This is a genomic window from Microbispora sitophila (assembly GCF_014892245.1).
In the GTDB taxonomy this organism is placed as follows: Bacteria; Actinomycetota; Actinomycetes; order Streptosporangiales; family Streptosporangiaceae; genus Microbispora; species Microbispora siamensis.
On sequence record NZ_JADBGC010000002.1, the window covers coordinates 279174 to 509859 of the forward strand.

Below are 230686 nucleotides of genomic sequence, written 5' to 3' on the forward strand. Positions count from 1 at the left end.
GGCGAAGAACACGTCCGACATCAGCGCGTCGTAGTGCTGACCGGTGTGGATGATGCCCTGCCTGATTCCGAGCTCGGCCAGCCCCCTGACGACCGGGGCCGCCTTGACGAAGTTGGGCCGGGCGCCCAGTACGTGCAGGACGAGGGGGTTGTCTCTCATCTACCTCGCCTTTCGTATTTCATCCGACCTGGGACAAACGTTGCCTATGGTACGGTCGCGCCGTGGAAACCGAGGCCAACAAGCCCGTAAAGGCCGTGTCCGCCGCGTCCGCGAAGGCCGGCCTCGGCGGCTTCCTCCGGGGGTTCGCGAAGAACCCGGTTCTCGTCTCCCGGATCTTCGTGAGCAAGGTCAAGTCCGACCCCATGCGGGTCGCCCAGGCCGCCGCCGACGCCATGCCCGCCGGGGTGCGCCCGGTCGTCGGCCGCGTCGCCTGGCCGGCGGCCCGGTTCGTCAAGGTCAGGACCCGCAAGATCCTGCAGCGCGCGGCCAAGGGCCCGCTGCGGGACGCCAAGGCCCACTTCGACGCCGGCCGGATGTCCGACGCGGTCGGGGTGCTCCAGCCGCATGCCCGATGGCCGTTCGTCCGCCGGAGGATGGCCTACTACGAGGGCGAGAAGGCCGCGCTCGGACCGAACCCGATCCCGCCCAAGCCGAAGATCATCATGGGCGAGCGGATGCCCGGCCGGGTGCTGCACATGGTCACCAACGCCCTGCCGTACACCCAGGCGGGCTACACCGTGCGCACCCACCGCATCGTCACCGCCCAGAAGGCGGCCGGGCTCGATCCTCACGTCGTGACGAGCTGGGGCTGGCCCATGCTCCAGGGGCACACCGACGCCGAGCCGTACGAGGAGATCGACGGCATCCCCTACTACCGGCTGCTGCCCAAGGACGAGGTGCCGTTCGAGAGCCAGGGGCGGATGATCCGCGGCGCCGCGGACGTCTCGGAACTGGTCAGGACCCTCCGCCCGCAGGTCCTGCACGCGGCGACCGACCACCGCAACGGCTCGGTCGCGCTCGCCGTGCGCGAGCGGACGAACACGCCCTTCGTGTACGAGGTGCGCGGCTTCCTGGAGGAGACCTGGGTCTCCCGCGACCCCGCCAGGGTCGGCAGCGAGCGGCACAAGCTGCAGCGTGAGCGCGAGGCGCAGATCATGCGCGAGGCCGACGCGGTCGTCACACTCGCCGAGACGATGGCCGCCGAGATCGTGGAGCGCGGCGTGCCCAGGGAGCGCATCTTCCTCGCGCCCAACGCCGTGGACGACTCCCTGCTGACGGCCGACTACGACGGAGAGGCGTTCCGCGACCGGTTCGGGATCGGCCGGGACGAGATCGTCGTGGGCTCGGTGTCGAGCATCGTCGCCTACGAGGGCTTCGCCACGCTGCTGAGCGCCGCCGCGCTGCTGCGCGACGCGGGAACGCCGGTGAAGGTCCTGCTGGTCGGAGACGGGGCCGAGCGGCCCGCGCTGCTCGAACAGGTCGAACGGCTCGGCCTGAAGGAGGCGATCCTGCCCGGCCGGGTGGGCCCGGATGAGGCGTTGCAGGCGCAGGCGGCCATCGACATCTTCGTCTGCCCGCGCGAGGACCTGCGCGTGTGCCGTCTCGTCACCCCGCTGAAGCCGGTCGAGGCGATGGCGCTCGGCAAGCCGGTCGTGCTGAGCGACCTGCCCGCGCTCTCGGAACTTGTCGGCGGCGAGGGAGCCGGTCTGCTCGTGCCGCCCGGCGATCCGGCCGCGCTGGCGAAGGCGCTCGCCGCGCTGCGCGACGATCCGGAGCGCCGGCGCGTCATGGGCGAGGCCGGTAAGGCCGAGGTCGCCGCCCACCGGACCTGGAGCAGCCTGGCCCGCACGTACCAAGCGATCTACCAGTCCTTGACCGAAAGTCGATAAACAGCAGAAAGTCGGATGTGTTGCATCAGGCATGCTTGGTTCCGAGTTGAGATAACCTTTGCCACCATGAAGTGTTGTTTCCGCCCCCAGGTTCCCCCCAAGGCCTCGTCGTGACAGCCTTCGATCTCACGATCATCGGGCTGGGATACGTGGGCATGCCGCTGGCCAAGGAGGCCACGGCGGCGGGCCTGCGAGTGGCTGGTCTGGACGTCGACCCCCGCAAGGTCGAGGCCCTGAACGCCGGCCGCTCCTACATCGACGACCTGACGGACGCCGACCTCGACGCGATGCTCACCGGCGGCTTCACGGCCACGCTGGACGCGTCCGTGCTGTCGCGGTCGCGCACGATCGTCATCTGCGTCCCGACGCCGCTGGACGAGGACCACCGTCCGGACCTGTCGGCCGTCGAGGGCGCCACCCGGACCGTCGCAGAACACCTTCAGGCGGGCACGCTCGTCGTGCTGGAGTCCACCACGTGGCCCGGCACCACCGACGAACTGGTGCGGCCGATCCTGGAGCAGTCCGGCCTGGTCGCCGGCAAGGACTTCCACCTGGCGTTCTCGCCGGAGCGGATCGACCCGGGCAACCCCAAGTTCGGCCTGCGCAACACCCCCAAGGTCGTCGGCGGCTTCACCTCCGCCTGCAAGGAGCGGGCCGCCGCCTTCTACGCCCAGTTCGTCGAGCGGGTCGTACCGGTCAGCGGCACCCGCGAGGCCGAGATGGCCAAGCTGCTGGAGAACACCTACCGGCACGTGAACATCGCCCTCGTCAACGAGATGGCGATCTTCTGCGACGAGCTCGGCGTGAACCTGTGGGAGGCCATCGAGGCCGCCTCCACCAAGCCGTTCGGCTTCCAGAAGTTCCTGCCGGGCCCCGGCGTCGGCGGACACTGCATCCCCGTCGACCCGTCGTACCTGTCCTACACGGTGCGCAAGCTCGGCTATCCCTTCCGGTTCGTCGAACTGGCCCAGGAGATCAACGAGCGGATGCCGTCGTACGTGGTGGCCCGCGTGCAGCGGCTGCTCAACCGGGCCCGCAAGCCCGTGAACGGCTCGCGCGTGCTGCTCCTCGGCGTGACATACAAGCCGGACATCGCCGACGAGCGGGAGACACCGGCCATACCCGTGGCCGAGGCGCTCCTCGAGCTGGGCGCCGACCTGTCCTTCTGCGACCCGTACGTGAAGGAGTGGTCGGTCGAGGGCAGGGCGGTCCCCCGCGAGGAGGACCTGGCCGAGGCCGTGGCCGCCGCCGACGTGGTGGTGCTGCTCCAGCAGCACTCGGCCTTCGCCCTCGACGTCGTTGAGGAGCGAGCCTCTCTCGTCCTGGACACTCGCGGCGTGCTGGCCACGAGCGAACGCGTCGAGCGGTTGTAGGAAGGGTTTCGCGCGTGCACGTGCTCGTCATGACGGTGGTGCATCACCCCGAGGACGCCCGGATCCTGCACCGGCAGATCCGGGCGCTCGTCGACGCCGGTCATGAGGTCACGTACGCCGCGCCGTACACCGCGCGGGGAGTCGTTCCGCGTTCGTGGGTGACGGGCGTGGACCTGCCCAGGGCCGCCGAGCGGCGCCGCCTGGCGGCGGTGCGGGCGGCCCGCAAGCTTTTCAAGAGCATGCGCGGCAAGGTCGACCTGGCCCTCATCCACGACCCCGAGCTGCTGTTCGCGGTCGCCGGGGTGCGCGGTCGCCCGCCGGTCGTCTGGGACGTCCACGAGGACACTCCCGCGACGCTGTCGCTCAAGCCCTGGCTGCCGGCGTTCCTGCGCCCGCCGATGCGCTTCCTCGCCCGGCTCCTCGAGACCACCGCCGAGCGCCGGCTGCACCTGCTGCTGGCCGAGGCGGCGTACGCGGGCCGGTTCAAGCAGCAGCACCTCGTGGTGCCGAACGAGACATGGGTGCCCGACCGGGTCAGCCCGCCCGGCGACGACCGCGTCGTCTACCTCGGCTGGCTGTCGGAGGCCCGGGGCGTCCAGGAGGCCGTCGAGGTGGCCCGCCTGCTCCAGCCCTACAGGGTGGCCGTGGAGCTCATCGGCTACGCCGACCCGCAGAGCCGCCCCCTGCTGAACGAGGCCGTCGCCCAGGGCGTGCTCGAGTGGCGCGACTTCATGCCGAACGACGAGGCGCTCAAGCGGCTCGACGGCGCGCTCGCCGGGCTCTCGCTGCTGCACGACGAGCCCAACTACCGCCACTCGATGCCCACGAAGATCGTGGAGTACATGGCGCACGGCATCCCGGTCATCACCACCCCCTCGCCGCGGGCCGTGGAGCTGGTGGAACGCTACCAGTGCGGCCTGGTCGTCCCCTGGCGGGATCCCCAGGCGGTGGCGCGGGCGGTGCTCCAGCTCAGGGACAACCCCTTCGAACGGATCGGGACCGGTGGGCGCGGCTACGCCGCCGCACGGGCGAACCACCACTGGCCCAACTCCGCACGCCGGTTCGTCACCCAGCTAGAGGCGTGGGCGGGCGTCAAGAGCTGAACGCGCGGTGAACACTGCCGCGGGCGGCCCACGACGCCGCTCGGGCAGTGCGACCTCCGGGTAGTCTGGGCACGGCAAGATCATTTGAACGACGGGCGGTAGTGTCCTGAAAGTGCGCTGGCTCACTCTGATCCTGGGCGTGGCGATTCTCGCCGGTGTCGCATCAGTGGTGATCGTTTTCCGTGACGGGAGCACCGGTTCCGGCACCGCCAGCGCCGGGCAGACCGCCCCCTCGACCCCAATGATCGGGTCGCCCGCGCACAGTGAGTTCACCGACCCCTGCGGGACGTTCGAGACCGCGGCGACCACGCCGTACGCCGTGAGCGGCTACTGGCTGATCCCGGCCTCCGATCCCTGCACCTGGCGGCGCCAGCTGGAGGCCATCCACCGCCTCGGCGGGGACACGGTCGTCCGCCTCGGCTTCGGCCTGTCGCCGCGCGAGACCGACGACGCGGGTCAGATCCTGGAGGCGTCGACGCCCGAGGGGAAGGATCCCAAGCCCGACGCCAGGTACGCCCGCTGCGTCGAGAACGGGCTGTCCTGCGTGAAGGCGGCGGAAAAGGAGCTCCAGGCGGCCAACCCGGGCAACCGCATCACCGGGACGTACGTCTACCGCACCGACGAGCGGTTCGGCCCCGGCATCTTCCGCTGTCCACGGATGGAGCACGAGGTCGTCGTGGGGGACGCCGTCTTCTTCCGGCTCCTCGCGCCCGAGGACGGCTCGGACGACCCCACCTGCGACTTCGCCCGCGAGGGGCGCGGCTACCACCTGATCCTCGTCTCGGCGGGCGTCAAGGACAGCCTCAGCGAACTGCTCGACCTCGGCGACCGGTTCGGCATCAAGGTCTTCCCCGCCCTGCCGCTCGCGCCGCGCGACCCCGAGGAGTCCACCCGGGCCGACCCCCGGCACATCGGCACGCTGACCACGCTGACCCGGCGGGTCCTCCAGGATTACGGCGACCGCTTCAAGGGCCGCGAGTCGCTGGGCGGCGTCTACCAGCCGTTCGAGCTGCAGTTGCGGGACTGGCCCGACCCGAGCAAGGTCCAGACGCTCCAGGTGTACGCCGAGCAGCACCTGATCGTCGAACAGGAACTGCCGGACAAGCCGATCCTGGTGAGCCCGTACATCGACAGCCGCAGACGGGTGAAGTACACCTCCACGCCCACCCAGGTGGCCCAGGGCTTCAAGGCCCTCGCGCGCACCGGGGTGGAGATCATCGCCCCGCAGGACGGCCGGGGCACGGGCAAGGTCGGCCTGTTCTGGCCCAACTGGAAGAACAAGCCGGTGGACGACAGCCTCAAGCCGGTCGTCGGGGAGAGCACGTACGCCACCGCTTACTACGGCAGCACACGCGACTACTACCGCGCGATGTCGCTGGCCCGGCAGGAGCTGGTCCAGGAGGGCGTCCAGGTGGAGCTGTGGGCCAACGTCGAGGCGTTCGAGCCGTCCACCTCCACCGAGGCCTGCGGCCGTCAGGGCACCCGCGGGCGCACCGACAAGCCCAGGCTGGACACGCAGGTGACGCTCGCCGCGCCGTACGTGTCGAAGATCATCTCGTACATGTGGAGCGACTTCTTCACCTGCGGCTCGCCGTCGCTGTCGGAGGAGATCGCCGCGGACTGGGACCGCCCGATCCCGATCGAGGCGCAGCGGCGCGCGCGGCAGATCCAGGACGGCCTGGAGATCCGCGGCTACCACCTCGGCGGGGCCAACGTCACGCTGAGCTGGCCGGGCCTGGACACGCCGCGGGTCGTCGACTCGGCCACGGTGGGCTGGCACGACACCACGCCGATCCAGGGGCTGCCGACGGGCACGGAGAAGATCTGGATCCCGGTCGACTGGGCCACGGTCCCCGGCGACGTGTGGGTCCGCGTGGAGGTCACCTCCACCGACGGCAGGAAATCCGCCGAGGCGGTCTACTACCACAACACCACCTGAGACCATCCGTCCACCCGGGCCGGGCAATGTCCGCGCAAGGAACGGACAATGCCGCGGCGGGCGTCCGTGTGGCCGGCCCCGCCCGCTGATCTCCTTTGCCTGCGCCGCCGCCCAGCGGATCTCGCCGCGGAGGCGGGGCGACGGCCGGCCCGTCCGCGCCGGTTCCGAGGTGCCCGCCGCATCAGGGCATCCGACGATCGACAAGGAGACCGCACATGAACCGACTTCGTCACCTCCTGCCCGCAGGTCTCGCGGCGGGCGCGCTGGTGGCCGCGATGGCCCTGGCCGCCCCGGCGGCCACCGCCGCCCAGGCCGCGGGCGGACGGGCGACTGTCGTCACCGCGCTCGACTACAACAGCACGGGCTGGACCTACCTGCAGGTGCCCGCCACGACCCAGGCGCCGGACTTCGCCCAGCGGGGATTCGACGACAGCGCATGGCCGACGGGGCAGGCGGGCTTCGGCACCACCAACGGGACCTGCTCGTGGAACAACCAGGCCAACGTCAAGACCCCGTGGGCGGTCAACACCGACATCCTGGTGCGCCACTGGTTGCACCTGCCTCGGGACGCGCAGGAGGTGCGCATCCAGGGCACGGTGGACAACGACGCGGAGGTCTACTTCAACGGCCGGCTCGTGCAGAGCGTCAAGAGCGGCAACTGCGCCGCCGGGGCGATCGACGTCGTGGTGCCCGCGACCCACCTCGACTGCTGCAACCTGCTCGCCGTACGCGGCCACGACTACGGCGTGGGGGCCTACCTGAACCTCCGGGTGACCTACGTCAAGCCCACGCAGGCGCTCTGACGTTCCGGGCGGTGCGTCGCCCGGCATCGGCCTCGCTGTATCGGTCGCGCTGTATCGGTCGCGCTGTATCGATCGCGCTGTGCCGGGCGACGTCCGGGGACGCGCATTCCGGTTAAGGGGATGTGGAGCGGTGATGAAGCTCCCACGCGGGGCCGGGTCCGCTGACTCCGGACGGCCCGAGTCGCGGCCCGCGTCCTGTAGCGTGCTGGACATGATCCCACGCATCCCGGTCAGCGTGGATCTGGTCGTGCTCACCGTCAGGTCCCAGCAGCTCAGCGCCCTCGTCTGGCGGCGCGACCGGCCGCCGTACGAGGGCCGGTGGGCGCTTTCCGGCGGCTTCATCAAGCTGGAGGAGGACCTTCCCGCCGCGGCGGCCCGCGTGCTGGCCGAACGGGCCGGCCTTCCCGGGGCGCCGGTCCACCTGGAGCAACTCCAGACCTACGGCTATCCGGACCGCGATCCGCGCCAGCGGGTCGTCAGCGTGGCCTACCTGGGCCTCGCCCCCGACCTGCCCGCGTCCACCGAGGCCCACATGAGCTGGCAGCCGGTGGCCGAGCTGACCGAGATGGCCTTCGACCACCGCAGGATCATGCTCGACGGCGTGGAGCGGGCCAGGGGCAAGCTCGAATACACCTCGCTCGGCGCCGCCTTCTGCCCGCCCGAGTTCACCGTCGCGGAGCTGCGCCGCGTCTACGAGATCGTCTGGGGACGACCGCTCGACCCGCGCAACTTCCACCGGAAGGTCACCAAGACCGAGGGCTTCCTCGTACCCACCGGGTTTACCACGACCCGGGACGGCGGTCGTCCCGCCATGCTCTACCGCCGGGGCCCCGCCGTGCTGCTGCACCCGCCCATGCTGCGCACCTGACCGGCTCTTGTATCAGGCATGTCAGGACGAGAGGAGCGGGGCGGAGCGGACTTCGCGAGGACCGGAGCTTCCAGGCGGCGCAGTCCCGCGAACCCCGCCGATGATGAATGGCCCGACTCACAGCGATCTTTCAGGATATATTCCGGCCTATGCTGGCTGCGGCCCCCCGCATCACCGATGCGCAGGCCATTCTCCCCGGACCGTCCCGGCTGCGCGTGCTCGACCTGCTGCGGTTCTGCGCGGCCCTCGGCGTCGTTCTTTTCCACTTCGGCGAGACGCGCGCCTGGGGCACGCCCAACGCCTTCCCCGCGCTGAGCGCCGTGACCATGTTCGGCGTGTACGGCGTGCGCCTGTTCTTCCTGATCAGCGGCTTCGTGATCCTGATGAGCGCCTGGGGCCGCACGCCCGGCCACTTCGCGGCATCGCGGATCGCCCGGCTGTTCCCGGCGTACTGGGCGAGCGTGCTCGCCCTGGGCGGCCTGGCCGTCGGCGGTCTGATCACCGACCACCGGCCGAGCCTGACCGAGCTGCTGGCCAACATCACGATGCTCCAGCATGGCTTCGGCGTACGCGACCTGGAGATCGTCTACTGGACGCTGTGGCAGGAACTGGTCTTCTACGCCCTCATCGCCTGCCTCGCGGCGGTGGGGATCACCTACCGCCGGTGCCTGGCCTTCATGGGGGCGTGGGTGCTGCTGCTGGCGATCGCCGACCGGGTGAACGCCGACCTGCTGCAGGCGGTGCTCGTCCCGTTCAGCGCGCCGTACTTCATCGCGGGGATGGCCCTCTATCTCGTCCACCGCTTCGGCGGGTCGCTGTTCCCCTGGCTGTTCGTGGGCGTGGGCTGGACGCTCGGGCTCTACACGGCGCTGGACGGGGAACCCACGGCGGTCCGGAAATACGGGCAGGCGCTGGGCTCGGCGCTCGTGGTGGGCGTGATCTCGCTGATCTTCCTGGTGATGATCCTCGTGGCGCTCGGCGCGTTCGACCGGATCGACTGGCGGTGGCTCACCTTCCTCGGCGCGCTCACCTACCCGCTCTACCTCTTCCACCACCACGTCGGATTCCTGCTGATCCAGTGGCTTCACCCGGCGTTGGGCAACCGCCTCACGCTCCCGCTGGCCGTGGCCGCCGCACTCGTGGTCGCGTACGGCGTGCACCGGCTGGTCGAGCGGCCCCTGCAGCCCCGGATGCGCGCGGCCCTCGACCGCTCGCTCACGGCCGACGCCGGCCGCGTCCCACCGACGGAGACGGCGGTCGTCCCTCCCGTGTCCTCGATACCCGCGCCGGTGCCCGCGGCGGTCTCCCCGCCGGCGCCGTACGCGGAGACGACGCCCGGAGCCGGTTACTTGCCGCGGGGCGGGTAAACCTCGCCGGGGCGCAGTGTGCGGCCCTGCAGCAGGGTCGTCAGCGTGACGAACTTGTAGTGCTGCTTCTCCAGCGCGGTGAGCACGCCGGGCATGGCCTTGACCGTCTCGGGGACGATGTCGTGCAGCAGGATCACGCCGTCGCGCCTGGCGAGCTTCAGCGTGCGCTTGGCGATCACCTTGGTGTCGCGGGCCTGCCAGTCGAGCGTGGACCCCGTCCACAGGATCTGCGGCAGCCCGAGATCGGCCATGAGACCCGCGATCCTGGCGTCCGTCGCGCCGTTCGGCGGGCGCATGTAATCCGGCATCTTGCCGATCGTCTGATTGATGACGTTCGAGGTGCTCGAGACCTCTTCGAGCACCTCACCGTCGGACAGCTTGGTGAGCGAGGGGTGGGTCCAGGTGTGGTTGCCGATGTCGTGCCCCTCCTCGTAGATCCGCCGGGTGAGCTCGGGACGGTAGGCGACCTTCCTGCCGAGCAGGAAGAAGGTGGCCTTCGCCTTGTGCTTCTTCAGCGTGTCGAGCAGCGCCGGGGTGTAGGGCCACGGGCCGTCGTCGAAGGTGAGGGCGATGCACTTGTATCGGGCGCAGTACGGCTCGTCCTTCTTCTTCACCTCGGCCGGGGTCGCGGCCTTCGCGGTCGCGGCTGCTGCCTGGGTGGTCGCGGCGGTCGCGGGTCCGGCCGCGGTGGGGACGACGCACAGGCCGGCTGCGCAGGCACCGGCCATCACGATTCTCGCTTTCCGCCACATGCCGCTGGATCTTACTGCTTGTCGTCGAAATCGGAATTTGTGACGGACACAGCTCCGTAGGCGCGGCCTTCGCCAGCGCAGGCCGGCCGACGACCGACCCGAACTGCCCGCGCATCGGGACCGAACCGCTCGTCAGAGCGGCGGAACGGCGTCCTTGGCCCGCTGGAGGGCGAGTTCGGGCCACCACGCGCCGCCGTAGGGCGGGACGACGCCGTACACCGGGTCCGTGGGGCCGCCCTCGCCGCGGTCGCACCGGTCGTCGGACATGCCGGCCGGCCGCACCCACAGGTACGCGTCCACGAGCGCGCTGCCGGTGCGGGTGGTCGGCCGTACGCCGGCGCCGCGTCCCGGAGGGTTGCACCAGTCCTGGGGGTCCTTGTATCTGCCCGCGGGCGGGGTCCACTCGCCCTTGCCGTTCCTGCTCGTGTCGATCACGAAGTGGGGGAGCCCGGCGGTCCCCGCGTCCGTGCCCGCGTCGGCGCAGGCGCGGCCACGGCCCGACGACTTGGTCGTGACGCAGGCGGCGAGGCGGGTGCCGTACGCGACGAGCCGGTCGGTCTTCTGATATCCGGACACGTTGAGGTAGAAGCCGTCCGCGTCGGCGACCCCGGCATCGATCAGCCGAGTCGCGGCGACCTCCGCCGCCGGCCAGCCGTCCAGGCTGCCGTCGAGGTAGACGGCGGTGTTCGGCAGCGCGCCGAGCCGCTTGACGGCCGAGGCGAGCATGCGCAGCCTGGCGCGCTGGTCGTCGGCGTCGCCCAGCGAGCAGTCCGGCGAGCCCGGCAACTCCGCCAGGCTGTTCGGCTCCAGCACGAACACCGCCCTGCGGTCGCCGACCGCCGACGCGAGCGCGTCGATCCAGGCGAGGTAGTCGGCCGAGTCCGCCGCGCCGCCGTCCTCGTTGCACGCCCGCAGCGGAATGTGGTCGGTGACGAAGACCGGAACCGCGTCCTGCCGCGCCGCGGCCTCCAGCGTGGTGCTCGCCGCACGGGCGGCCTCGGCCGCGCTCGTCTGGCCGAGCCACACGGCTCTGGGCACCGCGGCCAGTTTCCGCATCAGCGCGGCGTCGCCGGCCCGCCCCGCCGCCTGCCAGACGTCCGCCTGGCGCGCCTCGTCGCCGGTCGGGCTCGCGTAGAGCCGTACGGCCTGCCCGCGCAGCGGGTTGCCGCCGGAGGCGCTCGAGGTGGTGGGTGCCGGCGGCTTGGGGGACGGCTCGGGGTCCCCGGACGACGCCGCCCGGACGGCGACGACCACGCCCGCCGTGACCACGATGGCGGTGGCAGCGGCGGTGATTCCCGCGCCCAGGCGCCACCGGCGGCCCGTCCCGCCCGCCGTCGTCGTCGGCGCCGCGACCTCCGCCCGGTGCCGCGTGCCGTCCTGCCGTACGCGCTCCGGCGCGGGCTCGATCGGCTCGTGGCCGGTCAGCATCTCGATCAGCCGCTGCGCGGTGGGGCGCTGGGCAGGGTCCTTCGCCAGTGCCAGGTCGACGATCGACCGCAGCCGGGGGTCGAGGCCCGAGATGTGCGGGGGCTCGTGCAGCACCCGGTAGAGGACGCTCGGGATCGACCCGCCGCTGAACGGTGCCCGGCCCGAGGCGGTGTACGCCACCAGGGCGCCCCAGGCGAAGATGTCGGACGCCGGGGTCAGCCGGTCGCCCTTCGCCTGCTCGGGCGACATGAAGGACGGCGTTCCCGCGACGATGCCGCTGATGTCCGCGGTGGCGTCGGCGACGTGGGCGATGCCGAAGTCGATGACCTTGGGACCGACCGGCGACAGCAGCACGTTCGACGGCTTGAGGTCGCGGTGGATCACCCCCGCGCTGTGGATCGCCTGCAGGGCCACGGCCACGTTGACCGCCACCGCCTCCAGGCTCGACCCCGACAGCGGCCCGCGCTCCCGCACGACCTCCTGCAGGGTGGGGCCGGGGACGTACTCGGTGGCGAGGTAGGCGACGTCGCCATCCAGCCCCGCGCCGAGGACGGCGGCGGTGCAGAAGCGGGCGACCCGCTGCGCGGCGGCGACCTCGCGCTGGAACCTGCGCCGGAAGTCCGGGTCGGCCGCCCACTGCGGGTGGATCACCTTGACCGCCGCGTCGTGGCCCTCGGCGTCCTGGCCGAGGTAGACCGTGCCCATGCCGCCCTGGCCGAGCCTGCCAAGGATGCGGAACGGCCCGATCCGCAGGGGATCGCCGTCCCGCGGTCCGTCGCCCTCCGCGCCGCTCGTCATGCTCTCCCCGCTCGCCGGTTACCGCGCGATCCTAACCACGCGATCCCCGGCCCACCAGCGAGGTACAGCGAGCGTCAAGGGCCTTGAAAGCGCCCCGAGACAAACTGCCCGCAACAACGGAGAAAGGACCCCAGCCATGACTCTCACCCGCTCCCTGGCAGGCATCACGCTCGCGGCCGGCATCCTCGCCCTCGCCCCGCTCGCCACCGCCACGGCGGCCCAGGCCGCCGCGCCCAAGCCCTGGGGTCCTTACTACGCGGCCGGGTCGAAGGCCAAGGTGAGCGGCTCGCTGACCGCCGCGGCCAAGGACGACCCGAGCCTGCCCGCGCCGTACGTCAAGGTCACCGGCAGCGTCACCAGCCTGACCAACAAGGCGTCCACCTGCGGCTGGGCCCTGTTCCGCGTCAGCTACTTCGACGCCGCCAACCAGCCGCATCTGGCCTACCGCAACTACCGCACCTGCTCGTACGGCGCGAAGAAGACCTTCGCCTTCACCGTCAAGAACGTCGGCGAGGTCGAGCTCAAGACCTGTTCCGAGACCAAGGCCGCCAAGCCGTCCCTCAACTGCCAGTACGCCGGCACCTGGAAGACGCTCTACGCCTACTACAAGTAGGGCCGGCGCGTCATCCACAGGGGGTGTGCGGGGTGCCGCCCGAACAGGCGGATCTCCTATCGTTAGGACATGCCTCGATTCCGCTCGATCCTCGACACCATGCCGGCCTACAAGCCGGGCAAGGCCGTGGTCTCCCCGGACGGCCGGTCCTACAAGCTGTCCTCCAACGAGAGCCCGTTCGGACCCCTGCCGTCGGTGGTGGAGGCGATCGCGCGGGCGGCCACGGAGGTCCACCGCTACCCCGACCCCGGCGCGGTCCGGCTCACCGAGACGCTCGCGGAGCGGTTCGGCGTGCCGTACGACCATGTCGCGCTGGGCGCCGGATCGGTGGCGGTCGCCCAGCAGATCCTGGAGGCGGTCGGCGAGCCCGGCGCCGACGTGGTGTACGCCTGGCGCTCGTTCGAGGCCTACCCGCTGCTGGTCGGCCTCTCGGGCGCCAACGCGGTCGAGGTGCCGCTGCGCGACGAGACGCACGACCTCGACGCCATGGCCGACGCCATCACGCCGGAGACGCGCCTGGTCTTCGTGTGCAACCCCAACAACCCGACCGGCACGGTGAACCGGACCGACGAGCTCGCGCGGTTCCTCGACCGTGTGCCCGAGAACGTCACCGTCGTCCTCGACGAGGCCTACCGGGAGTACGTCAGGGACGCGGACGTGCCGGACGGCCTCACGTTCTACCGCGAGCGCCCCAACGTCGCCGTCCTGCGCACCTTCTCCAAGGCGTACGGCCTGGCGGGGCTGCGGGTCGGCTACCTCATCGGGCACGAGCCGGTGGCCGCCGCCGTCCGCAAGACGCTGCTGCCCTTCGCGGTCAACCACCTCGCCCAGGCGGCCGCGATCGCGTCCCTGCGGGCCGAGGACGAGTTGCAGGGGCGGGTCGAGACCGTGATCAAGGAGCGCACCCGGGTCAGGGAGGCGCTGCTGTCGCAGGGCTGGACCGTCCCGCCCACCGAGGCCAACTTCGTCTGGCTGCGCCTCGGCGAGCGGACGATGGAGTTCGCCGCGAAGTGCGCGGCCGTGGGCGTCGCCGTGCGCCCGTTCGACGGGGAGGGCGCCCGGATCTCCATCGGCGACCGCGAGGCCAACGACGTCTTCCTCGCCGCCGCCGAGGCGTTCCGGCAGGCTTCCTAACGGGCCAGGTACTGCCGGACGAGCTCGTCCGTGGTCTGCCTCACCTGGTCGAGGTCGGCGCCAAGCTTGACCAGGACCTGGGCCGCCACACTCTCGTGATCACGGACGAGCGCGAGCAGGATGTGCTCGGTGCCGATGTAGTCGAGGCCGCGCTGCGTGGACTCCTGGTTCGACATCTGGAGGACCTCGCCGGCCGATGGGGTGAACGGAAGGAACCCCGACGTGGCGGACTGGCCGTGGCCGACGATCTCCTTGACCTGAAGGCGCACGCCCTCAAGGCCCAGGCCCAGGCTCAGGAGAACCTGGGCGGCCACGCCCTCACCCTCACGGATGAGGCCGAGGAGGATGTGCTCGGTGCCGATGGAGTCGTGGTTGAGCATTCTGGCCTCGTCCTGGGACAGGGTGACGACACGTCGTGCTCGGTTGGTGAGCTTCTCGAACATCCGCGGCTCCTCGCAAAGCAGTCAGTGAACCCATCCGGGTCCGATGGACAGTTGTCTACGTGGTTTCTGCTGTCGTGAGTGAATTGTGGTTGACGGTAGTGGATCTCCGCTGCTTCGGCCGAACGTTGCGGGCTCCGCGAGGCGCGCGGGCCCGTGGGATTTTCCCCGTGCGAATATCGCGGGATAATCGGCGGATCGCAGCGAAATCAAGCGGCCGATTCGGTCACGGCCTCGAATTGCCGGTCTCGCTCTCGCGCTTCATCGAGCCGGCCCGGTTTCACGATTCGGAGGCCGGCCGGGATGCCGCGACGCGTCCGGAATCCGCGGGGGTTTCCTCCGTCGCCGGCGTCGCGGTCCGGCCACGGCGCTCGGTGGAGACCACCAGCGCGACCCCCACGACGATCAGGGCTCCCGCCACGAGCATGGCCGCGGTGACCGGTTCGGACAGAACGGCCATCCCGAGGATCACCGCCACCACCGGGTTCACGTACGCGTAGGTGGACACGAGCGAGATCGGCGCGTGGCCGAGCAGCCAGATGTACGAGGTGAAGCCCACCAGGGAGCCCACCAGCACCAGGTAGGCCAGGGCCGCCCACGACTGCCAGCTCACCGCGCCCACGTGCAGCCGCTCGCCCTGCACCAGGCCCATGACCAGCAGCGCGCCGCCGCCCACCGCCATCTCGACCGTGCTGGCCACGAAGGGGTTGGCCGGCATCGGGATCCGCGGGGAGATGAACGACCCCACCGACCACGACAGCGAGCCCAGCAGCACCACGGTGATGCCCACCCCGTTGCCGGACGCGCCGCCGCCCCGGAGTGAGAGGAAGGCGACTCCGGCGAAGCCCACCAACACGCCGGCCAGCGTCAGCACGTGCGGCCTGTCCCTGAAGACCGTCCTGAGCACGATCAGCCACAGCGGGGTGGAGGCGACGAGCAGCGCGGCCAGGCCACTGGAGATGTGCTGCTCGGCCACGGCGACCATGCCGTTGCCTCCGGCGAGAAGCAGGAGCCCGACCAGCGCGGCGCCGCCGAACTGCCGCCACGTCATGCGGAACGGCACGGCCCTGACGAGCAGGACCGTGCCGAGGACCAGCGCCGCCGCGACGAAACGGAGCCCACCGCTCGTCATCGGCGGAAGGGTCTGGATGGCGATCGCGATGCCGAGGTACGTCGAGCCCCACACCACGTACACGGCCGCCAGCGCCAGCCACACCCGTACGTCATGACCGTTTCGTTCCATGGGTCATGACGATAGACCGTCCCTTTCGGGCGGCGATTACCGGTTCAGCTTCTCCACGATCAGCCGGTAGAGCTGTCGCGGCCGGCCGGGCTGGGGGGTGCGGTTGGGCGGAAGCGGCCACGCGAGTCCCTCGTCAACCAGCGTGCGCAGCAACCGCCTGGCCGTGCGCGGGGTCACTCCGAGCATGCGCCCGGCGCCCTCCGCGTCCACGACCGTGTCCCCGCCCTCCAGCTTGGCGGCCAGGCGCGCCAGCACCTCGACCCCCTTGGGCTTGACCGGCCCGCCCGGCTGGGGCGGCATCCGGGGCGGCGGCACCAGCGCGCGGCCCTCCCGGTCCACCGCGAAGCCCTGCGGCTGTTTGCCGCCCTGGGTGCGGGCGAGCGCGCCCCTCGCGTGCGTCTCGGCCTCGTGCGTGGTGCGGCCCATCCCCACACCCACCTCGACGGCCAGGCCCAGCTCCTCGCGGATCCGCGCGGCGAACGGCAGCACCCGGAACCCGTCCGTGGCCGCCGCGATCGAGCCCTTCGTCGCCACCACGAGGTAGCTGTGGTCGTCGATCGGCCACACGCTCGCGTTGATCCGGTTGGCCTCCTGCACCAGCAGGCGGTGCAGCGACAGCCGCAGCTCGTCGCGCCAGTAACGCGGTGCGGCCCGCCGTACCGGCTCGCGCAGCGTCGGCACCTCGACCAGCACGACCGTGAGCTGCGACTCCTCCAGCCGGTGCCGGGCGCCGAGCAGCGCCGCCGTGTGCAGTGCCGTACGGACGGCCGCGGAGGTCGGCCGGATCGGCACCACCGGCACCCCGGCGGCGGTCAGCCGGTCGGCCACGCCCTGGACGCACGTGAGCGCGCCCGTCGTGGCCCCCTGGCGGAACAGCCGCTCGTGGAAGGCCGTGATCGTGCCGATCGGGCCCGGCTCGTCACGGCTGTGCACCTCGCCGGAGGAGAGGTTGAGGTCGCTGTACGCCTCGTCGATGTCCGGCCGGCCGAGCACGTCGAGGCTCACCCGGCGTGGATCGACCCGCTCGTCCAGCGCGGCCCGCGCGATCGCCGCCACCAGCGCGGCCCCGCCGAGCTGCACGTGCGTGGCGGGCATCGTCAGCACGCCGGCCCGCCGGGCGAGCTCGAAAGGCACCGGACTCGCGAACAGGCACGCGTCCACACCCGGACCGAGCCGGGTCACCTTGTCCGCCGCCTCCTGCTCGTCCCGGTACGCGGCGGCGACCAGCCGGCAGGGCACCGGGGCAGCCGAGTGCCCCATGAGCATCACCCGCTCGACCAGATCGTGCGACCCCACCACTCCGATGGTGAGGTCGGGTGTCACCGTGCCCAGACGTGACCCGCGCGGAGTGTCTTCCGTGCGCTCGACCAATGTTCGTCCCATCCCACGTCGCCCTCGTTGTTGTGGCTTCTCTTTGGAACGATCGCTGGTTAAGGCCGTAATGTCACGCCCAGATTTGCCGGAATACCATTCTGGGTGGTCTCGGCGGTTCCGTAAATCGGACGGTCCCCGCTGGTCAGGGCATTAGTAAAGGTTTCCGGACTCAGCCCTCGTCCGAAGTGGAAATTTCACGCACCACATCTGCACCAAGCGCCTGCATACGCTGTGCGAGCGCGGCGTGACCGCGGTCGATGAGATATCCGGACCCGATCGTCGTCTCGCCCTCCGCCGCGAGACCGGCGAGCACGAGTGCGATTCCCGACCGCAGGTCGTGCGCCGTCACCTCGGTGCCGTGCAGCGGCGTCGGACCGTGGACGACCGCCCGGCTGCCCTCGACCTCGACGTTCGCCCCCATCTTGTTCAGCTCGCCCGCGAGCGCGAAGCGGCCGTCGAAGATGCGCTCGTGGATGTAGCTGGAGCCCTCCGCGAGGCAGGCCACGGTCATCAGCGGCGACTGCAGGTCGGTCGCGAAGCCGGGGTAGGTGTCGGTGATGACGTTGATCGGGCGCAGCGGGCGGTTGCGGCGGACCTGGAGCACCGCGCCGTGGTTCTCGAACTCGACGCCCATCTGCTCCAGCTTCCACCGGACCACGCCGAGGTGCTCGAGGGAGGCGCCGACCAGGCTGACCTCGCCTCCGGTGATCGCCGCGGCCATCGCGAACACGCCCGCGTCGAGCCGGTCGGGCATGACCGTGTGCTCGACCGCGGTCAGCTCGTCCACGCCTTCGACCGTGATGAAGCCCGTGCCGCCGCCGCGGATGCGCGCGCCCATCCGGGTCAGCATCGTGATGACGTCGAGCACCTCGGGCTCGAGGGCCGCGTTCTCGATGACGGTGGTGCCCCGCGCGAGCGAGGCCGCCATGATCAGGTTCTCGGTGCCGGTGTGCGACGGGGTGTCGAGGTACAGCGGGGCGCCGACCAGGCCGCCCGCCTTGATGTGGATGACGGCCTCGCCCTCGTCCACCATCGCGCCCAGGCGCTTGTAGCCGAGGTAGTGGAAGTCGAGGTTGCGGCTGCCGAGGTTGCACCCGCCGATGCCCTCGATGATCGCCTCACCGAGGCGGTGGAGCAGCGCGGGGACGAACAGCACCGATCCCCGGAACCGGCGGGCGATCTCCGCGGGCAGGACCGGGCTGGTCAGGCGGGAGGCGTCGATGACGAGCGTCCGCTCGCTCTCGTGGAACTCCACCTTCGCGCCGACGGCCTGGGCGAGTTCGACCGCCCGGCGCACGTCCTCGATGACGGGCACGTTGCGGAGCACCGTGCGGCCCTCGGCCGCGAGCAGCGCCGCCCCGATCATGGGCAGTACGGCGTTCTTCGCGCCCTGGATGAAGGCGGTTCCACGCAGTACATTGCCACCGCCCACGCGGTAACGGACCATGAATTCGACTCCTATTTCGGGGGAAGGGTGGGGGACTCCCGTCAGCCGGCAGCCGAGTCGTCGGCGAGGACGATCGGCCTAGAGTAGCCGCTGTCCCGGGAGTTTCGGGGAGGAACTACCCCCAGAACGGATGGGGGAACGGGTCACTTGAGACTACTTGTGTGACCTGTGTGATTCAGCCGCGGAAGCGCTCGCCGGTGAGCCGCTCGTACGCCTCGATGTAGCGGCTGCGGGTGCGCTCGACGATCTCGTCGGGCAGCGGCGGGGGCACCTCACCCGACGACCTGTCCCAGCCCGACTCGGGGGACAGCAGCCAGTCCCTGACGAACTGCTTGTCGAACGACGGCTGGGAGCGGCCCGGCTCCCATTGGTCCAGCGGCCAGAAACGGGAGGAGTCGGGCGTCAGCACCTCGTCGCCCAGCGTCAGCACGCCGTCGGCGTCCCAGCCCAGCTCGATCTTCGTGTCGGCCAGGATGATGCCACGTTCCAAAGCGATCTCGGCCCCGCGGCTGTAGACATCGAGGGTGATCCGGCGCAGCCGCTCGGCCACGTCCTCGCCCACCTCCGCCGCGACCTCCTCGTACGTCATGGGCTCGTCGTGCTCGCCCATGGGGGCCTTGGACGACGGCGTGAAGATCGGCTCGGGCAGCCGGGACCCGTCGGTGAGCCCTTCCGGGAGCCGTACGCCGGAGACGACGCCCTCCCTGCGGTAGTCCACGAGCCCGGAGCCGGTGAGGTAGCCGCGGGCGACGCACTCCACCGGCACCATGCGCAGTCTGCGGCACAGCACTCCACGGCCGGAGAACTCCGCCGGGACGTCGGTCGAGACCACGTGGTTGGGGACGACGTCCTTGAGTTGCTCGAACCACCACAGCGACAGCCGGGTGAGGATCTCCCCCTTGTCGGGGATGCCGGGTTCGAGCACGTAGTCGAAGGCCGAGATGCGGTCGGAGGCGACCATCAGCAGCAGCCCGTCGGGGGTCTCGTAGAGGTCGCGTACCTTGCCGGAGTGCAGGTGCTTCACCGTTCCATCTTCCCAGCTCTTCACCGCGCATTGAGCAGGGGGAGAGTGCGCAGCCGCGCGTCGATGTGAGCGGCCACGAACGGGGGAACGGGACACTCCCGTCGCACCGAGGACCACGACGCGGCCATCGCCTCGACCGTCGCGGACACAGCCGCGGTGAATCTCTCCTGGTCCGCGCCCAGGGTCTCGGCGAACCTGCGGAAGTGATCGAGCGTGATGTAGGACGCGTCGTTCTGCTCGCTCACCGGCAAGGTGAGAACGTCCCTCCTGAACGCCTCGTAGGAGGTGACCGAGACGAAGTCGTAGGCCGGTGAGAGCCTGCGACTCCGCCCGTCGGGATATCGCAGCGACCAGTTCTTCAAGTGCTCGTCGGTGTTGCCGATGACGACGCAGGCCGCCAGGCGCCGGACATACTCCTCCAGATCCTGGGGACACTCCCGCTGGATCACCGCGCCGACGTGCTCCGCACGTCCGCGGTCCTTCTCCTGGGGGAGAAGTTCGAATATCTGGGCGAAGTCCTCCTGATGGATCCGCTCTCCCGCGCGCCTGTCGAACCTCTGGATCGCGAAAGCCTTCTCCCCCGGGCGGATCAATCTGTCCGGGATGTTGGCGAGAGAGTCGGCCGAGACCAGGTCGTGAGGTGGGACGTCGATGCCGGACAGGGCGAGCCAGGTCATCATGGCGTGCTCGTTCTCGGGCAGGAGATCATGGCGGTCGCTGGGGAACTTCACGATCCAGTCGCCGCCGGTGCCCTCGTACAGGAACTTGTCAGCCGTCCGCACCATCGAGAGCTTCACCTGCATGCCGGCGAGAGAGAAGCTCATCTTGCGGGCGTCAGGGCGCCGCCACGCGCGTTCCGCCTCACTGTCCTGCGGGCCGGGTTCCTCGCAGACCACACGTACGGCCCCTGGCAGGTCCTGGCCGAGATGGACGAGCAGGGAGAAGTCCGCGACGGACTTGAGTCCCAGCTGTGCCGTGATCAGCCGCCGCAGCCCCGACTCTCGCTCCGGCAGCAGATTGGCGAACCAGGGTGGGAGTTGGCCGCCGGGGGCCGTCTCCCGCTTGCGCGGGTTGTACTCGTACGCCAGGCCCAGCACGGGCCGGTCGAGCCCCCGATCCGTGTACTGGAACGTCACCCGGCCCGCTCGCATCGTGAGGACGCCGACCGGCCGTTCGCCGAGCAGCACCTGAGCGGTGGTCTGTGTGGTCATGCGCTCACTCCGGCCTGATCAGCGCCGGCCCGTCGGGGAAGCCGAACAGCGCGTTCTCCTGCACATGCTCCTCGATCGCCTTCTCGAGGTCGGCGGAACGGGAGACGAGGAAGAAACCCTCGCGGTCCTGGAGCAACTCGCGCCGGCTGATGTCGTCGATGAGGTGGCTCCGTAGAGTCTCGGCGTCCGCCTGGCCGATCGCCTCACGGATGGCCCGGTCGGGGACGTCGCGGGGATGGACGATTCGGCTCGCGATCGTCTCCTGTCTCCAGCCTTCCGTCCTCGTCACCGTGACGAGAGGGTTCCATCCTTGGTCGAGCAGCCAGACGGGGTCGATCGGCAGCCCCACCCGGTTCTCCGATCCGGGCGGGGCGGCGAGGACCCTGGGTCGGCTGGCGAGGAGGGCCAGCAGGTTCAGCCTCGCCTGGGGCTGGTTGGGGCGAAAGGCGCGCAGATCGGGCTGCCAGGACTCTCTGGAGAGCAGCCGCAGCAGACGGTCCGCGCTCTGGACGGGGTCCCCCTCGACTGCGAGGCCGTTCCTGCGCAGGGCGGCGATATTGCCCTGTGGCGCCACGCCCACGGCGGAGCCACGCCACACCCATCTGCGCAGCAGCTCCCCCGCGCGACCCTCCGGCGGCCCGAACAGTGCGACGAACCGGGTCAGAACCGGCAGGAAGAGCAGGTACGGGAGCACCCGGATGTGCGGAATCGCCGCTTCCTCTCGCAGGAAGTCGACAACGATTCCCAGCGCGTGCTCCGTCTTCTTGAACGCCTTAAGCCGATCGGCGTCGTCGCGGAACTCACCGCGGAAATCGCGGTCGACACGTCCGTGCCTGATCGCGAGAACCGACTGGACGAGAACCCGATCGGGGATCTGCCCGAAGCCGAAACCCTTGACGGTGGCGGCGAGCGCGGTCAGGTTCGAGGGCTCCATCTGGTCGGAGACGGTGTTCAGCGCGTCGAAGATCTCTGCCTGAGTGAGCCGGTGCCCGGAGGTGTTCAACCGGTCGAACATCTCCCGCACCGCCTGTTCGTCGTCCCCGGTCACCACGTACAGCGGCAGCATGTAGTCGCGGATCGCCTCCATCATGGAGTCGCACCGGTCCATCTCCACGTCTGTCAGCCAGGGACGATCCCTCTGCCAGGCCCAGAAGATCTCTCTGTCGCACGCGGCCTGCACGGGGAACCAGTGCTCGCGAACCGGCTCACGCCGCCCGGCCGACACGAACCGGTCGGCCTCCAGGTCGTAGAAGATTCTGAATCGCGGGTCCACCACGTCGGGGGGCGCGGTCAGGGCACCGATGAGACTCGTCACCCGCTGCTGACCGTCCACCACCCAGTACGCGGCCGCCACATCGGGCGCGTCGATCAGTAGAGGTCCGATCTCCAGGCGTGCCGCGGCCGCCGGCCTTCGCCACATGAGCAGGGTGCCGATGGGATAGCCGCGCAGGATGCTGTCGAAGAGCTTGACGACGTCGTCGCGCCCCCAGCGGAAGGAGCGCTGAAAGGAGGGGATGCGCAGCAGCCCCTGCCGCGCCCACTCGACGAGCTCTGTCGGGCGGGCCTGCTCGACACGGGGCCTGGTGACCGTGGCCATGAGCCTCCCCTCCGCTGATCAGATGGTATGTCTGCGTACGAGTCGTGCACCAACCGTTACGCGGACATCACCGTTCGTCAGGTGTCAGGAGGAGGCGGCGGCCAGGGCGATGTCGGATCGGTGGTGGGAGCCGCGCATCGTGATCTGCTCCAGCGCCTCGTAGGCCCGGGCCCTGGCCTGGGCGACGCCGGCGCCGGTGCCGACCACGTTGAGCACCCGCCCGCCGTTCGACACGAGGCGGTTGTCCTCGTCCAGGGTCGTGCCCGCGTGCAGCACGTACGCGTCCTCGACCGTCACCGGGAGCCCCGCGATCGGGTCGCCCTTCACCGGGTCGGCCGGGTAGTTCTCCGCGGCGAGCACCACGGTCACGGCGGCTCCTTCACGCCACCGCAGCGGCGGGTGCCCGGCGAGCGTGCCGGTCGCGCACGCGAGCAGCAGTTCTCCCAGGGGGCTCTCCAGCCGGTCGAGCACGACCTGGGTCTCCGGGTCGCCGAACCTCGCGTTGAACTCGATCACCCGGGGGCCGTCCGCGGTGAGCGCCAGCCCGGCGTACAGCACTCCCGTGTACGGCGTCCCGCGCCGCGCCATCTCGGCCACGGTCGGGCGCACGATCTCGTCCATCACCCGCTCGGACAGGTCCTCCGGCGCCCAGGGCAGCGGGGTGTAGGCCCCCATGCCGCCGGTGTTCGGGCCCTTGTCGCCGTCGTAGGCCCGCTTGAAATCCTGGGCCGGCTGCAGCGCCACCGCGCTTGTCCCGTCGCACAGCGCGAACAGCGACACCTCGGGGCCGGCGAGGTACTCCTCGATGACGACCCGCCCGCACGCCCTGGCGTGCTCCAGGGCCTCCTCGCGGCTGTCGGTCACGACCACGCCCTTGCCGGCGGCCAGGCCGTCGTCCTTCACGACGTACGGCGCGCCGAACGCGTCGAGCGCCGCCGCGGCCTCCTCCTCGGTGGTGCAGGTGTACGCGCGCGCGGTCGGCACCCCGGCGGCGGTCATCACGTCCTTCGCGAAGGCCTTGGACCCCTCGATTCGCGCCGCCTCCGCCGACGGGCCGAAGCAGGCGATCCCGGCGGCCCTGACGGCGTCGGCGACGCCGGCGACCAGCGGCGCCTCGGGGCCGATCACGACGAGGCCGGCGCCCAGCCGCTCGGCGAGCGCCGTCACCGCCGCGCCGTCGGTCGGCGTGACCTGGTGCAGGGTGGCCACTTCCGCGATGCCGGCGTTGCCGGGGGCGCAGTGGACTTCTTCGACGGCGGGGTCGAGCCGCAGGGCCCGGCACAGAGCGTGCTCGCGACCCCCGGAACCGATGACAAGTACGCGCACCCGACCATTGTCGCAGCGGTCGGCCGCCTCCCGTTCTCAGGCGTGGGCGAGCGCCCGGGTGGAGGCGTCGAGGATGTCACGCAGAGCGGTGCGGGCCTGGGTGAGGTCGGCTATGCGGGAGTCCAGCTCGGCCAACTGGGTGGTGAGGTGGCCGAGAACGCATTCCTGGAGTTCGGTGCCGTCACCCGCGAAGCAGGGCATGAGGTCGCGGATGACCCTGGTGGGAAGCCCGGCGGCGAGCAGGGCGCGGATGCGGGCGACGGCGGCGGGGGCGTCGGGACCGTACTGGCGGTGGCCGCCCTCGGTGCGGTGGGAGGTGAGCAGCCCCTGGTCCTCGTAGTAACGGAGAAGCCGTATGGCCACGCCGGTTTCGCGGGACAGTTCCCCGATCTTCATGTGACCCACCTCACAAAGGAGCGGCTTGAATCTCCCATCGATGTCACATTTTATCGTCGATGACGTGACGAAGAACGCATCGACCGCGCAGACGCCCGTCTCCCTCTACGGATTCCTGACCCCGAAGCCCGGACACGCCGACGCCCTCAGGAAGCTCCTGCTGGACCTGGTCGGGCCGTCCCGGGGGCACGAGGGCAGCCTTCAGTACCACCTCCACGAGCAGGAGGACGGCAGGTTCTTCCTTTACGAGGTCTGGCGCTCCCAGGAGGATCTCGACCGGCACAACGCGACCCTGCTGCTGCGCGCCTTCATGGCCGAACTGCCCGAGCACGTCGACGGCGCCATCGAGGCCTACTCGGGCGCGATGAGGAGTCCCTATCCGTACGCCGGGGCGTCTTCCGCCGGCTGACGACGCCGCGCATCCCGACCTGCCCGTTTCGGGTGGGATACACACCGATGGCTAGTTTGTTCGGGCTGTTTTTGGCAAGAAGTGCATGATCGGTGGCACTTGACGCGGGTACCCTGGAACAGGTGTCCAACGGCCGTGTGGTAGGTTAGACAGGCTTCGCGCTGTCTCGTGGCGATTGGAGGTGGTCTGGGATGAATTCTGGTGATCCCGTCAGTACGTGCTCGCGCACGTACGTCGTGCGCATTCCCGACCACTCCGAAACTGAAGCCCGAGGGGCAGCTCACGCCTGCATGAAGGGGTGACATCACGTCGCGCGTAGAGCGTGCCGGCTCGGGCGGGAAGGGACCGCCATGCGCTCCTCTCTGCTCTTTCCCCGCATCAACAGGCACACCCGCGTCATGTCCACGCACCTCGGCGCCGCGTCGGTGAACGCCGACCCGGTCGTCCGCTGCGTGCCGCCGAGCAACTCCCTCGTCGAGTTCGGCGCGTACATCGGCGGCAAGAAGGTCGACGCCGCCGGCATTCCCGAGGCCGTGGGCCTGGTCCGCGAGCACAACGAGGCCAACGAGGTGCCCGACGCGTACGTCTGGGTCGGTCTGCACGAGCCCGCCGCGCCCGAGGTCGAGTGGCTCGCCGACGTGTTCGGCCTGCACCCGCTCGCCGTCGAGGACGCCATCAAGGCCCACCAGCGGCCCAAGGTCGAGCGGTACGGCGACTCGCTGTTCGTGGTGCTCAAGACCGTCGCGTTCCTCGACCACGAGGTGTCGGCGGCGAGCAGCGAGATCATCGGCACCGGCGAGATCATGGTGTTCGTCGGGCCCGACTTCGTCGTGACCGTACGGCACGGGCGGCACTGTCCGCTCGGCGACGTCCGCGAGAAGCTGGAGTCGAAGGCGAAGCTGATCGGCCGCGGCCCCACGGGTGTCCTCCACGCCATCGCCGACCACGTCGTGGACAAGTACCTGCAGGTCGCCGACCTCATGCAGGCCGAGCTCGAAGAGGTCGAGGCGGCCGTCTTCGCCGAGGTCAGCTCCCGCGACATCAACAGGATCTACCAGCTCAAGCGCGAGATGCTGGAGCTCAAGCGGGCCGTCGGACCGCTCCAGACCCCCTTCAACGCCCTTCCCCAGCGGCGCAGCATCCCCTCCGAGATGCGTGAGTACTTCCGCGACGTCGGCGACCACCTGTCCCGCGTGTGCGAGCAGGTCCAGGCGTCCAACGAGCTGTCCGACTCGATCCTCCAGGCCGCCCTGGCGCGCTCCAACGCCCTCGCCAACGAGGACATGCGCAAGATCTCCTCCTGGGTGGCGATCATCTCGGTCCCCACGATGATCGCCGGCATCTACGGGATGAACTTCGACCACATGCCCGAGCTGCACTCGGCCTACGGCTACCCGGTCGTCATCGGTCTCATGGTCATCGCCTGCACGCTCCTGCACCGCGCCTTCCGCCGCAACGGCTGGCTCTGACCGCCCTTCCCCCCGGGACGCCGCCCCACGTGCGTCCCGGTGGGCGTCGACGGATTCCGGGATGCGTACGCTTCGTGACCGGAATCATGAGCAATCAGTCATTGCGATATGTCAAATGATGTTGTTAGGTGGGGGGAGCGGGCCGCTCGACACATCGACCGTTTCCACTCTCGCAGGAGCGTGTCATGACAGAGGCGACACCCCGGCTGGCGACTTATCCCCTCACTCGGGAACGTGCCTTCGACCCGCCGGACGAACTGGCTCGCCGCCGCGCCGAGGCGCCGATCCAGCGGATGACGTACGCGGACGGGCACGAGGGCTGGCTGGTGACGGGGTACGCGGAGTCGCGGGCCATCCTGGCCGACAACCGCTTCAGCAGCCGCCTTGAACTGATGCACTCGCCGATCCCCCAGCGCGGGGAGTTCCGCCGTGAGCCGCTGACACCGGGGTTCTTCATCCGCATGGATCCCCCCGCCCACACCCGCTACCGCCGCCTGCTGACCGGGCAGTTCACCGTACGGCGGATGAAGCAGCTCGAACCGAGGATCCAGGAGATCACCGAGAGCCGCCTCGACGCCATGGAACGCGAGGGCGCCCCCGCCGACCTCGTCGAGTCCTTCGCGCTGCCCATCCCCTCGCTGGTGATCTGCGAACTGCTCGGCGTGCCGTACGAGGATCGCGAGAAGTTCCAGCGCGACTCGGCGGTGCTGCTGAACCTCGACTCCTCGATCGAGGACGTCCGGGCCGCGGTGCAGGACCTGTACTCCTACCTGCACGGTCTCGTCACGATGAAGGCGAAGGAACCCGCCGACGACATACTGAGCGGCCTGGTCGCGGGCGGGGAGCTGACGAGCGAGGAGATCGGCGGCATCGGGCTGCTGCTGCTCATCGCGGGGCACGAGACGACCGCCAACATGCTCGGCCTCGGCACGTTCGCGCTGCTGACGAACCCGGACCAGCTCGCCGTCGTGCGGGACGACCCGGCCGCCGTCGAGAACGCGGTGGAGGAACTGCTGCGCTACCTCAGCATCGTGCACATCGGGCCGACCCGTACGGCCCTGGAGGACGTGGAGGTCGGCGGCGTTCTGATCAGGGCCGGTGAGTCGGTGACGCTGTCCATCGGGGCGGCGAACCGGGATCCCGCGCGGTTCGAGGGCGGCGACGCCCTCGACGTGACCCGTACGGCGCACGGGCACCTGAGCTTCGGGCACGGCATCCACCAGTGCCTGGGTCAGCAGCTCGCCCGGATCGAGATGCGCATCGCCTATCCCGCGCTGCTGCGCCGGTTTCCCAACCTGCGCCTGGCCGTGCCGGCACGGGAGGTTCCGTTGCGGTCCAATATGGCGATCTATGGTGTGCACCGCCTGCCGGTGCTGTGGTGAGGAAAGTCGCTGGGGGAACGATGAAGATCAAGGCGGACACCGGACGGTGTATCGGCGCGGGGATGTGCGTGCTCACGCTGCCCCAGGTGTTCGACCAGAGCGAGGACGACGGGACGGTCGTGGTGCTCGACGCCGAGCCCCCGGCCGACCTCGCGTCCGCTGTGAACAGGGCCGTGCAGCTCTGCCCGTCCGGTGCGCTGTCCGTGGAGGAATGAGCCCGTACGGGTCGTGTGACCGCGACACGCTGGGCCGGGTGACGCTCAGCTACTTGACGGGCACGGTCCGATCGGCTTGGCTGGTAGTCGGCTGTGAAAGCCATTCTTGTGGGTGACCCTGGAGCCCCGCCTCCTTGCCTCAGGCGGGGCTCTTCCCATGTGCGTCAGGCTCCCACTGGCCGGAGCGGGGTCACCGGGTCGGGCAGCGGCAGGCCGCGGGCCTTCCAGAGACGGCGCATGCGGTCGGGGTAGTCGGTGACGACGCCTGCCACGCCCATGTCGATCAGCCGGGCGGCCTCATCGGGCTCGTTGACCGTCCACACCACGACCGGCAGGCCCTGCCGGGCCGCCCCGGTCATCAGCGCCTCGTCGACGAGCACCCGGTCGGGGGACAGCGTCGTCGCCCCCACCGCCGCGGCCGCCGCCGCGAGGTCGCCGCCGACCTCGCCGAGGCGGATGCCGTTCATCCAGGCGGGGGTCATCGTGTCGCGCTCGACCAGGGCGTACCGCCGCTCGACCAGCGGCCTGGCGATCTCCAGGACGCGCCAGTCGAAGCTCAGCAGTGCCGCCCTCGCCAACCGGTCGTGCCGGTCGAGCTCGTGGACGACCTCCTCGACGAAGCGGCGGGGGTCGGCGCACAGGTCGGGACGGGTGGGATCGGACTTCAGCTCGACGTGGAGGCGCACGTGGTCGGCGCCGAGGGCGCCGATCAGGCCGAGCACCGCGCCCAGCGTCGGCATCCGGGTGTCCGGCAGCGGCACCTGCGTGAGCGCGAAGCGGTCGTCCGGCCGCTCGGGCAGCCGTACGCCGACGTCGAGGGTGCGCAGCTGCGGCAGCGTGAGCGAGATGATCGGCTTGCCGACGTAGGGGAACATCTCGTCCCCCGGAACGGCCATGCCCGTGTCGGCGCTGGTCACCGCGGACACGTGCAGGTCGTGGGTGAGCACGAGCTGCCCGTCCGCGGACATGGCGACGTCGAACTCGAGTGCGTCGACCCCCAGCTCCAGCGCGAAGGCCAGGCCGGGCAGGGTGTTCTCGGGCCTCAGGCCCCGCGCTCCACGGTGCCCGTGCAGCTCAACGTATCCATGCACAGCGGCGTACCTTACCGCCTCGCCCGTCCGCGGCCCGGAACCCTCCGGTTCCGGGCGCGTACGCCACCAATCATCAGATAAGGGAGCGGATCTGGATGGTCTGGGTGCGGCCCGGGCCGACGCCGATGGCGGAGATCGGGGCGCCGCTCATCTGCTCCAGCGCCCTGACGTATGCCTGCGCGTTCGGCGGCAGGTCCTCGAACGTCTTGGCGCTGGTGATGTCCTCCTGCCAGCCGGGCAGCTCCTCGTAGATCGGCGTGGCGTGGTGGAAGTCGGTCTGCGTCATGGGGATCTCGTCGTGGCGGACGCCGTCGACGTCGTACGCCACGCAGACCGGGATCCGCTCCAGCCCGGACAGCACGTCGAGCTTGGTCAGGAAGAAGTCGGTCACGCCGTTGATCCGGGTGGCGTACCGCGCGATGACCGCGTCGAACCAGCCGCAGCGGCGGTTGCGGCCGGTGGTCACGCCGTACTCGCCGCCGGTCTGGCGGAGCCAGTCGCCCTGCTCGTCCAGCAGTTCCGTCGGGAACGGCCCGGACCCCACGCGCGTCGTGTACGCCTTGAGGATGCCGATGATCCTGGTCAGGCGGGTCGGCGGGATGCCGGAACCGGCGCAGGCGCCGCCCGAGGTGGGGGAGCTGGAGGTCACGAAGGGGTAGGTGCCGTGGTCGATGTCCAGCAGCGTGCCCTGCCCGCCCTCGAGCAGCACGACCTTGTCCTGGTCGAGCGCCTGCGAGAGCACGAGCGAGGTGTCCGCGATGTGGGGGCGCAGCCGCTCGGCGTAGCCGAGGTACTCCTCCAGCACCTTCGCCGGGTCGAGCCCACGGCGGTTGTAGATCTTGGTGAGGATCTGGTTCTTCTCGCCCACCGCGGCCTCGATCTTCTTGCCGAGGATGCCGGGGTCGAGCAGGTCCTGGACCCGGATGCCCATGCGGTAGATCTTGTCGCCGTACGCCGGGCCGATGCCGCGGCCGGTCGTGCCGATCTTCGCCTTGCCGAGGAAACGCTCGCTGACCTTGTCGATGGCCTTGTGCTGGGGCATGATCAGGTGTGCGTTCGCCGAGATCAGCAGCCGGTCGCAGGAGATGCCGCGCTCGGCCAGCCCGTCGATCTCACTGAGCAGCACGCCCGGGTCGACGACCACGCCGTTGCCGATCACCGGCACCACGTCGGGCGAGAGCACACCGGTCGGCAGCAGGTGCAACGCGTACTTCTGGTCGCCGATGACGACGGTGTGGCCCGCGTTGTTGCCACCCTGGTAACGCACGACGTAGTCGACGTCACCTCCCAGCAGGTCGGTGGCCTTCCCCTTGCCCTCATCGCCCCACTGGGCGCCAACGAGAACGACAGCCGGCATGGTTCAACTCCTGCACCAAGACGAAAGCCCCTGACGCAAGCGCGGCAGGGGCCTCTTGCACACAGAGACTACCTGAGGGGCATGCCGACGGTGAACGGAGTCTTAAGTCCCGAGACGGGCTCGGCCGTCCGCGTACGACCCCGTGTAACGGCCCCGTTCAGGCAGTTCGTCCTGGAGGTCGTTCAGGAGTTCGCGGTGAGCGCCTCCGCGGCGGCCTGGCTGCTGTCGCGCAGGAACTGGGCGCAGCGCTCGGCCTCGTCCTTCTCGCCGATCGCCTGGGCCGCCCGGGCGAGGGCGTTCAGGCAGCGCAGGAACCCCTGGTTCGGCTCGTGCTCCCACGGAATCGGCCCGTGCCCCTTCCAGCCCGCGCGGCGCAGCTGGTCGAGACCCCGGTGGTAGCCGGTGCGCGCGAACGCGTACGAGGTGACGGCGTGACCCGCGGCGAAGTAGTCGTCGGCGAGAGCGGCCCAGGCCGCCGAGTAGGCGGGGAAGCGGGCGGCCACGTCTGCCGCCTTGGCGCCCGACTCGAGCATCTGCCGCGCCTCGGGGGTGTCCGGCAGCAAGGTGGGCGGCGGGCCGGCAAGGAGGTTCTCGTGCGATTCCATGGGGACAGTCTTACTCGTCCAAGAGCCGCAGGGGTATGGGCGTCCCGGCGGGAACAGAAGATCGATACAAGAATGGATCTTCCGGTTTCCCGCCGGGGCCGTTCCCTTACTTGATCTTGGTGCCCGCGGACTTGAGCTGCTGGCACGCCTCGGCCACGCGCGCGGCCATGCCGGCCTCGGCCGCCTTGCCGTACGCGCGCGGGTCGTAGGCCTTCTTGTTGCCGACCTCGCCGTCGACCTTCAGCACGCCGTCGTAGTTGCGGAACACGTGGTCCACGATCGGGCGGGTGAAGGCGTACTGCGTGTCGGTGTCGATGTTCATCTTCACCACGCCGTACGAGATCGACTCGTGGATCTCCTCCAGAGCGGAGCCTGAGCCGCCGTGGAAGACCAGCGAGAACGGCTTCTCCTTGCCGTACTTGGCGCCGACGGCGTCCTGGATCTCCTTGAGCACGCTCGGGCGCAGCTTGACGTGGCCCGGCTTGTAGACGCCGTGGACGTTGCCGAAGGTGGCGGCCACGATATAGCGGCCGCGCTCGCCCAGCCCGAGGGTCTCGGCGACGGCCAGCGCGTCCTCCGGCGTCGTGTAGAGCTTCTCGTTGATCTCGCCGACGATGCCGTCCTCCTCACCGCCGACCACGCCGATCTCGATCTCGAGGACGACCTTGGCGGCGGCCGTCTTGTCGAGCAGCTCGCTGGCGATCTGGAGGTTCTCGTCGAGCGGCACGGCGGAACCGTCCCACATGTGCGACTGGAACAGCGGGTCCTGGCCGCGCGCGACGCGCTCGGCGGAGATCTCCAGCAGCGGGCGGACGAACGAGCCGAGCTTGTCCTTCGGGCAGTGGTCGGTGTGCAGCGCCACCGTCACCGGGTACTTCTCGGCGACCACACGGGCGAACTCGGCGAACGCCACCGACCCGGTGACCATGTCCTTCACGGTGGTGCCGGAGAGGAACTCCGCGCCACCGGTCGACACCTGGATGATCCCGTCACTTTCCGCCTCCGCGAAGCCGCGCAGCGCGGCGTGCAGGGTCTGCGACGAGGTCACGTTGATCGCCGGGTACGCGAAGCCGCCCGCTTTGGCGCGGTCGAGCATCTCGGCGTAGACCTCTGGAGTCGCGATAGGCATGCGAAGTCATCTCCTTCTGACGGTATGCGGCGTGGCAAGTATCCCGAAGGCCGGGCCGATCGGGAAAGCCGGGTATGTGGGGCGCCGGGAAAGACGCGGTCATTCCGCGATTCACGGTTTTCCACAGCCCTGCCGCTTCTCAGTCTCATCTCATCCGGGACAGGTAGGCTCGCCCCGTGGACGTGCTCTTGGACCTTCTTGACCCGAAGTGGTGGCTGAGCATGCTCGGCGCCTTCGCGACGATCGGCGTCATCGCCATCGTATTCGCCGAGACGGGGCTGCTCGTCGGGTTCTTCCTGCCCGGTGACTCGCTGTTGGTGACCGCTGGAATTTTCAGCACCGCCGCCGCCGCGGAGGGATTCGGGATCGCGCCTCTGTCACTGCCCACGCTGCTGATCGGCGCACCGCTGGCGGCGATCGCGGGAGCGCAGTTGGGTCACCTCCTGGGGGCGAAGGTCGGCAGGAAGATGTTCGACAAACCGGACTCCCGGCTGTTCAAGAGGGAGCACGTCGAGAAGGCGGAGTTCTACTTCGAGAAGTTCGGTCCCGCGAAGGCCGTGGTCGCCGCGCGGTTCATGCCGATCGTCCGCACCTTCATGAACCCGGTGGCCGGCGTGCTGGAGATGGACGCGCGCCGCTTCTTCGTCTGGAACGTCCTCGGCGGCGTCGTCTGGGTCGAGGCCCTGCTGCTGCTCGGCTATTTCCTCGGCAGCAAGGTCGAGGGCATCGACAAGTACATCCTTCCCGGGGTCTTCGTCGTCGTCCTTCTGTCGGTGATCCCGATCGTGCGCGAGGTCCTGAAGAACCGCAGGGCCGCCACCGCCGCCCCCAAGGGCCGCCACCACGCCCCCCGGTAGCCGGGTGGAAGGCGCCGGCCGTGGGCCGGCGCCTACGGGGAGTGGGCGGATGACCTGCGGGAAAGTGCTGCCGCACAAGAAGTGACCGGTCAGTACTGAGATATGCCTCACACCCGCTACTCTCCCGGGTGTGGGACGCCACAGGTCTGATCCCCTCGGCATCGCCAGGCTGGCGCTGGTCGGCCTGGCGGTCGTGCTGCTGCTCGCCGTCATCGTGGTCGGAGCGAGAGCGCTGCTGTCCACGTTCGGCTCCGAGGAGGCCGCCGGGGGCGCGTCCTCCACCCCCTCGGCGAGGCCCTCCGCCGAGCCTTCCGCCGCGCCCGCCACGCCCCGCGTGCCCACCGTCCGCGTGGTCTGCCGGGCCGACCGGTGTCCCGTGTTCGTCCGGGTGCCCGGCGGCGACGTGCTCATCGACCGGGACCTGGCCCGGGATGAGGAGGCGTCCTACTTCCAGCCCGAACTCGACGTCGTCCTCGACGACGCGAGCACGGTCCAGGTCTTCGAGAACGGAACCGCCAGGTCCCCCGGGCCGGCCGGCGAGCGCCAGGCGTTCAGTGTGAAGCCGAGACACCCTTGAGGCTGTTGACCAGGGTGGACAGGGCGACCTTGGGGGATAGCGGACCAGCAGGTGGACGTGGTCGTGTTCGCCGGTGAACTCGACCAGCTCGGCGCCAAAACTGTCGCACACCTCGATCATGATTTCTTCGCAGCGGCGCAGGAGTTCGCCGGTGAATACACCCGCCGGTACTTGGGTGTGAAGACCAAATGCGTGTGCAGCGTGGAGACGACGTTGCGTCCTCGTCGGATATCGGGGCTGGATTCCCATCGCGGCGACAGAGTCCGAGCGATAATGTGTTCGGATTTGAGGCTGGTGGTGCAGGTGAGGCTGATGCCGACATGCGGGCAGGCGGCGGCGCTGGAGGCCACCTTGCGCGCGGTCAATGAGGCCGCCAACCACGTCTCACGGGTGGCCTTCACCACCGGGACGCGGCGCGAGTACGCGCTGCGCAGGCACACCTACCGCGAGCTGAAGACACGCGGACTGGGGGCGCAGGCCGCCCAGCACGTGATCAAGAAGGTCGCCGACGCCTACACCGCGCTGCACGCCAACATCAGAAACGGAAACCTGGGCCCCCAAGGATCGCCACGCCGTGCCCGCGCCACCTCCAAACCGATCACCTTCCGCGCCGATGCCGCCCAGCCGTTCGACGATCGGTGCCTGTCGTGGCAGATCGACGCGCGTACGGTGTCGATCTGGACGACGGCGGGAAGGGTGCGCGATGTGGCCTTCACCGCGTCGGCCGAGCAGCTCACGGCGCTGGCCGCCTACCGCAAAGGCGGATCCGACCTGGTCTGCCGGGACGGCATGTGGTTCCTGATCGCCACCTGCGATGTCCCCGACCGGCCCATCGCCGTCCCGGACGCCTTCGTGGGCGTGGATTTGGGGATCGCCAACATCGCAACTACCAGCGATGGTGACCGGCACAGCGGCAAGGGCCTGAACGCCCACCGCCACCGGCAGCGCCGGTTACGCCGCCGGTTGCAGGCCAAGGCCACCAAGTCCGCCAAACGGCTGCTGAAGAGACGCCGCCGCAAGGAGGCGCGCTTCGCCGCGAACATCAACCACATCATCGCCAAGCAGATCGTGACTGAGGCAGAACGCACCGGACGCGGCATCGCCCTGGAAGACCTGGGCGGTATCCGTGACCGGGTACGGCTCCGCAAGCCCCAGCGGGTCACGCTGCACTCGTGGAGCTTCCACCAATTGGGAAGCTTCATCGCCTACAAGGCGGCCCGCTCCGGAGTCGCCGTGATCCACGTCGATCCGGCCTACACCTCCCAGACCTGCTCCTCATGCGGGCACGTGGACAAAAGGAACCGGCCCGACCAGGAAACCTTCGCCTGCACGTCGTGCGGCTTCGCTGAGCACGCCGACGTCAACGCGGCCCGCAACATCGCCGCGCGCGGTGTCGCGGGCTGGGCAGTGAGTCACGCTGCCGACGCGGCCTGAACCGTCAAAGCCATCGACGGCGAGGAGCTGCAAGCTCGGTCGTTCACGGCCGGGAAGCTGACTGTGAAGCGATCCCCAGATCAGTGAGGGAGTAGGCGGAGCGGTACGGCACGCCGGTCGCGGCCAGCGCCTCGTCGCCGCCCCGGTGCACGATCGTCGCGATGCCGACGACCTGCGCACCGGCCTCGCGCAACGCCTCCACGGCGGTGAGCACGGACCCGCCCGTCGTCGTGGTGTCCTCCACCGCGAGCACCCGGCGTCCGGCGACGTCCGGACCCTCGATCCTGCGCTGCAGGCCGTGGGCCTTGCCCGCCTTGCGCACCACGAACGCGTCGAGCGTGCGGCCACGGGCCGCCGCGGCGTGCAGCATCGACGTCGCCACCGGGTCGGCGCCCAGCGTGAGACCGCCGACCGCCTCGTAGTCCAGGTCCTCGGTGAGGTCCAGCATCACGCGGCCCACCAGTGGCGCCGCCACGCCGTCCAGGGTGATGCGGCGCAGGTCGACGTACCAGTCGGCCTCCTTGCCGGAGGACAGTACGACCCGGCCGTGCACGATGCCCTTGTTCTTGATCTCGTCCAGCAGTCTCTCGCGGTCACTCATGAGGCTCAGCGTACGGCCGGTCCCGCGGTGCGGGCCGTACGGGCCCGGGGGCCGCGCGTGGCGTGCGAAGACTACCGAGAGTAAAGAGGCTCCAGCGGTTTAGCCAGGACATGGACTGCGGAATGTATCGCCGTGCAACTCATCGTAATCGCGAGGTCGCAATGCGTAGAGAAGTCCGGCATACCGACATGGAACTGCTTGAGGCCGTGCGGGGAGGCGACACGGCGGCCTTCGGGACGCTCTACCGGCGGCACTCGCCCGCCGCGCGGTCGCTGGCCCGGCAGGTCGTGCAGGGCGAGGACGCGGTCGAGGACCTCCTCGCCGAGACCTTCGCGCGAGTGCTCGAGGTGGTGCGGCGGGGCGGCGGCCCCGCCTCCGCGTTCCGGCCCTATCTCCTCGCGTCGCTGCGCCGCTACGCCGCCGCCGGAGTGGTCGATCTGGCCGACGGAGACTCGCTCTACGTGGACCCCGAACTCGCCGGGCTGGAGCGCTCGCCGCTCGCCCGGGCGTACCGCTCGCTGCCGGAACGCTGGCGCATGCTGCTGTGGCACGTGGAGATCGAGGGCGGCAGACCCGCCGACGCGGGCCCGCTGCTCGGCCTGTCGGGCAGGGCCGCGGCCCTTCTCACCCGAAGGGCCCGTCAGGGCCTGCGGGAGGCGTACGTGCGGCTGCACCTGGAGAACGGTCCCCGTGCCGAGTGCCGGCCGATCCTGTCCATGATCCTCCGCTACGTCGAGAACGGCCTGCCCAAGCAGGAGGCCGGCGCGGTCGACGCCCATGTGGCCGAGTGCATCGACTGCCGGTCGGTCTTCCTCCAGATGGTCGATCTCACGCAGGAACTGCGGGCCGTCGTCGGTCAGCTCGTCGCCGGGCCGGCCGTGGACGACTATCTCGCCGACCTCTCCACCACGACCGCCTCGGGCTCACGGTCGTACGGCGGCGGCATGACGAGCGGCACGAGCGGGCGCGGGCCGAGCGGCAGGGTGAGCGGCAGGGCGCGGGCGCGGCTGGAAGCCGTTCGCCATCACATGGCGGGATTGACGAGCCGCGCGGACCGCCGCATGAGGGGGGCCGTTCGGGCCACCCAGGACGGGACGGGCCCGGCGGGGCGTGCGCGCGGACGGGCGGACACGCTGCTGCGCGGGGCCTACGGCCGGGCCCGGGCGACGACCCGCCGCGCGTGCGCGAAGGTGAGCGCGGTGCCGGGGGCGATGTACGGCCGCGCGCGGATGGCGACCCGGCGCGTGTACGTGAAGGTGGGCCCGAAGGTGGGTGCGCTGCCGCGGGCGGCGTTCGCCCGGGCGCGGGCGGCGCTGGCGTGGTCGTCCGCACTGCTGCGGAGCGTGCCGACGCCGCATCGGGCGGTGCTGGGAGGCATCGCCGTCGCAGCCCTCGCGACGGCGGCCTTCCTGCTCGTCGCCCAGCCGACGGGCATGCTCTTCACCGGCGGCTCGGGGAGACAGGACGGGACGCGGGCCCTGGACCGCCCGCAGCCCGCGGACAGCGCGGCCTCGCGTTCGCGGGCCGCCACCGGCCACGCGTCCCGGACGGCCGTGGGCTCCCCGACGCCGGAGACCGCGGACGATCCGGCGGCCGGGGGCGATACCGACGAGCCGAGTGCGGGCATCGCGCTCGGCATGCCCGAGATCACCGGCAGGGTCACACCTGGTGCCGATCGGCAGTCGCCACGCGAGGAGCCCGGCACGGCACAGGAAGAGGCGCCGCAGGAGGACACGGCACAGAAGGCCACGGCGCAGAAAGCCACGGCGCAGGAGGCCACGGGGTCGCTGCCCGGCTCCGGCAGGGCGGGCGAGGATCATCCGGCCGCACGTCACGACGGACGAACGGCGGCCACCGGCGCCCAAGGGCGTGGAGGTGGAGAGCACACGGGCGCCGGCCGTGAGAGCGGCCGTCTCACCGGTGCGGCGCGGGACAGCAAGGGGCAGGCGGACAGACGCCCGGTGACCGAGCCGGATACGACGACCGTCCTCGCGGAACGCGATCAGAACTCCCGCCACCCGGACGCCGGGGCCTCGGCTCCCGAACGGCAACCGGTGAGAGGCCAGATCTCCCGGCATCCCTACCAGGACCATCGCGCCCAGACCCGCGCACAGACCCGCGCCCAGGGCAGCGGGCAGGACGGCGCCCAGGCCCGCGCTCAGGTGCACGGCCAGGGCAGTACTCCGGGCAACGCCCAAGGCAACGCGCAGGCTCGTGCGCAGGGGAGTGCCGAGGTCCGCGCGCTGGGCGGGACGCGACAGGCGCCGGAGCGGGCTCGTGACCGGCGCGAGTCACAGGCCCGACGTCCGGCCACCGGCCGCGCCCCGTTTGTGCGGCCGGGGGACGTACAGGGCCGCCCGCAGGCCGGGAAGCGCGATCGTGAGGACCGTGAGCATGCCCGATCGGGCCGGAGCGACAGCGGAGCCCCGAAGGCCGCAGGGAACGGGAGGAAGGCGAAGGAGGCCCTCGTCGCCGCCGTCGATCCGCTCGGCGCCCTGCTGCGCGGCCAGTCCGGGCTCGTCGCCGTACGGCTGCGCAACGCGGGCGACGCGGCCACCGGCGAGGTCACCGCGACGGTGACCCTCCCGCCCGGCGTCCGCTATCTGGATCAGGGCGGGCACGGAGGCCGGGGCCGCGTGGCGGGCGGCGGTACGCGACAGGGCCACCAGCCCAAGCCGGGCGTCGTGGGGCAGAACGGTGCCGTACGGGAGGACCGCGAGGAGAGCGACGGCGCCGGTCAGGGGCGTGCGGCGGGCGGGCGCGCGGACCGCGCACGGCCGGGAAGCGGCGCGGGCGACGGCTGGTCGTGTGAGGCGTCGGGCCGCCAGGTGCCGGGCAGCAGGGTGTCAGGCGGCCAGGTGCCAGGCCGCCAGGTGCCGGGCAGCAGGGTGTCGGGCAGCCAGGTGTCGAGCAGCAGGGTGTGGTGCGTCCGGGGACCGCTCACCGCCGGTGAGGTGACGGCGATCTTCCTGAAGGTGGCCGTGGCCCCGGACGCGCCCACGGGACGGCCCTTCACGGTACGGGTACGGTCGGGGCGGCTGGAGACCACCGCCGAATCGACCGTGGGGGTGCGCGCCTCGGGCGCGGCGGCCCGCTTCGCCGCGGACGGCCGCCTCGCCGCCCGGGTCGTCGGCAACGCGCTCGTGAGCTCCGCCGCGCCGGCCGCTCCCTGCGGAGCCGCAGCAGGTGACCGGGAGCGGGACTCGGGCGTGAGCGTGCCGGTCGACCTCGACAGGGACCCCTCGACGCGTACGTCCAGTTGCGCCGATCTCGACCTGCCCGCCGGAGGCCAGGTGTTGTGGGCGGGCCTCTACTGGTCCGGCGGCGGCCGGGGAGCGGTTCCCGCGGAGGACATCCGGGTGCGCGCCCCGGGGATGCCGGGATACGCGACGCTGCACGCCGCCGAGGTCACCCGGCGGGATCTGCCCACCGGGTCCGGCTATCAGGCGTTCGCCGACGTGACCTCTCTCGTCCGTACGGCGGGTGGAGGCCGCTGGTGGGTCGCGGGCGCCCCGGCGCGTACGGGAACGGTCCGGCACGCGGCCTGGGGCCTGGTGGTGATGGCTGAGGACGCGCGGCAGCCGTACACGCGGGCCGTGGTCCTGGACGCCGCGGCGGTCGTCGGGAGCGAGGAGAAGGCCCTGCGGCTCCCCCTCGACGGCCTCGCCCCGGGCGGCGCGCCCGCGCGGATCGACCTGATGGTGTGGAACGGCGAGGGAGTCAGGGCGGGGGTCGTCACCATGACTGATCGCGCTCGTGGAGACCGGGAGGACCGGAGCCGGGCGGATGTCCTGGGCGAGGGAGACGCCGGAGGCGTCGCGGTCGACACGCTCCACGCCCTCCTGGGACCCCACCCCGCACTCCAGCTCGCCACCCGGCGCGACCCCGTCTTCTTCGGCGTCGCGGTGGTGAGCGCGAGAACGTGGTCTTGACAGCTTCCCCTCACTGCAGAGAGGGGAGCCCAACCGTCGCCGGTTCGGCTTCCTGCCTCATCGCCGGTCGTCCCTGGTGCGTTATCCATAACAAATTGGTGGGAGGCGATACATGGACAAACTGGTACGGTCGGCGTGAACGCTTCCGGTTCCAGGGTCGTGGGCGTCCCGATCCCCCACCAGGCGGGCGAGGGCTGAATCGCCGGGAATCACCCTCGCGGGAAGACACGCTTGACTACCCTGAGAGAGCCACGTAGGAAGGGCGGTGTCGCGTGGATCGCTGCGCGCTGTTCGTTGACGCCGGCTACTTGCTGGCAGACGGCGCGATGGCCGTCCATGGGACCCGCCATCGCGAGGCCGTCTCCTGGGACTATCCGGGCCTGTTGCAGCTCCTGACGAACCTGTCAAGAGAGCGCACGGGCCTGCCGCTCCTGCGCTGCTACTGGTATGAGGCGACCGTCGAGGGCCGCCGTACGCCGGAGCACGACGTGCTGGCGGACATCCCCGGGCTCAAGCTCCGTCTCGGCCGGATCAGGCCGGGCCGGCGGGAGGGCGTGGACGCCCAGGTCCACCGCGACCTCATGACCCTGGCGCGCAACAACGCGGTCTGTGACGCGGTCGTGGTCAGCGGTGACGAGGATCTCGCCCAGGTGGTGAGCGACGCGCAGGACCTCGGCATCCGCGTGACCGTCATACAGATCGCCACCGACGGCGCCTGGTCGGCGGCGCGCACCCTGCGGCAGGAGTGCGACGACCTCGTCGAGATCGCGAGCGGCCATCTCCGGCCGTACGTCACGATGCTCACGGGGGCGGACTCGGGCCCGGGCCTCGGCAACGGCCAGTCCCACGGCAACGGCCTCGTCCCGCACGGAAACGGCTCACTGTCCAACGGGACGCACCTCAACGGCTCCCAGCAGAACGGAACACAGCAGAACGGCACCCAGTCGCAGGGGAACTACGCCGCCGGTCTTCACGGCGAGGCGACCCCGCTGACGGGACCGCACGGCACGCCGTCGCAGAGCGTGTCGCACGATCTGGGCGCATCCGGTGCCGCGTCGAACGTCACCCAACCGCACGCCACGGGGGCACCCGGCACGGGCACCCACAGCGGCGGATCGCACGGCACGAGCACCCTCGGAAGCGGCACCCCCGGAAGCGGCGTCCAGGGCACTGGCTCGCACGGCACGGGCTCACATGGCACGGGAGCACACAGCGGCGGCCGATCGTCCGCCGCCCACGCACGTCCGGCCCTTCCCGCGCAGCCGACTCCACCGGTATACAACGGCTACTCGACGGAGACCCAGCCGCCGACCGGCCAGCCGTCTCAGCCGCAGCGCCAGGCTCAGCCGCCCGTGAGCACTCCGCTGCCGGCCCCGCCGGCGTCCACCCCGCCTCCGTCGCCTCCGTCACCGCCCTCCTCGGGAGTCCAGACGCCGCCGAGCGGCCCGGCGCAGAGCCAGTACGGCTCCGGATCCGCCGGCTACTCGCCCTCCCAGCTCGGGCCGTACACCGGTCCGCAGCCCGCGCCGGTGCCGATCCAGACAGGAGGCACCACGACGCTGGCCGAGGCGGTGAAGGCGGCGCACAAGGAGGGCCACGACTTCGGCGAATCGGTCGCCCGGGACGCCCCCGCGCTGTGGCTGGAGGCCGTGCTCGCCCGCAAGCCCCGGATGCCGTCCGACCTGGAGGCCCGCCTGCTGCAGGGGTCCTCGCTGCCGATCGACTTCCTGCTGCACGACGAGGTCAGGCACGCCCTGCGCCGCGGCTTCTGGGACGCACTGGAACGCGCCCGCCGCTGACCCGTCGTCCCACCGCCCGCGACCGGCCGCGTCTGAGCCGGTCGCGGTGCGTGGTGTCAGCCGAGGGCGTCGAAGCCGGCCCGCAGATGGGAGACGCGCTCGCTGAGCTCGGCGACGGCGCCGTTCAGAGGCCGGTCGCCGGACTTGTCCGCCAGTTCCCGCACCCGCCGTAGCTCGTCCTCGACGGCGGTGACGCGGCCGGCCAGTTCGGCCAGTACGGAGGTGTGGTCGCCGCCGCCCGGCAGTTCGTTCGACAGCCGATCGCGCAGCAGCGCCGCCTGCTCGGTGAGCCGCCGGTTCATCGTGTAGAGCTCCACGAACACGGCGACCTTGGCGCGCAGCACCCAGGGGTCGAACGGTTTGGTGAGGTAGTCCACCGCCCCCGCGGCGTACCCCCGGAAGGCGTAGTCGGGGGCGCTGTCGACCACGGTCAGGAAGATGATCGGGATGTTCCTGGTGCGCTCTCTCCGTTTGATGTGCGCGGCGGTCTCGAAGCCGTCCATGCCCGGCATGCGCACGTCGAGCAGGATCAGAGCGAAGTCGGTCGACAGGAGGGCCTTCAGCGCCTCCTCTCCGGACCGGGCCCGTACGGGCACGACGTCCAGCGAGCTGAGGATCGCCTCCAGGGCGATCAGGTTCTCCTCACGGTCGTCGACCAGCAGGACCCTGGCGCGGTCAGGCATCGATCATGCCTCCTGGGAGTCTCGGGACTCTGGGGACGGCACGCCCCTCGTTCGTTCTGTGCCCCCGCTGCGGCCGCGCATGAGCCATCCGCGCAGCCGTTCGAGCAGGCGGTCGACGTCGACGGGCTTGGGCACGTAATCGGAGGCGCCCGACGAGATGCTCTTCTCGCGGTCTCCCCGCATGACCTTCGCCGTCAGCGCGATGATCGGCAGGTCGGCGAACTGCGGCATCGTGCGGATGGCCGAGGTCGTGGCCCAGCCGTCCATCTCGGGCATCATGATGTCCATCAGCACGAGCGCCACGTCCTCGTTGCGTTCGAGCTGCTCGATGCCCTCGCGGCCGTTCTCGGCGTACACGACGGTCGAGCCGTGCCGCTCCAGCACGCTGGTCAACGCGAAGACGTTGCGGATGTCGTCGTCCACGATGAGGATCTTGGCTCCGGCCAGCGGGTCGTCCCCCTGCCAGTCGTGACCGTCCACGAGCGGCGCGTACTGGGGGAGCGGCAGGTCGGTCGGGAGGGGAATCTCCGGGAGGATGTCCTTGATGTGCAGGTCGGGCACCTCGTCGTCGCGGCCCTCCGGCTCCAGCGGCGTGGCGATCGCGCCGCCGTCGGGTGCGGCGAGCGGCCCGGAGTAGTTCGGGGGCAGGTACAGCGTGAAGGTGCTGCCCTCTCCGGGGGCGCTCTGCACGTGGATCTCACCGCCGAGGAGGCGGGCGATCTCCCGGCAGATCGACAGGCCGAGGCCGGTGCCGCCGTACTTGCGGCTGGTCGTGCCGTCGGCCTGGCGGAACTGCTCGAAGATCACTTCGAGCTTGTCCGGCGCGATGCCGATGCCGGTGTCCACGACCCTGAAGGCCAGCATGTCCTCCTGCGAGCCCTGCAGCTTCTCGTCCACGTACGGCACGTCGGCGGGCGCGCGGGTGACCTCCAGCCTGACCTCGCCCTCGTGGGTGAACTTCACCGCGTTGGACAGCAGGTTGCGCAGCACCTGCTGGAGCCGCTGCTCGTCGCTGCGAAGGTCGTTCGGCACGGACGGATCGACCTGGACCGTGAACGACAGGCCCTTGTCCTGCGCGAGCGGTGCGAAGGTGGCCTCCATGTAGTCGACCAGCGCGGACAGCGACATCGCCTGCGGGTGGATGTCCATGCGGCCCGCCTCGACCTTGGACAGGTCGAGGATGTCGTTGATCAGCTGCAGCAGAGCCGATCCGGCGTCGTGGATCGTCCGGGCGAACTCGACCTGCTGCGGCGTCAGGTTGCCCTCGGCGTTCTCCGTCAGCAGCTTGGCGAGCACGAGCAGGCTGTTCAGCGGGGTGCGCAGCTCGTGGGACATGTTCGCCAGGAACTCGGACTTGTAGCGCGAGGACACCGCGAGCTGCTCGGCCCGCTCCTCCAGCGTCCGCCGGGCCTGCTCGATCTGGAAGTTCTGGATCTCGATGGCGCGGTTCTGCTTGGCGAGCAGCGCCGCCTTGTCCTCCAGCTCGGCGTTGGACCGGCGCAGCTCCTCCTGCTGGCGCTGGAGCTCGTCGGAGCGCTCCTGCAGCTCGATCGCGAGCCGCTGCGACTCGGTGAGCAGGTCCTCGGTCCGGGAGTTGGCCATGATCGTGTTGATCGTGACCCCGATGGTCTCGACGAGCTGGGTGAGGAACGCCAGATGCACCTCGCTGAAATGCCTGAACGAGGCCATCTCCAGGACGCCGAGCACCTTGTTCTCGAAGAGGATCGGCAGCACGACGATCTGCGCCGGGTTCGACCGGCTGAGCCCGGTCTCGACCGTGATCGAGTCGATCGGCACGTTCTCCAGGATGATCTGCTTGGCCTCCAGGGCGGCCTGGCCGATGATTCCCTCGCCCAGCTCGAAGTTCGGCTTGGGGGACGAGCCCGGCTGGATGCCGTACCCGGCGATGAGGTTGAGCCGGCCGTCGTCGTAGAGGTAGCAGGCGCCGTGGCTGGCCGAGACGAGCGGGGTGAGCTCGCTCATGATCAGCCGGGCGACCTCCATCAGGTCGCGGTGGCCCTGCATCAGGCGGGAGATCCGGGCCAGGTTGGACTTGAGCCAGTCCTGCTCCTGGTTGGTCTTGGTCGTCTCGCGCAGGGTGGCGACCATCGTGTTGATGTTGTCCTTGAGCTGGGCCAGCTCGCCCGGCGCCTCCACCGTGATCGACCGGGTGAGGTCGCCCCTGGCGACCGCGCTGGTCACCTCGGCGATCGCGCGCACCTGGGTGGTCAGGTTGCCGGCCAGCTCGTTCACGCTCTCGGTGAGCCGCTTCCAGGTGCCCTCGACGCCCTCGACGCGGGCCTGGCCGCCGAGCTGGCCCTCGGAGCCGACTTCGCGGGCGACGCGGGTGACCTCGGAGGCGAAGGACGACAGCTGGTCGACCATGGTGTTCATGGTGCTCTTGAGTTCGAGGATCTCGCCCTGGGCGTCGACGTCGATCTTGCGGGTCAGGTCGCCGTTGGCGACGGCGGTGGTGACCTGGGCGATGTTGCGCACCTGATAGGTGAAGTTGTTGGCCATCGAGTTGACGTTGTCGGTGAGGTCCTTCCAGACGCCCGACACGCCGGGGACGCGCGCCTGGCCGCCCAGCCGTCCCTCGGTGCCGACCTCGCGGGCGACGCGGGTCACCTCGTCGGCGAAGGCGGACAGCTGGTCCACCATCGTGTTCATCGTGTCCTTGAGCTCCAGGATCTCGCCCTGGGCGTCCACGGTGATCTTCTTGGACAGGTTGCCCTGCGCCACGGCGGTGGAGACGACCGCGATCTGACGGATCTGCGACGTCAGGTTGTTCGCCATGAAGTTGACGTTGTCGGTGAGGTCCTTCCAGATGCCCGACACGCCGCGCACCTGCGCCTGGCCGCCCAGCCGTCCCTCGGTGCCGACCTCGCGGGCGACGCGGGTGACCTCGGAGGCGAAGGACGACAGCTGGTCGACCATGGTGTTCATGGTGCTCTTGAGCTCGAGCATCTCGCCCTGGGCGTCGACGTCGATCTTGCGGGTGAAGTCGCCGTTGGCGACGGCGGTGGTGACCTGGGCGATGTTGCGCACCTGATAGGTCAGGTTGTTGGCCATCGAGTTGACGTTGTCGGTGAGGTCCTTCCAGACGCCCGACACGCCCTTCACCTCGGCGCGGCCGCCCAGCTTGCCCTCGGTGCCCACCTCGCGGGCCACCCGGGTGACCTCGTCGGCGAACGCCGAGAGCTGGTCGACCATCGTGTTGAGGGTCTCCTTGAGCTCCAGGATCTCGCCCTGGGCGTCCACCGTGATCTTCCTGGACAGGTCGCCCTTGGCCACGGCGGTGGAGACGACGGCGATCTGCCGCACCTGTGAGGTCAGGTTGTTGGCCATGAAGTTGACGTTGTCGGTGAGGTCCTTCCAGACCCCCGACACACCGCGCACCTGCGCCTGGCCGCCCAGCTTGCCCTCGGTGCCCACCTCGCGGGCCACCCGGGTGACCTCCTCGGCGAACGCCGAGAGCTGGTCGACCATCGTGTTGACGGTGTGCTTCAGCTCCAGCATCTCGCCGACGGCGTCGACGGTGACCTTGCGGCTCAGGTCGCCTCGCGCGACCCCGGTCGTCACCTCGGCGATGTCGCGGACCTGCGCGGAGACGCGGTCGGACATCGTGTTGACGGCCTCGGTGAGGTCGCGCCAGCTTCCCGACATGCCGCGCAGATTGGCCCGGCCGCCCAGCTTGCCCTCGGTGCCGAGGTCGCGGGTGACCCGCGTCACCTCCGAGGTGAACAGCGAGAGCTGGTCGACCATGCCGTTGATGGCCTTGCCCAGGCGGCGCACCTCACCCCGGGCCGCGCGGTCCACGTCGATCCGGCGGGACAGGTCGCCCTTGGCCACCGCGTCGATGACGTCGGCGGCGCCGCTGACCGGTGTCACGATGGCGTCGATGAGGTCGTTGACCGAGCCCACGCTCTCCGCCCACGCGCCGACGCCAGGCCCGGGGCTCAGCCGTTCGGTGAAGCGGCCCTCCTTGACGATCTCGCGGCGCACCCGGGCCAGCTCGTTGGCCAGGTGTTCGCGGCGGTCGGCCACTTCGTTGAGCAGCAGCCGGATCTCGCTGAGGATTCCCGGCGGGGCGTGCGAGACGCGGCGGCGGAAGTCGCCGTCGCGCCATGTGATAAGAGTCTCCAGGAAGGGCACGAGATCGGATTCGCGATAGACCCGTTCGGTCCCGGCCAGCTCGGCGTTGGCGGGCGACATTTAGCCTCCTTTACCCCGACGGGGCTGACGCGACCAAGGCGTAGGGCCTCATACGGCCTGTCCAGCCGTGGACTCCATGCCAGTCTGTCACGTTCCGTGGGGTGCGGGGCCCCCTTGCTTGACCCGAGGTCAGGCGAAAGTGTGGTAAGCACAATGGTGGTGACAACTACCCCTCGAGCCGTCCTGGCGGCGTCCTTCACGCCAGGTGAGACGGCCGTACCCGAAGTGAAGCGGTTCACGCGCGAGGTGATGACGGCGTGGGCCGCGATGTCCGTGTACCCCGAGGCCGAACGCCTGGCGGGCGAACTGGTCGCGGAGGCCGCCGACGCGCCCTTCGAGGTCGTGTGGCTGCACCACGGCGAGTCCATCCAGGTGGAGGTGCGGGAGAAGACGGACGGCCAGGACTTCGGGCCGCCGGCCGACGCCGTCACGTGGGGCGTCACGTTCACCTCGTCGCTGCGCACCCGCTGGGCCCGCCTGGAACTGCCGGGCGGGGAGCCGGTCCAGAGCGACGAATGGCTGCTCGAGGCCGCGCACGGCCCGGGGTGGCTGGGCTTTCTCGCGGACGCGAGCGACCTGCTCGCGGGCACGCTCAACCCGGAGATGGTCCCGGCGATCATCGCGCAGATCGTGGTGCCGCGCCTGGCGAGCTGGTGCGCCGTCTACACCGACCAGGACGGGCTGGGGGAGCTGCGGCCCGCCTACCTCTGGCACGCGGACGAGACCCAGATCGACGCCATGCGCGACGAGCTGGAGGAGATCGCACTGCCGGCGGACGACGACCCCGCCGTGCTGCCGATGAGCGACTGGCAGGCGCTGGCCTACCCGCTGACCGCCCGGGGGCGGCGGCTCGGCGTGATGTGCCTGGGCCGGCGCGACCGCTTCCCCGACGAGGCGATGCAGATCGCCGAGGACCTCGGCCGGCGCGCGGCGCTCGCGCTCGACAACGCCCGTCTGTACGCGCAGCAGGCGGCGGCCAACCGGGCGCTGCAGCGCAGCCTCCTGCCGCCGGACGAGCCCACGACTCCCGGGCTCGACTTCCATGTCATCTACGAGCCGGCCGGGGAGAACAACGAGGTCGGCGGCGACTTCTACGACCTGTTCCCGATCGCGGACGGGGTCTGGCGCTTCGCGATCGGCGACGTCTGCGGCACCGGGCCCGAGGCCGCCGCGGTCACCGGGCTGGCCCGTCACACGCTCCGGCTGCTCGCCCGCGAGGGGTACGGCGTGGCCGCCGTCGTGGGCCGGCTCAACCAGGCCATCCTGGAGGAGGGAGAGCGCGCCCGCTTCCTGACGCTGTTGCACGGCCAGATCACGGTCGTGCCGGAGGGCCTCGACATCCGCCTCGTCTCGGCCGGGCACCCGGAGGCCCTGCGACTGCGGCCGAACGGCCTCGTCGAGGTCGTCGCCACGCCGCAGTCGCTGCTCGGGGTGTTCCCCGAGGCGAAGTTCCAGGAGGACAGCCTGCGCCTCACCCCCGGCGACGTGCTGCTGGGCGTGACCGACGGGGTCACCGAGCGGCGGTCGGGCGACCGGTTGCTCGACGACGACGGCGGCCTGGCCAAGCTGCTGGAGGAGTGCGTGGATCTGTCCGCCCGCGCGGTGGCCGAGCGCATCCGCCGCGCCGTGCAGGACTTCGCGCCCGAGCCGAGCGCCGACGACCTGGCCATCCTCGTCCTGCGCGCGCCCTAGACACTCCCTATGGCGCGGACGGCGAAGTCGATGGCCGCGGCCATCTGGTGGACCCGCTCCTCCACCACCGGCGTGCCCGGTCCGGTGTCGTACCGGTAGACGGAGGCCTCCCTGCCGTGGTCCGCCAGGGCCCGCACGTAGTGCTCGACCTGCCGCGCCGGGCAGCGCGGATCGTTCGCCCCCGTGAGGATCAGCAGCGGGGCCTCCACCATGTCGGCGTAGGTGATCGGGGAGGACGCGGCGTACCGCTCGGGCACCTCGGCCGGGGAGCCGCCCAGCAGCGCCCGGTGCGCCGCGCGCAGGCTTTCGGTCTCGTCCTCGTACGCCGCCGCGTGGTCGGCGATGGGCGCGGCGGCGATGCCCGCCGCCCACGACTTCGGCTGGGTGCCGAGCGCGAGCAGGGTCAGGTAACCGCCCCACGCCGTGCCGGCGAGCACGAGGCGGTCGGGGTCGGCGATGCCGCGCTCCACCGCCCAGTCGCGCACCGCCGCCACGTCGGCCAGCTCGATGTGGCCGACCTCGCCGCGCAGGGCGTCGCGCCAGGCCGAGCCGTACCCGGCCGAGCCCCGGTGGTTCACCCTGATCACCGCGAAACCGCTGTCGACCCACGCGGCGACCTGCGGCTGGAACGAGTCGTCGTCCTGGCCGCCCGGGCCGCCGCCGAACCCCGGCAGACCGCCGCGCAGGAGGAACACCGTGGGGTACGGCGCGGCCACCCGCTCCGGCCGGGAGACGAGGGCGTGGATGCGTCCTCCCGGGCCCTCCACGTCGATGTCCTCCAGGGGTACGGACGGCGGCGGCGTGCGTCCGGGGCTGAAGACCACATGGCCGTTGCTCGACTTGACGACCGGCGGGTGGGCGGCGCTCGACCAGGCGTACTCGACGGTGCCGTCGGGGCGCGGCGCGGCCGCCTCGATCACCCCGTGCGGGCTCTCGATCGGGGTGAGGCCGCCTCCGGCGAGGTCGTAGCGCAGCAGTTCCGTGCGTCCCCGCTGGTTGTGGATGATGAGCAGCGCCCGGCCGTCGTCGTACCAGTCCGCGGAGATCTCGCCGCGCACCCGCAGCCAGATCTCCCGCTGCTCACCGGTCACCGGGTCCCACACGAGCGGTTCGCGGCGGCCCCGGCGCTCGTGCAGGACGAGCAGGCGCCGGTCGCCGGGGACGGGGGCGAATCTGCCGCCGGTCACGCCCCTGCCCGGTCCGTCGTTCAGCTCGGCGACCGTGGAGCCGTTCGCCCTGATGACCCGTACGGCCGGGTGCAGGACGTTGCCGTGCTCGCTGTGGTTGACGGCGACGAGCGAGCCGTCGAGCGACATGTCCGCGACCGCGGCGTACTCGTGGTGGCGATACAGCGTGACCGGCTCGTTTCCGGGCCTGGCCAGCAGGATCTCGAAGCCGTCCCGGGAGGAGCGGCCGACGGCCGCGGTGCCGTCCGAGGCGAGCGCGAGCCCGCAGGGGTGGCCGGGCGGCATGGTCAGGGGCACGTCCGGGCCGCCCTGGAACGGCTGGCGCGACCACACGCCGTGCCCGTCGCCGTCCGTGTCGCCGTGTATGTCGCCGAACCACCAGATCCACTGGCCGGTGGGGTCGATCGCGCCATACCGGGTGCCGTGGGGGCGGTCGGTGACCTGGCGGGTCTGGCCGCTCGACCGGTCCCAGGCGTAGATCTCCCAGGAGCCCGAGGCGTTGCCGCGGTAGACGGCGCGGTGCGGCGCCTGGCGCGCCCACGTCGGCAGGGTCACCCGCGGTGCCCGGAACCTGGCCTGCCAGCGTTCCTCGGCCTTCATGCCGGCCCTCCCCTGCGCTCCTACGGGGTCGGGTTCAGTATGTCCCGCCGCACGCGACAATGCCTGACAAACAGGCGATGTCGGGCCACGAGTTCGGGCGGTGCGCCGGTCAGGACAGGTCGAGGCCGGCGAGCTGGGCGCGGCTGGCCACGTTGAGCTTCGGAAACGCCCGATAGAGGTGGTAGCTGACGGTCTTCGGGCTGAGGAACAACTGCGCGCCGATCTCCCGGTTGGTCAGGCCCCTGGCGGCCAGTCGCACGATCTGCAGCTCCTGCGGGGACAGCGCGGACAGCGTTTCCGTACGCGCGGCCGGGGAGCTGGTGTCACCGGTGGCACGCAGCTCGGTGCGGGCGCGCTCGGCCCACGGACGGGCGCCCAGCCGCTCGAAGGTCTCCCACGCGGCCCGCAGGTGCGGCCGGGCGCTGCCCTTGTCGCGCTCCCTGCGCAGGCGCTCCCCGAAGGCGAGCCTGGTGCGGGCCGCCTCCCAGGGGCGGCCCCTGCCGGCGTGGAGCCGTACGGCGGCGTCGAAGTCCTCGTGCGCCCGCTCCCAGTCGGTTTCGACCAGGGCACGGCAGCGGTGTAGGACGGCCAGCGCCCAGTCCTGTCCCGACGCCGTCGCCCACTCCTCGAACCGGCGCAGCGGCTCGCGCGCGGGCAGCCCGAGCCGTACGGCCGCCTCGATCTGGTCAGGGGCGAAGTAGACGGCCTGGATCTGGTGGCGCACCGGGCCGGTCATGGCGGCGTCGAGCCGGTCGAGAGCCTCGGCGAACCGGCCCTGCCCGAGGTCGAGCAGGGCCAGCGCCCACTCGGCCCACGCCAGGCCGTTGACGATGTGGTTGGCGTCGAAGCGGTCGCGTGAGCGGGCGGCCAGTTCGGCGCACCGGTCCGCCTCTCCGCGTACGGCCGCCGGCCACGCCAGCGTGCCCTCCAGGTAGCCCGCCCGGTTGCGCTGCCCGGTGCCGGAGGTGAGCCGCAGGCCCTCGGCCGCGGTGGCCTCGGCGTCCCTGAACCTGCCCAGATACAGCTCGGCGGCGGCGAGCGTGACGTGGACCAGGGGGAGTTTGCCGATGTCGCCGGCGGCCCGGCACTCCGCGGCCATGGCGGCCGAGATGTCGTGCCCGGTCCTGAAGTCGCCGACGAGCGGGGCGACGAAGGCCGCGTTGATCCGGAACGTGTGCGCGCCGGAGGTGATCCGGCCGCCCCTGGCGACCATGTCGCGCATGATGGGAAGCCCCTCCGCCGGTCCCTGCAGCAGCAGCACCGACGCGCCGGTCACGGCCTGGACGGCGGGGCCGAGCGGGGACAGCCGTCCTCCGGGCGCAGGCCGAGCTTGTGCAGGCGTTCGGCCGCCTCGGCGACCCTGGCCGGGTCGCTGAGCTGCCAGGCGTTGCGCGCGGCGTCGGTCAGCATGAGCCCGGCCGCGATCCGGTCCTGCCGCGCCTGCTCGTCGCAGCCCTCCGCGGTCGTGAGCGCGGCCAGCTCCTCCGCGCCCGCCATCAGCAGGTCGTGAGCCAGGTGCGGGGCGCCCTCGTCGAACGCGATCCTGGCACGCAGGTCGCACAGCCGCGCCCGGGAACGAGGGTCGGTGACCAGCGCGGCGGCGCGCTCGACCAGTTCCTTGGCCCGGCCGGCCTGGCCCGCGTCGGCGGCGGCGACGGCGGCCTCGGTCAGCCGCCCCGCCTTGAGCGCGTGGTCCTCGGTGAGCTCGGCGGCCCGCTCCAGTGCGGCGCAGGCCCCGGCGTTGCCGTCCCGCTCCCGGGCGCGCCGCGCGACCTGCTCCAGCGCCAGCGCTGCCGTCTCGTCGGGGCCGGTGGCGGCGGCGGCCAGGTGCCAGGCCCGCCGGTCGGGCTGATGCTCGAGCAGCCTCGCCAGGATCGCGTGGACCTCCAGCCGCAGATCGTAGGTGCCCTGCCGGAAGGCCGCCGCGCGCATGAGGGGGTGGGTGAAGGCCACCCGCCCGCCGTCGACTCTGACCAGGCCGGACCTCTCGGCCACGCCCAGGGCGGCGGGCGCGATCCCGAGCTCCCGGCCCGCCCTCACGATCACGTCCAGGTCGCCGCCGTCGGTCAGCGCGGTGATCAGCAGCGCCTTCTGGGCCTCCGGGGGCAGTTCGGCGATGCGGACCGCGTACGCCTGCTGGATGCGGGCGGGCAGCGGCAGTGGGCTCCGGTCGTAGGCGGGCAGGTCCGTACGCGGGAGTTCGAGCAGGGCGAGCGGGTTGCCGCAGCTCTCCTCGATGACGCGGTCGCGCGTGCCGGGGGCGAGTTTCGGCGCCGGCACGTTCACGGCCGTGATGGGACCCTCGGGGTCGGGCAAGTCGACGCTGCTGCAGTGCGCGGCCGGGCTGGACCGGCCCAGTGCGGGGCAGGTGGTCGTGGACGGCCGCGACCTGGCCGCACTCGGCGACCGGAAGCTGACGTTGCTGCGCAGGGACCGGATCGGCTTCGTGTTCCAGTCGTTCAACCTGCTGCCCTCGCTCACCGCGGAGCAGAACGTGGGCCTGCCGCTGCGGCTCGCCGGGCGGCGCCCCGACCGGGAGCTGGTGCGGCAGAGCCTGGGCGCCGTGGGCCTGGCCGAGCGCGCCGGGCACCGGCCCGCCGAGATGTCGGGCGGGCAGCAGCAGCGGGTGGCCATCGCGCGGGCGCTGGTCACCCGCCCCGCCGTGCTCTTCGCCGACGAGCCGACCGGCGCCCTCGACGCCAACACCAGCCGCGACGTGCTGCGCCTGCTGCGCACGCTGGTGGACCGGCAGGCCCAGACCATCGTCATGGTCACCCACGACCCCGTGGCGGCCTCGTACGCCGACCGGGTCGTGTTCCTGGCCGACGGCCGCGTGTACGGCGAGCTGTACGAGCCCACCGCGGAACTCGTCGCTACCCGGATGCTGCAGTTGGAGGCGTCGTGCTGAGGATCGCCTGGTCCACGCTGCGTACGCGCCGGATCTCTTTCGCGGGCACCTTCGCCGCGCTGGCGCTGGGCGCCGCCTTGATCGCCGCGCTCGGCCAGGTGCTGGCCTCCAGCGTCACGTCGCCGGCGCGGGGGCCGCAGCGGTACGCCGCCGCGCCCGTCGTGGTCGTGCCCGACGAGAGGCTCACCGTGGACACCTGGCGGGGCGGCAGCAGCGCGCCCCTGGCCGAGCCGCGCGGCCTCGGGGACGACCTGGTCGCCCGCTTCCCCGGCGCGGTGGTGGACCGGGTCTTCCCCGCGCGGCTCTCGGACGGGCCGGCGGCGGTGGGCAGGCCCTGGTCGGCCGCGCGTACGGCCCCGCAGGCGCTCGTCGCGGGCCGCGCGCCCTCGGCGAACGGCGAGATCGCGATCAGCGCGGAGACCCAGCCCGGGCGGCGGCGGGTGTCCCCCGGGACGCGGGTGCCCGTGGTCACCGCGTCCGGGATCGAGACGTATCGGGTCGTGGGCGTCACGACGGCGGGGCCGCAGCCCACCGTGTTCTTCGCCGACACGCAGGCCGCCCGGCTGTCGCCGCGCGTGGACGCGCTCGCGCTGTGGCGGCCCGCCGCCGAGGTGACGAAGGCGGTGGCGGGGGCGGCGCGGGTGCTGAGCGGGCAGGACCGGGCGCTGGCCGATCCGTTCCGCGAGGCCGACGAGCGGGCGCGCAACAACACCAACACGATCGTCGGCATCGCCGCCGGGTTCGCGGCATTCATCGCGATCTTCGTGGTCTCGTCCACGTTCGCGTTCGCGGTTGGGCAGCGGCGGCGCGAGTTCGCCCTGCTGCGGACCATCGGCGCGACGGCGCGCCAGGTCAGGCGGATGATGTACGGCGAGGCGGCCCTCGTCGCGGTGGCCGCCTCCGCGGTGGGCGCGTTCCTCGGCCCCCTGGCCACCCGGCCGATCCTCGACCGGCTGGCCGCGCTGGGGATGGCGCCGGAGTGGCTGACACCGTCGCGGTCGCCCGTGCCCGCCTGGGTGGCCTTCGGCACCGGAGTGCTGGTCGCCCTGGCCGGCGTGGCCGTGGCCGCGCGGAGGGCCGGGCGGGTGCGGCCCGCCGAGGCGCTGCGCGAGGCGGCGGTGGAACCCCGTGCGATGACGTGGGGCCGGTGGATCGCCGGGCTGGGCCTGCTGGGCACGGCGCTGGTCGGCATGGCGGTGAACGCCGTCGGCGATCCGGACTCGGCCACGAACAACAAGACCTTCATGCCGATCGTCATGCTGCTCATCGCCGCGCTGGGCCTGCTCGCGCCGGTCTTCGTGCGGCCCGTCACCCGCCTGCTCGTCGCGCCGCTGGAGCGGCTTCGCGGCGCCGGCGGCGTCGTGGTCGCGGGCGGGACGGCTGCCTCGGCCAGGCGCACCGCCGCCACGGCCGCGCCCGTCCTGGTCACCGTGGCGCTGGCGGCCTCGCTGCTGGGCGGGGCGGCGATGACCGACGCCGCCAAGTCGGCGCTGCGGACCCGGCCGGTGCGGGCCGACTATCTGGTGCTCCCCGACGGGGACGCGGGGCTGGACCGGCAGGTCGTCCGGCGGCTGCGGGCCATCCCCGGCGTGGACGTCGCCACCGAGACCGAGACCAGCGTGTACACGCTCGAGGGCGACACCCAGCTCATCCGGAGGCCCGCCCGGGCCGTCGAGCCGGGCACGCTGTCCACGGCGTTGTCGGTCCCGCTGGTCGCCGGATCGACGGCCGGGCTGCGCGACGACACGATCGTCGTCTCCCGGACCTGGGAGCTGAGCCTGGGGCAGCGGGTGCGCATGTGGGCCGCCGACGGCAGCCCGGTCACGCTGACGGTGACCGGTGTGCTCGGGGACGATTCGCCCGCCGACTCCTACGTCACGACCGCCCACGCCTTCTCCGCCCTGCCCTCCGCCGCGTACGTGACGGCGCGCCCGGGGGCGGCGGCCCCGGCCGTACGCGCCGCGATCGAGCAGGCTGTGCGCGGCCACAACGCCCGCGCGGTGAGCAGGGCCGAGTGGGTGCGGGAGTCCGGCGACCGGCAGGCCTCGGCCAGCCGGCTCGGCCTGCTGGCCGTGCTGGGGATCATGCTCTGCTACACCGTGATCGCGCTGGTCAACACGCTGCTGATGGCGGCCTCCGACCGGGCGGCCGAGCGGGGCGGACTGCGGCTGCTGGGAGCGACTCGGGCGCAGGTGCTGCGATACGTCGTGGCTGAGGCGCTGGCGGTGGTGGCGGTCGGAGTGGTGCTGGGGTTCGCGGCCACGGCGCTCGGCCTGCTGGGGCTGGAGGCGGCCCTGCTGCGCCTGGCCGGGGTGTTCGCCTTCGACGTGCCGTGGCGGCCGGTCGCCTTGGTGATCGGGATCTGCTTCCTGCTGGGGGCGGTCGCGGCGGTCGCGCCCACGCTCCGCACCAAAGGCGTGGCGATCCCGCGCTCGTGACCCGCGCCGCGTGGTCAGGTGGTCGCGGCCCAGCGCGTGATGTGGAAGGACGCGGTCACCGGCATGGGGTCGGGCAGTGCGGCGATCTTCGCGGCCAGTTCCTCCGGGCGGGTGTGCCAGGCGCTCGGGCCCATGCCGACCACCGCATCGACCTCGTCGTGGCCGAGGGAGAGCGCGATCTCCTCGGTCTCCTCCGCGATGCGGGCGAACCGGCCGCCCAGGGTGTCTTCCAGGCGGCGGTCCTTGTCCTCGTCCACGCTCAGCAGGCCGAGACGCTCGACGAGCGGGCTCAGGTGGCCGGGGCCGGGTGTGACGACGACCAGGGAGCCCCCGGGCCGCAGCACACGGGCGAACTCCTCCGCGTTGCGCGGCGCGAAGACGTTGAGCAGCACGTCCACGCGGTCGTCGCCGACGGGGATCGGCCGCCACACGTCCGCCACCACGGCGCCGATGCGGGGGTGCGCGCGGGCGGCCCGTTTCAGCGCGTGCTTGGACACGTCGATCGCGACGCCCACCGCGTCGTCGTCGAGCGCCGCGGCCAGGTAGTAACCGGTGCCCGCGCCGGCGTCGGCGACCACGGTGGCGCCCTCGCACATCCGGGCGAGGCGGCGGGCCAGCGGGCCGTAGTGGCCCGCCTCCAGGAAGCGCGCCCGCGCGGCCACCATGGCGGGCGTGTCGGCCGTGCCGGCCGGGCGGGTGAGCATGTTCACGTACCCCTGCCGCGCCACGTCGTAGGAGTGGCCGTGCGCGCACCTGACCGACCCGCCGGCCAGGTGGACCGCCGCACGGCAGGCCGGGCAGACGAGGTGATCGATGATGTCGGCGAGCACCCGTCCATCATCCACCCCTCGCGGACTGCGACCCGGCGACAAGTCGGCTGCAGGAGTACGGCAAGCCGGCGGAGGTTCCCTGGACACACAAGGAACTTCTCGAAGGGGAGACCGCGATGACCCGCACCCGCCGCCGCTGCCCGCGCTGCCGCACCGAACTCGACGAGGGCCCGATCCTCTACCGCTGCGCCCACTGCGAGCGCGCCGTCTACGCGGCCGACCTCGACCTCGACTACGCGCCCGTCCCGGCCGCCGCCCGCTGAACCGCGCTTCTTCTGTCGTGGGCGCTTCTTCTATCGTGGTGCGATGCCGCATGAGCCGAGAATCGTGGCCGGTGTCGAGATCATCCCGCTTTGCGATGCCGTGGGTCCCATGAAGGAACCGGTCCGCAAGCCGCTGCCCGAGATGTTCGCCGGTGCGATGTTCGAGCCCGGCGAGGAGTGGGTTCTGCACTTCCACTGCTACCTGATGCGGGCGGCGGGCCGTACGGTCCTGGTGGACACCGGGATCGGCGGTGCGGACGCGCCCGCGACCTGGGCGCCCCTGCCCGGCCGCCTCGGCGGGGAACTGGCCGCCGCCGGGGCCGCCCCGGCCGACGTGGACGTCGTCGTGCTGACCCACCTGCACAGCGACCACGCGGGTGGCGCGGTCACGAACGGCGCTCCCGCCTTCCCCAACGCCCGATACGTCGTCCAGCGGGCGGAGACCGAGTGGGCCGCCGGCCCGGTGCGCGAGCTGATCCTCGACCCTTTGCGGGACCGGCTCGACGTCGTCGACGGCGACGCCGAACCCGTACCCGGGGTCCGGGTGCTGCACGCGCCCGGCCACACGCCCGGCCACCAGTGCGTCGAGGTGGGTGATCTGGTGATGAGCGGCGACGCCGTGCTCCACCCCGTCCAAGTCGCCGATCCCTCGATCCCCTACGTGTACGACGAGGACCCCGACCTCGCCGTACGGACGCGCAAGGACATTCTCGCCCGGGCCGCCGTCCTCGCCCCCTCCCACTTCCCCGACCCCTTCGTGCACATGGGGTAATCGATCAGTCGCTCTTCGCTTATCTCATTGCCAGGCTCTCGCCGGTCAGGCGGGGGCCGGGGCGGGAACGGGGTGAAGGGTGGCGCGGCGGCGGGCGCGAGCGCGGTAGCGGATCACCTGTACGGCCCCGAGCAGCCAGATCGGATACTGCACGGCGAACGCCCAGCGGAAGTCGTTCTGCAGGTCCATGACGATCCCGACGAGCGCGATCAGGGACATCGAGGCGGCGAAGCCGCCGCCGTTGACGATGCCGGTCGCCACGCCGATGCGCTCGGCCGGGTTGAACGTGCGGGCGTAGTCGAAGCCGACCATCGAGCCGGGGCCGTTCGTGGCGAGGGCCAGCATGAGCAGCCCGAGCGTCCACAGCGGGGCAGGGCCGGGCCACAGGAGGACGAGCGTCCACGCGCCGGCCGTGGCGCCGATGACCGTGAGCACCATCCACGAGCGGCGCAGCGGGAAGCGCCCGGCGAGGTGGCCGAGCAGCGGCCCGCAGCCCATCGCGAGCAGCGTCAGCGTGGTCAGCAGCACGCCGGCCGTACGCGGGGACAGGCCCTGGCCCTGCACGAGGAAGGGATAGCCCCACAGGATCGTGAAGGCCGCGGACGAGCACTGGGTGGCGGCGTGGGTCCACATCCCGAGGCGGGTGCCCGGCTCCGCCCAGGCCGCCCGCACGCCGAGCGCCGCAGGCGCGCGTTCCGGCCGCCGGTCGCGCAGGAAGAGGCCGACGGCGGCCAGCGCCACCACCCCCAGGCCCCCCGCCCACAGGAAGGTCGGCGTCCAGCCGTACGCGTGCAGCGAGGTGATCAGCGGCACGGCCGACACGACCGCGCCGAACTGGCCGAGAATGCCGGTGAGCTGCACGATCAGCGGGTTGCGGCGGGGCGGGAACCAGACGTTGACCACCCGGATCACGCTGATGAACGTCATCGCGTCGCCGCAGCCGACCAGCACCCTCCCGGCGACGGCCGCCCCCAGACCGGTGGCGACGGCGAACAGTAGCTGGCCGAGGGCCATGACCGCCGCGCCGATGAGCAGCATGCGCTTGGAACCCAGGCGGTCGACCAGGACGCCGACGGGGATCTGCATGGCCGCGTAGACGAGCAGTTGCAGCATGGCGAGGGTGGACAGCGCCGCCGACCCGACCCCGAACCTCGTCGCCGCGTCGATCCCCGTCACGCCGAGCGACTGGCGGTGGAAGACCGCGACCATGTACGCGAGCACACCGGCGATCCAGTAGATCAGGGCTTTGCGACTGTTCTCACCCGTATGCACCACGTGGACATATTTTACCGTTATGTGCCTCTTGCCCCTTGCGTGACCCCCACCACGTGTGCGCCGGAACGGGGTTGCCGTAGTACCCGGGAAAGATCTGGCGGACAAGGGCGAACGTTGGGCGAACGGGCGGGACAGGCCTTGGCCCAGCTCGGTCAGCTCGTCGCTGACCTGCGGCGGGGTGGTCGGCTCCACGGTGCGCTCTACCAGCCCGTCGCGGACCACGCGGCGCCGCCTTTCGGCCCTCTGGGGCATGTGCCGTGGGAGGCGTTCGCGGCCAAGGTGAGCGGTGAACTGGCCGGCGTCTACCACCTGACCCGGCGGGTGTTGCCGGTCATGCGCCGACGGCGGTCCGGCCGGATCGTCTACCTCTCCGCCACCGCCGCCGAGCTGATCACCGGCAGCGCCGCCCACCCCATTGCCAAGGCCGCCGTGAACGCCTTCGCCCTGCAGGTAGCCGGCCCAGTTCCCCACGGCTTCGTGAGCCTCGGAACAGGGAGCGCGGCTCAGCACGGACGGTCCATGTGAAAGAGGCCGGGGAACGGCGACGCGCCGGAACGGCGTCGGTGTCATGAACACGGCACCGTTCCGGCGCACGCGGCCGGAGTGTCAGACGAGGGCGGGGATCCGCTCTTCGGGGGCCTCCTCGGCCGTGTCGTCGCCGTGCGACAACCGCGGCAGCCAGTTCAGCCAGCGCGGCAGATACCAGTTCCAGTCGCCGAGCAGCTTCATCGTGGCGGGCAGCAGCACCGCGCGGACGATCGTCGCATCGATCAGCACGGCCGCCGCCAGGCCGATGCCCAGTTGCATGAACGTCAGCAGCGACAGCGTGGCGAACGTCGCGAACACCGCCACCATGATGAGCGCGGCACTGGTCACCACGGCCGCCGTGCTCCTGATCCCGAACGACACGGCGTCCTCGGTGCTCCTGCCCCTGTCGTACGCCTCCCTGATCCGGCTGAGGATGAAGACGTGGTAGTCCATCGACAGCCCGAAGAGAATCACGAACAGGAACAGCGGCAGCCAGTTGGTGATCGTTCCGGTGGAGTGGAAGCCCAGCAGGCTCTCGCCGTACCCCTTCTGGAAGACCAGCACGAGCACGCCGTACGCGGCGGCGACGGACAGCAGGTTGAGCACGATGGCCTTGACCGCCACGACGAGTGAGCGGAACGAGACCAGCAGCAGCACGAACGCCAGCAGCAGCACGAACCCGAACACCAGCGGGATGCGGCGCATGAGCTGCTCGTTGAAGTCCATCGAGCCGGCCGTGTTGCCCGTGACGTGGGCGCCGGGCAGCGTGGCAGGGACGACCTTCTCCCGCAGGGTGCGGATCGCGTGCTCGGAGACCTCGTCCGCGCCGGTGCCCTTGATGCCGATGCTGATCTTGGCCACCGTCTTGTCCGGGTTGACGGCGACGGCGAAGGGCTCGTTGGCCTCGCCCGTGGCCAGCGCTCGCCGCCTGAAGTCCTCGATCTTGGCGGTGAACGCCGGCGTCGTCACGTCGGCCCCCTTCACCACGATCACCGCCGGCTCGTTGCCGCCGGGGAACGCCTTGTCGATCCGCTTGAACGTCTCGGCGATCTGGTAGTCGCCCTGGAGGTCGTCGATGGTCTGGGCGCCGGTCTTCAGGCCGAAGGCCGGGACGGCCAGGGCGGCGAGCAGGCCGCCGGCGAGGACGACCGAGATCAGCGGGTGCCGCAGCACCGGCTTCATGATCGCGCCCCACATCCGGCTCTGGCCGCCGCGCACGCCGAGGACGCGCCGCCAGGTGACCCGGCCGCCGGTGAGGACGCGCGCCGTGCCGTGGATCAGGCGGGCGTCTATCTTGTCGCCGAGCAGCGAGAGCAGCGCGGGCAGCACGGTCAGCGAGCCGACGACGGCCGTGAGCACCACGAGGATCGTGCCCTCGGCGAAGCCCATGAAGATGCCGTTGCCGGTGAGGAACATGCCCGCCATGGCGACGATGACGGTGATGCCGGAGATGAGCACGGCGCGTCCCGACGTGGCCGCCGCGATCTCGATGGACCGCTTCTTGTCGCGGCCCCGGGCTCTTTCCTCCCTCGCTCTCATGATGTAGAAGAGCGAATAGTCGACCCCGACCGCGAGGCCGATCAGCAGCATGACGTTGCTCGTCGCCGAGTCGACGTGCAGGAGATGGCTGGTGAAGGCCAGCAGGCCGGTGGCCGCGAAGATGGCCGTCATCGCCAGCGCGACGGGGACGACCGCCGCCAGCAGCGCGCCGAACGCGGCGAGCAGGATCCCGAGCGTGATCGGCAGCGAGAGCTGCTCGGCGCGGACGAAGTCCTCGTCGATCGCCTCGCCGATCAGCTTCGCCGAACTGGCCGCGCCCGCCTCCTCCACGCGCAGGTCCGGGTGCGCCCCCTGCACCCCGGCCACCGCGTCGAGGACCGGCTGGATCCGTTCCTCCGCCGTGCCGCCGTCACCCTTCATGTCGAACTGGACCAGCGTCGTGCGCCGGTCCTGCGTCACCGGCGAGGGCTCCTCGTCGTACGGCGTGCGCACGTGCTCGACCTGGCCGGTGGCCTCGACGGCCCTCTTGACGTCCTCGACCGCCCGGCGGAAGGCCGGATCCGTCACCGTCAGCGTCCCCGTACGGGACTGGACCAGCACGACCTCACCGGCGACGTTCGGGAAGCGCGCACCGTCGAGGATCTGCTCGGCCTGGCGCGAGTCGCCGTTCGCGGACTCGTAGCCGCGCATCTCCGCCGTGCCCACGGCGTTGCCCGTGACCGTCGCGACGGCGACGAAGGCGACCCAGACCAGCAGCGCCCACCACCGATGGCGTGCGCTCCAGCCGCCGATGGTGGCGGCGATGTTCCTGCGGCGTCCCATGACCTCCCCTTTTACGTCTGCTTCGACGGTAGGGAGCGATCACGGGCGGGGCATCGGGCGTGCAGACCAGATCGCGCGTACTGCCCGGGGCGTACGCCCTCCTCCTCGCGATCTAGGGGAGATCCCTTACTAGGCTCAGGGCATGAGATCGGAGCTGCGATGATCCCGGCGGACGACTTCTACGCGGGGCTGTTCAAGGTGGCCGCCGCGGCGGCCGGTTTCCTCACCGACTCCTCGGGGCGGATCCTGCTCGTGAAGCCGGGCTACCGCGACCACTGGGGCTGGCCGGGCGGCCACGTCGACGAGGGCGAGTCGCCCGAGGCGGCCTGCGGCCGGGAGCTGGCCGAGGAGCTGGGTCTCACCCGGCCGGTGGGCCGCCTGCTCGTGGTCCAGTGGGTGCCGCCGCTGGACGACCGGCCGATCCCGCTGGTGCACTTCCTGTTCGACTGCGGGACGTTCGAGGACGGAATGGGCGTGGTCCTCCAGGAGGAGGAACTGGACGACTACGGGTTCTTCACGGCGGAGCAGGCCGCCTCCCTCATGCCGGCCTACCTGGTGGCCCGGCTGACGGCCGCCCAGCGGGCCCGCGCGACCGGGGAAACCGTCTACCTCCCTGCCGCCGTCGCCGAATAGTTTCCCGTCCCCGTGGAATGGGGTGGACGAACGCGCCATGACGAACGCGAGTGACGCAACGGGACGGTGAGGCATGGACGATCCGGAGCTCAAGAAGGAGCTCGACGAGGTGGAGGCCCAGATCGAGCGCCTGCGCAAGGAGACCGCGCAGATACGCGAGGAGATCGGGCAGAGCTGGGACGCGCCCACGGACATGGCGGAGAAGGCCACCTTGCTGACCAACGTCGAGCAGCAGGAGGCGCTCATCGACGACCTGCAGCTCAGGCGCGAGCAGATCCTGCGGCGGATGAAGGGCTGAGCCCGCCCCGGGGCGCCCGGTCGGGCGGAACGCCTCGACGAGTGGGGCCCGGTCGGGCGGAACGCCCCGGCGAGTGCAGCAGGAGGCGGCCGGAACCGCGTTTGTACGCTGGTAGAGCCACGACGTGGTGACGTACCGGACGACGGGGGCGGCGTGGGCGTCATGACCGCTATGCGAACGAGAGTTGCCAGGGGGGAACCGGCCGGGCTGCCCGCGGAGGTGACCAGCTTCGTGGGGCGCCGGCACGAGCTGGCCGAGCTCAAGCGCCTACTGGGGACCTCGCACGTGGTCACGCTGATCGGCGCGGGCGGGGTGGGGAAGACCCGCCTCGCGCTGCGAGCGGCCGAGGAGGTCCGCAGGAGCTTCCCCGGCGGCGTACGGCTGGTCGAGCTGGCCGCGCTCGAAGATCCCGCCCTGCTCGTGCAGACCGTGGCCGAGGCGCTGTCGGTCAACGACCACTCGACCCGGTCGCCGCTCGACGCGCTGGTCGAGCGCCTGCGCGGCCGCCAGACCCTGATCGTGCTCGACAACTGCGAGCACGTCCTCGCCGAGTGCGCGGTGCTCGTGGACACGCTGGCCCGGGCGCTTCCCGACCTTCGGGTCCTCGCCACCAGCAGGCAGGCGCTCGGCATCGACGGCGAGCAGATCGTCGAGCTGGCGCCGCTGTCGATGCCCACCCCGGGCGATCCGGCGGTGCCGCTCGCCGAGTCGGACGCGGTCCGGCTGTTCGCCGAGCGGGCCGCCGCGGTCGTCCCCGGGTTCGAGGTGACCGAGGAGAACGAGGAGGCGGTGGCCGAGATCTGCCGCCGGCTCGACGGCCTGCCCCTGGCGATCGAGATGGCCGCCGTACGGCTGCGCGTCCTGTCGGTGAGCCAGGTGCTCGAACGGCTGGGCGACCGGTTCCGGCTGCTCACCGGCGGATCGCGGGCCGCGCTGCCCCGGCAGCGTACGCTGCGCGCGCTGTTCGAGTGGAGCTACGACCTGTGCACCGAGCAGGAGCGGCTGCTGTGGCAGCGGGTCTCGGTCTTCGCCGGGGGCCTGGACCTGGAGGCGGCCGAGCAGGTGTGCACGGGCGACGGCATCGCTCGCGAGGACGTGCTCGAACTCGTCGCGGGTCTGGTCGACAAGTCGGTCCTGCTCCGCCGGGAGTTCGACGGGGCGGTCCGCTACTGCCTGCTCGACACGGTGCGGCAGTTCGGCCGTGAGCAGCTGGCCGCCTCCGGGGACGAGGCGACGCTGCACCGGCGGCACCGCGACTACTACCGGAAGATCACCTCACGGGCCTGGGCGGAGCTGTTCAGCGCCACCCAGCAGTCGTGGGTGGAACGCCTGCAGCGCGACCACGCCAACCTCCGCAAGGCCCTCGACTGGTCGCTGCGCGAGCCGGGAGAGGCCGAGACGGGCCTGGCGATGACCGCGGAACTGCTCTACCACTGGAGCGGTTACCACCTGTCGGAGGGCGCCGGCTGGTTCGACCGGAGCCTTGCCGTCGCGACGGAACCCGGTGAGGTGCGCGCCCACGCGCTGTGGGCGGGCGCCTGGATCACCCTGCTGAGGGACGACTGCGCCACCACGCTCGCACGGCTGGAGGAGGCCACGGCGATCGCCGAGCGGCTCGGGCTGCGGGTGACGCTCGGCTACATCGCGTTCCTGTTCGGCATGTCGGCCGTGTGCGGGGGCGACCTGGAGAGCGGCATGCGGCGATACGAGGAGGCGGCGGCCGCCCACCGCGCCGTCGGCAACCCGATCGGTCTCGCGCTCGCACTCAACCGGCTCGCCCTGGCCAACGCGTTCCTCGGCCGCCCGGCCGCCCGTGACCTCGCCGAGGAGTGCGTGGCCCTGTGCGACCTGTACGGCGAGGGCTGGCACCGGGCGTACGCGCTGCTGGCGCTGGCGATGGACGCCTGGCACCGGGACGACATGCGCGCGGCCTGCGAGATCGACAACGAGAGCCTGCGCTACAACACGGCGGTGGGCGACCAGCTCGGCATGGGCATGAATCTGGAGGCGCATGCCTGGTTCGCGGCCGGCGAGCAGAAGTACGAGCGGGCGGCCCGGCTGCTCGGCGTCGTACGGACCTTCTGGCAGGCCGTCGGCGCGCGGCTGGCCGAGTTCCGCTACATGAGCCGCTGTCACGACGAGTGCGAGGCGGTCACCCGAGAGGCGCTGGGCGAGACCGCCTTCCAAACCGAGGTGTCCCGGGGCGCGGCCCTGACGCGGGAAGAGGCGCTGACGTACGCCCTGCGTGAGCGGACGCCCGCTGCCCGGGGGCCCGCGCCGTTCGAGGGCCGGATCGCACCGCTGACGCGCAGGGAGACGGAGATCGCGCACCTTGTCGCCGAGGGACTGAGCAACAAGGACATCGCCGGCAGGCTCGTCATCTCCCAGCGCACCGCGGAAGGCCACATCGAGCACATCCTCGACAAGCTCGGGTTCAAGTCGCGCGCCCAGGTCGCCGCCTGGCTGAAGGAGCGGCTGAGCGAGCGCCCGGACGGCCCGGCCGCGGACGGCGCGACCGGCCCGACGAGCGGGCCGGTCAGCGAAGGGCGTACGCCGGCAGCTCGAACCACGTGATCTTGCCCTGGCGGGTGCGCTCCGCGCCCCAGCAACAGGCCAGCGAGTCCAGCAGCCGCAGTCCGCGCCCGTGCTCGTCGCCGGCGGACGGCCGGGCCATCTCGGGCATCGTGCCGTCGCAGTCCTCCACCTCGCAGCGCAGCAGCCCCTCGACGGCCGACAGCCGTACGACGAGGTCGCCGCAGCAGGTGTGGCACAGCACGTTCGTGACCAGCTCGCTCACCAGCAGCTGTGTCACGTCGGACAGGCTCTCCATGCCCCAGGCGCTCAGGCGCTCGCCGATCAGCCGCCGGGCCCGCCCCGCGGAGGTGGCGTCGGCGGGCAGCCGCCAGGACGCCGCCTCGACGTCGGGGTCGTCCACGAGCTGGATCGCGAGGTCGCCGACCCGCTGCCGCAGCGTCTCCCAGCGGTGACGGACCGCGGAGTGCCGCCGCTGAGCGGTGGCGGGCGCGTCGCCACCCTGGGCGGATGACAGTGATTCGTCCCGGACGGGACAGTAGAGCAGACTCATGCGGCACACCCCAGAGACGCGCGAGCGGGGATGCTGCGACCGTCCGGCATGAGCTCACCGCTGTCGTCGAAGAGCACCACGCCGTTGCAGAGCAGTCCCCATCCCTGCTCAGGATGGAAGGCGATCAGACAGGCCGCGTCACGGTCGGGTGCGTCCGCCGGCGGGCACTGAGGGTGGTGCTGGCACATGATCGGTCCCCCTGACTCTCATGCACTCTTTGAGACGTTTTCAGACTGCCTTCTCGTGCCTTGGGGTGGGGAGGGGGAAAACACCCGTATCGATACCTGTTCGAGGCATACGTACGTAGTGGGTGGTAGCGGGGTCGGCGGCGGGTAAAGGAGTGCCCGGCCCTCACCCGTCCAGGGAGATCGCGGCCTTCGCTCGATCGACCGATTCCTCGGAAGCCGCATGGCCCGGGTTTTCCGTGGCCAGCGCCTGGTTGAGCGCCACGAAGGGCCGCATCCGCCGCTCGTAGCGGGCGAAGGCGGCCTCGTGCGCGCCTCCCGCCGCCGCCAGCTCGGCGGCCAGCACGTACGCGCCCACCAGGGCGAGGCTCGTGCCCTGCCCGGACAGAGGGGAGGGACAGTAGGCGGCGTCGCCGACGAGGGAGATCCGTCCCGCCGACCACCGGTCCATCTGGATCTGGGCCATTGAGTCGCAGTAGAAGTCGCTCGCCTCCTCCATGCCCTTCAGCACCCTCGGCGTCTCCCCGCCCGCACCCGCGAACGCCTCGGCCAGGGCCGCGCGCAGCCGGGCGGGGTCCCGATGGTCGAGCGGCTCGGACCGGAAGCCGAGGCTGACCCGCACCTCCGTGTTCCCCCGGACCGGGAAGATCCCGTATCCGCGCTCCCCGTCCTGCATCCAGACCTGCCAGTCCTCCAGCCCGAGGAAGTTGTCCATGCCGAACACGGCCAGGTAGGTCCCCAGGTGGTGGACGAACTCCTGCTCCGGCCCGAAGGCCAGCCGCCGGACTGTGGAGTGCAGCCCGTCCGCACCCACCACGAGGTCGTACCGGCGCGGTTCGGCGTGCTCGAACCGGGCCAGGACGCCCCACTCGTCCTGCTCCAGCGCGGTGATCGAGTCGCCGAACAGGAACGTGACCTCTCCGCGCGTCCGCTCGTACAGCAGGCGGGTGAGGTCCTCGCGCAGCAGCTCGATGTCGTCGTTGTCGAGCCGGCCGCTGCTGTAGGTCATCTCCTCCGATCGCATGATCTCGTTGCCCTCGCCGTCGTACACGGACATGCCGCGGTGGGTGGTGCGCAGGCGCCGCGCCTCGTCGAGTACACCGGTGCGGCCGGCGACCTCCAGTGCGACGCCGCGTATGTCGATCGCCTGCCCTCCCGCGCGGAGGCCGGGTGCGCGCTCCACCACGGTCGGGGTGAGGCCGTGGCGGCGCAGCCAGTAGGCGAGCGTGATCCCCGCGACACCGGCGCCGGAGACGAGCACGTTGGTCATCGAAGCTCCCTGGGGGTGTGGATGCCGTATGCGAAGTGAATGTACGCCGTACGCGAATATTGCACAACCTGCGATTATGGCGAGTTTGTGTACTAGAACAGGTAGATTCTGTCCTAGTACAGAAAGGAGATCGACGTGACACCGCCGTACGCGAGGATCGCGGCCGAACTCAGGCGCAGGATCACCGAGGGCGAGCTGGCACCCGGCGAACGGGTGCCATCGACCCGGCAGGTGGCCGCGCAGTGGGGGGTCGCGCTCGCCACCGCCACGAGAGCGCTCGCCGAGCTGCGCAGGGAAGGGCTCGTCCGTGCGGAACCTCGCGTCGGCACGGTCGTCGCGGAGCCGCCGCCGGCCACCCCGCCCGTACCGGGAGCCGCCGCGCCGCCGGGAGATCGGGTACGTATCGCGGCGCCCGCCTCGCGTGATGCCGAGGGGGCGCGGCGGGGGCCGGGCGCGGGGGCCGAACGCGAGCTGACCCGCGAGCGCGTCGTGCGGGCGGCCATCGAGATCGCCGACGCGGAGGGGCTGCCGGCGCTGTCGATGCGCGGTGTGGCGGCCCGGCTCGGGGTCGCGGCCATGTCGCCGTATCGGTACGTCGGAAGCAAGGACGACCTGATCCTGCTCATGGCGGACGCGGCGTTCGGCGAGCTGGGCTACCCCGGCGATCCCCCGGAGGGCTGGCGGGAACGGCTGGAGATCGCGGGCCGGACGCTGTGGGCGATTTTCCGGCGGCATCCGTGGCTGGCGCAGCTCAGCCCGCTCGGCAGGCCGCTGGCGCTGCCCGGGCTGACCGTGCACGCCGACTGGGCGCTGGCCGCCCTCGACGGCCTCGGCCTCGATTCGGCGACCGTGCTCGACGTCCACATCCTGCTCTACAGCCACGTGCAGGGCCTCGCGATCAATCTGGAGCGCGAGGCGCAGATCGCGGCGGCGACCGGCCTGTCCGAGGACCAGTGGATGGACGTCCAGGGGCCGGCGCTGAGCGCCATCGCGGGGTCGGGGCGCTACCCGGCCTTCGCCAAGGTCATCGGCGGGTTGGGCGAGGACGGGTACGACTTCCGCCTCGACGACCTGTTCGAGCTCGGCATGCGGCTCCTGCTCGACGGCGTCACCTGCCTGGTGGAGCGGAGCCGCGCCTCCGGACGGTGATTAAAGTGGCCGCATGAGCCCCAGGATCGCGACCGCCGAGAAGGTCTCCCGTGAGCAGTTGCTCGACTTCGTCCGTGATCGCCACCGGGCGATCCTGATCACGACGAGACGCGACGGCGGCCCCCAGGCGTCCCCCGTGACCTGCGGAGTCGACGCCGAGGGCCGCATCGTCGTGTCGACGTACCCAGAACGCGCCAAGACCCGCAACGCCCGCCGCGACCCGCGGGCGAGCGTGGTCGTGCTGTCGGACGACTTCGACGGGCCGTGGGTGCAGGTGGACGGCACCGCAGAGGTGCTCGACCTGCCGGAGGCCCTGGAGCCGCTGGTCGAGTACTACCGCTCGATCTCGGGGGAGCACCCCGACTGGGAGGAGTACCGCGCGGCCATGGTCCGCCAGGGCAAGTCGCTGGTGCGGATCACCCCGACGTCCTGGGGGCCGGTGGCCACCGGCGGATTCCCGCCGCGCCTGGCCTGACACGCCGGCCCCGGACCGGACGGCTCGTGAGCCGCGTGCGTTACGGCCGAGGAGATGCCGAGTGGATCTGGACGGTCGAACGGGCGCGTTCATGCGGCGGGGCGTCCGTCCACGGCTCGCCGAACGGCATCTCGCCGGGGTCGTGGACACCCTCGGCCGCTCGATCGGCGAGCGCGTCCAGGTCGTCCAGGCCGGGCAGGCGCAGCTCCAGCCGGGGGGTCGTCAGTCGCAGCGCGAAAAGCGGCCAGTGTCGCATGCCCCGATCGTGACAAGATCCACCGCTTGCCGAACACCCTTTCTTCAGCAGGGGAAAAGCGGTTTCCGCAGGATCGGGGATGCGGCTAGCCTCGGATGCCGCCACGAGCGCCGGGGGCGTGAACCGGCGCGGACAAGGAAAACGCATGCCCGACCCGCTCACCACGCCGGCCGCCGAGCTTCCCGTACGCCGGCTCGGACCCGAGGACCTGGATCGATGCCTCGCCCTCAGCGAGGACAGGGCCTGGGCCCGGGAGGAGCGGAAGTGGCTGTTCCTCCTGGAGAACGCCGAGGTCTACGCGATCGACGCCCCTTCGGGAGAGCTCGCGGGCACGGTCACGCTGACCCGGTACGGCACGACCGCGGCGGGCATCGGCATGATGCTCGTCGCCGCCCGGTATGGCGGACGCGGGCTGGGCCGGCGGCTGATGACGCACGTGCTCGAGGCGGCAGGGGACACGACCGTCTTCCTCTGGGCCACGGAGTTCGGCCGGCCGCTGTACGAGAAGCTCGGGTTCGAGACGCTGGGCGTGACGGAGGCGCGTGTGGGGCGTCTGCGCGCCGGGGACGACCCCGTCCTGTCGAGGCCGGCCGACCTCGGCGCCGATCTGGACGCCCTGCTCGCGCTCGACGCGGAGGTCTTCGGCGCCGACCGGGCCGGGCTGCTCGCGCGCCTGTTCGCCTTCGCCAAGGAGGTCAGGGTCGCCGAGGACGAGACGGGGCTGACCGGCTACGCGGTGTCGTGGCGCAGTATGGACACCCTGTTCGTCGGGCCGGTGGTCGCCGGTGATGAGGCGGTCGCCCGTGCGCTCGTCACCGACCTTTCGCGCAACGCCGACGGCCTGGTGCGGATCGAGGTCGAGCGCACCCGGCCGGGCCTGCTGGACTGGCTCGGCGAGCGGGGCGTGTCACCGGCGTTCTCGACGTCCTTCATGGTGCACGGCGGCAGGCCGCTCCCCGGTGACCGGACCCGCATGTTCGCCCCGCTGATGCTCGCGATGGGCTGAAACCCTGACTCGCGGGGCTTCCCGGCTCACGGGGTCGTTCTGATCCGGCTCTGATCTGCGCCGTCTACCGTCGCGACAGCCGGTGGGACACCGGCGCCCGCGCCGCGGCCGGTCGTGTCGTCGCTGCGGGGCGGGTGCCTCGCGAGACGAAGGAGCCGGACATGCACGATCCCGCCATCCCCGCCACGCACCACGAACGCCCTGACCTCCGCCCCGCGCTCGCGGGCTCCGACGGGCCGCCCGGGCACGCTGCCGGCGCGTTCCCGCACCTGCTGCTGGAGGCGCTGCGCGGCTCGCCCGGCACCCCCGCCTTCGAACAGGGCGCCAGGATCGTCTCCAGGGGCGAGCTGCTGGAGCTCATCGGGCGCATGGCCGGCGCGATGCGCGATGTGGGACTCGGCCCCGGCAAGGGCGTCGCGGTCCGCACCGGCCTGTCACCGGAAGGGTTTGCCGCCCAGATGGCCGCGCACGTGCTGGGCTGCCGCGTCGTGAGCGTACGGCCCGGGTACACGCCCGGTCAGCTCGCCGACGTGCTCGGCGTGGGGGTCGACGCCGTGGTCCTCGACCGGTCGACGGCGACACCGGAACTGCTCCACGCCGCCGGGTCCGCCGCGCTGCTGTCGCCGGGGCCCGTCCCCGGGGCGGTCGATCTCCTGGCCCATCCCGGTGACGACCGCTTCCCCGCCGTCACGGCGCGCCCGGACGACGCGGCCCTGCTGACGTTCACCAGCGGCAGCACGGGCCGGCCGAAGGGCTGCGTGCTCACCTATCGGGCTCTCGCCGCGCACTGGTCCAGTCATCGCGGCTGGTCGTCGATCGCGCCCGGCTTCGACGAGTCCTTCCAGCGCTACATGCTGTTCGGCACCCTGTCCAGCCTGGTGGTGCTGGACTTCCTGGCGCCGTGCCTGCTCGGCGGCGGCACCGCGGTGATCCCCGAAGAGGACGGCCGGCCGCTGTTTCCGTACGCGATCCAGCGGCACCGGATCACCGGCGCCATCGTCACCGTGCCCCGGCTGTGCCAGATGCTCGACCTGCTCCGCGAGGAGCCGGTCGACGTCGGCAGCCTGCGCGCGCTGACGGTCTCCGGATCGCCCGTCAGCCCGCATCGGCTGCTCGAGGCGGCGGACCGGCTGGGCCCCGTCGTGTACGTGGGATACGGCGCGACCGAGGCCGGCGTCATCTCCATGCTCACTCCCAGGGAGGGCCACGACGCGCCCGCCTCGGTCGGCCGCCCGCACCCCGAGGTGGAGATCAGCGTGCGCGACGAGGAGGGCCGCCAGGTCGCCGCGGGACGCACCGGCGAGATCCACGTGCGCAGCCCCTTCCTGATGGCGGGCTACTGGGATCAGCCGGAGGAGACCCGCGACGTGCTGCGGGACGGCTGGCTGCGCACCCGCGACCTCGGACACCTCGACGAGAGCGGCCTGCTGCACCTGGCCGGCCGGACCAGGGACGTGATCATGGTGAACGCGATCGTCGTCTACGCCGGTCCCATCGAGCGGGCGCTGGCCGGCCACCCCGACGTGGCCGAGGCGTACGTGGCCGGCGCGCCGGACGAGCGGACGGGGGAGGCCGTCCACGCGTTCGTCGTCCCCGCTCCCGGCCGCACCCCGGACCACGCCGCCCTGACGGAGCTGGTACGCGCCGAACTCGGCGCGGACAGCGTCCCCCGGACGATCACGACGGTGTCGTCCGTGCCGGTCGCGCCGAGCGGAAAGCCGGACAAGCGCGCCCTGCTGGAGCGGCATCTGTCCTCGGCGCTCTGATCCATCTCTGATCCATCTCTGAGAATCGCCCGCCAACACTGGTGAAACTTCAACCACCGCAGTGAGGGAGGCGTCAGTGCCGGACAACATCCTGGACTACCTGGTGATCGGCGCCGGACCGGCGGGCCTGCAGATGGGCCACTTCCTGCACCGGGCGGGGCGAAGCTACCGGATTCTCGAGGGGGCGCCCGAGCCCGGCGCGTTCTTCCGGACCTTCCCCCGCCATCGCACGCTCATCTCGATCAACAAGAAGCACACCGGATGGGACGACCCGGAGCTCAACCTCCGGATGGACTGGAACTCGCTGCTGTCGGACGACCCCCGTCTCCTGTTCACCCGCTACAGCGACCGCTACTTCCCCGCCGCCGACGACTTCGTCCGCTACCTGGAGGACTTCGTCGCCACCCAGGGCCTCCACGTCACGTACGACGCACGGGTCGCCGAGGTCGCGCGCCCGGACGCCGAAGGCCCGTTCCTGGTGACCGACGAGTACGGCCGGACCTACCGGGCACGGCGGGTGATCGTCGCGACGGGGGTCTCCCGGCCCAACGTCCCGCCGATCCCCGGCATCGAGACCGCCGAGCAGTACAGCACCCACTCGACCGACCCCGCGGACTACACGGACATGCGGGTGCTCGTCATCGGCAAGGCCAACTCGGCCTTCGAGACCGCCGACAACCTCATCGAGACGGCCGCGGTGGTCCACGTGGCCGGACCGCGCTCGGTGCGCCTGGCCTGGCGCACCCACTTCGTCGGGCACCTGCGCGCGGTCAACAACAACTTCCTCGACACCTACCAGCTCAAGTTGCAGAACGCCGTGCTGGACGGCGACATCAGGCGCATCGAGCGCCGGGCCGACGGCTCCTACCTGGTGACGGTGGCCTTCGTCCGGGCCGACGAGGTCACCAAGGACATCCCGTACGACCGGGTGATCGTCTGCACCGGCTTCCGGTTCGACGCCTCCATCTTCTCGCCCGAGTGCCGTCCCGAGCTGGCGATCGGGGACAGGTTCCCCGCGCTGACACCGGCGTACGAGTCGGTCAACGTGCCCGGCCTCCACTTCGCCGGGACGATCACCCAGTCGCTCGACTTCAAGCGCGGCACCAACGGGTTCATCCACGGTTTCCGCTACGGCGTGCGCGCCCTGCACCGCCTCCTGGAGAGCAGGCATCACGGCGTCCCCTGGCCGGGCCGCGACCTTCCCGCCGATCCGGACGCGCTCGCGGCGGCCGTGCTCGACCGGGTCAACCGCAGCTCGGCGCTGTGGCAGCAGTTCGGGGTGCTGGCCGACGTGATCGTTCCGGACGGGCTCGGCGGCATGCGCTACCTGGAGGAGCTGCCGCTCGACCTGCAGGGCCCGCCGATCGGCGACGCGGGCCACTTCGCGATCACCCTGGAGTACGGCCCGCACCACGACCAGATCGACCCCTTCGACCTCTCGGTGGGACGGATCAGGCAGAGCGACGCGGAGCGTGCGCACGAGGGTCACTACCTCCACCCGGTCGTACGCCGCTATCGGAGCGGTGTGGTGGAGGCCGTCCACCACGTCACCGAGAACCTGGAGAACGACTGGACCTCGGAAGAGGTGCACCTGCGCCCGCTCCGAGACTTCTTCAAGCGCCAGAGCCTCCCGGTCTCGGTGTGACGGCCGTGCTGCCGGCCATCCGGGACTTCGAGGCGGCGGCCCGCGCCCGGCTGGATCCCGCCCACTACGACTACTTCGCCGGCGGGGCCGGCGACGAGGTCACGGTGCGGGCCAACGAGGCGGCGTTCGCCCGGCTCGCGCTGCTGCCGCGGGTGCTGCGCGGCGCGGGGAGCCCGCGGATCGGCGTCACCCTGCTGGGCAGCCGCGCGGCGATGCCGGTGCTGGTGGCGCCGACCGCGTTCCACCGGCTCGCCGACCCGGAGGGGGAGAAGGCCACGGCCCGCGCGGCGGCCGCCGCGGAGACCGTCATGATCGTGAGCATGGCCGCCACGGTCGCCGTCGAGGACGTCGCGGCCGCGGCGCCGGGCGCCACCCTGTGGTTCCAGCTCTACGTCCAGCCCGACATGGCCTTCACCGAGGCGATCGTCCGGCGCGCCGAGGCGGCCGGGTGCGCGGCGCTGGTCGTCACCGTGGACTCCCCCGCCCGAGGACGGCGGGACCGGGATGTCCGCAACGGCTTCGACGACCTGCCCGAGGGCATGCGCTGCGAGAACCTGCGCGACGGCGCCCGCGGGTGGGTGCGGCCGATCGTCATGTCACCGGCGATCACCTGGGAGCACGTCGATCTGCTGAGGCGGATGACGCGGCTGCCGATCGTGCTCAAGGGCGTCACGCATCCCGCCGACGCGCGCCTCGCCCTGGACCACGGCGTGTCGGCGCTGTACGTCTCCAACCACGGCGGACGGCAGCTCGACACCGTCCCGGCCACCGTCGACCTGCTGCCGGAGATCGTGGCCGCCGTCGGCGGAGCCGTACCGGTGCTGGTGGACGGAGGGATCCGGCGCGGCACCGACGTGGTCAAGGCGCTGGCGCTGGGCGCGTCCGCCGTCGCGGTCGGCCGTCCGGTGATCTGGGGCCTGGCGGCGGACGGCGAGCGCGGCGTGACCCGCGTGCTCGCGCTGCTGCGGGACGAGGTCGAGCACGCGCTCACCCTGTGCGGCCTCGCCTCGCTGGACGACCTGGAGCCGGGGCTGGTGCGGCGATGCTGACGGCGGTGTGGGTGGCCGCGGCCATCGTCGTGATCAGCCTGCCCCGGTGGCTCCCCGGGCGCGTCGTCGCGCTGCGCGGGTGGGTGTTCACGAAGATCAACGGCGACGAGAGCATCCCGGTGCCCGGCGAGCTGGTCGGCGTGGACCGGTTCAGGGAGGTCTACTCCCACCCGGCGGCCTCCGGCCGGAGCGAAGGCGCCGTCCTGTCCGACCTGTTCTGGTATTGGCTGTCGCCGGGGCCCGAGCTGCACCAGGAGCACCTGGAGGCGGGGGAGCGGTACGACGCGGTCGCCCTGGCCACCCGCCGCATTCTTTCCCTGCCGCGGGCGCGGGTGGAGGAGCTCACCCGCCGGTGCGTCGGCCGGGCACTGGAGGGCAGGCACGGGGTGGTCCGGCTGCGCGACCTGATGATGCCGGCCTGGGCCGAGTTCTCCTACGAGCTCGTCTTCGGCGAGCCGTGCCCGCCGTACGCGCGCGACCTGATCGTCGGCAACGCGGACGACGTCGTGACCGCGCTGAAGTGCTGCGGCCTGCGGCACATGGACCGGCGCGACCGGCTGACCGCCTATCTCGTCGAGTCGCTACCCAGGGTGGACCACGAGCTCCCGGAGGGCCTGACGGCCCGGGAGCGGGCGCTGTATCTCCAGGGCGCCTTCTTCAACACCGCGGTCGTGCAGATGTCGGAGGCCACGGCCCACGTGCTGATGGCTCTCGCCCAGCACCCGGACGTGCAGGACAGGGCGCGTGCCGGAGACGACCGCTTCCTCGACCAGGTGATCGCGGAGACGCTGCGGATCTACCCGCTCTTCGGCATCGCCCACCGCGTCACCAAAGGCGACATCCCCCTCGGCGAGGGCGTCACGATTCCGGCCGGCTCGGTGCTGTGCTTCGACTACCCCGCCTTCCATCGCGCGGGTTTCCCCGATCCCGAGCGCTTCGATCCCGGACGCTTCGCCCCGGGGCACGCCCCGGTCAGGGAGCTCAACCACATCCCGTTCGGCATGCCGGCGAACCGCCCCTGTCCGGCGTGGCGGCTCGCGCCGCTCGCCATGCGGGTCGCGGTGCGGGAGACCCTGCGTGCGTACGAGCTCGACTCCACCGCCGCGCACACCCGGTCACTGCCCAACCGGGGACCGTGCCTCCTCACCCCGCCGTCCGCGCGGCGCGGGCCGGGACGGCGCCTGACGCTGCTGTCCATGCGGCTGCGGGACGGCTGGGAGGACGTCTGGCGCAGCCTCGTGCAGCTCGTCCTCGGCACGTACATGGTGTGGGACGCGCGCCGGCTGCGGCTGTGCGAGCGCCACTTCTCCGGCGACGCCCGTCCCGAGGGCACGTAGACGACCGGCCGACGTCAGGTCCCGACCACGAGCGGAGGCACATCCCATGCCCGTCCCGGCCCTTCTTCTTCCGGCAGAGGCGCACGCCGCCGATCCCAACCTGGAGCTGGCCCTCAGGGTGCTGCCGGCCCTGGCCGTCATCCTGCTGACCGCGGCGCTGTGCGGCCGGCTGGCCAATCTGGTGATGCAGCCGCGCGTCGTCGGCGAGATGGTCGCCGGCGTCCTGCTCGGGCCGACGCTGCTCGGCGCGCTGTTCCCCGGCGCCCAGGCGGCGCTGTTCCCCGCCGAGGTCAGGCCGGTCCTGTACGTGCTCAGCACCCTCGGCCTGACGCTGTACATGTTCCTGGTCGGCGCCGGGATGGACCACGACGCCCGGGCGCCCGGCGAGCTGCGCAAGGCGAGCGTGCTGGCGGCGTCGGGAATCCTCTCTCCGCTGGTCCTCGGCGGCGCCGCCGGTCTCGTCCTGTGGGACCGCCTCTCCCGCCCGGACGTCGGCCGGGTGGAGTTCGCCCTCTTTCTCGGGGGAGCGCTGTCGTTGACCGCGTTCCCCATGCTCGCCAGGATCCTGTACGAACGCGGGCTGCAGAACACCCGCGTCGGCCGGATCGCCCTGCTGGCCGCATCCATCGACGATGCCGTGGCCTGGTGCCTGCTCGCGGCGCTGTCGGCGGTGCACCTGGGGGGCGGCCCCGGTGACACCCTGCGCACGATCGCCCTGGCGGGGGTGTTCGCGGCGGTGATGCTCGGGGTGGTGGCTCCGCTGCTGCGCCCCCTGGGCCGCCGCGTCGCGCAGACCGGGCGGCTCGGCACCGGCGCCGTGTATGTGATCGTGCTGGTGCCGCTCGCGGCCGGGTGGATCACGGACGCGATCGGCGTCTACTCGGTGTTCGGCGGCTTTGTCGCCGGGTTGTCCATGCCGCGCCAGCCGGCGTTCCGCGCCGCTCTGCACGGCCGGATGATGGATCTCGTATCGACCCTGCTGCTGCCCGTCTTCTTCGCGTTCTCCGGGCTGAACACCCATCTCGGGGGCATCGCCGGCGGTTTCGCGCTCCTGGCGTTCGCGCTGATCCTGACCCTGGCCTTCTGCGGGAAGTATTTCGGCTGCTCGCTGGCGACGCGGGCGCTGGGATTCGGCTGGCGAGAATCCTGGGCCATGGGCGCGATGATGAACGCGCGCGGACTGATGATCCTCATCTTCATCAACATCGGCCTGGCGCAGGGCATGATCACGCAGGAGCTGTTCGCGATGCTCGTCCTCGTGGCCGTGCTCACCACCGCGGGAGCCCTGCCGCTGTACAAACTGGCGCTGCCCGAGCGCCACGAGCCGGCGGACGCGGAAAGCGCGGCCTTGGTGCGTCGCGACCGCGAGAAACCGGTTTCATCTAATTTCACGTAAGAGTTTGGACATTCGCAGAATACGGGGCGAGTTCCCGGGGGCCGCATTGCGAAGTATGGATATTTCCTGATATCGGTGCCAGGGTTGTCCGGTGGCACGGATATCGGGGACATCCGAACCGCGCTCCTTGCGGCTGCTGCTCGTGGAGGACGACCGCGAGCTGGGAGACATGCTGGTCGAGGTGTTCGCCGACCAGGGATACACGGTCGACCTGGCGCTGGAGGGCCAGCGGGGCCTGCACCTGGCGCTGAGCCGCGGCTACGACGCGATGATCATCGATCGCGGACTGCCCGTGGTCGACGGCCTCGATCTGCTGCGCCGGCTGCGCCGGCAGGCGGTCATCGCGCCGGTGCTGATGCTCACCGCCTTCGGCGCCCTCGCCGACCGGGTCACCGGACTCGACGCGGGCGCCGAGGACTACCTGGTCAAGCCGTTCGAGATCGACGAACTGCTGGCCAGGGTGCGCGCCCTGCACCGCAGGAACCTGGACCAGGCCGCGCTGCTGCCGCTCGGCGCCGGCTGGCTCGACTCCGCGTCCAGCACCGTACGGCTGCCGTCCGGCGAGCAGGTGACGCTGTCCGGCCGGGAGTGCCGGCTGCTGCACGCGCTGGCGGCCCGTCCCCGGCAGGTGCACACGCGCACCTCGCTGCGGCAGCGGATCTTCGACGGTGCCAGGACCGAGTCGATCGTGGACACCTACGTCTACTACCTGCGCACCAAGCTGGGGCCCGGCGTCGTCCGTACCGTGCGGGGCGTGGGGTATCGCCTGGGTGAGCTGTGACGACCAGACGGTCCTTCGACCCGGAGCGGCGCCTGCTCATCCGGACCCGCCGCCGGATCACCGCGCAGGTGGCGGCCGTGTTCTCGCTGGCGGTCGCCCTCATCGGCGCGCTGGTTTACTGCGTCGTGGTGGACGAGCAGGATGCCACCGCCCGGCGCGATCTGGCCGTGGCCGCGATGTCGGCCCCGATGGACCACCCGCCGCCCTGCGTATGGCTGTTCGAACTCCGGGCGAACACCGTGCGCAGCTCCCCGGGGGCGCCGGAGAGCCTGCCGGTGCGCGAGACGCTCGACCGGGTCGCCGCCGACGGCCGCACCCGGGTCGAGGTCGCGGAGGTCGGCGGTCACACGTACCTGGTCCGTACGCAGCGGCGCGGCGACGTGCCCCTGCAGGCGGTGATGGACCTGTACTACCCCATCACCGAGCGGCAGCGGCTGCTGCGCACACTGTGCGCGGCCGAGGTCGCGGCCCTGCTGGCGGCGTTGCTGATCGGCCAGGTCCTCGCCCGCCGGGCGATCGCGCCGCTGGGCGAGGCCCTCGACCGGCAGCGCCGGTTCACCGCCGACGTCAGCCACGAACTGCGCAGCCCGCTGACCCGTCTGCACGTCCGCGCGCAGCTCGCCGCCCGGCGCCTGCGGCGGGATCCCGATCCCCTTCTCGTCGCGGGCGACGTCGACCGGCTGGTGACCGGCATCGGGCAACTGGGCGAGGTGATCGAGGACCTGTTGCTGTCGACCCAGCTCAGGCAGCGCCGCCGGCCGTTCGGGCCCGCGGACCTGGCCGCGCTGGCGGAGGAGTCGGCCGACGCCGAGGCGGCCCGCGCCGGGCAGCGCGGGGTGACCATCGACCTGCGCCGGGGTCCGGGTGATCACATCGTGTGCGGGGCGCCGTCCGCACTGCGCCGGGTGATCTCCGCGCTCCTCGACAACGCGCTCCGCCACACCTCCGCGGGCGGCCACATCTGGGTGACCGTGTGTTCGGGTCCTGAGAGCGTTCAGCTCAGCGTGCGGGACGACGGCGTGGGGCTGGACCCGCGTGACGGCGAGCGCCTGTTCGCCAGACACGTCGGCGCGCCCCACACCGGAGGTCTCGGCATCGGCCTGGCCCTCGTGAGCGAGGTGATGGACGCCCACGGCGGCACGATACACGTGGACGGGCGGCCGGGAGCCGGGGCCACCTTCACCATCCGTCTTCCACGGGCCGCGCCGGACCCCGCTCCGCGCCTTTCCCGGATCTTCCTGCCCTCGCAGGCACGGAGCGAGACGAACAGAACGCCGGAGGCGACCGCCTCCGGCCCCGGCGACGCGTCCCTGTAGTCCTCCGGGGTGTGCTCATGGGCGCGACAGACGGCCATCACCCGTTCGCGGGGCTCGGCGACGCGGCCGACGTGGTCGGCCAGGGCGCGGTTCCACCGCCGGTCGCGATGCTCCAGGTAGGCCTCCACCAGCGCGTCCTTGGACGGGTAGCACTGGTAGAGCCGCCTATGGAGAACGCGCGTTCTCTCGTTCGGGAAGGAGAGCACGATGAGCACACGTCCCCCGCTTCCGCCGTTCACCGAGGAAACCGCCAGGCAGAAGGTGCAGGCCGCCGAGGACGCCTGGAACACCAGAGACCCGGAACGCGTCGCGCTCGCGTACACCGAGGACTCGGTGTGGCGCAACCGCTCGGAGTTCCTGACCGGACGGGAGGAGATCGTCGCCTTCCTGCGCCGCAAGTGGGAGCGCGAGCGGGACTACGCCCTGCGCAAGGACCTGTGGACTTTCGGCGGCGACCGCATCGCCGTACGGTTCCAATACGAGTGGCACGACGCCGAGGGCCGGTGGTGGCGCAGCTACGGCAACGAACTGTGGGAGTTCACCGCCGACGGGCTGATGAGCCGCAGGGAGGCGAGCATCAACGACGTGCCGATCGAGGAGAGCGAGCGGCGCATCCGCGGCCCGCGCCCCGAATCCGAGCGCGGGGCCGGCCTCCCGCTCGCCTGACCGGCGGGGGCCGCCTGGTGCGGTGTCACCCGGCCATGCTGCCGAGGGACTCGGCGCGGAGCGCGTCCGGCGCGCAGGCGGGGCAGTCCGGCGCCGCCGGGTGCCGCGTGTAGACGTGCTGGTCCGGGGCGATGAGGTTGATCCCGGTGACGTAGCTGCCCGAGGTCGCGGGGATCCCGGTCAGGAACGCGATGACCGCCTGGGCGGTCAGGTGGCCGGACACTCCGGCGGAGGGGGCGAGGACGTCCGGCCCGCCGAGGTCGACGGGGATCCCGGGTGCGAGAGGGGCGTCGACGCTCGCGGTCAGGCACTCGTAGCACGGGCCGCCGGGAGTGAACGCCGCCACGCTCACCAGCGGGCCGTTGTAACCGCCGAGCGCCCACGGGATCTTCTCCGACAGGCAGGCCCGGTTGGCCCAGATGCGGATGCCGCCCCGGCCGGCCGGTTCGTCGGCGCACATCGCCACCGCGTCGAACCCGCGTACGAGGTCGAGCATGTCCTCCTCGCACTCGACGGCCCGGGCCTCCCCGGTCACGCGGACGGAGGAGTTGACCTCGGCGAGCCGGGCGACGGCCACGTCCACCTTGGGATTGCCGATGTCGGCCTCCCGATAGAGGGCCTGCCGCGTCAGGTTGGACAGCTCGACCAGGTCGTGGTCCACGCAGTGGATCTCGCCGACGCCGCACGCGGCGAGCGCCCAGGCCGTGTGGCTGCCGGTGCCGCCCAGCCCGAAGACGAGCACGCGCGAGCGTTTGAGGCGGACCTGCGCCTCCCAGCCGTGCTCGCGCGGCGCGAGGCCGCTGCCGCGGAAGAACGCCGCGTTGCGTGAGTAGCGCTCGAGTTCCCGCAGGCTGAACTCCTCGGGCCGCGGGCCGGCGGCGTCCTCCACGTATCCCGACGTCAGCAGGAGATCGACGACGCCGGCCGCCTCGGCCTCTGTGAGCCCGGGGAACGCGCGGAGCAGGCGGGCGGCGACCTCCTCCGGAGTCCTCGTGCCGTCCATGGCGTTCAGGGCCGCCCAGACGTGGCCGTCCGGATCGCTGATCTCCTGGGCGGCTCCGCCTATCCGGATCCGGTCGTTGCCGTACCTGTGCGGGCGGTGCTGGGCTTTCACTCGGGGCAACCGCAAGACGACCTCTCGGCATCGCGAGCGGGACAATAATCGACAGGTGGATCTTTCTGGAAGTGTCCACTCGTGTCAAGGCGAATGCCTAAGCAGCATCATCCCTGGATCCGGCGGCGACCGGTGCCGTGACCGTTAGCCGGCCGTTCCGGGGCGGGCGGCGCCGAACTGTTTTGTCGTACGGCTCGGCTACTTTCCGGATCATGACAGACCGTTCCCCCAACGGCGCGACCGTGTGGGCGCGACACAGCAGGCTGCGCGTGGTGCCGCCGGTCCAGCCGCGCAAGCTGGCGAAGGTCCCCTTCGTCGAGCTGGCGGACGGCCGGCTGCAGGGCGTGGTGTCGAGCGGCTCGGACATCGGCCGGGTCTACGTCTCCTCCATCGCCGCCGGCACCCACGACTACAACTGCAGCACCAACAACAACCGCCCCTGCGGCGGCCTGTACGGCTCGCCGTGCAAGCACCTGCGGGCCCTGGTCGCCGAGGCCGTCGTGCAGTACGGCGTCGGCCGCGTGTCCCGTTACCTGCGGGTCGAGGTCCCCGAGGGCGCGGATCTGGCCGACTGCCTGGGCGGCGCCCACGAGCCCGCCCCCGCCGCGGTCGTGTTCAGCCGGTTCCTGCGCCACCTGGCCTACCTGGAGGTGCCCGACACCACCCTGCCGATCCCGGAGCTGCACTGGTTCCCGGCCACGGGGACGGTGGGCTGATGCTGGCCGTACAGCTCGCCGCGCTGCTCGGCGGCGACTCGGGAAACGCCGGTGACGGGGCCGGGGAGGCGCTCGCGCTGCTCGACGGCTTCGACGACGCCCTGGTGCACGGCCTCGCCCGGCTCGCCGACGAGCGCGCCGACGCGGTGACCGCGCTGGCCGCGGCGTTCGCCGCCACCCCTCTCGGCGATCGGCTGGCGGAGGCCGCCGACGCGGTCGTGTCCGGTTCGATCACGCAGGAGCATCTGACGGCCCTGGCGGGCGGCCGGGTCGCGTTGTCCGGCGCCGTGCACGACGCCCTGCTCGACAGCCTGGACACGGCGTTGGGGCGGGAGCGAGCGGAATGGTCACCGGCGCCCGATGGCCCGGGGACGGCGGGCGACGCCGGCGGTCGCCCGGCCGCTCAGCCGGCCGGGAACGTGCTCGGCGGCGTCCGCTCCTGGCTGCGTGAGCTGGCCATCACCGGCTGGCGCGGCGTCGACCACGACCTCGTCACCGCGGCGGACCAGGTCGTCGAGGCCCTGCTCGGCGCGCCGGATCTGCGCAGGCTCGCGGTGCTGCTTGACGGCTTCGCGGCCGAACTGCGCGCCTCCTGCCCGATCGGCTCGGCGGAGCACCTGCCGGTGCGGCGCTGGGCGGATCTGTGGACTCGCGCCCTGCTGCTGTCGCAGGACGGCGTCCTGACCGGCGAGCCCCGGCCCGCCACCACGGTGTCGGGGCGGCTGATGGCGCTCGGCGTCGACGTGCACGAGCACGGCACCGCCGTCCAGTTCCAGGTGCACGCCGTCCTGGAACCCGCCGGCGGCGGCAGGTCCCGGCTGGTGCGCACCTCCGTCACGGTCGCCAAGGTCGACACCATCGTCGGGACGGCGCTGTGGAAGCTGGCGCAGCGCCACAAGGTGCTGCTTGCCGCGCTGGCCGACCGCCGCAGCGTCGAGATCACGGACATGCCCCTGCTTGACAGCGGTGACCTCGTCTGGGACGACGACCGCGCCTTCGTGAGCAAGCCCGCCGACCCGCTGGCGACCGCCCGGCTGTGCCTGCCCGGCGCACTCGCCCCGGCGGTGCCGCCCCTCGACCGCGTTCCCGTACGCATCGCAGAACCGGTGCTGGTGGAGGGTTACAAGGTCACCGAGGACGGCTCCTTGGACCTGGGCGGAACCGTCCTCGCCGTGGACGCGGAACGGCTGCCCGACTGCGGCCCGCTCACGCCCAGGCTGGTGGCGGCCTCGTCGGCGTGCGTGGGACTGGTCCGGTGGGACGCCGGCCGCTGGACGCTGCAGCCGCTCGCCGTGCAGGCGAAGGTCAAGCGGGAGGCGGTGGTGGTCGCCACCGGCGACTGGGCGCTCGGCCCCACCGACCCCAAGGCGGCCAAGGCCGAGGCCAGGGCCGCGGACGCGGTCACCGTGCTGCGGGAACGAGCCGGACGGTTGCTGCGACGATGAGCGACGACATCTCCACGACCGGCGAGGACGGTCTGACGAACGCCGACCGGAATCGGCGTCAGGTGCTCTACTGGCGGCTGCTCGCCCGGCTGTTCGACCACGAGGAGCAGCCCGCGCTGGAGACCGCCGGCGTCGCGGTCGTCGGCGACCTGGGCCTGCCCGCCGGGCTGCTCGACCCGGCCGTGTCGGTCGACTCGCTGGTGCAGCGCTTCCCCGAGCTGTCCGCCGAGTTCGAGACCCTGCTCACGCCGCACGAGCACGTGCCGGGCGGCGAGGTGCGCCGCGCGGCACTCGTCTCGAAGCTGCTGCTCAACGTCTTCGCCACCGGTTCGGGTGACGTCAGCGCCACCCAGCTCGCGACCTGGCAGCGCGACGCCGCCTGGCTCAAGTGGGCCCTGTGCGCGGGGCAGGCGCCTGGATCGGGAACGGGCGCGGCGCCGGGAGAGCCGGGCGGCGAATCGGCAGCGGAGGCCGAGACCGGCCACAGGAGCGGCCACGGTGCTGGGCCCATGGCCGGGTCCGGGCCGGGCACCGGGTTCAGGATCGGCGACGACGACCTGGCCAAGGCGCTGGCCGGCATCGAAGCCGACCTGGTCAGCCGCATGCGGCTGCGCGAGGTCCTGGCCGACCCGGCCCTGGCGCGGCGGCTCACGCCCAGCATGTCGCTGGTCGAGCAGTTGCTGCGCGACAAGGCCAACCTGTCGGGAGTGGCGCTGGCCAACGCCAAGGCGCTGATCCGCAGGTTCGTCGACGAGGTGGCCGAGGTGCTGCGCACACAGGTCGAGAAGGCCAGTGTGGGCGCGATCGACCGGTCCGTGCCGCCGAAGCGGGTGTTCCGCAACCTGGACCTCGACCGCACGATCTGGAAGAACCTCACCAACTACAGCCCCGAGGACCAGCGGCTCTACGTCGACCGGCTCTACTACCGGCGCACCGCGAGGCGTACGACGCCGGCCAGGATGATCGTGGTGGTCGACCAGTCCGGTTCCATGGTCGACGCGATGGTCAACTGCACCATCCTGGCGTCCATCTTCGCGGGGCTGCCCAAGGTCGACGTGCACCTGGTCGCGTACGACACCCGCGCGCTCGACCTCACCCCGTGGGTGCACGATCCATTCGAGGTGCTGCTGCGCACCCAGCTCGGCGGCGGCACCGACGGCACGGCCGCCCTGGCCCTCGCCCAGCCGAAGGTCGCCGACCCCCGCAACACGGTGGTCGTGTGGATCTCGGACTTCTACGAGTGGGACTGCCCCGCCGTCTACGCCGGGATGGAGGCGCTGCACCGATCCGGCGTACGGCTCATCCCCGTGGGCTCGGTGGACAGCGGCGGCCAGCAGAGCGTCAACCCGTGGTTCCGGCAGAAGCTCAAGGACCTGGGCACGCCGGTGATCTCGGGCCACATCCGCAAGCTCGTGTTCGAACTCAAGAACTTCCTCGCCTAGGAGACCCCCTCACATGACCAACGAGATGCTCCGCGCGCCCGCCGAGGTGAAGTACGCCGAGGAGCTCGACTGGCTGGAGTCCGTCGACGACGGCCCCAAGCCGTTCTCCTGGCGGCTCAGCCCCCGGATGGTCCGGCTGTTCGTGCTCGGCAGCGAGCGGTCCGACGGCCTGGACCGCGAGATCCCGCAGAAGTGGTTCGGCGACCGGAGCTTCGTCGAGCGCGCCATCGTGACGCTCGCCTCCGACCGCGGCCTGCTGCTGATCGGCGACCCGGGCACCGGCAAGAGCTGGCTGGCCGAGCTGCTGTCCGCCGCCATCTGCCGCAACTCCACCCTGGTCGTGCAGGGAACGGCGGGCACCACCGAAGACCACATCAAGTATTCGTGGAACGTCTCGATGGTGATCGCCAAGGGCCAGTCCCGCGAGTCGATGATCCCCTCGCCGATCATGACGGCGATGGAACAGGGCATGATCGGCCGCTTCGAGGAGCTGACCCGCGCCACCAGCGACGTGCAGGACGCCCTGATCTCGATCCTGTCGGAGAAGTACGTCTCCATTCCCGAGCTGGACACCGACAACACGGTGTTCGCCAGGCCCGGGTTCTCGATCATCGCCACCGCCAACAGCCGGGACCGGGGCGTCAACGACCTGTCCTCGGCACTGAAACGGCGGTTCAACTTCGTCCGCATCCCCGTGGTGACGAGCAAGGCCAGCGAGGCGGAGATCGTCCGCTTCCGCACCACCGAACTGCTGCGCCGGCACCGCATCGAGCTGGACGTGCCGCCCGCGCTCCTGGACATCCTGCTGCAGAGCTTCGCCGACCTGCGCGCCGCGGCGGCGTCGGCCACGAGCGAGGACGAGAAGCTGGAGTCGGCCCTGTCCACCGCCGAGCAGATCGGCGTGCTGGAGGACGCCATCCTGCACAGCCACTTCTTCGGCGACCGCACGTTGCGTGCCGAGACCCTGGGCGGCTCGCTGGTGGGCTCGCTGGCCAGGCGCGCCCCGGAGGACCTGGCCATCCTCAACAAGTACTGGCACGGGGTCGTCGAACCCCGCAGCAAGAACGACGGAGGCGAGTGGACGCGGTTCCTCGACGGCGGCCGTCAGGCGATCTCGACGCTGTCATGAGCACCTTCGACGCCCTGCGCGAGCAGCTTCTCGACGCCGCCGCGGCCTTCTCCGGCGGCGGGGACGCGCCGCCGTCCCGCACCCTGCCCGGCATCCTGTCCGGCATGGTCGACGACGTCGACCGCATGCTGCGCGAGGATCTGGAGATCTTCCCGGTGTGCCACCACTCGCCGGCCTCCGCCCTGGCCATGACCCGGCGGCTGCGCGACAAGCGGCCCAAGGTCGTCTATCTGGAGCTGTGCGAGGACCTGCGCCCGCTCCTGGACGAGCTGCGCAACTGCCGGCTGCCGGTGGCGCTGCAGGCGTTCGCCACCCAGCTCGACGGGTTCCCGCCCGGCTCCGGACCGCTCAGCGTGATCGCGCCGGTCACGGAGGCGTCGGCGGAGTATCAGGCCATCGCGTACGCGCTCGACACTCCCGGCGTCGAGATCGTGCTGGTCGACCGCTCGGTGGACCACGTCTTCCAGTGGCTGCCCCAGGAGACCGACGGCTCGGCTCCGCAGGAGTCAGGCGCGATCGAAGACGCGCAGGGCGACGAGGTGGCGTTGCATGGGGACGCCGTGGGCGTCGAGATCGGCGACCTGCGTCCGCGCTTCGCCGAGCTGGAAAAGCACCTGCTGCACCACGGCAAGGTGCGGCACTGGTCGGAGTGGTGGGACCAGTACGTCGAGCAGCCGCTGACCGGGGCCGACTACGACACCTACCGCCAGGCGATGGCGCTGGTCGGCAGCCTGTTCCGGCGGCTGCGCCCCGACGGGGACGACCGCCTGGCCGTCGACGAGGAACGCGAGCGCTACATGTGGACGCGCATCCGCGAGCACCTCGCGGCGTCGGGCGCCGACCCCGCCGACTGCCTGTACGTGTGCGGGGCCTTCCACGCCGTCAGCACGGTCGCCGAGTTCGGCCTGCGGTCCGAGGCGCCGCCGTACGCTATCGGTCCGCGCACGGGCACCCGCTGGCTCTACGGCCTGATCCCCTCCAGCCACTCCGCGATCGAGGCGCAGTTCGGCCTGGCCCAGGGCTCGGTGTCCATCGCCGCCGCCACCTGGGCAAAGGCGGTAAAGCGCGGGGGCGTCACGCCCTACCGGCTGGAGGGACAGCAGGGCGGACGCGGGAAGCGAGCCGCCAAAGCCGCCAAAGCCGCCAAGGCCGCACCGCCCGTCGCCGCCGAGCCGGAGGCCGACCGGCTGTCGGGGTTCCTCGCCACCCCGCCCGCGCTCGACGGCCTGGACGAGGACGAACTGCGTGGATGGTGCGTCGACATCGTGCGGCTGGCCCGCCGCAACGGCTATCTGGCCAGCACGGCCGACGCCATCGCCGTGTTCGAGACGTCGATCCTGCTCGCCGGGTTGCGTGGCCGGGCCAGGCCCACGCCGTACGACTTCGCCGACGCGGCCGTCACCTGCATCGAGAAGGACGTGGTGCCGGGCCGCCGGGACGTCCGCCGCCTGTGCGAGATCCTCCTGGGCGGCGACAAGATCGGGATGGTCGGCTACGACGCGCTGCCCCCGCTGGCCCGCGACGTGTACGACCGGCTGGAGCCCCTCGGGCTCGACCCGGCCAGGCGCACCCAGCAGCGGGTGCTGCTCGACCTCAAGGCGGATCCCGAGCTGGAGCCGTGCTCCGATCTGCTGTGGACGCTGCGTTACCTGCTGCCCGACGGCGCGATCCGGCCGATCATGGGGGCGCGCCGCCTCGGCGAGCGGCCGATCCAGGAGAGCTGGGACGTCGCGCTCGGCCGGCACCAGCGGGAGATCATCGAGCTGGGCTACGAGGGCGTCACGGTCGAACAGGTGCTGGAGCAGCGGCTGCGCCGCACGGCGTGGGACCCGCAGGCCACTGCGGGAGTCGCGCTCGCGGCCGTCGAGGACGCCATCCTCTACCTGGGCGGCCGCCGTCTCGCCGGCGAGCTCGGCGCCCGCGCCGTCGAGTTGCTGGCCGCCGAGCGCACCGTGGACGACGCACCCGAGGTGCTGCGCCGGATCAGGCGGCTGCTGACCTACTACCGGGCGAGCGAACCGGAGCTGCCCGCCTGGTGCGAGGACTTCGTCACGGCCGGATACGCCCACTACTGCACGCTGCTGCCCACCGCCTTCGCCGACGACGACACCGGCGTGCGTCAGGTCGGCGCGATGCTCGGATTCCTGTTCACACTGGAGAGCCTCGCGCTGTCGCTGGGCTGCGACCGGGCCCAGCTCGAACTGGCCGTACGGCAGTCGCACCCGCGGGCCCCGGCCAAGGTCGCGCTGCTGTGGGCGGCGCAGACGCAGCTGGGCCTGCTGACCAGGGAGGAGCTGCGCGCCCGCTGCGACGAGCTGCTGGCCAACCCGCTCGTCGTCCCGGCCTATCCGCTCTATGTGAGCGGGTTCGTCCAGGCGCTCGAACCCGTCCCCGGCCTCGCGCCGTTCGTGGTCGAGGCGCTGTCGAAGGCCTTCGCGCGGTTGCCCGATCCCGTCCTGCTGCCGTGGCTGCCCACGTTGATCACAACGTTGCGCCGGCACGCGCCGGAGCTGGTCCCCGTGCTCGTCCGGGAGGCCGGCCGGACCTTCCCCGGCGCTCTGGCCGAGCTGGACACCTGGACCCCGCCATGGGAACGGCCGGCCGCACCGGCGCGCAAGGCCCGGGCGGCAGCCGCGCCGAGCGGGCCGGTGTCCACGCTGCTGGCCCGGCATCCGCAGGCGTGCGACGCCGTGGCCGCGCTGCTCGGCTGCACGGCGGAGTGGGGGAGCGCCGAGCGGGAGAACGGCGGGGTGGCGGCCCTGCTCGCCCGGCACCCGGCGACGACCGGCGCGGTCGCGGCCCTGCTGCGCCTTTGACGACGCTCGCGTTCACCCGGTGGTGGCGTCGGCGAGCAGGGCGGGGACGAGCGAGGCGAGGACGGCCTGGTCCTCCTCGCGGCGGGGGGCATACTCGGTGATCCCCAGGCCGGCCAGGGGAAAACGGGCCGTCAGCGCGCGTACGGTGTCCCGCAACGTCGCGACGGACAGACCGCCGGCCTCGGGGTAGCTGAGCGACCCGAACTCCTCGGGATCGAGAACGTCGAGGTCGATGTGGATGTAGACGGCGGTGCCCCCGGCGGCGACGACGGCCGGGACCAGGATGCCGGGGTCGGCCGTCAGCTCGGGCACGGTGTGCCAGGTGAGGCCCGCGTCGGTGGCGTAGGCCAGCTCCGCCGGATCCAGCGCGCGGACTCCGGCGAGGATCACCTGCCGGGGGCGCAGAGCGCGCGACGGGACCAGATCGGGATGCCCTTCGCCCAGCAAGGTGCGCAGGACCATGCCGTGGAAGGCGTGCGAAGGTGAGGAGCCGGGTGTGTTGAGATCGCCGTGGGCGTCGAACCAGACGACGACGAGCCCGTCGCCGTGTCGCGCCAGGGCGGCCGACACCGGCTCCACCTCCACCCCGCAGTCGCCGCCCACCGTGACGACCGTGGCCGCGCCGCACTCGCCGAGCGCGGCGCGGGTGCGGTCGGCGACGGCGGTGAGGACGTCCAGGGCCCGGACGCCGTCCCCCTCGGCGCCCGGGGTGTCCGGAACGGGCACCCGTACGGCCCTCATGGACGGTTCGGTGGACGTCACCAGGGAGGCCAGCCGTTCGGCGCCGAGGGAGAGGAGCCGGGCGTCGTCGACGCTCGACCCCTGCCACTGGGGCACCTGAACGACCGCGGTCGGAAGCACCGTCCGATCATTCCACGTCGACGTTCACCCGGCAGGGGCGGTGCCCGTCGTGCCTGGTGTCACCAGCGGCCCGGTCAGCGGGCACCCCGGGGGAGGGGCGGGAACCATCGGCGCCGATCGGAGGCGCCACTGCGGCGTCAGGAGGGGCGTCGCGCGGCAGTGGCCACAGGCGAGCGCCGTCCGACGGCCCGTGCTCCTGGCCGCGAGCCGCGGCCTGCCGCCGGCCCCAGAGGCGTTCGCCCCGGAGTCTCTACCAGTCGCCGTCGCCGCCCTCGTCCTCGTCGTCCTCGAAGATCTCTTCGACGATCTCGCCGGCCACCAGGCCACCGACGATCCCGGCCGCGCCGGCCGCGGCCACCGCGCCCCAGCCGGGGCCGCCGCGGTGCTCGTGGTGAGGGTGGTGGTCCTCGTAGTGGCCGCCGTGCCCATAGCCGTGCCCGTGGTCCCCGTGCCCGTAACCGTGACCATAGCCGTGCTCGTAGCCGCCGTGGTGGTCACCGTACGGTGCGCCGTGGTGGGCGCCGTACTGAGTGAGCCCGGTCAGCCAGCGGTCGATCTCCCCGGGCCAGTCCATGCGCGCCGCGTCCTCATGACTGACGCGGAAGCGGCCGATGGCGTCGCCGGAGTAACGGCCGGCCCGCTTGTCGGCCTCCAGGATCACCTCCAGACCCGCGGGGTCGGCCACGAAGGTGAGCTCGGCCTCTCCCACCACGCCGGCGTGCCGCGGGGGCGGGTAGAACTCGATCTCCTGGTAGAACGGCAGCTCCTGGCGTACGCCGTACAGGTGGCCGGCCTCCAGGTCGGCCGACTTGAAGGCGAAACCGAGTTGGAGGAACGCCTCCAGGATGCGGCGCTGCGAGGGGAGCGGCTCGACGGCGATCGGGTCGAGGTCGCCCTTGTCGACGGCCTTCGCGATGGCCACCTCGGTGCGTACGCCGAGCGCCATGCCGGTCAACCGCTGCCCGTCGATCTCGCTGATCGGGGTCTCCCACGGCACCGGGATCTGGAAGGGAATGCTCCGGTTCTCGCTCTGCCGGAGGGTGAACGGACCGGACACCCGGGCGCGGGAGAACTCGCCGAGCCCCGTGCTCTCGCCGTCGCCGTGCTCGATCTCCACCCCGGCGACCATGCCGAGAGTGATGTCCTCGATCTCGGCGTCGAAGTCGCCGCCGGACAGTCTCACCTCGCCCGTGAGCACGCCGCCCGGCCGGACTCGTGGGGTGGTCAGTACGGTGTCCACCGAGGGGGCGCCCACCCCGAGAGCGCCCAGCATCCGCTTGAAGACCACGTGTTTCTCCCTGTCGTCGGTCGATGAGGTGTGTCAGCCGCCCACCTGAACGATCAAGAGCCGTGGCCGGGTTCCGGCCGCAGGTAAAGAGTGGCCTTCCGGTGGTCGGCGCGCCCGGCAAACGGTCACGCTCAGGGATTTCCGCAAGTTTGTCGCCGATTTTGCCCAAATGGGCATGTTCGGGATTGTTCTCCATTTGGCTCGCCTACACGGGCGAATCTGGCGCAGTTTGACGGAGGCGGGGAATCGGCGTGGAGACCAGTCCGGCACAGGCAGAGGTTGTGGCGACGGGCCGCGCGCCCCGGAGCAGGGCCGTCATGTCGCTGATCTCCCTGGCGCTGGCGGCCGTGCTCATCTCTTTCCTGCCGCACATCACCGGAGTCACCTGGGGGCAGCTCGACGAGCGGCTCGTGCGGGTCGGCTGGGGCGCGATGGCGGTGCTCACGGCGCTGTGGCTGGCCGGGCTGTGGGCGTACTCCAACGTGGTGAGCGACTCCCTGCCCGGGTTGAGCAGGCGCCGGGCGATGCTGGTCAACTGCGTCGGCAGCGGTGCCAGCAACGTGCTGCCGTTCGGCGGGGCCGTGGGCGTGGCCATGACTTTCACCATGATGACCAGGTGGGGCTTCGGACGGCGGCCGGTGGCGGCCTCGACGGTCGTGACGGGTGTGTGGAACCTGCTGTCCCGCTTCCTGCTCCCCGCCGTGGGACTCGTCTGCCTGGTCGGCGCGGGGTACATGCCGGACCGCCGGCTGGCGGCGGCCGCCGGGGTCGGCGGCGCGTTGCTCATCGGCGTCGTCGTCGCCATGACGGCCGCCCTCCATCGGGAGGCGGTGGCCGACCTGCTGGGCCGGGGCCTGGATCGGGTGGTCCGGTTCCTGCCGCTCCGGCGGAAGCCGTGCCTGCGAGACTTCCTGCTCGACCTGCGTCACTCCACCATCGAGATCACTCGTACGCGGTGGCCCCGGCTCACGCTGGGCATGGTCGCCTACATGGCGCTGCAGTGCGTTCTGTTCATCGGATGCCTGCACGTGACCGGCGCCGAGGTCGCCATCCCCGAGGCGGTCGCGGCCTTCGCGATCAACCGGGTGCTGACCACCGCCGTCATCACTCCGGGCGGATCGGGGATCAGCGAGTCGGCGACGGCGCTGGCGTTGATCGGCTTCGGCGTCGCGCCCGGGGCGGCCACGGCGGCGGTGCTGCTGTTCTGGTTCTTCGCCCACCTGATCGAGATCCCGGTCGGCTGGTTCGCCTGGAGCATCTGGTCGCTGACCGCACGGGCACGGTCGTGAGCACGACCGATCGCGAAGGGCCGTCATCGCGGCTGTGTAGGGCGAGTCGCCGTTCCAGGCCGTCGAGGAGTGGCTTCGAGCGCCGGGGTTCTTTCTCCTACCTCTTCACCGCGCTACCTCTTCATTGCGCGGCCGGAGGGCGTGGCCCTGGCACACTCCGCGACCGGTGAGCGCGTCCGGGTCAGCCGGTGGACACCCAGGCCTGCGGCGGCCAGCACGACCAGGCCGGCCACGACCAGGAGGCCGACCCGCCCGGAGACCCGCTCCACCAGCTCGTACGAGCCTCCCGCGGCGTACCCGAGCCCCACGGTGCCCGCCCCCCAGGCCAGGCCGCCGGGCACCTCGAAGGCGAGGAATCTCGCGTACGGCAGGCGTCCCATGCCGGCCAGCATGGGGACCAGGGCGCGCAGCAGGCCGACCCAGCGGCCGAAGAGGACGGCCCACCCGCCGCGCCGCCGCAGGTAGCCCTCGGTGCGGTCCCATCGCTCCGCGCTCACCCGGCGGCCCAGCCGGCTGTCGCGCACGCGGGGCCCCAGCCGCCGGCCGATCCGGTAGCTGATCGAATCCCCGGCGACCGCGCCCACGCCGGCCACGGCCATCATGAGAGGCAGGCTCACGTGCCCCGTGAAGGCGAGGAATCCGGCCATCAACAGGGTGAGCTCACCCGGCACCACGAGCCCGATGAGCGCCGCCGTCTCCGCGCAGGCCATCAGCCCGACCATCAGGTAGGCCCACGGGCCCGCCACCGCCATCAACTGGTGCAGCCCCTGCGTCATCGGATGCCCCCCGCCGCCGCGATGACTGTCTCCCCACAATGCACGTCACATGGGGAACGCCAGTAGCTCGCGGCGGGAAAACCTCGGTAAGCGTCGAGGCCGCAGGGAAAACGTCAGATGGTGCCGGAGAACGTGTCACATCGTGCGGGGGCGCCCGTCTTGTATCCCGTGGTGAACCATTTCACCCGCTGCCGTGAGCTTCCGTGCGTCCACCCCTCGGAGTCCACCCTGCCCTGGGCGCGCTCCTGGATCCTGTCGTCGCCCACCGCGGCCGCGGCGTCCAGGGCCTCCTGGATGTCCGCCGCGGTGAACGGGCTCTCGTAGAACCCCGTGTCGACCGCGTTCTTCGCCCACACCCCCGCGTAGCAGTCCGCCTGAAGCTCCAGCCGTACGGAGGCGCTGTCCGCCCCCTGGCTGTCGCCGCCGACCCGCCTGGTGGTGCCGAGGAGGTTCTGCACGTGGTGGCCGTACTCGTGACCGATCACGTACGCCTGGGCGAACGGCCCGCCCTTGGCGCCGAACTGGCTCTCCAACTCCTCGAAGAAGCCCAGGTCGAGGTAGACCTTGCTGTCGGCCGGGCAGTAGAAGGGGCCGACGGCCGAGCTCGCCTGGCCGCAGCCGGTGCTCACGGCCTTGGTGAACAGGACGGTCCGCGCGTTGCGGTACGGCTGCTTGCCGCGCTCGGCGAAGGCGTCCCGCCAGTATTTCTGGACGCTGTTGACCACCCCCACCACGCGGCACTTCTCCGACTGGTCCGCGTCGCTGCCCTTCTTGCACTGTGCGCTCAAATCCCGGGCGGTCGGATCCGAGGCCGGACGCGCGCCCGTGGACCCGCCGGACGAGGAGCCTCCACCGCTGAGGAGGTCGGCCGGGTTGACGCCCAGGAGCAGGGCGACGACCAGCGCGACGACACCGATGACGCCCCCGCCGATCGCGAGCCCGCCGCCCGGGAACCCTCCGCCGCCCTCCTCCACCTGTGACGCGTCGAGATCCACGTCGTCGCGGAAGTCCATCGCGCCCGCCTTCCTGTTCCGGGGCCTGCCACGCCCTATGATCCCCGACGGCCGCCGCTCGCTCATCCGGCGCTCCGCCGGCAGAAGTGCCCTTTCTGGACATTGAGGGATAAATACGCACGAAGCTCACGATTGTGTTGCGCTTTGCGGAATTGCGGGCGTTGTGACCTAGTCGTTCCTGATTCGTAACGGATGACCAGAATGAGGCGATAGTTCGTCTTTGCTTCAGTCTCTTCACGCACGTCGTTCACTCGCGAGATCCACTGTGACCGCTCGAGACCGCGCCGCTTTATCGGCGCTTTATGCACCGTGATGGAAGGGACTGCACCTGATGCAGCCAGTGGCAGCGAGAAAGCTGCTGGGAGGCCTGAGGAGGCGAGGGCGTCTCGCCGTGGCCGCCGTGATCGCCCTGGTCGCGACGCTGCTCGTCAGCGGCGTCGTGACGGCGGCGCACGCCGACCCGGACCCGGTAACAGCGGGTCGTGGACGCCCAAGCCCGACGCCGACCGGTTCCCCCACCCCGCCCGCCCTCAGCCCCGCCGACGGCTCGTACATCGAGGGCACGGTCAAGGTCGCGGCGGTTCCGGCCGCGGCCGGTGACAGCGTCACCGAGCTTGCCGTCGACGGCGCCGCTCTGAACGCCACCCGTACGGTGGGCGTGTCGAGGCTCCGTTTCGACGTCGGCTCGAACTCGACCGAGGCGCGATACCACAACTACGTGCTGGTCAACGGCGTCTACCGGAGCGACATCGGCGACCTCGTGAACGAGCGGGCGACCATCGAGATCCCGAACGAACACCTCGTCAAGGGCGAGAACACCATCGAGATCTTCGCCGGGACGATCCAGAGCTCGTGCGGCACCAACTACGACGACTTCGTCCTGTCCGACGTGGGCCTCGAACTGCTCGGTGAGGTCGCGGACGGGGAGGACAACCCCTACACCCTGTCCTTCGGCGACGGCAACTGCGGCTCGAACACCGCGCTGCTCAAGCAGGCCACGCTGAAGTTCTTCGTCAAGGGCGACCCGCGGGGCACCACGGGTCTCGCCACGGACCTGGACACCACGACGCTGGCCAACGGCGAGCACGCCGTCACCGCCAAGGCCGCGTCCGGGGCCACGGTCAAGCACACCGTGACCGTGAACAACGCCCCGGCCGGGGCGCCCCGGCTGCTGCCCACGGACGGCACGCTGGTGGCACGCACCACGCCGATCCACGCGACCGTGCCTGCCGCCGGCGCGGGCGGCGTCTCGTCCCTCACCGTCGACGGCGCGGAACCCGCCACGAAGGCCACCCTGGGCAACGGCGCGGCGATGTTCAGTTTCGACGTGGGCGCGGACTCGATCGACGACAAGTACGACGACTTCCTGCTCGTCAACGGCAAGCGCATCGACCTGGGCGGCACCTGGGCGGGCCGGCGCGTCACCGTCGCCGTTCCCGCCCGGTTCCTGGTGCCCGGCGGCAACACGGTCAAGGTCGTGACCGGCGACTGGAAGGCGTCCTGCGGCACCGACCGCGACGACTTCACCATCGCGAACCTCGGCCTCGCCCTCGACGGCGCCACCGTGACGGGCCACGACGTCAAGCCGTCCTACGACCTGGGCGACGGCAACTGCGGCAGCAGCCAGACCGCCCTCCGCGAGGTCGAACTGCGCTACACGATCGACGCCCCGGCGGTGCACGTCGTCCGGACGCTCGGCTCGGGTGACGCGACCCTCAGCTTCACCGTGGGCACCAACTCCATCGAGGCGCGCTACCAGAACTACCTGCTTGTGAACGGGCGGAAGGTCGTGCTCGACGGCGACTTCGTGAGCCGGCGGGTCGACTTCACCTTCCCGAACGAATACCTCGTGCCCGGCTGGAACACGATCGACTTCGTGACCGGCACCTATCCGACGTCATGTGGCAACAACCGCGACGACTTCGCGATCTCGAGCATCGCCCTCACCCCGGTGCGGGGCACGGCGACCGGTCAGATGCTCAAGAGCTCCTACAGCATGGGCGACGGCAACTGCGGCGACAACGTGAACCTGCTGACCGAGATCGACCTCGAGTTCCTCGTGGACGCCCCCGCCGGGGGCCTGAGCGCGGATCTCGACACCGCCGCGATCAAAGACGGCAAGCACACCGTCGCCGCGACCTCGACCACGGGCGAGACCGCCACCCGTACGCTGATCACCGACAATTCGGCGCCCGAGGTCGCCACGAGCGTCCCCGCCGCGGGCGAGAAGATCACCGCGTCCGTCGTGCTGGACGTCACGCTGGAGGACGCCTCCGGCGTGGTGTCCGGTCCGGACGTCACGCTCGACGGGCAGGCGATCGCGCTGGGCGCCCAGGTGGGCCCCGGACTGCGGCCCGGTTCGCACACCCTCGCCGTGACCGCCGCGGACTCGCTCGGCAACACCGCCACCCGGGAGGTCTCGTTCGAGTCCGCCGGCATCCCGGACGCCCCCGCCGAGCTCACCCCGGCGTCCGGAGCCGTCGACGCGTCGGGCTCCGTCACGCTCTCGGCGAAGGTCGCCGAGCCCGGTGGCGGCGAGGTCAAGGCGACGTTCTCCGAGGCCGACATCCTGACCCCGAACCAGGCGTTCCAGGGCGTAGCGGAGACCGTTCCCACGACCCTGAGGGTGCCCGGCGAGAAGAAGGTCGAGGCCGCCGGGCTGGAGCCCGCCGACGGCGCGACGCTCGACGCGCCCACCGGCCGGGACGTCACCTACCAGCGGTACGACATCCAGGTGAAGGGCCACGTGGACGCCCCGGTCCTGCGCTGGGAGGGTGTCATCGACCCCGAGCGCCTGGTCTCGCTGCGGGCGTGGAACACCCAGACCCGGGCGTGGGATCTGCTGACGAGCTCCCGCGGCGCCGCCGAGGGCCGGACCGCGCTCACCGCCGTCGTCGGCGAGCAGTACGTCGACGGGCAGCAGGTCCACGTGATGGTGACGGGCGAGGACCCGTTCGCCGACGACATCGACCCCGGTGACCCGAACGGCTTCGCCGATCCCTCCACGTACGACTTCTCGATCGTCCACTTCACCGACACCCAGTATCTGTCGGAGGGCGCGGTGGAGCAGGAGACCGCCGAGGAGCGCGCGGTGTGGGAGTCCGCGTACGCCGGGATCGTCAATTGGATCAAGGACAACAAGGACCCGCGCAAGATCTCGTACGTCGCGCACACCGGCGACCTCATCGAGAACAACATCCGCAAGCCCGCGGACGAGGCCACGCGGCGGCAGGTCGTCGGCGAGTTCGAGGTGTCGTCCAAGCAGCAGCGCGTCCTGGACGAGGCGAAGATCCCGAACGGCGTGATCGCGGGCAACCACGACAACCAGTCGGGCACCGAGGACGGGCCGGAAGCGATCTACAACACGTACTACGGCCCCGGCCGCTACCAGACGGCGGCGCAGGGCTGGCAGCACGCCGAGTACGGCGGGCCGTGGAAGGACGGCGACAACCAGAACCACTACGACCTGTTCTCGGCCGGCGGGCTGGACTTCGTCGTGGTCGGCCTGTCGTACGGCGTCACGCGAGAGGAGGCCGAGTGGGCCGACTCCATCTTCAAGCGGTTCCCCGACCGCAACGGCATCCTGCTCTCGCACGACTACCTCGTGCCGAGCACCAACCCGGACGGGCGCGGCGCGGGATTCTCGGCGCCGGACGGCTCGATGCTCTACAAGACGGTGGTCGAGAAGAACCCGAACGTCTTCCTCATCCTCGCCGGGCACGAGCACGGCGTGGCCACCAACGTGAAGCCGAAGGTCGGCCAGGTCGGCAAGGGCGTCGTCGAACTGCTGGCGGACTACCAGTTCTACACGGTCTCGGCCGACCGCCTCGGGCTCACCCAGGTCGGCGGATACAACCCGGACGACCAGCTCCAGTTCGGCGCGAGCTTCTTCCGGCTGCTGCAGTTCAACGTCAAGCGGGCCGAGCTGACCGTGGACACCTACTCCCCGCTGCTGAACGACTTCGGCGCGGGCGAGTTCGACCCGCTGCGCCGTTACGACGGTCGCGAGGACAACATGGTGCTGCCGGTCGATCTCACCACCCGCACGACGAGCTTCACGACCGACTCGCTGGCGATCTACAAGCCCATCCGGGTCATCGGCACGAGCACGGTCCCGTCGGGTCAGGTGGCCTCGGTGACCTGGAAGCGTCTCAAGGGCGACACGGCCTACGCCTGGTTCGTCACCGCACGCTCCACCGGCGGCGGCGTGACCGCCTCCGAGCCGAGCGTCTTCGTCACGAAGGACGAGCACGGCCGCCCCGGTAAGTGGGGACCGGACTCGCCCCTCTACCGCTGGTTCCAGCGCAGGTAACCGTCATCGCCGCCCCGGACCCCGCGTCGACGTGGGGTCCGGGGCGGCCTTTCCCTCGAACCCCGGACCTCCTCGAAACCTGGAGCACGAGACATGTCTCGCAGGCTGTCCGCCGCCGTTCTCGCTCTCGCCTTCGCCCTCGGCGGGCTGATGGCGTTCTCCGCTCCGGCGGCGGCGCACAACGCGACCACCAAGGCGCATGCCACGGTGACCGGAACGGGCGCCGACGTCAGAGTCGTGCTCGACCTGGAGTACGACCTCCTCATGAAGTCGGCCTGGCTGTACGCCGAGGCGTACGACGCGAAGGAACGGGCCGAGCAACTCCGCCAGCTCAAGAAGAACCACGCCGCCGTCGTCGACTACGTCACGCGCCGCTTCGCCGTGGTGTACGGCGACACGCCCTGCACGCCCACGCCGGTGGGCGACGCGGGCGTGCGTGACCGCGACAACGCGGCCTACGCGGTGCTGACCCTCGACTACCACTGCGCGGGCGACGGCGGGGGAGGACACGCGATCTCAAGCGCGCTCTTCCCCGACGCCGAGAGCTTCGTGCACAGCACGGAGACGATCGTCGGCTACACGCTCGACGGCACGACGGGTTCCGCGGTCCTGACCGCCGGGAACCCGACGCTGCGGGTCGGCGAGCACCGGGCCTCGCACCAGATCGGGGAGTTCTTCCTGCTCGGCGCCGAGCACCTGCTGTCCGGCCTCGACCACATCTTCTTCCTGCTCGCCCTGCTCATCGGCGCGCGCCGGCTGCGGGACGTCGTCGTCACGGCCTCCGCGTTCACGGCCGCCCACAGCATCACGTTCCTCCTGGCGGCGCTGGGGATCGTGGACGTTCCCGCGGGGATCGTCGAGCCGGTCATCGCGGTGTCGATCATCGTCGTGGCCGTCGCCAACCTCCTGGGCCGCGACGAGGACAAACTGGGCAGATGGCGGCTGCCGATCGTCTTCGCCTTCGGCCTGGTGCACGGGCTCGGCTTCGCGAGCGCGCTGGACATCGACGAGAAGGGGTCGTGGGAGCTGCTCCTGTCGCTGCTGAGCTTCAACGTCGGCATCGAGGCGACCCAGCTGCTGATCATCGCGGTGCTCTTCCCGCTGCTGGTGCTGCTGCGCCGTACGTCCGCGGTGCGCTGGGTGACCACCGCCATGTCGGTCCCCATCGTGGCGGTCAGCCTCTACTGGTGCGTCGACCGGATCACACCGTCCCTTTGATCGGGTCCTCTGACGGAAGCCGGCGATGATCTACCGGCGTAGGGTGAGCCCGTGACCGATCCTCACCTGGCGCCCAACTGGGCCTCGTCGGCGCTGCTGACGATCGACGTGCAGCGCGACTTCCTCTCCGACGCGCCGTACGGCGTAGCCGGCACCAGCGAGGTGCTGCCGCAGATGGCCGAGCTGGCGGCGGCGTTCCGGCGTGCCGGCCGGCCGATCGTGCACATCGTCCGCCTCTACCACTCCGACGGCCGTGACGCGGACCTCGTCCGGCGGTCCCTGCTGGCGAGTGGAGCCCGCATCGTGATCCCCGGCAGCGCGGGCAGCGCCCTGGCCGCACCGCTGCTGCCGCCCGGCGCGCCTCCACTCGACGCCGACCTGCTGCTCAGCGGCCGTCCGCAGGTCCTCGGCGCGGGGGAGTACGCCCTGTTCAAGCCCCGCTGGGGCGCCTTCTACCGGACTCCGCTGGACGAGCTTCTCCGGGAATGGGGGGTGGACCGCTCGTCGTCGCCGGGTGCAACTTCCCCAACTGCCCTCGAGCGACGCTGGTCGAGGCCAGCGAACGCGACTACCGGCTGGTCCTCGCCGAGGACGCCGTCTCCCGCCTGACGGACAGCGGCCGCGACGAGATCGAGGGCCTGGGCGTCACCTCGCGGGCACCGGCACGATCGCCGCCGCCCTGCCGTCCTGACCCCGTCCCGCGGCAGCCGTACGTCCGGCCGGGCGGCTTCGTGACGTGGCCCGCACCGTGGTCGAATCGTTCATCCACCTCCTTCCGCTGAGGAGACGAAGACATGAACGATCGATCCCTTGAGGAGACCAGGGAGTTCTTCGCCGCGAAGGCGGCCACCTGGGAGGAGAAGTATCCCGACGACGGCCCGGCTTTCGCCGCCGCGATCGCCGAGATGGCCCTGCCTGCCGGAGGTCTGGTCCTCGACGCCGGGTGCGGCACCGGCCGGGCGTTCCCCCTGCTGCGGGACGCGGTCGGGGCCGCCGGACACGTGGTGGGCGTGGACGTCACCCCGGAGATGATCCGGTCGGCCCGCGAGCGCGGACGGGGTGAGTTCGGCCGGCTGCTGATCGCCGACGTCGGGCGGCTTCCGCTCCGCGACGGCGTGGCCGACGGCGTGCTGGCCTCCGGGCTGATCTCCCACGTTCTCCAGCCGGTGGCCGTGCTGTCCGAGCTGGCCCGGGTGACCCGCCCCGGCGGGCGGCTGGCGCTGTTCCACCCCGTGGGCCGTGCGGTGCTCGCGGCACGACGCGGCCGCACGCTGACCCCCGATGACGTACGGGCCGAGCACAACCTCCGCCCCCTGTTGGACACCGCGGGCTGGACCCTGCTCGCCCATGACGACGCCGAGGAGCGCTATCTGGCGCTGGCTCGCAGATGAGAGAGCGATGCCCTGAATGACAGAGCTTCTGCGATCGAATAGAAATCCAAAGGTCCGCAATTGCGGCGTAAGGTGGTGCCTGTGACGACGTTCCGGATCAGCGAAGCGGCCGCGGTGCTCGGCGTCAGCGCCGACACCGTACGGCGTCTCGTCGACGGCGGCCGGCTCGCCGCGCACCGCGACGAGAACGGCCATCGCCTGATCGCCGGCACCGACCTCGCCGCGTTCGCCCGGGCACAGACCGAGGCGGACGAGCGCACCGGAGTCTCCTCGGCGCGCAACCGCTTACGCGGGATCGTGACCGAGGTGATCAGGGACGCGGTGATGGCCCAGGTGGAGATCGCCGCCGGGCCGTTCCGCGTGGTCTCGCTGATGAGCCGCCAGGCGGCCGACGAGCTGGGCCTGGAGCCGGGGGTGATGGCGGTGGCCGTCGTCAAGTCCACCAACGTCGTCGTCGAGATCCCCGACCACGCGCGCGTCGCGAGTCAGTAGAAGGAGCTGTGGTGCTCAGACGTCTCTCCCTGGCCGCCGTCCTCGCCTCGGTGTTGAGCCTGGCGGCATGCGGCTCCTCCTCCTCGGACACGGCCGCTCCCGCGTCCGGCGCGGGGAGTTCGTCGTCGCTGACGGTGTTCGCCGCGGCGTCCCTGACCGAGACGTTCACCGAGCTGGGCAGGCAGTTCGAGAGCACCCACTCCGGCACGAAGGTCACCTTCAACTTCGGCTCGAGCGCGACGCTGGCGCAGCAGATCACGCAGGGCGCCCCCGCCGACGTCTTCGCCGCCGCGAGCCCGGTCACGATGAAGACGGTCACCGACGCCGGGCTGGCCTCCGCGCCCACCGTGTTCGTCAAGAACACGCTGCAGATCGCCGTCCCCCAGGACAACCCGGCCAAGGTCGAGTCGCTCAAGGACCTGACCGACCCGAAGGTCAAGGTCGCCCTGTGCGCCGAGCAGGTGCCCTGCGGCGCCGCGGCGGCCAAGGCGCTGGACGCGGCCGGGCTCAAGGTCACCCCCGTCACCCTGGAGCAGGACGTCAAGGCGACGCTCACCAAGGTCCGGCTCGGCGAGGTCGACGCGGCGCTCGTCTACCGCACCGACGTGATCGCCTCCGCCGGGAAGGTCAAGGGCATCGACTTCCCCGAAGCCGACCAGGCGGTCAACGACTACCCGATCGCGGCGCTCACCAAGGCGCCCGCACCCGATCTGGCCAAGCAGTTCGTCGATCTCGTGCTGTCGCAGCAGGGCAGGGACGTGCTGACCAAGGCCGGTTTCCAGGCGCCGTGACCGGGCCCGTACGAGCGCGGGGCCCGCGGGCGCGCATGCCGTGGCCGCTGCTGGTGCCCGCGCTCGCGGGGCTGGCCTTCCTCGTCCTCCCGCTGGCCGGGCTGCTGGCCCGCGCCCCGTGGGCGACACTGCCGGGACGGCTGGCCGAGCCGCGGGTGCTGGAGGCCCTGCGGCTCTCCCTGGTGACCGCGACCATCGCGACCGCCGTCTGCCTGCTGCTCGGCGTGCCGCTCGCCTGGCTGCTGGCCCGTACGACCCTGCCGGGGAGGCGGTTGCTGCGCGCGCTGGTCACCGTGCCGCTCGTCCTGCCGCCGGTCGTCGGCGGCGTCGCGCTGCTGCTGGTGCTCGGCCGCCGCGGACTCGCCGGGCAGTGGCTGTACGACGCCTTCGGCGTCTCCCTGCCCTTCACCACCACCGGAGTCGTCGTCGCGGAGGCGTTCGTCGCCATGCCGTTCCTCGTCATCGCCGTGGAGGGGGCGCTGCGCGCGGCCGACCAGCGCTACGAGGAGGCCGCCGCGACGCTGGGCGCCTCCCGCTGGACGGTCTTCCGCCGGGTCACCCTGCCCATGGTCGCGCCCGGCGTGCTGGCGGGCGCCGTCCTGTGCTGGGCCCGCGCGCTCGGCGAGTTCGGGGCGACCATCACCTTCGCCGGAAACTTCCCGGGCCGCACGCAGACCATGCCGCTGGCCGTCTACCTGGCGCTGGAGACCGATCCGGACGCCGCCATCGTGCTCAGCCTGGTGCTGCTCGCGGTCTCGGTGATCGTGCTGGCCGGGCTGCGCGACCGCTGGGTGGGCGCGGCATGAGCATGCGGGCCCACCTGGTCGTCGAACGTCCCGCCTTCCGCCTGGACGTCGAACTCCGGGCGGCGGCCGGTGAGGTGGTGGCGCTGCTCGGCCCCAACGGCGCGGGCAAGACGACCGCGCTGCGCGGCCTCGCCGGGCTCACCGCCCTGGACGGCGGGCGCGTCGAGCTGGACGGCGCCGAGGTGCACCACCTGCCGCCGGAACGCCGCAGGATCGGCGTGGTCTTCCAGGACTACCTGCTGTTCCCGCACCTGTCCGCCCTCGACAACGTCGCCTTCGGGCCCCGCTGCCAGGGGCTCGGCAAGGCCGCGGCCCGCCGGGTCGCCGCCGAGCTGCTCGACCGCGTCGGCCTCGCCGGCCACGCCGATGTCCGCCCCGGGCGTCTGTCCGGAGGCCAGGCGCAGCGCGTCGCCCTCGCCCGCGCGCTGGCCGTACGGCCCCGCCTGTTGCTGCTGGACGAGCCGCTGGCCGCCCTCGACGCCCACACCCGGCTGGAGATCCGGGCCGAGCTGCGCCGCCACCTGGCCGATTTCGGCGGCGCGACCATCCTGGTCACCCACGACGCGCTCGACGCGATGGTCCTGGCCCACCGGCTCGTGGTGATCGAGAACGGCGCCGTCGTGCAGACCGGCACTCCGAGCGAGATCGCCCGCCATCCGCGTACGGACTACGTCGCCCGCCTCGTCGGCCTCAACCTCTACCGGGGCGAGGCCGACGGGAACCACGTCGTCGTGGGCGACGTGCGCTTCAGCAGCGCCGAACGCCTGACGGGGCCCGCCTTCGTCGCCTTCCCGCCGTCCGCCGTCGCCCTCTACCGGACCCGCCCGGACGGCAGTCCCCGCAACCTGTGGCAGGCCGTCATCGACGGCATCGAACGGCACGGAGACAACGTCCGCGTGCACCTCCACGGGCCGATCCCGCTGGCCGCGGACGTCACCCCGGCGGCCGCGGCCGACCTCGACCTCACCCCCGGCCGGCGGGTCTGGGCCGCCGTCAAGGCCACGGAGACCCACGCCTACCCGGCCTGAGACGGAGCCATGGCCGGCCGGGCGCCCGCGGTTGATCTGCCGGTCGTGTACGTCTACGCCCTCAATCCCTGGTAGCCGGGCCCACCGGGTGCGGTCGTCACACGCAGTACACCTGCCGGTAGCTCTTCGAACCGTCCTGGTTGGTGAAGACGTACAGGTCGTACGCCAGACCGAACGGCGGCTGGACGGTGCGCACGTACTGCCATCCCGCGGGAGCCTGCTCCGGACAGCGTGGCCCCGGCAGGGGCCACCACTCGTAGGGGGCGGCCGCGGAAGAGTGCGCCTGCGCCGGCGCCGCCGCCTGGGCGGGGGCGGCGGCGAGCATCCATCCGAGGACCAGGATCGCGGTGATCGTGACTTTCTTCATGACGCTCCTTGTGAATGCCGTAGCGAAAAGGGTCAGGATCCGGCGAAGTACTTCTTGGCACCCTCGTGGAGGAGCACCGGTTCGGTTTTCGGCCCGTTGTCCCGGGAGATGTTGCTCGCCTCGGGGTGCACCTTGATCAGGTCGGCCCGGTGCTCGAAGAGGATCCTGGTGAGGTTCTCGGCCAGATCGGCCGGCATCTTGTCCGAGACGACCAGCAGGTTGGGCACGACGATGGTCCCCACGTCGGAGGCGGTGCCGTACACGTCTTTCCGCAGCGTGGCGGCCTGGTAGGTCGGACCGTACTTGGCCTGCAGCGGGGTGAGCAGGTCGTCGATCGGGACGAAGACGATCTGCTCCTTCAGATTCGTGACCAGGTCGGTGATGCCACCCGTGGGCAGTCCACCCGACCAGAACAGCGCGTCGATCGTGCCGTCCTTGACGCCCTGCACGGTCTCCGGCAACGACAGCGACTGCTTGTCGATGTCCGACGCGGGGTCGAGCCCGGCCGCTTCCAGAAGCCGGAGTGCGATGGTCTCCGTGCCGGAGTTCGGGGAGCCGACGGAGACCCGCTTGCCTTTGAGGTCCGCGATCGAGTGGACGCCCGCGTCCTTTCTGGCGAGCACCTGCGTGTAGTTGGTGTAGATGCGGGCCAGAGCCCTGATGGGCTGAGGACTGGAGAAGGCCCCCTTGCCGGTCGCCGCGTCGCTCGCCGTGTCCGCCAGACTGAAGGCGATGTCCGAGTCGCCCCTGACGACCCGCTGGATGTTCTCGACCGACGCCCCGGTGGCCTCGGCCGTCACCTGGTAACCCGGCAGCTGTTTGCTCAGCAGGTCCGCGTAGCCACCGCCGAGCTGGTAGTACACGCCAGTGGTGTTTCCGGTGGCGATGGATAATCTGCCGTTCTTATACAGATTTCCTCCTCCTGGGTTCTGGCGCTCGCCGCCGCACGCGGTGAGAACCAGAATCAGGCCTGCCACGACGGCACCGATACGGGTCACAGATCTCATGAATCTCCTTTCACGCCGGGGGAGACCCTGCGGCCGACGGGACGCCGCAGAAGCAGGTGGACGAGGAGCGCGACGGCCAGCAGAGCCACTCCGATCGCGACGGTGGCGGGTTCGAGATAGAGGAGGACGATCGCGGCGCCCGCGGACAGCACCCTCTCCGGCCAGCCGGCCCGCCGGATCATCCAGCCTCCCGTCGCCGCTGCGAGTGCGGCGACGGCCAGGGCCGAGACGGCCAGCGCAACGAGCACCTCCGGCAGCGGGGCCTGCCAGAGCAGCGCCCGGCCGGCCGGAGCCAGCACGAACGCGAACGGAACCAGGAAGGCGGGTAGCGTGTACTTCCAGGTCATGATCATCGTTTTGATGGTGTTTCCACCGGTGATGGCGGACGTGGCGACCGCCGCCAGCGCGGTCGGCGGGGTGACCTCGGACAGGACCGCGTAGTAGAAGATGAACATGTAGGCCGTTTCCGGCCCGATCCCCATCGTCTGCAGGGCGGGGCCGATGATGACCGCCGCGATGATGAACGAGGCGGTCACCGGTACGGCGAGCCCGAGAATCAGCACCGCCAGCGCCGCGACCACCGTCGTCGCGACCACGTCGCCCCCCGCGAGGTCGACGATGATGCGGGAACCCTTCAGGCCCAGCCCGGTCAGGGTGACCACCCCGACGATGATGCCCGCGGCGGCGGTGGTGGCGGCGACGGGCAGGACGCCGAGCGTGCCTGCCGACAGGGCCCGGGCGACCCGGCGCGGGCCGAGCCGGTGCTCACGGTCGAGGAAGGACAACAGGAACGCGAGGACGGTGGCGTAGACGACCGCGCGCAGCGGTGAGACGTCCAGCGCCATCAGGATCACGATCGCGAGCAGCGACGAGAAGTGGTAGCCGAACCTGGTCAGCAGCCGCCATGCGGAGGGTGTCTCCACGTCGATCTCGCGGGTGCCCAACCGGCGCGCGTCGATCTCGATCGCCAGGATGATCCCGAGGTAGTACAGCACGGTGGGCACGGCCGCGTAGAGCAGCACGGTCAGGTAGGAGGTCTTCAGATACTCGGCGATGATGAACGCGGCGGCCCCGAGCGTCGGCGGTGACAGGATCGCCCCGATCCCCGCGGCCGCGAGGATGCCGCCGCCGCTCTCCCGCGGGTATCCGGCGCGGCGCAGGATCGGCCAGGCCACGCTGCCCAGCGACACGGCGGTCGCCGTACCCGATCCGGACACCGTGCCGAGCAGGAAACCCGCCAAGGTGACGGTGCGACCGGCCGCGGCGGACGAGCGCCGGAACGCCGCGAACGAGATGTTGACGAAGAACGCTCCCGCTCCGGAGTACTCGAGTACCGCCCCATAGATCGCGAACAGCACGATGTAGGTCGCGGCCACGTCCAGAGGTACTCCGAACAGTCCTTCCGTACCCATGTAGAGGTGGGTGAGGATGCGGTCCATGTCGTAGCCGTGGTGTCCGAGAGCCCAGTCGACCGGCAGGTAGCCGCCGTAGTAGGCGTAGCCGACGAACACCAGGCAGATCGCGGGCAGGATCGCCCCCACCGTGCGCCGGGTGGCCTCCAGCACCAGCAGCCCGCATCCCGCGGCCATGACCACGTCGAGGGTGGTGGGCTCGAAGGTGCGGCGGATGAAGTCGTCGAAGCCCAGCAGTGGGTAGGCGCACACCACGAGGGAGAGCCCGGCCAGGATCCAGTCGGTGACGCCCGGGTTGTCGCCGCGCTTCTCCGTCGTCTCGGTGGCGCCGCCGGGCCGCCGTAACCACCGGGGCAGGCGCGCTCCCGGACGGTAGGACAGGAATGTGAGCGGGAGCACCGCGGCGAGGAAGCTCATCCGGTACGGCAACACCTGCATCGGGGCGAAGACCGTGTAGAGCACGTAGAGCGACACTCCGAGCGCGACGGCGCCGATGAGGTGTGCCAGTGGCCCGCTGATGCGGCGCGCCGGCCTCTCCTCGTCGTACTCCGCGATGAGGTCCTCCGCACTACGGGCGGGCGCCTCCTCGTCTCCCTCGCCCTCCGGTGCGCGGCGTGCGGCGTTCGGCGCAGCCGATGTCACGTTCCCTCCCGATGCATGCCCTGCTCATGGGGACGGTCCCCGCGCAGGAGTACTCCTCGAAGGAACGGTAAATACGCCGGGACGTGAATGAAGGACCACCGGGGAGCATTTGATGAACACTTAGGGAAGGCGCCGGCGGCGGCCCGCCGTACAGTCGGCTATCACGGCCGGCGGAAGCGGCAGGCGAAGTGCCCCGAGCTGCGGCCGCATAGGGTAACCCCGTCGCCTGCCGCGTATCTGTGCAGGTCACTAAGTCCCTGGCGAGGCCAGTCTTAAATTTACCTCAAGAGATCGAACCACTCGTGGATCGAGCTCTTGCCCGACTTGTACCTTCACTTCCGTCCGCTCCGTCAGTGGACATTACGAGGAGGGCTCATGGTTGCCTTGGTAAAGCCTGATGTTCCTTCCCGGGATTCGGCCGAACCTGGCGCCGGAGTTAACAATCCCGGCTTCACCCCTATCGATCTCGACCAGGTGCCCGAGGTTGAAAACTTCCTCCGGGGACTGGGAGTCGGCGATTTTCAGCGTGATTCCGTGACGGCGCCGATCGGCCGGAACGACACCTGGGCCGGCCTCACGGAAAGCGGCCGGAAGGTGTTCGTGAAAAGGCTGGAAGGGCCACAGGACGACGTTGCGGGCAGAATGCGTCGCATGCTCTCGTTCGAGAAGTTCATCGGACTGTTGAAGGGCGACGCACTGCGGTCTCCGGCGTTTCTCGGCATCGACTTCGACGCCCGGCTCGTCGCCTTCGAGTTCATCGAGTCCGGCGTGAGCGGCGCCAAGCTGATGGTCGACGAGACCTTCCACGACACGCTGGCCCGAGCGGCTGGCGAGGCGATCGCAGCGCTGCACGAGGGCGTGCCGGCGGAAGGCGAGCGGTTGGACGCGTCCACGCCCGCACTTCCTTCCCTCCTGCTGCGGCAGGGGGTGCTGCTCGAGGCGTTCACCAATTTCAGCTTCGCCGAAATCGAGGTGTGGCGGCTCCTGCAGAACGACGCGATGTTGACCGACGCGATAGCGGAACTGTGCCGGAAGGAGAGCGAGGCCCCGAAGGTCCCCGCACACTGCGACCTTCGCGTGGATCAGTTCATCATCGCACGCGATCTCGTTTACATCACCGACTGGGAGGAATTCCGCCTGGCCGACGGGGCGCGCGACGTCGGCGGTTTCGCCGGAGAATGGCTTTACCGGTCCGTACTCGACATCGTGACGTCTCGCGGTGATTCGGCGTTCGTCGATCTCGAGTTGGACCATGAGGCGGTGCTCCGGCGGGGCGCCGAGAAAATCGCGCGGCTGAGGCCGAAGGTGCAGCAATTCTGGCGGGCCTATCTGGGCGGCCGGGAAAAGGTGGACGCGGAATTCGCCGAGCGGGCGACGGCGTTCGCCGGCTGGCACATGCTGGACCGGATGATCGCCGCCAGTCCGCGGCAGAACCGGATATCGGGCATCGAAAAGGCCGCGGCCGGGATCGGGCGGAAGATTCTCCTGGAGCCGGCCAAGTTCGCCGCGACGATCGGGCTGGGAGAGGAAAAGTGAAAACGATAGACGTTCTCCTGCCGCCGGCGCTGACGTCCGCGTTGGACGGTATCCGGGTTTCCGTGGACACACTGACCGCCACGGTGTTCGACCGGGAAATCACCGCGGACAATCCCCGGGAGCTGCAGTCGCTGCTCGCCTCGACGCTCTACGAAGTCCTGCACGCCGGGCTGCGGAGCGAGCTGACCACGATGCCGAGGCAACTGCGGGAAGCGCGGTTCGAACAGGAACTGGCCGCCGCCGTGCCCCATTCGGAGACGACGGTACGGGCGCAGATCTGCCCCGTGCCGGAGCCGGCGGCCGGAGCCGAGCAGCAGGTGCTGGTCCGGCTGAACGGCGTGCGCGTCTGGGCGCCGCGGGACGCGGTCCGGACGGCGGAGCCGTGGGCGCCCGGCCAGGAGATCACGCTGGCGGTGCCCCCGTCGCGTCCCGCGTTGTCGCCGGGATTCTTCCTGGTCGACGGCTCCGCCGGAGGCCCGGAGTCGGCCGAGACGCTGCGGCTGTATGTGCATCTGCGCGACCCGGAGAGCGCGCCGTCCACGTGGGGGCACGTGCTGACCCATCTGGAGGAGCGCCGGGTGCGCTACCGGGCGAAGGTGCTCTCCTCGGCGCTCATGTACCCGCGGCGGGACGCCCTGGTCGTCTATCTGGAGGCCGAGGCGTGGCAGATCGTCCCCGGTCTCGCCGAGGCGGCCGGTGAGGGCCCGGGGATCGGCGAGGAGGTCTCGGTCTTCTGCCAGAGACTCGGTCCCGGGGTCGCCGTCGCCTGGGAGCCCGACGATGCCCGGCCGGTCATGCGCGGGCTGAGCTTCGGGCAGCACCGCGCCGGCGTGCTGGCGCAGGCCCTGCTCGACAGCGCGAAAGAGGGTGCCGCCCTCGGCGAGAAGCTGCTCGAAAGGTTCGCCGAAAGCAACATCGATCCGGCAAATCCGGCTCGTAACCGCACCTCGCCCTTGGTGCGGTCCCGAGAGGACGCACTACTGCTCTGAAGCGATTACAGGAAGTGAGTGCACGCGCTTCCTGTTTTGGCTTCAGCGATCCGAAAACAGAAAGGGATGCCCCATGAACAGCACGTCGATGATGGAGCTCGTCGCGGGCTACGACACCTACGCCAGCGCCGCGGAGCTCAACCTGGGAGCGAGCGTGGACGCCCCCGCCACCTCCCCCGTCTGCGCCGTCTCCGTCGCCGTCAGCGCCGCGAGCTCGTGGTACTGCGTCAGCGCCTCCGTCGGCGCCAGCGCCGGCGCCACCTACAAGGTCGGCTGCTGAGCCGCCGCCCGACTTCCCGCTTCTGATCAGTCAAGGGAAGAGAGAGGAGGTGATTCGGATGAAGGAGACGATGTCGATCGAGGAGCTGGTCGCCGGCTACCGGTCGTACGCCGACGTCGCGGACCTGAACGTGGCCGCGGCGGTTGACGCCCCCGCGACCACCCCGTTCTGCGGGTTCCTCGCGAGCTTCGCGTTCAGCTACATCACCACGAACGGTCCGGGCTGACCGTCCAGGTGAACAGCCGGCCGCGGTTCCGCAGCACGCATCTGCGGAACCGCGGCCGGTGTGAAAAAGCCTACCTGGCCGATGAGAAGCGGTGGCGCGGAATACCCGACAGCAGTAATGAGAGGCGTCAATGACGACAAACGGATCAAATGTCGAGTCTCTGCTCGACATGGCCGATCTGGTGCGGCCGAACGCGGTCCGGGTCGCGGCGGCCCTGAAACTCGCCGATCACCTCGCCGAGCACCCGATGACGGTGGAAGAACTGGCGGAGCGGACGGACAGCCACCCGGTCATGCTGGGGAAGCTCCTGCGTTACCTCGTCGACCTCGGCCTTTTCCGGGTGGACGACGCGGAGAAGTACACCGTTTCCGAGCTGGGAGAGCCGCTCCGGCGGGACTTCCCGCAGAGCGTCGGCCAGTTCCTGAGCGCGGAGGGATTGTTCGGCCGCATCGAGCTGGGACTTGTGGGTCTTCTCCACTCGGTGCGTACCGGCGAGCCCTGCCACGCGGCGGCCTTCGGGCGCGAGTACTGGGACGAGATCAACAACGACCCGGCCTTCCTCCCGGCGCTGGAGGCGGAGGGTACGACCCGGATCGGCTGGGACGCGGAGCTGGTCGTCGACGGCTACGACTGGACCGGCGTGAGCCGCGTGATGGACGTGGGCGGGAACAACGGGACGCTGCTGATCGAGCTTCTCACCCGGCATCCTCACCTGCGCGGCACCGTGCTCGACCTGCCCAACCTCGCCCACATCGCACAGCGGCGGATCGAGCAGGCCGGCCTGGCCGGGCGGGCCGAGGCCCGCGCGGGCAGCTTCTTCGACCCGCTGCCCGGGGGTCATGACGTCTACCTGCTCTCCGGGATACTCGCGGACTGGAGCGACGAGCGGGCGATCACCATTCTGCGCCGCTGCGGGGAAGCGGCCGGGCCCGAGGGGAAGGTGCTCCTGGCCGAGATCGCCCTGGTGGTCCCCGCCGCCGCTCCGGGCGCGGCCCGTACCGACCTGTTCATCGCCGCCACGGTGCCGAATCCGGTGCGGAGCGTCGACCGGCTGCGCGAGCTGGGCAGATCCGCCGGGCTCCGGGCCACCTGGGAGGGTCCGAGCACCCCGGTGCGATCCCTGCTGGAGTTCTCCGCGGGCGGCGACGCCGATGAGGACGTCGGGGCGCCGCGGGAGCACGCAGATGCTTGAGTTCGACGGGCTGACCAAGAGCTTCTCGGACAAGCGGGTGCTGCGCGGGCTGAGTTTCACGGTCCGGCCCGGCGAGCTCTTCGGTTTCTGCGGGGCGAACGGCTCGGGCAAGACCACCGCGATGCGGATCGCCCTGGGCGTGCTGACCGCGGACGGGGGCCGGGTCCGCTGGAACGGCAGAGAGATGGACGCCGGCATCCGCCGTCGCATCGGCTACATGCCGGAGGAGCGGGGGCTGTACGGGAAGATGCGCCCTCGCGATCAGCTCGTCTACTTCGCCAAGCTCAGCGGAATCCGTCCCGACGTCGCGGCGCGCCGCGCGGACGAGTGGATCGAACGGCTCGGCGTGAGGATGGGACCGAAGGATCCGCTGGAACGGCTGTCGCTCGGCAACCAGCAGCGGATCCAGTTGATCGCCGCGCTGATCGCCGACCCCGATGTGCTGATCCTGGACGAGCCCTTCTCGGGCCTGGACCCGGTGGCGACGGACGCGATGGCCGGCGCGCTGACCGAGTTCAGCCGCCGCGGCGTGCCGGTGCTTTTCTCCAGCCACCAGCTCGACCTCGTCGAGCGGCTCTGTGACAGGGTGGGGATCATCCGCGACGGCGCCCTGGTGGCGCAGGGCACCGTGACCGAGCTCAGGCGGGCCACCGATCGGCGTCAGCTGGAGATCGCCCTGGCCGGTGCGCCCGAGCACTGGGCACGCACGCTGCCGGGAGTCGAGGTCGTCGCGGAGCAGGGGAGCAGGGCCACTCTGCGGCTGCGACCGGAGACCGACCCTCGTGAGCTGCTCGCCGCCGCCCAGTCCCTGGGCGACCTCGAATACTTCGGGTGGCACGAGGCCTCGCTGGCGGACATCTTCCGAGAGGCGATGACGACGTGACGGCGAAAGCGACCAACGCCGACGTGACGGCCGAAGAGACGCCGTCACGCCCGCCGCGGCAGGACGGGCCCCAGCAGAACGGGCCCCAGGAGAACGGCCCGGGTGAACACGGCACGCATGAGTACGGCGCGGAGCAGAACCGGCCGCTCTCCGGGTTCGCGCTGATCAGGACGATCGCGCACCGCGAGATCGTCACCCAGCTCCAGCGCAAGGAACTGTGGGTCTCGCTCGTCCTGATGGTCGTGGTGTTCTGCGCCTCACTCGGAGTCCAGGCCCTCTTCTCCGACGACTCCCGATCCTCCAGGCTCGGCGTCGTCGGCGGGCGGCCGGAGGTCGCCGCGGCGCTGCGGGCCCAGGCGGTCGAGCCGGTCCCGTACGGCACCGCCGACGAGGCGCGCACCGCCGTCCGGAAGGGCGAGGTGGACGCCGCGCTGCTCGACGGAGACGAGGTCGTCGTCAAGGAGAAGCTGCCCCGGGAACTGGCCGGACCAGTGGGGGAGGCCCATCGCGCGGCCGTCCTGACCGATCGGCTGAAGAGCAGAGGGCTCGGCGAGGCGGATATCCCGGCGGTGCTGAACGTGGCGCCGCCGAAGGTGACGGCGCTGGAACCGGACGCGGAACGCGGGGATCAGCGCACGATGACGGCCGCTGTCGGGGTCATGGTGCTGTTCTTCCTGATGTTCATGTTCGGCCAGGGGATCGCCCAGGGCGTGCTCGAGGAGAAGGCCAACCGCATCGTCGAACTGCTGCTGGCGAAGGTCCGGGCGTGGCATCTGCTGGCGGGCAAGGTGATCGGCATCGGGGCGGTCGCGCTCGCGCAGATCATCGCGATCGTGGCGAGCGGCGTGACTGTCGCGTTGCTCATCGGTCTCGTCGATGTTCCCGAGGACGCCGTCGGGATGGGGGCGCTGGTCGTCGTCTGGTTCATCCCCGGCTACCTCCTCTTCGCCACGCTGTGGGCGGTGGCCGGGTCGCTGGTCTCCCGGCAGGAGGACATCCAGCACGCGGCGGGTCCGGTGAGCTTTCTGCAGACCATGAGTCTCCTCGCGGTGCTCGCGCCGTTCTCGGGCGCCAACGACACACTGACCCGGGTCTTCTCGCTCGTTCCGGGGCTGTCGTCCTCGGTGATGCCGGTCCGGATGGCGACGGAACAGGTGCCGTGGTGGGAGGTCGCCGTCGCGGCGGTTCTCACCCTGGTGGCGATCGCGGCATTGCTCCGGGTGGGGGCCCGGATCTACAGCGGGGGGCTCCTCCAACACGGCGGGATCGTCAAGGTCCGAGCGGCCCTGCGCGATTCCCGGGAAGGTGGGATCTCATGAGATCCGGCAAAGGCGCGGATCCGGGCAGGAAGCTCCCAACCGGCGAGCTGAAGATCCTGCGTGGGCTGTTCGCCGGCAACCGCGGTCAGGCGGTGGCCGTGGGAGTGCTCGCGATCCTCTCCACTGCGGGCACCCTCGTGCTGCCGCTGGTGGTCGCGAAGCTGCTCGGCGCCGTCCAGCGGAATCAGAGCGCGACCTGGCCGGCGGTGGCGATGGCCGGGGTCGGCCTGGGCGCCGCGCTGGTGGGCGCGCTGGCGGCGTATCTGCTGGCGCGGCTGGCGGAACGCTTGATCTGCCGCTTGCGGATTCAGACCATGCGCAAGTCACTGGCCCTGCGGTTGCTCGACGCCCGCCGCGAGGGTAGCGGCAATCTGGCGGCCCGGCTGACGGCGGACGTGTACCAGCTCAAGGGTGCGATCGACATCGGGCCGATCCAGCTTCCGATGGCACTCGTCACCCTCGCCGGCACCCTGATCATCATGGGCTTCCTCGATTGGGTGCTCCTCCTGCTCACTCTGGGCGGCTTCCTGATCGCTCTGTGGATCATCGCGATTGTGATCATCGGACTGCGGCGCAACTATCGGGCGCTGCAGGAGCACCTCGGAGCGCTGACCCAGCAGTTCGTCGCCGCCCTGGACGCCTTGACGATCATCAAGGCGTACCGGGCCGAGGAGCGGGTGACGCGGGAGCTGGGCGACCAGGCGGAGCGCCTGGCCAAGATCGGCATCCGGAGCGCCCGTATGGAGTCGCTGATGGTCCCGGTGATCAACCTGGGGCAGCAGGTCGCGCTCCTGACCGTCCTCGTCGGAGGCGGGGCGCGGTTGCTCTCCGGTGAACTGGCCCTCGCCGACTTCGTCGCGTTCCTGCTCTACCTCCTGCAACTCACCGCGCCGCTGATCTTGGCGGCGTCCGGGGTCTCCAACATCCAGGCGGGCGTGACGGCGCGCGAGCGCTTCAACCAGCTGTTCGCACTGCCGGCGGAAGACGACGCGGACGCGGCGGCGGAGACGGACGGCCAGGCCTTCGACGCCGGGGCGCCGGCCATCCGGTTCGAGCAGGTCACCTTCTCGTACGGCGACGAGCCGGTGCTTTCCGGTGTGGACTTCACGGTGCCCTCTCAGGGGTTGACCGCGATGGTGGGACTCTCGGGCGCGGGCAAGTCCACCATCCTGGGGCTGGTCGAGCGCTTCATGACACCCGAATCCGGCCTGGTGCGCGTCTTCGGGCGGGATGCGAGCCGGCTCACCACGGCCGAACTGCGGGGCCGGATCGCCTACGTGGACCAATCCTTCACGCTGCTGCGCGACACCGTTCGCGCCAACCTGTCTCTCGGGCACGACGACCCGTTGCCCGACGAGGTGCTGCTGCGCGCACTGGCCAAGGTCGGCCTGGACGAGGAGGTCCTGCGCCTGCCCGGCGGGCTGGACACGGTCCTCGGCGGGGACAACGACCTGTCGGGTGGCCAGCGTCAGCGCCTGGCCCTGGCCAGGGCCGTACTCGCCGACGCCCCGCTGATCCTCCTGGACGAGCCGTCCTCGCAGCTCGACAGCGTCAACGAGGGCAAGCTGCGTGAGGTCGTGGACGAGCTCGCGAGAGACCGGTCGGTGCTGGTCGTCGCGCACCGCATCTCGACTGTCCAGCATGCGGACCAGGTGATCGTTCTCGACCGGGGCCGGGTCATCGCCACCGGAACCCATCTCGAACTGCTGAGGAACTGCACCGAGTACGGAGAGCTGGTGAGCGGGCAACTGCTGCGGTCCCCCGAGGTGACGTTCGCCGGGACGAAGGGGGCCGGCGGATGAGACGAGACCTCCGGCTCGCCGGCGCCGGGGCCCGGGAAGACGGGCGCGGACCGCAGCCCTCGCGACATGGAGCGTGACCTGATGACCACCTTCTCCGTGCTGGTGCCTTTCATGCCGACCAGGCCCGACCAGACGGTGTCCCTGGCGGCCCTGGTGCAATACAGCGCCGCACATCGGCTCTGGCAGGGCCAGTCGCTGATCGTCGAGCCGCACCAGACGTTCGCCCACGCCGCCGCCCTCGGCTTCCGGGTGCCCTTCGGGACGGGGGTGACGCTGATGCCGTTCCGGCACCCTCTCGAGGCGGCGCTGCAGGCCCGGTCCGTGGCGGTCACGAGCGGCCAGCCGACGGTGGCCGGTTTCGGCCCGGGCGCGAAGGTCCTGCAGCAGAACATGCTCGGCGCCCCCTACGCCCGTCCGCTGACCGCGGCGCGCGAATACCTCACCATCGTCCGCGGGCTGCTCGCCGGGCAGGCAGTGGAACTGGAGGGCGAGTACTTCTCCTGCCGCGTCCACATGGGCTGGGAGCCCGTCCCCCTGCTCGAGGTGGGGCTCGGGGTGCTGCGCCCGGCGATGGCGCGGCTGGCCGGGGAACTCGCCGACGTCGCCATCACCTGGCTCACTCCGCCGGCTTACGTGCGTGACGTGATCGTGCCCGCGCTTCGTGAAGGCGCACGGGCGGCCGGGCGGCCGGAGCCGCGGATCGCGGCGATCGTACCCGTGGCTCTCGGCAGATCCGATCGCGATCCGGTCGATCTGGTGCTGGCGGGCAACACCGGTCACCTCTCCCTGCCGCATTACCAGGACATGCTGCGCAAATCGGGAATCGAGGTCGACCCGGACGATCTCAGGGTGACGGCCAAGGGCGTGCTGGCGAGCAGGGCTTTCGTCGGCGGCGACCCCGACGAGCTGCGGGCGGGGATGGAGGAGTACCGCGCGGCGGGGGTGGACGAGATCGTGCTCAACGTCACCGGCGTCTGCCAGCTGTACGGGCTGCCCGCCGCCCTCGCCGAGCTGGACACCCTGCTGAAAGAGGTGGCGGGGTGACCGTGCGGCCGACCGATCACGCGGGTGTTCCCGAGATCGGGATCACGCGGCTCCTGCTGGTCGTCACCGGATCGACCGCCGCGGCCGACGTGCCGTTCTGGGTCGAGTGGTTGCGCGGTTCCTACCCGAAGCTGGAAATCCGGACGGTCCTCACCCGCAACGCCCGGCGTTTCGTGACCAGGGCCGCGCTGGCCGGCCGGAGCGGCGGCGAGGTGCTCCTCGACGAGTGGCCCGACGAGGAGGTCAGAGCCAGGCACGTCGAGTGGGAGCAGTGGGCGCAGGCCATCGTGGTCTATCCGGCCACGTTGAACTTCATGGCCCGGCTGGCCCTCGGTCTCGCCGACACGCCCGCGATGCTCGCCGCCCAGTGCGCCACCGCGCCCGTCGTCCTGGCGCCCGCGCTGCCGCCGAACGGCCTGGACAGCGCCGCCTACCAGGCGCACTGGACGGCCCTGCAGCGCCGTCGCAACGTGGCCGTGGCACCACCCCGGCGCGGCCTGAGCGCGACGACCGGCCGGGAGGACGCCTGGGTTCCCGCGTTCATGCCCGACGTCCTGACGCTGGTGGAACAGCGCCGCGCCGAACTCGCCGCCGAGTCGCAGACCGCGCCGCCGCCCGCGGTGGCGTCCCTCGCCGGCCGGATGCGGACGTGACGGCGCCCGCCGCTCGGGCGCCGGTGGAGGCGTTCGGCACGGCACTGCTGCGGACGACGATCTCCGTGGCCGGGGAGGGAGGGTTCGTCTGGACCAGATCCCCGGGACCGCTCGCTCCGGCGCCGTTCTCGCCCATGACTCCGGAACTCGCCGCCCGGATGGCGGCACTCGACGTGAACGGCGTGGCCAGACTGGTGCCCGGCGAGCCCCGGGGGGAGTCCCGGGTGTACCACGTCGCGGGTGAGGAGTCGGTCGCCGACCACCTCCTCCGGGACGGCGTCCGTACGGACCTGGCACCCGCGTTGCGCGGCCTGGGGGCCGCGCTCGCCGCGCTGCACGCGCTGACGTCGGTGGTTCCCCTTCCGTCGACGACCTCACGGGGGCTGACCCGGCTCGACGACTGGCTGAGAGACCGGGCGCCCCAGGCATGGGCCGCACAGGCGGGCGCGATTCTGCGCGACCGGCTCGGCCCGGCGCGCTGGGACAGGTTGCGCGACTGGACGGCGCGGGCCGCCGGCGTCGACGCGGTGCTGGCTCACGGCGCCCCCGGCCTCGGATCGGTGGTGTTCGACCCGGCTTCCGGCATCGCCGAAGTGCTCGTCGGGGAGGACCTCTGCGCCGCTCCGCGGCAGACCGATCTCGGCTGGGCGATGGGCGAGCTCGTCGAGCTCTCCTGGCAGCTCGGCGGAGATCCCCGGGACTGGCAACGCCTCACCGACGCGCTGCTGGAGGGGTACGGACACGATCTCGACATGGAGTGGAACCACCTGGCGGCCGTACGCATCGCGCTGCATCTCCACGACTACACCGCCTATGTCGGGTGGAACAGGGCCGAGTGCGAGCGGTACGCGGGCTTTCTGGGCTTTCTCATCGACCTGTGATGGAGGTATCGCGCCGATGACCGGGGGTTGGCCGGAAGTCGAGCTGATCAGGATGACCCTGCCCAACGGTCTGCGCGTTCTCCTGGCACCGGGGCGTGGGACGGCGCGGGTCGCGGTGGCCGTCCATTACGGGGTCGGGTTCCGGGCCGAGCCGCCGGGCCGAGAAGGATTCGCGCACCTGTTCGAGCATCTGATGTTCCGAGGCAGCGAGAGCCTGCCCGGCGGCCGCTTCTACGACCACGTGCACCGCCTGGCCGGTACGGCAAACGGCAGCACTCACCAGGACTTCACGGATTACTACCAGGTCCTCCCCGCGGCGGCCCTGGAGCAGGCGCTCTTCAGCGAGGCCGACCGCATGCGGGCGCCGAGATTCACCGCCGAAAGCCTCGCCGAGCAGCTGGCCGGGATTGAGGAGGAGATCCGGCAGGCCACGGTCGAGCGGCCCTACGGAGGTTTTCCCTGGCCGCTGTTGCCCGGTGTCCTCTACGACACCTTCGCCAACGCGCACGACGGTTACGGAGATGTGGAACTGCTCCGCCGGACGACGCCCGACGACTGCGCGGAGTTCTTCCACGCCCACTACGCTCCGGGCAACGCGGTGCTCACCCTGGTCGGCGACGTCGACCCCGAGAAGGCGCGCGACCTGATCGAACGCCACTTCGGGGACATCGCGCCCCGGCCGGTCCAGCCTCCGCCCGATCTCGGGGAGCCGGAGCCGACGGCCGACCGTTGGGCCGCGTACTCCGAACCCGGCGTCCCCGCCACCGCCGTCGCGCTCGGCTATCGGCTGCCCGATCCGGAGAGGGATCTTCCGGGCTACCTCGCGCATGTCGTGCTCGCCCGGCTTCTGAGCCGGCACGGGCTCGGACGGGCGGGGTGGCCCCGCCCCGACGGCAGTTGCGGCTTCTTCGGCGCGCTGGCCGCGAAGGATCCGGACACGCTCGTTCTCGCGTCGCTCCTGGCGCCGGGTGTCACGCCGGAGCACCTCGTGACGGCGGTGAACGAACGGTGGGACGAGTGGGCGGATACCGGCGAGGTCGCCGGCCTCGTGGACGAGGCCATCCGCGGCCTACGCTCCGAGCACCACCGGCGGCACGGCGATCTCGAGACCCGATGCCGCGCGCTCGGCCGGTCGGAGGTGCTTTTCGGGCGGGCCGAACTCGTCGACGAGTTGCCGGAGCATCTGGCCGGGGTGTCCGCCTCGCAGGTCGCGCAGGCGGCCCGGGCGCTGCGTTCGGCACACAAGGGGGTGCTGGTCATCGAGCCCGCCGCGGACCGGACGAGACCTCGCCCGGCCGCCACCCGCGCGCCGCGGCGGCCGGAGCCGTCGACGCGCCGGGGCGACGCGGAACGCCTCGCCCGCACCTCCACCGGTCCACGGCCGCTGCCTCCCCTCGGACCACGTCGGCAACCGAGGCTGACCGATTTGTCCGATACGACGTTCCCCAACGGCCTGCGCCTGGTCACCGTCCGCGACACGCGCGCGCCTCTGGTCGAGACGCGGCTGCGGATGCCGCTGGGCAGGCGAGGCTGGGCCCGGCCCCGGCAGGTGGACGCACTCGTCCGTCTTGTCGGCGCCCGCACCGGCTCGTCCCGGCTGGCGCAGGCGATCGGCGGTGAGTTCGACCTGTGCACCGACGGGCAATGGATGGACGTGTCCGGCTTCGTTCCCCCCGCGATGCTGGACGACTGGCTGAGCATCCTGGCCGACGTGCTGGTCACGGAGGAGCTCCCCGCACTCGCCGGTCCGCCGACGCCTCCGGCGGGACCCGGCCGTCTCCCCGATCGGATGGGAGACGACGCGCTGCGCCGTCACTGGCTGGGCGGACACCCGGAGGACGACCCCGTCGATCTCGCCGAGTTGCGCCGTTCCGTCATGAGCCCCTCCGGCGCCTGTCTGGTCGCGGTCGGCGACCTCGACCCGGAGAGCTTCGCGACGAGCGTGGAGAAGGCCCTGTTCTCCTGGCAGTCCGTGGAAGCCCGGCCCGATACCGGGCTCACGCTGCGCGGGACCGAAGATCTTCTCGTCCTGCGGCAGCCCGCGCTCGCCGAGGTGCACCTGGCTTTCTGCGCGGTGCGGCCGTTCGACCCGTCCGAGGAGGCGGCGCGCTATCTCGCCACGGCGATTTTCGGCAGCTACCTGCGCTCCCGCCTGGCGACTCGCATCTTCAGGCGGGGGCGGGCGGGGTACGAGGCGTATTCGGGAAGGGGCGCCTTCCTCGACACGCATCGCGCGTACGTGCGGGCGCGCGTCCCACGGGGGCTCGTCACAAGCGCACTCGACGACATCCGGGGCGAGATGCGCGGGCTGGCCGTCGACCCTCCCGGCGCCGCCGAGGTTGCCTCGGCACGGGAATACTGCGCCGCGCAACTGCTGTCGGCCTTCGATTCCCCCTCCGTCCTCGCCGACCTGCTCCGTCAGACGGTGTCCTCCGGTCAGGAACCCGCCTGGCTCGAACGGCTCCCCGGCCTCCTCCACGAGGTGCCGGTGGCGGACGTGGCCAAGGCAGGCCCCGAGCTGTACGGGATGCGCCATCCGGCCGGCGTGATCGTGGGAGACGTCGATCACGAGCGGTTCGAGGAGGACACCGGCCTCAGGGTGACGCGGGTCTCGGACGCGGCGATCTGATCCGGCGTCCATCTCGTTCCCCGGCCGGCGGGACCGCTGAGGCGGGTCGCCGGCCGGACCCTTGTACGCGCCGGGAATCACCGCGCAGGTCGCACCGCGGCCTGCGCTTCTCGTGGCCGGGCCCTTCCCCGGGGAGTCGCGATCCTCGCTTCCAAGTTCTCAATAGCAAGACCTTGAGAGAATGTAGCAGACCTACTACACTCAATAGCATGAGTGCTGTAATCACCGTTCGTGGACTGCGGATGAACTACGGCGCCGTCGAGGTGTTGCGAGGAGTGGATCTCGATGTCGAGCAGGGCGAGATATTCACGCTGCTCGGTCCCAACGGAGCGGGGAAGACCACCACGATCGAAATCCTGGAGGGCTTCAGAGGCCGATCCGCCGGCGAGGTGCGCGTGCTCGGGGTCGATCCCGAGCGGAGCACCGAGGCCTGGCGGGCGAAGCTGGGCATCGTTCTCCAGGCGTGGCGCGATCACAGCCGGTGGGGCACCCGCCAGCTCCTCGCGCACGTGGCGGAGTTCTTCGACGATCCACGCGACCCCGATGAGCTGCTGGACGCGATCGGACTGACCGCGCAGGCGAACCAGCGGGTGGGCCGCCTGTCGGGAGGGCAGCGCCGGCGGCTGGACGTGGCACTTGGCATCGTCGGCCGCCCTGAGCTGCTGTTCCTCGACGAGCCGACATCCGGGTTCGATCCGGAGGTGCGCAGCGAGTTCCACCGGCTCATCGCGAAACTCGCTGCGGACGAGGGCATGACCGTGCTCCTCACCACCCACGATCTGGCGGAAGCCGAGAAGCTGGCGCATCGTACGGCGATCCTGGTCAATGGAAAGGTGGCCGTCTGCGGGACCCCGGATCAGCTCGCGGAGGCCGTGCAGGCCCAATCCCACGTGATGTGGCTGGAGGACGGCCGCCAGCAGGTCCTGACCACGCCGGATCCGTCGCAGGTGGCGTGGGAGCTGCATCAGCGGTTCGGCGGACCGGTGCCGGGGCTGACGATCCGCCGTCCATCACTGGAGGAGAGCTACCTCAACCTGGTCGGGAGTGCCTCGTGAACCTCAGAACCATCCGTATCGGCCTGCGGCGCGGCTGGGCCGAGCACACGCATCTGCTCAAGGACCGCAAGGAACTGTTCGGCAGCATGATCGGCACGGTCGGGGGCTTCGTCCTCATGATCCTGTGGGCCGGCGACACCCCGCTCGAGGGCACCGGCGTGAACGTCGCCACGTTCATGACGGCGGGATTCCTGGCCTTCGCCGTCTTCGGCGCCTGCCTCATGACGTTTCCCATGGCCCTCGCCGCCGACCGCGAGGAGGGCACGTTGCTGCGGCTGCGCGGCCTTCCGGGCGGGATCCCGGCCTACCTCGTGGGACGGGCGACGACCCTGCTGTGCCAGATCGCCGTGCAGAGCGTGCTCATTCTGGCCACGGGCCTGATCGTGGGCGGGGTCGCGCCACCGCGCGACTGGCCGACCCTGATATGGGTGCTGCTGCTCGGTGCGGTCGCCGTCGTGCCCTTGGGTGCGGCGATAGGGTCCCTGCTGCCCAACCCGAAGACCGCCGCCGGCATCCTCGTCTTCCCCATGCTGGGATTGATGATCATGTCGGGGGTGATCGTGCCCGTGACGCGCCTGCCCGAGATCGTCGGGACGATCGCCCAGGTGTTCCCGCTTTACTGGCAGGGGCTCGGCCTGCGCTCGGCTCTCCTGCCCGACTCCATGCTCGCCGCGGAGATCGGACACAGCTGGCGGCTTCCACAGGTCGCGGGGGTGCTGGCGGCATGGGGCGTCGCCGGCATGCTGATCGCTCCGTCGTTGATCCGCCGGGTGACCCGGCGGGAGTCGGGATCGCGGCTCGCCGAACGGCAACTGGCCGCGAAGCGCTAGGGCGCCGGGTAAGCGCGATGCCTGCGGAGGCGGTGTACAACCGGATCGCGGTGCTCAGGGCGGAACGGGGAATTTCCCGGAAGAAATTGGCCGACGCGCTCGACATCCACTACCAGACGGTGGGCTACCTCGAACGCGGAGAATACAACCCCAGCCTTTTCCTCTCCCTGAGGATCGCTGAGTATTTCAAGGTGCCGGTGGAAGTCGTGTTCTCTCTCGAACCATTCCCTCTGCTCGGAAGCGAGGCGGCGAAATGACGAACGAACTGAGCCACAAGCGGATCGTGGCCGTCAAACGAGCCCTACCGCCCGTCTGGTACGGCACCCGCCGCGGCCGCAGGACCACGACCCTCGTGGGCGTCGCCGCGCTGGCGCTGCTCTGGGCCAATCCCGTGACGTGCTGGTTCCTCGCACCTGGGGCCACGGCGCGGTGGCTCACTCTGGGCGCCACCGCCGTCGCCCTGGTGATTTACGCGGGGGTGTTCGCGGTGCTCATCGCGGCCACCGACGGCGTCGTCGGCCTGACGGAGGAGGATCTCGACGAGCGCCAGCTGGCCGAACGACGGCGCAGTTACGCGCTCGCCCATCGCGTCACCGCGTACATGCTCGGAGCGGCGGCCCTGCTGGTGGGCATCGTGGCCTCGGCCCACGACATCCTGGAGGGTCCCTCGGTGGCGGCCTTCACGTTCCTGATCGCCGCCTGGGCGAGCCACAAGGTCATCCCGCACCTCGTCGCCTGCTGGTGCCTGTCGGACGCACCGCCGAACGACGACGAGTGAACCTCCTTCGAATCAGCCGGTTCTGGCGGTGACGACATCCGGGAGACGGCATGCGCGGGCGTTTGCTGATCATCGTCCTGGGGCTGACCGCCTGCCTGTTGGCGGCGCTCGGACTCCCACTCGTGATCACCCGTGTGGAGCAGGAGTCGCGTGAGTTCTTCATGAGCCGAGCGGACGACACCGCACGGTTCGCCGACGAGGCGGAGTCCGCGCTCTCCGTCGGACGCACCCAGCGTCTGACCGCCGACCTGACGCGCTACGACGAGCTGTACACGACGTCGATTTTCGTCACGAACGAGGACGGCCTGGTGATCTGTTCGTCCCGTGAGGGCCTGACCTCGGCGATCCCCGGCGTCGAAAGACCCCTTCTGACCGCGCTCGCCGGCCTGCCCACGCGGGAGCAGCACACTCTCTGGCCGTGGGACGACCGGCCGTACATCATCGCCGAGCCCATCGTCCGGGACAGCCGGATCCTCGGTGCGGTGATCACGATGTCCGACACGGCGAAGTCCCGGAGCATCGTCGTCCACCGCCTCGTCGTTCTGGGGCTCGGGGTGGTCGCGCTGACGGTGGTGGCGCTGGCGTCGGCGGTGCTGGTCGTCCGCTGGGTGCTGAAGCCGGTGCGGCACCTGGACAGGGCGGCCCACGCCATCGGGAACGGCGCGGTCCCCGTGCACGTCGCGGACAGCATCGGACCGCCCGAGCTGCGGCGGCTCGCGGCGAGGTTCAACGCGATGGCCGACAGCATCGCCGCCGCCGCGCGCAATCAGCGGACCTTCGTCGCCCAGGCCACGCACCAACTCCGCAACCCCCTGACGGCGTTGCGGATCCGGTTGGAGAACACCGAGTGGTATCTCGCGGACTGCGACGCGGAAGGCCGTGCGGAGATCCACGAGGCGCTCGGCGAGGTGGACCGGCTCAACGAGGTCATCGACGCGCTGCTCCAGCTCGCGCGGGCCGAGGCCGTGGAGGCGGTCCGGTTGCCGGTGGACGTCTCGGCGATGGCCCGGTCCCGTGCCCGGGCGTGGCGGGCCGCCTATGCCCGCTCGGCCACCACGCTGACGGTCGACGTACCCGACGGACTCACCGCTCTGTGTCTTCCCAACCTCCTCGGGCACGCCTTGGACGGACTGCTCGACAACGCGCTCAAGTACGCGAGCGGCTGCGCCGTCGAGTTGTCCGTACGGTGCGGCGACGACGGCCTGGTAGAAGTCCGGGTGTGCGATTCCGGACCGGGTCTCACGGAGGACGAGCTCGCGCACGCCTGTGACCGGTTCTGGCGCAGCCCGCGGCACCAGGACGTGCCCGGGACGGGACTGGGACTGGCGACGGCCCGCACCCTGATCGAGGAAAGCGGCGGCTCCATGGAGCTGTCCGCCAGGGAACCCACCGGACTCGAGGTCCTCATCCGCCTGGCCGCTGTTCCCACGGACCTCGTCGAGGCGGATCCGCTCGGGGTCTCGGCGTGAACGGCGCGAGGGGCGGCAACTGGTCGCCGTGGCCGCGCGCCGGCCCGCAGGACGTCACTCAGCGGTGCGTCGCCCGATACCAGCGGATCGCTCCCTCGTGCAGCTCCAGCGGGTAGGTCCTGATCGCCGCCCACTGGTTGAGGCGGTGCCCCTCGGGATGGGCCTGCGCCAGCTTCCGCTGCTTGTCGAAGAGCACTTTGGTCAGCCAGTAAGCCGTGTCCGACGGCATGTCACGGGCCACGACGAGGTAGTTCGGGACGCTCACGGTCGTGACGGCGCTGGACAGTCCGTAGACCGAGGCGGGCACCGTGGTCTCCGTGTAGAGCTCGCCGTAAACACGCAGAAGGGGCTTGGTGATCTCCTTCAGGTCGATCAGCCGCACGTCCGTGCGCCTGCTCAGATCGGTGATGGCGTCGCTGGGCAGACCACCGCTCCAGAAGAAGGCGTCGATCTCCTTGTCCGCGAGGGCGCGGGCCGACGTCTGGATGTCCATGTTCCTGCGGGTGACCTCGTCGCCGATTCCGGCCACTGTGAGGATGCGCTCGGCCACCACCGCCGTCCCCGACGCCCGCGAGCCCACCGAGACGCGCCTGCCGACGAGATCATGCAGTGACTGCACCGGACCGTCCGCGCGTACGACCAACTGGACGTAGTTCTCATAAAGGTTGGCGAGCGCGACGATCGGCAGCGGCCGGGTGAACGGGGCCCGGCCGGAGACCGCGTCGGCCGCCACATCCGCGAGGGCGAACCCGACCTCGACCTCCCCCGACACGACCATGCGGATGTTCTCGACGGAGCCGTCGCTCACGACGGCGTCGGCTTTCACGCGGGGGAGGCTCTCCCGAATCGCCTCGGCCAGGCCGGCTCCGTACACGGCGTAGACGCCGCCCGCGTTGCCGGTGCCGATCCTTACCCGGCCCTCCGGAGAGGGGATCTCACCCGCACCCTGGCAGCCGGTGGTCAGGAGGATCACCAGCACCATCAGAAACAGCCTGTACACGAGAGACCTCCTGTGACCACCCATCAGGGGGTCACCGCTTGGTGGCTCACTCTGCGGGGCGACATCCCCTGGCACACCGGTGTGTCGCCGGCTAAGGAGCGCTCCTGACGAGGCGATAACCGACACCGCGAACGGTCTCGATCAGGGCGGGCTCGCCGAGCTTCTTGCGCAAGGTCGCCATGTGGACGTCGAGCGTACGACCCACACCCTGCCAGGTCGTGCCCCAGACATCCATGATCAAGCGCTCCCTGGGCACGACCGTTCCGGGGGTCTGCGCGAGGCAGGCCAGCAGGGCGAACTCCTTGCGCGCCAGGACGATCGGCTCGCCGGCCCTGGTGACTTCGCGCGCCGCGAGATCGAGGTGCAGATCGCCGATGTCGAGGATCGGCTTGGGACGCGGCCGGGCTCGACGCATCACGGCCTCGATGCGGGCTCCCAGCTCGGTGAGTGAATAGGGCTTGACCAGGTAGTCGTCGGCTCCGCAACGAAGCCCCATCACCCGGTCGCGCTCTTCGCCGCGAGCGGTGACGGCGATGATGGCCACATCGACGCCGTTCCGCCGCAACTGACGGCAGATGTCCAGGCCGTCTCCGTCGGGCAGCCCCAGGTCGAGCAGCATCAGATCGACGTCGGGCGCCTCGAGCGCCTCTGCCGCGCTCACCGCGCGCAGCACCTCGTAGCCCTGACGTTGCAGCGCCTTGCTGAGTGCGTTGCCCAGACGGATGTCGTCCTCGACGACCAGCAAACGTAGATTATTCACGCCGGCCCTCACAATTGTGCGAACGTCGTGACCCCGTTATCGCTGATGAGCGGTTCACTAACGGTTACAACCCGATTCAGCACGGCATCCGATCCTCGCTTCAGTCATCACACATGGCTGATTCGCGTACACGTTCACGGTGGGCCGGAGGCCGCCGGTGCTGCTGATGGTCTTGAGCAATTTATTTCATATGCGTGACATCGGAAGCAAGGGTAGGCGTCCGGCCCTGAGCCGCTCCGCCCTTGCCTTGACGCCTGTGTCAAGGTTCTAGCGTGATCGCGAACACCGGCCCGAGGAGCCCCGATGAAATTCGCGATCGCCTACTCCACCGCCGACGGGCTCGACCCAGACAGGCTCCTGGCCTATGCCCGCCATGCCGAGAACTGCGGCTTCGAGGGGATGTACCTGCCAGAACACATCGTTTTGTATCCCGGCGCCGCGATCGGCCCCTACGAGATCCCGCCGACGCTGCCCTATCCCGACCCGCTCGACTGCCTGAACTTCGTCGCGGCGGCCACGCGACGCCTCCTGCTCGGCACGGCCGTGCTGCTGCTGCCGTACCACCACCCGGTGGTCCTGGCCAAGCGCCTGGCGACCATCGACGTGCTGTCCAAGGGGCGAATGCGGCTGCTGACCGTGGGGCTGGGCACCCTGCCCGGCGAGGCCGAGGCGGCGGGGGTCGACTTCGGCACCCGCGGACGCCGTGCCGACGAGGCCATCGACGTGCTGCGGCTGCTATGGGAGGGGGACGAGAAAGGCGTCAGCTTCAGCGGCGAGTTCTTCGGCTTCGACGACGCGTGCAGCTATCCCAAGCCCTATGACGTCACCCACCTGCCGATCCATGTGGGCGGGTCGAGCCGCGCCGCCGCGCGCCGCGCCGGGCGGCGCGGCGACGGCTACTTTCCCGGCGGCGCGCTCACTCCGGAGGAACGCGCCGTCCAGTGGGAACTGGCCCGGACGGCGGCCGCCGAGGCCGGTCGCGATCCCGATGCGCTGGAATACACGCGCTGGGGGTCGATCGACATGTCCCCCGAACGCGTCGAGACGTACGCCGCGCAGGGCGTGACCCGCATCGTGGTCAGCCCCTCGTCCACGGAACCGGAGCGGCAGCGGGACGAGATGTCCGCGTTCGCCCAGCGGTTCGCCCTCCCACGTACGGACTGACGCCTGGCTCGCTCGGTGCGAGGTGACAGCGTGACGCGGCGCTCGCCGCCGCAGGCGTGAGGAACGGTACATTGCGCGCATGTCTTCCACTTCGCGGCCGGACGATCGCCTCGCGTCCGTGTTCCGGTTCGCCACCGAGTTGGTCGCCTGGGTCGCGACACCGTGGGCCATCGCCTGGCGGTCCGTGCCGCTGGCCGTGCTGTCGGTCGTGGTGCTGATCGGGCTGCCGACGCTGTTGTCCACTCCGGGCGACAAGCGGAACGTGATCGTCGCGGTGCCAGGGCCGGTCACGATCGCACTGGTCCTTGTGCAGCTCGCGGCGGCGGTGGTGGCGGCGTGGGCCGCCTGGCCCGCGCTCGCCGCCGTGCCGGTGACCGTGCTGGCCGCGGTCACCGTGGTGCTCGAACTGCCCCGCTGGCGGTGGCTGGCCTCCCGGTGAGGCGTGCTGCCGGGGGCTGGTCAGGCGTGCGCGTGGTCGCGTCGTGTGCGCAGGAAGACCGCGGTGAGGAGGACGCCGAGCAGGACGAGGACCACGTTGACGGCGATGGCGGAGGTGACACCGTGCAGGATCGCCCCGGCGGACGCCGCGCCCCCGGCCGTGGCGGTGGCGATCGCGGACATGATGGGGGTCCCCATGGTGATGCCGACCTGCTGGGACATCGAGGCCAGGCCGGTGGCCAAGCCCTGCTCGTGGTCGGGGAGTCCGGTGGTGGCGGTGACCATGAAGCCGACGATGACGAGCATGTTGCCCACGCCGCCCAGGAAGGTGGCGGGCAGTAGCAGTCCCATCGAGGCCGATGTGTCGCCCAGGAAGATCAATACGGCGGTGAAGACGGCCTGGAGCAGCCCGCCGCCGATCAGGACGGCCGTCGTGGAGGTACGGGCGATCGCCTTCGGGGCGAGCATGCCTCCGGTCACGGTCCCGGCTCCCAGGACGCCGAAGGAGAGCCCTGCGGCGAGGGCCGAGAAGCCGAGGGTCTTCTGCATGTACAGGGTGAGCAGGTAGACCAGGGACGTCTCGGTGACGAAGGCGAGCAGCCCGAGCACGTTGCCCCAGGCCACAGTGCGCTTGTGCAGTACGCGCACCGGGACCAGGGGCTCGGCGGCCCTGCGCTCGACACGGTAGAAGACAACCAGCAGGACCGCCCCGGCCAGCAGGCCCGTCAGGGCGAGAGGCTCGCTCCAGCCGTGTTCGCCGGCCCGCGTCAGGCCGTAAACGACGCCGAGCAGCCCGAGGGTGACCGACAGCGCGCCGGGCAGATCGACCGTGGGACGGGCGGCGGGGCGCGACTCGGCGACGACGGCGGGAGCGACGAGGAGCACGGCCAGGGCGACGGGGACGTTGATGAAGAAGGCCCAGCGCCAGGACAGCAGGTCGGTGAGCACGCCGCCGAGGACCGCGCCGGCGGTGAACCCGGCGGACATGAGCGCGCCGTTGAGGCCCAGGGCCTTCTGGCGCAGAGGGCCTTCGGGGAAGGACGTGGTGAGCAGCGCGAGACCGGCTGGGGTGGCGGCGGCGGTGGCGAGCCCTTGGGCGATACGGGCGATGATGAGGATCGCGGGGCTCGGGGCCAGCCCACCGGCCAGCGAGGCCGCGCCCAGGAGCGCGAGGCTGCCGAGGAAGATGCGCTTGCGGCCGATCAGGTCGCCGATGCGGCCGAAGAGGAGAGTGAAGCCGGCCGCGCACAGGGCGAAGGCGGTGGCGATCCACTGCAGATCCGCCAGGGAGAACCCGAGGTCGTCGCCGATCGCGGGCAGCGCCACGTTCAGGATCGAGAAGTCGACGGCCAGCATGAACTGGGCGACCAGCAGCACCGCGAGGATGACCTTCAGACGGCCGGTCAGGCGCCGCGGTGGCGCGGCGGCCGCGGCCGCCGGCAGAGATTTCGTGGTGGACATGACAGGGATATCCCTTCCGGCGTGGAGGCTGTGCATCGGCTTAACGGGTCTGTCATCCCGTTAAACTGATGAGGACACTAGCACTCCATGTCGCCTAAAGGGAACTGTGGTCCCGATAGTGGCCTGGTTGAGGAAGGAGCCGTCATGGCAGCCACTCCACCGCCCGGTGCCGTCCGCCCAGGTGGACGCACCGCCCGCGTCCGCGAGGCCGTCCTCGAAGCCGCCGCCGACACCCTGGCCGAGAAGGGCTTCGAGGGGCTCGACCTCGGCGAGATCGCGCGTACCGCGGGAGTCGGGAAGACCACCCTCTACCGCCGCTGGGGCACGCCGGGCGCGCTCGCCGCCGACCTTCTCCAGGACATGGCCGAACGATCCCTGCCCCGGTCCCGCAACGACGACATCGACCAGGATCTGCGCGACAACGCCCGGCTGGTCCTCAAAACCCTCACCGATCCCCGCCAGGGGCGGCTGTTCAAGGCGCTGATCGCCGCCTCACTCTGCAACGACCAGGCAGCGCAGGCCTTGCGCCGCTTCTACGCCGTACGTATCGACGAATGGGCCGGCTGCGTCACCGACGCGATCGAACGAGGCGAGCTGCCAACCGGCACCGACCCGCGCAGGGTGATCGCCGCAGTCTCGGCACCCCTGTACTACGCCCTGCTCAACACCGGGGAACCTCTGGACGAGGCCGCGGCGGATCGGGCCGCGGCGGCGGCGCTGGCGGCGGCCCGCGCCGGGGCCCTCTCGATCAGCTGATGCTCGCCCCTGACAGGCGACCGTACTGAGGACTCAGGGGCTCACCGCGCACTTGTGGCTACCGCCGGCGCTCCCGCGAACGCTACGACCGCATGCGGTCATGCTCTCCAGGAGAGGCCGCATCGGCGTCGGTCGCCGGCCTCCGCGACACTTGCTCCTCGACGAGTACGAAGACCGAACGCCGCAGGAGACAACCGTGAGCCTCGAGGCACAGCGCGCCCACATCCTCACCGGGCGGATGTACAACGACCTGACCGACGAACTGGTCGCCGCCCGCCGGCGTGCCGTGCTGCTCACCAACGCCTACAACGACAGCTTCGGTGCTCCCCAGGCCCACCGCGAGGCTCTCCTGCGTGACCTGCTCGGCCATGTCGGCCCGGGCGCTCACTTCGAGCCCACCTTCCGGTGCGAGTTCGGCTACAACATCAGCGTCGGCGCCAACTTCTACGCCAACTTCGACGCCGTCATGCTCGACGGCGCACGAATCACGATCGGCGACAACGTCCTGCTCGGACCGCGCGTGAGCATCTACACCTCCAACCACGCCATCGATCCCGACGAGCGCGTCGCCGGAGCCTGCTACGCCAAGCCCGTGACCATCGGCGACAGCGTGTGGATCGGGGGCGGGGTCACCGTCAACCCCGGTGTGACCATCGGCGACGGCGCGATCGTCGGCTCCGGGGCCGTCGTGACCCGAGACGTCCCCGCGCGCGTCATCGCCGCCGGTAACCCCGCCCGGATCCTGCGCGAGATCACCGAGCAGGACGTCACCGGCTGGCGCCCCGACGCCCTGTAGGCACGCCCGACCTCCAATGAACGCGTCGAGCCGGCTGCCGAGCACCGGCAGCCGCGTCCTGACCGGCTGCAGGCGCATCCGGCGCATCCGGCGTATCCGCTGGTCAGCGGTAGCAGGCGAGTCAGTCGTCGAACTCGAAACCGTCCGCCTCGGCGGCCGCGACGAGCCGCCGCATGCGGTCGGCGTCTGCCGCGACGGCCGCCATCCGGGCGCCCAGCTCCTCCAGCGCGCCGCGGTCCTTTCCGTACGCGCAGAACATGTCGCCTTCGGGGTCGTACGAGAATCGGCCTTCCAGGGCGGGGGCCTCGGTGCTGACGAGCAGTTGCGCGACGCCTTCCCAGAAATATCCGTTCGGCGTGTGACCGAGCTCTTCGATCACGTCGTCGACCTGCGTGGTTGCCGCGTCCAGCAACAGCGAGTACTCCTCCGGGGCCGACTCGATCAGCCTCAATGGATGCATCGGCGCATGCTGCCACCTCCGGTCCCGAGCCGCAAGGCAGCCGCTAGCGTTCGGGCGGGTGGTGATCCAGTGGTTGCGCGCACCGCGGTGCGCAGGTCATCATCGAGGCATGATCTCCAACCGAAAGGGCGGCGACGCCCACGCGCGTTGAGCGCGCCCGCGCGGCGCTACGCCGCCGCTGACCTTGTGCCCGACGTCCGGAGCGACAAGAGCGCTCACGACCGGTGGCAGGAAGCCGTCAAGATCCGGCAGGAGTGGCTTGACCACGGCCTGTCCACGCAGCCGGCCGACCGGCGGACCGTCGAACGCAGCCTGACTGCGATCTACGCGAGGATCTCTCGCCCGAGGCCCCGGTTCGAATGGGTCGACTCACCGGACCAGGCGATCCCGCTTGTCGCCGGTTTGCCCACTCTCGGCCGGCTCTACGGCTGGATCCGGAATCCGCACCCGCGGGGGACACCGCCACTGGCCAGTGATCTGGCCATGCTCGAGTCGCAGCTGCGCGGCGCACTCAGCGCCGGTGTCTCCCACGTCGACCCTGAGCTGTCCCCGGTGCGGAGGGGCAAACGGAACGAGCCCTGGCCCGAACTGCCACCGCTGAAGGCACTCGACGCCGGCGTTCCACTGGGTGTCGTGGTGCACCAAGGCATCCGTACGGCACTGCATCGGAGCCTCGCGCACGGATTCCGCATGCCGATCCGTAACACGCTCGCCGCCGGCGGGCCCGTACCGGCCTGTTGGTACGGCCAGCAGGACGCGGCGTGGGTCGCTTACTACGACGTGCTCCATCGGCTCGGACTGGCCTCCTACGGGCCGGACCACCTCGAGCACCTCGGCCACTGGGCCGCACTCGCGCGCTCCGGCGGCTGGTGGTGGCCCAGCGAGGATGTGTGCATCGTGGTGGATCGACCCGAACTGGTCCGCACCGAACCAGTCCCCGGGACCTGGCACGACGAGGTCCGGCTCCGGCGCGGTGGTGTCCGCTACCGCGACGGCTGGCACCCGCTACTGGCATGACCCGCGAGCGGGCCGGGACGAGACACGTTCTCTCGTCCCGGCCCGCCCGGTTGCAGCTCGTTGTGAGGCACCGGCGCCTTCGTGCCGGGACGGGTCGCTCGACCACCAGAGCAGGGCGGCCGAGACCAGGCAGGCGGTTGTGAACCACAACGGGGAGACAGTCGGCCGTGAGAAGGTCGCGATCATTCCGTATGGATCGAAGGCATCCGGCCGGGAGAGAACCCAGCCGTTGGGGAGTCCGGAGCCGTGCCGGTCGACAAGGGCCACGGCGAGGAGCCCGCCGAGCGCGGTGAGGAGCAGGCCGCTCATCGCCACCCAGAGCACCGCCCGCCGATGCAGGGCGACGAGCACCAGTACGGCCAGGCCGCCGATGCCCACGAACAGTTCGAGAGCGTGCCAGAGCGCCGGGGATACGGCGCCCACCACACCGGCCATGACGTCGGGCAGCCGCTCGACCGACACGTGCGGGCTGAGCCACGCCGGATGGCGGTTGGCCAGCGGCGGGAGGAGCAGGACCAGGCATGCGGCGAACCTGGCCGCGACCGCGAGCGCGGCTCTCCGGTCGGTCGGCAGGACGTACGGCACAGGCCTCCCGGGTGTGCCGGCGAGTTCGTGGGCGGACCGGGCCAGCCAGATCACGAACAGGGCGTCGGCGGCCGAACTGGCCTCGCTGTAGACGTCGTAGAAGTCATCGGCCCCGCTGAGCGGTATGCCCCCGATGAGGAGCACATTCGGCACCAGCAGGGAGGCGATGCCGTACCACACGGTCGTCCGTCCCCAGCGGCCGTCCCGCCACTGCGCCACGAGCACCAGCGCGGACCACACCACATTCCCGACGCCGGCGAACCCGCCGAGCGCCGCCGTCCGCTCCGCCGCGTGCCAGTCGAGCACGTCGAACACCTCGGTCGCCGCCATGCTCACCTGGGCCAGCAGGGCGGCGCCCAGGGCGAGGTCGGCGTGGCGCAGATTGCGCCGCAGCACCGGGTGGAACAGCACCACGACGGCCGACATCACGAGCGCGTCGAGCACCACCGCCCACCAGGGCCAGATCGGCATGACCGCGTAGAACGCCCAGAACGCCACTGCCGCATACAGAGCCCTTCGCAGCGGGCGCGTCTCGGGGTCGGCCAAGCGGGGCTTCCCGGACGGCAGGCCCCGCAGGCTCTGCCACAGCGCCCAGGCCCACAGCCCGCCCGCGAAGACGAGGATGAGCACGTTCGGCCACGTGGCGGCGGCGTCCTCGTCCGCTTCGACGAACAGCGACAGCCGCCACAGGAAGCCGACGTCACCATCGGTCTGCGCGAGCACGGCGGCGACCACGAGCGCCGCCACATATCCACCGGTCACGAGCACGGCGGGAAGGATCGACCGATAACGGCGCACGCGTCACGTCCAGGAATTCGAGCAGGGGGGCAGGGCGCTCACCCTAGCGATTCCTGATCACGAAAATTCGATCACCGATGAAACGATCAAGGGATCGAACGCTGTCTCCCACGATCAGGCCCTTGCCCGTGGAGTCGGGTGGCGGGATTTGAAGGAGTCACACGCACCCGGGTTCTCCCGGCCTTGCCCGGCTGCGGAGGGCATATTGCCTATATGACAACGGGCAGGTGTGTGAGGGACCTTTTGGCGGCAGGGATCGCCATCGGCATCCTCATCTGGGGTGCGGTTGGTGCGTGGACGGCCGCTACGGTTGGCAACTACCCGTGGAACGCCTGGGTCCCAATCGCCTACGGAGCCGGCAAAGGTGTCTTCCTCGGTCTGCTCGCCGGACTCGGTGCCGCCACAGGGCTAACACGGTGGGCGCGGCGCACGCCGAAGTCCATCGCCTTCGTCGGCGCCCTGGTCGGCGGCTCGATTCTGGGCACGATCAAAGACTTCAACGGCCCACCTGCACCTATGGTGTACTTCATGCCGCCGATGCCGGACGAGCGCTGGTATTGGTCCACCATGCTCACCCATTGGTCCGGCAAGATTATGGTGCCGGCCGTCGTTTGTGCCGTCGGCCTTGTCATGCTTGTCGGCCGCCTTATCCGGGAACCGTACCCGGCAAGGCTGTCCCTCGGGACCAACTTGATGCTCGCCCTGGCAGGGGTGGGGCTGCTGATCCTTCCGGAGATCGCGTCAAGCTTCGTCCCTGAGGTGCAGGGCAACGGGCAGCACGTGAACGAGGGAGTCATTGCGGCCTTTTACTGTTGGGCGGTAGCGATCCCCGCGATCACCGTGGGCGCCTGGCGACTCCTTCGCCGTTCTGCCCCCATCTCAGTACTTCCGCGCGAAGGAGATGTCCTCCGCTAGGGAGCTTGGGACTCGAACTCCGCTCGGAGGGACGCGTGTGGGCCACGCGCAACGGGCGTCTTGCGAACGAGGACGACAACCGCGGCCTATGCCAGACCATCGACGGCGATGACGTTGGCCAACTGGCCGAGGAGCCTCGGCAGCACGCCGGGCACTCGTCTCACCTCCGCTGCGCTGTACCCGAGCCGGAGGAGCCGCTCTGGGTCTCTCAGCCTCGCGGGCCATACCGAGTCGTGGACTACACCTGCGTACCCAAGGCGTTCGCGCGAGCGGTCTTCGCCTCCTCGCCCACCAGGTAATGCACGGTTGTGCCCGGCAAAGTGGGCAGCTCGGCCCAGTGGGTGATCGGGTCGTCACAGACCTGCGGGTCGTCACGGTCGCGGCCATAGGGCAGCCGGACGACACCGTCAGAGTCGACGAAGCAGTCGTGGTACTCACGCCCGTCCTCAGCGAAGTGACGGGTGGTGAAGTACATCGGCCTCACCAGCCAGAATTCCTGCCCGGCGTTCGGATCGCGCTCGTCCGCATCATCGGACGCGAAACGGCCCGTGATCGCGGCGGCCACGGGCATTCCGTCCCCCGGCAGCCTCTTCCGTGAGTCCACCCACTTCACCTCCGCGCGCATGTTCATCCCGGCTCCGATCTTTTGTCAGGTACGGCCATTTTGGCAGTCCTGCCCTTGTCTCGTCCGCTTGACGCTGGCGAGCGGAACGTGCAGCCCTGGACGTTGCCGCGCGGCAACTCGGACGGCAGTTCGCCAGCCTCGAACTGCACGCACCGTTCATCCGACTTGCTGACGCGAGGATCCGAGAGGCTGGCCAACTGCTTGCAGCCATAGCGACTCCAGCCGACGCGAGCGTGCGATCTTGCCGGCAGACCGCAAGGCGGGTAGCGCACCCCACGCGGGTCACGCGGATCCGGGACCGCGGCCAAGGCGCGCAGCAGGCCGCTGTGTTCCACCATCGGCGACCGGAGTCGGCGGGGTGCCGCTGACGGTAGCGCTGCCGGCGGAGGTGTCGACGACGCGGTGTCTGCGGCACGCCCGAAATTCTTCAATGGACCGGAACCGTTGCTCAGCCGACCGGCGCCTGCAGGGACACCAGATCCGCGTACCGGCCGCCGCGGGAGATCAGATTGTCGTGCGAACCCGTCTCCACGACGCGTCCCTCCTGCAGCACGACGATCAGGTCGGCGTCCCGGATCGTGGAGAGGCGGTGGGCGATTACGATCTGCGTGATTCCCAGGCCGCTGAGATTCTCCCGGATGCGTTCCTCGGTCAGCGCGTCGAGGCTCGAGGTCGGCTCGTCGAGCAGCAGGATGCGGGGGCGGCGGGCCAGCGCCCGGGCGAGGGCGAGTCGCTGGCGCTGTCCGCCGGATAGACGGCCGCCGCTCTCGCCGATGTGTGTGCCGTACCCGAGCGGCATGGCGGAGATCTCGTCGTGGATTTCGGCCAGCCGGGCGGCCTCCTCGATCACGTGACGTCCGACGGATCCGTCCCCGAACGCGATCGTGTCGCGGACTGTCCCGGAGAACAGGTGGGGCTGCTGCGTGACCACGCCTATCTGCCGGCGAAGGTGCGGTGGGTCCAGGTCGCGCAGGGGTATGCCGTCGAAGCGGACCTCCCCCGCCAGGGGCTCGACGAGACCCAGCAGCACCCGGCCGAGCGTGGTCTTGCCCGATCCGGATCCCCCGACGACCGCGACCCGCGCCCCCGCGGGGATCCGCAGGTCGATGTTGTGCAGGATCGGGAAGCGCGAGTCGTAGCCCGCGGACACGCCCCGGATCTCCACTTCGCCGCTCAGCGTGGGCCGCAGGCCGCCGGACGGCTCCGGGTCCGCGGCCAGCAGGTCGGCTACCCGGTCGAGGTGGGCGAAGGCGAGGTGGATCTGCTGTACGGTGCCAAGCAGCGACGAGAGGGGGGCGATCGCCGAGCCCGCCATCGCCGCGAGGGCCAGCAGGTCGCCCAGGCTCGACGAACCCGGCATCCGCGAGTAGATCACGACGAGCAGGCCGAGTGAGAGCGCGAGCTGGAGCGCCTCGGTGGCGGCCTGGACGGCGACCACCGTGCGGTCCCGTTCCGCGCTCGCGGCGAGCTCGCGCTGATGACTGGTTTGCCAGCGCTCGAACGCCCCCTCCTCGGCGCCGCTCGCCTTGAGCGCCTCGATGCCGGACAGGCTCTCCACCAGGCTGGTCTGCGTGGCGGAGGTCGCGTGCAGCCCCGCGTACGCGAGCTGCACCGACCGCCCGGCAAACAGCGCCACCGTGATCGCCTGCGCAGCGGCGACCAGGACCGTCACGACCGCGATGGACGGTGTGGTCACCGCCAGGGCGATCACGTACGAGGCGGCGGTGAGCAGGTCGAAGACCAGGGCTAGCGACCGTTCGGCGATCATGTTGCGGATCCCGGAGACCGCGCTCAGCCTGCTCAGCAGATCGCCGCTGGTCCGCCGTTGGAAGAACCGGTACGGCAGGGTCATGACGTGCCCGACGAGCCGTCGCATCAGCCGCGCCGCCACTCCGGTCTGGAGCCGGATGAGGAGGAGCGACCGGGCGCGGGAGGTCAGCAGGTGCGCGGCCACGGCGGCCACCGCGGCGAGGCCCAGTGCCCCCGGCGCGAGGGCGCCGCCGTCCACCACGAGCTTGGTGAACAGCGGCACGGCCAGGCCGAGCAGTTGGACCACCGCCGTCGCCAGGACGACCGCGACGATGAGCCGCCGCTCGGTGAACGCTCCGGCCAGCAGGGACAGCACCGCCCGGGCCGCGGACCGGCCCCGCTCGGGTGGGACGAGCCGGTCCGGGACGTCCGGGACGAGCAGGGTGCCGCCGTAGCCGTCGGCGAAACGCTCGCGGGTGAGCCGCGTCCGGCCGAAGGCAGGATCGGCCAGCACCATGTGGCCCCCGTCCACCCGCTCGACCACGACGAAGTGGTTCTGCTCCCAGTGGGCGACGAACGGCGTGGGCATCCCGCCGAGCCGGTCGGCCGTGAGCCGGAACGCCCGCAACCGCAGGCCGAACGCGGCGGCGGCGCCGATGAGATCACGGAGCGTCGCTCCGTCCGCGCCCTCGGGCAGATGACGCCATACCTCCGCGACGCTCGTACGGCGTCCCAGGGCGCTGAGCACCATGGCGAGGCAGGCGGCTCCGCAGTCGGTCTGCGTCTGCTGCATGCGCAGGGGGACTCGTCGTCTCATAGCCAGTGCCACCTGATCTCGGCGGCCGCCCGCCGGTCGGCCAGCCATGCGGAGTAGGCCGCCTCCGCGGCCACGGCCAGGTCGGTGGGATCGTCCGGGTCGGGGACGGCACGGTGTAGCACCGCCCCGGCCAGCAGGCCGTCCTCCGACTCGGCGGGTCCGACGACCCGGCCCGGCTGGGCCGCGCGCAGCGGTCGCGGCAACTCGCGGACGAATCCGGAGCACATCGTGAACCGCAGCCGTCCCGAGCCCTCCTGTACGGCACGCTGGGCCCGCAGGAGCAGTTCCGCCGGCGAGTCGGCTCGGGCGATCTCCTCGATCGCCGCCCGGTCGTGGCCGGCGACCCAGGCCGCCCGCGTCCGGGAGAGCTCCTGGGCGTGCGTGTGGAGATAGGTCTTCGCCGGCTCGCCGGTGAATCTCCGGCGCACGCGGTTCATCCGCGCCGTCGTCTCCATGAAGCCGGCGAAGGCGTCCTCGGGCAGGCCGATCTCGTCCAGCCACCTCAGCGTCCGCTCACGGCTGAACAGGCCGCGGCGGCGCCGGAAGTCGTCCATGGCCTCCTGGAGCTCCGCGTCGGTGACCGGCTCCCGGTCGTCGGCGATCTCCGACAGCAGGATCCGGTAGTCCACCAGCTGCTCGTGGACGGTGCGGTCACGGGCACCCAGCGAGCGCAGGGCGTACAGGGCGGCGGGGACGGACAACCCGATGCCGTCCACGCTGACGACCTGCCCCGCAGCCCAGTGGGTCGAGTGGTCGACCAGCCAGGGCACGCCGTCACCGGCCTGCGCGGAGATCGCCACCGTGCCGCCCTCGGGGTAGGTCAGCAGCAGGTCGTATCCGACGTGGAGGGTGCCGGGCGGCTCGTCCACGACGAGCTCCGCGTCGAGCCGAGGATGGGCGGCAGACCAGGCCTTGGCCCGCTCCTCCGCCTGCCCGACATCCTCTCTGCGCCGCGGAAGGGTACGCAGGAGCCGTACGGCGGACGCCAGGTCGGCGCCGAAGACGTCTGTCATCATGCTCTTCCTTCGGTGAGCCAGTCGGCGATCGCGTCCCCGATCGGCAGGCCGGCGCGCAGCTCGACGAACGCCCATTGGCCGCTGACGTTGAGCTCCAGGAACACGTACTCGCCGTCCGGCGCGAGGATCAGGTCGATCGCGCCGTAGTTGAGCCCAAGCGAGGCCACGAGCCGCAGACACCGCTTCTCGACGTCCTCCGGCAGGGGATGGGGGCGGTAGGCGACGCCCAGGTCTTCGTAGTGCCGCCAGTCCTGACTGGTCAGGCGGGACGATTGGGAGTCGATCTCGGCGCTGAAGACGCGCTCCCCGACGATCGTGACCCGCAGCTCGACGGCCTTCGCCAGGTTGGGCTGCAGGATCACCGGAGCGTGCCGGATGCGGTGCCGCCCGGCCAGATCCCTCCGCTCGATCTTCGTGGTGTAGACGTGGTGGTCCTCGCCGTCGATGAAGAACGGCCGGAAGCCGAGCGCCTTGGAGATCAGCCGTCCCTGGGCCCGCCGCCACGCGGGGACGAGCTGCCCGGGGTCGTTGCCGATCACCGTTTCGGGAATCGTGAAACCCAGCTCGGCCGCGCGCCTCAGGTGGAGCAGCTTGTTGTCGACGCGGGCCATGTGCCGGGGTCTGGCCGGCAGCCAGCGGTCGGTGGGCATCAGCTCGTAGACGCCGTGGAGCATCTGACGGGCCATCTCCTCGGCGTACGCGCGCTGGCTCGGATCGGCCACGGAGGACGCCTCCGGCGGGTTGGGGCGCCGGTGCCAGACCGCGGTGACCTCGGCGAGGTCGTGGGAGACGCCCTGGTGGACGAGGGTCTGGCGGCAGCCCGTGCCGGACAGCCGGGTGCAGAGAACGGTTCGCTCCGGGAAGTCGGCCTCGTCCCACCAGAGCACCGGCACGCCTCGCTCGTCGAGCCGGCGCACGACCATGCTCACCGAGTCGTCCCGGCGATCACTAATGATCAACAGCATGTGGCGTCCCTTCAGCCCCGGGTGCGGCCGGGCGGGGTGCCCGGCCGCACCCGCCCGGTCACATGTCCCAGCAGTCGCCGCTGGACGAGCCGTTGAGGGCGCTGCAGACGAAACCCGACTCCGGGCGCTGGGCGCCGGCGATGATGTCGAGCTGGTCGTCGGCCAGCTCCACGGCGGCGGCCGGGAGATCGGCGATCTGGATGTTCTTCCGCACCGAAGTGCTCCTCTCTGATCCCGTCGCCAGAGGTTCCGGCGACAGGACGACAGTGGCAGCGGGCACTTGGCCGGAGCTTGGAGCCGACTAAGGAACGGCCGCTTGGACACTTGGAACGAAGGGATGATCACGAACAAGGTCAGCGGCGGTGTTGATGTTGCCCCGTTGTTGTGGACACCTGAGTGCTTGGGACGATGTGTACCGGGAGGAGTTCACAAGTGCCGATGTCACGTCCGCCGTACCCGCCGGAGTTCCGGCGGCAGATGGTGGAGTTGGTCCGCGCCGGCCGGACGCCGGAGGAACCGGCCAAGGAGTTCGAGCCGACCGCGTAGTCCATCTGTAACTGCGGGGTTCAGGCTGAGCGCGGTGAGGGCCGCCGCGAGGACGGTCACACCAGCGCCGAGAAGCAGGAGCTGGTCCGGCTGCGGCGGGAGGTCCGTCAGCTGCGCGAAGAGCGGGAGATCCTGAAGAAGGCCGCGTGTCGGGCGCAAGCGGAATATACGTCGCTGTCGTTGGCCCAGCGGTGCAGGTCAGCGGGCATCCACACGTCGGCCGGGACTGTCGCCGACTGCTTCGACAACGCCGTGACTGAGAGCTTCTTCGCAACGCTGGAGGCCGAGTTGCTCGACCGGCATCACTTCGCCACTCGCGCCCAGGCCAAGGCCGCCTGCTTCGACTTCATCGAAGGGTTCTACAACCCCCGCCGGCGTCACTCGACGCTGGGCATGCTCAGCCCCGCCGAATACGCAGAGACGGCGAGCATGGCCCCTTTGTCGAGGAGAAGGAGCTGCTTGTGCGCCGGGTCGGCGACCTGGCGCTGGGCCGCCTCGTTGAGGGCGAGTGCGTCGGTGACGCGGGTCCCCTTCAGAAAAGGTTGTACGTGCGGGCCCCGGCTGCGGTCACCTCGTGGTCCTCACTGCGAGCTTTCTCATGACTCTCGGCGAGCACCGCGTCAGCCTGTTCGAACCTCCCGAGTCGCATCAGGGCATCGCCCAGCAGCAGGCGGCTCTCCACGCTGTGATCTTCCTGACGCAGACCGTCCAGCAGCCGTACCACCTGCTGGAAGTCCTGTCCCCGCCGGGCGCGGGCGGCGGCGCGGGTCAGCAGGACGGGATCCGCCGCGCCCGTGACCTCTAATTTCCAGGTGGCGATCTGAAGGGATCGTTTGAGCGGCGGGCACCATGGGCCTCGATCCGCTGTGCATGGCGTAGCAGGACGGCCCGCCTGCTCAGACCCGGAAGGTGGGCACGCAGTGTCTCGCCGTACAGCGGATGGGCCGGCCGAATGCTCGCCCGCCGTCCGTTCGAGGCACTTCGCACGAGGCCAGTACGTTCCAGCTCGGACACGACCGCCAGGTCCGCTTCAGCCTCGGCGTCGGACAGCGACACCGGCTCGCACAACGCGAGCAAGTCCAAGACAGGACGCCCTCGTGCTCCGGCCCTGGACAAATCCGCGTGGAGCGATTCTGTCAGCCGCAATCTGAGAGTCTCGTCCGATCAAGCGCCATGTATTCACCTGCTGGCGTTCCCCCATGGATCCGCCTCCACTCGAGTTCGCTGATCACGTGCGGATCATCCGGTGCGTCGGCGGGAAGGTCCTGGTCCGCTCTGACGGGCCTGGGAGAGCCCGGCCCGCCCTCGGGCCGGGAGATGGCTGCGCCACAGGCTCGGCTGCGGGTCTCCCTGTTAGAGGACGGGGTGGTTGCTGACGAGGACACCGCACGGGTCGCGGCGGCGCTTGATCTCCCGTAGGCGGCCCAGGATGTCGGGGGGGAACGCGAAAGCGGCCGATTCGCCGTGGCTGAGGAAGGTGAAGGGCTTGCGGCCGCTGGTGTATGGCTCCACCGCCCGGGCCATGGACGCCTGGCGCTCCTGGATGGCCTCTTCCATTCCGGGGGCGGCGAGCACGCCGAGCAGGAAGAGCAGGTACGGCTCCTCGATGTGGCCGCAGGCCCCGCCGTTCTCGCTCACCTGGGCGAGCGCCCCGCCGAGGTGGCGGATCTGCACGTAGGCGAGCGGCGCAATGGTGCCGGGGCCGGCGGCGGCCAGCAGAGCTGCGGCGGCGGCGTCGAGCCCCGTCAGCAGTTCGCCGTGGAACATGGCGGCGTTCGGTTCGGTCGGCTCGGCGCAGATGTCGGCGAGGTTGGCGACCGGCATCCGGGTCCGGGTGTCGAGGATCGGGCCGTCGATGCGGTCGAACCGGTGGAGCAGCTCCCGCGCTTGGTCCGGGCCGCCCAGGTAGGTGACGTCGATCGTCACGGCGGACAGGCCACGCAGCGGCTCGGGCAGCTCGGGGAAGGGCGGGAACTGCAGGAGGTGGAACCATACGGTGAGCTCCTCGGGGGCCTCGGCGGTGGTCGCACGGAAGGCGGCCAGCACCTCCTCGGCCCGTCTGGCCGGCCAGATGATCCGGCCGCCGTACAGCTCGGGCGCCGGGTGGAGGTCGAACTCCATCGCGGTCACCACGGCGAAGTCGCCGCCGCCCCCGCGCAGCGCCCAGAACAGCTCGGGGTCGCTGTCGGCCGTGACGGTCGCCTGGTCGCCTGCGGCGTCCACGATCTCGAAGGAGCGGACGCTGTTGGCCGCGAAACCGTACTTGCGGCCGAACCAGCTGAGCCCGCCCCCCAGCGTGAAGCCGGTGGCGCTGACGGCCGAGGTGCTGCCGGCCAGTGCGGTCAGGCCGTGCTCGCTGGTGGCTGTCAGGACCTCGCTCCAGGAGACGCCGGCCTCCACCCGGGCGACCCGGTCCTGTGGGCGGACCTGGAGGCCCTGCAGCGCGCCGGTCCGCAGCAAGATGGCGTCGTCGAAGGCCGCCGGGGCGTGGCCGTTCGGCTGGGTGGCGACGGACAGCCCGGCGATCTCCGCGTAGCTGACCACGGCCGCGACGTCGTGGGCGTCATCCGCCTCCACCACCGCCGCGACCCGCTGGTTTACGGCGGAGTCCCAGGGGCGGCGGGCCTCGTCGAACCCTTTGTCGCCGTGCACCCGCACCCGGCCGCGCACCACCCGGCGAAGGTCGGCGCCCAGCGCAGTGATCCCGTTCACGTGTCCTCCCTGGTGGATGTTCCATTGCGTGGCTCCACCGTGGACCAGGGCTTTTGGTCAGGGGCTGGAGGCGGATTGGACAGCCTTCCAAGCCGGGACAAGTGGACCGTTCCGGGACCGGTCGCATGACCTTTATGCTTCTGATGCGTTAGATGGGGAGGGTCATGGGCTCGCTGTTCTTCCGCCTTTTCGGTCCCTTCGAAGTCAGTGACAAGGCGGGGCGGACCCTCGACATCGGGCCCCGGATGCAGCGGGCGGTCTTGGCGCTCCTGGCTCTGAATCCGGGGAGGGTGGTCTCGCTCGATCGGCTGATCGACGAGCTGTGGGCGGATCAGCCCCCGTCGAGTGCCACCACAACGCTCCAGGTGTACATCTCCAACCTCCGCAAGGTGCTTGAGCCCGGCCGGCAGCGGCGGACACCCCCCAAGGTGCTGCTCACACGCGAACCCGGTTACCAGTTGGCCGTCGCTCCCGATCAGGTGGACCTGGTCCGCTTCACCACCTCGGTGGAAGACGGGCGCAAGGCGCTGGCCCGGCGCGAGTACGGCAAGGTTCTCGAGGTGCTGGACCAGGCGCTGGGCATGTGGCGGGGCGAGCCTCTGGCCGAGTTCTCCGCCTATGAGTTCGCCCAGCCGGTCATCGCGCGTCTCGCCGAGTTCCGCGCGGTTGCCGTTGAGGACCGGTTCGAGGCCAGGCTCGCGCTGGGCGACAGCCTCTCATGCGTGGCCGACCTGGAGCGGCTCGTCGAGGCGTATCCGTTCCGCGAGCGGCTGTGGGGCCTGCTGGTGCTCGCGCTTTACCGGTCGGGCAGGCAGACCGACGCCCTCGGGGCACTGCGCAGAGCGCGCGCCCTGCTGGCCGAGGAGATGGGGCTCGAGCCGGGGCCGGAGCTGCGGCGGCTGGAGCAGGCCGTCCTGGAGCAGTCCGCGGACCTGGACGTCTCGTCGCCCGTGCTCTCGGAGGTGTCACCGACGCTGACTCTCACTGCGGACCGCCGGCACATCACACGGGCCCGTGCTGATGCCCCCATCGCGCGGGACGAACAGCTTGGCCGGCTTGCCGAACGTTTCAGTGCCCTGCGGCAGGGGCGTGGTGGAGTGCTGTCGCTGACCGGAGAGGCGGGTGTCGGCAAGACCCACCTGGCCCGGCTCGCGGCCGCGGAGGCCGAGAGCCAGGGAATTACCGTGGTGTGGGGCCGCTGCGTGGAAGCGGAGGCGGCGCCGCCGTTCTGGCCCTGGTTGCAGGCATTGCGCGAGCTGGGAGAGCGGGGCCGGGTTGCCGCCCGGCTCATGGCGGGTGAGGGCACCGACACGACCGCCGACCCCGGGAGGGCGCTGTTCGAGCTGTATGAGCATGTCCTGTCCGCGCTGACCGGTGTGGGAACCCCGACGATGCTCATCCTGGACGACCTGCACTCGGCCGACGCGTCCTCGCTCCGGCTCCTCACCTTCCTGGCGTCCGAGTTGCACCGCAGGCCGATACTCGTCCTGGCCACTCTGCGGCCAGAGCCGGGGAGAGAGCCGGAGCAGCTGGGCGACACCCTTGCCGCCCTGGTGCGGGAGCCGGGAACCGAGCTTGTGCCGCTTCCTCCTTTCACGTTGCGTGACGTACGTGCGTTTCTCGAACCGCGCGGCGTGACCGACCCGGCGTTCGCCCGAATTCTCTATGAGAGAACCGGGGGCAATCCGTTCTACCTGGTCGAGCTGCTGAGACTGTTGGGCAGCGAGCACCGGCTCGACTCCGTCTCATCCGGCATCCCGCAAGGAGTCCGGGAGGTGATCGGCCGGCGTGTGTCCCGGCTGCCGGATCAGACCCGCGAACTGCTCGGCCAGTGCGCCGTACTGGGGCGGGACGTGAGTCTCGATGCGTTGACGGCCCTTGCCGGGGTGCCGGCCGAACAGGTGATGTCGGCGCTTGAGCCTGCCGTCGCCACAGGGGTGCTGATCGAGACGGTCGGCGGCTTCGACTACCGCTTCTCGCATGCCCTGGTTCGTGACGCGCTCTATGCGGGTCTCAGCCGCCTTGAGAAGGCCAGGCTGCACCTGAGCGCGGGACAGGCGTTGGAAGGTCTTCCCGGTGGGGACAATGCCTCTCTCCTGCCGATCCTGGCCCATCATTTCGCCATGGGCGCGCGGGTCGGGGGAGCCGACAAGGCCGTGGAGTACGCGGCCAGGGCGGCTCGGCAGGCGACGGCCCAGCGCGCCTATGACGAGGCCGTGGAGCTGTGGGACAAGGCGTTGCTCGCCCTCGGACAGCGCGACCCGGCCAGGCGCTGCCGGCTGCTGATCGAGCTGGGCCGGGCGCTGCGCGTCATCGGGGACGTGGATCGCGGCCGCATGGTTCTCGACGAGGCGATCGAGCTGGCGGCGGAGATCGGCGACAAGACGGCGGTCGTCGAGGCGGTCACCGTGTTCGGTGGCCACAGCGTCTGGATGTGGCGTCCCTACGGAGTCGTGGAGGAGCGCAGGGTCGCCCTCCTGGAGAACCTGCTGAAGGAACCGCTGGACGACCCCGAGCGCGCCGCGCTGCTCGGCACGCTCGGCCTGGAACTGTACTACGGGCCGCGCCGCGCCGAGGGCGAACGGCTGGCGGCCGAGGCCGTGCAGATCGCCCGGCGAGTGGGCGATCCGGCGCTGCTCTTCCGGGTCCTCAACAACTACGCGCTCGCCACCCGGGTTTGCGGGCGTGAGAAGGAGCAGCGCAGCGCCGCAGACGAGATGCTGGGTCTGCCGGGCCTGCCCGCGGCCGCGCAGATCGTGGCCCTCACCATCCGCATGTCCCACCTGCTGAAGGACGGCGAGTTCGCCGACTGGCAGCGTGACCGCCTGCGCGTCGAACAGTTGGCGCAGGAGGTCCGGCGGCCGGAGTTGACCGCGATGATGTGGACCGCGGAGGCCGCCTACGCCACCCTGCACGGCCGGTGGGCCGAGGCGGAGCGTCTCGTGCTCGAAGCGGACGAGCTTCTCAGCAGGTGGTGGATAGTCATACGTGACTTCGTGAGGTTCTGCACGATCTTCACCTGCCGCAGGGCGCAGGGCCGCGTCATGGACATCGCGGAGGAGTTGATCGCGCGGGCGGCCGAGCCCGACATGTACCCGCTGCGCCCCCTCGCCGTCCTCGCCGCTCTGGATGTCGGCGACCCGGATCGGGCTCGCGAGCTGATGGGCCGCTGGGGCACGGACGTCCGCGACGACTGGTTGGCCGAGTTCCACTTCGTAGTGTGGGGATATGTGGCGGTCGAGCTGGGCGCACCCGACCTTGCGGAGCTGTACCGCAGGCTCTCGCCGCACGGCGACCGGTTGGTGGATGCGGGCAGCGGTCAAATCGTGAGCTGGGGCTCGACGCACCAGGTGCTGGCGAAACTGGCGGCGGCGATGGGTGACCGGGAGCGGGCCCTCGACCACGCCCGGCGGGCCCACGAGATTCATCTGCGCCTGGGCCTGGACTACTGGGCAGGCCAGAGCCGACAGCTCCTGACTCGACTGGGCGCGTCACCGCACGCCTGATACCTGCCCGAGCAGCTGACAGAGGCCAGGTCTTTCGAGCTTACGGATCAACGTCGGTGGGGATCGCGTCAGCGAGCCTGCGGACGGATGCCGAGTCGCCCACTCTCAACCTGGTACCTTCCGGCCAAGCCGTTCGGTAAGACGTTTCAGTCCTCCCCCGGCACATTCGCCACCTCAGACGTAGACTTTAGGCCCAAAATCGAGCTGGCACTCCATGCAGGCAGATCGCTCGTTGGGCCTCCAGGTTCCGATGTCGGCAAAGCCTTGAGAGGGGGCGTCAGAATGTCATCCACTTGGATAAGGGGATATTGTCCCAGACTTCCATCGCCCACTCGCGGATGAGGAAGAGTCGGCCGGCTGATGACAACGTCGCCTGCCCGCTGCACACGCATCACGAGCCCGAGGTCCGTCGATAGAGGGTTCCCGTCGTGCGTGTAGCGCAGGTCCAGTCCGTTTGCCGACGTGTGATCCCAGATCCACTGCTCCATTTTGGAAGGCACGTGTCCGACCAGCGCCACACCCTCCAGGGTGACTTGAGGACCGTTGAGCGCATCGACCGCGACACACGCCAGCTGCGCCGACTCGGTGTAGTACGCCGGCGATCGATAGTCGTCACCGCCCCGCTCGCCCCAGCAATCCACTTCTCCGTCGCAGGCCACCGATTCACCTGAACGGTAGGCACACAGAGCACCAGCATCCTGACTTGTTCACGGTCGTCCTCGTCACTTCTGCGGGTGCCGAGGGCCGGGGAACGCCGCGCAGACGAGCAGTTCCCGTATCTTGGGCACGTCGCGGTACGGCTCCAGCCGTTCGAGGACAACGGCCACTCGGCCGGCGGTGCGGTCGCTGGCTACGTCCGGCGACAGGTCGAACAGGCGGCCGTCGAGTTGCATTGGCACCGTCGAGGCGTTGGCGCGATCAGGAAGTCTGCCTGAAATTTACAGCGGTGTCCGTCACGGACCAGCGGTTCGAGCAAGTCGTCTCCCTTTCTGTTGACGCACTCCCGCCTTCTCTCTAGCGTGAGGCCTCCGTGAGTGATCGGCATTCATTTGTTAGCGCTAACAACGTGCACAAGTGAAAGTTCGACCCAGCAATTTAGATCTAGTGATGGGACATCTCATGGCACTGAGCATGGCGTCTGATGGTTACTCATCAGGACCATCGCGGAGCATCCGGTCGTTGCGCCAGTTGCTGATCGCCCTTGTGTTGACCGCGCTCACCGCAGTGGCAGCCCTCGTCCCCACGCCGTCGGCCAATGCCGCCACCAGCCAATTCCGAGGCATGAACTGGGCCGTGCTGGGTGACAATTTCAGCACCGGCACGCTCGTCGTGCAGGGCCTGAGCCAGTCCGACAGCAACGCGACAGTACGGGCCAAGGCCAACGCGCTCTACGACCACATGGAATACGTCATGGGGGTCAACACCGTCCGGTTGCCTATCAACACCCACACTGTGGCCAACACGACCTGGTGGAACTCCTACCGCGGCGCCATCGACGCCGCCACCGACCGTGGATTCAAGGTCATCCTGGCCTATTGGGAGGACGGCGCAGCCTCCGGCGGCAGGATCACGAACCTCGCCGCATGGAACTCGATGTGGTCCACCGTGACCAACACGTACGGCTCGAACAGCAACGTCTACTTCGAGCCGATGAACGAGCCGCACGGCTACTCATCGGCGGAATGGCGCAACGTAGCAGCGAACTGGCTCAGCACTCACACCTCGGCGGTGCCTGGCCGGGTGCTCATCGGCGGTACCGGCTTCAGCCAGGACCTCCGGGACATCTGCAACGACAGCCGCTTCAACTCGACGCTGCTGTCCTTCCACTACTACGCCTTCTTCTACAGCGCGATGACCTACGACGCCTTCCGAAGCCACATTCAGACGCTTTTGGGCAACTGCGCCTCCCGCGCGATCGCGACGGAATTCGGCGCGCCGATGTCCACCGGCCTCAACTACGGCGACGCGAACAGCACCGACAACTTCGTGCGCTACCTCCGCGCCATGGCCCAGGTCATGCGTGACAACCAGATGGGCGGCACCTACTGGCCCGCCCTCGGCGGCAAGCCGACCGGAAGCCTCGGCTACGACCACTACTCGATGTACGCCCTCGGCGGCAGCGGCACCAACCTCACCTTGACCATCCGCAACCAATCCGGCGCCGACCGGATCCGCTACGGCTGGGGCGACACCGTCCGCGACTCCACCCCTTCGCCGCAGCCGGAAACGTTCTACAGGATCGATGCGCGCCACAGCGGCAAGGCCATGGACGTCCAACAGGCGAACACCAACAACGGTGCGCGCGTCGACCAGTACACCTACGGCGGCAACCCATGGCAGCAGTGGCAGTTCCAGGACGCCGGCAGCGGCTACTGGCGCATCGTCAGCCGCCACAGCGGGAAGTGTCTTGATGTGGTGGGCGCTTCAACCGCCGACGGTGCCGAGCTCATCCAGTACACCTGTGGCAGCGGCACCAATCAGCAGTTCCAGATGGTCGCCAACGGCAGCTACTTTCAGCTCCGGGCGCGACACAGCGGCAAATGCGTGGACGTACCGTCCGCATCGACCGCGGATGGCGTGATCCTCAAGCAGTATCCGTGCAACACCGGCGCCAACCAGCAGTGGTCGCGCACGGCCGTCTAACGGTCGTCTCGACGTAACCGCGGATCCGCGGTACATCCCTCCCCGGTGCCGATCTCGTGCTGTGCGCTCGGTGCCGGGGATCCGGATTGCGGCGTTGTGTGGTCGGCCCGAGGTGCGGTGTCGGTCCTGCCACCGGTCGTCTCCCCGGGTCGCCGTCCCAAATCGGACGTGCGATCCTCACCACCGCGCGGCGGAGGCAGTCCACGAGATCGGGGCTGCGGGCCGGAAAGGCGGCCTGGAGATCCGGCCTCTGCTGTCTGACCACCCTCACCCGGACACCCCCAGCGGCACCGCGTCCCCCTATAGGGGAACCGGCATCCTGGCCGCAGGCGGCCACCAGCTCGGCCTCCGGGGGACGCCGGATCGTCCTGGAAGCCGTCCTGGACCAGGACGTCTGTGAATCCCAAGTCGGGGGCCCGCCGTGGACACTGGAGCGGCAGTGGGGCCCCACCCCCTGGGGGCGGCCGAGGCTGCAGCGGACCGCCGACCGGGTCGAGCAGCTCGCTGAAGACGTCGCTGCGTGGCTCGCCAAGGCGGCTGCGAACAGCCAGAAGCAGGCTGAAGGCTAGTTGAGACCCTGTTGGGCGCGGGCACGATCGGCCCGACCGGGACGAACCGTACCAGGATGCCGGATGGTCCGGGAATGGAGACATTCGTGGGGCACGGTGACGGTTCGCAGCTGAGCTTTTCTCCCTGTCGGCCAACGATGATCCCGCGGGCATGACCCTGGGGTACCTCGGGCCACGGTTCACGGCCAGCCACCGCGGCAGGCGTCTGTTTCTCCTTCCTAGCCGACGGCTCCGACGCGACCAGCGGCCGTTGGAGAACGCGTTGCACAGCAGTCTCGGCAGGAGAACCATTCTCGCGCGAGTCGACGGGACCCTCTCTTATGCGTCTGATGACAGGCGCCACTGACCAGGTCAGCCCTCCCCGCCCCAGCGTCTGATCGTCATGCCACGGGTGTGGGCTACCACCGTCGGTCCCCTACGGGGGCCAGCTCGCGGCGGATGCCGGGGACGCACCACGCCGAGCCGAAAGCGCTGCGCCGGATCAGCCTCGATCCTGGCGCATGGACAAGATCACCCGAGCGGCACTCGTCCTGCTTCACCGCAAGCACAACTGGATCATTTCGGCATCACAGCGTGGTCTTCGCTTACTGCGAACAGCTCACTGTGTATACGGACTGCAATATTCCATTGTCCGAAATGTCGACGGCTAGGGCAGTCTGAAATTTCAGCGTCTAGCCGGCCGGGATGCGACCCACGCCTACACAGAACGTGCGCACTACCACGGCGAATCAGCCCTTTCCGGGGTCACCTTGCTACGTATCGCATTACTCGCAATATTGCGCCTTTGACACAGCTGCTCACTGGGCGATACCTGTATATGGAACACAGGAAGGACGCAAAGCCCCTCGCCGCATTCGGACCACGATGGCGTTGATTTGTGCCGCTTTCCGAAATGTCGCGGCCGTTTTGGTCGGCCGCTTTGACCCGGGTAATCGAGGAGGAAAGATGGGTTGCAAAAGAAGAGTCGCCGAGAAAGCCGACTCCGGCGCCCTGTGGCGCATGCCGGCGTGGCTGACCGCCGTGGTCGGACTGCTGACAAGCCTGGTGGCGACGTCGTCACCGGCTACGGCGGCCGACCTGCCGTACGGGCCGTACACCTGCGCGAGCGGGTACGTGTGGCGGGATGCCTACGCGGGCGACCAGGTCTGCGTGACGCCGGCGATCCGCACTCAGACCGCGACGGAGAACGCGCTGGGCCCGTCGCGCCGGGAGCCGAACGGCGGCCCCTACGGACCCGACACATGCAAGCAGGGATACGTCTGGCGTGAGACGCGGCCCTCGGACCACGTCTGCGTGCCGTCGGCGAGCCGCGACCAGGCATACAGCGACAACTCCAACGCCGTCCTGCGACTGGCGGACCCGGGCGCGACGCCGCACGGCGGGGTCAGCATCTCCACCTCGCTCAACCAGCTCGGTGGCCGCCTGTACGCCAACGGCAGCGGGCTCACGCCCAACGGCACAGTGATGTTCTCCGCGGTCGGGATCGGCACGACCGCGCCGTTTGGGCTGGGTACGCGCACCGCCGACGCCTCCGGCAATTTGCCGGGATGGCAGTACGTCGCGGACGTCTGGTGCCGCAGCTACCAGACCGGGCCGGCCACCATCGTGGTCCTCGACGTGAAGACGGGCCTCGTCACCACCGCGGGCACCACGACCGCGTTCCTCCACTGCGGCTATTGAGCCCGCACGACGTCACGAGCACGACCAGCGCGTACGGGCGGGCATGGCACCTTCCACGGTGCCGTGTCCGCTGCGCTGCGCTGCGCTGCGCTGCGCCAGCTTTCAGGTCGTACGAGCCGGTCTCCGCCGGGTCCCCGGGGGTCGGCATCGGCGCTGCGTGCCGGCGGCCGGAGCGCGGGTGGCGTTCGCGAGTCGTGCCCGGCAACGTGCGATGCGAGCGTCAGACCACCGACCTTCGCCAAGGAGATCTCGTGCGTCACAGACTGGCAGCCCTGCTGATCCTCGCCGCGTCCGTCTTCGTCCCGGCCGTGGCCTCGGCGGCGCCCGCGAACGCCTCGACCCTCTAGATGGTTCACTCCAACCTGCCCTACTCGATCTGCATCTCGTTCGGGCAGTCGGGCTACCAGAACGGCAGATGGAGCACCTGGCGGTGCAGCACGCACCAGCCGCAGAACGATCCTTGGAACCCCGCCTACGACCTGTGGGCGTACGTGAACTGACCGGCCGTGATCGCTGACCTATGCGGGCGGTGCCGCGGTCTGATCGGGGAAGGCCACAGCGGGCTGCACTGGTAACGCAGGCGTCACCGCCCTGCTATGTCATGCTCAGTAATCAAAAAATTACGGTGAGCACTACATCGGAGTGGTGAGTACCGCAACGTCGTTGCGCTCTGCCGGGGTGCAGATCTCTCGGTCGAAGAGCGGACGGCCGCATGACCGAAGGCCGGTGATGCGAGGCGAACCGCACCGTTGGCGGGCCCCCGTGATCTTCCGGGACACCAACAAGTGCGACACCTATTCCGGTGGCACGTTGTCCAAGACCACGGGGGAGAACGCCACCGTGAACGGCGGCGTCGATCTCGGGGTGGTGCACGTGTCGGCGCAGTCGGGCTGGAACAGCTCCTCGTCCGTGAGCTGGACCATCCACAAGAAGACCCGGATCTGCGGCAATTCACCGTTGGGCTGGGCCCAATCCGCCTCGCGTATCGCCGAAGCGCACACGTACTGACAACCGGCCGATCGGGGTAAGGAGTTCCGTCATGCGTGCCCTCACTCGTCTCATCCTGCCGGTCGCCATGGTCGCGGCCATGGTTTCCGGATGCGCGGGTGAGGGCCCGCGCCTGTATCTCAACAAGACACCCGAATCCGACGAGGACGTCACGATCGGCGTCGTGCTGCCCGACACCGTGGCCCATCGGCCGTACTCCCTGGGAGGCTGGGTGATGTGCCTCGACCGGCCCGGTTCGGTCACCATCGACAAGGTCGATCTGCTCGACCCGAGTGGCGGCATCGTCCTGCAGGCGTTCTCCTCCCGGCGGCAGAGCCGTACGCGTGGCATGCTCGGCGAGGAGGAGCGGCCCTTGACCGAACTCGGCTTCCCGGCCCGCAGCCCCGCCGTCACCACGATCTGCGGGAAGGACCGGGACGACATCCTCCGCACGGAGCTCGGCCTGCAGTACGGGAAGACCGGCGACGCCACCGCGCGGGCCGCGGGCGTCCGCGTCTTCTACACCTCGGCGGGCCGGCGGCACACCGTCGACTTCGCCCTGGACGTGCGGCTGTGCGCTCCCGACGACATGGACACCAAGCAGTGCAGGGACATGTACAAGGAGCTCCGGAGCGAAAGCAAGGGCGACGAATAGCCGCCCTTCGCCGTCCGGTTCGACCAGGCGTCGCCTACCTCGCCCGGCAAAGCCAGTGAACGAAAGAGCCTCCGTAAAGGCTGCGGCACGGGCATGGCCTGGTGCAGCGCGAGCTACCGGCCGACCGTCGCGGCACTCTTGAATCGCCGGTTTCCTTACTCGATGGCCTCACCCCCGTATCGGCCCCGCCCAGCATCGCGTCCCGATTCGCCGGGCAGACCATCATTGTCGTGGGGCGCGCAGCCGACGCCATCACCGCCGAACTCGCCGCCCTCACCGTGCAGATCACAGGGACGCGTACGACATCAGCCGATATGGCCGTCGTCGCACCCGCCGCGAGCAGGAGCTCCCCGACGACGATCGCCTTCGTCAGCGGCGAAGCCCTCGACCGCCCACAGAGGTGGCCCGAAGTTGTTGAAGCTCATGGTCATGGTGAGGCACGCCGACAAGGCCTCCCCTTGCAGCCGGTCCGCCCCGAAGGCTTCCTCATGCCTGCTACCCACCACGTTTCACTGCATGGGCACCTCGCGCCGAGGCTTACGGGGGGCGCTCGGCGCTCCTGAACCCGGGCCGCTGCTCATTGCGCGGGTGAAGATCTTCTCGCGCCATCCCGGTGGCGGCGGCCCCGGCTGTGCCACTGCCGATACATCACGACGCTCAACCTCTCCGCTCGGTCCACAGCGCCAGCAGCACGTTCTGGCCTTGCGGGAGCGGCAGAGTGAGCCCGTGAAGCTGGCACGTGTATCGCAGACCTGAGGTCGAGGTTCAACCGGGCGCGGGATCGGATGGTTTTAGGGCTGCCTGAGGTTGCTAACGGCTACGTGATCGGGTTCAAACCACGAACGCCGCGCTAACGAACGAACAAGGGCCTGATCGCTGTCTCCAGCGATCAGGCCCTTGACCTGCAACTACCTGGTCGGGGTGGCGGGATTTGAACCCACGGCCTCTTCGTCCCGAACGAAGCGCGCTGCCAAGCTGCGCTACACCCCGGTCGCTTGGACTTTCCGTCCTGCGCCTCGGCAAGTCTAGCGGACTTTGCGGCTACTTGTGTCATCCGGCACGACGGGGCGGCGGGGGACGAGCGTCAGCAGGGTCGCCTCGGGCGGGCAGGCGAAGCGCGCGGGCGCGTACGGCGAGGTGCCGAGCCCGGCCGAGACGTGCAGCCAGGCGCTCTCGTGCCTGCTCAGCCCCTTGACGCGGGCGCGGTCGATGCCGCAGTTGGTCACCAGGGCGCCGTAGAACGGGATGCACAGCTGCCCGCCGTGGGTGTGCCCGGCCAGCAGCAACTGATACCCGTCCTGGGCGAAGCGGGACATGTTGCGCGGCTCGGGCGAGTGCATGACGCCGAGCCGCAGGTCGGCGTCCACAGGAGCCTGGCCGGCGATCTCGTCGTACCGGTCCCGGTCGATGTGCGAGTCGTGGATGCCGCCCACGTGGACGTCGAGGTCGGCCACCTTGAGGCGGGCCGTCGTGTTGTTCATGTCCAGCCAGCCGGCCTCCCGCATCGCGGCGCCCAGTTCGGCCCACGGCAGGTTCGGCACGTGCTGCCGGGAGTCCCCCTTGGACGTACGCCACAGGTAGCGGGCGGGGTTCTTCGGCCGGGGGGCGTAGAGGTCGTTGGAGCCGTAGACGAACAGGCCCGGCCGGTCGAGCAGCGGCTCCACGGCGTACATGTACGACTCGACCGCGTCGGGGTGCGCCAGCGTGTCGCCGGTGTTCACGACGAGGTCGGGGTCGAGCGAGGCCAGCGAGCGCACCCACGTGATCAGCCGGTGGCGCCGAGGCGTGAGATGCAGGTCGGAGATCTGCAGGATCCGCACCGGCCGCTGGCCCGGAGCCAGGACGGGGACGTCGAACCGGCGCAGCCGGAACCAGTTCCGCTCGATCACCGAGGCGTAGCCGACACCGGCCACGCCGAGGCCGAGGATGGACAGGGGAATCGCGGCTGCTTTCCTCACACAGCCATGATGCCCGACGTACGGCCCGCCTCCCGCATAACCTGGCGAAGACCGGGGCCCGGGCACGGCAAGATGGACGCATGAGTGCGTTGAAGGACAAGCTGAAGGCCGACCTCGCGGCCTCGATGAAGGCCCGTGACGAGGTACGGGTCCGGACCATCCGGATGGCTCTGGCCGCCGTCAACGTCGAGGAGGTCGCCGGCAAGGAGGCCCGCGAGCTCTCCGACGACGAGGTGATCAAGGTGCTGACCCGCGAGGCCAAGAAGCGACGGGAGGCCTCCGAGGCGTTCGCGGGCGCCGGGCGGGCCGAGCAGGCCCAGGCGGAGCTGGACGAGCAGGCGGTCCTGGAGGAGTACCTTCCCGCCCAGTTGAGCGACGACGAGCTGAACGCGCTCGTCGACGAGGCGATCGCCGAGAGCGGCGCGCAGGGCCCCAAGGCCATGGGCCAGGTCATGAAGATCCTGAACCCGAAGGTCGCGGGCCGCGCCGAGGGCGGCCGTGTCGCCCAGGCCGTACGCGCACGTCTGTCCGCCTGACGGCCGCGGGAGTCCGGCTCTAGACCGGAAACGGCGTGGCGTCCGGCCGTCGGGCCCGCCGCCGCGGCCCGCCGGTGAGCCGAGGCCGGAAACGCCGATGGGCCGCTCCCCGGCGAGAGGAGCGGCCCATCGGGAAAAGGATCATCCGAACGGGTCGAAGGGCGCGTCGCCGCCACCGGGGCCACCGCCGTTGCCGCCGCCACGGCCGTTGCCGGGACCGCCGCCATGGTCGTTGCCGCGACCGTCGCCACCGGCACCGTCGCCGCCGCCCCGGTCGGACTTCGGCTTCGGCGGGGGAGCGCACTGGTGGGCGCAGCCGCCGAACCTCGACATGTCCGGCTTGACGAACGACGAGGCTTCGACGCCCTTGAGCGCCGACAGGAAGGTCGCCTTCCAGATCGGGCCCGGGATGCTGGCGCCGAAGACCGAGCCGTACGACCGGCCGCCGATGACGCGGTTGCTCAGCGGGTAGCGGACCGGGCCGCGCGGGTCGCCGAGGCTGACCGCGCCCGCCAGGTCGGGGGTGAAACCGGCGAACCAGACGGTGCGGGAGACGTCGCCCGTACCGGTCTTGCCGGCCGCGTCCCTGCCGATGCCGCCGACACCGGACATGGTGCCCTTGGTGAACACGCCCGACAGGATGCTCGTGGCCGCGTCGGCGACCTCCTCCTCGACGACCTGCTTGCACTCGGGCTTGAACGAGGTCACCTTGTTGAAGCGGTCGGTGATCTCGGTGATGGCCATCGGCGCGCAGTACTTGCCGCGGGCGCCCAGCGTCGCGTACGCCGTGGCGACGGTGACCGGGTCCATCTCGTTGAAGCCGAGCGTGAACGGCTCGAACTCCTGGAGCTTGCCGCCGTCGGCGCGCTTGATGCCGAAGTCCTTGGCGGTCTTCACGACGTCGCAGAGGCCGACCTTCTGCTCAAGGGTGAGGAAGAAGGTGTTCACCGAGCCCCACGTGCCGGTCTGCAGGGTCAGGAACCCGCCGTGGCCCTCCGCGTTGTGCAGCGGGGTCTTGATGTCGCCCACGGAGTTGCCCTTGCAGTCCTTGAACGCGGAGTAGCTGGGCGCCGTGTAGGTGCTGCCGACGTTGAAGCCGTCGTTGAACTTATAGCCTTCCTTCAGCGCCGTCACCAGCGTGAACATCTTGAAGGTCGACCCGGCCTGGAAGCCCGTGCCGCCGCCGTGGAGCGCGTCCGCGACGACGTTGATCGACATCTCGTTCTTCTTTTTGCTGGTGCCGAACTTCCGGCTGGAGGCCATCGCCTTGATGGCTCCGGTGCCGGGCTCGACGAGCGCCTCGGAGGCGACCGGCTTGTCGCTCGGGAAGACGTACTTCTTGATGGCCTTCTCTGCGGCCTTCTGCATCTTCCGGCTCAGCGTGGTCCTGATCGTCAGGCCGCCGCGGGCCAGGAAGTCCTGCCGGGCCTTCTTGGTCTTGCCGAACTGCTCGTCGTTGAGGATCTCGTTCCGTACGTACAGGCAGAAGTACGGGTAGTCGCTCTCCTCGCAGCCGCCGGGGATCTCCTTGTCCTTCCACCCCAGCTTCTTCTTCTTGGCCGCGTCGCGCTCGGCTTCGGTGATGATGTGCAGCTCGGCCATGCGGTCGAGCACGACGTTGCGCCGGGCCAGCAGCCGGTCACGGAAGGTCTTCCCCCGGTTGGGGTCGGTGGCGTTCGGGTCCTGGACGGCTCCCGCCAGCGTGGCGGCCTCGCTCAGGTTCAGCTCGGAGGCGTGCTTGCCGAAGAACCGCTTGGACGCCGCCTCGATGCCGTACGCGCTGGCGCCGAAGTAGGCGATGTTGAGATAGCGGTTGAGGATCTCGTCCTTGCTGTACTTCTGCTCGATCCCCATCGCGTAGCGGATCTCGTTGAGCTTGCGCCCGACGGTCGGCGCGACGGCGGCGGCCTTCTCCTCTTCGGTCTCCGCCTTGTTGTACAGGACCTGCTTCACGTACTGCTGGGTGATGGACGAGCCGCCCTGCGTCACCCCGCCCGTGGTGATGTTCCTGACCAGTGCGCGGGTCGTGCCCTCGACGTCGAGCGGGCCGTGCTGGTAGAAGCGGAAGTCCTCGATCGCCACGATCGCCTTACGCATGATCGGCGCGATGCGGTCCATCGGGACCGATTCCCGGTTCTCGAAGTAGAACTGGGCGAACTGCTTGCCGTCCGCGTCGAGCAGGACCGTTTTCTCGGGCAGCGGCGGTTCGTTGAGGTCCGCCGGCTTGAGGCTCAGGGTCTCGATGCTCGACTTGACCGTCACGCCGGCCCCGCCCACGGCGGGTAGTGCAATCGCCGCCGCCAGCACTCCCGCGACGCCCGCGGCGCCGACGAGGCGCAGAGCCGCACCTGTCCGGGATGCCAGAGTTTTGCCGTGAGCTTGCACGGATCCAAGGGTACGTCCGTTTGGTGACTCTCCCGGCATCGACCTCACGGGTCGGCATTACCCCCTCGCGGGGGGGACTAGTCATTCCCGGCCACATGGCCTGACATGACCATGCACGAATTTGGTCCCCCCGGGGTATGTCGGTTCGATCGTTTCCTTGCGTACTTTCTCCTCTGCGGCTACTGCAACCAGGAGGCCCGACGCCCGCGCCCGTCGGCCGAAACGACGACTGACCACCTAAGGGGAGTGGGGTCGAACATGTGGATCACGGATTGGACCTCCCGTGCCGCCTGCCGGGGTGCGGATCCTGACGCGCTCTTCGTGCAAGGCGCCGCCCAGAACCGGGCCAAGCTCATCTGCCGTGGATGCCCCGTCCGTACCGAATGCCTCGCCGATGCGCTGGACAACCGCATCGAGTTCGGGGTGTGGGGCGGGATGACGGAGAGGGAACGGCGCGCGCTGCTCAGGCGCAGGCCGGACGTGGAGTCCTGGCGCGACCTGCTGGAGTCCGCCAAGGAAGAGTACGAGCGGACCAACGAGCTGATCGCCGGCTGAGCCCGGCGCGGCGTCCCGCGGCGAAGCGGGACGCCGGATGTCACGCTTTCAGGACGCGAGGAGTTGCCCGATCTGGCGTAGTCCCGCCAGATCGTGCACGTCCTCGGGCATCGCGGGCACCTGCGCGATGGGCACCGTCGGATGGGCCGAGGTGAAGTGCTCCTGCTGGCGCTGCTCCCGCGAGGCGAGCTGCATCCTTCCGGCGTGCAACCGCAGCACGGCCGCGGTCAGCTCGTGCTCGCCCCTGGCGTCCAGGTCCTCGGCGGCCGCGGAGCTGCGCGCCGCCGACAGCGACGGCGCCAGCGGCCGGTGCACGCGGTTGACGACGAGCCCGGCCAGCGGCATGCGCTCGTCGGCCAGCCGCTCCACGAAGTAGGACGCCTCGCGCATCGCGTCGCGCTCGGGCGCGGCGACGACGACGAACGCCGTGCCGGGTGCCTGGAGCAGCCGGTACGTCTGCTCGGCGCGCTGGCGGAACCCGCCGAACACCGCGTCGAGCGCGGTGACGAACATCTGGATGTCCCGGAGCACCTGGGCCCCGATCACCTTGGTCAGGATGCCCGCGACCATTCCGAAGCCGGCGTTGAGCAGCTTGAACGCGCTGCGCCCGCCGGCCTTGGCCGGGGCGGTGAGGATGCGGATGAGCCTGCCGTCCAGGAACCGGCCGAGGCGCTCGGGGGCGTCGAGGAAATCGAGCGCCGACCGCGACGGCGGGGTGTCCACCACGATCAGGTCCCACTCGTTCGAGCGGCGCAACTGGCCCAGCTTCTCCATGGCCATGTACTCCTGCGTGCCGGAGAAGCTCGACGACAACGACTGGTAGAAGGGGTTCGTCAGGATCTGCTGGGCGCGCTCGGGATCGGCGTGGGCCTCGATGATCTCGTCGAAGGTCCGCTTCATGTCGAGCATCATCGCGTGCAGTTCGCCGCCGGCCTCTCCGGCGCCGTCCACGCCGTGTACGCGCCTCGGGGTGTTGTCGAGCTCGGTCAGGCCCATCGCCTGGGCCAGCCGCCTGGCGGGGTCCACGGTCAGGACGACCACCGAGCGGCCCCGCTCGGCGGCGCGCAGCCCGAGGGCCGCGGCCGTCGTGGTCTTGCCGACACCGCCCGAGCCGCAGCACACGATGATCCGGGTGTCCGGGTCATCCAAGATCGCGTCGATGTCCAGCGCGGGCGCCGTCCTGGTCACAGCTCAGCCTCTCACTCGGTCGAAGGGTCACGCCGCGCACAGTTCACGCGACACACTGGGCGCGCAGGGCGTCGGCCAGTTCGTAGAGCCCGGCCAGGTCCGCGCCGTCGGGCAGCAGCGGCAGGTCGTAGCGGGGCACGCCGGCCTCCTCCAGCGCGACGCGCTCGCGCTTTTCCAGCTCGGTCCGCAGGGCGTGCTCGCACACCTCCCGGGCGAGCGCCTCTGCGACCGCGGAGGCGTCGGCCCTGCCGTCCGTCAGCCCGGCCGCCTTGAGGCCGAGCGCGAGTTCGGCGGAGTCGAAGCGTCCCTGGCAGGCCGCCTCCAGCACGCCCTCGGGCAGCCCGGCGGGACGCACCATGTTGACGAACACGCCGCCCACCGGCAGACCGGTCGTCCGCAGTTCCTCGATCCCGTCCAGCGTCTCCTGGACGGGCATCTCCTCCAGGAGCGTCACGAAGTGGACGGCCGTCTCCGGGGAGGCGAGGACGCCCCGCACCAGGTCGGCGTGGTTCTTGATGGGCCCGACCCGGGCCAGCCCGGCGACCTCCTGCGTCACGTTCAGGAAGCGGGAGATCCGGCCGGTCGGGGGCGCGTCCATGACGACCGCGTCGTACACCCTCCGGCCCAGCTTGTCGCGGCGCCGTACGGCCTCGCTGGTCTTGCCGGTGACCAGGACGTCCCGCAGGCCGGGGGCGATGGTCGTGGCGAAGTCGACCACGCCCATGCGGGTCAGCGCCTTGCCCACGCGCTTGATGCCGTAGAACATCTCGAGGTATTCGAGCATGGCCTCTTCGGGGTCGACGGCCAGCGCGTACACGTCCCCGCCGCCGGGCGCCACGGCGATCTTGCGCTCCTCGTACGGCAGCGGCGGCAGGTCGAACGCCTGGGCGATGCCCTGCCGTCCCTCGACCTCGACGAGCAGCACCTTGCGCCCGCCCGCCGCGAGGGCCAGCGCGAGCGCGGCGGCGACCGTCGTCTTCCCGGTGCCGCCCTTGCCGCTCACCACGTGCAGGCGCACGCCGTCCCAGTCGGTGTCACGGGCCTCCCCGTTGCTCCCGCCGCGACTGCTGGTCGGCTGACTCACCGTGCCTCCTCCGGACGGCCGGCGAGATCGCGTGCGCGGGTCGTCGCGCGGTGGTTCCCGTCGGCGTGCCTGCTCCACTCGCCCACGTGAGGAAGGCTACCCAAGGGTTACCTGCCGATTCGCGGGGGTCGTCCCGAGCCGGAACCCGAGGTACGGCTTACGCGTCGATTGGGTAAGGGTTCGCCAATGGGCGTTTGCCCAATCCGGTCGACGAAGGAGGTGCCGGCCGTGGAGTCGGTGCTGTTGACGCTGGTCGTGGTCCTGGGCTTCGCCCTGATCGTCGCGGTGGCCCGGGGTGTGCGGATCGTCCAGCAGTTCGAGACCGGGATCGTGTTCCGGCTCGGCCGCATCCAGCAGGAGGTGCGGGGCCCCGGTCTGCACCTGATCGTCCCGATCGTCGACCGCATGCAAAAAGTGAACATGCAGATCGTCACGATGGGGGTGCCCGCGCAGGAGGGCATCACCAGGGACAACGTCTCCGTACGCGTCGACGCGGTGGTCTACTTCCGGGTGATCGACCCGATCAAGGCGGTCGTGAACGTCCAGAACTACCTCTTCGCCGTCTCGCAGGTGGCCCAGACGTCGCTGCGGTCGGTGATCGGCCAGTCGGAGCTGGACCAGTTGCTGTCCGACAGGGACGCGCTGAACGCTCAGCTCAAGGCCGTCATCGACGAGCCGACCGAGGGGCCGTGGGGCATCCGGATCGAGCGGGTCGAGATCAAGGACGTGGCGCTGCCCGAGGGCATGAAACGGTCGATGTCCCGGCAGGCGGAGGCCGAGCGGGAGCGGCGCGCCCGGATCATCACGGCCGACGGCGAGTTCCAGGCGTCCAAGCGGCTGGCCGCCGCAGCGCGGCAGATGTCGTCCGACCCGGCGGCCCTGCAACTGCGCATGCTGCAGACCGTGGTGGAGGTCGCGGCCGAGAAGAACAGCACGCTGGTCATGCCGCTGCCGGTCGAGCTGCTGCGTTTCTTCGACAAGATGGCCCCGGCGGCCGCCGCCGAACAGAAGGCCGAGGCGGAGGAGCCCGAACCGGTGGAGGAGGCGCTGGACGAGCTACCCGCCATCGACGCCCCGGCCGACCTGCCGGGAACGGCGTTCGACGTGCCCGCCCACGCCCCGCGGACCGAACCGCGTTCCTGAGCATCCCCGGCGTGCCGTGCCTCGATAGCCTTTGCCCATGACCAAGTGGGAATACGTCACCGTGCCGTTGCTGACGCACGCCACGAAGCAGATTCTGGACAACTGGGGCGAAGACGGGTGGGAGCTCGTCTCGGTCATCCCGGGGCCCAACCCCGAGCAGCTGGTCGCCTACATGAAGCGGGCGAAGTGATGGCCACCCCGGAGGAGCGGCTCGCCGAGCTCGGGCTCGCGCTGCCCGAGGTCGTGCCCCCGCTGGCCGCGTACGTGCCCGCCGTACGGACGGGCGACCACGTCTACACCTCCGGCCAGCTTCCGCTCGTGAAGGGCGAGCTGGGCGTCACCGGCAAGGTCGGCGCGGAGGTGTCGGCCGAGGAGGCCAAGGAACAGGCGCGCATCTGCGCGGTCAACGCTTTGGCGGCCATCAAGGCGCTGGTGGGCGACCTTTCGCAGGTCGTAAGGATCGTGAAGGTGGTCGGGTTCGTCGCGAGCGCCCCCGGCTTCACCGGGCAGCCGCAGGTCGTCAACGGCGCCAGCGAACTGCTCGGCGAGGTGTTCGGCGAGGCGGGCAAGCACGCGAGGAGCGCGGTCGGCGTGGCGGTCCTCCCGCTCGACGCCCCGGTCGAGGTGGAGGTCATCGCGGAGGTGCGCTGACCGTCCGGCTGACCGGAACCGGGGTTTGCGGTTCCGTGAACGTGTGGGGGAGCATGGGGGCCGGTTGACCCGATAGTTGTTCTGGAGGGCCTCATGGGGTTTCCGCTGCCCGGCGAGGTCGGCGAGCGGGCGCGGGAGATCCTCGCCGGCCGCCTGGCTCCCGTCCCCGCCAGGGACGCGGCAACGGTGGTGCTGCTGCGTGACGACCCCCTGGAGGTGTACCTCCTCAGGCGCAAGGCCACGATGGCCTTCGCCGCCGGCGCCTACGTGTTCCCCGGCGGATCGGTCGACCCGCGGGACGCCGACCACACCATGGCCTGGGCGGGCCCGTCGCCCGCCGAGTGGGGCGAGGTCTTCCGGGCCGACGAGAGCACGGCCCGGGGCCTCGTCTGCGCCGCCGTACGGGAGACGTTCGAGGAGTCGGGCGTGCTCCTGGCCGGGCCCGGCCAGGACACGGTGGTGACGGACACGACGGGCCCGGACTGGGAGGCCGACCGCCTCGCGCTGATCGCGCGCACGCTGTCGTTCGCCGAGTTCCTCGACCGGCGCGGTCTCGTGCTCAGGTCCGACCTGCTCAAGGCGTGGGCGCACTGGATCACGCCGGTCGTGGAGCCCCGGCGCTTCGACACCCGCTTCTTCGTGGCGGCCCTGCCCCGGGGGCAGCGTACGCGTGACGTGGGCGGGGAGGCGTCCGGCGTGGCCTGGATGCGGCCGAGGGACGCGCTGGCCGCCGTGAGGGCGGGAACGGCGCACATGCTGCCGCCCACCTTCCGGACGCTGGCCGAGATGGCGGCGTTCGAGTCGGCCGGCGACGTGCTCGCCTGCCCCCGGTCGATCACGACCGTACTGCCGGAGGCCGCGGAGGTGGACGGGCAGATGGTGCTCATGATTCCCAAGACAGGAAAGGCGGCCGAGTGAGCGGCCTGCGCATCCCGGTGGAGGGACCGGACGGCTCCGGTACGGCGAGCGCGGTGAACGTGCTGGCGCCCAACCCGTCGCCGATGACCCTCGACGGCACCAACACGTGGATCGTCGGCGGGGCGGACGCCGTGCTGGTCGTGGACCCGGGCCCGGACGACAAGGCGCACCTGCGGCGGGTCGCCGAGCGGGTGGACGGCCGCCGGGTGACCGCCGTCCTGCTCACGCACGGCCACCCCGACCACAGCGAGGGCGCGGGGACGCTCGGGCGGATGCTCGGCGCGCCCGTACGGGCGCTCGACCCCCGCCACCGTCTGGGCGAGGAGGGCCTGGCCGACGGCGACGTGGTGACGGCGGGCGACGTGGAGGTGCGGGTCGTCGGCACGCCTGGGCACTCGTTCGACTCGCTGTGCTTCTGGCTGCCCGGCGACCGGGCGATGCTGACCGGTGACACGATCCTCGGCCGGGGGACGACCGTGATCGCCCCAGACGGGGACCTCGGCGACTACCTGCGCAGCCTGGACAGGCTCAGGCAGGGCGCCGAGATGCTGGAGGCCAGGGCGCTGCTGCCCGGTCACGGGCCCGTCCTGCCCGATCCGGCCGGGGTGCTCGACGCGTACATCGCCCACCGGCGCGAGCGGCTGGACCAGATCCGCGAGGCGATCCGCAGGGGCGCCAGGGACGCGCGCGAGATCGTCGAGATGGTCTACGCCGAGGTGGACCGGTCACTGTGGCCGGCCGCCGAGATGTCGGTGGCGGCCCAGCTCAACTACCTCAAGACGCTCTAGCGGCTCAGCGGGAGCGGTTGAAGAGCCGCTCCCTGTCCATGATCACCACGGCCTTGGCCTCGATGCGCAGCCAGCCACGCTGGGCGAAGTCGGCCAGGGCCTTGTTGACCGTCTCCCGCGAGGCGCCCACGAGCTGGGCGAGCTCCTCCTGGGTGAGGTCGTGGTGCACCCGGATGCCGTCGTCGGTCTTCTGCCCGAAGCGGTCGGCCAGGTCCAGGAGTTGCTTGGCGACCCGGCCGGGCACGTCGGTGAAGACGAGGTCCGCGAGCACGTCGTTGGTGCGGCGCAGCCGCTGGGCCAGGGCGCGCAGCAGGTGAAGGGCGACCTCGGGCCGGCCGGTCAGCCACGGCCGCAGGTCGTCGTGGCCCAGGCCCGCCAGGCGCACGTCGGTCAGCGCGATCGCCGAGGCCGTACGCGGACGGGGGTCGAACAGCGACAGCTCGCCGAACATCTCGCCGGGGCCGAGCACGCTCAGCAGGTTCTCCCGGCCGTCGGGGGCCGTACGCGCCAGTTTGATCTTGCCTTCGAGCACCACGTAGAGCCGGTCGCCCGTCTCGTTCTCACTGAAGAGGGTGCGGCCCTTGGGCAGCTCCACCTCGGTGATGCTCGTACGCAGAGCCGCGGCGCTCTCGCGGTCGAGCGCGGAGAACAGCGGCGCCTTGCTCAGTACTTCCTCGGTGCTCACGGTGCCTCCTTGCTGCGGGCGCGCTCGGTCGCCGGCTCCGTGCTAGCCATTGTGACCCACGCCTTCCACGGCGCTTTACGGGGTGTCCCGTTACGTCGCATGGGCGTAGCTCCCGGCTCGCACTCGTGTGCGTCGTGCCTGGCGAAACAACACAATCTTGGCGGAAACCTATCCTTACGCCCATTGCGCGCTCGACCGGCCGGGCAGCCGGTCGTCCCCCTACGGGCACAGTGTATTGCGCGCCATAGGGACAAATTGGCAAATACAGGCTGCATATGTGGCATGTATGGCAAGACATGCTCTGGGCGCGGGCCCGGGACGCGAGGCCCTACGCTTGCGGCATGGCGACGAACACGGCCGCTCCCCGACGGCGTCAGCGCCAGGCCGAGACCCGCCTGGGACTCGTGCGGCGGGCGCGGCGAATCAACCGGATCCTGGCCGAGACCTATCCCGACGCCCATTGCGAGCTCGACTTCGGCAACCCTCTGGAGCTGCTGGTCGCCACGATCCTCTCGGCGCAGTGCACCGACAAGAGGGTCAACATGGTCACTCCGGTGCTCTTCGCGAAGTACCGGACCGCGGCCGACTACGCCGGAGCCGACCGCGCCGAACTCGAAGAGATCATCAAGTCGACCGGGTTCTTCCGGGCGAAGGCCAACAGCATCATCGGGATGGCGCAGGCCCTCTGCGAACGCCACAAGGGGGAGGTTCCGGGCAAGCTGGCCGACCTGGTCAAGCTCCCCGGCGTGGGCCGCAAGACCGCGAACGTCGTGCTCGGCAACGCCTTCGACGTCCCCGGCATCACCGTCGACACGCACTTCCAGCGGCTGACGAGGCGCTTCGGCTGGACGACCGAGACCGATCCCGTGAAGATCGAACACGAGGTCGGCGAGCTGATCCCCAAGTCCGAGTGGACGATGCTGTCGCATCGGCTGATCTGGCACGGCCGGCGCATCTGCCACGCCAGGAAGCCCGCCTGCGGCGTGTGCCCGCTCGCCGCGCTCTGCCCGTCGTACGGCACCGGCCCCACGGACGCGGACGAGGCGCGCAAGCTGGTGCGGCCGGGTCCGTTCTCGTGAGTATGCGGTGATCGGGAAGCTCGTGCGCTCTCGCGTGGTTGTACGGCACGCCTGGGCCCTGGCATGCCCGGTGTGATGATGTGGAGGTGGTCGTGGCTCCCCCTTGGTTGACGGAGCTGGCCGCGAAGGCCGCGCACAGCCCTGTTCCCACCGCGTTGCGGCCGCCCGCGAACGGCGCCGGCCGCTCGGCGGCGGTGCTGTTGCTGTTCGGCGAGGGGCCGGAAGGGCCCGACATTCTTCTCATCCAGCGCAGTTCGAAGGGCCGGGTGCACGCCGGTCAGCCCGCGTTCCCCGGCGGCGGCGTCGATCCCGGCGACGACGGCCCGATCGGCGCGGCCCTGCGCGAGGCTCAGGAGGAGACCGGGCTCGATCCCTCGGGCGTCGAGGTCGTCGGGACCATGCCGGAGCTCTACGTCTGGCGCAGCGACAACCGGGTGACGCCCGTGCTCGCCTGGTGGCACACGCCCTGCGCCGTGCACGCCGCGTCTCCCGACGAGGTCGAGACCGTCGAGCGGGTGCCGGTAGCGGAGCTGGTGGACCCGGCCAACCGGCTGCGGCTGCGTCACCCGCGCGGCATCGTCCCCTCCGTGGCGTTCCGCGTACGCGGCCTGCTCGTGTGGGGGTTCACCGCCGGCGTGCTGGACGGCGTGCTGACCGCGGCCGGCTTCGAGCGTCCCTGGGACCGGTCACGGGTCGAGGATCTTCCCCCCGAGGTCGTCGACCTGGCCGCGCGGGGCTGAGCCGGCGGGGTGCGCGTACGCCGCGGATGGCGACGAGACCCGGCAGACGCCCGCACACGACGAGTGGCGTGGCTATACCGTGGAAACTGTGCGCGGCGATCTTCTGGATCTCATCCTGATCGGCCTGGTGGTGGCCTTCGCGGTATCCGGTTACCGGCAGGGCTTCATCATCGGGGCCTTCAGCTTCGTCGGATTCGTCGGGGGCGCCTTCCTGGGGCTGTTCATCGCGCCGCCCCTGGCCGGAGCGATCGTCAGCGGCGACATCGAGAGGGCCCTGTTAGCCATCGTCATCGTCTTCCTGGCGGCGACGATCGGGCAGTTCGCGTTCTCGACGATCGGCGCGGTGGCCCGCAGCCACGTCACCTGGGAACCGGCCAAGGCGGTCGACGCCTTCGGCGGCTCGGTCGCCAGCGGTCTGTCGGTTCTGGCCATCGCCTGGCTGATCGGCTCCCTGATGGTGTCGATGAGCATCGGCCAGCCGCTGATCAAGGACCAGATCAACGGATCCGTCGTGTGGCAGACGGTCGACGACGCCATCCCGGACGGCGTAGGGGCGCTGCAGAAGCAGTTCAGGGACCTCGTCAACACCTCGGAGTGGCCACAGGTCATCAGCTCCATCGGCGGTCAGAACGTGCCCCCGCCGGACCAGAGCCTGATCAACAGCAGCCCCGCCCTCGTCCGGGCCCGCAGGGCGATCGTCAAGGTGCAGGGCACGGCCCCGAGCTGCCGCAAGCGCATCGAGGGCACCGGGTTCGTCTACGCGCGCCAGCGGATCATGACCAACGCCCACGTCGTCGCCGGCGTCACCGATGGACTGCGGGTGACCGACTACGAGGGCAACCAGTACGACGCCCGGGTCGTCCTGTACAACCCCGAGCGCGACATCGCGATCCTGTTCGTCCCCGGCCTCCCGATCAACGCGCTGCGCTTCGACATGGACGCCGACAAGGGCGACAGCGCGATCATCGCCGGTTACCCGAAGGGACACCCCTTCACGCCGCTCGCCGCGCGCATCAGGATCAAACAGCGCGCCGAGTCGTACGACATCTACAACCAGCGCAGGGTGGAGCGCGAGGTCTACGCCATCCGGGGCAAGGTCCAGCCGGGCAACTCGGGCGGGCCGCTGCTGAGCCCGGACGGCCGGGTGTTCGGAGTGATCTTCGCCGCCGCGACGGACCAGCCGGAGACGGGCTACGCCCTCACGGCGGAGGAGGTCATGCCCGACGCCAAAGACGGCAGCGCCGCCGTCGTCCGCGTGGGCACCCAGGACTGCGACTAGGGAGTGCCCGCTTCCTGACGTTCCACCCCGGTCTCCATCTTTCGGAGGTGCCGCTCCACCCCACCCCGTCCCTACCGTCCCAGGCATGGACAAACGCACTGGAGGGTCGGGCCGCATCTGGCTCGACCTGCTGCACCGGCTCCTGGACGCCAACGGGGGGAAGATGAACGGCAAGGTCCTGCTCGCGATCGTGATCGTGGCCCTGCTGGTGATCGCCGGCTTCGTGGCCTTCCGGCTTATCGTGGTGAACATGGTCCTGACCTTGACGGACTCGCGCTAGGCGATGCGGGAGGTGTGGGGGCGGGTCGTACGGCTGCTGGCGGCCGACGACCCCGAGACCGGCCACGTGGTCAGGCTGCTGATGAGCCTGGTCCTCGCCTGGTCGCTCGCGACCGCGTCGCCCGATCGCGCCCCCGCGCTGATGTGGTCGGCGCTCTGCGCGTCGATGGCGTGCTGGCTGGCCTTCGTCCTGCTCGACCGCCGCTTCCCGCGAGCCGCGACGGCCCTGCTCGCGGCCGGTTCGGCGATCGCCGCGTCGGTGTCGGGATCGGCCGAGGCGGCGCCCACGGTGTTCGTGTTCGCGATGCTGCTGCTGTTCGCGGCGCACGTGACGCCGAGCATGGGCGCGATCGCCGTGGTCACCGCGACCGACCTGGCGCTCATGGCCGGCAGCATGCTGTGGTGGGAGCAGCCGCGATCGGCGATCGTGGTCCGCGCCGCGGTGGTGATGTGCACCGTGCTCTTCGCGTTGCACCGGCGCCAGTATCGCCGGGCCCAGCAGGACCGGGCCAGGGCGATGGCGCTCGACGAGCGGGCCCGCATCGCCAGGGAGCTCCACGACGTGCTCGCGCACTCCCTCGGCGCCCTGAGCGTGCAGCTGGAGGTCGCCGAGGCATTGCTCACCGAGCGAGGCGACGTGGAGGGAGCGGTGGCGCGCATCCGCAGGTCGCGGGCCCTGGCCAGGGAGGGGCTGGCCGAGGCGCGCTCGGCGGTGGCGGCCCTGCGCGAGGACGTGCCGCCGCTGCCCGACGCGCTGAGCCTGCTGGTCGCCGAGCACCGCAGGGACCACGACGTGCCCGCCGAACTGTGTACGGCGGGCACACGGCGGCCGATCACCCCGGCGGCGGAGGTCTGCCTGCTGCGTACGGCGCGCGAGGCGCTGACCAACGCCGCCAGGCATGCCCCGGGCGAGCCGGTCACGGTCGAGCTCGGCTACGGTGAGGGCGCCGTCCGGCTGGTGGTACGCAACCCGTGCGAGGCCGGACGCGCGGTGTCATCCGGGCACGGCCTGCAGGGCATGCGTGAGCGGCTGGCGCTCGCGGGCGGGACGTTGAGCGCCGGACCGGCGGGCGGCCTGTGGGAGGTGCGGGCGGAGGTGCCGGAATGAGGGTCCTGGTCGTGGACGACCAGCAGCTCATGCGTGAGGGCCTGGTGGCGCTGCTGGACCTGGTCGACCACGTGGAGGTGGTGGGCGACGCCGGGAACGGGGAAGAGGCCCTGAGCCTGGTGGCCGAGCTGCGTCCCGACGTCGTGCTCATGGACCTGCGCATGCCCGTGATGGACGGCGTCGAGGCCACGCGGCGGATCAGCCGTGAGTACCCGGAGGTGGCCGTCGTGGTGCTGACGACCTACGACGACGACCGGTCCGTGGACTCCGCCCTGCTGGCCGGGGCCCGCGGCTACCTCACCAAGGACGCCGGGCGTGCCGAGATCGCCGCCGCCCTCCGCTCCGCCGCCGCCGGGCAGTCGACGTTCTCGGCCGCGGTGTCCCGGCGGCTGGTCGACGCGCTGTCCCGCGCCGCGCCGCCGCCGGTCACGGCCTGTCCCGACGGGCTGACCATGCGGGAGGCCGAGGTGCTGCGGCTCGTCGCCGGGGGCCTGAGCAACGCGGAGATCGGCTCGGCCCTCTTCATCGCGGAGACGACCGTCAAGACGCACATCAACAACGCCTTCGCCAAGATCGGCGTCCGCAACCGTACGGAGGCCGCCGCCTACGCGCGCGACAAGCTGCTCTAGATGTACTCCCCAGGGAGGTTGGTGACGCGGCTGACGGGTGGCTGGCCTACCCGCGGCAGCACCCTCAGGGATACGGGCCGCCGTTTCCGCCGCAACCCTACAAGAGCGTGCACAAAGAGCGCGGGCTGAGCGCCAAGAGCCACATGTTCCACCCGCTGATGACGATCTTCACGTGTGGGTTGTGGGGGATTTTCGTGTGGCTCCCTCTGTGGATCTACCGGCTCTTCGTGCGGCGGAAGATCACAACGCGTCACCACTACCGCGTGATGGGGCGGTCTCGCCAAGCGTCAGGGGTCAGGCGGGCCAGGATGGCGGCGACGGCGGAGCCGGCGTCGGTGTTCCCCTCGTCGATGGCGGTCGTGACCGCGTCGGCCTCAACGGCCAGGGCCCGCAGGTCCAGTCCGTAGGGCCGGGTGGAGCCGTACGCGCCGAGCCGGGCGGATCCGCGGGTCAGCAGGGCGGCGGCGCCGGAGAGGTTGCCGCGCTGGATGTGCGTCAGACCGACGCATATCTGCGCGAGCCCCTGCCACAACTCGCGTTCCTCGGCCGGGCCGGTCTTCCAGCGGGCCTCCAGCACCTCGTGGGCATGGAACGGCCGACCTGCCGCGAGCAGTTTCCTGGCCTCCTCCAGCGCCTCTTCGGCGGTGGGGGCGTAGTCGTCCGGCACCCGGGGCACTCCCTCTGTGCCTCTGGGGAGCGGCCTGCCGTACTCGTCGCGAGGGCGTGCATTGCGGGGGCGACCCGCTTCGTCACGGTCACGCATGGTCTCTCCGCAGGGCGCGTGGGCGGTTCAGAGCGGCCGAAGCGGCGGCGATCTCCCGGATCACCCGGAGATCAACCAGGAAGTTGGGCCACTTCAGGGCACATTTCTACTATCTTCTGCAAGATCACGGGTACCGATCCGGCAGCCGGGGCGGCCGCGCGGGGGCGGTCACGGTGTGCGAGACCGGCGACGGCGGGACCATGCCCGGCACAGGACACCAGGTCACCGGCGGGTTCGGCGATCGGGTTCAGCGGTCCGGTTCGGGGTCGGAGAGCCACGAGATGAGCTCGGCGTTGAACTGCTCGGGGCGCTCCTCGTGCGGGAAATGCCCGGCGCCCTCGATCAGCCGCCAGCGGTACGGCGCGGCCACGAATCTGCTGGAGCCCTGCGCGGTCCGCGGCAGGATGCACGGGTCGAGCGCGCCGTGCAGTTGCAGCGTCGGCGCCTCGATCTCCGCGCGCATCTGACGGGCGTAGCGGAAGCCGTCAGGGCGGAGCTGGGACCGGGCGAACCAGCGGTAGTACTCCAGCGCGCAGTGCGCCACCGTCGGGAGCCGCATCGCCTCCCGGTACACCCGCGTCACGCCGTCGCCCGGCCACTGCGGCCCGGCCCACCTCTCGACGAGCCTGCCCACCGCGGCGGCACCCCTGCGGGTCAGCTTCCGCTCCGGCAGGAAGGGGAGCTGGAACCCCAGGGCGTAGCGGCTGGCTCTTAGCTGCCCGAGCGGGTCGGTGAACAGCGCGGAGCGCATGCGCAGCGGGTGCGCCGCCGACACCGGCACCAGCCGCCGCACCACCTTCGGGTCGAGGACGCCCATCGTCCAGCCCAGCAGGCCGCCCCAGTCGTGGCCCACCACGATCGCGCTCGTCTCGCCGAGCGCCCGCACCAGGCCCGCCGCGTCCACGGCCAGCGTGGGCAGGTCGTAGCCGCGCGGCGGCTTGTCGCTGGTGCCGTAGCCGCGCAGGTCGACGGCGACGGCCCGGTAGCCCGCCTCCGCCAGCGCCGGAAGCTGATGCCGCCAGGTCCACCAGAACTGGGGGAACCCGTGCAGCAGCAGGACCAGCGGCCCGTCTCCGGCCTCGGCCACGTGGAACCGCACACCGCCCGCGTGCACCACCCGGTGTGTCCAGGGGCCGTCGACCTCGATCAGCGTCTCGTCAACCGGCATCGCTCACGGACTCCCGGTGGGCGCCGACCTGCCCGGCGGTCGGGCCCGTGTACGGCGGCGGCGCCGGTGCCGCGGGCCGCGGCGCGGGGGCCGGGACCCTCTCCGGCAGCTCCTCCTCCGCCTCCTCCGGCCCCGCCAGGCCGCGCAGGCTCCGCCTGGTGCGCTTCATGCCGGTCAGTCCCTTGAGCCGGCGGTAGCCGACGAGGACCAGCAACCCGGCCATCAGGAGGTAGAACGCCGTGACGATCGTGAACGCGAGCCATGTGGCCAGCCCCGCGGCCACGAGGGCGTACGCGATCGCGAACGAGGCCAGGATCAGGCACAGATGCCCGATGAAGGCCGCGGCTCCGAACAGCCCGGCGGCCATGCCGACCCGCTTCGCGTCGAATTTGAGCTCGGCCTTCGCCAGCTCGATCTCCGACCGTACGAGGGTCGAGATGTGATGGCTCGCCTGGGCGACCAGCGCACCGAGCGATTCGTCCTCGGGCATGAGCGATCTCCTATCTGCGACTATCAAACATCATCTCGTGCCCGTCCGCGCACGTGCACGTGAAGCCCCTCGCCTGTGGATGACCGTAGTCCGAAGGCCGCACACGCGGAGACCTGCCCGCAGACGGCCGGAATATGACGGCTCGGGCGACCTGTACGCTCCGCGTCGCGCCGAACCCGCGGCCGGTCGCAGACGAGGAGACCGGCGCGGAGACGAGGAAAGGCGTGGACGCCGTTCGTCCACGCCTTCCTCACGAGATGGGGCGGCTCCCGATCAGTCGTCGCTCTTGGCGCTGGGCAGCTTCTCCGCGATCAGGTTCATGACCGAGCTGTCGGTCAGCGTGGTGACGTCGCCGAGCGAGCGGTTCTCCGCCACGTCGCGCAGCAGCCGTCGCATGATCTTGCCGGAGCGGGTCTTCGGAAGCTCGGGCACGACCAGGATCTGCCGCGGCTTGGCGATCGGGCCGAGCGTCTTGGCCACGTGGGCGCGCAGTTCGGCGGCGATGTCGTCGCTCTCCTCCGCGCTGCCGCGCAGGATCACGAAGGCCACGATGGCCTGGCCGGTCAACGGGTCGGTGGCGCCCACGACGGCCGCCTCGGCCACCTTCGGGTGGCTGACCAGCGCGCTCTCGACCTCGGTCGTGGAGATATTGTGCCCGGACACCAGCATGACGTCGTCGACCCGGCCGAGCAGCCACAGGTCGCCGTCCTCGTCGCGCTTGGCGCCGTCGCCCGGGAAGTACATCCCCTCGAACCGCGACCAGTAGGTGTCGACGTAGCGCTTGTCGTCGCCCCAGATGGTCCGGAGCATGGACGGCCAGGGCTCGCGGACCACGAGGAAGCCGCCGCCGCCGTTCGGCACCGAGTTGCCCTGGTCGTCGACCACGTCGGCCGCGATGCCGGGCAGCGGCTGCATGGCGGCGCCGGGCTTGGCGGCCGTGACGCCGGGGAGCGGGCTGATCATGATGCCGCCGGTCTCCGTCTGCCACCACGTGTCCACCACCGGGCAGCGGTTGGCACCGATGTGCTCGCGGTACCAGACGTACGCCTCGGGGTTGATCGGCTCGCCGACCGACCCGAGCACCCGCAGGGACGACATGTCGTACTTCGCGGGGATGTCGTCGCCCCACTTCATGAACGTACGGATCGCGGTGGGGGCGGTGTAGAGGATCGTGACCTTGTACTTCTGCACGATCTCCCAGAAACGGCCGCGGTGCGGGGTGTCCGGGGTGCCCTCGTAGATCACGCTGGTCGCACCGTTGGCGAGCGGGCCGTACACGATGTAGGAGTGCCCGGTCACCCAGCCGATGTCGGCCGTGCACCAGTAGATGTCGCTGTCGGGCTTGAGGTCGAAGACCGCGTGGTGGGTCCAGGCGACCTGGGTGAGGTAACCGCCGGTGGTGTGCAGGATGCCCTTCGGCTTCCCGGTCGTGCCGCTGGTGTAGAGGATGTACAGCGGGTCCTCGGCGTCGTGCGGCACCGGCTCGTGCTCGGCGGGCTGGCGGTCCACGAGGTCGTGCCACCAGACGTCCCGCTCGGTGACCGCGACGTCCTGGCCGGTCCTGCGCACCACGACGACGTGCTCGACGCCGGGGCACTCGGCGACGGCCTCGTCGACCGTCGGCTTGAGCGCGCTGGGGGCGCCGCGGCGGAAGCCGCCGTCGGCGGTGACGACGACCTTGGCGTCCGCGTCATGGATACGGCTCTTCAGGGCGGAGGCGGAGAAGCCGCCGAAGACCACCGAGTGGATCGCCCCGATCCTGGCGCAGGCCAGCAGGGTGATCGGCAGCTCGGGGATCATCGGCATGTAGACCGCGACCCGGTCGCCCTTGCGCACCCCCAGCTCCTGCAGCGCGTTGGCCGCCTTCGCGACCTCCTTCTGCAGGTCGGCGTAGGTGATCGTACGGCTGTCGCCCTCGGGCTCGCCCTCCCAGTAGTAGGCGACCTTGTCGCCCCGGCCGGCCTCCACGTGGCGGTCGACGCAGTTGTAGGCGACGTTCAGCTTGCCGCCGATGAACCACTTGGCGAAGGGCGGCTCCCACTCCAGCGTGGTGTCCCAGCGCTCCGCCCACGTCAGCCGCTCCGCGGCGCGCTCCCAGAAGGCGAGCCGGTCCTGTGCGGCCTCCTCGTAGGCGTCCGCCGTGACGTTCGCGGCCGACGCCAGGTCCGCCGGAGGCTCGAACCGGCGCGTCTCGCTCAGCAGGTTCGACAGCGTCTCCTGGGTTTCCTGACCGGGGGTCTCGGTGGCCACTCCGTACTCCTTCACAGCGTCTAAAAGGTTGTCTCTCGTTCGGCCGCCTCGGCCAAGCTGGGGTATGTCGTGTCCCACTTCACCAGGCGAGCGGTGTCAAGTACAAGTAATCGGGGTGGGGGCGTTTTGTCTGGTTACCGCCTATAACCTGCCAACTTAGCGATAGGTGAGGAACTGGCCGAGACCGGCGTCGCCTTTGTGCGCTGAACGGCCGCACCTCCTCGGCGAACGACCTTCTACCGGCGGGTATGGTCGGGGGCTGTGAGCGATCCCCTGGCCGTGATCGCCGGGCTGCCCGGCGTGCCCGAGGCCGTACAGGAGGCCCGAGAGGCCGTCGACCGGCTCTACCGGCACCGGGTGCTGCGCCGGCGCAGTCCCGAGGTGTCGGCCGAGTCGGCCCTGCGCGGCGCGCGCGCCTCCGCCGCGATCGAGGGCGTGGACGTGCCGCTCGAGCCGCTGCGCATGGGCGAGGTGACCGATCCCGTCGTGCAGGGCGCGCTGCGTGCCTCGGCCGAACTCGGCCGGCTGGCCCCGACGTGGCGGTCGGCGCCGCGGCAGGTCCTCGCCCGGCTGCACGCGCTGGCGGCGGCCGGGCTGACCGCCGACCCCGGCAGGCCCAGGACCGCGCCCACGACCGCCGACCCGCTCGGGCTCGGCCCGGCGCCCGGGCCGGAGGAGACCGCGGCCCGCATGTCGGCCCTCGCCGGGCTGGTCACGGATTCCACCACGGCGCCCGCCCTCGTGCTCGCCGCGATCGTGCACGCGGAGCTGGCGGTGCTGCGTCCCTTCGGCGTGGCCGACGGCCTGGTCGCCCGCGCCGCCGAGCGGCTCACGCTGGTCGACCTCGGCCTCGACCCGAAGTCGCTCGCCGTCGTGGAGGTGGGCCACGCCAGTCTCGGCGACGCGTACGCCGAGGGCCTCAGGGCGTATCTCAAGGGCACGAGTGAGGGCGTCGGCACCTGGGTGAGGCACTGCGCCTCGGCGGTCGTCCTCGGCGTTCGCGAGACGACGGCGATCTGCGAGGCCATGTCCCGCTGATCCGCCCTCCACGGGCCGCCGTGCGCGGCGATGGTGTGAGCAGGTGCGGTCGGCCGTGCCGGGCCGCCCTGGGTCGCGGTGATGGGGGCGCGGTCGGTGGGCCGTGTCGGGCCGACGTGTGCGGCGGTGATGTGGGGGCGGTCGCCGGCCGTGTCCCGGCCGCCGTGCGCTGGTGTGGACAAAGCGGACGGCGTCCCTGGTGTGGAACGCCGTCGCCGGTACGTGTCACCGGGTTACCAAGCGTGCACCTCAATCTGTCGGAGCGGGTCAAGCCCGTCTCGACACGCCTCCCGCGGCTGGTCGCGCGTGGGTACCCGATGCCGTACGCGGACCCGCAGGTCCGTAATCCCTTTTTACGTCGGTTCCCCCGGGATGAAAACCCCTACGTCCAAGAGCTTTACCGAGTCACTTGGGTCATTCCTGTACTTCTGTTCCCATTGATGCCGTATGTCGGTATTCAAGACGCGATCGGTGACTCCTCGTGGCCGTTGTCCGTACCCGTTGCGACCGCATCTGTCGACATGCCACACTGACTTTGGGAAAAAATTTTACTCAGATTGGAGAGGGTCCTCGACGTACCTCTCGTGATCAGGCAGCATACGGTGTGTCTCTCCATACGGAACGGTGTGCGTCGTCTAGAGGCGTTGGAACTCTTGCCATGCCCTGGTCCCTTGTTTAAAGCTTTCTTCTAATACGGGACCGGCTCTACCCCCCCAGAGCCGGACCACTAGGCGACCCCCGCTCTCCCCCCCGGCGGGGGTCGCCCTTTTTGATCAACTTGCCCTGCGGCCATCAGCGGACGACCCGAACTGCCCGGGTCTTGTCCACAGGCCGGGCTTCGTCCACAGAACGCGGTTCGCTCTCCCGGGCCGGTCGCGACCTCTCGCATTGTGGTCCTCCCAAACGCCGAGTCGTCCCGGACGACAGGGAGACACCGATGCCACGCCCACTGGCCATAACCGACGATCAGGAACTCCTCGACGATCTGCTCCGCATCGCCGCCGCCGCGGGCGTCGAACTCGACGTGGCCCACGCGGCCGCCCACGCCCGGCCGTACTGGATCCGGGCTCCGCTGGTCGTGGTCGGCAGCGACCTGGCCGACGATCTGGCCGCCACGGGTCCGCCGCCCCGGCAGAACGTGGTCGTCGTGACGCGGACGGCCGACGACCCCGACATGTGGCGCAGGTGCGTCGCCGTGGGCGCGCACACCGTGCTGGAGTTGCCCGAGGCCGAGCGGCTCCTCGTGGAGGAGTTCGGCGACGCCGCCGAGCCCGTGACCAGGGCCGGCACGATCCTGTGCATCGCGGGAGGGAAGGGCGGGGCCGGTGCCACCGTCCTCGCGGCGTCCCTGGCGCTGACGGCGTCCCGCGGCGGGCTGCGCACGCTCCTCGTCGACGCCGACCCGCTCGGCGGTGGCATCGACGTACTGCTCGGCCAGGAGGAGGCCCTGGGCGCCCGCTGGCCCGACGTCGTCGGGAGGGAGGGCAGGGTGAGCTTCGCCGCCCTTCAGGAGGCGCTGCCCACCTTCGGGGAGCTCACCGTGTTGTCGGCACATCGCGGCGATCCGGTGCGCATACCCCGGGAGGCGATGCGCGTCGTGCTCGACGCCGCTCAACGCGGCTGCGACCTGGTCGTGGTCGACCTGCCCCGGCACGTCGGCGAAGGCGAGGCGGAGGCGCTCGCAAGGGCCGCCGCGACGATCGTCGTCGTTCCCGCGGACCTGCGAGGGGCGCTCGCGGCGGCCCAGACGGTGACGCTGCTCCGGCCGGGAACCGGCGACCTGCGCCTGGTGATGCGCGTCGGAACGCTCGATCCGGAGGTCGTCGCGGCCTCTCTGTCGGTCCCGTGCGCGGGTGTGCTCCCGGAGGTGCGCGGACTCGTGGAGACGCTGGATCGGGGAGACCCGCCGCCGCTGCGCCGCTCTCCACTGGGCCGTTTCTGCGGAGAGTTGCTCGAGTCCCTCCTGGGCGGGCTCTCCCAGACCGGCAGGACCCGGCCGTCCGCCGGGGCGAGTGGACCATGACCCGCCAAGGACCGGTGACCGTTCCCGGGGTCGGCGCGGATCTGGTCGAGGCGGTCCGCGTACGGCTGTCGCAGACCGGGGCCGCTCCCAGCGAGGCCCAGGTGGCGGCGGCCCTGCGCGCGGAGCGGGCCGTGCTCGGCGACGCCGAGATCCTCGCCGTCGCTCGAACGCTGCGCGCCCATCTCATCGGCGCGGGCCCGCTCGAAGCCCTGCTGGCCGAGCCGGGCGTCACGGACGTCCTGGTCAACGGGCCGCGTGAGGTGTGGGTGGACGACGGGGACGGCCTGCGCAGGACAAGCGTGACGTTTCCGGGAGACGATGAGGTCCGCAGGCTCGCCCAGCGTCTGGCCGCGGCAGCGGGGCGTCGTCTCGACGACGCCTGCCCTTACGTGGACGCCCGGCTCGCCGGCGGCGTGCGCCTGCACGCGGTCCTCCCGCCGATCGCGGCGGAGGGGACCTGCCTGTCCCTGCGGCTGCCGTCACGGCGGGCGTTCACGGTGGAGGAACTCGCCGCGGAGGGCGGAGCCGCCGTGCTCCGTGCGATCATGGCGGCCCGGCTGGCGTTCCTGGTCACCGGAGGCACCGGCACCGGCAAGACGACCATGTTGAGCGCCATGCTCTCCCTCGCGGGTCCGGCGGAGCGCCTGCTGCTGGTCGAGGACTCCGCCGAGTTGCAGCCCCTGCACCCTCACGTCGTACGGCTGGAGGCCCGGCCGCCGAACCTGGAAGGCGCGGGCGGCGTCGGGCTGCGCGATCTCGTACGGCAGGCCCTCCGGATGCGGCCCGACCGCCTGGTGGTGGGCGAGGTGCGCGGAGCGGAGGTCGTCGACCTCCTGGCGGCGCTCAACACGGGCCACGAAGGGGGCTGCGGCACGCTGCACGCCAACAACGCCGCCGACGTGCCCGCGCGGCTGGAGGCTCTGGCCTGTGCGGCGGGGCTGTCGCGGGAGGCGGTGCACAGCCAGATCGCCGCCGCGCTCGATCTCGTCATCCACCTCGTGCGCGAGGCGGGCGGCGGCCGTCGCCGGGTGTCGGAGATCTGCGTGCTCGAACGCGGCGCGTCCGGCCTGGTGACGGCGGTTCCGGCCCTGACCTTCGGCCCGGAAGGACGGGCCCGCCTCGGCCCGGCCTTCGACGCGCTACGAGCACGCTGCCCGGCCTCGTGGCCGTCATGACGCCGCCGGGCGCGCTGGTCACGGGGCTGGTCGCGATGCTCGCCGCCGCCTTCGCCGCCTGGGTGTGGGCCGGGCCGGATTCCGGGACGACACGGCTGGCGTCGCTCACCCGGACGCGACGGCCAAGGGACATGCGCAGGTTCTGGGTGGCACTCACCCGCCGTCCACGGCCAGGGGCGACGGCGGCGGCCTGGCGTGCGGCGTCCATCGAGCTGTGCCAGAGCCTGGCGGCCGAGCTGTCGGCGGGAAGGACCCCCGGCGATGCCCTCGCGCGGGCGGTCTCCTCGGTCAGCCCTCCCGATCCGGCCGCGCTCGCCCCGGTGGTCGCCGCCGCCCGGGATGGCGGCGACGTCGCCGCGGCCCTGTTGAACGCCGCCCCCGTCCGCGGCGGCGAGGGCCTGGTCCGGCTGGCCGCGTGCTGGCGGGTGAGCGTGGCCGTGGGCGGCGGCCTGACCGCACTCGTGGAACGGGTGTGCGCGTCTCTGCGAGAGGCGCAGGCCCATCGAGAGGAGGTGGCCGCCCAGCTCTCCGGACCTCGGGCGACCGCCCGGATGCTGGCGGGTCTGCCCGTGCTCGGCCTGCTGATGGCCGCCGGACTCGGCATGAATCCACTGGCGTTCCTGTTCGGCGGCCCGGCCGGGTTCGCCTGTCTGGTCGTCGGGCTCGCCCTCGACGCCGTCGGCGTCTGGTGGACCCACCGGCTCGTCACGCGGGCGGAGGAACTGACGGCACCGTGATCGGACGACGCTGTGATCGACGGCGCGGGAACTGTGCGGTGGTCGAACGAGGCCGAGACCGGACGGTCCTGCTCGGGTACGCCTCGGGGACGGCGCACCGAAGACGCGAGCGGTGTGGGCGGCGGCTGTAGCGAGTGGCGAAGAGGACGACCGTCGTCGTGGAAGGCGAGCCGTTGTCCTGCTGGAAGACGGTTCTCCCGCTGGAGACGGATGTCCTGCTGGAAAGGGGGCGAGACGTGATCGCCGTACTGGCCGGCCTCCTGACCACGCTGGCGATGCTGGCATGGCCGGTTGCTCGTTCGCCGGCCGTGCGGCTGAACGCCATCGCGTCGTCGGCGTCATCGGAGGCGCAGACCCGGGGATCACCGGGCGCCGCGCCGATGGGCGCGAGCGCGTCACGTCGGGGGGTGGCGGTCGCGGCACCCGTGGGATTCGCGCTGTTCCTGCTTCTCGGTGGCCCGGCGGGGGCGCTCGCGGGGACGGCGACGGCCATCGGTCTGTTCGTCGCCGTTCGCAGGCGGGAACCGGCCGAGGTCAGGCGCCGCCGGGAGCGTATGGGAGCCGACCTTCCTTTCGCCGTCGATCTGATCGTCGCCTGTCTCCGAGCCGGGCAACCGATGAGCGGGGCCGTCGAGACGACCGCCGTCGCGATCGCGGGCCCGGTGGGGGAGCGCCTCTCATGGGCCGGCGCTCAGATGCGCTTGGGCGCTCCCCCTGAGGAGGCATGGGCCGCTCTGTCCGATGAGCCGGCGCTCGCCGCCCTGGCCAGGACGATGATCCGGGCTGCCCAGAGCGGTGCGCCGGTCGCCGACGTCCTCACCCGGCTCGCCGACGACGCCCGGCGTACGGCTCAGGCGACGGCCTCGGCCGCGGCGCGAAGGGTGGGCGTCCACGCCGTCGCACCGCTCGGGCTCTGCTTCCTGCCGGCCTTCGTCTTCCTGGGGATCATTCCCATGGTCGCGGGTCTGGCGGGCCAGATACTCCTGCCATGAACAACCTGTGGACAGTCTCATCCACACCTGTGGATAGCAGTCGGGGTAAATGGCTTAGAAGCTCCCCAATCGCTGGCTTCGATCCACAGAGAGGGTGCTGTTGTTGTGGACAACTGTGGTGGCGGGGCTCTTGTCCACAGAACCGCGCTCGGCCCGAATCCCTCCGCCCGTGATCCCGCAGTCTGGCCCCAGCACGGGCGGAGGGGCCGCCCCGAGCGGGTCAGGAGGACCGATGAGCAAGCACGCCGCGACCGGCCGGAGGAACCAGACGGGCACGATTCTCCGGCGGCGAGACGGTGACTCGGTGGGCCGTCACAGGGCTCGGCGGGCTCGATGGGCGGCGCTGGTGCGCTCCGCACGAAGGGCGCTGCTGAGCCGCTCGCGGAACGCCGCCCGGGCGACGTGCGACGCCCTCCGGCTGTCGTCCGCCGTGCTGCGGCGTTCCGCCGCTCGGGCCTCGTGCCGCGCTCGGGAGCTGAGCATCCAGTGGGCGGTGCAGGCCAGGACGAGGGCCGACGCGGGCATGTCGACCGCGGAGTACGCCGTCGGCACGATAGCCGCCTGCGGGTTCGCCGCACTGCTCTGGAAGGTGGTCACGAGCGCCGAAGTGAGGTCGATGCTCGCCGCGCTCATCCAAAAAGCGCTAAAGCTGGCCGCCTGAGGCTCCCGATGGTGGGCCGCTGTGCCTGGGTGCCGCGATGTCCTGTGGTGGACGGGCGGCCCCGGCGGGAGCGAGGCTCGGTGACCGCGGAGACCGCTGTCGCCCTTCCGGCCCTCGTGCTGGTGCTGACCGCCTCACTGTGGGCGGTGACGATCGCGGGCGCGCAACTGCGATGCGTCGACGCCGCCCGGGCCGGCGCACGCGCCGCCGCGCGGGGCGAGGCGGCCGAGGAGGTGAGCAGGGCAGTCCTGCGACTGGCTCCCGAGGGTGCCTCGGTGTCCATTCGCACGGGAGCGGACACCACCCGGGTCGAGGTCATCGCGACGGTCCGGCCGCCGTTCAGGTCGCCGCTCCCGCCGGTTCGCCTCCGGGCCGCCGCCGTCTCCGCCACCGAACCCGGCGTTCTCGCGCCATCGACGGCGGACACGGGGGAGACCCGGCCTCCGGGCCGCGGGGAAGACCTCGCCCCTCCGCGACCGGGCGCACGGGAATGACGAGCGGCTCACAGGCGACATGAACACGGCCGGCAGTCGCCCTGAACCCATAGGAACGCAGTCGGTGGACGGCCCCCGAGCCGGAGAAGCGACGGCCTGGGCATCCCGGCCGCCTTGGCCGCCTCCAGGTCGATGGCGGATCACTCCGAACAGCGAGGACGTGTGGTTGACGGATCATTGCGGACATGAAGGCAGGCGAAAGAGGAGATTCCAGGCCTGCGAGGACGGAGCGCGCTCCAGGTGGGAACGCGGCTCGGCGACCATCTGGACGATCGCTCTCATGACCGCCGTGTGGGCGGTGACGATGGTCGTCGTCCAGGTGGGCGTCGCCCGCGTCGCGCGGCACCGGGCGCAGAGCGCCGCCGATCTCGGCGCGCTCGGGGCCGCTCGCGTGGCGCTGGCGGCCCCGGATGAGGCGTGTGATCGCGCGGAGGCCATCACGGTCGCCAACGGTGCGTCGCTGCGGTCGTGCTCGCTGTCGGGCGGCGTCGCCGAGGTCGCGGTAACGGTGCGGTTCGTGGTCCCCCTCCTCGGTCCCACGACCGCCGCCGCCTCCGCCTCGGCCGGTCCGGTCGGCGCCCCCGCGTGAGTGGGTTGTTCGGCGGGGTTCGGCCGGTGCCGCCGGGTGAGTGGGTTGCCCGGTCGGCCGGTCCGGTCGGCGCCCCCGCGTGAGTGGGTTGCCCGGCCGGTCGGTCCGGTCGGCGCCGCCGCGCGGGTGGTTGCCCGGTCGGTCGGTCCGGTCGGCGCCCCCGCGTGAGTGGGTTGCCCGGCCGGTCGGTCCGGTCGGCGCCGCCGCGCGGGTGGTTGCCCGGTCGGTCGGTCCGGTCGGCGCCGCCGCGTGAGGGGCGATCGCCTCGCCGAGGCCCGGGCCCGCCCGCCTGGATCTGCCGCAGGGCAATGTGCGCCACCGGCCGCTTCGGGCGCGACGGGCATATGACGCAATTTAGATCTTCCGTAATGCGAGACTACTTCTGTCGCAATAGAATCACGACTTCTTAGACATTCGGTCCAAGAGCGGACGGCTGGCGTAAAGTGCCGCGTACTCTCAGTCGCCGTACGCATTCGGCCGAGGCAGCCGGGGCGGACGGTTCTCCACGAAGGGATGCGTCGTGACCAGGGTTCGTAGGCTGGGCACAACGGCGATGATCGTTCTGGCTGCTCTGGTGTCCGCACCGGTGATCGGTGTCGCACCCGCGAACGCGGCCGACGCCGAGATCCTGTCCCCCGCGGACGGGGAGGTCGTCAAGTCGTCCGGTGCGGTGGCTGTGTCCGCGAAGACGGACTGGTACCAGATCAGCATGGCCCTGTACGTCGAGGGCCCCTCCGTATCCCGGCAGAAGATCGCTTCTGGCGGCGCGAACCAGACGATCAGTGGATCCTTCGACCCCGGCGACGCCCCCAACGGGACGTTCACGGTCAGTTTGTTCGGTGAGGTCACGCACAAGACCTACGCCACCTCGACCTTCGTGCTCAGCCGTCCGCCGGAGGCTCCCTCCGGGGTCGAGGCACAGCTCAAGAACCCCTCGACAATCCTGGTCAGCTGGGCGAAGGGCGCGGAGCCGGATCTCCAGTCGTACGAGATCACCTCGGTCAAGGCCGGCAAGTCCGGCTCTGTCTCCGCCGACTCCGCCTGCTCCGGTTCGACCTGTCAGACCAGCCTCGCGCTTCCGGCCGGTCTGGGCGGGCAGAAGGTGGACGTCTCCGTCCGTGCGTTCCGTTCGGACGGCACCGGCGGCACCGTCGCATCTCAGCGCTCCGCAGCCGTGTACGTGACCGTGCCCGCCCCGAAGCCGTCCCCGAGCCCCTCTCCGACGCCGTCGAAGAAGCCGGGCCAGGCAGCGGTCAAGTCGCCCGCCGCCAAGACCCCGAAGCCGCACCAGTCCACCGCCGTGCCGAATGCGGAACCGGCGCTGCCTCAGAACACCGCGCTGCCCAAGGACACCGAGCCGCCGAAGGACACCGAGCTCACGCTGCCGGAGGCGAACGGTGGCAGCGACCAGACCGAGCCGGTGGTCGTCCCGGAGAAGACCGACGACCCGAAGATGACGGCTCAGTCCTCTTTCCTGCCGCTCGGCGGGCTGAGCTTCGGCGTGTACGTCGCGCTCGCCGTCGTCCTGCTGCTCACGGGCGCGAACCTGGGCGCCTGGCTGCGTCGCAAGGGCCTGACGAGCGACAGCGCGGGCGAGGGACGATCCGGTCGCTCGGAGCCGCGGCCGACGGCAGTAAAGACGGGCGCCTCGCCTCAGCCCGCCACGGTGGCGAGTGGCGCGGCCGCGTTCGGCGGCACCGCCTCGGCGAAGGCCCGAGGGAAGGCGCCTGTACGACGTCCCTCCGTCATCCTGGCCAGGCCGAAGGCCCACGAGAGTCTCCCGGAGACGGGGGGCGACACCGAGACCCTCCTCGGCGCCGTCTCCTCGACGACCGAGAGCACGGGCACGATCGCGGACGCACGCACGATCACGATCACGGGCACCGACACCGACATCGACACCGACATCGACGCCGACACGGGCGGGGAGATCGCGCTGTCCGATCAGGAGCCGGCCACCCCTCTCGACCGGCCGGACCCGCAGGAGCCGCTGCCGGCTACCGCTGACAGCCCTACCGCCGAGATCAGCCCTGGCGTGACACCCGCGGCTGAGGTGACCTCCGTCACCCCCACCGCCGAGGACCGCGCTCCCGGTGACCCGGCTTCCGGTGCCCACCCGGCCGACGGAAGCGCTTCCGGCGCCAATCCGTCGAACGGCGCCTCCGTGGACTCCGTCGTCGCCCGTGCGGCTTCCCCCACATCGTCGTCCGGTGATGTCATGGCCTCGGCCGTCGAAGGCCAATCGTCCGTGCAGTCCGCGCTGGACCAGCTGGCCGCGCTTCCTCCGCTGACGGCACGGCCGGATGACGGCGGCCGGACGGCCCCCGCTCACGTACCGCTGTCTCCGGCGGCGCCGCCCGGTCAGACGCCGGTGGTCTCCGTGCCGGTGGCACCGGTGGCCCCTGTGCCGACGGTCCCGGTGCCGGCGGTGCCCGCGGGTGCGGCGTTCAACGGCGAGATGCCGGAACGGCCTCTCCGCCAGCCCGAGCCGGACGTCTGGACGGAGGACGACGACAGCCTCTACTCCGGCCGCCACCGCGACCTCTGACGGTCGCGCATCCCCGGCACCTATCGGGAGACGTGCCTTCGGTGCCTGCCGCCTGCGTCCGCCTCTGTTCGCCTCGCCGGGAGCCGGGCCCGCCCGCCTGGCGGGAGGGGCGGTGCCCGTCCGATGCCTGACGCGATCCGCGCGCCGGGTCAGGTGGACAGGAGGATGTCGAGGAGGCGGATCGCCCCGGCCTTGTCGAGCGGCTCGTTGCCGTTGCCGCACTTGGGGGACTGGATGCAGGACGGGCAGCCGCGTTCGCATTCGCATGAGGCGATCGCTTCCCGCGTCGCCGTCAGCCAGTCGGACGCCCGGGCATACCCGCGCTCGGCGAAGCCCGCGCCTCCGTCGTGGCCGTCGTAGACGAAGACCGTGAGCAGGCCCGTGTCGGGGTGGAGCTCCGTGGACACGCCGCCGATGTCCCAGCGGTCGCAGGTCGCGAACAGGGGCAGCAGGCCGATCGAGGCGTGCTCGGCCGCGTGCGCCGCCCCGCCGAGATCCACCGCGTGTCCGGGCACGACGAGATCGGCGAGGGCGGGCGTGGGCAGGGTCCACCAGACCGCGCGTGTGCAGAGCGTGCGCGGCGGCAGGTCGAGCGGCTCCTCGCCGAGGACCTCCCCGGTCTGCGTACGCCGCTTGAGGTACGAGACGACCTGCCGGGTGACCTCCACCGAGCCGAAGTGCAGAGTGCCGGGCCCGAAGGGCCGTGAGCGCAGCGACTCCATCACCCGGATGTCGGTGACGTCCCGCGCGAAGGTCGCGTAGTCCGGTTCCGCGGCGGTGACCAGGGCGACCCCCGCGTCCAGATCGAGCACGTCGACCACGAACGTCTCGCTCTGATGCAGGTAGACGGCTCCGGAGTGGACCATGGAGTGCGCCGACGGCTCGTCGACCGTGCCCAGCAGGCGACCGGTGGACGCCTCCACGACCTGCACCGGGGCGCCGCCCGAGCCGCGGATGTCCGCCAGGTCGGCAGCGTGGTCCCGGCTCGTCCAGAACCACCCCGTGGGGCGCCTGCGCAGCAGTCCCCGGTTCACGAGGTCGTCGAGCACGCCCCGTGCGGCCGGGCCGAAGATCTCCAGGTCGTCCTCGGTCAGCGGGATCTCCGCGGCGGCCGCGCACAGGTGGGGCGCCAGCACGTACGGATTGTCGGGATCGAGGACGATGGCCTCCACCGGCCGTCCGAACACCGCCTCCGGGTGATGGACGATGTAGGTGTCCAGCGGGTCGTCGCGGGCGATCAGCACGGCCAGCGCGTCCTGGCCCGCGCGGCCGGCCCGGCCCGCCTGCTGCCACAACGAGGCGCGGGTGCCGGGCCACCCGGCGATGAGGACCGCGTCGAGACCCGAGACGTCGACGCCGAGTTCGAGCGCGTTGGTGGTGGCCAGGCCGGTCAGTTCCCCCAAGCGCAGGGCCTTTTCGAGCACCCGCCGGTCGTCGGCCAGGTAGCCCGCCCGATATGCCGCCACTCGGTCGGCCAGCCGCCCTCCTCCACGATCTGTCCGGCGTCCCACGCCGGTCTCAGCCGCCTCTCGGGCCTCGGCCGCCCCCGCGGAGGACCCTCCCCGCCCGCCGGCCTCGTCGAAGGCCTCGCCTGAAGCGCCGCCGAAGGCGCCCCCGGCAGCGTCACCGAAAGCTCCGCCGTCGCCCGGGGCGCTCGTCTCCTCCGGAACGCCCTCGACGTCCTCCCCGTACGGCGCGGGCCCGGCGTCGAGGAGGGCCTCGACCTCCTCCAGCGTGCGGCGGGCGGTGAGGGCCACGGCCTCCGCGGCGCGGCGGGAGCGGACGAACGCGAGCGTGCGCACGTCCTCGATCACGAGGTCCGCCAGGAGGTCGGCCGCCTCGGCCGTGGCCGTACGGCGGACCGGGGCCCCGCTCTCCCCGCGTAGATCGGTCAGAGGCGGCTCCCACAGGGCGAAGGTGGTCGAACCCCTGGGGGAGGCGTCCGTGGTCACCTCGGCCATCTCAAGGCCGGTCAGGCGCACTCCCGCGGCGGCGGGGTCGCTCGCGGTGGCCGACGCCAGCAGGAACACCGGGGAGGAGCCGTACCTGGCGGCGACCCGGCGCAGCCGGCGCAGGATCTGGGCGACGTGGGAGCCGAAGACGCCGCGGTAGCCGTGGCACTCGTCGACGACCACGAGCCGCAGGCGTCGCCAGAAGGACGACCAGGACGAGTGCCGGGGCAGAATCGACCTGTGCAGCATGTCCGGGTTGGTCAGCACGTAGTTGGCGTTCTGGCGGACCCACCGGCGTTCCTCGGGCGGCGTGTCGCCGTCGTACGTCGCGGCGCGCACCTGCGTCAGCCGCAGCTTACGCAGGGCCCTGAGCTGGTCGGCGGCGAGCGCCTTGGTCGGGGTGAGATACAGCACGGTGCCGCCGGAGAAGATCTCCGTGACGGCCGGGACCAGGTAGGCCAGGGACTTCCCGGACGCGGTCCCTGTGGCAATGATCACGTTTTGGCCACGTTTAACCAGCTCGGCGGCCTTAAGCTGGTGTTCCCAAAGGCCGGAGACTCCCTGCAGACGCAGTCGGGAGACCAGCAGATCAGGGGCCCATTCGGGCCATCTTGCCTCACCTGCCTGACGTGCTGGAACATGCTCCACATGAGTCACGCGCCCCCGGCGTGCGGGAACCGCGAGCAGGCGGGTGAGAAGGTCGCCTGTTCGGGCAGAGGACGAAGAAGTCGGAGTCACTGGTTTCCAGTTTGGCATCTGCGGGGAGAGTCGCCCGGAGTCGTGATTTCGTATAGACACGGAGTCATAGCGTGGTTGAATGCCGCGCATCGGGTCGTGCCTCTGGACTACCAGGATGCATGACCTGTATCGAGACCTACGCAAGTAAGGCGCTGGAGGATCTGTGGATCTGAAGTTGGACCACCATTCCGAGGACAATCTCACCATCGTCGATGTCGAGGGTGAGATCGACGTCTACACCGCGCCCAGACTGCGTGAGCTGCTGATCGACCTGGTCAACAAGGGCAACTTCCACCTGCTCGTGAACATGGAGAAGGTGGACTTCCTCGACTCGACGGGCCTTGGCGTGCTGGTCGGCGGCCTCAAGCGGGTGCGGGCGCACGACGGTTCCCTGGAGCTCGTCTGCACGCAGGAGCGCATCCTGAAGATCTTCCGCATCACCGGTTTGACGAAGGTCTTCGGGATCTACGCCTCGGTCGAGGAGGCCAAGGAAGCCCACGGCCGGGACAAGTGACGGCCGGGGACTCAGCAACATGGCCACCGTCGAGCTGACGTTCAGCGCTCTGCCCGCCCACGTGCGTACGGCCCGGCTGGTCGCCACGGCCATCGCCCGGCGTACGGGAGTGGCGGAGGCGATCCTGGACGAGGTGCGGCTCGCCGTCGGAGAGGCGTGCTCGCGGGCTGTGGAGGCGCACCGCCTCCACTGCCCGGGGGAGCCGGTACGCATCGAGTTACGCGATGACGCGGGGCGTTTCGAGGTGACGGTCACCGACTCCGCCCCGAGCGAGGACGTGACGCCCCAGGTGCTGGAGGCGAACGGCAGCCTCATGCCCGAGATTGACAATCTGGGCATCGCGGTCATCGCGGGGCTGGCCGACGACGTCGAGGTGCTCCCCGGACCGAAGGGCATGCGGATCCGCATGAGCTGGCCCGCGTCTCCCAACGGCGTCGCCGCCCTCTGACCTTCGAGAGCCTTCACGAGCCTCCGAGAACCTCCGAAGAGATCCGAGAGCCTCCGGAAAGAACCTCCGAGGACATCCGAGGAGGACCTTCAGAGACCTCGAAGACCTCCGAGGCGAGACCTTCGAGGCAGACCTTCGAGCAGATCGAGTGTCGCCCCCGGCGTGACACTCGATCTTTTGCTATGCCCGCCCTAATTTCGGTCGGCCCGAAATCAGGGACAAGGGAGTACCGTAACCAGGGCGACCATCACCGCCACGCCCCTGACTCCGCTGGTCAAAGCACCTTCATAGCGGTGCAAATGTTCGTCCATTACTGGACGCCGCCTCGATTACGGGGCACGAGGGCCTTCATATCCGAGGCGTCGCTGCGTAGACTCCCGGCACCGGCCAAGGTATTGCGGATGCAACCGGAAGCGGCACTTGCCAACCCGCCCGGAAGCGCCGCACGGCCAGTGGGTTCGTCCAGCGTCGTCCGGGCAGGGAGACCGAAACCCCGTCTGGCCGAGGAGGACGGATGTCTGCCTTGCACGCCGCTGGCGAAGGCGCAGCGGTAGCTCTGAACGGTTCCCATCTCACTCTTGTCATAGTCGTCGCCGTCGTGGCATTGCTGGCATTGGCCGTCGCGGGCGGTCTCGTCCGCGAGGTGCTCGCCGCCGGGCAGGGCACCGAGCGAATGCAGAACATCGCGCGGGCCGTGCAGCAGGGCGCCGCCGCGTATCTCGCGCGGCAGTTCCGGACGCTTGCGATATTCGTCGTCATCATTCCGTTCCTGCTTCTGTTGCTCCCTGCGGGCTCGACCGGCGAGCGAATCGGCCGGTCCGTCTTCTTCGTCGTCGGCGCGCTGTTCTCCGCACTGACCGGTTTCATCGGCATGTGGCTCGCCGTACGCGGAAACGTCCGCGTCGCGTCCGCCGCCCGCGACTCGGGTGAGAGGACCGCGATGCGCATCGCGTTCCGCACGGGCGGTGTCGCCGGCATGTTCACGGTCGGCCTCGGCCTGCTGGGCGCCGCGATCGTCGTGCTCGTTTACAAGGGCGACGCGCCGAACGTCCTCGAGGGGTTCGGCTTCGGCGCCGCGCTGCTCGCGATGTTCATGCGTGTCGGCGGCGGCATCTTCACCAAGGCCGCCGACGTCGGCGCCGACCTGGTCGGCAAGGTCGAGCAGGGCATCCCGGAGGACGACCCGCGCAACGCCGCCACCATCGCCGACAACGTGGGTGACAACGTCGGCGACTGCGCAGGCATGGCCGCCGACCTGTTCGAGTCGTACGCCGTCACCCTGGTCGCGAGCCTGATTCTGGGCAAGGCGGCGTTCGGCACCGAGGGCCTGGTCTTCCCGCTGATCGTCCCCATGATCGGTGTGATCACCGCCGTCATCGGCATCTTCGCCACCTCGCCGCGCGGGCGGGACCGCTCCGGCATGGCCGCCATCAACCGCGGCTTCTTCATCTCCGCCGCCATCTCGGCCGTGCTGGTGGCCGTCGCGGCGTTCGCGTACCTCCCGTCGAGCTTCGCCGAACTGTCCGGCGCCTCCGCGGACGTCGCCGCGCTCACCGCCGACCCGCGCCTGATCGCCATCGGCGCGGTGCTCGTGGGCCTGGTCCTGGCCAGCGCCATTCAGATCCTCACCGGCTACTTCACCGAGACCAACCGTCGCCCGGTCCGGGAGATCGGCGAGAGCTCGCTCACCGGCCCCGCCACCGTCATCCTGTCCGGGATCTCGGTCGGCCTGGAGTCCGCGGTCTACTCGGCGCTGCTGATCGGCGGCGCGGTCTACGGCGCGTTCCTGCTCGGCTTCGGCAACGTGACCGTGGCGCTGTTCGCCGTGGCCCTCGCCGGCACCGGCCTGCTGACCACGGTCGGCGTGATCGTGTCGATGGACACCTTCGGCCCGGTCTCCGACAACGCCCAGGGCATCGCCGAGATGTCGGGCGACGTCGAGGGCGAGGGCGCCCGCGTCCTCACCTCCCTGGACGCGGTCGGCAACACCACCAAGGCCATCACCAAGGGCATCGCGATCGCGACCGCCGTACTCGCGGCGACCGCGCTGTTCGGCTCGTTCCGCACCGCGGTCGAGGGCGAACTCGCGAAGGCGACGCAGGGCGTGAAGAACGCCCTGGGCTCGTTCGCCAACTTCAGCCTCTCGGTGGACGCACCCAACGCCCTGGTCGGCCTCGTCGTCGGCGCGGCCGTGGTGTTCCTGTTCTCCGGCCTCGCGATCAGCGCCGTCGGCCGTGCCGCCGGCCGGGTCGTGTACGAGGTGCGCGAGCAGTTCCGCACCAAGCCGGGGATCATGGACGGCAGCGAGCTGCCGGACTACGGCCGGGTGGTGGACATCTGCACCCGTGACTCGCTGCGCGAGCTCGCGACCCCCGGTCTGCTCGCCGTGCTGACCCCGATCGCGGTCGGCTTCGCGCTCGGGTACGCGCCGCTCGGCGCCTACCTGGCCGGCGCCATCGCGGCCGGAACGCTGATGGCGGTGTTCCTCGCCAACTCCGGCGGTGCCTGGGACAACGCCAAGAAGCTGGTCGAGGACGGCCACCACGGCGGCAAGGGCTCGGAGGCGCACGCCGCCACCGTGATCGGCGACACCGTCGGCGACCCGTTCAAGGACACCGCCGGCCCGGCCATCAACCCGCTGATCAAGGTGATGAACCTGGTCGCGCTGCTGATCGCCCCGGCCGTCGTCGCGTACGCCGACAACGTCGCGGTCCGCGTCACCGCGACGGTCGTCGCGGTGGCGGTCGTCGTCGGCGCCGTGGTCGTCTCCAAGCGCCGCGCCACGGGCATCGCCCCGTCCGGCGAGGCCGACGAGGCATCCCGCGCCACGGAGCCCGTCGCCCACTGAGCGCCCTAGTCCCGAAGGTCCCCTGCTCCTGGAGCGGGGGACCTTCTCCATACACTGAGCACCTATGGACAAGCCGAACGGAGGCAGGACGCTGGCGCTGATCCTGCTGACCATGACGGTGATGATCGCCGTGATCGTGGGCCTCGCCATCTGGGCCATGCCATGAGCGCCCGGACGCTCGTCGTGGTCAGGCACGCCAAAGCCGGCCACGCGCCAGGCCTCCCGGACAGCGAACGTCCGCTCACCCCCGGCGGTGAGCGGGACGCCCGGGCGGCGGGGGAGGAGATCCGGCGATTCGCCCCCGGCCTTGTCCTGTGCTCGCCGTCGGTCCGCACCCGCAGGACCGCCGAGCTGCTCGGTCTGGACGCCCCCGTCGAGATCGAACGCGACATCTACGAGGCGTACCCCGACGACCTGCTCGGCGTGCTGCGCCGTACGGACGGCGAGATCGCGTCGGTGGTGCTCGTCGGCCACAACCCGGGCGTGCACGAGCTGGTCGCCGCCCTGACGGACGCCAGGTTCGACGGCTTCCCGCCCGGCGCGTACGCGGTGATCGAGCTGGACGTGCCGTGGGAGGACGCCGCCCCCGGCACCGGACGGCTGGTCCATCTGAGCCGCCTCTGATTGCCACCCGGCGAGGCGGGTAGGAAGAACCGCCTGCCGCTCAGGAACGTCGTGCTCGCCAGGGCGCCGAGGCTGGAGGATCCGCGCCTCGCGCTCGGCTTCGGCCTGACCGGAGCCGCCTGCCTGGTGATCCCGCTGCTCACCGGCCTGCTCACCGGCCACCCTGCGGGCGGCGCGACGGTCGGCCTCGGCGCGTGGCTGGTCGCGGCGCGGGCCATCGCGAACCCGGCGGGTGTGCGCACGCCGTACCTGCTCGGCGTCGTGCTGTCGGTCGGCGTGGGGACGTCGCTGGGGATCCTGCTGTCGGGCAGCAGCTGGCTCATGGTCCTGATCGCCTCGGCCCTGGCCGGGCTCGGCGGCCTGGTGCGTCCGATCGGCGTCACCCCGGCGCTCACGCTGCTGCTGACCGCCGCCAACCCGCTGCCGCTCGACCCCTTGCCGCACACGGGCCTGCAACTGCTCGGCGGTCTGCTGGCGGCCGTCCTGCTCACCCTGCGCTGGCCGTGGCGGCGCACCCGCCCCGTCGTCACGATGCTGGGCGAAACGGCCGACACCCTGGCCGGGCTGGTCGAGGCCGTGGCCGACCCCGCGGTGGGCCAGGACGAGTGGGACAAGCGCCGCAGGAAGGCCGCCGACGCCATCGCCGAGGTTCGGACGGCCCGGGCCCGCCGCCTGCGGTGGGAGCGGTCGCGTGCGGCCGAGGACGTGGCGGTCGCGTTGCGCCGGGTGTTCCACGAGATCGTGGCGTTGCGCGGGCTGTGCGACACGCTGGCCCGGCGCGCGCCCGGGGCGGCGGACGAGGCGAAGCTCGGCGACCTCGTGGACTCGCTGTCCGCGTCGCTGCGGGCCTACCTGGCCGAGTGCCCGCCCGAACACGTGCCCGTCGTGGACTTCGGCGATCGGGTCGACCGGCTGCGCGACCGGGCCGCGGGCGGCGAGCGCGAGATGGTCGTGCTCGTCCTCCTCCGGCAGATCGCCCACAGCGCCGGACGGATTCGGGAGGCGCTCGACGGCTCCGCCGAGGCGGCCCGCCGCCTGTGCGCGCCCGGCCTCGATCTGGCCACGCTGGCGGTCCCCCCGTCGCTCGCCTTCGACGACCCGCGCGTGCGGCACGCTCTGCGGGTCGTGCTCGGCACCGCCTTCGCCTCGATCGTCATCGTGCTGTTCAAGCCCGCGTTCCCGCACTGGCTGGTGATCGCGGTGCTGGTCACCATCCAGCCGACGTACGGGGAGACGCGGGCCAAGGTGTGGGCGCGGGTGGGCGGCAGCACCGCAGGAGGGCTGGTCTCGGCCGCCATCCTGCACATCACACCGGGTCACTGGCTGCTCGTCGCGCTGATCGGGGTGTCGGCCGCGCTGGCGTTCGGCCTGGCCCCGACGCACCAGGCCTACTGGGCGACGTTCATGACGATGTGCGTGCTGTTGCTGCTCGACTTCCAGGTGCCGCAGACCGCGCGGATCGCCGAGTCGCGGGTCGTGCTGACCGTCGTCGGCGGCGTCATCGCCATCGCGTGCGCGCGGCTGCTGTGGCCGCGAGGGGAGACCGAACGGCTGGCCGAACGGGTCGGCCGGATGCTCGACTCGCACGCGGCGGTCGCCCGGACGCTCGCGCAGCTGGCCAAGGGGAAGGCGGGCGCAGAGCGGGCCGATGAACGGATCAGGAAGGCCGCGGTGGACGCCGAGATGGTCGCGGGGGCGCTCGGCTACATCGCCAAGGAGCCCGGCGGCACGGCTCCCGACGCCGTCGACGACGCCCTGGAGGCCGCCCAGCGGGTCCGCGACGATCTGCTGACGCTGATCTCGGTGCTCCGCGACGAGCCGACCGGGGCCGGGCCGGTCCCCGACGTCCTGGAGGCCGTGGCCGGCCACCTGCGGGCCGCCGCGCGGGCCGTGCGGGGGCGCGAGCCGTACGAGCCGGCGGCGGAGGCGAGCCGGGGGCTCGCGGACGACGCCGTGTGGGTCGGCGCCCAGGCCGAGCGCCGGCTCACCGAACTGGAGGCGGACGCGACCGAGCCGGGCTCGGGGCGGGCGCTGCTGCGCACCGCCGCCGTCGACCAGGCGCTGCGCTCGCTGGACGCCGACGCCGTACGGCTGTGCGCGGCGGCGGCCGACGCCTTCGCGAACAGGCCCTGAGGTCTCAGGTCATGGCGGGCGGCATGCCGTCCTCGGCGTCGGCCGCCTCGACCTCCTCACGGGAGATGCCAAGCAGGTAGAGGATCGAGTCGAGGTACGGCACGTTGACCGCGGTGTCGGCGGCCTGCCGCACGATGGGCTTGGCGTTGAACGCGATGCCGAGCCCGGCGACGGCGAACATGTCGAGGTCGTTGGCGCCGTCGCCGATGGCGACGGTCTGGCTCAGCGGGATGCCCGACTCGGCGGCGAAGCGCTCCAGCGCGCGGGCCTTGCCCGGCCGGTCCACGATCTCGCCGACGACCCGGCCGGTGAGCCGGCCGTCCACGACCTCGAGGGTGTTGGCGGCCGAGTAGTCGATGCCGAGGTCGGCCACAAGGGAGTCGGTGATCTGGGTGAAGCCGCCGCTGACGATGGCGAAGCGGTAGTCGAGCCGCTTGAGGGTCCGCACCAGCGTGCGCGCGCCGGGGGTGAGGACGACCTCCTTGACGACCTTCTCGAAGACCTCCTCCGACAGCCCTTCGAGCAGCGCGACCCGCCTGACCAGCGACTCGGCGAAGTCGAGCTCGCCGCGCATGGCCTCGTCGGTGACCCGGGCGACCTCGTCGAGGCAGCCGGCGTGCCGGGCCAGCAGCTCGATGACCTCGTTCTGGATCAGCGTCGAGTCGACGTCCATCACGATGAGGCGCTTGGCGCGGCGGTGCAGGCCGCTGCGCTGCACGGCCACGTCCACCTGCTGCGCCGCCGCCTCCGCGGCCAGTTCCGCCCGCATCGCCTGGGGGTCGGCGCCGGACACGGCGAGCTCGATGCACGTCACCGGATAGCTCGACAGCCGCTCGATCCTGTCGATGTTGGCGCCGCTCGCCGCGATCCGGCCGGCGATCCCGGCCATGGCTGCGGGCAGCAGCGGCGCGCCCAGGACGGTGACGTGCAGCCGCCCGCGCCGCCGTTTCTCCTTGGAGGTCGTGCCGGTGGCGATCTCCAGGTCCATGTCCAGGTCGGCGGCGACCTGCTCGACGGCCGTCCACAGGCCGCCGATCGTGCCTCCGGTGCCGGTGGGCGGCCCCCCGGCGTACGCGACGAGCACGCCCAGAGTGAGGCGGCCTCGGATGACGACCTGCTCCACGTCGGCCACGACGACCGGGAACCCGGCCAGTACGGAAAACAGCCGCGAGGTGACGCCCGGGCGATCCGGACCGGTCAGCGTGATCAGGAGCGTGCGCTGGTTCACGTTGTTTGAGGTTACTGCGCGGCTTGTCATGAGCGCGCACGAGGTTCACGATGCGGACGCCTTCATGCCCCCACCCTGAGGCTCCGCTGTCATTTCCGCATGTCGTCATGGTGGTGGGCCGCGAAGCAGGCCGGGCCGGGACGCTCCGCGCCGTCCGCCTCATCGTGGCCGGCACCCCCCCGAGGAAGGACGCGACGCGCATGACGATCTCTCTGCAGTCTGGACAATCCCTTGGCTCCGGCCGGTACACCGTCGGGCTCGCCGAGAGCGCCGCCGACCTGCGTGCCGCCCAGCGCCTGCGCTACGAGGTGTTCGCGAGGGAACTGGGCGCCCGGCTCGACTCCCCGCTGAGCGGGCTCGACGTCGAACCGCTCGACGCGTACTGCGACCACCTCCTCGTCCGCGAGGGTGACATGGTGGTCGGCACCTACCGCCTGCTGCCGCCCCGCCGTTCCGACCGCCTCTACTCCGACTCCGAGTTCGACCTCGGCGCGCTGAAGGACCTGCGCGGCGACCTGGTCGAGGCCGGGCGCACGTGCGTACACCCCGACCATCGCGGCGGCGCGGTCGTCGCCCTGATGTGGGCCGGGATCGCGCACTACATGACCAGCCGCGGGCACTCTTGGCTGGCGGGTTGCTGCTCGGTGCCCCTGGACGACGGCGGCGCGGTCGCCGCCGGCGTCGTCGACCGGGTCCAGCTGGGGCCCGAGGAGTTTCGCGTCACGCCGCACACGCCCTGGCGCGACGCCGGGGTCCCCCGTCCCGACCGGTTCGTGCTGCCGCCGCTGCTGCGCGGTTACCTGCGTCTCGGCGCGTGGATCTGCGGTGCTCCCGCGTACGATCCGGACTTCGGCACGGCGGACTTCTTCGTGCTGCTCTCCGTGGCCGACGCCGACCCCCGCTATCTGCGGCACTTCCTGGGACGGACGCGGTGAGCGCCGTCGCGCACCTGCCGGCGGCCTCCTCCGCCTGGTTGCCGGTGTCCCCCTGCGCGCCGGATGTCTGCCTGCGCACGCAGGCGCGTACGGCCGGTCTCCTCCGCCGGGCCGCCCGCCTGACGGGCGCGGCCGCCGTGCTGCTCGCCGGTCTGCCGATCGCGCTCGCGCTGGGCCGTACGGCACGGCGCGGGGAGGTCACGAGGCGCTGGTCGCGTCTGCTGCTGCGGGCCCTCGGCGTCAGGATCGTGACGCACCGCGGGTTCTCCTGCATCGGGGGGTCGGCGCGGGCGCGCGCCGTGCCGGGGGAGGACGGGCCCGCCCTGCTCGTCGGCAACCACGTCTCCTGGCTCGACCCCCTGGTCATCACGGCGACCTTCGCCTGCCGCCCGCTGGCCAAGGCGGAGGTGGGCAGGTGGCCGATCGTCGGCACGCTCGCCGCCGGGGGCGGCGCGCTGTTCATCGACAGGGACAGGCTGTCCGCCCTGCCGGGGGTCGTCGCGGACATGACCGCCGCGCTGCGGCGAGGCGAGAGCGTGGCCGCGTTCCCCGAGGGCACGACGTGGTGCGGACGCGAGATGGGGCGTTTCCGGCCCGCCGTGTTCCAGGCGGCGCTCGACGCGGGGGTGCCCGTGCGGCCGGTGGCACTGCGGTTCCTGGAGGGGGACGGGGAGCGGGCCGCCCTCTCCACCCGGCCGTCGTACGTCGGGGACGACACGCTGCTCGCGTCCATCCTGCGGATCGTCGCGACCAGGGACCTCGTCGCGGAGGTGACGGTCTTCCCCGCCGTACGGCTGGACCGCCCGGCCGCGTACGGCGGGCGCGCCCACCGGGGAGAGGCGCGGGCGGCGCTGGCGCGGATCGCCGAGGCTCAGGTCAGAACGGGTCTCATGGAACCCGAGGAGCAGGCCGTGGCGGCCTGAAAGGGCCTGCCACACGATCGCCGGCGCCTGCCCGGCGAGGCCGGGCGGCGCCGTGGGTTGCATCAGAGGGAACTCAGCGGGTGATCGTGCTCTTCGACTTCACCCAGCCGATGCTGTCGCCGAACTCGCTGAGCAGTTCCTTGGGGTCGGTGTTCAGCGACGTGTCGACGACCGCGCCGCCGAAGTAGCCGTAGAGCTTGCCGCGGGCGGACCCGCTCACCTGGGCCTTCGCCCAGAACGTGTAGCTCTTGCCCTTCTTGAGGCCGGGCAGCACGCACAGCGCGCGGGTCCGCTCCCGGGTGCACTGCTCGTGATAGTTGGTGCCGCGCGGGACGTAGATCCGGGTCTTGGTGACGTTCTTGGGGAACTTGACCGCCAGGAAGATCTCGTCGGTCCTGGTCCTGAGCTTGTTGACGAGCGTGACCTTGAAGGACACCACGCGCCCGGCACGGACGCTGTAGGGGAAACTGACCTGGATGCGGACGGGCGCCGAGGCCGCCTTGGACGAGGCGGACGCCGTGGTCGCCGTGGTCGCCGTGGTCGCGGCCGACGCGGCGGAGGCGGGCGCGCCGGACGCGACCAGCGCGCCCGCGGCCAGTGGCACGGCCAGCAGCGCGGTCGGCTTGCCGATGAGGGTACGCATGCGGTCAGCCTTGACGATCGAGATCACGGTTCGATCACGTATCAAAGGATGAGATGGCTGTCGCCGAACTCGTGCCAGAGGTAGCCCTGCTCGATCGCCGCCTCGTACGAGCGGGCCAGCACACCGGTCCCGGTGATCGCCGACAGCATCATCAGGTGGCTGGAGCGGGGCTCGTGCAGGCCCGTGACGAGGCCGTCCACCGCTCGCACGCCTCCCGCCGGCGTGACGACGTGCGAGGTCCAGCCCGACGCCGCCCGCACCGTGCCCGGGGCTGAAGTGTCGAGGGCGGCGGTCTCCAGAGCCCGTACGACGGTCGTGCCGACGGCGATCACCCGGCCCCCGTGCTCGCGGGTGATGTTCACCAGCCGTGCCGTCTGCGGGGAGACCGAGAACCACTCGGGATAGGGCGGTTCGTCCTTCTCCGGAGACGCGACCCCGGTGTGCAGCGTGATCGGTGCGACGCCGATCCCCCGGGCGACCAGGGCGGTGACGAGTTCCGGCGTGAACGGCCGGCCGGCGCTGGGCATCTCCGCGCTGCCCGGCTCGACCCCGAAGGCCGTCTGGTAGTCGGCGAGCGGCCAGTCGCGCCCCACGTAGCCGTACCGGATGGGCACGCCGTGCGCGGCGAGGTAGGAGAGCACGTCGCGGTCCAGGTGGGCACGCCACAGGCGCGGCGTCTCCTGCGCCAGCAGGCGCAGCGTGGCCCCTCCCGGCAACGGCAGCCACTCGCCGGGCGCGGCGCCGGAGTAGGGCTCCGTCGCCGTCGCCGTACGGCGGCGCAGTTCGACCAGCCACTCACCGGACGCGAGGCGGCCGGAGAAGTGGACCGCCAGCCGGTCGAGCCGTACCGCCGCGGGCAGGGTGGCGGAGTTGTTGACCACCAGCAGGTCGCCGGGGGACAGCAGCGACGGCAGGTCGGCGAAGACGTGGTGGGTGACCTCGCCGGTGTCGCGGCGGGACACCAGCAGCCTGACCTCGTCGCGGCGCAGCCCGCGCGCCTCCGGCGGTTCGTGCGCCTCCAGCGGCGCCGTCAGCGCGAACTCGAACGACCCTCGCGCCCCGTACGGCCTGACCCCGGCCGGCGTCGTGTCCGGCCCGTTCGCCGTGCCGGGGGCGGTCTTCGTGGCGGGCTCGGTCCGGGTCGGGATGGCGGTGTGGGGGTCCCGGGCGGTCATTCCAGTTCTCCCCGGGTGAAGCGGCCGGGGGCGGGGCGGGTGCCCACGAGGCGCAGCAGCGCCGGCACCACGCTCTCCGGTGGCGGCGCGGCCCCGGCCTCCTCCGGGCCGACGGCGTCCGCGAGCATGCGGGTGCGCATCTCGCCCGGGTCCACCCACCAGACCGCCACGTCGGGCTCCTCGGCGGCGAGGACGTTCGACACCTGGTCGAGGGCGGCCTTGGTCGCGCCGTAGCCGCCCCAGCCCTCATACGCCTCGACGGCGGCGTCGGAGGAGATGTTGAGGATCGCGCCTTGCCGCTTGCGCAGCGCGGGCAGCGTCGCCTGGACCAGCGCGAGCGGCGCGATCACGTTCGTCTCGAACAGCGCGCGCAGCGCGTCCAGCGGATAGTCGGCGAGCCGGGGCAGCGGGGCGGGACCGAGCCCGCTCGCGTTGTTGACCAGGAGGTCCAGCTCGGGCACGGACTCGGCGAGCCTGGCCACGTGCGCGGGGTCGGCGACGTCTCCGGGAACGGCCCGGGCGCCGAGGTCGAAGGCCGCCGACATGAGGTCCTCCTCGCCACGCGCGGTGAGGAGGAGCGACCAGCCGTCGGCGGCGAGCGCTTTGGCGAGAGCGAGTCCCAGCCCTCGCGACGCTCCGGTGATGAGTGCCTGCTTCATGCGCTTCACGCTAGGAATCGGCACGTCAGGGACACATCGGACCGAGGTCCTGCCGTCGCTCGGCAGTTGGGTCTAGGTCCCGCGGCCGACGCAGGCCCCTCCGCTGTGCACCTAGTCTGTGTCCCGTGTCCGAGCCTGCCGACCCCGCCGCCGCGTCCGCTTCCGCGTCCGCGCGGGACCGTGACGCGGTGCTGCACGCGGTCAGCTCGGCAGTGCTCGCCGTCACCCGTCACCTGTCGGTCCGCGAGGTCCTCCAGGTGATCGTGCGGTCCGCGGCGCGGCTGCTCGACGCGAAATACGCCGCGCTCGGCGTGCCGGACGACGACGGCGCGTTCGCCGAGTTCGTCGCCGAGGGCATCTCCGACGAGCAGTGGGCGGCCATCGGGCCCACCCCGCGCCAGCACGGCATGCTGGGCGCGATGCTCCGCGAGGGGACGCCGGTGCGGCTGGCCGACATCCGCAGGGACCCCCGGTTCGAGTGGTGGCCGAAGGCCCATCCCATCCTCAAGGACTTCCTCGGTGTGCCGATCATGGACGGCGGCACGGTCCTCGGGATCATCTTCCTGTCCAACAAGCGGACGCCCGGCGGGTTCGACGAGGCCGACGAGGAACTGCTGACGTTGTTCGCGGCGCACGCCGCCATCGCGATCACCAACGCCCGGCTGTACGAGCGGGGGCGCGAGCTCACGGTCGTCGAGGAACGCACCCGGATGGCCCGCGAGCTGCACGACGCCGTCAGCCAGAAGCTCTTCTCGCTGCGGCTGACCGCGCGGGCCGCCGCCGCGCTCGCGCGTACGGACCCCGAACGGGCGGCCGAGGCGATCGAACGGGTCGAGCGGATGGCGGGAGAGGCGCTGACCGAGCTGCGCGCGGTGATCGTGGAGCTGCGGCCGGCCGAACTGGACCGGCACGGCCTGGTGGAGAGCCTGCGCAAGCAGGTGGCCCTCCTCGACCGCCTGCACCCCATGACGGTCGCCTTCACGGACGAGGGCGAGGCGCCCGGCGACCGCGACCTCGACCTGGCGCCCGAGATCGAGGTCGCCGTGCTGCGGGTCGCTCAGGAGGCCCTGCACAACGCCGTACGGCACGCCAGGGCCGCCCGCATCGACGTACGGCTCGCGCATCGGGAGGCCGCGCTGGTGCTCGAGGTGACCGACGACGGCGCCGGATTCGATGAGGCGGGAGTGCACGGCCTGGGGCTGCCGTCGATGAGCGACCGGGCCCAGGCCGTCGGCGGCACGCTGACGGTCTCCTCCGCGCCCGGCCGCGGCACGACCGTACGACTGGAGGTGCCCGCGTGATCCGCGTGCTCATCGCCGACGACCACCCCGTCGTACGGCAGGGCCTGCGTACGTTCCTGGAGATCCAGGAGGACATCAGCGTCGTGGGGGAGGCGGCCGACGGCGCCGAGGCGGTCGAGATGACCGGCGCGCTCGCCCCCGACGTGCTGCTGCTCGACCTGAAGATGCCGGTGCTCGACGGCCTGGGCGCGCTCACGGAGCTGTCCGGCCGGGACGTGCGGGTGATCGTCCTCACCTCGGTCAGCGACCGCGGTGACGTGGCCCCGGCCATGCGGGCGGGCGCGGCGGGCTTCCTCTACAAGGACGTGGACCCCGGCGCCCTCGTCCAGGCGATCCGGGCCGTGTACGGCGGGCAGGTCCTGCTCGCGCCGGAGGCCGCCGAGGCGATGCTGGCCGGCCCGGCGCACCGCGAGCACGACGGAGCGGGGTCCGCCCTGACCGACCGGGAACGCGAGGTGCTGCGGCTGCTCGCCGCCGGCCGTTCGAACCGCGAGATCGCCCGCGAGCTCGTGGTGGCGGAGAAGACCGTGAAGACCCACGTCTCCAACGTGCTCATGAAGCTCGGCGTGCAGGACCGCACCCAGGCCGCGCTCTACGCCGTACGCCACGGCCTCGCCTGAGCGCCTGCCTGCTCACCCCGCGAGCCGGGCGCCGCGCCGCCAGACGGCCCGGATGTTCAGGGTGTCGCCGATGGCCGTGGTGGGATCGCCGTCGACCAGGAGGAGGTCGGCGCGCAGCCCCGGGGCGACGCGCCCGCGGTCGTCCAGCCGGAACCGCCGGGCGGTGGCGGCGGTGGCCGCGTGGAGCGCCGCGGACGGGGTGAGACCGGCGCGGACGAGGTATCCCAGTTCGTGGTGCACGCTCGCGCCGTGGGCCAGCCCGCCGAGGAACGGCACGGGGATGGAGGTGTCGGTGCCGACGAGGACGTCGACGCCGGCCTCGTGCAGGGCCGCGACGGACGCCAGCACGTCGTCGAGCCTGCCCTGCGGGTAGCGGTCGAAGCTGCCGCGCAGGGTCTTGTTCCAGCGGTCGTCGAGACGCCTGCTCACCCGCGGGTCGTCGGCCAGCGCCTCGCCGGTCATCCCCATCAGTGAGGCGTTCAGGCACACGCACGCGACGACGAAGGCGCCGGAGTCGGCGATCATCCGGATGATCTCGGGGGTGTGCGGCCGGTCCATGAACAGGTGGGCGAGGCCGTCCACGCCCGCCTCGATCGCCATGCGGGTGGCGTCGACGGTGAGCGCGTGGGCGATGGCGAGCATCCCGTGCCGGTGGGCCTCTGCGACGCCGGCGTTCAGCGTCGCCTGGTCGAGCATGGGGAGGCCTGGATGCCCCTCGACCGTCCCGTCGTCGACCATGAACTTGATGTAGTCCGAGCCCGAAGCCACGAGGCGAGGAATCCACGCCACCGCCTCCTCGGGGGTGGTCACGTGAGGTTCCGGGGGAGGGCCGGCCTGCCACCGGTCATCCGGCGCGCCGTCCCCGGCGGACGCCTGCCCGCCGCGCCCGATGAAGGGACGGATGTCGAAGCCCTCGGGGACCAGTTCGCTGGGATGCCCGCCCGGCGCCGTGAGGCCGAAGCCGGCGGAGCGGACGTCGGCGAGCGTGTCGTCGTCCTCGATGTGGGCGCGGCTGTGCCGGGTGTGCCCGCCCTGCATCTCGAGTTCCGTCGTCACGCCGAACGTCAGGGCGAGCGCGAGGGAGTCCTCGCTGGTGTGGACGTGGGCGTCGATCAGGCCGGGGAGGAGGGTCGCCCCGGCGGCGTCGACGACCTCGGCGTCGGAGGGCATGTCCCCTCCCACGGCGAGGATCCGCCCGTCGCCGACGAGCACACCGGCGGGGCCGATCGGCCTCTCGCCGTCGAACACGCGGGCGTTGACGATGGCTGTCTTCATGGTCCGTCCAGTCTGCCGAGCTGATGCATAGGGCCCTATGTAAACAGATACATAGGTGCCTATGCAACGGGCGCTTGAGGTGTCGGTAGCCTTTTGCCGGGCGGTGGACGGGTGCCCCGCGCGGGACATGCCGGCACGCGCCCATGCCGGACGGCCGGTCGAGCGGGAAAGAGGCGCCGATGGAGGGCGAGGGGGAGCAGTGGGTCCCGGAGCGCTATGCGGCGTTCTGGATCAACCACTCGTCGAGGAAGGTGACCCGCCTCCATGAGTTGCGGCTGCGCCCCCTCGGGCTGAGCATGGCCAACGCCGCGGTGCTTCTGACGCTGGCCGAAGACGGCCCACTGTCGCAGAAGGACCTGACCCGGTTGGCGCGGGTCGAACAGCCGACGATGGCCGAGATGCTGTCGCGGATGGAGCGCGACGGCCTGGTGTGCCGGCAGCGCAATCCCCGTGACCGGCGGGGCAGCCTCTTCTCCGTCACCGACCTGGCGCGGGACCGGCTCGACGTGGTGCGCGAGGCGCTGCTGCAGGGGGAGCGGGACGCGCTGTCCGGTCTCACCGCCGAGGAGGCGGAGCAACTGATCCGGCTGCTCCGGCGCGTGACCGACAACGTGGACCGAGCCGCCGCCCCGCTCCAGCCGCCCCCTTCTGTACGCCAGAGGACACGGTAGTTCGTCTCGCGAATTGGATACTCTGGACCGGTGAGTAAGAATCTCGACGGCCAGATCGGGACGGTGGCCGCGCTGGTGCGGTCCACGTTCCTGGTGAACGCCGTGTACGCGAATTCCGCCCGCGAGTACGGCCTCACCCAGCAGCAGGGCCAGTTGCTGTGCGTCCTGATGGCGCAGCCCTACGGCATGAGCGAGCTGGGCGCGGTGCTCGGCCTGGCGAAGTCGAGCCTGACCGGCCTGGTGGACCGCAGCGAGCGCAACGGACTGGTGCAGCGCGCCCCCGACCCCCAGGACTCCCGGGCGGTGCGGGTGTCGCTCACCAGGCAGGGCGCCAAGCTGGCCGACGAGTTCTACACCGAGACCTGCCGCCGGGTCGAGGAACTGGCCTCGGGGCTGGAGCCGGCGGAGCGCGACACGCTCGCCGCTCTGCTCGGCCGTGTCGTGACGGACAACAAGGTCCCCACCGTCTTCCTGGAACCGGAATCCACGCGCTGAACCCGAGAAGAGTTGCAGTTCGTGCCACGAACTAATATGGTTCGTGGCACGAACTGCAACTCTTTCTTGCGTTGGAGTGTGAATCATGAGTCGTACGGTCGTGGTCGTCGGCGGGGGTTACGGTGGTTCCGCGGTCGCCAAGGCGCTGGACGCCGAGGCCGACGTCGTCCTCATCGACCCCCGGGACGCGTTCGTCAACACGGCCGGCTCCCTGCGGGCGCTGACTCGGCCCGACTGGGCGGGCGCCATGTTCTTCCCCTACGACCAGTGGCTCAGGCGTGGCAGCGTGGTGCGCGAGCGCGCGGTCTCGGCGGACCCCGGCGGTGTCACCCTGGCCTCGGGCCGGCGGATCGAGGCCGACTACCTGGTGCTGGCCACCGGCTCCAGCTACACCTACCCGGCCAAGCCGGCGTCCGACTCCATGGACGAGGTCATGGACGACCTGCGCCGGACCCACAAGGAGCTGGCCGGCGCCGAGCGGGTGCTGATCCTCGGCGCGGGGCCGGTCGGTCTGGAACTCGCCGGCGAGATCAAGGAGGTCTGGCCGCACAAGCACGTAACCGTCCTGGACCCGGCCGAGCGACTGCTGGCCGCCTTCCCCGAGGAGATGCGCAGGGAACTGCACCGCCAGCTCGACGAGCTGGGCATCCACCTGCGGCTGGGCGCCGGCTTGACCACGACTCCGCCGACCGAACCCGCCCAGGCGGAGCCCTTCACCGTCACGACGACCGGCGGGGAGGAGATCACCGCCGACATCTGGTTCCGTGCGCACGGCGTTCACGTCAACAGCGACTACCTCGCCGACGGCCGGCTGACCGCGCGTACCCCGCGGGGGCAGGTTCCCGTCACCGCAACCCTCAACGTCCACGGATACGAGCACGTCTACGCCGTCGGCGACATCACCGACGTCCCCGAGGCCAAGATGGCCGGGTACGCGATGCAGCACGCCGAGGTGGTGGCCCGGAACATCCTCGCCCAGCTGCGCGGCGAGCGGCCGGAGGCCACCTACCAGCCGCTGCCCTACCCCATGATCCTGCTCCCGCTCGGCCCGCGTGGCGGTGTCGGCCAGTTGCCCTCCCCGGAAGGACCGGTCGTCGTCCCGGCCGAGACCGTCTCGGCGTACAAGGGGGCCGACCTGTTCACCGGCCGCTTCACCGAGCAGTTCGGCGCCGCCTGACATGAACGCCACGCCTGTCCGCACACAGAAAGACAGAACAATGCCCGCACATGACGTCGTCTTCGGTTTCGGCGCGCACTCCGGAATCGACGACATACCCGAGCTGCTGCGCATGGCTCAGCAGGCCGACCGGGACGGGCTCGACATCTTCACGTTGTCGGACCATCCCTACCTCGGCGGACGTGTGGACGCCTACGCCGCGCTCGGCTTCATCCTCGGGCGCACGGAGCACATCGCCGGTTTCGCCAACGTCACCAACCTGCCGACCCGGCCCGCTCCCATGCTGGCCAGGATGGTGACGTCGTTGTCGGCCCTGTCGGGCGGCAGGGTCGTGCTCGGCATGGGCGCGGGCGGGTTGTGGGATCGCATCGCCGACATGGGGGTGCCGCTCCTTTCGCCCGGCGACGCCGTGGACGCCTTCGAGGAGGCGATCGTCCTGGTCAAACTGCTGTCGGGCGGCGGCCCTCCGGTCACCTACCAGGGCAAGCACTACCAGGTGAACCGGATCGAGCCGGCCCCCGTGCCCGCGCCGCCCGTGTGGACCGGATCGGTCGGCCGCAAATCCCTGGCCGCCACCGGCCGGGTGGCCGACGGCTGGATCCCCGGCCACGCGGCCGACTGGCTCAGCGAGCGCTACCGCACGTCGCGGCCGGTCATCGACGAGGCGGCGGCGGCCGTCGGCCGCGATCCGCGCGAGATCCGCACCGTCTTCAACTTCCCCGGGCGCATCACCGACCGGCCGCTGCCCGCCACCCGCGACTCCGAGGGCCGCTGGATCGGCGGCTCCGCCGGCCAGTGGGTCGAGGAACTGACCGGAGCCGTGCTGGAGCACGGCGCGTCGGGCTTCACGCTCTTCTCCGCCGACCACGGGGCCCCCGACCCCACTCTCCTGGCCCGCTGGGCCCAGGAGGTCGTGCCCGCCGTCCGCGAGGCGATCGCGAAACGGTGAGCCCGGTCCGGGCGCGCGTCAGACCTGGGATTCGACGATCGCGTTGTGCGCGGCCACCCTGGCCCGCCGTACGGCGCGGTCGAGGTCACGCAGGGCCTGCACCCGGGCGGCGACCTGCCCGGAGGTGAGCCCCCGCTCGTCGGCGAGGCGGAGCGCCACCGACAGCCGGGCGGCGAGGGCGCCGACCCGGTGCGCCCTGCCGGGATAGCCGGGGGCGAGGGCCTCGCCCGCGCGGTCGAGCGCGTCGGGCGCCGGGAAGCCCTGGGCCGGGCCGCCCACGCCCAGCAGCGCCTCGGTGGCGGCCATCATGGCGGTCCGCAGCGCCTGCTCCGCCTCGGCCAGCGACGGCACGTCGGGCGGTAGGGCCGACGCCTCGGCCACGGTCCAGCGGATCCCGGAGTACGACGAGCCGCGCCGGTCGGCGGACGGCACGAGACCGAGGCACCGGCCGGGCAGCACGGCGACGACGGCCTGGCCCGCGTCGATCGCGGCGCCGTTGAAGGCGGGCGGGCCGGTGAGCCCGAGCGGGTCGCCGGGCGCCGGCAGGGCCAGCCGGAACGCGTCGAGCCCCTCGATCCGCCGGTCGACGAGGTAGGCGAGCAGGGGGGTCTCGACGTCATCCGCCGCCACCACCTGTGGCCCGGCCTCGCGCTCGACGCGGTCGAGGGCGTGCTCCAGGCTCACATGTCCCCCGAGCCAGGCATTGCCCCAGGCGACGAGAGTGGCGGAGATCGGTGAATCGATGCGCACCCGATCCACGATATGTGGTCGGACTGCCATAGTTTTATCTCAGCGAACCACGGGAGGGGGACCACATGGGCGGTCAGGTGCTTCAGCTTCAGGACGTGGCCGTCCGCAGGGACGGCGCCGCCCTGCTGCGCGGCATCGACTGGAGCGTCCGGGAAGACGAGCGCTGGGTGGTGATCGGACCGAACGGCGCGGGCAAGACGACGCTGCTCCAGGTGGCCGCATCGCTGCTGTTCCCGTCCGAGGGCTCGGTGGAGATCCTCGGCGAGCGGCTCGGCCAGACGGACGTGTTCGACCTGCGGCCCCGGATCGGCCTGGCCAGCGCGGCCCTGTCGGAGCGCATCCCGCCGGACGAGAAGGTCATCGACCTCGTGCTCACCGCGTCGTACGCGATCCTGGGCCGCTGGACGGAGGAGTACGACTCCCACGACGTCACCCGGGCGGTCGAGCTCATCGACCAGCTCGGCTGCGCGCACCTGATCCGGCGGCGCTTCGGGACGCTGTCGGAGGGCGAGCGCAAGCGAGTGCAGATCGCCCGGGCGCTCATGCCGGATCCCGAGCTGCTGCTGCTCGACGAGCCCGCCGCCGGGCTCGACGTCGCGGGCCGCGAGGATCTCGTACGCCGCCTCGGCGCGCTGGCCCGCGACCCCAAGTCGCCCACGATGGTGCTGGTCACCCACCATGTCGAGGAGATCCCGGCCGGGTTCACCCACGTGCTGTTGCTGCGGCACGGCTCGGTCGTCGACCAGGGACCGATCGACTCGGTGATGACGCCGGAGAACCTGTCCGCGACCTTCGGAGTGCCGCTGCATCTCGACCGCGGCCAGGAGGGCCGCTGGTACGCCCGTCCCCTCTGACCTCCACGCGGAGCCCGGAGCCTACCCTTGGCGGATAGCCGTACGAGGGAGAGGTGCGAGTGACGCCGTGGGAGGCGGCCGCGGTCTTCGCGGCCGGTGTCGGGGCCGGGGCCATCAACGCCGTCGTGGGATCGGGGTCGCTCATCACGTTCCCGACGATGCTGGCCGTCGGCTTCCCGCCGATCGTCGCGAACGTGTCCAACAACGTCGGGCTCGTCCCCGGCGGCGTGACCGGGGTGCTCGGCTACCGCGCCGAGCTCAAGGGCCAGCGTGAGCGGCTGCTCCGGCTCGGCGTCGCGTCCGTTATCGGCTCGCTCGCCGGCGGGGTGCTGCTCCTGCGCCTTCCCGCCGAGGCGTTCAAGGTCATCGTCCCGGTGCTCATCGCGGTCGCCTGCCTCCTCGTCGTGTTCCAGCCGAGGATCAACGAGTGGCTGGCCGTACGGCGCAGGCCGCACCCCCACGGCGGGCCGTGGCTGTGGCTCGGCGTTCTGGGCGCCGGCATGTACGGCGGCTACTTCGGCGCCGCCCAGGGCATCGTGCTGATCGGCCTGCTCGGCAGCTTCCTCGACGAGGACCTGCAACGGGTGAACGCGGCGAAGAACCTGCTGTCGCTGCTGGTCAACGCCACGGCGGCGGTGCTGTTCGCGTTCATCGCGCCGGTGGACTGGGCCGCCGTGCTGATGGTCGCGCTCGGCTCGGCCGTCGGCGGCTTCCTCGGCGCCCGCGTGGGCCGCCGCCTGCCCGCACCCTTGCTGCGGGGATTCATTGTTGTCGTCGGGATCGTGGCGATAGTGAAGCTGGTGTCCTGAAAGGGTATGTCTGCCCTTGTGAAGGGCGACCGGGTGGAGATCGTCATCGATGCGGGGGGAACCCCGCGCACCTACGAGGTGGTCGCGACCAGGGCGGGCCGCCGGATCGAGATCACGACGGGCCGGGGAGTGGTCGAGGTCACCGAGGTCACGCGGGCGGGCACTCCCGTCCGCACCGCGAGGTTCATGTCCAACCGCGTCCTCGCGCTGGTCGAACATCCCGCCGACGATCGCGGCCCGGACACCGGCTGACCGGGTCCGGGCGCGGAACGCGTCCCCACGGTGGAGTCACTGTGGAGTCACTGGGGGTCACTCCGCGGGACGGACCTGGACGACGCCGTCCTGCCGCAGCCGGGTCTGGAAGGCCGGCTGGCGCGACGTCGCGGGTCCGTGCATGACCCGGCCGTCGGAGATGCGGAAGGCGCTGCCGTGCCATGGGCAGACGATGCACGCCTGGCCCTCCTCCATGGCGACCCGCCCCTGGTGGAGAGGGCCGGCGAGGTGGGAGCAGTTGTCCGCGAGCACGCTCACGTCGTCGCCGAGGCGCAGGACGAACAGGTCGATGTAGCCGAGCCGCCGCCGGACCGGCCGCCCGTTGGGCAGGTCCTTGAGCGCGCACAGGTCGTGCCAGCCGAGCGGCATGAGATGGCCGACCGACTCCGCGTGGTTGGCCCCGGCCGCCTGGCGGTAGGACATGTGGCTGCCGAGGTGCGCACCCGCGGAGGCCGCCACGAGTCCCGCGTACGCCAGCATGCGCCCGGCGCGTTCGCGTCCCGTCACCCGTAAGAAAAGAGAGCCCGTGTAGCAGAGCGCCGCGGTGGCGTTGGTCATGGCGTGCACCAAGCCCACGCGCTGCTGTTCGCGGTGCAGGGTGGACCAGTCGGTGAGGCCGGCCGCCACCGTGGGAACGGCGCTGCCCAGTCCCACCAGGATCAGCGTCCGCGCCGCGCGTGAGCCCGTCTTGGTCATGTCCACCACGCTCGCCGACAGCCAGCAGCCGAAGGTCGTCACGGCGAGCGCCGGGTGCAACGGGTGCCCCATGGGCACGCCGTGCAGGACGTCTCGCAGCTTGCCCGGGCCGAGTCTGCGGCGCACCTTCTTGGATATGACGGTGATCGGCCGGTCGAGCACGGTGGCCCGCTCGAGCCCGTCGAGGAGCTCTGCCGAAGGGACCCTCCGTGCCGTACGGCCCGCACGCGGCCTGGTCGTCTCTTCCATCTTTCGCCCCCTAACACGGGATCACGTACCCCCGCGTCACAGGTGTGAACATGGACAGGCATGAGACGGTATATGCGAGTTTCGGACCGGCAGGCTCCCGGTCAGGGCGCCAGATGACCCCGGGCGACCGAGCCGGCGACCAGCTCCGCGGCGTACTCGCCGAGCGTGGGCGACCCCTCCTCGATAAGCCGCACCTTCTCCATGACCTGGCGGGCCGTCACCTTGTAGAGCGACCAGGTGCCGCCCTCGTTGTGGTGGTTGGCGATGATCGGCGCGAGCCGGTCGAGCGCCCTGGCGAACCTCGCCTCCGGGGTGCGCCGCTCCTCGAACTCGTCCCACAGGGCACGCAGTCGCGCCCCCTGGTCCTCGGGCAGCAGCCCGAAGATCCGGTCGGCCGCCGCGCGTTCGAGGGCGGCCTGCCCCTCGACCGCGACGGGGTCGTAGACGAAGGTGTCGCCGGCGTCGATCTCCACGATGTCGTGGACGAGCAGCATCGCGACCACCCTGGACACGTCGGTTCCCGGGGGCGCGTGCTCGGCCAGCGTCATCGCCATCATGGACAGATGCCAGGAGTGCTCGGCGTCGTTCTCCCGGCGCGAGCCGTCGATCAGCGAGTTCCGGCGGATGACGCGCTTCAGCTTGTCGATCTCCATGTGGAAGGCGAGCTGAGACTGCAGCCGTTCGTGGATGAGCGCGGTCGTCACCTGCGCAAGCCTAACCGGTCACGATCAGTTCGTCCCCGATCCGGCGCCGCGCGCCGTCAGGTCCGCGAAGCACGCGCCCCTCTGCCGTACGACGACGCGTCCCCTCGTCGTATGCGGTCACGGTGACCTTGTTGAGAGGGCGTCAGACGGTGAAGAGGCGGCCGACCTCCTCCAGTTCGCGTACGAGGTCGAAGCGGGGGTCGCGGTAGTGGCGGGCGCCGAAGCCGGTGCGGCTCACGGTCCATCTCAGTTCGCGCGCCCACCTGTCCTGGTCGGCGCACAGCGCCAGGTCTGCCATCGTCATCCGGCTTTTGAGCAGTGATAACCAGACGGCACCGGGGGGATTCACCAAGAGACTCCTTCCGGATGGGTGCCAAGTGGAGATCTCGTCGTTCTGAATTCGTCGTACGGAGGGCGCGTTCCACTGCCGGAACGGCCCATTCGGTGTTCACTGCTTGTGCAGTGCGAGCGCCGGCGACGCCGGCCGAATGTCGAAATCCCGCTGGCCCGGATGCCTCCCGTTGTCACGCGCATCCAAGGCGGCCGGCGCCCCTCGCCGGGCGCGTGCCCCGGATGGGGAAGCGGGCCTCGGAGTATTTCGCCGGCGACGCCGGCGCCCCCACACTCCGGAAGACCCTTCCCGCATCGATCGTGACTCAGGACGCATTGCCCTGCAATACTTGACGAAAAGAAATCCGCAAGAATCTTGTGCGGATACGCTGCAAATCACGGTGCAAGTTGCACGAGCGGGCGCGGTAATCTTCGGACAGGGCGCCCCTCACCCGTGCGCCCGATCCGCCAGGGCGCGCCCACCATCCGTGCGTCCACCGCAACCACCGGATTCACCGGATGAAGGAGGTCGGCCGGGGTGCCCGAGCACGGCAGTCCCACCGTCCGCCGCCGGCGGCTGGGGCAGGAACTGCGCCGGTTACGCGAGCGCGCCGATCTGACGGGCGACCAGGTCGCCGCCCGGCTCGGCTGGTCGGCAGCGAAGATCAGCAGAATCGAGACGGCGCGCACCTCGCCTCGCACGAGCGATGTTGAGGCGCTTCTGGTGATCTACATGGTAGATTCCCGCCAACGCCAAGAGCTGCTCGCCCTGCACCGGGACGCGACCCGGAAGGGCTGGTGGGAGGATTACCGCGACTCCCTGCCCAAGGAATACACGACGTTCCTTGGCCTGGAGGCCGAAGCCACAGCGGCACGCGACTGGGAACCCCAGGTGGTGCCGGGCCTGTTCCAGACCGAGGCGTACGTCCGAGCCATGATGGAGAGCGGACAACGGAGCACCCTTGAGGCGCCGGGCGGCGTCCGCAGCCGGATCGAGGTCCGGATGGCGCGCCAGCAGGCGGTTCTCAGGGCGGAGAGCCCGCTGGCCATCTCCGCCGTCCTGGAGGAGTCGGTCCTGCTGCGCCGGTTCGGCGACCACGAGGTGATGCGGGAACAGGTCAGGCGGTTGATCGAGGTGTCAGAGCTGCCGAACGTCGAGTTGCGGATCCTTCCGCTCGACGCGGACCACCCGATCAACACCGGGGCGTTCTGCCACCTCAAGGTGCCCGAGTTCCACGACGTCGTGTACCTGGAGGCACTCCTGGGCGGACGTCTGGTCGAGGACGAGGCGATCGTCTACCGGTACGAGGTGGCATTCGACTACCTGGAGACGAAGGCCCTCGACGTGGACGACTCCCGCCGGTTCTTGGAGAAAACTGTCCGTCACTGGCGTTAGCCAGCTCTAGACCGCCCCGGGAACCCACGCGTAATGCTTTTCCGGGGGGAGAGAAACGTTGTCCATGAACTCGATTGACCTGTCCGGAGCCGTCTGGTGGAAGAGCAGCCGGAGCGCCAACAACTGCGCCTGTGTGGAAGTGGCCGTACTTCCTGACGGCCACGTGGGTGTGCGTGACAGCAAGAACCAGGACGGTCCCGCTCTCATCTTCACGCCCGCGGAATGGGACGCGTTCATCGGCGGCGTGAAGGACGGCGAGTTCGACCTTTAACAAGCCCGGCGAAATCGCGACCCCGGGAATCGGCGCCGGCAGGGCGCTCGTGACGACGGTCGCGGACGCGCGTACGGCCCGCGCCCGGAAAGGGGCGCGAGCCGTACGCGAGGGGAAGGGGGTCAGGCGACGCCGAGCCCTTGCGCGACGCGCTGGCCGAGGTCCTTGTGGATGTTGGTCCAATACTCGACCACGCGCTTCTTCATGTCGGCGGTGACCTCGGGAGCCGAGGCGTGGCCGACGATGTTGCTCACCATGTGGTCGCGGTCGACGTCCGAGAGCACGTTCTCCCACAGCGCGCGCGGCTGGACGTAGTCGTCGTCATCGCGGTGCCTGACGTGAGCGCTCCGGATGATCTCACCGGCGACCTGGTAGTTCTCGCCCTCGTAGAGCGACGGGTCGGCCGCGGGGCCGTTGACGCTGTTCGGCGCGTAGACCGGGTCGCCCGGGTTGCGGTAGCGCATCTGGCCGTCGCGGTTGTAGCTGTGCACCGGCACCTTCGGCGCGTTGACCGGAAGCTGCAGGTAGTTCGGACCGATGCGGTAGCGGTGGGCGTCCGGGTAGGAGAACAGCCGACCCTGGAGCATCTTGTCCGGTGAGGGTCCGATGCCCGGCACCAGATTCGCCGGCTCGAAGCCCGCCTGCTCGACCTCGGCGAAGTAGTTCTCCGGGTTGCGGTTGAGCACGAACCGGCCGATCGTGATCTCCGGGTAGTCGGAGTGCGGCCAGACCTTGGTGAGGTCGAACGGGTTGAACCGGTAGTCCGCCGCGTCCTCGAACGGCATGATCTGGACGTTGACCTGCCACGCCGGGTGGTCGCCGTTCCTGATGGCGGTGTGCAGGTCGCGGATGTGGAAGTCCGGGTCCTCCGCCACCAGCGCCTTGGCCTCGGCGTCGGTGAGGTTCTCGATGCCCTGCTCGGTCTTGAAGTGGTACTTGACCCAGAACTTCTCGCCGGCGGCGTTGTACCAGAGGAAGGTGTGCGACCCGAAGCCGTGCATGTGCCGCCACGTGCGCGGCGTGCCGCGGTCGGTCATGAGGAACGCCACCTGGTGGGCGGACTCGGGCGACAGCGTCCAGAAGTCCCACTGCATGTTGTTGTCACGCGTGTGGGTGTCGGCGCGGCGCTTCTGCGAGTGGATGAAGTCGGAGAACTTCGAGGGGTCGCGGATGAAGAAGATCGGCGTGTTGTTGCCGACGATGTCGTAGTTGCCGTCCTCCGTGTAGAACTTGATCGCGAAGCCGCGGGGGTCGCGTACGGTGTCGGCGCTGCCCAGCTCACCGGCGACGGTCGAGAACCGCAGGAAGAGCTCGGTCTCCTTGCCCTTCTGGAACAGCTTGGCCTTGGTGTACCGGCTGACGTCCTCGGTGATGTGCAGCACGCCGTACGCGCCGCCGCCCTTGGCGTGCACCACGCGCTCGGGGACCCGCTCCCGGTTGAAGTGGGCCATCTTCTGGATCAGGTAGTGGTCCTGCAGCAGCAGCGGGCCGTTGGGGCCGACGGACAGCGAGAACTCGTCGCTGGGAGCGGGAATCCCGGCGTCAGTAGTGGTGATGGGCCTGTCGGTCATGGGGCTGTCCTCCGGGGTCACTTCATGGAATGCGTGCGGAAAGCAACGGAAAGCAGGGACACGAGGCTCAGGCGGAGTCGGACCGGGCGCTGCCGGTCTCGGCCCGGCACGGGGGGCACAGGCCCCAGTAGATGACGTCCGCCTCGTCCACCAGGTAGCCGGCGTCCGAGGCCGGCTCCAGGCAGGGCGCGTGCCCCACCGCGCAGTCGACGTCCGTGACTCTTCCGCAGCGGCGGCAGACGAGGTGGTGGTGGTTGTCGCCGACCCGCGTCTCGTATCGCGTCGGGCTGCCCGCGGGCTCGATGCGGCGGAGCAGTCCGCCGCGCTGCAACGCGTTCAGCGAGTCGTAGACGGCTTGCAGGGACACCTGGCCGACGCGTTCGCACACACCGCGATGGATGGCTTCCACGTCGAGGTGGTCGCCTCCGCTCACGGTCTGCATGATCGCCAGCCGGGCCGCGGTCACCCGCAGTCCGGCCTCGCGAAGGCGCCCGGCGTCGTCCACAGCCCTCACGTTAGCAGTAAACTTGAATGACTCAAGTAAAGGAACTCTCCAAGTTTTTTGCCCCAGGATCTCCCACGGGCTCCCCGGATGTCGGCGGAAGATGGCATGCTCGGGTGCCGTGAGACGTCAGCCCCTCGCCCTGTCCCTGTTCGCCCTCCTCGCGGCTCCCCTCCTCGTCGCGGGATGCAGCCCGGCGGAGAGCGAGCCCGTCCCCGGCGCGTCGCAACCGGAGGTCAGGACCGCGACGCCGTCTCCCAAGCCGCAGCGGCGGCCCTTCACGATCTCCTTCGCCGGGGACGTGCACTTCGAGGGCGTCCTGCGCAACCGGCTCAACGCCGACCCGCGTACGGCGCTCGGCCCGATCGCCGCCGTGCTGCGCAAATCCAACCTCACCGCGCTCAACCTCGAGACGGCCATCACCACCGCCGGTACGCCCGCGCCGGGCAAGCAGTTCACCTTCCGCGCCCCGGCCACGGCGTTCGCCGCCCTCAAGGCCGCCGGGGTGGACGTCGTCACGATGGCCAACAACCACGGCATGGACTACATGGAGAGCGGCCTGCGGGACACGCTCGCCGCGATCAGGTCCTCGAAGTTCCCCGTCATCGGCATCGGCGCGAACGAGACCGAGGCATACCGGCCCTACCGCAGGACCGTCAACGGCAACCGGGTGTCGATCATCGGCGCGACCCAGGTGCTCGACGAGCAGTTCATCCAGGCGTGGACCGCCTCCGGCGACAAGGGCGGGCTCGCCTCGGCCAAGAACGAGCCCCGCCTCCTGCGTGCCGTACGGCAGGCCCGCAAGAACTCCGACACCGTCATCGTGTTCCTGCACTGGGGCACCGAGCTGGTCAAGTGCCCGACGCCGGTGCAGCGGAGCCTGGCGGACAAGCTCGTGGCCGCCGGGGCCGACGTGATCGTCGGCAGCCACGCGCACATCCTGCTGGGCGGCGGTTACTCCGGTCAGGCGTACGTGCAGTACGGCCTGGGCAACTTCGCCTTCTACAACTGGGGCCCGGACACCGGGACGACCGGCGTGCTCACCCTGACGATCAACGGCAGGAAGGTGCTCAAGGACCAGTGGACCCCCGCCCGGATCAACGGCGGCGTGCCGATTCCCGTGACGGGCGGCGCCAAGCAGCAGGCGCTCGGCGCCTATCGCGCGCTGCGCGGCTGCACCGGCCTGTCGGCCGCACCGGCCGACTCCTGACGGCGGCGCTACGGGATTCTTGCCGCAATTCAGACGACTGGTCGATAAGCGCTGACCACGGCGCGTGAAACAGGCAAGATGGGTGGGTGTCCAGCCGGTACGTGAGGGAAGCAGGCGGTCCCGCCTTCGTCGTCGAGCACTGTTCACCCGCCGACAGTTGGGGCCGTGGGGGTGGTGAGGGGATGTCGCCGCGCTCGTCGCATCCCGGTGAGCCGCTGCGGCGGCGTCCTTCGCAGCGTCGCAGCGCCCGCAGAGTGGAGCGGATGCTCGACGCCTGCGCCGAGTTGCTCGACGAGGGCGGGTATGACGCGCTGACGACCACCCGGGTGGCCGAGCGGGCCGGGGTGGCGATCGGTTCGGTCTACCAGTTCTTCCCGGACAAGCGGGCGCTCAGCCAGGCCCTGACCCGGCGCAACGTCGAATTGTTCGTCGCGCGGGTCGGGCGTCGCTTCATGGTCGAGGACTACGCGGGCTGGTGGGACGCCGTCGACGCCATCATCGACGAGTACGTCGAGATGCACCGCACCGTGCCCGGGTTCCGCTCGCTGCACTTCGGCGAGGTCTTCGATCTCGACCTTCTCGACTCCGTGTCCGACAACAACACGGTGATCGCCGGACGGCTCCGCGCGCTGCTTTTCGCCGAATTCGGCCTTGCCGACAGCGAGGATTTGGACCGTGCCATTCTCGTCGCCGTCGAGGCCGGGGACGCGGTGCTGAAGCTCGCCTTCCGGCACGACCCCAACGGCGACCCCGGAATCGTGGCCGAAGCCAAACAGCTCGTCTGCGGATACCTGTCCCGCCAGCTCGCCTCCGCCGTCTCGGGAGGCGAGTGACGACGGTTCGCCCCGGCGCCTCACTCGCGGGGGCGGCCGGGGTCCCCCGGCGCCTGCGGGCCGGGTACGGCGCGGGGGACGCCGATCGAGGGCCACAGTCCCGGCGCGGTGCCCTGGACGTAGGCGGTGTTCTGCCACGATCTGGTGCGGGTGCGCGGCGGTATCGTCAGCTCCCGGGTGTCGTCCTCGTCCGTCAGGCTCGGCTGCCTCTTCCCGGCCGTGCCGGCGCGGCATCCCAGACTCGCCGCCGGCTCGACCCTCAGCTCCATCATCTGCAGCTTGGCCTGCAGCCGGGCCAGTTCGGCGCGGGCCTGGTCGAGCGCCTCGTACTGGGCCGTGACGAAGCCGGCGAAACCCGGGACCACCGCGGCGAGCACCGTTGTGGAGGCGAGAGTCAGTATCACCCGCTTGGACATGCTGTAACGCTCCTCGCCGAGCTTCGATTGGCACAGGCATGGTGCGATATGCCCGACTATCTGCAGAGAAAAGCGCATAGTAGCCAAACGTGTACTAATTGTTGCTTCGGCAATGCCTGGTGTTGTCCTGCGAAAACACGCCGGGATCGGTAGCCTCGGCTCTGTGGCACATGTGACAAATGAGCAGGTGGACCGACTGCTCGAACAGGCCCTGCTGCTCGATGACCACGGTGCCCTCGCCCGCCGCCTCGACGCGCTGGCCCAGGGGTACGAGTCGGGAGAGATGTCCAGGGCGGCGATCCTCGTGCTCGCCGCGGAGGAGTGGCGGCAGGCCGGTCAGCCCGCGACCGCACTCGACCGTTACCAGAGCGCTCTGGAGGACGGCGGGGAGGTGCCGGTGGACCCGCGGGCGGGCATCGCCGACACGCTGTTCGAACTCGACCGGCCCGAGGAGGCCAGGGCCGTGATCGCCGCGGTCAGGGCAGGGGACTGGAACCCCGCCACCGCGCTGACCGTCGCCGAGACACTCGTGGCGTACGGCGACCTCGACGCGGCGCACGAGTGGGCCACCGACGGCATCCGGGCCTGCGGCGCGACGGGGTCGGGCATCCGCGACTCGCTGCTGCGCACCCGCTACCGCATCCGGGTCGATCTCGGCCTGCCCGAGGACGACCTCGACGCCCTCCTCGACGTCTCCCGCTGAGTCCTCCCGGCACCCCGGCTACGGCTGAGGGCCTCCTTCACCGCGCCCCGGGCCGTTCCGCGTGGCTGGTGGTTGTGAGGGCACGTGAAAAGGGGCCGTGCGTCACGGCCCCTTGGTCACGTTGTCTTCGGTTTCGCTGTCGTCGGTTTCGCTGTCTTCGGCGTAGCCGCCGGCCGCGAGGCGCCGTCCTCGCGAGTCCGTGGCGTACGGCGGATGGAGGGTTACGGCAGGAGTTTCTTGCCGGTCGCGGTGGCGAAATCGGTCACCGCGCGCGTGCCCGTCGCCTTGGTGAGAGCGGCCGGGGCGGTGATGTCGCCGTTCTGCTGGCGCGTGGCCGCCTTGGGGTACTCGCGCGGCCGCAGGCGCGGCACGTGCCGGCCGTCCGCCGCGTCGGGCTGCACGCCCGCCGCCGTCTCCTGCCCGCGCGCGTCGTCGTGCCGCTGCCGCTTGTCCTTCTTGCGCTCACCCTCCGGCAGGGAGGCGTTCCGCGTGCCGGTCATGGGCCGGCCGGCCTGACCCGCCTGCGGGGCCGCCTGGGCGGCACTCTGGTTGCCGGCCTGGGCCGGGGCTATGACCCCGGGCTGCTTGTGCGGGTGGTGCGCCTTGCGGTGGCGGCGCTCCTTCACCGGGAAGGTCCGGGTGCTCTGCTCCTGGCTCGAGGCGCTGCTCTGCGAACTGGTGCTGTGGGACTCGCCCTGGGGCGCGATGACCCCCTGCATGCCCTGGTTCCGCGCCTCCGGCTTCTGCGCGTTCTGTGCCCCGGGCCTCTGCGCCCCCGCGTTCTGCGCCCCCGCGTTCTGTGCTCCGGGCTTCTGTGCTCCGGGCTTCTGTGCTCCGGGCTTCTGCGACATCGGGCCCTGGGCCGAGCCGCCCCGGGACGCCGGGCTCGCCGACTCGTCCTCCGGCTTGGGATGCCGGTGGCTCTTCTTCGGATGCCCCTGCGCGACGGGGTGCTCCCGCTCGTGGGCGGCCGGCGCGGTCCGCAGCGCCTGCGGCGCGCAGGTGTCCGCGGCGCCGGGCCTGGCGGGGGCGACGGCGAGGAGGGGCACGGTGCTCCTGGCCGGGAACAGGGTCTTGGCATCAGCCGCGGAAACGGCGGGTGCGCGGCGCGGTTCGGCGACGGCAGTGGCGCCGGCCACGGCGTTGTTCACCGGGGCGGAGGCCGCCTTCGCGGGCGCCGAGAGGGTCGTGGCGTCGGCGGGCAGCGTCTTCGCGGGCAGTGCCGCCGCGCCGCCGGGCACCGCGCCAGGTGCCGTGCGCGGCATCGAACCCGGCAGCGTACGGGGGCCCGGCACGGCCGGCAGCGCCGCGGGCCCCGGGACGGTGCGGGCGACCGTGGCCGAGCCGGTGGGAAGCGAGTTGTGCCCCTGCCCGGCGGCCGCCCCTGCCGCGTCGGCGATGCTCAGCACGCTCGCCGCCGGAGCGAGGGTGGTCAGCCCACCCGTCAGGTCGCGGCCGGTGACCTCGTGGCCGGTGACGTCGCGGCCGGTGACGCCGTGGCTTTGGGCCCGGCAGGCGTCGGCCAGCGCGCCGCCCTTCGCCATCGCCGGGCCTCCGGTCAGCCAGCTCACTCCGGCAGTGACCGCCGCAAGCGCGACGCACCGCCCTCGAATACTTCGTGATGTCCTGGACATCCACGTCCCCCTGATCGCGTACGGTAGTCCGACGAACGCCGAACGTAGCAGCGAGGGGAAAGGGCGGGGCGCGCTTGCCTCAATGGTGGGGAAGACCTTACCGAGAGGGCCGGATCGTCAGCGTGTCACCTGCCTCGTCAAAGTCGACGATTACCTCGTCGCCGTCCCGGATGGCGCCCGACAGCAGCTCCTTGGCGAGCTTGTCGCCGATGGCCGACTGGATCAGGCGGCGCAGCGGGCGCGCGCCGTACAACGGGTCGTAGCCGGTCAGCGCGAGCCAGTCGCGGGCGGCGGGCGTGACGGTCAGCTTCAGCCGCCGGTCCGACAGGCGCCGCGCGAGCCGGGCGACCTGCAGGTCCACGATCTGCGACAGCTCCTCGGTGCCGAGCGCGTCGAACACGATGATGTCGTCGAGCCGGTTGAGGAACTCGGGCTTGAACGACGCCCGCACCGCGTTCATCACCGCCTCGCGCTTGGTCTCACTCTCCATCGTGGGGTCCACGAGGAACTGCGAGCCGATGTTCGAGGTGAGGATCAGGATCGTGTTGCGGAAGTCGACCGTGCGGCCCTGCCCGTCGGTCAGCCGGCCGTCGTCGAGCACCTGCAGCAGGATGTCGAAGACCTCGGGATGGGCCTTCTCGATCTCGTCGAGCAGCACCACGGTGTACGGCCTGCGCCGCACGGCCTCGGTGAGCTGGCCGCCCTCCTCGTAGCCCACGTATCCGGGCGGCGCGCCGACCAGACGGGCCACGCTGTGCTTCTCGCTGTACTCGCTCATGTCGATGCGGGTCATGGCCCGCTCGTCGTCGAACAGGAACTCGGCGAGTGCCTTGGCCAGCTCGGTCTTGCCGACGCCGGTCGGGCCGAGGAAGAGGAACGAGCCGGTGGGCCGGTCGGGGTCGGAGATGCCGGCCCGGGCCCGCCGTACGGCGTCGGAGACCGCCTGGACGGCCTGCTGCTGGCCGATCAGGCGCTTGCCCAGCTCGTCCTCCATGCGCAGCAGCTTGGCGGTCTCACCCTCCAGCAGCCGCCCGGCGGGGATGCCGGTCCACGAGGAGATGACCTCGGCGATGTCGTCGGGCCCGACCTCCTCCTTCACCATCGGCTCCTCGACCTCCGCCGTCTCGGCGGCCTTGGAAGCCTCGGCGAGCTCCTTCTCCAGCCGGGGGACGTCGCCGTACATGAGCCGGGACGCGGCCTCGAAGTCGCCGTCGCGCTGGGCCCGCTCGGCGGCGCTACGCGCCTCGTCGAGTTGCTTCTTCAGCTCACCGACCTTGTTGAGGCCGGCCTTCTCCCGCTCCCACCGGCTGACCAGGGCGTTGAGGTCCTCCTGACGGTTGGCCAGCTCCTCGCGGAGCTTCTCCAGGCGCTGCCGGCTGGCCTCGTCGGTCTCCTTGGCGAGCGCGAGCTCCTCCATCTTCAGGCGGTCCACGCTCCGCTGGAGCTGGTCGATCTCCACCGGCCGCGAGTCGATCTCCATGCGCAGCCGCGACATCGACTCGTCGACCAGGTCGATCGCCTTGTCGGGAAGGTAGCGCGCGGTGATGTAGCGGTCGGAGAGCGTCGCGGCGGCGACCAGGGCGCTGTCGGAGATCTGCACCTGGTGGTGGGCCTCGTAACGGCCCTTCAGCCCGCGCAGGATCGCGATCGTGTCCTCGACGGTCGGCTCGCCGACGTAGACCTGCTGGAACCGCCGCTCCAGGGCCGGGTCCTTCTCGATGCGCTCGCGATACTCGTCGAGCGTGGTGGCGCCGATCATGCGCAGCTCGCCGCGGGCCAGCATGGGCTTGAGCATGTTGCCCGCGTCCATCGCGCCCTCGGCGGCGCCCGCGCCGACCATCGTGTGCAGCTCGTCGATGAACGTCACGATCTGGCCGTTGCTCTCCTTGATCTCGTTGAGCACGGCCTTGAGACGTTCCTCGAACTCACCGCGGTATTTCGCGCCCGCGACCATCGCGCCGAGGTCGAGCGCGACCAGGCGCTTGTTGCGCAGGCTTTCGGGCACGTCGCCCGCGACGATCCGCTGGGCGAGGCCCTCGACCACGGCGGTCTTGCCGACGCCGGGCTCGCCGATCAGCACGGGGTTGTTCTTGGTGCGGCGCGACAGCACCTGGACGACCCGGCGGATCTCGCTGTCGCGGCCGATCACCGGGTCGAGCTTGCCCGAGCGCGCCCGCTCGGTGAGGTCGACGCCGTACTTCTCCAGCGCCTGGTAGGTGTCCTCGGGCGTCTCGCTCGTGACCCTGGCGTGCCCGCGGACCTTCTCGAACGCCTCGAGCAGCGCGTTGGGAGTGGCGCCCGCGGCCTTCAGCAGGTCGGCGACCTGCCCGCCGTCGGTGGCGAGCCCGACCAGCAGGTGCTCGGTCGAGACGTACTCGTCCTCGAGCTGCTTGGCCCGCTGCGCGGCGGTGTTGAGCACGGTCAGCAGCTGGCGCGAGCTGGACGGCGCGCTCACGGTGGAGCCCTGCGCCTTCGGCAGCCGGTCGAGCAACTCCTCGGCCTGGGCGCGCAGTTGCCGGGGGTCCGCGCCGACGGCCTGCAGCAGCGACCCGGCGATGCCGCCGTTCTGCGCCAGCAGGGTCGTCAGCAGGTGCGCGGGCGCGACCTCGGGGTTGCCGTCGGCCGCGGCGCGCCGGACGGCCGCGGACAGGGCCTCCTGGCTCTTCTGGGTGAACTTGTAGTCCATATGTGAATGCCTCGTTTCGCCGATCAGGCAGGTGGCAGTTCGTAGCGGACCAGTGCCCGCAACATCGTGAGCTCACCCCTGAGCCGGGTGACCTCCTCGCGCAGGCGCATGTTCTCGGTTTCGAGTTCGAGGATGCGCTTGATGCCGGCGAGGTTGATGCCGTGCTCCTGGGAGAGCCGCTGGACCTCGCGCAGAAGCACGATGTCCCTTGTCGAGTACAGCCGCCCCCGCCCCGCCGTACGGCCGGGGCTGACGAGCCCGAGCCGGTCGTACTGGCGGAGCGTCTGCGGGTGCAGCCCGGACAGCTGGGCGGCTACGGAGATCACATAGACGGGGGTGTCGTCGGAGATGTCGAAAAACCTGGCATCCATCGGCTCACTCGCTTCTGGCCTGCTTGATCAGCTCTTCGCGAAGGTCCTGGCCCTCCGTGGCGTTCCTGAACTCCTCGAGAGCCGCGCGGGCCTTGTCGTCGAGGTTCTGGGGCACCGTGACCTGGACGGTGACCAGCAGGTCGCCCTTCGTGCCGTCCTTGCGGGAGGCCCCCCGGCCGCGCACCCGGAACGTCCGTCCGTTGGGCGTTCCCTCCGGGATGCGCAGGGTCACCGGCATCCCCCGGAGCGTCGGCACCTTGATCTCGGCGCCGAGCGCGGCCTCGGGGAAGGTGACGGGGACCGTGACGGTCAGGTTCTCCCCGCTGCGCCCGAACACGGGGTGCGGCTTGACGTGGACCAGCACGTAGAGGTCGCCGGCCGGGCCGCCGTTCTCACCGGGCGCGCCCTTGCCCTTGATCCTGATGCGCTGGCCGTCGCCGACCCCGGCCGGGATGCGGGCCTGGATCGTACGGGTGCTCTTGCCGCGCCCGCTGCCGTCGCAGACGGGGCAGGGGTCGTCGACCACCAGGCCCCGGCCGCGGCAGTCGCGGCACGGCTCGGAAAAGGCGAAGTTGCCGAGGTTGCGGCTGGCCGCCCCGGTTCCCTCGCAGGTCGGGCAGACCCGTGGCGTCGTGCCCGCCTTCGCCCCCGTGCCGCCGCAGGCGGTGCAGGCGGCCGAACTGGTGAGCCGGAGGGACACGGTGGTGCCGTCGACCGCCTCGCCGAAGGCGAGCGTCACCTCCGACTCGACGTCCTGGCCGCGCCGTGGCCGGGCGGTCGTCGTGCGCGTGCCCGCTCCGCCCCGGTTGAACAACCCCCCGAACAGGTCCCCGATCCGCTCGCCCGACCCCGAGCCGCCGAACAGGTCGCCGAGGTCGAAGTTGAAGCCCCCGCCGGCCCGGGTCCCGCCCGCGCCCGCGTAGCCGCCGAGGCCCGACCCGAAGAGCGTGCGCGCCTCGTCGTACTCCTTGCGCCGCTTGACGTCGGAGAGCACGTCGTACGCCTCGGAGACCTCCTTGAACTTCTCCTCGGTCTCCTTGTTCCCCGGGTTGGCGTCGGGGTGGTACTTGCGGGCGAGCTTGCGATACGCCTTCTTGATCTCCTCGGCGCTCGCGGTCTTGGGCACACCAAGGACGGCGTAGTAGTCCTTTTCCAAGTAGTCCTTGGTGCTCATCTATCGCTTCCTTCGCACGAAAGGGGAGTAAATCGGTGTTCTCGCGGCTGTTCCCGCGGATGCCCCCGCGGCTGTCGTCGCGGGTGCACTCGCGGGTCTCTCCCGATCTTCGCCGATCGGGAGAGACCTCCGCGGTTTCAGTTCTCGTCCGGCCCGCCGGACGCGCCGGACTCGCCGGAGCCGGCCGCCGTCTCCTCCGCCGCCGCCTCCTCGCTCGGCTCGGCGACGGCCACCCGGGCGGCGCGCAGGATCCGGTCGTTGATCCGGTAGCCCGGCTGGAGGATCTCGATGCACGTCGGCTCGGTCACCTCCGCCGAGTAGCTGTGCAGCAGGGCCTCGTGCACGGTCGGGTCGAAGGTGTCGCCCTTCGCGCCGTACGCGGTCAGGCCCAGCTTGCCGACGGCCGCCTCCAGCGACTCGCTCACCTTCGCGAAGCCGCCGGTGAGCTCGCCGTGGTCGCGGGCGCGGCCGATGTCGTCGAGCACCGGCAGCAGTTCGGTGAGCACGCTCGCGACGGCCTGTTCCCTGACGGCGATCCGGTCGCGCTCGACCCGCTTGCGGTAGTTGCTGAACTCCGCCTGGAGCCGCTGCAGGTCGGCGGTGCGCTCGGCGAGCAGGTCCGTCGCGGACCCCTCGGCGGGCGCCGCCGTCTGCGTGCCCTCGTCCGCCGGGACGGCCTCGGGCGCGTCCCCGGCGGACTCTCGGGCCTTGCCGGTCTCCGGGTCGATTTTGCGGTTGTCGCGGATCACCGGCTCCTCCTCGGAACCGTTCTCACGCGGGCTCACTTGCGGCCGCCCTCCCGCTCGTCGTCGACGATCTCGGCCTCGACCACGTCCTCGTCGGCCTTCGCCTGCGCGCCCTCAGGGCCCGCCGCGCCCGCGCCGGCCGCGGCGCCCTCGGCACCGGCCTGCGACTGGGCGTAGATGGCCGAGCCCATCTTCTGGCTGACCGTGGCGAGCTTCTCGGCGGCGGTGCGGATGGCGGGGATGTCGGTGCCCTCCAGCGTCTTCTTCAGCTCGGCGAGCGAGTCGTTGACCTCGGTCTTCACGTCGGCCGGGACCTTCTCGTCGTTCTCGCGGAGGAACTTCTCCGTCTGGTAGGCCAGCGCGTCCGCGTTGTTGCGGACCTCGGCCTCCTCGCGGCGCCGCTTGTCCTCCTCGGCGTAGGACTCCGCCTCGCGCATCATGCGCTCGATGTCGTCCTTGCCCAGGGCCGAGCCGCCGGTGATGGTCATCGACTGCTCCTTGCCCGTGCCGAGGTCCTTCGCCGAGACGTTCACGATGCCGTTGGCGTCGATGTCGAAGGTGACCTCGATCTGCGGGATGCCGCGCGGGGCCGGGGCGATGCCGGTCAGCTCGAAGGTGGCCAGCTTCTTGTTGTACGCCGCGATCTCGCGCTCGCCCTGGTAGACCTGGATCTGCACCGACGGCTGGTTGTCCTCGGCCGTGGTGAAGACCTCCGAGCGCTTGGTCGGGATCGTCGTGTTGCGCTCGATGATCTTGGTGAAGATCCCGCCCTTGGTCTCGATGCCCAGGCTGAGCGGGGTGACGTCGAGCAGCAGGACGTCCTTGACCTCGCCCTTCAGGACACCGGCCTGGAGCGCGGCGCCGATGGCGACGACCTCGTCCGGGTTCACGCCCTTGTTGGGCTCCTTGCCGCCGGTCAGCTCCTTGACCAGGTCGGACACGGCCGGCATACGGGTGGAGCCGCCGACCATGACCACGTGGGCGATGTCGGAGATCTTGATCCCCGCGTCCTTGATGACCTGGTGGAAGGGGCCCTTGCAGCGCTCGAGCAGGTCGGCGGTGATCCGCTGGAACTCCGCCCGGGTCAGCTTCTCCTCCAGGTGCAGCGGGCCCTCGGAGGAGGCGGTGATGTAGGGCAGGTTGATCGTGGTCTCGGTCTGGGCCGACAGCTCGATCTTGGCCTTCTCGGCCGCCTCGCGCAGGCGCTGGAGGGCCATCTTGTCCTTGGACAGGTCCACGCCGTGCGCGTTCTTGAAACGGGTCACCAGCTCGTCGACGACCCGCTGGTCCCAGTCGTCGCCGCCGAGGTGGTTGTCACCGCTGGTGGCCTTGACCTCGACGAATCCGTGCCCGTCCTCCTGACCGACGTCGAGCAGGGACACGTCGAAGGTGCCGCCGCCGAGGTCGAAGACCAGGATGGTCTGGTCCTTCTCCTTGTCGAGGCCGTAGGCCAGAGCCGCGGAGGTGGGCTCGTTGATGATGCGCAGCACGTTGAGGCCCGCGATCTGGCCGGCCTCCTTGGTGGCCTGCCGCTGGGCGTCGTTGAAGTACGCCGGGACGGTGATCACCGCGTCGGTGATCTTCTCGCCCAGATACGCCTCCGCGTCCTGCTTGAGCTTCTGCAGGACGAACGCGCTGATCTGCTGGGGCGTGAACTTCTTGCCGTCGATCTCGATCGACCAGTTCGTGCCCATGTGGCGCTTGACCGAGCGGATGGTCCTGTCGACGTTGGTCACCGCCTGCCGCTTGGCGACCTCGCCGACGAGAACCTCGCCGTTCTTCGCGAACGCGACCACGGACGGCGTGGTCCGCGAGCCCTGAGCGTTCGCGATGACCGTGGGCTCGCCGCCCTCGAGGATCGAGACGACGGAGTTGGTCGTCCCCAGGTCGATACCTACCGCACGTGCCATGAGTACGTCCTTGTAGTCAAAGTTGAGTCGGTCAGACTCAAATACTAGCCCCGCCGAGGGGTCTGTCAAACGTCTTGAGTCTATGAGGCTCAACCCTGGAGCGCGCGGATTTCATCCCGTCATCGCGAACTTGTGTGGCCTGTCCTCCCTGCCCCGTCCGGGGCGGTGGACGCCCGGCCGCCGGGCATGTGGCCGCCACTCTCAACCGCCGCCGCCCCGGCCTCCGGCTCCCCGGCCGCGACGCGGACCTGACCCGGCTCGGCGGCCTACTTGGCGCCGTCCACGACCTTCCGCCCGTCGAGCGGAGCCTTGAGGTGCACCTTGGTGGTCTTCAGGATCGCGATCGCGATGCAGACGGCGTCGGGCGAGCGCCGGTCCTGCCCCTCGTACAGGGTGACGGTCACCTCGCGTGCGGTCTCGGTCACCTCGACGCGGTCGAGCACGGTGCAGGGCTCCACTCCGGACCACCACACGACGTCGAGGGACCGGCCGTCGGCGGTGGGGGTGGCGCTCTCCCACGGCACCTTGCGCGGGTTCAGCGTGGGCCCGGCCGGGGTCACGGGAGACGGGGCGCCGCTCGGCGCGCCGGACGGCCCGACCGGCGAGGCCGGGGCAGAGGAGCCGTGATCGGCGCCGGCTCCGGAGGGGGAGCCTTCCGGCTGCTCGGGTGAGGCCGAGGTGGAGGAGGTCCCTCCGCAGGCGACCGCCAGGAACAGGAGGGCCACGAGCCAGAGCTTTCTCATGCCCTTTACACGGCTGTAAGAAGCCTCCGGTTCACCCGCCGTGATCGCCCAGGGCGCCGCTCCCCGGTCCCACTCCGATGCCCCTTTTTGCGCGGTCGGGGCGGGTGCGTGATCATGTGGAGAGCCGCCGGACGGGCCGCATGCCACGGCACGGACTCGAGAGGGACGCGGATGCGCAAGGCCACGGGGGCCGCAGCTCTGCTCGCAGGGCTGGCCGCCGTCGTCCTCGCGGCGCGCTGGATGGACATTCCCGGCCTTCTCGCGCGCGTACCGCTCGGCGGCGTGCTCGCCCTCGGCGGGCTGGTCCTGCTGCTGGCCGGACTCGTACTGCTGGCCACGAACTCGAGGTCCGTGCGGACGTCGCCCTCCCCGGTGCGGGTGCTATCGGTCTGGTGGATCGTCGGCGGCCTCATGGGCGTCGCGGTCTCGACCTGGATCGCCACAACGGCCCTCACGGCGATCGCGGGAGCGGATCCCGCCCTTCGGCTGGACGCGATCAAGAGTGGCCTGACGGTGGGCGCGGGAGCCGCCGGAGGCGTGGCGCTCCTCCTCGGTGTCCGCCGCCAGTGGCTGGGTGAGCGCACGCAGGTCTACCAGGAGTATGACGCGACGGAGAAGCGGGTCACGGAGCTCTACTCGAAGGCCGTGGACCAGCTCGGCTCCGGCAACCCGGGCGTGCGCATCGCGGCCATGTATGCCCTGGAGCGGCTGGGCCGGAACAACCCCGAGCACCGCCAGGCCGTCATGGATGTGCTCTGCGCGTACCTACGGGCCCCCCTGCCGGGAGGCGCGGCGGGTGACCCGGCGGACCGGGCACGCGAGCCGGCCGGGGGCGCGGGCGACATCGGAGGCCACGACCCGGGCCAGGAGCACTCGCTGGACCTGGAGGCCCGTCTGACCGCACAACGGATCGTCGTCCGCCATCTGAAGTCCTCCGGTGGCGCGTCGGGCGAAGGCGACGATGGCGATCACTGGCCGGGCGTCGCCGTCGACCTCACGAGAGCATCCCTGGTCGACTTCGACCTGAGCGGCAGCGAGGTCGAGGCGGCGAGCTTCGCGCAGGCGGTCTTCTCCGGCAGGGCGGACTTCACCGACTGCCGCTTCCGCGGCAGGGCGGACTTCACCGGCGCCGAGTTCCGAGGCTTCGCCGACTTCGGCACCGCGTATTTCTTGGGAGCGGACTTCGCGGGAGCCGGATTCTGGGGCGGGGCGAGCTTCGCGTACGCGATATTCAGGTTCGACACCGACTTCAGCGGCGCGACGTTCACGGACGCCGACTTCAGCGGTGCCCGGTTCGGCACGGCGAGGTTCACCGGAGCGAGCTTCGACGGCAGCCTCACGAGCTTCGAGAACAGCGAGTTCTTCGCGGGGCACTTCGAAGGGGTGGCCTTCGACGGCGGGCTGAACTTCGGCTACGCGATCTTCCGCTGCGGTGTTCGTTTCCGCTATTCGGACTTCGCCGGTCCCACCTCCTTCGAAGGGACGTTCTTCGGCCGGGCCGGTTTCCGGCACTGCGCGTTCCTCGACGACGTGTCCTTCGCCGGCACGGCGTCGCGCGGCATCGCCTACAAGACCGATCCCGGGGCGGCCGCCGTGCATTTCGAAGCGGAGCACAAGGGCGTATCGGTCGTCCGGCGGAGCATCAGGGCGCTTACGGTTCGGGTTCAGGGAAGCGAACCGCGCGGCCTCCAACGTCTGGACCTGGCGGACACGCACTTCAAAGGTTCTGTGAACTTCGACGGCGCCGACATCGGCGGCGGCGACCTGTCCGGTGTCACCTTTCCGCGCACCATCGCGACCGTTCGCGTCTGGCCTTCGGCATGGCGCGAGATACCGGATCCGGCGGACCCCGCTCGCGGCACTGTGGCCCGATCCGCCGGTGCGCAGCGGCGGTAGCCGGACTCCTCGCAATCGGCGGCCTTCACTGGCGCGGTGGTCGACGGGGGAGGCTCCTCAGCGTCGAGCACCCGTCCCGAGGCGATGCCGCCGAGATGCGCGACCTGGGTCTCACGCACGCCGTGCGCCGACACCGAACAGGCACCCGAACGTTGACGCGCCCGTGTCGCGAGTCTAATTTCAACACATGATGAATTTATCGGATCCCGCGATCGCCGTACGGGATCTGCGGGTGTCACGGGGCGGGACTGAGGTTCTGCACGGCCTCACCTTCGAGGTGCCGCGAGGGCAGGTCACCGGCCTGCTCGGGCCGAGCGGCTGCGGCAAGACGACGCTCATGCGGGCGATCGTGGGCGTCCAGATCGTGTCCGGCGGCGAGGTGAGCGTGCTCGGCGAGCCGGCCGGGAGCGCGGGCCTGCGCCGCAGGATCGGCTACTCGACGCAGAGCCCGGCCGTCTACCGCGACCTGACCGTGCTGGAGAACCTGCGCTACTTCGCCGCCGTGCTCGGCGCGCCGAAGGACGACCCCGAGCGGGTGCTGGCGGAGGTGGGGCTCGCCGGCGCCGCCCACCAGCTCGGGTCCACGCTCTCGGGCGGCCAGCTCGGCCGCGCCGGGCTCGCCGTGGCCCTGCTCGGCCGTCCGGAACTGCTCGTGCTGGACGAGCCGACGGTCGGGCTCGACCCCGTGCTGCGGGAGGAGCTGTGGACGCTCTTCCACCGCCTGGCCGAGGGCGGCACCACGATCCTGGTCTCGAGCCACGTCATGGACGAGGCCGCGCGGTGCGAGCGGCTGATCGTGCTGCGCCAGGGGGAGATCCTCGCCGACGACACCCCCGGCGCCCTGCGCGCGCACACGGGCACGGCCGACCTGGAGGAGGCGTTCCTGCGCCTGATCGAGGAGAGGGCGGCGGCATGAATCTCGCGATCACTCTCGCCACCGCCAGGCGGATCATGACCCAGCTCCGCCACGACCGGCGGACGGTCGCGCTGATGGTCCTGGTGCCGACGCTGGTGATGATCCTGCTCTATTACGTGATGGACGACGAGCGGTCATTCGGCCGGTGGGCGCCGATCCTGCTGTGCGTCTTCCCCTTCCTGGTGATGTTCCTCATCACCTCGATCGCGACCTTGCGCGAGCGCACGTCGGGCACGCTGGAGCGGCTCATGGCGATGCCGCTCGGCCGGCTCGACCTCCTCCTCGGGTATGGCCTCGCGTTCGGGCTGGCGGCGTGTGCCCAGGTGGCGCTGGCGCTGGCCGTCTCCCTCACCTGGCTGGGTCTGGACCTGCCGGGCCCGCTGTGGCCGCTGGTGCTCGTCGCCCTGCTCAACGCCCTGCTCGGCACCGCGCTCGGCCTGCTGTGCAGCGCGTTCGCCCGTACGGAGTTCCAGGCCGTGCAGTTCATGCCGATCGTGATGATCCCCCAGATCCTGCTCGGCGGGATCCTCGTGCCGCGCGAGCAGATGGCGACCGTGCTGGAGTGGATCTCGAACGTGCTGCCCATGTCGTACGCGATCGAGGCGATGGCGCACGCCGTCGCGGACGCCGACCCGGGCGGCGAGTTCTGGCGCGACGTCGCCGTGGTGGCGGCGTCGGCCGTGCTGGCACTTCTACTCGGCGCCGCCACGCTGCGTCGCCGAACCCCTTGAGCGTCGCCGGACCCCTATGCCGTCGGAGTCCCAGTGCCGTCGGAGTCCGAGTGCCGTCGGAATCCCTGTGCCGCCGTACGCCTTGAGCATCGGCTCAGCGCGTTCGGCGGCGCCAGGCCGAGGGGCTGACCCCGTGAGCGCGCTTGAACGCCACGCTGAAGGCGAACGCGTCCTCGTAGCCGACCTCGCGGGCCACGGCGGCGACGGTGGCATCGGTGTCGGTGAGCAGATCGGCTCCCAGGGTCATCCGCCAGCCGGTGAGGTAGGTGAGCGGGGGCTCGCCCACCATGCTCCTGAAGCGCGCGGCGAAGGCGGCGCGGGACATGCCGGCCCCGGCGGCCAGCTCGGCGACCGTCCAGCGATGAGCGGGACGGTCGTGCAGCAGGCGCAGCGCCTCGCCGACCGCGGGATCGGCCAGCGCCCGGTGCCAGGAGGGGAGTGGAGCCTCCGGCCTGGCGCACCAGGCCCGCAACGCCAGCACGAGCACGAGGTCGAGCAGCCGGTGGAGGACGGCGTCCTGGC

General features: G+C 70.9%; 206 protein-coding genes, 1 tRNA gene and 3 pseudogenes (2 of these 210 only partly in view). 129 read left to right on the top strand and 81 right to left on the bottom strand.

Annotated features, from left to right (window positions below):
• A protein-coding gene (gene wecB, locus IL992_RS04575; protein WP_193202030.1) for a non-hydrolyzing UDP-N-acetylglucosamine 2-epimerase crosses the window boundary here: on the bottom strand, positions 1-159 show its start. The gene continues 969 nt to the left of window position 1, outside the view; the window shows 159 of its 1128 coding nt (coding positions 1-159); its start codon is at positions 157-159; its stop codon lies beyond the left edge, outside the window.
• Between the two features lie 62 nt (positions 160-221).
• Between wecB and IL992_RS04580 the strand changes: the two genes are divergently transcribed.
• From IL992_RS04580 to IL992_RS04610, 7 genes are all read left to right on the top strand, one after another.
• The gene (locus IL992_RS04580; protein WP_193202031.1) at positions 222-1889 is read left to right on the top strand and encodes a glycosyltransferase family 4 protein; all 1668 of its coding nucleotides are present in this window, start codon (positions 222-224) and stop codon (positions 1887-1889) included.
• A 110-nt stretch (positions 1890-1999) separates the two neighbouring features.
• The gene (locus IL992_RS04585; RefSeq protein ID WP_193202032.1) at positions 2000-3262 is read left to right on the top strand and encodes a nucleotide sugar dehydrogenase; all 1263 of its coding nucleotides are present in this window, start codon (positions 2000-2002) and stop codon (positions 3260-3262) included.
• Between the two features lie 14 nt (positions 3263-3276).
• The gene (locus IL992_RS04590) at positions 3277-4365 is read left to right on the top strand and encodes a glycosyltransferase (protein ID WP_193202033.1); all 1089 of its coding nucleotides are present in this window, start codon (positions 3277-3279) and stop codon (positions 4363-4365) included.
• 112 nt (positions 4366-4477) lie between these two features.
• Complete coding sequence (locus IL992_RS04595) at positions 4478-6304, top strand: DUF4434 domain-containing protein (protein WP_193202034.1); 1827 nt, start codon at positions 4478-4480, stop codon at positions 6302-6304.
• A gap of 215 nt (positions 6305-6519) precedes the next feature.
• Positions 6520-7107: a hypothetical protein gene (locus IL992_RS04600; RefSeq protein WP_193202035.1), complete on the top strand. Its 588-nt coding sequence runs from the start codon at positions 6520-6522 to the stop codon at positions 7105-7107.
• A gap of 211 nt (positions 7108-7318) precedes the next feature.
• A complete protein-coding gene (locus IL992_RS04605; protein WP_193202036.1) occupies positions 7319-7975 on the top strand; it encodes an NUDIX hydrolase in 657 nt (218 codons plus the stop codon).
• 149 nt (positions 7976-8124) lie between these two features.
• Complete coding sequence (locus tag IL992_RS04610) at positions 8125-9342, top strand: acyltransferase family protein (protein ID WP_193202037.1); 1218 nt, start codon at positions 8125-8127, stop codon at positions 9340-9342.
• Here IL992_RS04610 and IL992_RS04615 read toward each other — a convergent pair.
• The gene (locus IL992_RS04615) at positions 9321-10094 is read right to left on the bottom strand and encodes a polysaccharide deacetylase family protein (RefSeq protein ID WP_193202038.1); all 774 of its coding nucleotides are present in this window, start codon (positions 10092-10094) and stop codon (positions 9321-9323) included. The genes IL992_RS04610 and IL992_RS04615 overlap by 22 nt on opposite strands.
• Before the next feature lie 132 nt (positions 10095-10226).
• Complete coding sequence (locus IL992_RS04620; RefSeq protein ID WP_193202039.1) at positions 10227-12320, bottom strand: glycoside hydrolase family 6 protein; 2094 nt, start codon at positions 12318-12320, stop codon at positions 10227-10229.
• 136 nt (positions 12321-12456) lie between these two features.
• Here IL992_RS04620 and IL992_RS04625 point away from each other — a divergent pair, with 136 nt between their 5' ends.
• Together IL992_RS04625 and hisC are read left to right on the top strand one after the other, a co-directional pair.
• Entirely contained in the window at positions 12457-12933 is a 477-nt protein-coding gene (locus IL992_RS04625) for a hypothetical protein (RefSeq protein ID WP_193202040.1), read from the top strand.
• A gap of 69 nt (positions 12934-13002) precedes the next feature.
• Positions 13003-14067, top strand: coding sequence for a histidinol-phosphate transaminase (gene hisC, locus IL992_RS04630; protein WP_193202041.1), 1065 nt, complete (start codon positions 13003-13005; stop codon positions 14065-14067).
• An 8-nt stretch (positions 14068-14075) separates the two neighbouring features.
• On the opposite strand, the pseudogene IL992_RS04635 reads toward hisC, so the two are convergent.
• The 9 genes and pseudogenes from IL992_RS04635 to IL992_RS04675 all read right to left on the bottom strand — a co-directional run.
• A pseudogene (locus IL992_RS04635) lies at positions 14076-14510 on the bottom strand (Clp protease N-terminal domain-containing protein); the annotation flags it as partial.
• 277 nt (positions 14511-14787) lie between these two features.
• A complete protein-coding gene (locus IL992_RS04640) occupies positions 14788-15750 on the bottom strand; it encodes an EamA family transporter (protein ID WP_193202043.1) in 963 nt (320 codons plus the stop codon).
• 36 nt (positions 15751-15786) lie between these two features.
• Complete coding sequence (locus tag IL992_RS04645) at positions 15787-17031, bottom strand: transcriptional regulator (protein ID WP_193202285.1); 1245 nt, start codon at positions 17029-17031, stop codon at positions 15787-15789.
• Between the two features lie 262 nt (positions 17032-17293).
• Positions 17294-18571 (bottom strand): UDP-N-acetylglucosamine 1-carboxyvinyltransferase, encoded by a 1278-nt coding sequence (murA, locus tag IL992_RS04650; protein WP_193202044.1) that lies wholly within the window; start codon positions 18569-18571, stop codon positions 17294-17296.
• 175 nt (positions 18572-18746) lie between these two features.
• On the bottom strand, positions 18747-19595 hold the full coding sequence (locus IL992_RS04655; protein WP_193202045.1) for a phosphoribosylaminoimidazolesuccinocarboxamide synthase: 849 nt from the start codon (positions 19593-19595) through the stop codon (positions 18747-18749).
• A 20-nt stretch (positions 19596-19615) separates the two neighbouring features.
• Positions 19616-20806 carry a type II toxin-antitoxin system HipA family toxin gene (locus tag IL992_RS04660; RefSeq protein ID WP_193202046.1) on the bottom strand — a complete coding sequence of 397 codons (1191 nt, stop codon included), beginning with the start codon at positions 20804-20806 and terminating at the stop codon, positions 19616-19618.
• A 4-nt stretch (positions 20807-20810) separates the two neighbouring features.
• Entirely contained in the window at positions 20811-22403 is a 1593-nt protein-coding gene (locus IL992_RS04665; protein WP_193202047.1) for a DUF262 domain-containing protein, read from the bottom strand.
• An 84-nt stretch (positions 22404-22487) separates the two neighbouring features.
• On the bottom strand, positions 22488-23729 hold the full coding sequence (gene purD, locus IL992_RS04670; RefSeq protein ID WP_193202048.1) for a phosphoribosylamine--glycine ligase: 1242 nt from the start codon (positions 23727-23729) through the stop codon (positions 22488-22490).
• A 36-nt stretch (positions 23730-23765) separates the two neighbouring features.
• Positions 23766-24125: a MerR family transcriptional regulator gene (locus IL992_RS04675; RefSeq protein ID WP_193202049.1), complete on the bottom strand. Its 360-nt coding sequence runs from the start codon at positions 24123-24125 to the stop codon at positions 23766-23768.
• A 64-nt stretch (positions 24126-24189) separates the two neighbouring features.
• Here IL992_RS04675 and IL992_RS04680 point away from each other — a divergent pair, with 64 nt between their 5' ends.
• The 4 genes from IL992_RS04680 (at position 24190) to IL992_RS04695 (ending at position 27600) form a co-directional block, all read left to right on the top strand.
• Complete coding sequence (locus IL992_RS04680; protein WP_319018340.1) at positions 24190-24534, top strand: putative quinol monooxygenase; 345 nt, start codon at positions 24190-24192, stop codon at positions 24532-24534.
• Positions 24535-24884: 350 nt separating this feature from the next.
• On the top strand, positions 24885-26003 hold the full coding sequence (corA, locus tag IL992_RS04685; RefSeq protein WP_193202051.1) for a magnesium/cobalt transporter CorA: 1119 nt from the start codon (positions 24885-24887) through the stop codon (positions 26001-26003).
• A gap of 185 nt (positions 26004-26188) precedes the next feature.
• Entirely contained in the window at positions 26189-27385 is a 1197-nt protein-coding gene (locus IL992_RS04690; RefSeq protein WP_193202052.1) for a cytochrome P450, read from the top strand.
• 20 nt (positions 27386-27405) lie between these two features.
• Positions 27406-27600: a ferredoxin gene (locus IL992_RS04695; RefSeq protein ID WP_193202053.1), complete on the top strand. Its 195-nt coding sequence runs from the start codon at positions 27406-27408 to the stop codon at positions 27598-27600.
• A gap of 164 nt (positions 27601-27764) precedes the next feature.
• Here the strand turns inward: IL992_RS04695 and IL992_RS04700 are convergent, their stop codons facing one another.
• The 4 genes from IL992_RS04700 to fbaA form a co-directional block, all read right to left on the bottom strand.
• Positions 27765-28691 carry a glycerophosphodiester phosphodiesterase family protein gene (locus IL992_RS04700; protein ID WP_193202054.1) on the bottom strand — a complete coding sequence of 309 codons (927 nt, stop codon included), beginning with the start codon at positions 28689-28691 and terminating at the stop codon, positions 27765-27767.
• A 73-nt stretch (positions 28692-28764) separates the two neighbouring features.
• Positions 28765-30048 (bottom strand): adenylosuccinate synthase, encoded by a 1284-nt coding sequence (locus IL992_RS04705; protein ID WP_193202055.1) that lies wholly within the window; start codon positions 30046-30048, stop codon positions 28765-28767.
• Positions 30049-30230: 182 nt separating this feature from the next.
• A complete protein-coding gene (locus tag IL992_RS04710) occupies positions 30231-30653 on the bottom strand; it encodes a DUF3151 domain-containing protein (RefSeq protein WP_193202056.1) in 423 nt (140 codons plus the stop codon).
• A gap of 106 nt (positions 30654-30759) precedes the next feature.
• A complete protein-coding gene (gene fbaA / locus IL992_RS04715) occupies positions 30760-31782 on the bottom strand; it encodes a class II fructose-bisphosphate aldolase (protein WP_079314587.1) in 1023 nt (340 codons plus the stop codon).
• Positions 31783-31958: 176 nt separating this feature from the next.
• On the opposite strand from fbaA, the gene IL992_RS04720 reads away from it, so the two are divergent.
• The gene (locus tag IL992_RS04720; protein WP_319018341.1) at positions 31959-32639 is read left to right on the top strand and encodes a DedA family protein; all 681 of its coding nucleotides are present in this window, start codon (positions 31959-31961) and stop codon (positions 32637-32639) included.
• 130 nt (positions 32640-32769) lie between these two features.
• A complete protein-coding gene (locus tag IL992_RS04725; protein WP_193202057.1) occupies positions 32770-33216 on the top strand; it encodes a hypothetical protein in 447 nt (148 codons plus the stop codon).
• Here the strand turns inward: IL992_RS04725 and tnpA are convergent.
• Positions 33200-33476, bottom strand: a pseudogene (tnpA, locus tag IL992_RS04730) (IS200/IS605 family transposase); the annotation flags it as partial. The gene IL992_RS04725 and the pseudogene tnpA overlap by 17 nt on opposite strands.
• Before the next feature lie 13 nt (positions 33477-33489).
• Here tnpA and IL992_RS04735 point away from each other — a divergent pair.
• Positions 33490-34650 carry an RNA-guided endonuclease InsQ/TnpB family protein gene (locus IL992_RS04735; protein WP_193202058.1) on the top strand — a complete coding sequence of 387 codons (1161 nt, stop codon included), beginning with the start codon at positions 33490-33492 and terminating at the stop codon, positions 34648-34650.
• Positions 34651-34693: 43 nt separating this feature from the next.
• On the opposite strand, the gene pyrE is transcribed toward IL992_RS04735, so the two are convergent.
• On the bottom strand, positions 34694-35251 hold the full coding sequence (gene pyrE / locus IL992_RS04740) for an orotate phosphoribosyltransferase (RefSeq protein ID WP_193202059.1): 558 nt from the start codon (positions 35249-35251) through the stop codon (positions 34694-34696).
• Positions 35252-35439: 188 nt separating this feature from the next.
• Between pyrE and IL992_RS04745 the strand changes: the two genes are divergently transcribed.
• Complete coding sequence (locus IL992_RS04745; protein WP_193202060.1) at positions 35440-39183, top strand: sigma factor; 3744 nt, start codon at positions 35440-35442, stop codon at positions 39181-39183.
• 272 nt (positions 39184-39455) lie between these two features.
• Complete coding sequence (locus IL992_RS04750; RefSeq protein ID WP_193202061.1) at positions 39456-40982, top strand: NYN domain-containing protein; 1527 nt, start codon at positions 39456-39458, stop codon at positions 40980-40982.
• Positions 40983-41038: 56 nt separating this feature from the next.
• Here the strand turns inward: IL992_RS04750 and IL992_RS04755 are convergent, their stop codons facing one another.
• Together IL992_RS04755 and IL992_RS04760 are read right to left on the bottom strand one after the other, a co-directional pair.
• On the bottom strand, positions 41039-41665 hold the full coding sequence (locus tag IL992_RS04755; protein WP_193202062.1) for a response regulator: 627 nt from the start codon (positions 41663-41665) through the stop codon (positions 41039-41041).
• Positions 41666-41668: 3 nt separating this feature from the next.
• Positions 41669-45880: a HAMP domain-containing protein gene (locus IL992_RS04760; protein ID WP_193202063.1), complete on the bottom strand. Its 4212-nt coding sequence runs from the start codon at positions 45878-45880 to the stop codon at positions 41669-41671.
• Between the two features lie 225 nt (positions 45881-46105).
• Here IL992_RS04760 and IL992_RS04765 point away from each other — a divergent pair, with 225 nt between their 5' ends.
• Complete coding sequence (locus IL992_RS04765; RefSeq protein WP_319018342.1) at positions 46106-47572, top strand: PP2C family protein-serine/threonine phosphatase; 1467 nt, start codon at positions 46106-46108, stop codon at positions 47570-47572.
• Here the strand turns inward: IL992_RS04765 and IL992_RS04770 are convergent.
• The 3 genes from IL992_RS04770 to IL992_RS04780 all read right to left on the bottom strand — a co-directional run bounded on the left by IL992_RS04770 (position 47569) and on the right by IL992_RS04780 (position 51645).
• The gene (locus tag IL992_RS04770) at positions 47569-49359 is read right to left on the bottom strand and encodes a S9 family peptidase (protein ID WP_193202065.1); all 1791 of its coding nucleotides are present in this window, start codon (positions 49357-49359) and stop codon (positions 47569-47571) included. The genes IL992_RS04765 and IL992_RS04770 overlap by 4 nt on opposite strands.
• A 109-nt stretch (positions 49360-49468) precedes the next feature.
• A complete protein-coding gene (locus IL992_RS48220; protein WP_193202066.1) occupies positions 49469-50635 on the bottom strand; it encodes a helix-turn-helix transcriptional regulator in 1167 nt (388 codons plus the stop codon).
• The gene (locus tag IL992_RS04780) at positions 50632-51645 is read right to left on the bottom strand and encodes an ATP-binding protein (RefSeq protein ID WP_193202067.1); all 1014 of its coding nucleotides are present in this window, start codon (positions 51643-51645) and stop codon (positions 50632-50634) included. The genes IL992_RS48220 and IL992_RS04780 overlap by 4 nt, the downstream gene beginning before the upstream one ends.
• On the opposite strand from IL992_RS04780, the gene IL992_RS04785 reads away from it, so the two are divergent.
• Positions 51596-52267 carry an ABC transporter ATP-binding protein gene (locus IL992_RS04785; protein WP_193202068.1) on the top strand — a complete coding sequence of 224 codons (672 nt, stop codon included), beginning with the start codon at positions 51596-51598 and terminating at the stop codon, positions 52265-52267. The genes IL992_RS04780 and IL992_RS04785 overlap by 50 nt on opposite strands.
• Positions 52261-54705, top strand: coding sequence for an FtsX-like permease family protein (locus IL992_RS04790; RefSeq protein ID WP_193202069.1), 2445 nt, complete (start codon positions 52261-52263; stop codon positions 54703-54705). The genes IL992_RS04785 and IL992_RS04790 overlap by 7 nt, the downstream gene beginning before the upstream one ends.
• A 14-nt stretch (positions 54706-54719) precedes the next feature.
• Here IL992_RS04790 and IL992_RS04795 read toward each other — a convergent pair whose 3' ends face one another.
• Positions 54720-55535 carry a putative RNA methyltransferase gene (locus IL992_RS04795; RefSeq protein WP_193202070.1) on the bottom strand — a complete coding sequence of 272 codons (816 nt, stop codon included), beginning with the start codon at positions 55533-55535 and terminating at the stop codon, positions 54720-54722.
• Between the two features lie 116 nt (positions 55536-55651).
• Between IL992_RS04795 and IL992_RS04800 the strand changes: the two genes are divergently transcribed.
• Together IL992_RS04800 and IL992_RS04805 are read left to right on the top strand one after the other, a co-directional pair.
• The gene (locus IL992_RS04800) at positions 55652-55798 is read left to right on the top strand and encodes a hypothetical protein (RefSeq protein WP_193202071.1); all 147 of its coding nucleotides are present in this window, start codon (positions 55652-55654) and stop codon (positions 55796-55798) included.
• 109 nt (positions 55799-55907) lie between these two features.
• Positions 55908-56570 carry an MBL fold metallo-hydrolase gene (locus IL992_RS04805; RefSeq protein WP_226872316.1) on the top strand — a complete coding sequence of 221 codons (663 nt, stop codon included), beginning with the start codon at positions 55908-55910 and terminating at the stop codon, positions 56568-56570.
• 45 nt (positions 56571-56615) lie between these two features.
• On the opposite strand, the gene IL992_RS04810 is transcribed toward IL992_RS04805, so the two are convergent.
• Positions 56616-57845 (bottom strand): MFS transporter, encoded by a 1230-nt coding sequence (locus IL992_RS04810; protein ID WP_319018343.1) that lies wholly within the window; start codon positions 57843-57845, stop codon positions 56616-56618.
• Between the two features lie 138 nt (positions 57846-57983).
• Here IL992_RS04810 and IL992_RS04815 point away from each other — a divergent pair, with 138 nt between their 5' ends.
• Entirely contained in the window at positions 57984-58370 is a 387-nt protein-coding gene (locus IL992_RS04815; RefSeq protein ID WP_193202073.1) for an SDR family oxidoreductase, read from the top strand.
• An 81-nt stretch (positions 58371-58451) separates the two neighbouring features.
• On the opposite strand, the gene IL992_RS04820 is transcribed toward IL992_RS04815, so the two are convergent.
• Positions 58452-60695: an MMPL family transporter gene (locus tag IL992_RS04820; RefSeq protein WP_193202074.1), complete on the bottom strand. Its 2244-nt coding sequence runs from the start codon at positions 60693-60695 to the stop codon at positions 58452-58454.
• 159 nt (positions 60696-60854) lie between these two features.
• Between IL992_RS04820 and IL992_RS04825 the strand changes: the two genes are divergently transcribed.
• The 3 genes from IL992_RS04825 (at position 60855) to IL992_RS04835 (ending at position 64200) form a co-directional block, all read left to right on the top strand.
• A complete protein-coding gene (locus IL992_RS04825) occupies positions 60855-61328 on the top strand; it encodes an NUDIX domain-containing protein (RefSeq protein ID WP_193202075.1) in 474 nt (157 codons plus the stop codon).
• 73 nt (positions 61329-61401) lie between these two features.
• Positions 61402-61626: a hypothetical protein gene (locus tag IL992_RS04830; protein ID WP_193202076.1), complete on the top strand. Its 225-nt coding sequence runs from the start codon at positions 61402-61404 to the stop codon at positions 61624-61626.
• Positions 61627-61797: 171 nt separating this feature from the next.
• On the top strand, positions 61798-64200 hold the full coding sequence (locus tag IL992_RS04835; protein WP_193202077.1) for an ATP-binding protein: 2403 nt from the start codon (positions 61798-61800) through the stop codon (positions 64198-64200).
• On the opposite strand, the gene IL992_RS04840 is transcribed toward IL992_RS04835, so the two are convergent.
• The 3 genes from IL992_RS04840 to IL992_RS04845 all read right to left on the bottom strand — a co-directional run bounded on the left by IL992_RS04840 (position 64163) and on the right by IL992_RS04845 (position 66166).
• Positions 64163-64711 carry an ATP-binding protein gene (locus IL992_RS04840; protein ID WP_193202078.1) on the bottom strand — a complete coding sequence of 183 codons (549 nt, stop codon included), beginning with the start codon at positions 64709-64711 and terminating at the stop codon, positions 64163-64165. The genes IL992_RS04835 and IL992_RS04840 overlap by 38 nt on opposite strands.
• The gene (locus tag IL992_RS45855) at positions 64708-64899 is read right to left on the bottom strand and encodes a DUF5999 family protein (protein ID WP_079314569.1); all 192 of its coding nucleotides are present in this window, start codon (positions 64897-64899) and stop codon (positions 64708-64710) included. Before IL992_RS45855 ends, IL992_RS04840 begins: the two co-directional genes overlap by 4 nt.
• Before the next feature lie 163 nt (positions 64900-65062).
• Entirely contained in the window at positions 65063-66166 is a 1104-nt protein-coding gene (locus IL992_RS04845; RefSeq protein WP_193202079.1) for an FAD-dependent monooxygenase, read from the bottom strand.
• Between the two features lie 135 nt (positions 66167-66301).
• On the opposite strand from IL992_RS04845, the gene IL992_RS48225 reads away from it, so the two are divergent.
• Complete coding sequence (locus IL992_RS48225; protein WP_319018344.1) at positions 66302-67315, top strand: GntR family transcriptional regulator; 1014 nt, start codon at positions 66302-66304, stop codon at positions 67313-67315.
• Between the two features lie 13 nt (positions 67316-67328).
• Complete coding sequence (locus IL992_RS04855) at positions 67329-67790, top strand: PPOX class F420-dependent oxidoreductase (protein WP_079313741.1); 462 nt, start codon at positions 67329-67331, stop codon at positions 67788-67790.
• Positions 67791-67830: 40 nt separating this feature from the next.
• Here IL992_RS04855 and IL992_RS04860 read toward each other — a convergent pair whose 3' ends face one another.
• The gene (locus IL992_RS04860) at positions 67831-68046 is read right to left on the bottom strand and encodes a hypothetical protein (RefSeq protein ID WP_193202080.1); all 216 of its coding nucleotides are present in this window, start codon (positions 68044-68046) and stop codon (positions 67831-67833) included.
• A 145-nt stretch (positions 68047-68191) separates the two neighbouring features.
• On the opposite strand from IL992_RS04860, the gene IL992_RS04865 reads away from it, so the two are divergent.
• The 9 genes from IL992_RS04865 to IL992_RS04905 all read left to right on the top strand — a co-directional run bounded on the left by IL992_RS04865 (position 68192) and on the right by IL992_RS04905 (position 79008).
• Positions 68192-69052: a GNAT family N-acetyltransferase gene (locus IL992_RS04865; protein WP_193202081.1), complete on the top strand. Its 861-nt coding sequence runs from the start codon at positions 68192-68194 to the stop codon at positions 69050-69052.
• A gap of 161 nt (positions 69053-69213) precedes the next feature.
• Positions 69214-70818: a class I adenylate-forming enzyme family protein gene (locus tag IL992_RS04870; protein WP_193202082.1), complete on the top strand. Its 1605-nt coding sequence runs from the start codon at positions 69214-69216 to the stop codon at positions 70816-70818.
• A gap of 76 nt (positions 70819-70894) precedes the next feature.
• Entirely contained in the window at positions 70895-72463 is a 1569-nt protein-coding gene (locus IL992_RS04875; protein WP_319018345.1) for an NAD(P)-binding domain-containing protein, read from the top strand.
• Entirely contained in the window at positions 72460-73512 is a 1053-nt protein-coding gene (locus tag IL992_RS04880) for an alpha-hydroxy acid oxidase (RefSeq protein ID WP_319018346.1), read from the top strand. The genes IL992_RS04875 and IL992_RS04880 overlap by 4 nt, the downstream gene beginning before the upstream one ends.
• Positions 73506-74849 (top strand): cytochrome P450, encoded by a 1344-nt coding sequence (locus IL992_RS04885; protein WP_193202083.1) that lies wholly within the window; start codon positions 73506-73508, stop codon positions 74847-74849. The genes IL992_RS04880 and IL992_RS04885 overlap by 7 nt, the downstream gene beginning before the upstream one ends.
• Positions 74850-74895: 46 nt before the next feature.
• Positions 74896-76245, top strand: a complete 1350-nt coding sequence (locus IL992_RS04890) for a cation:proton antiporter domain-containing protein (protein WP_193202084.1) — start codon at positions 74896-74898, stop codon at positions 76243-76245.
• Positions 76246-76336: 91 nt separating this feature from the next.
• Positions 76337-77026 carry a response regulator transcription factor gene (locus IL992_RS04895; protein WP_319018347.1) on the top strand — a complete coding sequence of 230 codons (690 nt, stop codon included), beginning with the start codon at positions 76337-76339 and terminating at the stop codon, positions 77024-77026.
• Complete coding sequence (locus IL992_RS04900) at positions 77023-78342, top strand: sensor histidine kinase (RefSeq protein WP_193202085.1); 1320 nt, start codon at positions 77023-77025, stop codon at positions 78340-78342. Before IL992_RS04895 ends, IL992_RS04900 begins: the two co-directional genes overlap by 4 nt.
• A 207-nt stretch (positions 78343-78549) precedes the next feature.
• The gene (locus IL992_RS04905) at positions 78550-79008 is read left to right on the top strand and encodes a nuclear transport factor 2 family protein (protein ID WP_079313739.1); all 459 of its coding nucleotides are present in this window, start codon (positions 78550-78552) and stop codon (positions 79006-79008) included.
• A gap of 25 nt (positions 79009-79033) precedes the next feature.
• On the opposite strand, the gene IL992_RS04910 is transcribed toward IL992_RS04905, so the two are convergent.
• Entirely contained in the window at positions 79034-80122 is a 1089-nt protein-coding gene (locus IL992_RS04910) for a HesA/MoeB/ThiF family protein (RefSeq protein WP_319018348.1), read from the bottom strand.
• A 212-nt stretch (positions 80123-80334) separates the two neighbouring features.
• Here IL992_RS04910 and IL992_RS04915 point away from each other — a divergent pair, with 212 nt between their 5' ends.
• The 5 genes from IL992_RS04915 to IL992_RS04935 are packed head-to-tail and all read left to right on the top strand — an operon-like array spanning position 80335 to position 87670.
• Positions 80335-80838 carry a hypothetical protein gene (locus IL992_RS04915; protein WP_193202087.1) on the top strand — a complete coding sequence of 168 codons (504 nt, stop codon included), beginning with the start codon at positions 80335-80337 and terminating at the stop codon, positions 80836-80838.
• Positions 80838-82283: a hypothetical protein gene (locus IL992_RS04920; protein WP_226872317.1), complete on the top strand. Its 1446-nt coding sequence runs from the start codon at positions 80838-80840 to the stop codon at positions 82281-82283. Before IL992_RS04915 ends, IL992_RS04920 begins: the two co-directional genes overlap by 1 nt.
• Positions 82280-83725 (top strand): VWA domain-containing protein, encoded by a 1446-nt coding sequence (locus IL992_RS04925; protein WP_193202088.1) that lies wholly within the window; start codon positions 82280-82282, stop codon positions 83723-83725. The genes IL992_RS04920 and IL992_RS04925 overlap by 4 nt, the downstream gene beginning before the upstream one ends.
• Positions 83726-83738: 13 nt before the next feature.
• Positions 83739-84854, top strand: a complete 1116-nt coding sequence (locus IL992_RS04930) for an ATP-binding protein (RefSeq protein ID WP_193202089.1) — start codon at positions 83739-83741, stop codon at positions 84852-84854.
• Positions 84851-87670, top strand: coding sequence for a DUF5682 family protein (locus tag IL992_RS04935; protein WP_193202090.1), 2820 nt, complete (start codon positions 84851-84853; stop codon positions 87668-87670). The genes IL992_RS04930 and IL992_RS04935 overlap by 4 nt, the downstream gene beginning before the upstream one ends.
• 12 nt (positions 87671-87682) lie before the next feature.
• Here the strand turns inward: IL992_RS04935 and IL992_RS04940 are convergent, their stop codons facing one another.
• Together IL992_RS04940 and IL992_RS04945 are read right to left on the bottom strand one after the other, a co-directional pair.
• Positions 87683-88531 (bottom strand): arginase family protein, encoded by an 849-nt coding sequence (locus IL992_RS04940; protein WP_319018349.1) that lies wholly within the window; start codon positions 88529-88531, stop codon positions 87683-87685.
• Positions 88532-88781: 250 nt separating this feature from the next.
• Positions 88782-89819 (bottom strand): sporulation protein, encoded by a 1038-nt coding sequence (locus tag IL992_RS04945; RefSeq protein WP_193202091.1) that lies wholly within the window; start codon positions 89817-89819, stop codon positions 88782-88784.
• A gap of 317 nt (positions 89820-90136) precedes the next feature.
• Here IL992_RS04945 and IL992_RS04950 point away from each other — a divergent pair, with 317 nt between their 5' ends.
• Positions 90137-91108 (top strand): lysylphosphatidylglycerol synthase transmembrane domain-containing protein, encoded by a 972-nt coding sequence (locus IL992_RS04950; RefSeq protein ID WP_193202092.1) that lies wholly within the window; start codon positions 90137-90139, stop codon positions 91106-91108.
• Positions 91109-91221: 113 nt separating this feature from the next.
• Here IL992_RS04950 and IL992_RS04955 read toward each other — a convergent pair whose 3' ends face one another.
• Both IL992_RS04955 and ypfJ read right to left on the bottom strand, forming a co-directional pair.
• Positions 91222-91884, bottom strand: coding sequence for a DedA family protein (locus IL992_RS04955; RefSeq protein ID WP_193202093.1), 663 nt, complete (start codon positions 91882-91884; stop codon positions 91222-91224).
• 113 nt (positions 91885-91997) lie between these two features.
• Positions 91998-92897: a KPN_02809 family neutral zinc metallopeptidase gene (ypfJ, locus tag IL992_RS04960; protein WP_193202094.1), complete on the bottom strand. Its 900-nt coding sequence runs from the start codon at positions 92895-92897 to the stop codon at positions 91998-92000.
• A 391-nt stretch (positions 92898-93288) separates the two neighbouring features.
• On the opposite strand from ypfJ, the gene IL992_RS48230 reads away from it, so the two are divergent.
• The 8 genes from IL992_RS48230 (at position 93289) to IL992_RS05000 (ending at position 102935) form a co-directional block, all read left to right on the top strand.
• Positions 93289-97209, top strand: a complete 3921-nt coding sequence (locus IL992_RS48230) for a metallophosphoesterase (protein ID WP_193202095.1) — start codon at positions 93289-93291, stop codon at positions 97207-97209.
• A 93-nt stretch (positions 97210-97302) separates the two neighbouring features.
• The gene (locus IL992_RS04970; protein ID WP_193202096.1) at positions 97303-98427 is read left to right on the top strand and encodes a HupE/UreJ family protein; all 1125 of its coding nucleotides are present in this window, start codon (positions 97303-97305) and stop codon (positions 98425-98427) included.
• Positions 98428-98478: 51 nt separating this feature from the next.
• Positions 98479-99036 (top strand): cysteine hydrolase family protein, encoded by a 558-nt coding sequence (locus tag IL992_RS04975; RefSeq protein WP_319018350.1) that lies wholly within the window; start codon positions 98479-98481, stop codon positions 99034-99036.
• A gap of 185 nt (positions 99037-99221) precedes the next feature.
• Positions 99222-99818, top strand: a complete 597-nt coding sequence (locus tag IL992_RS04980) for a class I SAM-dependent methyltransferase (RefSeq protein ID WP_193202097.1) — start codon at positions 99222-99224, stop codon at positions 99816-99818.
• An 81-nt stretch (positions 99819-99899) separates the two neighbouring features.
• Complete coding sequence (locus IL992_RS04985; RefSeq protein ID WP_079313750.1) at positions 99900-100310, top strand: TOBE domain-containing protein; 411 nt, start codon at positions 99900-99902, stop codon at positions 100308-100310.
• An 11-nt stretch (positions 100311-100321) separates the two neighbouring features.
• Positions 100322-101101 (top strand): molybdate ABC transporter substrate-binding protein, encoded by a 780-nt coding sequence (modA, locus tag IL992_RS04990; protein WP_319018351.1) that lies wholly within the window; start codon positions 100322-100324, stop codon positions 101099-101101.
• 35 nt (positions 101102-101136) lie between these two features.
• A complete protein-coding gene (gene modB, locus IL992_RS04995; protein ID WP_193202294.1) occupies positions 101137-101907 on the top strand; it encodes a molybdate ABC transporter permease subunit in 771 nt (256 codons plus the stop codon).
• Positions 101904-102935 carry an ABC transporter ATP-binding protein gene (locus IL992_RS05000; protein ID WP_193202099.1) on the top strand — a complete coding sequence of 344 codons (1032 nt, stop codon included), beginning with the start codon at positions 101904-101906 and terminating at the stop codon, positions 102933-102935. The genes modB and IL992_RS05000 overlap by 4 nt, the downstream gene beginning before the upstream one ends.
• A 97-nt stretch (positions 102936-103032) precedes the next feature.
• Here the strand turns inward: IL992_RS05000 and IL992_RS05005 are convergent, their stop codons facing one another.
• From IL992_RS05005 to IL992_RS05015, 3 genes are read right to left on the bottom strand one after another with little or no spacing between them, the layout of a single operon-like run.
• Positions 103033-103302 carry a hypothetical protein gene (locus tag IL992_RS05005; RefSeq protein WP_193202100.1) on the bottom strand — a complete coding sequence of 90 codons (270 nt, stop codon included), beginning with the start codon at positions 103300-103302 and terminating at the stop codon, positions 103033-103035.
• Between the two features lie 32 nt (positions 103303-103334).
• Complete coding sequence (locus IL992_RS05010; RefSeq protein WP_193202101.1) at positions 103335-104309, bottom strand: TAXI family TRAP transporter solute-binding subunit; 975 nt, start codon at positions 104307-104309, stop codon at positions 103335-103337.
• Positions 104306-106363, bottom strand: coding sequence for a TRAP transporter permease (locus tag IL992_RS05015; protein ID WP_319018352.1), 2058 nt, complete (start codon positions 106361-106363; stop codon positions 104306-104308). The genes IL992_RS05010 and IL992_RS05015 overlap by 4 nt, the downstream gene beginning before the upstream one ends.
• Before the next feature lie 375 nt (positions 106364-106738).
• Here IL992_RS05015 and lxmK point away from each other — a divergent pair, with 375 nt between their 5' ends.
• From lxmK to IL992_RS05100, 17 genes are all read left to right on the top strand, one after another.
• Positions 106739-107899: a class V lanthionine synthetase subunit LxmK gene (gene lxmK / locus IL992_RS05020; RefSeq protein WP_193202102.1), complete on the top strand. Its 1161-nt coding sequence runs from the start codon at positions 106739-106741 to the stop codon at positions 107897-107899.
• 62 nt (positions 107900-107961) lie between these two features.
• Positions 107962-108888, top strand: coding sequence for a T3SS effector HopA1 family protein (locus IL992_RS05025; RefSeq protein ID WP_193202103.1), 927 nt, complete (start codon positions 107962-107964; stop codon positions 108886-108888).
• Positions 108889-108961: 73 nt separating this feature from the next.
• Positions 108962-109168: an LxmA leader domain family RiPP gene (locus IL992_RS05030; protein WP_193202104.1), complete on the top strand. Its 207-nt coding sequence runs from the start codon at positions 108962-108964 to the stop codon at positions 109166-109168.
• A gap of 58 nt (positions 109169-109226) precedes the next feature.
• On the top strand, positions 109227-109394 hold the full coding sequence (locus IL992_RS05035) for an LxmA leader domain family RiPP (protein WP_193202105.1): 168 nt from the start codon (positions 109227-109229) through the stop codon (positions 109392-109394).
• A gap of 130 nt (positions 109395-109524) precedes the next feature.
• The gene (locus IL992_RS05040; protein ID WP_193202106.1) at positions 109525-110586 is read left to right on the top strand and encodes a methyltransferase; all 1062 of its coding nucleotides are present in this window, start codon (positions 109525-109527) and stop codon (positions 110584-110586) included.
• On the top strand, positions 110579-111469 hold the full coding sequence (locus tag IL992_RS05045) for an ABC transporter ATP-binding protein (protein ID WP_193202107.1): 891 nt from the start codon (positions 110579-110581) through the stop codon (positions 111467-111469). The genes IL992_RS05040 and IL992_RS05045 overlap by 8 nt, the downstream gene beginning before the upstream one ends.
• Positions 111466-112788 (top strand): ABC transporter permease, encoded by a 1323-nt coding sequence (locus IL992_RS05050; RefSeq protein ID WP_193202108.1) that lies wholly within the window; start codon positions 111466-111468, stop codon positions 112786-112788. Before IL992_RS05045 ends, IL992_RS05050 begins: the two co-directional genes overlap by 4 nt.
• The gene (locus IL992_RS05055; RefSeq protein WP_193202109.1) at positions 112785-114590 is read left to right on the top strand and encodes an ABC transporter ATP-binding protein; all 1806 of its coding nucleotides are present in this window, start codon (positions 112785-112787) and stop codon (positions 114588-114590) included. The genes IL992_RS05050 and IL992_RS05055 overlap by 4 nt, the downstream gene beginning before the upstream one ends.
• An 81-nt stretch (positions 114591-114671) precedes the next feature.
• On the top strand, positions 114672-115634 hold the full coding sequence (locus IL992_RS05060; protein WP_193202110.1) for an LLM class flavin-dependent oxidoreductase: 963 nt from the start codon (positions 114672-114674) through the stop codon (positions 115632-115634).
• Complete coding sequence (locus IL992_RS05065) at positions 115631-116287, top strand: flavoprotein (RefSeq protein WP_319018353.1); 657 nt, start codon at positions 115631-115633, stop codon at positions 116285-116287. Before IL992_RS05060 ends, IL992_RS05065 begins: the two co-directional genes overlap by 4 nt.
• Positions 116284-117168 (top strand): hypothetical protein, encoded by an 885-nt coding sequence (locus IL992_RS05070; protein WP_193202111.1) that lies wholly within the window; start codon positions 116284-116286, stop codon positions 117166-117168. Before IL992_RS05065 ends, IL992_RS05070 begins: the two co-directional genes overlap by 4 nt.
• A 16-nt stretch (positions 117169-117184) precedes the next feature.
• Positions 117185-119797: a M16 family metallopeptidase gene (locus IL992_RS05075; RefSeq protein WP_193202112.1), complete on the top strand. Its 2613-nt coding sequence runs from the start codon at positions 117185-117187 to the stop codon at positions 119795-119797.
• A 209-nt stretch (positions 119798-120006) separates the two neighbouring features.
• Positions 120007-120852, top strand: a complete 846-nt coding sequence (locus tag IL992_RS05080; protein WP_193202113.1) for an ABC transporter ATP-binding protein — start codon at positions 120007-120009, stop codon at positions 120850-120852.
• Positions 120849-121682, top strand: a complete 834-nt coding sequence (locus IL992_RS05085) for an ABC transporter permease (protein ID WP_193202114.1) — start codon at positions 120849-120851, stop codon at positions 121680-121682. The genes IL992_RS05080 and IL992_RS05085 overlap by 4 nt, the downstream gene beginning before the upstream one ends.
• Positions 121683-121699: 17 nt before the next feature.
• Positions 121700-121939: a helix-turn-helix transcriptional regulator gene (locus tag IL992_RS05090; RefSeq protein ID WP_193202115.1), complete on the top strand. Its 240-nt coding sequence runs from the start codon at positions 121700-121702 to the stop codon at positions 121937-121939.
• The gene (locus IL992_RS05095; protein ID WP_193202116.1) at positions 121936-122460 is read left to right on the top strand and encodes a hypothetical protein; all 525 of its coding nucleotides are present in this window, start codon (positions 121936-121938) and stop codon (positions 122458-122460) included. The genes IL992_RS05090 and IL992_RS05095 overlap by 4 nt, the downstream gene beginning before the upstream one ends.
• A gap of 50 nt (positions 122461-122510) precedes the next feature.
• The gene (locus IL992_RS05100; RefSeq protein WP_193202117.1) at positions 122511-123929 is read left to right on the top strand and encodes a sensor histidine kinase; all 1419 of its coding nucleotides are present in this window, start codon (positions 122511-122513) and stop codon (positions 123927-123929) included.
• Positions 123930-123987: 58 nt separating this feature from the next.
• Here IL992_RS05100 and IL992_RS05105 read toward each other — a convergent pair whose 3' ends face one another.
• The gene (locus IL992_RS05105; RefSeq protein ID WP_193202118.1) at positions 123988-124929 is read right to left on the bottom strand and encodes a TAXI family TRAP transporter solute-binding subunit; all 942 of its coding nucleotides are present in this window, start codon (positions 124927-124929) and stop codon (positions 123988-123990) included.
• 91 nt (positions 124930-125020) lie between these two features.
• A complete protein-coding gene (locus tag IL992_RS05110) occupies positions 125021-125674 on the bottom strand; it encodes a response regulator transcription factor (protein ID WP_226872318.1) in 654 nt (217 codons plus the stop codon).
• A gap of 318 nt (positions 125675-125992) precedes the next feature.
• Here IL992_RS05110 and IL992_RS05115 point away from each other — a divergent pair, with 318 nt between their 5' ends.
• Positions 125993-126853: a TIGR03619 family F420-dependent LLM class oxidoreductase gene (locus IL992_RS05115; protein ID WP_193202120.1), complete on the top strand. Its 861-nt coding sequence runs from the start codon at positions 125993-125995 to the stop codon at positions 126851-126853.
• Between the two features lie 79 nt (positions 126854-126932).
• The gene (locus IL992_RS05120) at positions 126933-127292 is read left to right on the top strand and encodes a hypothetical protein (RefSeq protein WP_193202121.1); all 360 of its coding nucleotides are present in this window, start codon (positions 126933-126935) and stop codon (positions 127290-127292) included.
• 20 nt (positions 127293-127312) lie between these two features.
• Here the strand turns inward: IL992_RS05120 and IL992_RS05125 are convergent, their stop codons facing one another.
• Positions 127313-128752, bottom strand: coding sequence for an MFS transporter (locus IL992_RS05125; RefSeq protein ID WP_193202122.1), 1440 nt, complete (start codon positions 128750-128752; stop codon positions 127313-127315).
• A 144-nt stretch (positions 128753-128896) separates the two neighbouring features.
• Between IL992_RS05125 and IL992_RS05130 the strand changes: the two genes are divergently transcribed.
• Positions 128897-129508, top strand: a complete 612-nt coding sequence (locus IL992_RS05130) for a TetR/AcrR family transcriptional regulator (protein WP_193202123.1) — start codon at positions 128897-128899, stop codon at positions 129506-129508.
• Between the two features lie 196 nt (positions 129509-129704).
• Positions 129705-130304, top strand: coding sequence for a sugar O-acetyltransferase (locus IL992_RS05135; RefSeq protein WP_193202124.1), 600 nt, complete (start codon positions 129705-129707; stop codon positions 130302-130304).
• A 121-nt stretch (positions 130305-130425) separates the two neighbouring features.
• Here IL992_RS05135 and IL992_RS05140 read toward each other — a convergent pair whose 3' ends face one another.
• Positions 130426-130764, bottom strand: coding sequence for an Imm51 family immunity protein (locus IL992_RS05140; RefSeq protein WP_193202125.1), 339 nt, complete (start codon positions 130762-130764; stop codon positions 130426-130428).
• Positions 130765-130950: 186 nt separating this feature from the next.
• On the opposite strand from IL992_RS05140, the gene IL992_RS05145 reads away from it, so the two are divergent.
• Complete coding sequence (locus IL992_RS05145; RefSeq protein ID WP_193202126.1) at positions 130951-131781, top strand: DUF6745 domain-containing protein; 831 nt, start codon at positions 130951-130953, stop codon at positions 131779-131781.
• Here the strand turns inward: IL992_RS05145 and IL992_RS05150 are convergent.
• Positions 131770-133134, bottom strand: a complete 1365-nt coding sequence (locus IL992_RS05150) for a hypothetical protein (RefSeq protein ID WP_193202127.1) — start codon at positions 133132-133134, stop codon at positions 131770-131772. The genes IL992_RS05145 and IL992_RS05150 overlap by 12 nt on opposite strands.
• A gap of 243 nt (positions 133135-133377) precedes the next feature.
• On the opposite strand from IL992_RS05150, the gene IL992_RS05155 reads away from it, so the two are divergent.
• A complete protein-coding gene (locus tag IL992_RS05155; RefSeq protein ID WP_193202128.1) occupies positions 133378-134079 on the top strand; it encodes a hypothetical protein in 702 nt (233 codons plus the stop codon).
• Between the two features lie 238 nt (positions 134080-134317).
• On the opposite strand, the gene IL992_RS05160 is transcribed toward IL992_RS05155, so the two are convergent.
• The 5 genes from IL992_RS05160 to IL992_RS05180 form a co-directional block, all read right to left on the bottom strand.
• On the bottom strand, positions 134318-134710 hold the full coding sequence (locus IL992_RS05160) for an AQJ64_40280 family protein (protein ID WP_193202129.1): 393 nt from the start codon (positions 134708-134710) through the stop codon (positions 134318-134320).
• A 442-nt stretch (positions 134711-135152) separates the two neighbouring features.
• On the bottom strand, positions 135153-137270 hold the full coding sequence (locus tag IL992_RS05165; protein WP_193202130.1) for a peptidase domain-containing ABC transporter: 2118 nt from the start codon (positions 137268-137270) through the stop codon (positions 135153-135155).
• On the bottom strand, positions 137267-138286 hold the full coding sequence (locus IL992_RS05170; RefSeq protein ID WP_193202131.1) for a TIGR04500 family putative peptide maturation system protein: 1020 nt from the start codon (positions 138284-138286) through the stop codon (positions 137267-137269). Before IL992_RS05170 ends, IL992_RS05165 begins: the two co-directional genes overlap by 4 nt.
• Positions 138283-139251, bottom strand: a complete 969-nt coding sequence (locus tag IL992_RS05175) for an MvdC/MvdD family ATP grasp protein (RefSeq protein ID WP_193202132.1) — start codon at positions 139249-139251, stop codon at positions 138283-138285. The genes IL992_RS05170 and IL992_RS05175 overlap by 4 nt, the downstream gene beginning before the upstream one ends.
• Positions 139252-139309: 58 nt before the next feature.
• Positions 139310-139465: a hypothetical protein gene (locus IL992_RS05180; RefSeq protein WP_193202133.1), complete on the bottom strand. Its 156-nt coding sequence runs from the start codon at positions 139463-139465 to the stop codon at positions 139310-139312.
• A gap of 512 nt (positions 139466-139977) precedes the next feature.
• Between IL992_RS05180 and IL992_RS48880 the strand changes: the two are divergent.
• A pseudogene (locus tag IL992_RS48880) lies at positions 139978-140202 on the top strand (integrase core domain-containing protein); the annotation flags it as partial.
• A 193-nt stretch (positions 140203-140395) separates the two neighbouring features.
• Positions 140396-140602, top strand: a complete 207-nt coding sequence (locus IL992_RS47520) for a hypothetical protein (protein ID WP_264294911.1) — start codon at positions 140396-140398, stop codon at positions 140600-140602.
• A 548-nt stretch (positions 140603-141150) separates the two neighbouring features.
• On the opposite strand, the gene IL992_RS05195 is transcribed toward IL992_RS47520, so the two are convergent.
• Positions 141151-142509 carry an FAD-binding oxidoreductase gene (locus IL992_RS05195; protein WP_319018354.1) on the bottom strand — a complete coding sequence of 453 codons (1359 nt, stop codon included), beginning with the start codon at positions 142507-142509 and terminating at the stop codon, positions 141151-141153.
• 152 nt (positions 142510-142661) lie between these two features.
• On the opposite strand from IL992_RS05195, the gene IL992_RS05200 reads away from it, so the two are divergent.
• Positions 142662-146015 (top strand): AfsR/SARP family transcriptional regulator, encoded by a 3354-nt coding sequence (locus IL992_RS05200; protein WP_193202135.1) that lies wholly within the window; start codon positions 142662-142664, stop codon positions 146013-146015.
• A gap of 722 nt (positions 146016-146737) precedes the next feature.
• On the opposite strand, the gene IL992_RS05205 is transcribed toward IL992_RS05200, so the two are convergent.
• Positions 146738-146914, bottom strand: coding sequence for a hypothetical protein (locus tag IL992_RS05205; protein ID WP_193202136.1), 177 nt, complete (start codon positions 146912-146914; stop codon positions 146738-146740).
• Between the two features lie 280 nt (positions 146915-147194).
• On the opposite strand from IL992_RS05205, the gene IL992_RS05210 reads away from it, so the two are divergent.
• From IL992_RS05210 to IL992_RS05230, 5 genes are all read left to right on the top strand, one after another.
• Positions 147195-148658 (top strand): RICIN domain-containing protein, encoded by a 1464-nt coding sequence (locus IL992_RS05210; protein ID WP_226872320.1) that lies wholly within the window; start codon positions 147195-147197, stop codon positions 148656-148658.
• Positions 148659-150172: 1514 nt separating this feature from the next.
• Positions 150173-150907 (top strand): hypothetical protein, encoded by a 735-nt coding sequence (locus IL992_RS05215; protein WP_193202137.1) that lies wholly within the window; start codon positions 150173-150175, stop codon positions 150905-150907.
• 347 nt (positions 150908-151254) lie between these two features.
• A complete protein-coding gene (locus IL992_RS05220; protein WP_193202138.1) occupies positions 151255-151407 on the top strand; it encodes a hypothetical protein in 153 nt (50 codons plus the stop codon).
• Positions 151408-151669: 262 nt separating this feature from the next.
• A complete protein-coding gene (locus tag IL992_RS05225; RefSeq protein WP_193202139.1) occupies positions 151670-151915 on the top strand; it encodes a hypothetical protein in 246 nt (81 codons plus the stop codon).
• A gap of 31 nt (positions 151916-151946) precedes the next feature.
• Entirely contained in the window at positions 151947-152549 is a 603-nt protein-coding gene (locus IL992_RS05230) for a hypothetical protein (protein WP_193202140.1), read from the top strand.
• A gap of 913 nt (positions 152550-153462) precedes the next feature.
• On the opposite strand, the gene IL992_RS05235 is transcribed toward IL992_RS05230, so the two are convergent.
• Both IL992_RS05235 and IL992_RS05240 read right to left on the bottom strand, forming a co-directional pair.
• A tRNA-Pro gene (locus IL992_RS05235) sits at positions 153463-153539 on the bottom strand.
• A gap of 35 nt (positions 153540-153574) precedes the next feature.
• Positions 153575-154507 (bottom strand): metallophosphoesterase, encoded by a 933-nt coding sequence (locus IL992_RS05240; protein ID WP_193202141.1) that lies wholly within the window; start codon positions 154505-154507, stop codon positions 153575-153577.
• Between the two features lie 80 nt (positions 154508-154587).
• Here IL992_RS05240 and IL992_RS05245 point away from each other — a divergent pair, with 80 nt between their 5' ends.
• A complete protein-coding gene (locus IL992_RS05245; protein ID WP_193202142.1) occupies positions 154588-155043 on the top strand; it encodes a GatB/YqeY domain-containing protein in 456 nt (151 codons plus the stop codon).
• Positions 155044-155184: 141 nt separating this feature from the next.
• Here IL992_RS05245 and IL992_RS05250 read toward each other — a convergent pair whose 3' ends face one another.
• Positions 155185-157320 carry a transglycosylase domain-containing protein gene (locus IL992_RS05250; RefSeq protein ID WP_319018355.1) on the bottom strand — a complete coding sequence of 712 codons (2136 nt, stop codon included), beginning with the start codon at positions 157318-157320 and terminating at the stop codon, positions 155185-155187.
• A gap of 366 nt (positions 157321-157686) precedes the next feature.
• On the opposite strand from IL992_RS05250, the gene IL992_RS05255 reads away from it, so the two are divergent.
• Positions 157687-157983, top strand: a complete 297-nt coding sequence (locus tag IL992_RS05255; protein ID WP_030506755.1) for a WhiB family transcriptional regulator — start codon at positions 157687-157689, stop codon at positions 157981-157983.
• A 48-nt stretch (positions 157984-158031) separates the two neighbouring features.
• Here IL992_RS05255 and IL992_RS05260 read toward each other — a convergent pair whose 3' ends face one another.
• Both IL992_RS05260 and IL992_RS05265 read right to left on the bottom strand, forming a co-directional pair.
• A complete protein-coding gene (locus IL992_RS05260) occupies positions 158032-159171 on the bottom strand; it encodes an ArsA family ATPase (RefSeq protein WP_079313710.1) in 1140 nt (379 codons plus the stop codon).
• Between the two features lie 43 nt (positions 159172-159214).
• The gene (locus tag IL992_RS05265) at positions 159215-160255 is read right to left on the bottom strand and encodes an ArsA family ATPase (protein ID WP_193202143.1); all 1041 of its coding nucleotides are present in this window, start codon (positions 160253-160255) and stop codon (positions 159215-159217) included.
• Positions 160256-160483: 228 nt separating this feature from the next.
• Here IL992_RS05265 and IL992_RS05270 point away from each other — a divergent pair, with 228 nt between their 5' ends.
• From IL992_RS05270 to IL992_RS05290, 5 genes are all read left to right on the top strand, one after another.
• On the top strand, positions 160484-161398 hold the full coding sequence (locus IL992_RS05270) for a slipin family protein (RefSeq protein ID WP_319018356.1): 915 nt from the start codon (positions 160484-160486) through the stop codon (positions 161396-161398).
• 37 nt (positions 161399-161435) lie between these two features.
• Positions 161436-161588 (top strand): DUF4177 domain-containing protein, encoded by a 153-nt coding sequence (locus IL992_RS05275; RefSeq protein WP_143737071.1) that lies wholly within the window; start codon positions 161436-161438, stop codon positions 161586-161588.
• Complete coding sequence (locus tag IL992_RS05280) at positions 161588-162049, top strand: RidA family protein (RefSeq protein ID WP_079313707.1); 462 nt, start codon at positions 161588-161590, stop codon at positions 162047-162049. Before IL992_RS05275 ends, IL992_RS05280 begins: the two co-directional genes overlap by 1 nt.
• A 93-nt stretch (positions 162050-162142) precedes the next feature.
• A complete protein-coding gene (locus tag IL992_RS05285) occupies positions 162143-162967 on the top strand; it encodes an NUDIX hydrolase (RefSeq protein ID WP_193202145.1) in 825 nt (274 codons plus the stop codon).
• Positions 162964-163755 carry an MBL fold metallo-hydrolase gene (locus IL992_RS05290; protein ID WP_319018357.1) on the top strand — a complete coding sequence of 264 codons (792 nt, stop codon included), beginning with the start codon at positions 162964-162966 and terminating at the stop codon, positions 163753-163755. The genes IL992_RS05285 and IL992_RS05290 overlap by 4 nt, the downstream gene beginning before the upstream one ends.
• A 4-nt stretch (positions 163756-163759) precedes the next feature.
• Here the strand turns inward: IL992_RS05290 and IL992_RS05295 are convergent, their stop codons facing one another.
• On the bottom strand, positions 163760-164440 hold the full coding sequence (locus IL992_RS05295; RefSeq protein ID WP_030506761.1) for a Crp/Fnr family transcriptional regulator: 681 nt from the start codon (positions 164438-164440) through the stop codon (positions 163760-163762).
• Positions 164441-164781: 341 nt separating this feature from the next.
• Between IL992_RS05295 and nth the strand changes: the two genes are divergently transcribed.
• The 6 genes from nth (at position 164782) to IL992_RS05325 (ending at position 169554) form a co-directional block, all read left to right on the top strand.
• Entirely contained in the window at positions 164782-165519 is a 738-nt protein-coding gene (gene nth, locus IL992_RS05300; protein ID WP_079313705.1) for an endonuclease III, read from the top strand.
• Positions 165520-165611: 92 nt separating this feature from the next.
• On the top strand, positions 165612-166259 hold the full coding sequence (locus tag IL992_RS05305; protein WP_193202146.1) for an NUDIX hydrolase: 648 nt from the start codon (positions 165612-165614) through the stop codon (positions 166257-166259).
• 88 nt (positions 166260-166347) lie between these two features.
• Positions 166348-167538, top strand: coding sequence for a MarP family serine protease (locus tag IL992_RS05310; protein WP_193202147.1), 1191 nt, complete (start codon positions 166348-166350; stop codon positions 167536-167538).
• 85 nt (positions 167539-167623) lie between these two features.
• Positions 167624-167818, top strand: a complete 195-nt coding sequence (locus tag IL992_RS05315; protein ID WP_193202148.1) for a hypothetical protein — start codon at positions 167624-167626, stop codon at positions 167816-167818.
• A gap of 3 nt (positions 167819-167821) precedes the next feature.
• Positions 167822-168925 (top strand): sensor histidine kinase, encoded by a 1104-nt coding sequence (locus tag IL992_RS05320; RefSeq protein ID WP_226872321.1) that lies wholly within the window; start codon positions 167822-167824, stop codon positions 168923-168925.
• A complete protein-coding gene (locus IL992_RS05325; protein WP_193202149.1) occupies positions 168922-169554 on the top strand; it encodes a response regulator in 633 nt (210 codons plus the stop codon). Before IL992_RS05320 ends, IL992_RS05325 begins: the two co-directional genes overlap by 4 nt.
• A 256-nt stretch (positions 169555-169810) precedes the next feature.
• On the opposite strand, the gene IL992_RS05330 is transcribed toward IL992_RS05325, so the two are convergent.
• From IL992_RS05330 to acs, 4 genes are all read right to left on the bottom strand, one after another.
• Entirely contained in the window at positions 169811-170221 is a 411-nt protein-coding gene (locus IL992_RS05330) for a DUF309 domain-containing protein (RefSeq protein WP_319018359.1), read from the bottom strand.
• A gap of 343 nt (positions 170222-170564) precedes the next feature.
• Positions 170565-171485 (bottom strand): alpha/beta fold hydrolase, encoded by a 921-nt coding sequence (locus tag IL992_RS05335; RefSeq protein WP_193202151.1) that lies wholly within the window; start codon positions 171483-171485, stop codon positions 170565-170567.
• Positions 171475-171975 carry a phage holin family protein gene (locus IL992_RS05340; RefSeq protein WP_193202152.1) on the bottom strand — a complete coding sequence of 167 codons (501 nt, stop codon included), beginning with the start codon at positions 171973-171975 and terminating at the stop codon, positions 171475-171477. Before IL992_RS05340 ends, IL992_RS05335 begins: the two co-directional genes overlap by 11 nt.
• Positions 171976-172248: 273 nt before the next feature.
• Positions 172249-174225 (bottom strand): acetate--CoA ligase, encoded by a 1977-nt coding sequence (gene acs / locus IL992_RS05345; RefSeq protein ID WP_193202153.1) that lies wholly within the window; start codon positions 174223-174225, stop codon positions 172249-172251.
• Between the two features lie 261 nt (positions 174226-174486).
• Here acs and IL992_RS05350 point away from each other — a divergent pair, with 261 nt between their 5' ends.
• From IL992_RS05350 to IL992_RS05390, 9 genes are all read left to right on the top strand, one after another.
• Positions 174487-175263, top strand: coding sequence for a Fic family protein (locus tag IL992_RS05350; protein WP_193202154.1), 777 nt, complete (start codon positions 174487-174489; stop codon positions 175261-175263).
• 937 nt (positions 175264-176200) lie between these two features.
• A complete protein-coding gene (ssd, locus tag IL992_RS05355) occupies positions 176201-177286 on the top strand; it encodes a septum site-determining protein Ssd (RefSeq protein WP_193202155.1) in 1086 nt (361 codons plus the stop codon).
• On the top strand, positions 177283-178461 hold the full coding sequence (locus IL992_RS05360; protein ID WP_193202156.1) for a TadA family conjugal transfer-associated ATPase: 1179 nt from the start codon (positions 177283-177285) through the stop codon (positions 178459-178461). The genes ssd and IL992_RS05360 overlap by 4 nt, the downstream gene beginning before the upstream one ends.
• Positions 178458-179198, top strand: a complete 741-nt coding sequence (locus IL992_RS05365) for a type II secretion system F family protein (protein WP_193202302.1) — start codon at positions 178458-178460, stop codon at positions 179196-179198. Before IL992_RS05360 ends, IL992_RS05365 begins: the two co-directional genes overlap by 4 nt.
• 134 nt (positions 179199-179332) lie before the next feature.
• The gene (locus tag IL992_RS05370) at positions 179333-180190 is read left to right on the top strand and encodes a type II secretion system F family protein (RefSeq protein ID WP_319018360.1); all 858 of its coding nucleotides are present in this window, start codon (positions 179333-179335) and stop codon (positions 180188-180190) included.
• Between the two features lie 523 nt (positions 180191-180713).
• Positions 180714-180851, top strand: coding sequence for a DUF4244 domain-containing protein (locus tag IL992_RS47525; protein WP_239104879.1), 138 nt, complete (start codon positions 180714-180716; stop codon positions 180849-180851).
• Positions 180852-180931: 80 nt separating this feature from the next.
• The gene (locus tag IL992_RS05380; RefSeq protein WP_319018361.1) at positions 180932-181345 is read left to right on the top strand and encodes a TadE family type IV pilus minor pilin; all 414 of its coding nucleotides are present in this window, start codon (positions 180932-180934) and stop codon (positions 181343-181345) included.
• Positions 181346-181364: 19 nt separating this feature from the next.
• Complete coding sequence (locus tag IL992_RS45865) at positions 181365-181934, top strand: Rv3654c family TadE-like protein (RefSeq protein WP_226872322.1); 570 nt, start codon at positions 181365-181367, stop codon at positions 181932-181934.
• A 520-nt stretch (positions 181935-182454) separates the two neighbouring features.
• Complete coding sequence (locus tag IL992_RS05390; protein WP_193202160.1) at positions 182455-184482, top strand: hypothetical protein; 2028 nt, start codon at positions 182455-182457, stop codon at positions 184480-184482.
• A gap of 149 nt (positions 184483-184631) precedes the next feature.
• Here IL992_RS05390 and IL992_RS05395 read toward each other — a convergent pair whose 3' ends face one another.
• Positions 184632-186932 (bottom strand): DEAD/DEAH box helicase, encoded by a 2301-nt coding sequence (locus IL992_RS05395; protein ID WP_319018362.1) that lies wholly within the window; start codon positions 186930-186932, stop codon positions 184632-184634.
• Between the two features lie 403 nt (positions 186933-187335).
• On the opposite strand from IL992_RS05395, the gene IL992_RS05400 reads away from it, so the two are divergent.
• From IL992_RS05400 to IL992_RS48235, 5 genes are all read left to right on the top strand, one after another.
• Positions 187336-187686 (top strand): STAS domain-containing protein, encoded by a 351-nt coding sequence (locus IL992_RS05400; protein WP_030506779.1) that lies wholly within the window; start codon positions 187336-187338, stop codon positions 187684-187686.
• Between the two features lie 19 nt (positions 187687-187705).
• Positions 187706-188134 carry an ATP-binding protein gene (locus tag IL992_RS05405; RefSeq protein WP_193202162.1) on the top strand — a complete coding sequence of 143 codons (429 nt, stop codon included), beginning with the start codon at positions 187706-187708 and terminating at the stop codon, positions 188132-188134.
• A 514-nt stretch (positions 188135-188648) separates the two neighbouring features.
• Complete coding sequence (locus IL992_RS05410) at positions 188649-190982, top strand: sodium-translocating pyrophosphatase (RefSeq protein ID WP_193202163.1); 2334 nt, start codon at positions 188649-188651, stop codon at positions 190980-190982.
• Positions 190983-191144: 162 nt separating this feature from the next.
• Positions 191145-191606 carry a SixA phosphatase family protein gene (locus IL992_RS05415; RefSeq protein WP_226872323.1) on the top strand — a complete coding sequence of 154 codons (462 nt, stop codon included), beginning with the start codon at positions 191145-191147 and terminating at the stop codon, positions 191604-191606.
• Positions 191607-191657: 51 nt separating this feature from the next.
• The gene (locus IL992_RS48235; RefSeq protein WP_193202164.1) at positions 191658-193739 is read left to right on the top strand and encodes an FUSC family protein; all 2082 of its coding nucleotides are present in this window, start codon (positions 191658-191660) and stop codon (positions 193737-193739) included.
• A 4-nt stretch (positions 193740-193743) separates the two neighbouring features.
• Here the strand turns inward: IL992_RS48235 and serB are convergent, their stop codons facing one another.
• Positions 193744-194967: a phosphoserine phosphatase SerB gene (serB, locus tag IL992_RS05425; protein WP_319018363.1), complete on the bottom strand. Its 1224-nt coding sequence runs from the start codon at positions 194965-194967 to the stop codon at positions 193744-193746.
• 200 nt (positions 194968-195167) lie between these two features.
• Between serB and IL992_RS05430 the strand changes: the two genes are divergently transcribed.
• Both IL992_RS05430 and IL992_RS05435 read left to right on the top strand, forming a co-directional pair.
• Positions 195168-195902, top strand: a complete 735-nt coding sequence (locus tag IL992_RS05430; protein ID WP_193202166.1) for a GNAT family N-acetyltransferase — start codon at positions 195168-195170, stop codon at positions 195900-195902.
• On the top strand, positions 195899-196825 hold the full coding sequence (locus IL992_RS05435) for a lysophospholipid acyltransferase family protein (protein ID WP_193202167.1): 927 nt from the start codon (positions 195899-195901) through the stop codon (positions 196823-196825). The genes IL992_RS05430 and IL992_RS05435 overlap by 4 nt, the downstream gene beginning before the upstream one ends.
• 73 nt (positions 196826-196898) lie before the next feature.
• On the opposite strand, the gene IL992_RS05440 is transcribed toward IL992_RS05435, so the two are convergent.
• The 3 genes from IL992_RS05440 to IL992_RS05450 are packed head-to-tail and all read right to left on the bottom strand — an operon-like array spanning position 196899 to position 199302.
• Positions 196899-197468: a hypothetical protein gene (locus tag IL992_RS05440; RefSeq protein WP_193202168.1), complete on the bottom strand. Its 570-nt coding sequence runs from the start codon at positions 197466-197468 to the stop codon at positions 196899-196901.
• A gap of 41 nt (positions 197469-197509) precedes the next feature.
• On the bottom strand, positions 197510-198643 hold the full coding sequence (locus IL992_RS05445; RefSeq protein ID WP_193202169.1) for an S-adenosylmethionine:tRNA ribosyltransferase-isomerase: 1134 nt from the start codon (positions 198641-198643) through the stop codon (positions 197510-197512).
• The gene (locus tag IL992_RS05450) at positions 198640-199302 is read right to left on the bottom strand and encodes an SDR family NAD(P)-dependent oxidoreductase (RefSeq protein WP_193202170.1); all 663 of its coding nucleotides are present in this window, start codon (positions 199300-199302) and stop codon (positions 198640-198642) included. The genes IL992_RS05445 and IL992_RS05450 overlap by 4 nt, the downstream gene beginning before the upstream one ends.
• Positions 199303-199427: 125 nt before the next feature.
• On the opposite strand from IL992_RS05450, the gene IL992_RS05455 reads away from it, so the two are divergent.
• Positions 199428-200603 carry a GAF domain-containing sensor histidine kinase gene (locus IL992_RS05455; protein ID WP_193202171.1) on the top strand — a complete coding sequence of 392 codons (1176 nt, stop codon included), beginning with the start codon at positions 199428-199430 and terminating at the stop codon, positions 200601-200603.
• Positions 200600-201223, top strand: coding sequence for a response regulator (locus IL992_RS05460; protein WP_193202172.1), 624 nt, complete (start codon positions 200600-200602; stop codon positions 201221-201223). Before IL992_RS05455 ends, IL992_RS05460 begins: the two co-directional genes overlap by 4 nt.
• 12 nt (positions 201224-201235) lie before the next feature.
• On the opposite strand, the gene IL992_RS05465 is transcribed toward IL992_RS05460, so the two are convergent.
• Positions 201236-202498, bottom strand: coding sequence for an amidohydrolase family protein (locus IL992_RS05465; RefSeq protein ID WP_193202173.1), 1263 nt, complete (start codon positions 202496-202498; stop codon positions 201236-201238).
• A gap of 179 nt (positions 202499-202677) precedes the next feature.
• On the opposite strand from IL992_RS05465, the gene IL992_RS05470 reads away from it, so the two are divergent.
• The 4 genes from IL992_RS05470 to IL992_RS05485 all read left to right on the top strand — a co-directional run bounded on the left by IL992_RS05470 (position 202678) and on the right by IL992_RS05485 (position 205790).
• The gene (locus tag IL992_RS05470; protein ID WP_193202174.1) at positions 202678-203169 is read left to right on the top strand and encodes a MarR family winged helix-turn-helix transcriptional regulator; all 492 of its coding nucleotides are present in this window, start codon (positions 202678-202680) and stop codon (positions 203167-203169) included.
• Between the two features lie 30 nt (positions 203170-203199).
• Positions 203200-203664: a MarR family winged helix-turn-helix transcriptional regulator gene (locus IL992_RS05475; RefSeq protein ID WP_193202175.1), complete on the top strand. Its 465-nt coding sequence runs from the start codon at positions 203200-203202 to the stop codon at positions 203662-203664.
• Between the two features lie 85 nt (positions 203665-203749).
• Positions 203750-204841: an NAD(P)/FAD-dependent oxidoreductase gene (locus tag IL992_RS05480; protein ID WP_193202176.1), complete on the top strand. Its 1092-nt coding sequence runs from the start codon at positions 203750-203752 to the stop codon at positions 204839-204841.
• Positions 204842-204881: 40 nt separating this feature from the next.
• Entirely contained in the window at positions 204882-205790 is a 909-nt protein-coding gene (locus IL992_RS05485) for an LLM class flavin-dependent oxidoreductase (RefSeq protein ID WP_193202177.1), read from the top strand.
• Positions 205791-205808: 18 nt separating this feature from the next.
• Here the strand turns inward: IL992_RS05485 and IL992_RS05490 are convergent, their stop codons facing one another.
• The gene (locus IL992_RS05490) at positions 205809-206534 is read right to left on the bottom strand and encodes a hypothetical protein (RefSeq protein ID WP_404804731.1); all 726 of its coding nucleotides are present in this window, start codon (positions 206532-206534) and stop codon (positions 205809-205811) included.
• A 71-nt stretch (positions 206535-206605) separates the two neighbouring features.
• Between IL992_RS05490 and IL992_RS05495 the strand changes: the two genes are divergently transcribed.
• From IL992_RS05495 to IL992_RS05505, 3 genes are read left to right on the top strand one after another with little or no spacing between them, the layout of a single operon-like run.
• Positions 206606-207394 carry an ABC transporter ATP-binding protein gene (locus IL992_RS05495; protein WP_079316427.1) on the top strand — a complete coding sequence of 263 codons (789 nt, stop codon included), beginning with the start codon at positions 206606-206608 and terminating at the stop codon, positions 207392-207394.
• Between the two features lie 59 nt (positions 207395-207453).
• A complete protein-coding gene (locus tag IL992_RS05500; protein WP_193202305.1) occupies positions 207454-208203 on the top strand; it encodes a sulfite exporter TauE/SafE family protein in 750 nt (249 codons plus the stop codon).
• A gap of 6 nt (positions 208204-208209) precedes the next feature.
• The gene (locus IL992_RS05505) at positions 208210-208455 is read left to right on the top strand and encodes a hypothetical protein (protein ID WP_205830246.1); all 246 of its coding nucleotides are present in this window, start codon (positions 208210-208212) and stop codon (positions 208453-208455) included.
• 57 nt (positions 208456-208512) lie between these two features.
• Here the strand turns inward: IL992_RS05505 and IL992_RS05510 are convergent, their stop codons facing one another.
• The 3 genes from IL992_RS05510 to IL992_RS05520 form a co-directional block, all read right to left on the bottom strand.
• Complete coding sequence (locus tag IL992_RS05510) at positions 208513-209421, bottom strand: Rieske (2Fe-2S) protein (protein WP_193202179.1); 909 nt, start codon at positions 209419-209421, stop codon at positions 208513-208515.
• 101 nt (positions 209422-209522) lie between these two features.
• Positions 209523-210074, bottom strand: coding sequence for an HD domain-containing protein (locus IL992_RS05515; RefSeq protein ID WP_193202306.1), 552 nt, complete (start codon positions 210072-210074; stop codon positions 209523-209525).
• 193 nt (positions 210075-210267) lie between these two features.
• Positions 210268-210429, bottom strand: coding sequence for a hypothetical protein (locus IL992_RS05520; protein ID WP_193202180.1), 162 nt, complete (start codon positions 210427-210429; stop codon positions 210268-210270).
• 564 nt (positions 210430-210993) lie between these two features.
• Between IL992_RS05520 and IL992_RS05525 the strand changes: the two genes are divergently transcribed.
• Positions 210994-211851 carry a helix-turn-helix domain-containing protein gene (locus tag IL992_RS05525; protein WP_193202181.1) on the top strand — a complete coding sequence of 286 codons (858 nt, stop codon included), beginning with the start codon at positions 210994-210996 and terminating at the stop codon, positions 211849-211851.
• Positions 211852-211915: 64 nt separating this feature from the next.
• The gene (locus IL992_RS05530; RefSeq protein WP_193202182.1) at positions 211916-212122 is read left to right on the top strand and encodes a DUF397 domain-containing protein; all 207 of its coding nucleotides are present in this window, start codon (positions 211916-211918) and stop codon (positions 212120-212122) included.
• Between the two features lie 122 nt (positions 212123-212244).
• Here IL992_RS05530 and IL992_RS05535 read toward each other — a convergent pair whose 3' ends face one another.
• Both IL992_RS05535 and IL992_RS05540 read right to left on the bottom strand, forming a co-directional pair.
• Positions 212245-213693, bottom strand: coding sequence for a catalase (locus IL992_RS05535; RefSeq protein ID WP_193202183.1), 1449 nt, complete (start codon positions 213691-213693; stop codon positions 212245-212247).
• Between the two features lie 67 nt (positions 213694-213760).
• Positions 213761-214198, bottom strand: a complete 438-nt coding sequence (locus IL992_RS05540) for a Fur family transcriptional regulator (protein WP_193202307.1) — start codon at positions 214196-214198, stop codon at positions 213761-213763.
• 118 nt (positions 214199-214316) lie between these two features.
• Here IL992_RS05540 and IL992_RS05545 point away from each other — a divergent pair, with 118 nt between their 5' ends.
• Entirely contained in the window at positions 214317-215405 is a 1089-nt protein-coding gene (locus tag IL992_RS05545) for a CapA family protein (RefSeq protein WP_319018365.1), read from the top strand.
• A gap of 182 nt (positions 215406-215587) precedes the next feature.
• Positions 215588-216238 carry a TetR family transcriptional regulator gene (locus IL992_RS05550; protein WP_193202308.1) on the top strand — a complete coding sequence of 217 codons (651 nt, stop codon included), beginning with the start codon at positions 215588-215590 and terminating at the stop codon, positions 216236-216238.
• A 20-nt stretch (positions 216239-216258) separates the two neighbouring features.
• Here the strand turns inward: IL992_RS05550 and IL992_RS05555 are convergent, their stop codons facing one another.
• Positions 216259-216654 (bottom strand): hypothetical protein, encoded by a 396-nt coding sequence (locus tag IL992_RS05555; RefSeq protein ID WP_193202185.1) that lies wholly within the window; start codon positions 216652-216654, stop codon positions 216259-216261.
• 163 nt (positions 216655-216817) lie between these two features.
• Here IL992_RS05555 and IL992_RS05560 point away from each other — a divergent pair, with 163 nt between their 5' ends.
• Positions 216818-217357 carry a tetratricopeptide repeat protein gene (locus tag IL992_RS05560; RefSeq protein WP_319018366.1) on the top strand — a complete coding sequence of 180 codons (540 nt, stop codon included), beginning with the start codon at positions 216818-216820 and terminating at the stop codon, positions 217355-217357.
• A gap of 221 nt (positions 217358-217578) precedes the next feature.
• On the opposite strand, the gene IL992_RS05565 is transcribed toward IL992_RS05560, so the two are convergent.
• The 7 genes from IL992_RS05565 to IL992_RS05595 form a co-directional block, all read right to left on the bottom strand.
• Positions 217579-218928 carry a hypothetical protein gene (locus tag IL992_RS05565; RefSeq protein WP_193202186.1) on the bottom strand — a complete coding sequence of 450 codons (1350 nt, stop codon included), beginning with the start codon at positions 218926-218928 and terminating at the stop codon, positions 217579-217581.
• A 160-nt stretch (positions 218929-219088) separates the two neighbouring features.
• A complete protein-coding gene (clpB, locus tag IL992_RS05570; protein WP_193202187.1) occupies positions 219089-221677 on the bottom strand; it encodes an ATP-dependent chaperone ClpB in 2589 nt (862 codons plus the stop codon).
• A gap of 23 nt (positions 221678-221700) precedes the next feature.
• Positions 221701-222048 (bottom strand): heat shock protein transcriptional repressor HspR, encoded by a 348-nt coding sequence (locus tag IL992_RS05575; RefSeq protein WP_142563365.1) that lies wholly within the window; start codon positions 222046-222048, stop codon positions 221701-221703.
• A gap of 4 nt (positions 222049-222052) precedes the next feature.
• Positions 222053-223222, bottom strand: a complete 1170-nt coding sequence (gene dnaJ / locus IL992_RS05580; protein WP_193202188.1) for a molecular chaperone DnaJ — start codon at positions 223220-223222, stop codon at positions 222053-222055.
• A gap of 137 nt (positions 223223-223359) precedes the next feature.
• A complete protein-coding gene (grpE, locus tag IL992_RS05585) occupies positions 223360-224007 on the bottom strand; it encodes a nucleotide exchange factor GrpE (RefSeq protein ID WP_193202189.1) in 648 nt (215 codons plus the stop codon).
• Entirely contained in the window at positions 224004-225878 is a 1875-nt protein-coding gene (gene dnaK, locus IL992_RS05590) for a molecular chaperone DnaK (RefSeq protein WP_193202190.1), read from the bottom strand. The genes grpE and dnaK overlap by 4 nt, the downstream gene beginning before the upstream one ends.
• A 266-nt stretch (positions 225879-226144) precedes the next feature.
• Positions 226145-226621, bottom strand: coding sequence for a hypothetical protein (locus IL992_RS05595; RefSeq protein ID WP_193202191.1), 477 nt, complete (start codon positions 226619-226621; stop codon positions 226145-226147).
• 171 nt (positions 226622-226792) lie between these two features.
• On the opposite strand from IL992_RS05595, the gene IL992_RS05600 reads away from it, so the two are divergent.
• From IL992_RS05600 to IL992_RS05610, 3 genes are all read left to right on the top strand, one after another.
• A complete protein-coding gene (locus IL992_RS05600) occupies positions 226793-228517 on the top strand; it encodes a pentapeptide repeat-containing protein (RefSeq protein ID WP_193202192.1) in 1725 nt (574 codons plus the stop codon).
• Between the two features lie 187 nt (positions 228518-228704).
• On the top strand, positions 228705-229433 hold the full coding sequence (locus IL992_RS05605) for an ABC transporter ATP-binding protein (protein ID WP_226872324.1): 729 nt from the start codon (positions 228705-228707) through the stop codon (positions 229431-229433).
• Positions 229430-230164 (top strand): ABC transporter permease, encoded by a 735-nt coding sequence (locus tag IL992_RS05610; RefSeq protein ID WP_193202193.1) that lies wholly within the window; start codon positions 229430-229432, stop codon positions 230162-230164. Before IL992_RS05605 ends, IL992_RS05610 begins: the two co-directional genes overlap by 4 nt.
• 94 nt (positions 230165-230258) lie before the next feature.
• Here the strand turns inward: IL992_RS05610 and IL992_RS05615 are convergent, their stop codons facing one another.
• A protein-coding gene (locus IL992_RS05615) for an AraC family transcriptional regulator (RefSeq protein WP_193202194.1) crosses the window boundary here: on the bottom strand, positions 230259-230686 show its 3' end. Its footprint extends 517 nt past the window's final position; the window shows 428 of its 945 coding nt (coding positions 518-945); its start codon lies off the right edge, out of view — the gene reads right to left on this strand; it ends in the stop codon at positions 230259-230261.

Excerpts from the sequence above, each read along its gene's own strand:
- IL992_RS04600 (WP_193202035.1), top strand. The coding sequence starts at position 6,520 with ATGAACCGACTTCGTCACCTCCTGCCCGCAGGTCTCGCGGCGGGCGCG.
- IL992_RS04605 (WP_193202036.1), top strand. The coding sequence starts at position 7,319 with ATGATCCCACGCATCCCGGTCAGCGTGGATCTGGTCGTGCTCACCGTC.
- IL992_RS04610 (WP_193202037.1), top strand. The coding sequence starts at position 8,125 with ATGCTGGCTGCGGCCCCCCGCATCACCGATGCGCAGGCCATTCTCCCC.
- IL992_RS04615 (WP_193202038.1), bottom strand. The coding sequence starts at position 10,094 with ATGTGGCGGAAAGCGAGAATCGTGATGGCCGGTGCCTGCGCAGCCGGC.
- IL992_RS04620 (WP_193202039.1), bottom strand. The coding sequence starts at position 12,320 with ATGACGAGCGGCGCGGAGGGCGACGGACCGCGGGACGGCGATCCCCTG.
- IL992_RS04625 (WP_193202040.1), top strand. The coding sequence starts at position 12,457 with ATGACTCTCACCCGCTCCCTGGCAGGCATCACGCTCGCGGCCGGCATC.
- hisC (WP_193202041.1), top strand. The coding sequence starts at position 13,003 with ATGCCTCGATTCCGCTCGATCCTCGACACCATGCCGGCCTACAAGCCG.
- IL992_RS04640 (WP_193202043.1), bottom strand. The coding sequence starts at position 15,750 with ATGGAACGAAACGGTCATGACGTACGGGTGTGGCTGGCGCTGGCGGCC.
- murA (WP_193202044.1), bottom strand. The coding sequence starts at position 18,571 with ATGGTCCGTTACCGCGTGGGCGGTGGCAATGTACTGCGTGGAACCGCC.
- IL992_RS04660 (WP_193202046.1), bottom strand. The coding sequence starts at position 20,806 with ATGACCACACAGACCACCGCTCAGGTGCTGCTCGGCGAACGGCCGGTC.
- IL992_RS04665 (WP_193202047.1), bottom strand. The coding sequence starts at position 22,403 with ATGGCCACGGTCACCAGGCCCCGTGTCGAGCAGGCCCGCCCGACAGAG.
- IL992_RS04675 (WP_193202049.1), bottom strand. The coding sequence starts at position 24,125 with ATGAAGATCGGGGAACTGTCCCGCGAAACCGGCGTGGCCATACGGCTT.
- corA (WP_193202051.1), top strand. The coding sequence starts at position 24,885 with ATGCGCTCCTCTCTGCTCTTTCCCCGCATCAACAGGCACACCCGCGTC.
- IL992_RS04690 (WP_193202052.1), top strand. The coding sequence starts at position 26,189 with ATGACAGAGGCGACACCCCGGCTGGCGACTTATCCCCTCACTCGGGAA.
- IL992_RS04695 (WP_193202053.1), top strand. The coding sequence starts at position 27,406 with ATGAAGATCAAGGCGGACACCGGACGGTGTATCGGCGCGGGGATGTGC.
- IL992_RS04705 (WP_193202055.1), bottom strand. The coding sequence starts at position 30,048 with ATGCCGGCTGTCGTTCTCGTTGGCGCCCAGTGGGGCGATGAGGGCAAG.
- IL992_RS04710 (WP_193202056.1), bottom strand. The coding sequence starts at position 30,653 with ATGGAATCGCACGAGAACCTCCTTGCCGGCCCGCCGCCCACCTTGCTG.
- fbaA (WP_079314587.1), bottom strand. The coding sequence starts at position 31,782 with ATGCCTATCGCGACTCCAGAGGTCTACGCCGAGATGCTCGACCGCGCC.
- IL992_RS04735 (WP_193202058.1), top strand. The coding sequence starts at position 33,490 with ATGTGTTCGGATTTGAGGCTGGTGGTGCAGGTGAGGCTGATGCCGACA.
- pyrE (WP_193202059.1), bottom strand. The coding sequence starts at position 35,251 with ATGAGTGACCGCGAGAGACTGCTGGACGAGATCAAGAACAAGGGCATC.
- IL992_RS04745 (WP_193202060.1), top strand. The coding sequence starts at position 35,440 with ATGGAACTGCTTGAGGCCGTGCGGGGAGGCGACACGGCGGCCTTCGGG.
- IL992_RS04755 (WP_193202062.1), bottom strand. The coding sequence starts at position 41,665 with ATGCCTGACCGCGCCAGGGTCCTGCTGGTCGACGACCGTGAGGAGAAC.
- IL992_RS04760 (WP_193202063.1), bottom strand. The coding sequence starts at position 45,880 with ATGTCGCCCGCCAACGCCGAGCTGGCCGGGACCGAACGGGTCTATCGC.
- IL992_RS04770 (WP_193202065.1), bottom strand. The coding sequence starts at position 49,359 with ATGAAGGCCGAGGAACGCTGGCAGGCCAGGTTCCGGGCACCGCGGGTG.
- IL992_RS04785 (WP_193202068.1), top strand. The coding sequence starts at position 51,596 with ATGACGCGGTCGCGCGTGCCGGGGGCGAGTTTCGGCGCCGGCACGTTC.
- IL992_RS04800 (WP_193202071.1), top strand. The coding sequence starts at position 55,652 with ATGACCCGCACCCGCCGCCGCTGCCCGCGCTGCCGCACCGAACTCGAC.
- IL992_RS04805 (WP_226872316.1), top strand. The coding sequence starts at position 55,908 with ATGAAGGAACCGGTCCGCAAGCCGCTGCCCGAGATGTTCGCCGGTGCG.
- IL992_RS04820 (WP_193202074.1), bottom strand. The coding sequence starts at position 60,695 with ATGGGACGCCGCAGGAACATCGCCGCCACCATCGGCGGCTGGAGCGCA.
- IL992_RS04825 (WP_193202075.1), top strand. The coding sequence starts at position 60,855 with ATGATCCCGGCGGACGACTTCTACGCGGGGCTGTTCAAGGTGGCCGCC.
- IL992_RS04830 (WP_193202076.1), top strand. The coding sequence starts at position 61,402 with ATGGACGATCCGGAGCTCAAGAAGGAGCTCGACGAGGTGGAGGCCCAG.
- IL992_RS04835 (WP_193202077.1), top strand. The coding sequence starts at position 61,798 with ATGCGAACGAGAGTTGCCAGGGGGGAACCGGCCGGGCTGCCCGCGGAG.
- IL992_RS04840 (WP_193202078.1), bottom strand. The coding sequence starts at position 64,711 with ATGAGTCTGCTCTACTGTCCCGTCCGGGACGAATCACTGTCATCCGCC.
- IL992_RS45855 (WP_079314569.1), bottom strand. The coding sequence starts at position 64,899 with ATGTGCCAGCACCACCCTCAGTGCCCGCCGGCGGACGCACCCGACCGT.
- IL992_RS04845 (WP_193202079.1), bottom strand. The coding sequence starts at position 66,166 with ATGACCAACGTGCTCGTCTCCGGCGCCGGTGTCGCGGGGATCACGCTC.
- IL992_RS04855 (WP_079313741.1), top strand. The coding sequence starts at position 67,329 with ATGAGCCCCAGGATCGCGACCGCCGAGAAGGTCTCCCGTGAGCAGTTG.
- IL992_RS04860 (WP_193202080.1), bottom strand. The coding sequence starts at position 68,046 with ATGCGACACTGGCCGCTTTTCGCGCTGCGACTGACGACCCCCCGGCTG.
- IL992_RS04865 (WP_193202081.1), top strand. The coding sequence starts at position 68,192 with ATGCCCGACCCGCTCACCACGCCGGCCGCCGAGCTTCCCGTACGCCGG.
- IL992_RS04870 (WP_193202082.1), top strand. The coding sequence starts at position 69,214 with ATGCACGATCCCGCCATCCCCGCCACGCACCACGAACGCCCTGACCTC.
- IL992_RS04885 (WP_193202083.1), top strand. The coding sequence starts at position 73,506 with ATGCTGACGGCGGTGTGGGTGGCCGCGGCCATCGTCGTGATCAGCCTG.
- IL992_RS04890 (WP_193202084.1), top strand. The coding sequence starts at position 74,896 with ATGCCCGTCCCGGCCCTTCTTCTTCCGGCAGAGGCGCACGCCGCCGAT.
- IL992_RS04905 (WP_079313739.1), top strand. The coding sequence starts at position 78,550 with ATGAGCACACGTCCCCCGCTTCCGCCGTTCACCGAGGAAACCGCCAGG.
- IL992_RS04915 (WP_193202087.1), top strand. The coding sequence starts at position 80,335 with ATGACAGACCGTTCCCCCAACGGCGCGACCGTGTGGGCGCGACACAGC.
- IL992_RS04920 (WP_226872317.1), top strand. The coding sequence starts at position 80,838 with ATGCTGGCCGTACAGCTCGCCGCGCTGCTCGGCGGCGACTCGGGAAAC.
- IL992_RS04925 (WP_193202088.1), top strand. The coding sequence starts at position 82,280 with ATGAGCGACGACATCTCCACGACCGGCGAGGACGGTCTGACGAACGCC.
- IL992_RS04930 (WP_193202089.1), top strand. The coding sequence starts at position 83,739 with ATGACCAACGAGATGCTCCGCGCGCCCGCCGAGGTGAAGTACGCCGAG.
- IL992_RS04935 (WP_193202090.1), top strand. The coding sequence starts at position 84,851 with ATGAGCACCTTCGACGCCCTGCGCGAGCAGCTTCTCGACGCCGCCGCG.
- IL992_RS04950 (WP_193202092.1), top strand. The coding sequence starts at position 90,137 with ATGTCGCTGATCTCCCTGGCGCTGGCGGCCGTGCTCATCTCTTTCCTG.
- IL992_RS04955 (WP_193202093.1), bottom strand. The coding sequence starts at position 91,884 with ATGACGCAGGGGCTGCACCAGTTGATGGCGGTGGCGGGCCCGTGGGCC.
- ypfJ (WP_193202094.1), bottom strand. The coding sequence starts at position 92,897 with ATGGACTTCCGCGACGACGTGGATCTCGACGCGTCACAGGTGGAGGAG.
- IL992_RS04970 (WP_193202096.1), top strand. The coding sequence starts at position 97,303 with ATGTCTCGCAGGCTGTCCGCCGCCGTTCTCGCTCTCGCCTTCGCCCTC.
- IL992_RS04980 (WP_193202097.1), top strand. The coding sequence starts at position 99,222 with ATGAACGATCGATCCCTTGAGGAGACCAGGGAGTTCTTCGCCGCGAAG.
- modB (WP_193202294.1), top strand. The coding sequence starts at position 101,137 with ATGCCGTGGCCGCTGCTGGTGCCCGCGCTCGCGGGGCTGGCCTTCCTC.
- IL992_RS05000 (WP_193202099.1), top strand. The coding sequence starts at position 101,904 with ATGAGCATGCGGGCCCACCTGGTCGTCGAACGTCCCGCCTTCCGCCTG.
- IL992_RS05005 (WP_193202100.1), bottom strand. The coding sequence starts at position 103,302 with ATGAAGAAAGTCACGATCACCGCGATCCTGGTCCTCGGATGGATGCTC.
- IL992_RS05010 (WP_193202101.1), bottom strand. The coding sequence starts at position 104,309 with ATGAGATCTGTGACCCGTATCGGTGCCGTCGTGGCAGGCCTGATTCTG.
- lxmK (WP_193202102.1), top strand. The coding sequence starts at position 106,739 with ATGGTTGCCTTGGTAAAGCCTGATGTTCCTTCCCGGGATTCGGCCGAA.
- IL992_RS05030 (WP_193202104.1), top strand. The coding sequence starts at position 108,962 with ATGAACAGCACGTCGATGATGGAGCTCGTCGCGGGCTACGACACCTAC.
- IL992_RS05035 (WP_193202105.1), top strand. The coding sequence starts at position 109,227 with ATGAAGGAGACGATGTCGATCGAGGAGCTGGTCGCCGGCTACCGGTCG.
- IL992_RS05040 (WP_193202106.1), top strand. The coding sequence starts at position 109,525 with ATGACGACAAACGGATCAAATGTCGAGTCTCTGCTCGACATGGCCGAT.
- IL992_RS05045 (WP_193202107.1), top strand. The coding sequence starts at position 110,579 with ATGCTTGAGTTCGACGGGCTGACCAAGAGCTTCTCGGACAAGCGGGTG.
- IL992_RS05055 (WP_193202109.1), top strand. The coding sequence starts at position 112,785 with ATGAGATCCGGCAAAGGCGCGGATCCGGGCAGGAAGCTCCCAACCGGC.
- IL992_RS05060 (WP_193202110.1), top strand. The coding sequence starts at position 114,672 with ATGACCACCTTCTCCGTGCTGGTGCCTTTCATGCCGACCAGGCCCGAC.
- IL992_RS05075 (WP_193202112.1), top strand. The coding sequence starts at position 117,185 with ATGACCGGGGGTTGGCCGGAAGTCGAGCTGATCAGGATGACCCTGCCC.
- IL992_RS05080 (WP_193202113.1), top strand. The coding sequence starts at position 120,007 with ATGAGTGCTGTAATCACCGTTCGTGGACTGCGGATGAACTACGGCGCC.
- IL992_RS05090 (WP_193202115.1), top strand. The coding sequence starts at position 121,700 with ATGCCTGCGGAGGCGGTGTACAACCGGATCGCGGTGCTCAGGGCGGAA.
- IL992_RS05095 (WP_193202116.1), top strand. The coding sequence starts at position 121,936 with ATGACGAACGAACTGAGCCACAAGCGGATCGTGGCCGTCAAACGAGCC.
- IL992_RS05100 (WP_193202117.1), top strand. The coding sequence starts at position 122,511 with ATGCGCGGGCGTTTGCTGATCATCGTCCTGGGGCTGACCGCCTGCCTG.
- IL992_RS05115 (WP_193202120.1), top strand. The coding sequence starts at position 125,993 with ATGAAATTCGCGATCGCCTACTCCACCGCCGACGGGCTCGACCCAGAC.
- IL992_RS05120 (WP_193202121.1), top strand. The coding sequence starts at position 126,933 with ATGTCTTCCACTTCGCGGCCGGACGATCGCCTCGCGTCCGTGTTCCGG.
- IL992_RS05125 (WP_193202122.1), bottom strand. The coding sequence starts at position 128,752 with ATGTCCACCACGAAATCTCTGCCGGCGGCCGCGGCCGCCGCGCCACCG.
- IL992_RS05130 (WP_193202123.1), top strand. The coding sequence starts at position 128,897 with ATGGCAGCCACTCCACCGCCCGGTGCCGTCCGCCCAGGTGGACGCACC.
- IL992_RS05140 (WP_193202125.1), bottom strand. The coding sequence starts at position 130,764 with ATGCATCCATTGAGGCTGATCGAGTCGGCCCCGGAGGAGTACTCGCTG.
- IL992_RS05155 (WP_193202128.1), top strand. The coding sequence starts at position 133,378 with ATGACAACGGGCAGGTGTGTGAGGGACCTTTTGGCGGCAGGGATCGCC.
- IL992_RS05160 (WP_193202129.1), bottom strand. The coding sequence starts at position 134,710 with ATGAACATGCGCGCGGAGGTGAAGTGGGTGGACTCACGGAAGAGGCTG.
- IL992_RS05165 (WP_193202130.1), bottom strand. The coding sequence starts at position 137,270 with ATGAGACGACGAGTCCCCCTGCGCATGCAGCAGACGCAGACCGACTGC.
- IL992_RS05170 (WP_193202131.1), bottom strand. The coding sequence starts at position 138,286 with ATGATGACAGACGTCTTCGGCGCCGACCTGGCGTCCGCCGTACGGCTC.
- IL992_RS05175 (WP_193202132.1), bottom strand. The coding sequence starts at position 139,251 with ATGCTGTTGATCATTAGTGATCGCCGGGACGACTCGGTGAGCATGGTC.
- IL992_RS47520 (WP_264294911.1), top strand. The coding sequence starts at position 140,396 with ATGACTCTCGGCGAGCACCGCGTCAGCCTGTTCGAACCTCCCGAGTCG.
- IL992_RS05200 (WP_193202135.1), top strand. The coding sequence starts at position 142,662 with ATGGGGAGGGTCATGGGCTCGCTGTTCTTCCGCCTTTTCGGTCCCTTC.
- IL992_RS05215 (WP_193202137.1), top strand. The coding sequence starts at position 150,173 with ATGGGTTGCAAAAGAAGAGTCGCCGAGAAAGCCGACTCCGGCGCCCTG.
- IL992_RS05220 (WP_193202138.1), top strand. The coding sequence starts at position 151,255 with ATGGTTCACTCCAACCTGCCCTACTCGATCTGCATCTCGTTCGGGCAG.
- IL992_RS05230 (WP_193202140.1), top strand. The coding sequence starts at position 151,947 with ATGCGTGCCCTCACTCGTCTCATCCTGCCGGTCGCCATGGTCGCGGCC.
- IL992_RS05245 (WP_193202142.1), top strand. The coding sequence starts at position 154,588 with ATGAGTGCGTTGAAGGACAAGCTGAAGGCCGACCTCGCGGCCTCGATG.
- IL992_RS05255 (WP_030506755.1), top strand. The coding sequence starts at position 157,687 with ATGTGGATCACGGATTGGACCTCCCGTGCCGCCTGCCGGGGTGCGGAT.
- IL992_RS05275 (WP_143737071.1), top strand. The coding sequence starts at position 161,436 with ATGACCAAGTGGGAATACGTCACCGTGCCGTTGCTGACGCACGCCACG.
- IL992_RS05280 (WP_079313707.1), top strand. The coding sequence starts at position 161,588 with ATGGCCACCCCGGAGGAGCGGCTCGCCGAGCTCGGGCTCGCGCTGCCC.
- IL992_RS05285 (WP_193202145.1), top strand. The coding sequence starts at position 162,143 with ATGGGGTTTCCGCTGCCCGGCGAGGTCGGCGAGCGGGCGCGGGAGATC.
- nth (WP_079313705.1), top strand. The coding sequence starts at position 164,782 with ATGGCGACGAACACGGCCGCTCCCCGACGGCGTCAGCGCCAGGCCGAG.
- IL992_RS05315 (WP_193202148.1), top strand. The coding sequence starts at position 167,624 with ATGGACAAACGCACTGGAGGGTCGGGCCGCATCTGGCTCGACCTGCTG.
- IL992_RS05320 (WP_226872321.1), top strand. The coding sequence starts at position 167,822 with ATGCGGGAGGTGTGGGGGCGGGTCGTACGGCTGCTGGCGGCCGACGAC.
- IL992_RS05325 (WP_193202149.1), top strand. The coding sequence starts at position 168,922 with ATGAGGGTCCTGGTCGTGGACGACCAGCAGCTCATGCGTGAGGGCCTG.
- IL992_RS05335 (WP_193202151.1), bottom strand. The coding sequence starts at position 171,485 with ATGCCGGTTGACGAGACGCTGATCGAGGTCGACGGCCCCTGGACACAC.
- IL992_RS05340 (WP_193202152.1), bottom strand. The coding sequence starts at position 171,975 with ATGCCCGAGGACGAATCGCTCGGTGCGCTGGTCGCCCAGGCGAGCCAT.
- ssd (WP_193202155.1), top strand. The coding sequence starts at position 176,201 with ATGCCACGCCCACTGGCCATAACCGACGATCAGGAACTCCTCGACGAT.
- IL992_RS05360 (WP_193202156.1), top strand. The coding sequence starts at position 177,283 with ATGACCCGCCAAGGACCGGTGACCGTTCCCGGGGTCGGCGCGGATCTG.
- IL992_RS05365 (WP_193202302.1), top strand. The coding sequence starts at position 178,458 with ATGACGCCGCCGGGCGCGCTGGTCACGGGGCTGGTCGCGATGCTCGCC.
- IL992_RS47525 (WP_239104879.1), top strand. The coding sequence starts at position 180,714 with ATGTCGACCGCGGAGTACGCCGTCGGCACGATAGCCGCCTGCGGGTTC.
- IL992_RS45865 (WP_226872322.1), top strand. The coding sequence starts at position 181,365 with ATGAACACGGCCGGCAGTCGCCCTGAACCCATAGGAACGCAGTCGGTG.
- IL992_RS05405 (WP_193202162.1), top strand. The coding sequence starts at position 187,706 with ATGGCCACCGTCGAGCTGACGTTCAGCGCTCTGCCCGCCCACGTGCGT.
- IL992_RS05410 (WP_193202163.1), top strand. The coding sequence starts at position 188,649 with ATGTCTGCCTTGCACGCCGCTGGCGAAGGCGCAGCGGTAGCTCTGAAC.
- IL992_RS05415 (WP_226872323.1), top strand. The coding sequence starts at position 191,145 with ATGAGCGCCCGGACGCTCGTCGTGGTCAGGCACGCCAAAGCCGGCCAC.
- IL992_RS05430 (WP_193202166.1), top strand. The coding sequence starts at position 195,168 with ATGACGATCTCTCTGCAGTCTGGACAATCCCTTGGCTCCGGCCGGTAC.
- IL992_RS05440 (WP_193202168.1), bottom strand. The coding sequence starts at position 197,468 with ATGCGTACCCTCATCGGCAAGCCGACCGCGCTGCTGGCCGTGCCACTG.
- IL992_RS05445 (WP_193202169.1), bottom strand. The coding sequence starts at position 198,643 with ATGACCGCCCGGGACCCCCACACCGCCATCCCGACCCGGACCGAGCCC.
- IL992_RS05450 (WP_193202170.1), bottom strand. The coding sequence starts at position 199,302 with ATGAAGCAGGCACTCATCACCGGAGCGTCGCGAGGGCTGGGACTCGCT.
- IL992_RS05465 (WP_193202173.1), bottom strand. The coding sequence starts at position 202,498 with ATGAAGACAGCCATCGTCAACGCCCGCGTGTTCGACGGCGAGAGGCCG.
- IL992_RS05470 (WP_193202174.1), top strand. The coding sequence starts at position 202,678 with ATGGAGGGCGAGGGGGAGCAGTGGGTCCCGGAGCGCTATGCGGCGTTC.
- IL992_RS05480 (WP_193202176.1), top strand. The coding sequence starts at position 203,750 with ATGAGTCGTACGGTCGTGGTCGTCGGCGGGGGTTACGGTGGTTCCGCG.
- IL992_RS05485 (WP_193202177.1), top strand. The coding sequence starts at position 204,882 with ATGCCCGCACATGACGTCGTCTTCGGTTTCGGCGCGCACTCCGGAATC.
- IL992_RS05495 (WP_079316427.1), top strand. The coding sequence starts at position 206,606 with ATGGGCGGTCAGGTGCTTCAGCTTCAGGACGTGGCCGTCCGCAGGGAC.
- IL992_RS05505 (WP_205830246.1), top strand. The coding sequence starts at position 208,210 with ATGTCTGCCCTTGTGAAGGGCGACCGGGTGGAGATCGTCATCGATGCG.
- IL992_RS05510 (WP_193202179.1), bottom strand. The coding sequence starts at position 209,421 with ATGGAAGAGACGACCAGGCCGCGTGCGGGCCGTACGGCACGGAGGGTC.
- IL992_RS05515 (WP_193202306.1), bottom strand. The coding sequence starts at position 210,074 with ATGGAGATCGACAAGCTGAAGCGCGTCATCCGCCGGAACTCGCTGATC.
- IL992_RS05520 (WP_193202180.1), bottom strand. The coding sequence starts at position 210,429 with ATGACGATGGCAGACCTGGCGCTGTGCGCCGACCAGGACAGGTGGGCG.
- IL992_RS05530 (WP_193202182.1), top strand. The coding sequence starts at position 211,916 with ATGAACTCGATTGACCTGTCCGGAGCCGTCTGGTGGAAGAGCAGCCGG.
- IL992_RS05535 (WP_193202183.1), bottom strand. The coding sequence starts at position 213,693 with ATGACCGACAGGCCCATCACCACTACTGACGCCGGGATTCCCGCTCCC.
- IL992_RS05550 (WP_193202308.1), top strand. The coding sequence starts at position 215,588 with ATGTCGCCGCGCTCGTCGCATCCCGGTGAGCCGCTGCGGCGGCGTCCT.
- IL992_RS05555 (WP_193202185.1), bottom strand. The coding sequence starts at position 216,654 with ATGTCCAAGCGGGTGATACTGACTCTCGCCTCCACAACGGTGCTCGCC.
- clpB (WP_193202187.1), bottom strand. The coding sequence starts at position 221,677 with ATGGACTACAAGTTCACCCAGAAGAGCCAGGAGGCCCTGTCCGCGGCC.
- IL992_RS05575 (WP_142563365.1), bottom strand. The coding sequence starts at position 222,048 with ATGGATGCCAGGTTTTTCGACATCTCCGACGACACCCCCGTCTATGTG.
- dnaJ (WP_193202188.1), bottom strand. The coding sequence starts at position 223,222 with ATGAGCACCAAGGACTACTTGGAAAAGGACTACTACGCCGTCCTTGGT.
- dnaK (WP_193202190.1), bottom strand. The coding sequence starts at position 225,878 with ATGGCACGTGCGGTAGGTATCGACCTGGGGACGACCAACTCCGTCGTC.
- IL992_RS05595 (WP_193202191.1), bottom strand. The coding sequence starts at position 226,621 with ATGAGAAAGCTCTGGCTCGTGGCCCTCCTGTTCCTGGCGGTCGCCTGC.
- IL992_RS05600 (WP_193202192.1), top strand. The coding sequence starts at position 226,793 with ATGCGCAAGGCCACGGGGGCCGCAGCTCTGCTCGCAGGGCTGGCCGCC.
- IL992_RS05605 (WP_226872324.1), top strand. The coding sequence starts at position 228,705 with ATGATGAATTTATCGGATCCCGCGATCGCCGTACGGGATCTGCGGGTG.
- IL992_RS05610 (WP_193202193.1), top strand. The coding sequence starts at position 229,430 with ATGAATCTCGCGATCACTCTCGCCACCGCCAGGCGGATCATGACCCAG.